This is a genomic window from Bradyrhizobium sp. DOA9 (assembly GCF_000617845.2).
Lineage (GTDB): Bacteria > Pseudomonadota > Alphaproteobacteria > Rhizobiales > Xanthobacteraceae > Bradyrhizobium.
In genome coordinates, this window is record NZ_DF820426.1 from 1 (window position 1) to 230686 (window position 230686).

Here is a 230686-nt window from a genome sequence, read left to right on the forward strand (position 1 = left end):
CGGTCCAGAACGTCTCGGCCTCGGACGGGCCGATATCCATGCCGAGCACCTCGCGCCGGCCGTCGCTGTTGACACCCACCGCAATGATCACCGCGACCGAGACGATGCGCCCGTTCTGGCGCACCTTTACGTAGGTGGCATCGATCCACAAATACGGCCAGTCGCCCTCGATTGGGCGGTTGAGGAAGGCCTTCACCTTGTCGTCGATCTCGGTGCACAGCCGCGACACCTGGCTCTTGGAGATGCCGCTCATGCCCATCGCCTGCACCAGATCGTCGACGGAGCGGGTTGAGACGCCCTGCACGTAGGCTTCCTGCACCACGGCGGTGAGTGCCTTCTCGGCCATCCGCCGCGGCTCGAGGAAACCCGGGAAGTAGGAGCCCTTGCGCAGCTTGGGAATACGCAGCTCGACCGTGCCGGCGCGGGTCTCCCAGCTCCGATCGCGGTAGCCGTTGCGCTGGACCTGACGCTCCTGGCTCTTCTCGCCGTAAGCGGCTCCGGTCAGGCCTTCGACCTCCAGCTCCATCAGCCGGTGGGCGGCAAAGCCGATCATCTCGCGCAACAGATCGGCATCAGGGGTCTTCTCTACGAGCGCGCGCAAGTTCATCATGTCGTCGGTCATCGGTGGTTCCTCGAATCAGGTTGGCTGTCGCAATCCAAACCTTACCGACGAATCATCGGTGACCACCCGCAAAGCCGCCCGCCCGCTACGGCGCTATCGGAGGGCGCGCGGGCGGGCGACTTTGCTCATCAGCTACACCACTTCTTGGGACACGACCATTGCGGATACTATCGCCCTCGACGAAGCTCGCGCCGTTGCAGCTATCCGGCGTATGCGTGAACGCTTCAAAAAACCGGAAATGACGCCAGCGGAGCTATTGCTAGTGATGGAGGCTGCGGGACTGATTGAGACGGTTGACGTGCTAAGGCCACACGTCGAATCGCTCTAGCCAATGATGCAAGCTCCACTTCGGATATTCCAAAATGAAGGTTATGCGAATCAATCATCTTCGATGCTGGAGCCAAAACCCGTCCCTTTCTCACGAGCGAACTCTCGCCCGTTGCAACTGCCGCAACGCTTGGCGTCGGGTTCGTTTGCGCAGGCGTCGAACCGGCGTGATCGACGGCATCGGCGACAGTGTCGTGGCTGACGCCGGCTCCTCGACCGCGCGGGCATCAGGCAGCTCCATTGGCTGAGCTGGTGCGGGCCGCGCCTCCATGACCGCGAGAACCTCGCGTCCCTTATCAGTGATGCGCCAGCCGCCGTTCCTCCGCTGGATGAGACCTTGGGAGAAGATATCCAGGTCAGGCACGCGGGCCGCCAATCGCTTCGTGCGTTCGGCCCAGTCCCGTCCGCTGGTAGCCAGAATCGCCATATCGCGCTTGATGTCCTCCATGACGGCGAACCCGTCCGGTTAGCTGACCAGCACCTTGAGAACCGTCAACTGGAAGTTCACTGCCCCACCCGTACGCGGCTTCTACGAACTTACTTCCCTACATCTTTAGAGGCACTCGAGACCTCCTATCGACTCACGCCATTCATTGGCTCATTTGTCTTGGAGGTGCGGGCGTGGTGATGGTGTAGCACCCCAGCACGGAACGGTGATGCCCGCGTCGGGATTGACGATAGTTGACGTGCAAGCTTGAAGAATTCAACCGCGCGGCGCCGCAAGCAGCCGCTTAGATTGCTTCCGCGATCCAGGACGCAGCTAGGCCCGCGCGAAGCAGCGGCGATTCGCCACTCCCTGCTAGGCGCCGGTCACGTTGAGCCGCACGAACTCGGCGCAACTGACAGGCACCTAACTGCAAGATCCGAGGGGAGAAGACCTTGACACTGTTCTTTATTTGTTCTAGCTGATAGCACGCGCATCGGTCTTCGTCGGGAGGCCGCATCGGAGCAGGTAGGAGATCATGAACGACAAAAAAGAAAAGGAATTCCACTTTTTCGTTGATGGGGTGAAATACGAGACCGAGCATTCTTATCTCTCCGGGGCCGACATTAAGCGGATCGCCAAGATCGAAGCGAATTATCAGCTTTTTTTGGAAGAGCAGGGAGACACGCCGGATCGTCCGATCGCTGACCCAGATACAGTGCCCCTGAACGATCGGATCAAGCATTTTTTTGCAGTGCCGCCGGCGACATTTGGACATGGAAATCATTGATAAGCAGTTTGCGGCGCTCCAACAGCATTTTCCCTTGGCGCGTCGAACCCCGATGTCTAACGGAGCTGTATTGGTTGAGATTCCGGAATTCGATCTTCCAGAAGGTTGGAGCATCGCTAAAGGGACCGTCATCTTTCTGCTGCCGCCGGGATATCCTTCGGCACAACCGGATTGCTTCTGGTTGGAACCGGGGCCTGTTCGCTTGGTGGACGGCGGCGCTCCGACCGCCTCGAACGATGCCAATCCGGTCCCGGGGGGTGAGCCGCGAGGCACTTGGTTTTCGTGGCACTTGCAATCTTGGAATCCAAATCGCGACAACATGCTGACCTATGTCAACGTCATCGCGCAACGTCTAAACCCCGCACGATAGTGGACGATCTTCTCATCACCTTTGCTGATCTCGACTTCGTCCGGCGCTCCGTGCTGGGCGGTCGAACCGAGTTATGCTTGGTCTTGATGTGCGGCCGAACGTCTCGGGCCGACGGTCGTGCAAGGGTGTTGGTGCGAGAGGTCGTCGTGCCCGCTGAAGACGACTACACTCGGCGCAGCCAACTCGAAGCAGAGCTGCGGCCTGCGTTCGTCGCCAGGTGGGCAAAGATTGCTGCGCGGACCAAAAGTAGCCTGGTGTTTGTGCATAGCCATCCCGGGAGTGCCGCGCCCGAGTTTTCGCGCATTGACGATGCGGGTGAGGAGGTTCTCGCACACTTCTTTCGGCATCGAACCCCTGATTTGCAGCATCTGGCCCTTGTTGTAAGCGACGGAGGGTATGCATGTCGCTACCTTGGAAGCGACCGACATCTTCGTCTGATTGCGGTAGGGGATGATCGACGAGTCCTGTTTGATCCCAGTCGATCACACAACCCTTCCGATCTTTACGATCGGCAGGTTCGGGCCTTCGGTCGTGCCGGGCAGAGCATCCTGCAAAGCCTCAGGGTGGGGATCGTGGGACTTGGTGGCACGGGATCGCTGGCTGTGCAGCAATTGGCTCACCTCGGCGTCAAGGAGTTCGTTCTGGTTGATCCAGATGTCGTCGAGCTGACTAATTTGAACCGCTTGGCAGGGTCCGCATCTGCCGATACGGGGCAGGCCAAAGTCGCGGTGGCCGAGCGATATATTCGCGCAGTTCAACCTCGTGCCGTAGTCACCTCTTTTCAAGAGAACGTGGTCTTCGTCGAAACCGCAAAGAAATTGCGAGACGTTGATGTGCTGTTTTGCTGCACCGATTCACACGGTAGTCGAGCCGTCCTTCAGCAATTAGCTTATCAATATCTCATTCCTTGCATCGATATCGGGACCGTTATCGCCGTTAAGGGGGGCAAGATCACTCACATTACCGGCCGCGCCCAGATGCTGTCGCCTGGATTGGCTTGCCTCACCTGCGGTGGTCTCTTGGATGGTAACGAGGTCCGCCGCGACATGATGTCGGAGGCCGAGCGCAAGCAGGATCCTTATCTCGTCGGCGCTCGTGAACCTGCGCCCGCGGTGATCTCGATCAACAGCACTATTACCTCGCTCGCCATCACTATGTTCTTGTCCGCTGTTGTCGGCGTGCCATCGCCGGCGCGGCATCTTCTGTATGATGGTCTGAGAAGTCGCCTCCGGTCGGTCAAGGGTGAGCCCGTCGAGGACTGCATCGTCTGCTCGCGGGCAGGTGTTTTGGCAAGGGGCGATGGATTGGCTCTCCAAGGCCGTCTCGCTCAAAATGTCAATCGTTGACGTTACAGCTTTTGGTCGGTCGGAGGTTGGCTGGATCGGCGCCGATCCCCCGGCTGAGGCTAAGGCGCCGTTTCAAGACCGCGGCCTCACGATCAGACAACAGCAGATTACCGCTTTTCAGCCGATGGAGCCTGCTCTGTTGGCGAGCCTTGCCGCCGTCGTAATCGTCCAGCAACAAGATTACCCATCAAGGTTCCAGCGAATCGTTCGAAGCTGCCTTAAGCACCTGCTTGATTACGAATGCCGCGTCTTTGTCGTGCCGTTCGGCGTTGCTGGTCTTCCGCAAGTGTATAGATGTCTGGAAGAGGCGCGTGTGTTTGCCAGCAACCTTCCGAGCGACGTCCTGCGCAATCAGTTCACGTGGCAGAGATCATTGGGCGATCCGATGCCTCTCCCCCCGCTGCCGCACGTCACCATCTTGTCGCCCATTGCCAATTGGTCGGAAGCGGCCAACTTCTTGGTTCGGCATCTCCCCGGCGAGGCCGTGCAAGAGTCCGTCAGTTTCAGCTTCGCTCCCGAATGCGAGTTTGGAGAGAACGACGCTGGTGTTGGCCAAGTCCTTCTGAAGCGCGCGTTCAGAGGTTACACGGCCGTGCATTTCAGTCCAATGACCGAAGGCCGATCTGGGGCTGCCGTATACCGTGCCTACCCGGTCTTCGGCGCCTTTCACACTATGCCGCGCTTTGTCAAACTCGGTGATCGCAGCAAGATCTTTCAAGAATTTCAGAATTACCAATTGAATGTCGAGAAATACGTGCCTTTCAATCTCGGGCCACGATTGAACTACGATCTATGCTGTCTCGGATCGACACGCGGTGTGCTGGTCGGCGATCTCATCGAATCCTGTGAGAGTCTGAGGCTTGCCGCACGGAGCGGCCGGGCCGGGCCGGCAATATCGTGCCTATTCGATCGAACGCTGCAAGCGTGGTATCGAAATATCGAACGCCGAGATACGCCACTTTCGCAGACCCTGGGTCCGCGCTTTCCAAAGCAATTTGACCGGCGCCGGATGCAAAGGGCGCGATCGATCGGCTCGAGATGCGACCGCGATCGACTATTTACATTGTTCGAATACTGCGCAAGTTCTCCGGTGTTATTCGCAAAGATTCATGGCGATCTCCACGTCGACAATGTTCAGGTGAGGGGGCACGAGGCGCTCGTCATCGACTTCTATGCCAATCAGGATGGACCGCTGGTGTGGGACATAGCGACCTTGGAGGCCAGCCTATTGGTCGATGCCTTCGATAATCATGAGCTCTGGTCCTTCGATGAGTGGTGGAGGTCGATTGAGCAACCGTATGGTGGTAAGCCGCTCGACATGCTGCTCGGGCACGGTGATCCGCGCGATCCGCATCGCTGGTTTCACGAAGCCGTGCGACAGATCCGGCACTATGCCGCGCGTGTCGCGTCAGCAGATCAATACGGAGCGGCTCTTGCACTGGCCCTTCTGAACAAGGCGGCCAAAGATCCAAACCTGAAAGGTCCTGAGGATGAGCGTCGCGCCGCTGCGTACGTGCTAGCAGAGCGCATTCTCAACAACAACTTCGCACCGCAGTGAGGCGAATTCATGGGCATCGTCATTCTCAACTTTCGGGCGAAGGTCTCTTCACGAGGCGAGGCGGACCAGCACCTGTCGAAACCCGGCGATGCTGTCCTGGTCAACCGCGGTGGTCCACGTTGGCTCGTGTTGTCCTGTCCATGCGGTTGCGGCGAACGATTTCCAGTCAACCTCGATCCAAGAAGCGGGCCCGCCTGGCGTATCTACAATGCGGAAGGAGGAAAAATGAGTGTGTTTCCTTCTGTTTGGCGCGATACCGGCTGTCAAAGTCACTACATCATCTGGCGCGGACGTATTTATCTGTTCGGATCAGACAATGATGCGGAAACAGACGCTGGTATTGCATTGGATGATTTGCTCGAGCCGGTGTCGAAACGATTGTCGTCCGCCGCTTGGCGGTCATTTGTCGAGGTCGCCGATGACCTCGGAGAGATCCCTTGGGACGTTCTGGAGGCCTGTCGGACCCTCGCTCGCAAGCGGGTGGCCGAGGAGGGAACTGGCAAGCTGAGAAGCCACTTCCGTTTACGTTCGGCCTTGGGAAGGACGGGCAAGGTCGACTTCACGGCTTGAGAACGTTTGCTTCAAACGGCTGCGAATACCGAAGATAAATTAGTCAGCTCGCTTACTCGTCACTTGATTGATCAGCACGACAGCGCGCTGGGGCAGGGCAAGTCGAGCTGAATTGCTGCGCTGGCAAATAGCTCGTAGGAATATTTGGATTCGCATAATATTGATTATGGAATACTTTTACAATTCTTGAAATATGATCCAAAATGACTTCGGAGTACTTTGATATACTTGCGCGGAGATTTTGTCCAGATCAGCCGACTTGTGGCGTGTCGCACGCCGGCTCCGAGCCCGGAAAGTGCCGCTGGACGTAACCACGACGGGCTTTGCGCCTGAGCCAGAACTCAAGAGCCTCGACGGCTTGCACGTGCCCATCGAACAGATCGAGCCGCCGTCGACCGCGCCCACCGAGACGACCCCATTCGCGCACCAATGCCGTATCGCCGAACAGCGTCGGCTCGATCGTGAGCACATAGAACCGCGCCATGTTACGGGCCGGATCGCGACGCTCGAGCACGAGATATTGCACGGTGAGTGCGGACATGCGCCAGAATCGCAATTCCCGAATCGACCGTCCAATTAAATAAATGAATCCATCAGGGCCAAGGATTCAGAAATGTTATGCGGTAAGCGAGCGGCTGTGGCGTCAGAACGAACCTCCCGTCAGATCCAAACCAGCGCGGATCGGGATACAGGCATCTGCAGCAAGGTCCGTATTTTCGCAGCGATCTGAACGAACCGTCGACAACAAAGGCCTCTGCGCTCCCTGCCTAACAGAAGAGTTTTTCGAACAAGAGTCAGCTGTGCATGTAAAGTCGGCTCAACGGTCAATTCGCCGCGACGCTCGCGTCCCACGTCGCGCTCGGCCTGTGTGCTTTGTGACAAGCCGACAGAATGCGCCAAGACATCCATGACAATGCCGCATTCTTTCACCTGACGACAGAGCATTCATCGTCTTAAGTGGGCTGGGCATCAACCCTGAACTACGACCGGATAATTCGACGTGACAGACCTGCAGCGTCGCGCACTTCAGAGCATAAAGGCTATCGCATTCGACGTGCAGGGCACCTGCGTCGACTTCTATCAGCCGGTCCTGCGCGCCGGCGCCGAGCTCAATCGCGCCAAAGGATTGTCGATCGCATGGGCGGAGTTTTCGACCGAATGGCGCGATCTCTATCGCAATGCCATGGATGCCGTCATCGCAAGCAGGCGGCCCTGGATACGTGTCGACCGTATCTATCGCGAGGCGCTGGATGTGCTCTTGGAGTGGCGCGGCCTCGCCGGCTCTTTCACCGAGCCGGAGCGCGACGAACTAAGCGCGGTCTGGACCAGGCTTGACCCCTGGCCCGGGACCTACAAGCCGGCGCCGGCGGTGTATCAGCTCGCCGTCGATTTTCTGGGCTATCCGCCGCATCAAATTTGGATGGTCGCATGCCACAAATATGATCTGAGAGCGGCGCGCCGCTTCGGCATGCGCACAGCATTCGTTCCCCTGGCAGCGAACTCCTTGGCCTTGTCCAGCTCCTTGGACAGAGATAGACGGGCGGCAGTATTTCCGAAATGCTTGCTCTGGATCGTGGACTTTGCGGCGGGGGCGCCCTCGCCTTCTTCCCAAGCGCCGAGAAAGGCTCCGTCCCGGCCACCATCGTTGGAGGCCAGAAAGTTCTGCATCGGGCGCTTCAAAACTTCGGCCGCGATCGCGAGGCACAAATCCTGGAATGCCTTCCATCCGATCCGATGCAAATCGTCGATCATCTTCGAAATTCCATAGCGGCTGGCCTGCCTAAATAGATAGGGTTGAGGGAACCGTCGCGCGCCTTCGTAAGCTTCAGGGACCGGCGCACTATCGGTCAAATATGACTAATTACGCTAAGAAATCGGTCATATATAATGAATTAGAGAGCAAGCGCTATTTCGCTCTGATGGTGCACGAAGGCGGCTTCGTAGTCACGCGATTGGGCTCCGCTGACCCCTGCCCGTCGGAAAGTCTCCCGCCATCCATCGGACACGCGTTGGGCCGTATCTCGGATGATCTTTCGCGCGTCGGCGTCGGCGATTTCGAAAAACTCGCAGGCCTCCAGGGCGAGCTTGATCGATCGGTCGTGCGTGCCGCCCTCCATGATCGCCGTCTCGAGATGCGGATTGCGATCGGGCGCCGGGTTCACATCGAACATCGGCGACAGACGCCAGCGTCCCGAACCGACATAAAGAAAGCCATGGTTCTTCAGATGATCATCCTTGTTCGAGACAAGGATGGTGAAGACCATCCGCCGATAGAGCTCTTCAAAATCGACTTGCGGATCCGGAGCTGCCGTCCGCATGAAATCGACGATTTCCGTATACGAACCGAGCGCGACGCCTGTCTTCCCGAGCGCCGTTCGGGCTGAGATGTAGGGAATGCGGGCGCGGCCGCGTCGATCGAAGCGCTGGATCAGCGCGACCGGAAATTTCGTGTCGGCGAGTTCCAGTCTTACCTCGGGAATGCGGATGCCGCACATCCTGGCGAGGTTCAGCGTCGCGACCTCGACCTGTTCGATCGGGTGCTGATCATGGACGGAAGTGAATTTGGCAAGCCAGAGAACGTCGCCGTCACGGACGTTGGCTTTGGGCCGAGCCCCACCCGAGCCGCCCGCTCCGGCAAGAGCTTGCATGTCTGCAGGGGAAATCTCCTTGCCTTGTTCGTAGGCGCGGGCGATCGTCGTGATCGCCTCTAGATCAAGAAGACGCGGTACCGCCTCGTCGGCCTTGCCGGCGATGATGTTGCCCTGTTCATTGATGAAACGCAGAGCACCTTGCCGGCATGTATCGGACAGCGTGAGGTATTCGAATTCGGAAAGACCATTGCCATAGGCACGTTCAAGCAGTCTGCGTCCCCAGCTATCGGGCGCAGCATCGGAGAAGACGCCAGCAAGCGCGTCACGCGAATTGCCAGATTGCGCCGACGCATGAAACGGCCCGCCCTCAAAGGGCATATTCGGCTGCAATGCGAAGGCACGAGGATCCTTCGCCCAGGCCGGGTCATAGGTGAAGATCGAAAATTGACGAGGTCCGGTCTGCGTGAAGCGTAGTTCACCGACTCGCGTCAAACCTTCGCCAAGGGCGACTTGGGCGTAGTATTCAGTCATCAGAAGGCCACGCCGCTCGGATCAACATCGTCCGTTTCGTCTTTCCCGGCCTTGTCGTCCTGCCTCTCCTGCCTGCGCAGCGTCGCAGCATACGATCGACCGCGCTGCGGCAACCGCTCCGAGGTCAGCGCCAAACCCAGATCGTCTTTTCGTATATCGACGAGATCGGCCAGTTTCTCGATAAGCCCGAGAGAGACGAGCACGTCCGCGAGCGTGCCTACGGCGACTCCCGGATCGCCTCTTTCCAGGCGCGCGATAGTGCTAGGCGACGTACCCGCGCGCGCAGCCAGGTCGGCCACGGCCACACGACGGCTCAGGCGAGCCGATCGAAGGTCGTGACCAAGGCGTTTAAGCGCGGTTTTGGATTTGGGCGAACTCATGATCTCACCATATCTGGCTAATAATATGATCTATTACATCATATATGACTAATTGGTTTACTTGACAACGGCCTGACCAGTCCATTTGGGTCCGGAGCCGGCCCTTTTTGAGACGTGCAACAGCATCAGCTCCGCCTGTTTGCTCAGCCCCTACGTGCGGCCGCCGGCGGTCGCGATCGGGGAGCCGTGCGTAAATTCGTTCAAGATCTTGCGACGAGGAACCACGACCTCGGAAATCGACCTTGTCATGGCTGATGAGGTAGACAATGAACGCCTTGCAGAGATGGCCCGCGATGTCTCCGTTAACACATCTGTGCGAAGCCTAACGGTTAGTCGACGCTCAGCGAGACGTCGCGCAGCTCCGACTCGACGACGCGGCTCCTGATCACCGGCGTTACCTCGACGTTGATCTGCGCGTCACCTTTCCGCACGGTCAGTTGGTGACGATCTTTCACCAACTACCGTCACCCACGCGCACGGCAATCCCTTCTTGATGGCCGCCGCTCATGCGCTTCATCGCCGCGTCGATCTCGCGATCTTTCCAGAAAAGTCATCTGTAGCGAACAAAAACGGCCTTGAATTCCGATGAACAATACGCGTGCGAAGCTCACCGTCGCCATGGCGCTCACGACAGCAACTGTCATCCGCCAGACCGGTGAACATATCACCATTACCATCAGGGCGATCCCATGTGTCGCGGTGCAATCAGGACAGCAGCGAGCGCTGCTGTAGAGAAGATGAGCGACTGAGGGCTGAAGAACATGTTGGGTGTGCGGGCGAGTCGGGAAATGGACTAACCAGGCAGGACGGCAGTCGAATATATGGTCATAATACCGATACCCACTGCCACGCATCCAACAGCTAGCCGTAGAACACGATTAGCCCACGAGAGCATGCGTGCCGAGATCACCAAAGGAATCGCAATGACCGACGAGAGGGCCGCCATCCCGATCATCGAGCCGATCCCGAATAGAAGCATGTAGAGCAACGCGTCGCGACTGTTGGGCGCCTGGGACACGGTAAGAACCAGCAATGCCGCCGACCCCGCCATCCCATGCATAAGTCCGACAGCCAGCGTCCGCCACCGGATATTGTGCTTGTGGTCATGAGAGCTCACGCCATGCATCGTGGTCTCCCCGGCGTGGCTATGAAGATGGAAGTGATCAACACCGCTGCCGTGTTGATGACGATGGAAGTGAATCCGATCGCGCCATAGTCGCCACAGAACGTCGCTTCCCAACAAGATCAACATAACACCCACGGCTGTCTCAAGCGGCTGCGTAAGACTTGGCGGGATTGCATATCCAAAGATCAAAGCCGCGCCAGAGAAGAAGAACAGGGTGATCGTATGACCCAGGCCCCAGGTCGCACCATGCTTGACGATCTCGACGACGTTCGTGCGGCGTGCTGCAATGCTCGACACCGCGGCGATGTGATCAGCTTCGAGCGCGTGCTGCATGCCCAGCAACAATCCCAGCCCCAATACCCCGAACATGGCAGCTCCCACTCGTTATGAAGCGAAGACTGCGTCTCTTACCCGTTGACCTTCCCGTCGAATCCAATCGTACCACCCCTCGAATCCTGTACCGCTCCTTGCCGAAAGCTGAATGACCTCGATATTCGGATTGACCTCCCTGGCGTAGCCGACCGCACGATCGACGTCGAAGTCCACATGCGGCAGCAGATCGATCTTGTTCAAGATCATGAGGTTCGCCGACTGGAACATGTGCGGATATTTGATCGGCTTGTCTTCGCCCTCGGTCACGGAGAGGATGACGATCCGCGCATGTTCGCCGAGATCGAACATTGCCGGACAGACGAGATTACCGACGTTCTCGATCATCACGATCGATCCGGACGGAGGACGGAGTTCCGAAATACCGCGGGCGATCATGTCGGCCTCGAGGTGACAACCCGTTCCCGTATTCACCTGCACCGCAGGAGCGCCGGCGCGCCGAATTCGTTCCCCGTCGTTCGCGGTCGCTTGATCCCCCTCGATCACAAAAAGATCGGCCTCGTGGTGCAAGTCACGGATCGATCGCTCCAGCAGCGCCGTTTTTCCTGCGCCTGGCGAGCTCACCAGATTCAGGGCCAGGATCTCGCGGCCAGCAAACCATGCCCTGTTTTTGGCTGCCAGAGTGTCATTCTTCGCGAGGATTCGGGCTTCCAGGTCAACCACGGTGCTCGCGCTGTGCGCGTGCTGGTGGTGCGCACGGAGGTGGTCGTGATCATGACCATCGGCACCATGATCATGATGATGGTGATCGTGATGTTCGTGGCCGTCATCGTGAGAATGCGAATGCCCGTGATGGTGTTCGTGCGAATGGGTGTGAGCAACGCCGTCGGCATGAACATGGAAGTGATCATGCGGATGTTCGTCCGGGCCGGACCGGTCAAGAGCCGTCTTGTCTCCCGTCTGGAGATTGAGAACCGTGGCACCCGCCTTGGCGCCGCAACCACAATGTCCGCACATCAAGCAGCCTCCTCTTCGATTTCCATGCTTTTGATGCTCAATTCCTCACCTTGCAGGCGCGTAAACTGCCGCGACCCGCAAGGACACGGCGCGAACAGACTTGCCTGCTCGAATTCCGACCGGCATGCCGCACAAAGCGCCCGTCCGCCGACCCGCCTGATCTCAAGCGCGGCGCCGTCAAGCGGCGTCCCTTTGGCGACAGTCTCGAAACAGAACGCGACCGCCTCCCCCATCACACCGGAGAGGTCTCCAATATCGACGGTAATGCGGCGAACCTTGCGACCCTTGGCAGCATCGCTGACGATCGCCACGATGTTACGGGTAATGCCGAGTTCGTGCATGGGTCCTCTCAGCAGATCCGAGGCAACTGCTCGCCGACCAGCATGTCGACCATTCGACGGCCGCCGAATATCGTGTGCATCGTGACGCGACGTTCCTGCTCCGAGACGACGCGACCGATACGAGCGGAGCTTTCGCCAAGCGGATGTTCCCGCATTGCCGCCAGCGCCGCTTCGGCTTCATCGTCCGGAACGACAACGACAATCTTGCCTTCATTGGCGAGATACAACGGATCGAGCCCAAGAACCTCACAAAACGCCTTCACCTCCTCACGGATGGGCGTCATGCATTCTTCGATCTCGATGGACACGCCTGAGCCGTCCGCAATCTCGTTCAGTACCGTTGCGATCCCACCACGCGTCGCGTCGCGAATGAAGCGCGTACTCGGTGCTGCAGCGAGGATAGAGCCGATCAGCTCATGCAAGCACGCGCAATCGCTTTCGATCGGCGTATCTAGCGCCATGTCGCCGCGGGCACAGAGGATGGCGGCGCCGTGGTCGCCGAGGAGCCCGTTCACGAGGACCGTGTCGCCCGCACGGGCCTTTTCCACACCGAGAGCAAGCGAAGCGGGAATGGTCCCAATTCCCGTCGTCGTGATGAATATCTTGTCGCAGGCACCCCGGGGTACGACCTTCGTATCGCCGGTGACAATTCGAACTCCGGCCTGCGCGGCTGTCCGCGCCATGGAATGCGCGACCTGACGCAACAGGTCGATCGACACGCCCTCCTCGATGATGACAGCGCAGGAGAGATACATCGGCACAGCGCCGCCCACGGCGAGATCGTTCACGGTCCCGCAGACCGCAAGCTTTCCGATATCTCCGCCGGGAAAGAACAGGGGATCGACGACGAAGGAATCGGTCGTGAAGGCGAGCCTGTCGCCATGCGCTTCGAAGGCGACAAGCTCGAATCGTGCCTGGTCCTCGAGCGGCTCGCACGCTTGCTCGCCGAATGCCGCCAGAAACACGTCGTCGATCAAATCCTTCATGGCCTTGCCGCCGCCGCCATGAGCGAGCGTCACGGAACTGACATTGACCTTGCCGAGCGTGCGAGCCTTGACGAAGGGGACGATATTCATACGACCTCCGCTTGCCGCTTCTGACCGCCATACTGGTAGTAGGCCGCGCAGGCGCCTTCGGAGGACACCATCAGCGCGCCGAGAGGCGTTTCGGGCGTGCAGGAGGTGCCGAACACCTTGCACTGCCACGGCTTGAGCGCGCCTTTCAGCACCTCTCCACACTGGCACGACTTGGGATCGGCGATCCTGACGTTCGGAATCGCAAATTTGCGCTCGGCATCGAAATGCGCGTAAGTCTCACGCAGACGGACACCGGAGTGATCGATCGATCCGAGACCGCGCCATTCAAAGAACTCGCGCAATTCGTAGACCTCGGCCACCGCGCGGAGCGCCGCGTTGTTGCCCTCATCCGGCACGACGCGGGCATACTGGTTCTCGACCTCGGTCCGGCCTTCCCCGATCTGCTTCAAGAGCATCCAGATGGATTGGAGGATGTCGAGCGGCTCAAATCCGGCGACCACCATCGGCTTTCGATAATAGTTGGCGATGAACTCGTATGGCGCGGTGCCGATCACCATCGACACATGGCCCGGCCCCAGAAAACCGTCGAGTTGCAGGCCGGGACTATCAAGGATCGCCTTGATGGTCGGAACGATCGTGATGTGATTGCAGAAGACCGAGAAGTTCGAAATGCCCTCGCTCTCAGCCTGCAGGATCGTCAACGCCGTCGACGGCATGGTGGTCTCAAAACCGAGGCCGAAGAAGACGACCTCCCGATCGGGATTGCGCCGCGCGAGTTCAAGTGCGTCCATCGGCGAATAGACCATGCGAACGTCCGCACCGTCTGCCTTGGCCTGCAAGAGGCTCTTCCTCGAGCCGGGAACCCGCATTGCATCCCCGAATGTGGTGAAAATCACCTTTGGATTCTCGGCAATCGCGACGCAGTCATCGACCCTCCCCATCGGCAGGACGCAGACCGGACAGCCGGGGCCGTGCACCAATTCGATCTCCTTCGGCAACATTCCTTCGAGGCCGTAACGGAAGATCGAATGGGTGTGCCCGCCGCAGACCTCCATCAGGTACAGCGGCCGTCCTTCCGGAAGTCTTATGCTGGAAACGAGCGCCTCGATCTCGCCGATCAGCACGCGCGCCTTTTCGCCGTCGCGGAATTCGTCGACGTATTTCATGCGGCCGCTCCCTTGGTTCGCGCCGAGCCCCGGTCGTCAGCCAGCAGCGTGTGAACGAGATCCCAGAGGATATGGTAGGCGGTCACATGGCATTCCTGCGTGCGGTGGATCGACGTTGTCGGAACGACCAGGCAATGGTCCAACATGCCCGCACTTTTCATCTTTCCGCCATCGCCGCCCGCAAGCCCTATGGTCACGATGCCCATCTCGCTTGCCTTGGCAAAGGCCGCCATCAGGTTCGAGGAATTGCCGCTGGTGGAAATCCCGATGAGCGCATCACCTTTCCGCCCCTGCGCCACGATCTGGCGGACGAAGACGTGCTCGAACCCAAGGTCGTTTCCGACGGCGGAGATCATGGCGAGATCGGCGACGAGGTTTGTGGCGGCCAGCGCGGGCCTTCCCGCCGTGATCGGATGGACGAACTCGACGGCGACGTGCGAGGCATCGCAGCTCGACCCGCCATTGCCCATGGAAAACAGCCGCCCTCCATTGCGGTAGACATCCGCAATTGCCTTCGCCGCCGCGACCAGCACCGCCGCGTTCTCGGCAAAGAAGCGTGCGTTGGTCTCACGCGAATCGCGGGCTTTCTCCTCGACCGAGAGCATCAGTGCGGCGTCGAGCCGTGCCGGTTCCTGCTGTTGGCCGTGCAGAAACGGATAGAGGCCCTTGAGATCGCTGTTACCTGACATGACGCTACCCTCCTGCTTGGGCTGCCGAACGCTTCATGGCTTCGATCTCGGCCTGGGCTTCGCCAAGCTCGGTGAGAATCTTCAGCGTTTGCGCGGCTTCTTCCTCGTCGATACGGCTCATCGCGAAACCCACGTGCACGAGTACCCAATCGCCAATGCAAGCCGCGACAGGATGATCCTCGCTCACGATGCAGGCGATGTTGACCTGCCGTTTGACGCCGCTGATGTCGACGGTTGCAAGCTTGCGCGTCTCGTCGTCGATCCTCACGATCCGCCCGGGAATACCGAGACACATGCTGGATTTCCTTCCCTCGAGTTTTCGTTTGTTTTCATCAGATGCGCCGCTCCAATGACCGCCTGGCCGAGAGCAAGGCCACCATCATTGGAGGGGACGCGCGCATGCGAGAGCACGGCGAACTGCTCTCGCTCCAGCCGGCGCGCGACCTCCTCGAACAGAATGCGGTTCTGGAAGCAGCCGCCCGTTAGCGCGATCGTGGAGAAACGTCGTTTGCCCTCCTCGGAAGGCGCCGCAAGCTTGCGTGCCATCGCAACAACGGCTTTGGCCAGTCCCTTATGGAACCGTGTGGCCATCACCGGAGCTGGCGTCTTCAGGATCAGGTCGCCGAGCACCGCATGCCACATCGCAAGCGGCTCGATATAGGGCAGTCCTGTCCCGGCGAGGTTTGGCACCGTGAGCGGATAGGCCAGCGCCTCGTCTTCGTCGACAAGGAGATTCTCATCGACCATGGCTTCCAGCCGCGCCGCCGCCTCTCCCTCATAAGTTTGCATATCCCGGCAGATACCGAGGGCCGCGGCCATTGCGTCGAACAATCGCCCGCAGGACGTTGCCGGCGGAGCGTTGATGCGGTTGCGCGCCATCGCGTCCAGCATCGCGCGAGGTTTTGCCTCCAGATACGAATAGAGCTCAAGCTCCCTGAAATTCATCGTCAGCTCGGGCCAGCTCATCTCCGCCATGAGATGCGCATAGAGATTGCGCCAGGGCTCGCGCACGGCCTGCGCGCCACCCAGCATCGGAATCGGCTTGAGGGTGCCCCCTCGCTGGTAGCCGGCGTAGTCGGCGAGCAGGAACTCGCTGCCCCAGAACGTCCCATCTGCGCCCCACCCCAAGCCATCAAAAACGATCCCGAGGACCGGGGGGGCATGAAGCGGATATCCGTTCTCAGCAAGACAGGCCGCCACATGGGCGTGATGGTGCTGTACCTCGATCAGAGGCAGCCTGGTACCTGACATGCGCCCGCGGGCAAGCTTCGAGGACAGATATTCTGGATGCATGTCGGCAATCAGCGCCGCAGGCTTGTGTTCGAAGAGCGAGGCGTAGAGCGCAAGGTTCTTCTGGTAATCGTCGAATGTTGCGACATCCTCCAAGTCGCCCTGGTGCTGTGACAGGATCGCAGCTCCATCCTTGAGCAAACAAAACGTTGCCTTCAGTTCTCCGCCCATTGCGAGCAGATCGGGCGCGGCCCCGAAACCCTTGGGTAAGGCCAGCGGCGCCGGCGCATATCCTCTGGCGCGCCGCAGCGACCGCGGCCGGCCGGCCACGACTCGAACCACGGAATCGTCGACCCGATTGGCGATGCGCCGATCGTGAGTGAGCGCGAAGGTCGCAATTCCGGCGAGGCGCTCCTTCATCTCTGCGTCCCGGATCACCTGCGGCTCGCTGGATAGATTGCCGCTGGTCATCACGACCGGCCGATCCATCCGCCGTAGCAGCAGCACGTGCAGTGGCGTCGCTGGCAGCATGAACCCAAGCGTTCCCAGTCCTGGCGCGATGTCGTCCGGAAGGCGCTCCGACCCATTCGCGCGCAAGAGAAGAATCGGCGCTGCCGGGCTGGTCAATTCGGCGGTCTCGCGTTCGTCGAGAGTGCAAAACCGGCGGATCATCTCGATGTCCCTGGCCATCAGGGCAAACGGCTTGCCGTCTCGCTGCTTCAGCTTACGTAGCAGCCTGACCGTGTCCGCTCGTGTGGCGTCGCACGCGATCTGGTATCCGCCGAGCCCCTTGATGGCGACAATTTCGCCCTTCTGGATCAGGCTGCACGCTGCATCCACATCGTCGAGCATGGAGAATTGCTCGAACGTGAAAGATCGCCCATCCAGCCGAACCAGCTTCGCCCTTGGCCCGCAGGCATGACAGGCAACCGGCTCGGCGTGAAACCGCCGGTCAGAGGGGTCGCGATACTCACGGGTACAATCGGCGCACATGGCAAACGCTGCCATCGCCGTCTTCACGCGGTCATAGGGGATGCCCTCAACGATACTCAGGCGCGGCCCGCAATTGGTGCAATTGGTGAAGGGATAACGGAACCTGCGCGCGAAGGGATCTGTCGTTTCGCGCGCGCAATCGGCGCAGAGTGCTGCGTCCGGGGCGATCTCGGTATGCGCGCCGCCGTGCAGGCTGTCGACGATCGCAAAGTCGTCACGCGACACGCCCGCGCATAATTGTATTTCGATTCCATCGATCCTGCTCAGGGGGGGCGGGTTCCCGACGATACGGTCGACGAGCATGTTAATGATGGTCCGTTCCCCGCGCGCACGAACCAGCACACCCTCACCGTCATTGAGCACCTCGCCGCCCAGACCCAGCTCGCGGGCATGGCGCCAGACCGCTGGCCGGAAACCGACGCCCTGGACGCGCCCCCGAAATCGGATTTCGAAGCTCTCGACGAATGTCTGCGCCACGACGGGGTTGAGCCTGCTCATGGCGCTTTCTCCCAGAGCAAGATTCGATTGTTGCCGGTGTCGGCGATCGCAAGCGTTTTGCCGCAAGCCGAGGCAGCATACGGCCAGCAAAGGCTGTCGCGGCAGGCTGCCCGCCAGCGATTGTCACCCTTGTCGGCAAAGCTATGCTGAGCTGCCAGCCCGGTGGCCGGAGCATCCATCGCCAGTTCCTGAAGATCAAAACCAAGCAGCCGGGAATTGGCGGTATCGCAGACCACAAGTTGGTCGTCCCAAACGACAAGACCATACGGCATGCTCATCGCACTCGATGAGGGATCGTACATGCTCCGATTGTGGTCAGCGCGAGCGAAATCGTCTTGACCCAGCACGAAATCACATGGCGTCCCACTAAGCTCAGGGAAATTTCGCCACATCATGACGCGATTGTTGCCGGCATCCGAGATCGCGAGCATCCTATCGTGGCAGGCAATGCCGTGCGGCCATCGCATGCCGATTGCGCAAACATCACTGCCGGCATTGTCGTCACGGGTCACGAAGTCGCTCTGGCCGAGGACCAGGTCGGCCGGCGCTCCACTGGCCTTTGGAATATCGTTCCAAATCAGAACGCGGCGATTTCCGGTGTCGCAGACGATCAGCCTTCCATCGCAGATGGCGATCCCGTAACACCAGTTCAGCGTATCGCGCCCCGGCACGGCGCTTCCGCGATTGGCGAGACCGGAGGTGAAGTCGGCCTGGCCGAGAACCACGTTGGCGGGCTGGTTTGAGTGCGACGGATAGCCGTTCCAGATCAGGACGCGGTGATTCCATGCATCGGCTACAGCCAGGATACCGTCGGCTGCGGCGACGCCCGTCGGGAAATTGAGGGTGTCCGGGCCGATCTCGCGTTTCGCGTTCCGCCCTTCGCGCGAGAAGTCGGCTTGACCGATCAAAAGGTCGGCCGGCGCCTGATCGTCGGACGGACAGTGGCTCCAGATGAGGAGCCGATGATGGCCGCTGTCGCAGACGAACAGACGCCCGTTGTCGTCGAGGCACACCCCGCGCGGGCCAAACAGCGTATGCGCAGACGGAACGATCGATTGCGCAAGCCCTTCCGCCGTCGCTTCTCCACCGAGGATCACGCGAGCGCCGTTCGCCGACAGAAAATGACGTGGCACATGATTGTCGCGCATCTTCGCGCGCGGCCTATGCAAGCGGATCGTAGCGGCTGACGTGATCATGGCTATGCCGTTATCCTCACCTCGACCTTTGCTCCGACGATCCTGACCGCGTGCGGCTGCAACTGAACCTCCGGCGCCGTCAAGCACTCCCCGCTCGCAAGGTCGTATCGGAATCCGTGATGAGGACAGATGATGATCCCGCCCTCCACCTCACCGTCATGGATCGGAAATCCCAGATGCGCGCAGGCGTTTTCAAAACAGGTGATTGACGCACCGTCGCGATAGAGGATGACCTTGCGGTTTTCCAATGACATCGAACGGACGATGCGGTCCGGAAACTCCGACAACATGCCTGCCGGTATCCAGTTTCCTTCGGCGTTCAGCGCAAACGGGCTGATGAACCGGACCCCGCTCTCGGCGTCTGCACTCAACCCCTTGATCTGAACGACTTCGGTGATCTCTGGGCAGACGTCCTGGAGGGCCTTCTTCACGCCTGCATGGAACGTCAGTGTCGAGGCGGGACAGCCGTCGCATGCCCCCTTGAAGCGAACCTCTACTTTGGGCGGGCGTACGCCGACGAGCTCCACGTCACCTCCGTGCGACTTCAGCATCGGACGGACGCTGTCGAGCGCCTGTTCGACACGCTCGTGGAGGCTCGCCTTGAGCAGATTGTAGCGGCGGAGCACCGCATAGACCAACTCGTCTGACGCAGCGCTCTTCATGGCCGCAAGTGCGGCAGGATCGGCCTTCAGGGCCCGTATCAGACGCCGGAACGCTTCCGAGTTGAGCGCCTCAATTGCCAGCTTGTGGGCGGCAACCACGGACCGCGGCTCCTCCTCCCAGGTCGCAACGATTGACTCAAGCCGTTCGATATCGCCGATGAAGCCGGCGAGATCGTCCCTCAGCGTTGGTGTCAATTCATGCGCGTTCATGGAATCTCGCGAGCGAGCGCCTCGTTAGCGGTAGCGAAGGTTTCGGAACAGATAGGGCTGCAAGCCTCCGCCGACTGCAGCAGCCAGGGCCGCGGCAGCCCACACCGGTGCACCGGCGACGGCAAGAAGGACGAGCAGCACCGCCGTCACCACCACCCCGATCGCGATTTGCCCATAGGCCTTGCCCGGTTCAGCAAACAGCTTTCCCCGAAAGAACAGGGAAATGGAGTTCTGTGTCATTGCCCACATGGTTCGCTTCCTCAGCCGATCATGGAAAGAACAAGGAGCCCGGCGAATACGCCGGCGACTCCGGCCAGCGGGCCGTAGAAGCCGCCGAGCAGCGCTGCCAGCTCTTTGCCAAGCACTTTGCCACCGACGATCACGCCACCGACCATTCCTCCGGCGACGGAGGCGATTACGCCGAGGCAGAGACTTAAGGCGAAGATCGCCGGAGAAAGAGACACGCTCATTTGCAAAGGATCCTTCGGTTGAATGGTTACGAAAGCAGGGTGGAAGGGCGATCGAGGACAGCTGACAGCTCCATCAGCTCGCGCTCGACTTGCATCAACGCCTCGCCGACGATCTGGGCTCGTCCCAGGTCTCCATGGACAGCAAATATCTCGCGCGCTTCCCGGTAATACATCAGCGCCATCGAGAGGTTCATGCCATTGCCGACTTGCGAGTCCTCCGCATCACCAGGCAGATTCCAAAGGCAGTTCGCCTTGTTGGAGATCGTGTTCGCGTATTCGATCGGCATGGTCTCGCGCGTACGGACCTTGAGTGCTTCGTCATAAGCCTCGATCGCCCGAAGATTGTTCTCGATCACGTGACTGGACGAGACGTATTGCAACGCGTTGCCGAGGTTGTTCTGCAGCATGGCGTACTCGACGGGATCGTCGACCAGCGTGACCACTTTGAGCGCTTCTTCGAACGCCTGCACGGCCAGCGCCTCCCGCATCTTCCCGCGCTCGTCCGTCATCGGCATCGAGAGAAAGGCGGTCGCCAGATTATTCTGAAGGATCGCGTACTCCTTCGGGTGAGTGCCGCGCGCGAAAGTGCGAAGCGCACGCTGATAGGCGGCGATCGCATCCGTGATCTTCGCCCGGCCGGCGCCTGCGAGGCTCTGCAGGCAAAGGCCGAGATTCATCTCGGCTTCCGCGACCTCCTCGGGCATGCCTATTTCGCCGAGTAAGGGAATGACCTCCTCGAAAATGAAGCGCGCGCTCTCGAGTGATTTCGTTCCCTGCTCCGGGATTGCCTGCAACGCAGTCGCCTTGCGGGCGAGAATGCGGCCGCGCAGCAGGCGTGCCTCCTGCGGCGGACAGATCGTCAAGGCTTTGTCGTAGAGCTCGATGGCCGAATTGATTTCATCCGCAGACTGGGGGCGCGCCTGCAGCCCCATTGCGATCTCCATGAGCATCTCGGCCCGCTCGATTGGCGTAGCCGATTCAGCTTCAGCCGCCTGCAAGGCTGCACGGAATTGATCGCTTGCGAGAGCTGCCCCCACCGTCTTCTCCCGGGTCCAGCGCGCTGGTTGAAGTCACGCGCGTCATTGATCCGGGTCAATCATGCGACCAAATTTGCAATCTGTCTACTCAATAAGCGAATTGTAAACTTAGTTTGCAGACCGAAGCGCGCCAGCGACGATCAGCGCTCCCTCCGCGCTCGACCATGCTGCAGAGAATTCGCTCTCGCGCGCACGACAGCTGTTGTCTCGAAAGAAGTCCGGCGCGTGCACGACACGGTCCCCCGCGATGTTGCGAACCTTGAGCATGTATCCACCGGCGGCCGCGTGGCGGACCGGAAGGATGCAGAGATCCTCATCGCGCCGCAGCAGAACGACGGCATGAAGACCGTCGAAAAAACGGTCGCAGACGTCGCTGGAAAGATAGAGCGAGCCATCCTTGATAAGAATCGTGCAGTCAGACATCAGCCCCTCGACATGCACGACAGGCGGATCTGAACGATGCCTTCAATCCGGTCAGTAGCCTTCGATACTGCCCCGGATACGGCGTCAGAGAGCGAGAGACCAAGATCGAACTGCTTTGCTTCAATCAGGAAAACAACGATGTCGTCGGGAAATGCTTCACGGAAGATCGACTTGCCGGCGAACAGCGCATGATCCCAGCGGAAGTCGTGAAGGTTGAGCCCAGGCTCATACCTTTGAGTCAATTCACTTCCGGGCACCTCGAAGATCGCACCTGGCGCCGATCCGGACCGGCACGCATCGATGATGATCAGCGTTCGACAGCCGCGCGCGGCAAACATCGCCGCCATTCCATCCGTCCCCGCATCCAGCAGGCGAACGTCAGGGTCCTGCCCCAGACGTCGCGTCTTGAGCAATTGGAGAACGGCAAGTCCCGCTCCATCGTCCGAGCGATTGGGATTTCCACACGCGACGACCGCAATCATGATACGGCCTTACAAAGCGATGCTAGCCCTGCTCCGCCAAAGGACGATCCTCGGCGCATTCGATAGAGCATGACAGCTTTTCCGGGCGGGCGCGATACTGTTGGTCCTCAAATCCGCCAAAGGCTGCAGGACCAGTCCGGCTCGACCGGCACGTTCAGTTCTGGCAATTCGCAGAACCGCCGATGCACCTTGTAATACATGCAAGTCTCGCAAAGTTGGCTGATGCCTCCATGCTCGACCGGGTGGAGCGTAAATCCCGAGATCCTGAGCTTTGACTTCAGATCGTTTCCGGCCTCCCGCAGGTCCGACACAAGTTGCTGGACCTGTTCATGGCTATCCGCCCGGGGAAAGACGTTCGTCGCAAACCCGGAAGCCAGCACGCCGGCGATTTCGCTGCGCAGCCCTTCGTCGTTGTCGGCGGTTGTCATCACGCGCGCCTCGCGTTCGCTCAAATGCGCCACAATCGGCACCACCAGTCCGGGTCGACCGGCACCGAGAGTTCGGGCAAGTCGCACCATTTCCGATGGACGAGATAATACATGCACTCCAGGCAACGTTGCCTGTCCGGCCCGTAGGGGTGATCGAGGAAGCCGGAGATCACCAGTTTGGCCTCGAGATCCTTCGGGTCGAGCTGACGCAGTTGCAGCAAAATTGCCGCAAACTCCTTATCCGTCTCAGGGAACGGCTCGACTTGAGTCTCGAGCCCACCTGCGAGCATATCCGCGATCGTTTTCAGGATAGCCCCGTTTTCGGACGCCATTGCGTGCCCCGTCATTCGACGTAGTGATTCAACCTGCTTCGTTCGGTCCATGATAGTGACCGAACGAAGTCCATTGATGCAATCCGGTGACTTACGCGATTGGGATCAAGCCGTTCTGAAGCGCGCGAGCTCCTCTCCGGTTTTTGCATCGTGGGCGTGAACGGTGCAGACGAGGCAAGAATCATAGGAGCGGCAAACATGGCCTACCTCGACAGGATCGGTCGGATCCTTGATGGGAGATCCGATCAGGGCCTGCTCCATCGGTCCTCGCGTGCCATCAGCTGCCCGTGGCCCAACGTTCCAGGTCGTCGGAGCAATGATCTGGTAGTTCTTGATCTTGCCGTCCTTGACCTCGATCCAGTGGCAGAGAGCCCCGCGGATCGCCTCAGTCGCGCCCCAGCCGCGTCCATCCCGCTCGCTCGGCTTGATGTACCAGGGATCGTTCAGGCGGAATTCACGAAGCGCATGTTCAGCCTGCCGATAGAGCTTCACACCTTCATGCATGCGGGCAAAATGCCTTAACATCACGCTGGCGCCGCCGAGCTTCTTGTACATATCGAGCACCAGCGGATCGTAATGCTGCCAGGACTCGCCATGCTTGCCCCCGGCGATCAGCTGCCGCGATAGCGGTCCTGCCTCAAGGCGTCCGTTTTCGTCATGCCGGACCGCGGTTGACCAGGAATATTTGCCACCCATATCAACGGCGTTCTTCTGGGTCGGCACGGTCTTGCGGTCGAACGGATGCAGGCCGCCGGGCTCGTCGTACCACGCGTGCGCGGTGTCTTCCCGCGTGAACTTCTGGTCCATCAGCTTGAAGGCATCGGTATGACCGTCATAGACGCCGCTCTTCATAATCAGGGCGGCATTGCGGCCGTCGATCGTCGGCTTCTGGTACTTGTCTTCGTGCGGCAGATATCCCCATGACACGAAGCGCCCGTGACCATGGCCATATTTGTCCATGCCGCAGTCGAGACTCATCCGCCAGAACATGCCAAGGTCTGAGTTGGCATGTTGCGGCTTCTCATCGAGCCAGGCCATGAAGTCGTCGTAGCTCTTGATCTCCTCGTAACGCTCGAGCGAGCAGCCGAGCCAGACCTTCTCCATCCATTCGCGACGGAAGTACTCGAGGATCGACCAGGCTCGCGTCACGTCGGTGAGCGTCGGCGCACACATCACGCCGCCCGGGACCATGTAGCTCGAGTGCGGCCACTGGCCGCCCAGCAGCGCATAGATCTCGACCGGCTTGCCAGAGATGGTCACTCCAATTTCGTAATTCGTCCCGGTGAACGGCGCGTAGCGCTTGACCGCCTCCTCGTAGTATTTCGAGCCCGAGTAGTTCTTGTGGGTGTAGTCGATCATGAAGAGCCCATAATGATGGCGCGGGAGGCTCTGCAGGCTTTCCACCAGCTGGCCGAGATTTCGTGCCAGGATCGCGTTGCGCGGCACTTCAGTCTGCCACGCCGTGTCGAGCGCCCAGGCGGCACAGGTCAGGTGCGAGGCGCCGCAGATGCCGCAAGCTCGTGGCGTTACCACCAGACCAGCTTGAGGATCCTTGTCCCGCAGGATGATTTCGAACCCGCGGAACAATTCGGCTTGTGTCCAGGCATCGACCACGACGCCGTCCTGGATATTGACTCGGACGTCAAGGTCGCCTTCGACCCGGCCGACCGGCGAGATGTCGAGTGTTTGTACTGCTGATGGCATGAGGTTAAGTCCCTAATCACTAATAGCGAGAGCAATGGGTGCGCGAGCAAGCTGGAGGCATCCTCGTTAGACGACGAAGATGTCCTCTTCAGCCCACGCTGGAGAGGCCGCCTTCGCGGCGGCGGTCAGCTTGATGTAGCCGGACTTGTCGACGCCCGATGGCAGGTCCTTCGGCACGCCCATCAGGGTTTGGGTCTTGAACACCGTTCCCGGCGCCAGCTCAAAGAAGGGAAACTCCGGCTCGGTGCAGCCCATGCAGGGCATGCCGGCTCGGGTCTTTGACGACTGACGATTCCACAGGATGCGGTTACAGGGCGAATGAGTCATCGGCCCGCGGCAACCGAGATCGTAGAACAGGCACCCCTTGCGTTGCCCGTATTCCGTGGCCGACACCTTGTAGGCAAAGTGCATGTTACGGGTACAGCCGGTCTGGGTGAAGCTCGTGAAGAATGTCTTCGGGCGCTGAAACTCATCGAGCGAGAGGTCCGCGCCGCGGCCAGTTGCCACCGCAACGACAATTTGCGTGATCCAGTCCGGATGCGCCGGGCATCCCGGCACGTTGATCACGGGCAGCCCCGCCTTCGATTTGTAGTTTGCGCCAAGAAATCCGCCGTGCTGGCGCTTGAGGAATTGCAATCCCTGGCTCTCGGACGGATTTGGCACAGTCGCGGGAATGCCGCCCCACGTCGCGCAATCGCCGATCGCGACCGTATAGCCGGCGACTTTCGCAAGATCGCTCACCCAGTCCTTCATGGGCCGGCCTGCGAAACGATTCCACTCGCCCGTGCCATTCGGTGCGTTGACCACCGTGCCCTCAAAGACAAAAATGTCGAGCGGCATTTGCCCTGACGTCAGGGCCTTCAGGAGCCTCTGCAGATTTTCGCCAAGCTCAAGGCCCAGCGAAGGATGCCATAAGACGTTAATGCCAAAATCGGTTACGAGATCACAGGCGCTTGGCTCCTCGGCGTTGAGAAACGACATCGTGTTGCCGGAGCATGCTCCCCCCTGGAGCCAAAGAAGATTAGCCATCATTTCCTCCACCAAAAAAGACGCACTAGCGCGGCATCTTGGTGAAGGAGGAGCAATTCCCGTGCCGAAGGACTGATGGGCTGAAATACGCTGGGATTCCGCGATTCTTGGATAAGACCTCTTGCAGCGAGCAGTTTTCAGGTCGGCCGGCCGTGCATACTAGCTTTGCTATGCATAGATGCTTTTCAAATCTAACATCGACGGGGAGACGTCGGCGCCTCGATCAAGTCACGCCGATACTGGGGCACGACAAATGCCACCGGCAGACTCTCGCATCGCAACATGCGTGAGAAATCAGCCGTGGCGATTTCCGCAGACAGGACAGCCGACCTCCAAGAGATAGCCGTACCAGATGCCCTCGCAACGGCTGCACCAATGTCCGGTCATCTGGCGCTCCGGCAAGCCCAGACTGGTCGATAACTGACTCACTCCGAGATCCCTAAAGGGCGTTCTGCTGCCAGGCGGTGAAACCCGTGATTGGGGGAATCGCACGAGGTTCATCGAAGAGCCCAAATCTGTCGAATCCCGGCTATCGGCCATCATCGCCTCTCAATCCGCCTCATCGAGACTGTATCTCTTGATCTTGTTCGCAAGTCCAACGCGCGAGAGGCCCAACTCGTTCGCAGCCTTACTTTGATTCCAGCGATGTCGCGAAAGAACCTCACCAACGACCTGCTTTTCCAAGCATTCGACCTTGTCCTTCAGGGTGCTTCCCTGCAAGACGTAACCACCCGCAGAATTGAAGCGAACGCGTGGCGAGGCAGCCAGGATCGCAGGCGACATGTGCTTGGTCGTAAGGTACTCGCCCTCATCCGTGAGCGAGACCATGCGGCGGATCTCGTTCTCTAGCTCCCGCACATTCCCTGGAAACTCGTAGGCGACCAGCTTCTCCAGCACGGCAGCGGAAATGCCGAGGATCTTTCGTCCCATCGCGTCGCTGTGTTTGGCGGCGAAGAACTCGGCGAGCACTGGAATATCGTCAGGCCGATCGCAGAGGGACGGTACCTCCAGTTCAAATCCGCGCAGGCGGAAATAGAGATCTTGCCGAAACTCGCCAGAGGCGACGAGTGCCCGGAGCGGGCGGTTGGAGGCGGCGATGACGCGAACGTTGCTGGTCACGACCTTGTCCGAACCAAGCGGCTTCACTTCTCCTTCCTGCAGGAAGCGAAGCAGACTCACCTGGAAGGACGGCGAGACTTCGGATATTTCGTCAAGAAAGACGGTCCCTCTGTCGGCGGCGCGGAACAGGCCGAGCCGATCAGAGACCGCTCCTGTAAAGGCGCCGCGCTTGTGGCCAAACAGTTCGGACTGCAAGAGCTCATCGGACATGCCGCCGCAGTTTTGAACCAACAAGGGACTGTCGCGGCGCATCGAGTTGTAATGAATGGCGCGTGCGAGCAGTTCCTTGCCTGTGCCCGTCGTCCCCTGGATCAGGATCGGCAGCTCCGTCTTTGCCGCTTTTCGCGCGACCTCGCATAGATCGTGCAGCTTCTCGCTGACATAAACCAGCTTCTCGAACCGACGGCTCTCAGGATGCAGTGGCAAGGTCTGGCGCGGTTGGACACCGGCAGCGTCGGCTGGAAACTTGAACTCGCGCGTCAACAGGCGGTGTCGCCGAGCGAGTTCGCGCGCTTCCAGACCGCGCTCGACCATGAGACCGATCTGCTTGGCATCGAGCGGCTTTCGGATGAGCTGGTAGATGCCGGCTGGCGCCATCTCGCGGTGACCGACATCCGTTCTCGCCTCAAGCGCGAGAATCCGAATGACGTCGGGATGCGAAATCCGTAGATCTACGAGGAACTTGAGGCCCTTCCCCTCGGCACCATACTCGACGAGAGCAATATCCACGTGGGCGTCGGCAAGAGCGGCCGAGGCGCTCTCGACTGAGTCGGCTGTCAGGACCCGGTAGTCGTATTCGTCAGACAACGTCTCTGCGATGGCGGCCCACTCGGAGCCGCTTCGCACGACGATCAATACGGTTCCCAGTTCGCCCATGCAACATACTTTTCAAATTGAAAAGTAGGTTAGCTATGACTGCAAAATAAATCAACGCGGTTTCCTGCTCCGCATCCGATGCAATCCGGCGGGTCAACCGCCGATTAACCTCGGCAACAATTCGGGCTGGACCCGCAACCTGTTTAAAGGTTTGCGACCTTAGCCTTGCATCCTCACTGTTGGGGCAGTGCATATGGGTTCTCGGCTCAATCTCATCGCAACGGCCATCACCCGGCGCTTGGACAACGCGCAGACATGGTGGACCGGCACTCGGGATGGTCTCGGCTCGGGTGTTTCTCCGAGTGATCCGAGCCGTCAGGAACGACTCCAACATGATAACGATCGGTTGCGGCGCGAACTCAAGCGCTTAAGTGATTTTCTCGACACCTCTTCGGAAATCGTCTGGGAAACGGACGAGCAACTGATGATCACGAGCGGCAAGTCCGAGCTCGCCCTGCCGGCTGACCATATCGGGATCAAGCTCGCTGAAGCGCTGCGGGTTAATCCACTCGCGAGCGAATCCTGGCTGGCGTATCTGCAGACTCTTGCAAATCGACGTCCGTTCCGAGGTTTCGAGATTTGTGTACGAAAACCCGATGAAGGCGAGGTTTGGCTCGAAATCAACGGCAATCCGACATTTGCGAGAGGACGATTTACGGGCTATCGCGGGACGTGCCGTAACGTCACCCAGCGCAAACGTCATGAGGCCCAAATCGCTTTTCTGGCCAACCATGATCCGCTGACGAAACTTGCCAATCGGCGCCGCTTTCACGAACTGACCGAGCGCGCTATCGCTACGCTTGGCCGCCACGGTCGTATCGCCGTCCTGTGCCTCGACCTCGACGGCTTCAAGAACGTCAACGATACTCTCGGTCACGGCGTCGGAGACGTGCTGCTGCTCGCGGTCGCCGATCGGTTGAGAGCCTGTGCGAACGAAACAGATATCGTTGCTCGCCTTGGTGGTGATGAGTTCGCAGTGTTGCGCGTCGACCCGGCAGATCCTGACGACGCGCGCCGATTGGCCCAAAGCATCCTCGCCTCGATCGGCGAGCCCTACCTTTTAGACGACCACCGCGTGATCATCGGCACCAGCATAGGCATCACCATCGCATCCCCTTCGGACGCAAAAACGCACGAGGTGATCAAGAATGCCGACGTCGCCCTCTACCAGTCAAAAGCTGATGGACGCGGCACCTATCGTGTCTTCCACAGCCAGATGAACACGCGCCTGCAGGAGCGCCGGGCCCTCGAAGGGGACCTGCGATCGGCCCTGGAACTCGGCCAGTTCGAACTCTACTACCAGCCCATCATGAATATCGCGTCGAAGCGTGTCGTAGCCTTTGAGGCTCTGCTCCGTTGGCATCATCCCCTGAAGGGCATGATATCGCCTGCGACATTCATTCCGCTCGCCGAAGAGACCGGGCTCATCGTGCCCATTGGCGACTGGGTCTTGCGGCAAGCCTGCTCCGATGCATCGTCCTGGTCGAACGATGTGCGGGTCGGGGTAAACCTGTCGCCGGTCCAGTTCAGGCATGGTTCCTTGGAATTGTCGGTCACGCGCGCTCTCGCTGCGGCCAGCCTGCACGGATCCCGACTGGAGCTTGAAATTACCGAGAGCATCCTGTTGCACGACGAGGAGATGACGCGCGATATCCTCAACAGATTGCGTGTATTGGGAGTTCAGATTGCCATCGACGACTTCGGAACCGGCTTTTCCGCGCTGAACTATTTGCGGACATTCCCGCTGGACAAGATCAAGATCGATCAATCATTCGTTCGCGACCTTAGCGACAAGAAAAATGCCGCTGCCATCGTCAGGGCGATCTCGGAACTCGGTCACGCGTTGGACATGACGGTGGTCGCGGAAGGGGTCGAAACGTCCGAGCAGCTTAGGATACTGGGCGACCAGCAGTGCACCGAGGCGCAAGGCTATTTCATTGCCCGGCCTCAGCCGGCAGCAGGGCTGACGCGCCTGCTCGAGGCAACCACCGTGGCCGCGTGACCGACGCCTCCCATCCTGCTAATCAGAACTGGCCCGCAATCGTCACCCGGAAGGCCAGCGGTTCGACCGGATGCAGTACGTAATCCGTCACGCCGTTCCGGCAGACAGCGCTTGGAGCGACCTGCACGGGATAGCAGAGATTGTAGAGCGTGTCGGTCTTTAGCATGGAGCCATAAGCGTACGTGATCTGGTTCGCCCTGGCATTTAAGAGATTGAGCACGTCGAGCTGGATGCGCCAGCCATTGTCCGCGCGGTAGCCGAGGCGGCCATTGAAGATGCTGGTCGCCGACGAGCGGAATGCGTAGTCTTCGGTGAGCGGGCTCGACGCCAGATAGCGCCAGCGTAACCCGCCGAACCAGCCAGTCTTCTCGCCGAGCGTGATGCCGGCGGAGGCCACCATCGGCGGCGCATTGGGAATGTAATTTCCGGGCGCGTTGCCGATCTGCGCCTGGGGGTATCCGGCCAACGAGGCATAGACGTCCGCCTGGTCGAAATCATAGCCGCGGAAGCGCGCGTAAGTCATTGCAAGATCGGCATCGATGTCGATCCAGGAACGCGGGCGGTAGTGGTTGGTCCATTCGAAACCGTAGCGTCGGCTGGCGCGCGTCGCTTCGGTATCGCCGGCGTCACCCGAGAACAGGATCTCGGAATCCTGATCGAGGATGAAGAGGCTAAATGAGCTATCAAGGCCGGGAATGATTCGGCTGCGGACCCCAACCTCCGCGCCGCGCGTGCGCACCAGCAGCGGCGATGGCAAGAGTTTTGTCGTGGGATCGCTCGGATCTTCCGTCGTGGTCGCCCCGCGCGCATCGTTCGAATGCATGCCGTAGCCGGCGCCGAGAAAGAATTCGGTCTGGTTGAACGGGCCCAGCACCATCCTGAACTTCGGACTGCCGAGCGACGCATCAACATAACCTGAATTGTTGGAATTGAACAGCGAGGTGACGTCGGCGTTGTAGTAATCGCCGCGCCAGCCGACCGTGGTCCGCAGCCAGTCGGTCCAGCGGACGGTGTTCTCGGCATAGATGCCGACGCTGCCCTCGCCGACCTTGTCGCTGCGGATATTGGACAGGAAGCTGCGCTGGAACGTGTTGCTCAGCGCCAGATCGATCGCGTCATAGCGCGATTGCAGGCCGAAGGTCGTCTGCATCGGCAGGCCTGCGAACGAGCTATCCAGCGTGCGCGAGAAGTTGGCGCCGGCCATCAGGCGATCGTCGTGCTGGTGAAACTGGTCGCCGAGCACCGGATCGCTGAGGAAGTAGGTGAAGTTGTTGAAGAGGTCGAGCTGGCTCTTCACGACATAGGCGTTGGCCTTCCACGAGCCCGCGTCGTCGCTCTGCGCGACACGGCCCGAGAGCGCGAAACGGTTGGTGTTGCCGCCGTCGCTGGGATCCTCCGCGCCGAAGCGATTGAGGAAGCCCGACGTGATCGCGCGCTGCGGCACCTGGTCGGTGGAATTCCATCTGTTCGCATAGGCCATGCCGGTGACGGAGACACCATCGGTCGCGGTGCCCTGGCTGTAGCGGACGAGGCCATTGAGCTTCTTCACGTCGTCCGGATTGACCCAAGGGCCGTTATAGGTGCCGAGTTCGCCGGCGACGAGCAGCGAGCCGTCACCGACTTTCGCGGAATCCATGCCGAGCAGGCGGCGATAGCCGAAGCTGCCGACGGTGACTTGCGCCAACCGCTTGGCGGTGCTGTCGATCAGGCCGATATGGATGCTGCCGACGGAGGCGAAATCGCCCTCGTCGGCGAAATACGGCCCCTTGCGCACATCCATCGCGCCGATGGTCTCGGGGATCAGCCAATTCAGGTCGGCATAGCCCTGGCCGTGCGCGTGGGTCCGCATGTTGACGGGGACATCGTCGACGTAAATGGCGAGATCGGTGCCGTGATCGAGATTATAGCCGCGCAGGAAATACTGGTTGGCTTTGCCCTCACCGGAATGCTGGGTGACGATCAGCCCTGGCACGGCCTCGAGCGCCTCTCCCGGCCGCGTGAAGGTGCGCGCGTTGAGCGCCTCGCCCGAGAAGGTCATCTCGCTCGCCATGCTCGGTGGCGCTGCAGGTCCGGAGGCAGCTCCATGGGCAGCCGGCTCGGAAGCAGGCGCAGGATGCGCGGCTACGCGGGTGTTGCCAATAGGTCGCTTCCTTGCGCGATGAGACAACGAATACTTCCGCTGCCGAACCGCCTCGTCGCGCGTCACCTCGACGGGTGGCAGTTCGTGGACAGCCTGATCCCGCTCGGCGACCGCTCTATCCACATTTGCCAGCGTGATGAACGTACCCAATAACATCGGAGTACAGCACCCGCATGCACAGACGATCCGACGGAATCGAAAGCGCGGCTGCACCACACGCCGCGTCATCTCTCGATGAGCGAAATCTGGACTCTGATACATGAATTTACTCAACACACTTGAATAGAGAAGTCGGGCCGATAAGCAGCGCTACATGGCGTGCAGAAGCTACTCGCCCGCCCAAGCCCACACACATATCTCGCAGGCTGAACGAAGCGATAAGAGGATGTCAATGATTTCTCATACTCCGTGTGCTCGTCTAGCAAAGATGCAAACTCAGTTTGCAATCTCAGGCTTGCCGTCCGTGCAAACTTACTTTGCGGAGCTCGGGACCGAAGTCACTGATCACTTTTGATTAATGAGCATCGAGCACCTGCATCGGAGAAGAGCTTGCAGTGCGTTGTGGCTCACCAAACGGTAACGCCTGTTTTCACACAGGCCCACCATTGATCGAAAGCCTGCACCACGCTCCTCGTGGATGGTGATGCCCGCTCTGACCAACCGGGCGGGACATTATAGGCGTGTCAGTCGCTGCGCCGATCGTCGGGGCGAGGCCAAATGAAGCTGTGGCCATCGCCTTACTCCTCGTCGAAGAGGTTGGCGAGGATTGGAGCGCTGACCTACATCAATGCTATTACTGCGTAACATCCTCTCGACTCACAATTCCGGCGATCAAGCCGACAAGCTACAGTTCGTGCTCGACAGCTTCGATACGACCCCTTCCAGGGCGCGTATATGGGCGCTCTCCATGTTGATGGCGCCGACGCCGGCCACAAGGACCTGTTTGTGGAGTCGAATCAGACGCCCGAAGGCGCTGAGGACGGACTGTTCGCGAAGGGAACCAGCTCCTTCACCAATGCAGCGCGGCAGCCGTGGCACAAGGTCGCCTCTTGCCGAGCGGCTCTTCTTTGATCTTCTTTCATCCCTATCGATGACTTCCTCAAGCTGCGCAACGAGCTTCGCCCTATGCTCGGCAGGGAACTTGTCCAGATTGATCTACTTCCAGCTCACCGCCGGCAGGTCCGCCGCGCCAGGGACGCCCAAAAGGCTCCAATCCGGCTCGCCGCGCTTGAACCCCATGAGGAAATCCTTGTGAGCTTGCGGCATTTTTCCCGCGAGTTCGGCGATCAGCGTTTCCCGGGCTTCGAGCAACTCGTCCAGGGTTACTTCATCGACGGTCATGCCCTCGAAGCCGTGCGTGAATTCGTGCTGGATGTCCTTGCGACGAGGAACCACGACCTCGGAAATCGGCCTGTCATGGCTGATAAGGTAGACGATGAACGCCTTGCGGAGATCATCCGTGATGCCTTCGTTGGCGAGCAGATCGCGGACATCGAAGAGGTCGCGCGGATGCTGCCGGTCGAGCGCCGCGACGATCTTGCCGGCGTATAGATCGGCGAACGAAATGACTTTCATCTGTGCGAAGCCGAACGTTTCTTCGACGCTCGCCGACACGTCGCGCAACTCCGGCTCGAAGACGCAGCCCCTGATCACCGGCGTCACCTCGATCTTGATTTGCGCGTCGCCTTTCTGGATGGTCAACTTGGTGGCGATCTTTTCACGGGCGTTGACGATTTCCGTCACCCGCGCGCCCGGCAATCCTTTCCCAATGGCCGCCGCCATGCGCTTCATTGCCGCATCGATTGCGCCGAGAGATTGGGGGCGCGGAGCCACCGGCAGATATGTCAGATCGATATCGACCGACAGGCGCGGCATGTCGCGGTGGAAGAGATTGATGGCGGTGCCACCCTTGAGCGCGAAATCAGGCTCCGCGGCGACGAACGGGATCGTCTCGATCAACAAGGCCACTTGATGCCGATATTTTTCAGACAGGGGCATTGAGGTCGTCTGGGATGGTTATGAGGTATTTGGTGTCGAGTTTGCCGCCCTTGACGAGCATGCGCTTTCCCGTGCCGAGATTGACTTTCGACTTGTCGATCTGTTTGAGCCAGGCGTGCTGATGCCGCTCCGCGAACCAGAAGAATAGTCGTTTGACCTTGACGCTTTTGCAATCGTCCAGAAGGGTTTGCAGCCGCCGGGGACTCAGGCTCCTCAAGCCTTCCGCCAATGCATCGACCTGATGGAAGCTTTCGTGGCGGGGCAATTCGTCGAGCAGTTCGAGGAACGCACGCTCGGGCGTCGATACGATGAGAGGCCAGTCGAACGGACCCGGTATTTCCCGCGTCGTTTCCGATTTTGATCCGGGCAGGCTTCCGTGCGTTTTGAATAGACTTTGCGCGCGGTGAACGCGGAATTTCTGTTTGAGCGGGAGTTTACCGAGCCAGCCGGGAGCAGGCCTCGTTCCGTACAGATGTACGGTCGAAGGACCCGTCTGGCTCAAGTAGTGACCGAAGCCTTGCGCTTCGATGGCGGTACGTCCGCCGACGACAAGATCGGAGCCGAGCAGTCGCTGGAGTGAAACGACGACGCCCTGCCAGGAGAGTTCGCCGAGCGGGCGCTTGAAGGTTCCCCGCGCCGGCTGGACCAGCCAACCGGCCGATACGTATTGGCTGCGCAGGCTGGTGGAATATCCGTGCCGTTCCATCCAGACAGCATCGACCAGAAGTCCCTGCGGGAGGGTTCTTTCGAGCTTGTTTAGCTTTCGGTCGTTTTGCTCAGCCATACTAAGTAAATTAGCATTTTTTCGAACCAACCTCAAGGTTTCAAATCTGACCATTTTACGTAGTTCCACTAAGCAAAATTACTTAAGCATAAACCGCCCGGAAACCTTCGTTCCGAGGCCTCGGGACCCCTTTCCGAAAGCCGAGACTCGCTGGTTAGCTGTCAATCGGCTTGCAAATTTGACCCCTCGTATTGCCGCATCTACGAATGTTACCCTGATGGCGCCATTGCCGATGACGATCCGATGTCGATTGATCGGCCGCGCCAGATGGCTTTCCCGGCTTGCTCGACGAGAGGGGCTGTGGGCGGGTCGGGCCCTACATAGCCCGAGCCGTCCACAACCCCGGGCAATGGGGCAGCGGTCGTGGCGTCGCCGAGCGGGCCTTGGGCGGCCAACCGTTCGGCAGCCCTCCGTCTGAGCGCCCTCAGCAGACGTTGCACAATCGAATGCTGTCTCTTCCCGAACTCCTCGGGGTATTTCTCGCTCAGCCGACCGACAATTGCGAGCGCCGTCAGCTGCGGCTGCTCTGCGAGCCAGGCTTCGATCGCAGCAAGATGCGGGTCGAGCTTGGACGGCATGCGAACTCTGGTCTTATAGGGCCGACGGGTTCGCCGGTGCGTGGCACGTGGCTCGCCGACCGTCACCGTCTTGCCGAGCGTCTTCGCGAACGTCGCCGCGCTCGCTGTCGGGGCGCGAGTGTGAGCGGGTTGCAGGCCGAGCGCCTTTCCGGCACGACGATCGACGCGATTGCCTAGTTCCTCTTGGGTTGCGCGAATCTCCGCCAACAGCGCGACCGGATCGAGCGAGCGATACTGATCGCGGAGCCGTTTCTTCACGGCCGCGGTCACCTTGGGATGCGCCAATGCACGCTCATAGGGCGTCGATGGGAGATAATAGCGCTTGATCACTTTAGCCCCTTCGCGCCGCTTCTCCTTCAGCTTGAACGACGGTTGGAAGAAGTTGACGTAGAGCCGTGCCGCCGCATAGAGGCGGCCCATCATAAGCGCCGTCTCGACGCCATCGAAGCGGCCATAGCCCATGAGGCGGCGGACGACGGCACCATTCTTCTGCTCGACAAACGCCTGGTCGTTCTTCTTATAGGCGCGCGAGCGTGTAACTTCGAGCTTCTGTTCGCGACACCATGGCACGACGACATCGTTCATGAAGGCGCTGTCGTTGTCGAAGTCCACGCCGCGCAACAGCCACGGGAACAGGCTCTGTGCGCGGTTGATCGCCTCGACGACCAGCGAACCTTCCCGCGTCAGCAGCGGCAGACACTCCGTCCAACCGGTGGCGACATCGACCATCGTTAGGGTTTGGATGAACGAGCCAGCCACCGACGTGCCGCCGTGGGCGACCATATCGACCTCGCAGAAGCCGGGCACCGGGCTGTTCCAGTCATTGAACGTGCGGATCGGGACCTCGCGCCGGATTGCCGAATAGAATCCGGCACGGCGCCGCCTGCCGCCGCTCGCTGCGATCTTCACATCGACGAGCAGGCGATCGATGGTGGCGGCGCTGATGGCCAGAACACGATCACGGTCCGACTGGCCAAGCTGCAATCGGCCATGTTGCTCAAGGGCAGGCAGCAAGGTCGGGATCATCACCTTGAGCCGCTTGCCGCATACCCGATCCGAAGCCTCCCACAGCGCCGTCAGCGCGTCCTTGATCGTCGCGCCATATCTACGTCTTCGCTTGCTTGTTGCCTCGACCTCGCCCGGTCCAACCGTCTCGCGTCGCCGGAGCGCGCGCACCGCATGCTTGCGATGCCAGCCCGTCGTCGCGCACAGCTCGTCGAGGATCCGTCCCTTCTCTGCTCGTTTGGCCGACCGGTAACGCTCCGTTACGGCCGACACGAGCTCCCGCCGCGCGCCCATGCTGATCTTTCTCGCCATGAAGGCCACCGAACCGATTCGGTGGCGCCGACCCAGTCATCGGCGAGAAGTTGTCCAGTAACATTCTGGGTGAGGCAATGCGGGGGTCAATTTTGGACGCCGATCCCCCGGCTTAGGGGGTCAATATTGCAGACGATGACGTAATTGCGGTCAGCGCTCGTGGCACGAAAAGCTCCATTAGAATCGAGCTCTCGCAATCAACCGATTCGGAGAACCTGTCATGAAGCAATATGTCGGACTCGATGTCTCGCAAAAAGAAACTTCGGTGTGCGTGGTCAATGAAGCGGGCGAGGTCTTGTTCGAAGGGAAGGCCAAGTCCGACCCGGGGGCGCTCGCGGCACTGCTTTGCAAGCGGGCGCCACAGGCGGAACGCATCGGCTTTGAGACCGGCGCGATGGCGAGTTGGCTGTGGCATGAACTTCGCAGGGTCGATCTTCCGGTGGTTTGCATCGACGCTCGGCATGCCCACGCGGCCTTGTCGGTACGCATGAACAAGAGCGATCAGAATGATGCTCGAGGTCTGGCCGAACTGGTGCGAGTTGGCTGGTATCGAGAAGTCAAAGTCAAGAGCCAGGAAAGTCAGAAGATTCGCGCGATACTCGTCGCGAGATCCCGGCTCGTGGCCATTCGTCGAGATATCGAAAACCAGGTCCGTAGCCTGATCAAAGAATCCGGGCTGCTGTTTCCACGCGCGATAGGCCTGCAATTCCGCAATCTGGTCCGTGACCTGTTGGCTGACGGTCATCAGCTCCTCGGTGTGATCGCGCCGCTTCTGTCGATCCACGAGCAGATCTGCAAGCAGCAAAGCAAGTTCGACGATGAAGTCCGACAGCTTGCGAGGTCGGATGAGACGACGCGTCGCTTAATGACGGTTCCTGGGGTTGGTGTGGTGACTGCCTTGACGTTCCGACATACGATCGATGACCCATCGCGATTCCGATCAGCATCGAGCGTCGGCGCCTATCTGGGTCTTACACCGCGGCGCAGTCAGTCTGGCGAAACGGATATCAATGGAAAGATATCCCGATGGGGCGACCGTCTTCTCCGAACTTACCTGTTCGAAGCGGCGACAGTTCTGCTTTATCGGACGAAGAAATGGTCTTCTCTCAAGGCTTGGGGAATTAAGCTTGCCAAGCGGATTGGCATGAGAAAGGCAAAGGTTGCTATCGCGCGGAAGATCGCCCTAGTTCTTCACTGTATCTGGGTAGACGGCACATCGTTCGACTGGGGCCAGGCGAAGGAAGCCTGATACGATTTTGTGAAGTTCCTGGTCCGGTCCGCCGGACTGGCGATGTCCCGCTGGGACGGTGTTGTGGCGACCTCGTTCATTCGGCTGGTGGCGGCTTGACCGTACTCCGCTGCAGACGTTGAGGCACCCGACCCGGACATCATCATGAGGCGCTACGCGACCTCGGAAAGGACCATGACCCCAGCGACGACGTCAACCGGTCCGAGCGATCCCATGCCTGGCCAGCAAACCATGTATCACCCGCGCCCGAGCCGTCTCCGCAACCCTGACCAGCTGCGACGGCACGAGCGCTACCACCTTGCTGTTGGAGAGTTCAAAAATGTGAGCTTGACAACAAACCGCAATTAAAGGGCCGAATGACAGGTTAGCCCCTAATCGAGCTTTGTTACGACGCACTCGCTTGTCTTCGCCGAACAACGTCGCGTTGGTGTCGCTTGCGTTCCGGCATGCGTCGAACTGGCGCTATCGGAGGCGTTGGTAACAAAGTCGTGGCTGGGGTCGGCTCCTCGACCGCGCGGACAGCAGGCGGCTCCGTTGCTTGGCCGGGTGCGGGCCGCGCCTCCATGATCTCAAGAACTGCACGTCCCTTATCGGTGACACGCCAGCCGCCGTTCATCCGCTCGATGAGACCTTGGGAAAAGATATCCAAGTCGGGCACGCGAGCTGCCAATCGCTTCGTGCGTTCGGCCCAGTCCCGTCCGCTGGTCGCCAGAATCGCCATATCGCGCTTGAGGTCCACTATAGAGGCGAACCCATCTGGATAGCTGACCAACACCTTGAGAACCGTCACCTGGAAGTTCACTGCCCCACCCGTATCCGGCCTCCGCGAACTTGCATCCTCTACATCTTACATTCGCTGGTTTTCGTTGGAAGTGCGCAGCGCAAAGCTCCTCGTTCGGCATGACAATACCTGAAGACTCGAGCCAGCCCCTCCCAAGAGTTGGAGCCTTTCGTACGAAATACCCCAGTCGCAGAAATACTTGAGATTAGCGGACGTGTGCGACGGGCCAATCGGCATAGCGAATGCGGTAAGTTAGGCACCGGGGCGAGCGACGGTAAGATAAAGAGTTCGCCCGCCTAACGCGATCGAGGAGCGCAGCCCGCATCGGGCGTTTCAGGCCGCTCCACCACAAGTCAGACATGCACGTAAACTCTATGTGCTCAAAAGCGCATTGAACGGCAAGCGACGCCATCTGCTCTCTCGGCAGGGCGGCGAAGGAGCGGGCGAACTGCTCCGCGGCTTGGTCGCGACCAAGCCAAGTGAAAGCCAAAACTGCTCCGCCGTTGAGGGCTAGCAAGTGCATCGCCACATAGCAACACAGATCGACTGGCTTTTGGACGCATCGGGCGGCGAAATCGTACATTGGCCGGAAGGCGCCAGCGGCCATCACAGCAGGTGCCGCGTCAAACCACACGACGAGGCTACGAAGATCCTCGAAGCGTCGGGCCGTGATCAATCTTTCGGTACGGACTAAGGCCTGATGCGCCTCCTCGGAAGCCCGGTCGTTACACATGGCAATCCAAGAGAATCTGAGGTTCCGCGGGTCGGTTGATTGGTGGTCCAACTCGGATTCCGCCGACTCAAGCTGGCTGTTGCGCTGATAGAACTCGGCAGCAATTGCCCGATAGTGCAGCAGCGCGAGCTGCTCGGGCGAGAAAACCAGCGGCGCATCTTCGACTGGCGCGAAGAGAAGCTTGTCATGACCCGCACAGAAACAGTTCATGGTCGAGAATTCACCGACGCCAATTTCTTTTGCCTCGAACTCCGTCCGCTGCATCTTCATTATGGCGAGCAACGAGGTGGGGACGGCGACAATGTGCCCATTCTGGGCGATCTGCTTCAGCTGGGAGCGAGGAATGATGTGAGCGCGAATGATCTGGCCTTCGCACGGCGACTGATCGCTCGCAGCGAGGCACTCTTTGAAATTGAAGAAGCGCTGGTGTTTTTCTGTGAAGGACCAGAGCTGAGGCGGAATCGACATGGTTTGTAGAAGAACAGTTTCTGCGTGGTCGGCCCAGCCTCTGGCTCCGCAACTGTTCCGACCACATGTGTAGTGACGCAAAATGGCGAACGCCTAGTCTCTAATAATAAACTTGGGGTGCGCCAGCTTACACAATCATGCATCGTCCGACCAAGGCATCATTACTCGGCGGCCTCGATTTGGCTTTTAAGCTCCGCGAATTTCGCCGCCATCGTCGGATTGGACCGGGTCAACTTCTTGATCGTCACATCCTGGGCCTTGTCGTTTGCGAGGCGCAGATTACGGTCCGCACCAATCAGCGCATCCTTTGTTTTCTGAAGATGATCGATAGACTTATCAATCTCAGTGATCGCCGTCTGGAAATGCCTGGAGGCAAGATCGTAATTCTTGGCGAACCCGTTCTTGAATGTCTCCAACTGGTTTTCAAACTGTGTGATGTCTATATTCTGCGCCTTAACAAGCGCCAGCTCCGTCCTGTACTTCAATGAGTTCAGAGAGGCGTTCCGCAAAAGCGTAATCATCGGCAGGAAGAATTGCGGCCGGATGACGTACATCTTCGGATAACGGTGGAAGACGTCGACGATGCCCGCATTGTAGAGTTCGTTGTCCGGTTCGAGCAGTGAGACCAGGATGGCATACTCGCAGCCCTTCTCGGTGCGATCCCGGTCGAGTTCCTTGAGGAAGTCCTCGTTTTTGCCCCGCGTTGCGGTCCTATCGCTTTCGTTCTTCATCTCGAACATAATCGAGATGAATTCGGTGCCGGCCTCGTCCGACTCGCGAAAGATATAATCACCTTTGCTGCCGGTGCGCGCGTCGTTGTCTTTCTCGAAGTATGCCCGCGGAAAGGCCATCGAGCGCACCTTGTTGAACTCGGTTTCGCAGTGCTGTTCGAGGGTTTCGCCGACCATCTTGGTCGACAAACGACTTTTCATGTCCTTCAGCCGTTCGATCGCGTCATCGCGATCCTTGAGCTGCGTTTCATACTTGTCCTTGAGAGCCTTTTCAGCAAGCTGCTTCTCAAGCTGTACCTGCTTGATGCCGCTTTTCAGCTCATCGCGCTCTTTTTCGATCGCGCCGACTGCCTCGGTCAGGGCGAGCTTTTTCTCAAGCTCGACGGCCTGGAGCTTGGCCTTCAGCTCTCGGATTTCGTCTTCCTTGGCAGCAGACACTTTGTGGAGCTCGCTGGCCAAGAGGGCATCAGCAAGCTCGGAGGCAGACTTCTTCTCGCGCTCAGCTTGCGCGAGAGCGTTCGCGAGCGTGTCGCGCTCTTTCTCCATGATATTGAGCGCTTCGGTGACAGCGAGCTTCTGCGTGACCTCACTCGCCTCAAGCTTGGACTTTAGCACCTGGATTTCGGCGTCCTTGGCAGCCGCGCTCCTCTGCAAATCGCTGCTGATTTTGGCCTTGGCTAATTCCACAGCGTTCTGCTTCTCGCGCTCGGCCAATTCCAGCCGTTCGTGCAATTGTCTCTCGAAGTCGCTGTCGCGGACCTGCTTCAGGATCTCCGCGTAACCGGACTCATCGACCTTGAAGGCCTTGTCGCAGTGGGGACAGATGATTTCGTTCATGCTTCCTGTCCGAATCGGGGCAGCTGCTGTTGTCGTTCAAAAATGGCTACGGACCAGCGGAATCGGCCTCCGCCCGCCGCGAGAACAAAATTAGAACGGGCTCATTTAGAGGGTCAAGCCAGAAGCAGCGGTTTCACGCATTTTGCTTTGGCAATCCCCCGCTTTCCGAGGCGCCGGCGAAGTCACTCGGACGGCTTGTGACGGGTCAGATCGCGACCTCCATCTCCTCGGCGTAGACTCCCGAAAGCCCCCTCCTATTATTAAGTGGCGAGAACAAATCATCTGGTCTTCTTCGCCCGCAGGGGCTTTTCCGACGAATTGCGGGAAGCAGCGTATCGCTCCGGCGAAGACCGCCTTGCGCGGTTTGATGGAGGATGAAGACATAGGCGTATGACTGACCATATGCCTATGCCGAAGGTTTCCCGACTTGAAGTCGTTTCGACGGGCGCACGGCGCCGTTGGACATTGGAAGAAAAGCAGCGGATCGTCACCGAGAGCTATGGCGGGTCGCGTCTGGTGTCGGTGACTGCGCGTCGTAACGGGCTGTCGACAAGCCAATTGTTCACGTGGCGCCGGTTGGCGCGCGAAGGCAAGTTGAGCGGCGATGCTGCGCCGGTGCTTATTCCGGTTGAGATCACGCCTGCGGCGGCTCCGATCTCGAGTGGCGCGCCACAACCGGTGTCTTCACCGCCTGCGCACCGTGCAAGGGCCGGTATTATCGAGATCGAGCTTGGCGGCGGCTGTCGTGTTCGCGTTGATCGCGACGTCGACGGTGAGGCGCTGCAGCGGGTTCTTGAGATTCTGAGACGGCGATGATCCCGATCCCGAGCAACGTCAGGGTCTGGATCGCCACCGGCCACACCGACATGCGCCGCGGAATGGAAAGCCTGGCGCTTGCGGTTCAGGAGAGCCTGAAGCGCGATCCTCATGCTGGCGATCTCTACATCTTCCGGGGTCGCCGCGGCGATTTGGTCAAGATCCTCTGGCATGACGGGCTTGGCATGTCGCTCTACGCCAAGCGCCTGGATCGCGGCAAGTTCATCTGGCCGTCGGCGTCCGACGGCGCGGTATCAATCTCGGCGGCGCAGATGGCCTACATGCTGGAAGGGATCGACTGGCGGAATCCGCAATTGAGCTGGCGGCCGCAAAGCGCGGGCTAAGCGTAGAATCCGCAGCTTTTTGCATTTTGGGGAGTCCCATCGCGTCCAATCTGTGATTCACTGCGTCTCATGGATGCCGACCGCGACGCTGCTCCGGATGAGCTTGCCGCCCTGAAGAAGGCGCTGGCAGTCGAGCGCGCGAAGGGCGTCGAGATCGCCGCCGAACTCGCGGTCGCCCGCGCGAAAGCGTCAGAAGATGAAGCGCTGATCGCGCAACAGAAGCTGCAGATTGCCAAGCTAAGGCATCAAATCTACGGCCAGCGGTCGGAGCGTTCGTCGCGCCTGATCGAGCAGTTGGCGCTGACGTTCGAGGAGCTGGAAGCCGACGCCACCGAGGACGAGCTTGCGGCGGAACGGGCGGTGGCCAGGACGACGACGGTGCGGGGATTTACCCGCAAGCGTGCCGAGCGCCAGACCTTCCCCGAGTACCTTCCCCGGGAACGGGTGGTAATCGATGGACCTACGGCTTGTGAATGTTGCGGCAGTAGCCGCCTGCGCAAGCTCGGCGAGGACGTGACGCTGACGCTGGAAGTGGTACCGCGCCAGTGGAAGGTGATCGAGACGGTCCGGGAGAAGTTCTCCTGTCGCGACTGCGAGAAGATCAGCCAGGCGCCGGCACCGTTCCATGCCGTCCCCCGGGGATGGGCTGGCCCGAGCCTCCTGGCCATGATCATGTTCGAGAAGTTCGGTCAGCATCAGCCCTTGAACCGCCAGGCCGAGCGCTACGTGCTGGAAGGCGTGCCGATCGCACTGTCGACCATGGCAGATGCCGTAGGCGCAGTCTGTGCCTCGCTGGATCCCCTGCTGCGCCTGCTGGAAGCCCATGTTATGAGGGCCGAGCGCCTTCATGCCGACGATACGACCGTGCCGGTGCTGGCCAAGGGCAAAACCGATACGGGACGATGCTGGATCTACGTCCGGGACGACCGGCCGTTTGGAGGCACGGACCCGCCGGCGGCGATGTTCTATTACTCACGCGACCGAAAGGGCGAGCATCCTCAGGGGCATCTGGCGGGGTATGCCGGCATCCTGCAGGCCGACGCCTATGACGGGTACAACCAGCTCTATCTGGCGGGACGCCAGCCAGGCCCAGTCCGGGAGGCTGCCTGCTGGTCGCATGGACGGCGCCCGTTCTTTGCCATGGCCGACATCGAAGAGAATGCCCGGCGCAAAGCCACCGGCAAGAAGGAAATCCCGCTCTCTCCGATCGCGATCGAGGTCGTGCGGAGGATTGATGCACTGTTCGAGATCGAGCGATCCATCAACGGCAAGAGTGCCGAGGAGCGCCTTCAGGTGCGGCAGACGCTGAGCCAGCCCCTAGTCGAGGACCTCCAGGTCTATATGCGGGAGCAGCTTGCAAAGCTGTCTCGGGGACACGATCTGGCCAAGGCGTTCAACTATATCCTGAAGCGCTGGACGAGCTTCACCTTGTTCCTCGAGGACGGGCGCGTATGTCTCTCCAACAATGCCGCCGAGCGAGGGCTGAGGGGCATTGCTCTTGGCCGAAAGTCCTGGCTGTTCTGCGGCTCCGATCGCGGCGGACGGCGTGCGGCGGCCATGTACAGCCTGATCGTCACGGCAAAAATGAACGGCATCGATCCGCAGGTGTGGCTGGCCGATGTCCTTGCCCGCATCGCAACCCACCCGGCTCATCGCCTGGACGAGCTTCTGCCCTGGAATTGGACGCTGGCATCAACGCTCTCCGCTCAAGCAGCATGAGCACGCACGTCAACAAGGTCCATCACGTCACCACCCTCGCAAAAATCGCCAAAGACCTCGGCGAAGATGAGGATTGGCTGTGCGACATCGCCAACGAGATGGAGATCGAGGATGGCCTCATCTGGGTCTATGGCGTCGGAGAAGACGGCGTCCAGGCGTTCACCGACTTCGGCATCGATAATCTGATCGAGCTCAGCAAGTTCTACAAAGAACACCCTGAACTGCTCAGGCGGTGACGCTGCGGCCTACGCCGAACGGATACGAAGCAGCGAACGCCGATAGCCGGATTCAGCTAATTGGCCTCGATGAATTGGTGAGGCGTTCGCCCTCCCCTCCCTGAGGGATTTGAATCAGACAGCGCCCCAATGGATTGGTACGATACTTGGCATCTAGAGACGAAAACGCTCGCTAATTGGACTTTCTATCCAAGCTGAGCGAATAGAGGGCTAAGGACCGCTCTTGCAGTCAACGCAGCGGCCGTCACTATTCCCAAGCAAACCGCTGCTTAAGATTATTCAACTGCCTATACGTGATTTGGTCTCTCTTCTGCAGCTGTCCCACGACGATGCCAGGAGCAATTCCTTGCTCGCTTGCAAACTCGATGACTGCTTCTTCAGAAAAATCTCCTGAACGAACGAAACGGGCCAGTTCTGCTGCGGGAATCAAGAACTCGGTAGCCCATCGATTAGCCTCCTCTTCCTCAGTCGTATTGGCCCCAGGATCGACGACGAAGACTGTTTTCCGGCTATGAAGCAGGAGATGCGCCGCTTCATGGAAGAACGTGAACCAAAAGTGGTCGTTAGCTTTATGCCTCATAGTTTGTTGAATTAGAGCCTTCCGCGGCGTCAACCAACGAGAGATCCCACTTAGAGCCATCTTTCCGAGTGGGCGCGCAAGCACAAATGCGACTCCCGCGCGAGAGCAAATGCTCTCGATTTGAGGAAGAACCTCGTCGACACTTTCTACCGTCAACGCTCTGAGGCGGGTAAGCGATTTCAAGAACGTCGCACGATCGAACTCTTTGCAATCGATGGCGTCAGCCTCGACCTCGCCAAGGCGAAGCCAAGCGTACAGGGACTTCTTATCAGTTTGGAAGGAAGGTGAGTGACGATATGCAATTGAGTACGACGCAAAAGAAGCTTCGCACGCGTCTATACCTGCGACGCCAAAGAACTGAAGCAGCTTGCGTACGCAATCCGCGTTATCCTTTGGTTGGGCAATTATCCCTCGTTCCTGCAATTCGCGGAGGGGAAATTCACGAGCCCAAGAAAAGCTATCGGACAGTTTGACCTCTTCGAGCTGCCTGGCGAGATGGAGCCGGTACTCTGACTCAAGATTGAGCCAGACCGTCGCGTTCACGTTCGTCACTTTTTCAAACTGCAACGCTGTTTCGGGTTCAACGGGGGCCTTGCCGGAAAGTATTTCGACGATCAGTTTCGCGGAGCGTCCGCAACGGCGAGCGAGCTCTCTCGCCGAAATTCCCATCGCGTCGAGACTTTCCTCGAGGAATGTGCCTGGACTTAGCGCGTAGTCCGGCTCGAATATGTGCTGCTCCTGCGGCATCATTCTTCTCCGTTTGCTTTTCCCCGCGCGTCATTCGACGGCAAGGATTTTCACGGCTTTGATCATGGATTGCTGGGTCCGGCCGCCCTCGGCTGCGAAGCGCAGCACTTTAGGGGGCAGCAGATCCAACGTGTACTCGCCGCGCGAAATCTTGTTCAGGCGGTAGGGCTGGCATGTCGGGACCATTGCCAGGTTCGGCGCGGCCCTGAGTAGAAGCAGCCGCGACTTGATTTTTTTTGAAAGATTGAGCCCGAAGCGCCGATCGAGCAGCTCGGCGGTAGAGAAGAGACGCTGCTCGGCAGCGCTTCCAAACAATATCAACAAGATAGGCCCAATGATTCGTTTAGCAATAGGAAACACTTTTTTAAGACGGGCGCAATCGGGGTCGGCGCACCGGCCACAACCATTTGAAATGAAAAGCGTTACGTATTTGGTAACGGATTTATTTGACTTCGTCGAAAAACCTGCCATGTTCCCCGTTATCGGCGCCGAACCGCGCTAGACACAGGAGACCAGGCTGATGAGCCACGGTGCTAAGATCAACATCTCGGTCGAGTACCCGCCGACCGGAGACAAGTTGGAAGACCATGCCGCGGACCGAAACGAAACGGTCGGCGCTTTGAAGACCAGGGTGCTCACGGCCTTCAGCCTGAAGGAAGGGGTGGACGACAAAGGGCAGCTGCTCACTTTTGTTCTCTTCCACGGGCGCGTGCCGCTGGTCGATCCCGGCGTGACGACCGGCTCCGTCGCCGGCGACACCGGCCATATCAAGTTGGAGCTGGAGCGGGAGCGCCATTTCTTCTACTATATGAAGCACAAGATCGTCTCGCCGACGGCAAGCGCCACCGGGGCCCAGATCAAGGCGATGATCAAGGCAGTCGATCCGTCGTTCGATCTCACCCATGTCCTGATCGAAGAGGGTCAGGGCGGCCACGAGGACCAGGCCATCAACGACAACCAGACCGTATCCTTGGAAGTCGATGCGACGCATCCCGCGAAGCATTTCTTTTCGAAGCCGCCGACGACCTTCGGGGCCGGCTAATGCTCTCGCAGGTCACGCAACGTCAGTTCGAGCGCCTCCGGGAGCGCTATCCCTCGGCATCCCTGCAATCCCTGCCGTCGGGCGCTGGACTATTGAGTATTCCGGAGGTGCCGCTGCCCGCGGGCTGGTCGGCGGCGCGCACCGCGATCCACTTCCTGGTGCCGATCGGCTACCCCGGCCCCACTCCCGATTGTTTCTGGGCGGATCAGGGGTTGCTCCTCTCCTCGGGAGTCCCGCCGCAGGCGAGTAACGTGACCAATATTCCGGAAACATCGATCGTCGGCCGCTGGTTCTCGTGGCACGTCGTCGATGCACACAACAACTGGAATCCCAACCGGGATGACCTGATGACTTTTGTGAAGATCGTCCTGGACCGTTTCAGGCAGCCTCAATGATCCAATTGGTCTTCGGCCAGGGCGAATTCGAACGCTTGCGTCATGACATCTGGCACTCGACCCTGGAATCGGCAGCGATCCTCCTCTGCGAGCCTGCGAGTCGAAACGGTGACTGGCATTTGGCAGTTCGCGAAATGCACGTCGTCCCGGAAGATCAATACGAGGTGAGGACGGCGGTCGCAATTCGACTGAGCCCGACTTTCGGCCTCCCGATCGAGAAGAAGGCGAGCCTGAACGGCTGGTCGCTGGTATACTGCCACACGCATCCGCATCAGACTGGCTCTGCGACCTTCTCGCCGATCGACGACAATGCTGAGGTGGCGTTGGCGGAGTACGCGAATAGACGCAGCCCGTCGGTCCCCCATTGCGCATTGCTGTTCGCAAAGGAATCGCACGCCGCACGCGTATTGGGTTCGCAGGAGATGGTAACCGTGGTTAAAGACGACGCTGGCACCGAATACGACAGGCAAATCCGGGCCTTCGGCTCGGAGGGGCAGGCCAAACTGGAGCGTCTTCGCATTGCTGTGGTGGGTGCCGGCGGCACTGGTTCGGTCGTCACCCAACAGCTCGCCTATCTTGGTGTAAGGAACTTCCTGCTGATCGATCCCGATACCGTGGAGCGCACAAATCTAAACCGGACCGTGGGGGCCACTCCGGACGATATCGGCAACGCCAAGGTCGCGGTGGCGGAGCGTCTCATCCACTCATTGCGGCCCGACGCCCCAGTGCGAAGCCTAGTTGCCGATGTCGTGGAAGAAGCGACCGCCAAAGAGTTGACCTCCGTCGATTTCATTTTCTGCTGCACGGATTCCCACGCGAGCCGTCACTTGATAAACCAGGTGAGCTACCAATACGGCATTCCCGCGATCGATATGGGCGTTGCGATCGATGCAACCGGATCTGCTGTGCGTTTCGCTGGGCACGTAAAGGGCCTGAGCGCTGAAGAGCCATGCTTGTGGTGTCTAGGACAGCTGGATTCCCGGCAGGTCCGCGAAGAAATGATGACCCCTGAGCAAGAAAAAGCCGACCCCTATTTCCTGGGTCGCCCAGGCGTCGTGCAGCCTGCCGTGATAAGCATCAATTCGACGGTGGCATCGGCTGCGGTGACCATGTTCCTATCGATTGTCACTGGCCTGGACGCCCCTGCCCGTTACTTAGTCTACGACGGCAATCGCCAACGTCTGGCCTCTGTAGTCGCCCAAAAGGACCCGAACTGCGTATTTTGCGGTCCGGATTCCGCGGCCGGCGCCGGCGACGCGCAACCGCTGCCTGTGAGACGCAATGGCTAGAGCCAAAACCATAACCATGCGCGGAAGGGCCGAGCGGCATTCCGACGCCGTCGACCTTATCCCCAACGCTGGCGACGCCGCGATCGTCTATAGAGGTGGCCTGAGGTCGATGGCTATCAGGTGTCCCGACGGGTGCGGCGAGATCATCAGCGTCAATCTCGATCCCCGAACCGGTCCGGCTTGGCGGCTTTTCGAACGGGCTGGCGCCGTAACCCTCTATCCATCTGTCTGGCGCGAGACCGGCTGCGAGGCTCACTTCATTCTTTGGAGGGACGATCTCATTTGGTGCGACGGGCTCGAATCTCCGCGCTGGAAGGATGATGAGCTGAAGCGACGGGTAAGGAGTATTCTTCCCCCGAGAGGCGCCGCGCATAAGCATTTCGAAGAGCTGGCAGTCCAAATCGATGGTATTCCGTGGGAGGTCCTTTGGGCCTGCAATTCGCTTGTTGCAGACGGGGTAGCGAGTTCATCGGTCAAGGGCTCCCGCTTCGGCTTGGCTCCCGATGCCCCGCCGACGAAGTCTTCGATCGTCGACAGGAGAGCCTAGGTGAGCAACGACGATAAGCATGCCGTGGTTCTCAATGGTCAAAAGCTCGAGGTGCCATCAGCGAAAGTGACCGGTATCCAGCTTCGTCTTCTCGGCGCAATTCCGGCCGGTTACGAACTGATCGCAGAGGGACGGGGAAATGACCCGGACCACGTCTTGACCGACACCGATGTGCTCGATCTCTCCGGCCCCACCAGGCACGTATTCGCGAAACCACCGACAGCGTTTGGTAGCCTGATCGATGATTCCTGCTCGTAGAAGCCGGCTGCTCTGGATCGGCGGGGAACCCGGGTCTCTCTGTGAGGCAGAATGTGCCAGCAGAGAGCTCAAACTTGATCTTCTCGATGCTCCGCTTTCGATGATTCATCGGACACAAGGGCGAGCGGTCATCATAGCACTCGATGACGGCACGGCTGAAGCACGACTAAACGATGACCTGCGCGTCCTGCTGAATGACGCGGCGTGCCACGGCATCAAGGGCTATATCACCTGCTCATATTCGGAGTCACCAAAAGTCGCGGGGGTTCTCAAAGCTTGGCGGATGCGCGACATCGTCGACGTTAAACTGCGGGGGCAAGAAGGCCCCATCATCGAGACGGTCGCGAGAATCAAGCACGAGCCACCGGCGAGCGAAACGCTCGCCATCACGGGCGCTGACTTGCTGTCCGACGAAGAGCTCATTCTCCTCAAGCGCGCATTCGGTGATTGCTCTTCCGTCAAACTGGTGAAACAAACGACTGGTTCCGCGAAGGTCTATTGCGCATTCGCGAGCTTGCTGAACTCACGCGTGGGGCCCATCCCTCTGCCGTTCTTTGTCAAGTTCGACAAAGCTCCAAAGATTATTCGCGAGCTGACAAACTATCGGGAATGCACCACTTTGCACGTGCCGTTTAACCAACGGCCAAACCTCGATCACGATCGCTGCCTTGTCGGCCCCACGACGGGGGTCATCGCGGGCAACTTTATCGAACAATCAGAATCTCTCCAGGACGTGGTCGACCGCGGAGCAGGCCGAGCGCCGCTGCATTCGTTGTTCGAGGGAGCTCTTCGAGGTTGGCGACGCCAGGCATTCTACGCGCCGCACTATGTTTTCGATGCTAACATCCTGCAGACGATGCGCCTGTCGCGGCCAAGTACATATTCACCGTTTCGAAAGGCCCGGCTGCGCAAGCGATGCGCTCAAAGTGGTCCGCACTGTGCGGAGTACAGCGAACTCGAATCGCTCCTGGCCGCCCTGCCGGCAATAAAGCATCGGCTTGGCTTAACCCACGGTGACTTACACGGACAAAACGTCCGGGTCGCCAGCCAAGAGGCAATCATGCTCGATTTCGCCTCTATCGCGGACGGGCCGCTCACCGTCGACCCGGCAGCCCTGGATGTCTCCTTGATGATCGACACACGGATCGTCAATGGAAACGATTGGATCAAGGTCGCCGAGGAAGCCTACAGGGTGGAGGCGTTGATGGCACCGGCCATTCCGCCGCGCCCAGAGGATCCAAGCGCTAACTTGCTCGACGCCATTCAATATGTTCGTCAAATGGCGTTCAGCGTTCAGCTCACACCATTCGAGTATCCGTGCGTGACCGCATTGCAGCTTCTGCGCAAAGCGTCCTACGGGGGGATGGGCGAAGAGCAGGATCGACGGCGCCGCTTCGCGTACAGACTGGCCGACCGCATTATCAAGGAGATCGCTCGACGAATGCCGGCGCGTGTCGAGCACAACGTGGCCTAGTTTAGGTCCCACCTGTCCTACACCCTTTCTTGGGATTGTTCCTCGTCAAGGTCGCTGCATAAGCCGCGTAGATTGTGAAACGAACCTCCTAGCCCCCTCGGCGGCACCAGGTCCTAGACTCGCCGGCGATGCTGAAGCCTGGCGTCTTCTCCGCAGTCCGCCCGCTCGGACGGTATTAAGGCGCCACTTCGCACGATTGTCGGGCTTCCCGAGCGGGGGAACTGGCGCAGGCGAAAATACCGCCGTCTCCCTCAGTCGAGAGGATTGTTGAAAGCGGCAACAACCGTCCTAAAAAGGAACGTTCCTGATTTGTTCTATATATGATAAGAACGTAGACCCCATACGTAAGGTAAAGAAGACAAGTGGCTCGTCCATACGCGCAAGAGATTGAAAAGCTTAGCGAAACGCTAGCCTGGGCCGGATCGGCGTCTGTCGACGATTTGGCTCGCGCAGCGCAAACTGCCTCGCTTGGCCCTCTGGTAGCAGTGGGTTCGGGCGGCTCACTTAGCGCCGCACATTTCCTTGCGCAGACCCATCAGAGCCTATCAGGCCAGCTCGGACTGACAGCGACCCCTTCTGGATTGCTTAGCGAGCCTGCGCCCCGCTCGGCCGCGGTTTGGCTCTTGAGCGCTGGTGGGACCAACGTTGACATCAATGGTGCCTTCGAAGACGCGGTGGCGCGCGAACCTCGTCAGCTCGCGGTTCTGTGCGGACGCGCGCAAAGCCGACTGTCGGACACAGCTCAGCAGCATCCTTATTGCGATCTGCTGCTCTACGAGCCGCCGGCCGGCAAGGATGGTTTTCTGGCGACCAATTCCCTCTTCGGCTTTTCCGCTCTCATCTTGCGATCCTACCTGGAAGCGACCCAAGCGTGTGCCGACTGGGACGACATTGAGCAGCAAATTTCTCGCCTGCTCTCAGCAGAAAATCGAACGACGTGGCGCAACTCCACCGCACAAGTGTGGGCCCGATCGACCACAGTCGTGCTGCACGGTCCGAATGCCCGCGTGGGTGCGATAGATCTGGAATCGAAATTCACCGAAGCCGCAATAGGGAACCTTCATTACGCCGATTGGCGAAACTTCGCGCACGGGCGTCATCACTGGTTGGCCAAGCGTGGAGAAGAGAGCGCGATCATTGCACTCATCGGCGACGACGACGAAAAGTTGGCGGAGCGGACACTCAGCCTGATACCGGATGACATCCCGGTCTCTCGCCTCCGATTGCCTGGACGACCTGAAGCGGTCTCCCTTGGCGCGCTCGCAGCGTCACTGCTGCTGACGGGATGGGCCGGCGAGGCCCGAGGTATAGATCCCGGTCGGCCGGGGGTACCGGAATTTGGTCGAAAGCTTTACGGTCTCCCCCTCAAAAAATCGGTAAAATCCCGTAGCGGCGCGGAAATCGCAGCGATAGAACGAAAGGCTTTCGCGTCACACAAGCTGCTTGTCGAACGCGGGCAGTTTACGTTCTGGCACAGCGCCTACAGCGACTTTAACGAACGACTGCGTGCGGCCTCGTTTGCCGGTGCCGTGCTCGATTATGACGGCACAATCGTGGACGCGCGCGCGCGCACTTTGCCTCCGGATGAAGACATTGCGCGAGCTCTTGTCCACCTCATTGAGAATGGCTTGATCTTGGCCATCGCGACGGGGCGCGGAAAATCGGTACGCCTGTCCTTGCGCGAAGTCCTGCCGAAGGGACTGTGGCCCAGTGTGACGATCGGCTATTACAATGGCCTCGAGATCGCGCCATTGAGTGACGATCGATCACCGAACGACACGACCCGGCCGACAGAGGCTCTGGCCGCGATTGCCGCTCGTCTGCGGGCCCAACCGGAGGTCTCTCTTTGTGCGGAGCAGACGGATCGCGCTCACCAGATTACCCTGGAGCCCAAGCATTCCTTGCGAGAAGACCACCTTTGGCTCCTTGCGCAGCAGGCTATTCTGTCGGAGCGGGCTAGCGGCGTTCATGTCGTGAGATCCAGTCACTCGATCGACATTGTCGACGCCAGGCGCGCCAAGGGAGCAGTGGTTGATGCAATGCGAAACCGGGTTGGGAGCGGCGCCATACTGTGCGTAGGCGACCGGGGACGCTGGCCCGGAAACGATCACGAATTGCTGGCTGAACCTCTTTCGCTCAGCGTTGACGAGGTCAATCTCGATCCTGCGACGTGTTGGCATCTGGGGTCCGAAGGATCGCGTGGGCCGTCGGTTCTGCTCGAATATTTGAGAAGACTTCGACCACAGGACGGTCGTTTCCTGTGGGAATGATCCGAGAAATCGACAATCGGGTCGCCCTATGCACACGTAAGTTGTAACTTGGCTGTTCAATTCGCCCCTGAAGGGAGCAGAGTAAATGCCCGTCAGATCCCAGCACGATGCCGAGCCAAGGCCGGCCGTTAGGTCATCGAAGGCGCGCAGCACGAAACAAGCCGGAACCAAACGCCTCACCGCGTTCGGATCCGGTTTGATTGCGCTCGATCTCATCGTCAGCGCCGATTCGTCCTCGTCATTTCAAGCCCATGCTGGCGGGACTTGCGGCAATGTGCTCACCGTGCTCGCCTATCTGGGGTGGAGCTCCTATCCGGTTGCGCGGCTCGGCGATGATGCCGCCTCCCAGGTCTTGCAGGCCGACATGAGCCGATGGGGCGTGCATCTCGATCATGCCCGCTGCACCCCCAGTGCGCACACGCCGATCATCGTCCAGCAAATTCGCCGCAAACGCGACGGCACACCCACTCATTCGTTTTCTTGGGCGTGCCCTCGCTGTGGCAAGCGATTGCCCAGCTTCCAGCCGATCACCCGAACCGTGGTGGATTCGATTGCGCCTCACCTTGCGTCGGCGAAGGTCTTCTTCATGGATCGCTTGTCGAGAGGCATTCTCGACCTGGCTGCCTTGGCTGCCAAGAATGGCGCTCTCATCATGTACGAGCCATCCGGCGTCGCCGAACCGCGGCTGCTCCGGGAGGCGATCGAACTCGCTCACGTTTTGAAATACGCGGACGCGCGCCTTTCCGAAATCGAGAAGGCCTGGACTGAGCGCGCGGCAACTGCGATCGAGATCCAGACGATGGGTGACCGTGGGCTGCGCTACCGGCACAAGCTTGGCAGCAAGCGAAGCAACTGGCTGAGTATACCGGCGATAAGTGCGCCCCGGCTGGTTGACACCTGCGGCTCCGGAGATTGGTTCAGCGCCGGCTTTCTCACCGAGATATTCAGGCTGCAACCTGAGGGGCTGTCAAAATTGAAGGCTGCCCAACTGACACAAGCGCTTCATTATGGCCAAGCGCTCGCTGCCTGGAATTGTGGCTTTGAAGGAGCTCGAGGCGGCATGTACGCCTCGACCAAGAACGTATTTCAGAAGCAGATTGCAAAGCTGCTGGAGGGCGGTACCCCAGCTCTCCCAGCATCCACTAAGGTGACCCTTGAAGCGGAGAGCCTCGCCTGCCCCGCTTGCGTCGCGTGAGAGCTCCATCCCGGAGGAGGAATGAAGGAAGAACTTGCGCAGCGCCTGCTCGCTCTGGTCATGGAGTGGGACGAGAATCGACTTGCCCAGGAACTTCCGCGATTGGATCGGATGGCCCGGTTCAAGTACGACGAGTATCAGCAGTTCGGTCCCGGTCAAAAGTTTCTCGAAGCCCTTTGCCTCTGGTTGAAGCAGTTCGCCACCAAAGCCGAACGTGAGATTGCCTACGCCTTCGTGCGCGATCGCGTCGTCTTCGTTTCAGCGGCCGACATGCGCCATCTCGTCGAGTCCAGTTTCCCCGACGTTATCCGCCCTTCCTTGATCGCCGATGTCGCCAATTCCATCGGAATCGCCCCCCATTGCATCACTGAAGTGGTCCGTCATCCCGACTATCAACGTTCGCTGCGTCAGACGCTCTTCCTGGGGCTGAGCGACGGCTCGAGAATGGATATCTTTCGGCGGGCAGCTTCCCTCGACAACGAGCAAGTCTGGCAGGCGTACGAAATCGGTAAACCGAAATCGGCGGGGATGCTCAAAGACCTGCAATCAGCCCTCGGCGATACGAATGCCCAGTTCGCCAGAATCGTGCTGATCGACGATTTTTCGGCGAGCGGCATTTCCTATATCCGCAAAGAGGAGGATCAGTGGAAGGGCAAGTTGGTCAAGGCATTGAAGCAGTTTCAGCCTAACGAAGACGCGTCCTGCTTGATCAAGTATTCTGCGATCAAGATGCACATCGTTCTGTATGTGGCGACCAAGGCGGCTGTCGATTACATCGGTGACAAGTTGGCGACGTACTGCAAAGAGCAATCGATCCCCGTCCCAAGCATCACCGCCGTCTACGAGCTTGCGCCCGACATGGCCCTCGCCTCCCCTCGCGACAAGGAGTTTCTCGCGCTGGTCGATTCCAATTCCTACTATCGTACGCGCCCCCTTGATGAGCACGAGGCAAAGGGAGGAACAGACACTATCAAGCGCGGCTTCGCGGCCTGTGGCTTGCCGTTGGTCCTGGCCCACAACTGCCCTAACAATAGCATCTACCTGCTCTGGGCCGATCCTCTCGAAGTCGGCAGCGCGCGTGGCCTCTTCCCGCGCATTGTGCGTCACCGCGAGGTCTCATAGTGGCTCGAAATGCCTTTGCCATCCGGACCTCGGAGACATCGTCCCCCGACGACGTCTTCTCGCGGTACTTTGCGCCCGAGGTGCTCAGTATTCTCCCGCAGGATCTGTTCGCCACAAGTGCGCTGGTGCTGCGAAGCGCCCCTGGCGGGGGCAAAACATCGCTTCTGCGAATATTTACCCCCGGTCCTCTGATCCAGGTCATTCGTAACCGTCATCTCTCTCCGCACGACGAAATTCATCGAAGCCTGGCTCAGCTGGGCGTGGTCGACGAGGCGACGGCGCTCGCATTTGGAATCCTCGTACCCTGCGCTAGTGGATACGCCGAAATCGGCCCTCAACTCGAAGAACGCACCTCTCGCGCGCTGTTTCGCGCTCTGGTGAATGCTCGCATCATCCTCAGGTCGCTGCGAGCACTGTGCACGCTCCATGACCTTGATTATCCCAATGGCTTGGGCACGATCACCTGCGAGTACGCCGCCTCGCTGTTCGACGAAGGGCCCATTCCGCGAAACGCCGACCTCGGCGCCCTGCGCGCATGGGCCGAGGACGTCGAGTCTCGCTGCTTCGCTCAACTCGACGCCGTCGGAAACACATCCGTAGATCTGCCGCTTCACATGCAATTTGATGCTGTGCTGTGGCTGTCGCAGGTGTCATTCGTCATTCATGGCAGGACCGTCGCAGCAAAGCCAATCGTCATGTTCGACGATGTCCATCGGCTCCGCCCCTGGCAAAGAACTCTGCTGTACAGCGAACTGCTCGATCACAGACAGGGAGCATCCGTCTGGTTCGCGGAACGAACCTATGTGATCAACCCTTCCGAACTTTTGACAGGCGCGATCCCGCGGCGCGACTACGAAGAGGTGCGCATGGAGCAAGCCTGGAGCACGGCCAAATCCAAGCAGTATCTGAACTTTGTGACGTCCATCGCGAACCGACGCATGGCGCAGATGCGCACCGATCTGGAGAGCTTCGGCGACTATCTTTCGAACACCGTCACGGACTACGCGACCCAAGACAAAATCGCAAAGGCCTTGCCGGAGATGGAGCAGAGCGTTCGCGACCTTGCAAGTGGTAGCGGCCTCTTCGACGAGTGGATCTCCAGCGCGGCTTCCTCCACAGCAGAACCTTTCGACAAGGCGATCGAATGGACCCGAATTGGCATTCTCATCACGCGAGAGAAGCAGAAGGTTCAAGCATCCCTGGATCTAGCGCCCCTGTCGGACGACGATCTGGAAGCGCGGACGGGCTCTGGCGTGCCCGCCGCTGCGGAGCGGTTTGTTTGTCGCAGGCACGACGTACCCTATTTCTACGGAATTGATCGCGTGGTGCGGCTCAGTTCCTACAATGTCGAGGAATTTCTCCAGATCTGCGCGGTCCTATATGACCATATTTATGCGCAGAAGATCACGCGCTCACGTGGCAGCGGTCCGGTATCGGTCAGCGCAAAAATTCAGAACGACGCCCTGACCAAACTTGCCGAGAAGAGATTTAAGGAGCTGCCACGCCTGTTCGCGCTCGGCCCCCAGGCGCAACGCCTCATCGAAGCAATCGGGCTCATGTGCCGTGAGAAAACCTACGAGCCAAACGCTCCTTATGCACCTGGCGTGACGGGTATTGCCCTTTCCACGCAAGATCGCGAGGCACTGGTGCAAGCCGGGCGGGATGGTCCCGGCAACCCGTATTTCGAACTCGCATCCACAATCAGTTCTTGCGTAGCGCAAAATCTGTTCGAGGTGCGCGACAATCACAAGCAGGACAACAAGACGTGGGTCGTTCTGTATCTAAACCGGCTTTTTTGTGCGCAATTTGATCTTGTCTATCACGTTGGTGGTTGGCAACGCGTCTCTCTTCGACGGCTTCAGGATTGGTCGCGCGGGGTGGTACCGCGCGCGAATGAAAAGATAACATTGGTCTGATAGCATGTGGTGGGACCCCTACAATCTATATCGATCCGACCAGTTCAGTGCCTTTTGGCGCAAACACCTGGAAGATCGAGAGCGACGCCTGCTGTTCATCGTCGGAGCGGGATTTGATCCGCGCGTGATGGGCCCGGCGAAGGAGATCATTGCCTGCGGGCCCGACGCCGCGCGTAAGTGCCTGGCAATCGACATGTCGGAGGGATATGGCACGGACGCCGCGGCCTCCAAACTTGGCAAGAAAAACCTCACCGGCCTGAAGACACTGTTTCCTGACGGTCGTCTCGAGGTCAGAGAACTGGTCACAACCGACACGGACGGAATTCGAGACGTTTCGCGGAGTGCCGCAGTTCTATTTGCCGATTTTGAGACCTGGATATCCGATTATACCGACATCATTGTCGACATCAGCGCGCTCCCTCGCCTCGTCTATCTCACTCTGCTCAACACGTTGCTTACCCATCTCGTGAAGCCTGGCTCCGAAACACCACTTGGTTCCGCGATCAACCTTCACGTCGTTTATGCGGAATCCGCGGTGATTGATAATGCCATCGCCAAATTTGAGATCGATACGGATCTTGCACCTATCCAGAGCTTGGGGATCCGGCTCGACGAAGAGGCTTCATTGGGCTGGCCGGTCGTTTGGTTTCCGGTGCTCGCGGAGGACGTGCTCGAACAGCTCACCCGCATCGGCGAACGCACCAATCCCGATGAGATCTGCCCGGTATTGCCCATTCAGTCCGCGGATGCTCGTCGCGGCGACAACATCATAAATGCGTTGGGCGAGTTTCTGTTTGACCGCTACGACGTCGATATCCGCGACATCTTGCGGGCGACCGAATGGAACCCGTTCCAGCTTTATCGCTCGCTGATGCAGACGATGGCGCGCTACGAAGACAGTCTCAAGCTCGCCGGCGGCGCAAAATTTGTCCTGTCGCCCCTGTCGAGCAAAGGCCTGTCGATTGGATGCTTGCTGGCGGCCTTTGAGAAGCGGGCGACCGGCAATCGCGCAGCCGTCCGCGTCGGCATGGCGCATGTCGAATCCCGGCGATATGAAGCGGCCAAGATACAATCGAATCCGAAGTATCAGCTCATTTCCGCCTGGGTCGCGGGTGAATGCTATAGCGTCGCTGCGCACAAAAAGCAGAGCGAAGAGGTGCAGCAAGCGCTTGTCGGTGCGGACGCCAAATGACGGTCCATCCCAACCGATCGAGGCGTGCTCGCTTAGTATTTGTACATTATCCGAGCCGAAGCGGCGTCGCTTCCGCTCACAACCTTGGCAGCTCCTCCCGGATACATGGCCGACTGTAGTCTCGTGGCAATGTCTAGCATCGCAGCATGAAGGCGAACAACCCAGATTGGACCGCGCCGCGCGGCAACCAGGATTGGCGCGACGACGAATTGATGCTCGCAGTTGTTTGGCTGAAATCGTTTGTTCCTCGCAGGGAGATGGAGAAAAGGCTAGAGGTCGCGAAGGCCAACCTTCTTGCCGCCCAGGAGCGCATGCGCGCCGGCGCTGTGGGCCCGCTGTTTGACCCTGCGGATACGGCAGCTTGGTACATACTACAGGCCGAGACCTTTGCCACCGATAGGGCCCTGTGGACGCCTGAGGGCACAATGCGAGTTGTGCCCTTCCTATCACGTATCGGAAAGGAGCTAAAACGTCTTCTCAGCGTGAAGGGGGTTGAAGAGCGAGCAGCTCGCATGATGCTGCAGGAGAGGCGCCAACCGGACAGCAGCATTTTCGAGATGCTCGTTGCCCTCGCCTACCGCCGAAGAGGATGGAGCCGAGTCGAGTTCGTGCCGGAGACACCCGGGCGCGGACAAACTCCGGACATGTATGTCTTCCGCGCAGGAAGCCGTTGGGCGGCAGAGTGCAAGCGCCTGGTGCCCTCAACCTATGCCGCGCGCGAGAAGTCTCGGGGTACAGCGCTCGCGCAGCCGGTCCATCAGCTGTGCCTGGAGCTTGGCGAATCCTTCATTGTCGAAGTGAAGTATCGAGTCGAACTGGACGAGGTCGAGGACGACTATCTCTTGCGGCATGTGAGATCGGCTATTGAACGGCGGTCGCTGACGCCTTGGAAGGATGAGGTGGCGACCGGACGAGTGCGCCGCATCGACTGGACGCTGCTCCGGCGAATTCTCGCCAAAGACTACGTCTATTTCGATGGAAGTCGGATGATTGAACTTCTGGCCGGACGATACATTCATACGGCCGATCACAGCATGGCAGCCAAGTGGCGTCCGGCGCCTTTGAGGCCCACATATGCCGACGCTGTCTACCAGGCCAGCGTGGTCAGCTGGGTCAGCGAATCTGAAGCCGCGGTGCGTCAAAAGGCGCGTCACTTCCGCAGCACCATCGCGAACGCAGAGCGGCAGCTTCCAAGCGATCGTCCTGGGGTGATTCACGTCGGCATTGAAACCGCGGCGGGCTCCGAGGTTGATTTCACTCGCCACTTCTTCAACACGATTCAAGCCGGAACATTTGCGCCTGCTACCTCACGACTCAAGTGGGTCTACGCAAATTATTTTGTTCCCGAAGCAACCACACGAGAGAACGAGACGTGGGCGATTACTGAGACGATGGTGCCCTACAAGATCGGGCACCATCGAACGCGCTGGCCACTGCCCGGGCACATGCTGGTCTCGCCGGAAGATGGAAGTGAAAACGGAGTCCATTGGCATCCCAAGCGCGGCGCGAGTTCGACGGAAGGGTAATCGCAGCGCGCGGTCTAGGATCTGATCAAACAACGGTAATTCTGACTTGCTAGCAAATTCGTCAGACGGTCCACATCATCGCTGCCCGCGCACGCCACCAATTGCCCTAATTATGCAGCATCGCCATTGCATTTTGACGGAGCCTGCCGTTCTAACTTCACGCGAGTAACAGATGACAATCACTGGCGGTCGGTTTTGTGTCTTTTGCGGGAAGCCTCCTGACGGCAAGACCAAAGAGCATGTCGTACCCTATTGGCTGCTGGAGATGACCGGTGATCCGGCTCGCGTCGTCCCTTTCGGAATCAACTATGCCAAGGGAAAGAAGCCGATCGAGTATTCGTGGTCGAACTTCGTCGCGCCAGCCTGCGATGACTGCAACAATACATATTCGAAGATGGAAGGTCGAATTAAGCCAATTGTTGAAGCACTCGGCCGTCGTGAGGCTCTGCCAGTCTTAGCCTATATTGAGCTGCTCGATTGGCTGGACAAGGTCCGTATTGGAGTCTGGCTGCTTCAGCACCAGATCGAGAAACATCCTATCGAGATAACCCCAAACTTCCACATCGATACGCGCATTGGGAAGAAGGATCGCATGCTGTCGGTCTATGCATTCAATGGCCAGAGCAAGGGCATTAATCTCTTCGGCGCCGACAGCTTGATCTTTAACGAGATGCCGAGCTGCTTTGGTCTTCGGGCCAACGACACGCTTCTCTTGAACGTCTCGGCCGACTTCTTTTGCTCGAAAGGGTGCGGCCTTCCGTTCCCTGACACCATGACGCTACAGATCGGAGGACCGGACGACGGGCGCCTGATGCTGCAGGACTTCAGGTACCCAACGGCAGTCAGCAGTCCCGTGACCAGGCTTAAATTGTACAAGCCCGTGGTCTGGCTATATCAGCCCATCAAGTTGCCGTCCCTGGACCCTACGTTCCAGGGAGGGTTCGTGGGCCATACCAATGCTTTCGATTCCCGCACCGCCGCTTTAACACTCGAAGGGAACGATCGACTCGGTGCCCTCTTCCGCCAGGACCCGAACGGGGTGCGAATTTATCGCAAGCCGTCAGATATGATCGAGTTCAATGAAGTAACCGGCGACGACTGCGCCATGCAGAAAGACATCGCGGCGAGCGTTTACGATTGCCAGATCCGGCTGTTCAAGGCGGTCAATCGCCGTTGGATTGATCGCAACCGCAAGAATAGGTTGGAAAAGGACCTACGCCAGCTCAAGCTAGATAATGCCGCGGAAATGGCGCGACTTTTCCGAAGCGGGGCTCTCGAACGCTCCCGCCGGAACGAGGAAGCTGGCGCGAAATGAAACGGCACCCTGTTTCGCGAAACTTCACTCTCCCCGCCCCCGCCCTCGTCATCGTTACCCTTTGCCCTTCGAACGGCGCCCGCTATAGTTGTGTGACCGCCCAACTTTGTCGGCTCCTCAGGATGTAAGAGGCATGGATGGCACGAGGCATCATTAGGGTCGTGCAGACTGGTAGCTCGATCCGACGGCCAGCGTGTCAGCGGCGCACGCTCATAGGTCTGGGACTGAACAAAATTGGACGCATGCGAACCTTGGAGAACACCCGTTGCGTTCACGGGATGATCGACAAGGTCAGGCACATGCTAAAGATCCTTGTCGAAATCAGTGGGCTCTCCTCCCGCCGCTTCAACGCACTCGCAGGCTATGCGCGCAATCCAGCGACGGTTACCGTTTTCGAAGAAGCGGAATGGTACATCACCGGAGATGAACGGGTCATCGGCATGGTCGTGCGAGACCTCGAAGACGATGACTGGGGCTGGATCATTCTGGGCCGCGACGAACGGCTGCGCTTTCGCGCAATCGACGCGAACAGTTCCATGGCTTCCATCGCGGACGCGCGGCGCGACCTCATGGAAGAAATGGAACTTTATAACGGTGAGCCCGACAAAGCCTTCCACCAAGGTGACGCACTGGGCGCGGCCATGGATTTCCTCACGCCTGTCGTTTCACTGGATCGACTAAATCCAGGTTTCCGTATCGTGCGTTCGGAGGCCCGCTACTCGCCGGCCCGCGAGATCATCGAAGCTATGATGCGATTCTACGTGGACATGGATGGCAATTTTGTCGAGCAATTCCAGACGACGGCGTTCGACGCGCGACTTTGGGAACTATATCTGTTTGCGACCTTTGCAGAGCTCGGTTACGCACCTGCGCCGGAACTTGCTATTCCCGACTTCATTTTCTGGGGCCCGGATGGCGCGATCGGAATCGAAGCAACGTCTGTGAACCCAGGCGCGGTAGTCCCCCTGCCCGCCAGTCCTCAGGAGTTGATGGCTTACATCGAAAACTACGTGCCGATCCGACTTGGCCGAGTTTTGCGCCGAAAGCTCGAGCACCCGACGCCGTATTGGGAAAGAGCCGAAATGGACGGAATTCCGTTCGTGATCGCGGTGCAAGACTTCCATAGTCCCGGCGCGATGAGGTTCATCTCGGCGGCCATGAGCGACTATGTATTCGGCGTTCGGCACAATCTGGACGATGGCAGCCCCGAACTCATCGACGAGCATGTTTGGGGTGAGCTTCGCGAGCAGTCCGGCTTCTTCTCATTCCCGAATGCGGAGAATGTCTCGGCCGTGATCGTTAATGCTCAAGGCACGCTACCAAAATTCAACCGGCTCGGTTATCTCGCCGGCTTTGGCAGCAAGCATGTACGGATGGTGCGCAGAGGCGTTGCGCAAGATGAACAGCATGGAATGCCGTTTGTTCAAGTCGTTCACGCGCCGCGATATTCCGAGACTTGGGTTGAAGGCATGACCGTCTTTCACAATCCGGGCGCAAGGATTCCGCTCGATCCAGGTCTTATTCCGGGTGCCTGTCACCAGTTCCTTCAGCCAGACAATTCGATCGTGTCTCTGACGCCGCAGTTTCACCCAATGCTTTCAGAAACTGCGATATGGGTGGCCGGCCGAAGGAGACGTCATAAAAAGCTAGCAGGCTCCTATAAACAATAGCTCTCCTCTTCCGGCGATAAAATAAGAGTCATGTCGTCACTCGACGTATGGTTCCTGCGCTCCGGTTATCTGGTTCGCTCATTGCCTCGTGTTTTGTCGCGCCCCTCTGCATCGATGCCCTGCTCTGCATCGCGGCGCTGGGTATTGGCAAGCTCCGAAAGCTCGTTCTTCAACGCATGCCGGCGGGTTTCGATAGTGGGCATATCCTTAACAAATTGCCGAACTTCGCGAGCCAACTCACGATCGTCTGCCACTCGAGACCGCTCTAGCTCGACGGCATACTGAAGATATCGCCCTCGGATCGCCTCCTGACGCGACTTAATCTGTTCGTCCCAAGGGTTTTTGGCGGTCCTGCCACCCCTGACCTCCGATAGCACCTCCTTACGGGCGATCCGATCAACCTCGGGCGTGATCTTACGCTTGCGCATCGCACGAACCGTCCCGCGATCGGCCTTTCGAACCCGTCCTCGGGTGCGCCGCGGCGTTGCCTCCGCCGCGATCCCGCGAAGCCGGAGTTCGCCAGCAAACCGTTCCCGCCAGGCCTGAAGGTCCGCCTTGCGGGGATTGAGGCGCTTGCCGTTATGGCCCAGGGATCGGACGGTCAAGTGAACGTGGGGATGCTTGTCGTCGAGGTGCTGGACGAAGACGTAGTCGTGATTGTGCCCGAACGTCTCGATGGCAAACGCCCGGGCTGAATCCTTGACAGCGGCGGCATCGGTGCCAGCAGGCATCGACAGAATGATGTTGATCGAAAGCGATCCATCGCGGCGCCGCTTGTTATCAACACCAGCGTCATCCTCCCAGTGTTGCTGCAAGTCTTTCAATCCGGAACGACCAGTCAGCGCCGCGCCCTGTTCTGTTTCCGCATCGAGCTCACCGTTTCGCGTGATGTATGCAAGGTGTGACTTGAGATGCGCGACGTCCTTGGTGCGGCCGGTGATCTTGACCATCACCTCCGGTGCTCGGCGCACGATACGCTCGAGCTTTGCCCGCATCGCCGGCGTGAGGCGACCAGGAGTAGCCGGATCGGGGATATCCCACTCGGCCCGCCGCGGGCGCCGATTAGGCGTTTCCCAGACGTACGAGATCGGCGGAAGTTCGGACGCCAAGTCGTTCGGCCGCGGCGAGCGCCGGCTCATCGCCGTCCATCCCAATAATCTGCATTGCCGTGTAGGGCATTGCGCAACTGCGCGAGCTCTCTTTCGATGACCAATTTGGCCTCTTGAATTGCGGACGGATCGGGCTCGACCGCCCTGCCCTGCAGAACGCTGGTGTTTGCGGCACGCGCGATCTGGTTGATGTTGCCGCCGACCCGGTTCAGCTCGCGAACGATCGCGCGAAGCGCCTCGTGCTCGCTCGGCGAATGCTGCACCGGTGATGCCAACCGCGAGCGCACCAATGCGACGATCCAGCCGGTTCGGGTCATGCCGCGCTGATGTGACACTTCCGCGAGCTGCCGCATCTCGCTCTCCCGAAATCGCACCGTCACCTTCTCCGGTCGTCCGACCGGCAACGCCAACATGCGCGGCGCTGGCGCAGCCAGTGCATCAGCAATGAGGCGCCGCAGCAGCGCGGATTTTCCGCCCTGTGTCGCCGCAAGAGCGGAGAACTGCACCGCGACTTCGTCGGAGACGCGAAGCGAGATCAGAGCCATGCAGTCCAATCCCAATCGCGATGTAATACATCGCTGGCGCGAAGCCTATCCTGCACTAGAAAGAACGAATCCCTCCACCCTCTCCATGTTGGTTCAAACCAACCAGCTCGGCAATCAAAGCTCGGCATTTGCTGCAGGTGAGATCCAACCCAGGCGACGATCGATGCGGAGCATTCCTCACGGAATGGTGCAGCCATCACCCCTACCCTTTGCATTGCTCGAACGCTGCGCGTGCGGATCGGCAACACTGGCACCGAGCATGTGGACCGCGGCTTTCCAGCAGCCTCCGGCCTCTCTACGGCGCTGTGGGGGGCGCGTTCGGCCTCCGGCTGCTGCGCTAACGCGCCATCCTTCGGATGGGAAATCCGCTCCGCCGGCGTGCCAAGCGCAGCAGCGTTTCTGAGGAGACAGTCTAAGGCCTGACTCATGCGAAAATGATCTCTTCGATCTTGATGGTCGATACCGGAACCTCTTCCGCTTCCTCTGCGCCATCGACCAATAGCATGGCATGGCGTGATCCTTGAGACGCGAGCCGATCGACAAGAAGACAGCCGGCGCGATCTTGGTGGCGCACTCTGATCGTCACTGATGAACTCATTCGCTCATTTCGATGGACCGAAGACTTGGAACGTTTCTCCGCGGCCGCCTTTACACGGTGTCTCTCTATGGGTCGCAATGCGACTTGCGGTGCGATCGGCCCTCGTGCCGATTGAGGTCCAGCGGCGCCTTCCCTACCCGCGTGAGAGCCGCCAACTTCGCTGCGAATTTTGCGAGCCAGCTGGCGGGCGTGGGCGTCGGTGAAGCTCTTCTGTGCTGCACATACGGTCTCGACGGCGTTGGGCTGCTCACGCCAAGCCTGGTAGAGCTCATACACAGCACGGATTGACGAGCCGGCAAGCTTCGACCGGAGAAATTCCGGCATACTTTGGACCGACGCGTAGCGAGACACCCAGTCCCTGGACTTGCCGAGCTTGCGCGAGATGTCAGCCTGGTTATCACCCTGCTCCAAGCGGTCCGCGACGAATGCCGCAATTTCGGGGGCGTTGAGGTCATCCCGCTGGATGTTTTCAATCATCTGAACATAGCGATCCGCAGAACCAGCGGCATGAACGAAAGCCGGGATGTCACGGAGCCCGGCGCGCTTGGCAGCGCGGTACCGCCTCGCACCCATGACGATCACATACCGGCCTTCGTCGGTCCCCTGCCGCAGTACGATCGGTTGCAGCACGCCATGCTGAAGGACCGATTCCGTAAGCTCAACGAGTTTCTGTTCGTCGAAGCTGCGACGGGGCTGGCCTGGATCTTCGTCAATGCGATCGATGGAGATGGAAGTCGGTCGCCCGGTTGCGGCGACACCATCTTCCGCGGCGTCGATAAGCTGCTTAAAGCTGAGATCAAGCGCCATGTGGCGTCTCGTTCATCTGAGCGACAATCTTGGCGAGAACATCACGGATTTCGCGACCGGCCTCCTGCGCAGAGCGGCGCTTGAGCTTCCAAACCGGCAGGCGTTCCGCAACGGCCTCAGCGTAGCCATCCCTTGCAACGATCTGGCCGGGGAACACATATTTGCCGGCCTCGCGCAAGAGCTGTTCAAGATGCGTCCTTTGACGGGGCGATTTCGTATTGAAGTTCGAAGGCAGCAATCCGAGGAACTTCGTATCCTGGCGGCGATAACGCCTCTGCACGCCGATCACGGTCTGCATCAGACCTTTGACGCCCTTGATCGAATAGTCCTCCAGATAGATGGGCGCCAGCACGTGCGACGCCGCCACCAAGCAGCCGACACTGCGAACTCCAAGTGATGGCGGCGTATCGATGACGCAGGCATCGAACTGATCCGACGCGATAGCGAGGTTCTCTTGCAGTGTCGTTATGGCGGCTGCAGTGCTGCGATCGAGATCCGTCAGCGAGCTGTCGGCTGGTGCGAGCGTTAGGCCTTCGTCTTCTCGAGGTGCAATCCGCGTCCCCGGCTTGAACAAATCCGCGGCTAACGTTGAACCGGCATAGTGCCTCAACGTATCCGACGCATTGCTCTGCGCATCCACGTCGATCACGAGAACGCGGAGATTCGCTTCCGCCATGAACCAAGCCAAATGCACAGCAAGCGTCGTCTTGCCGACCCCGCCCTTTTGATTGTTGATGACAATGGTCTTCATCTTAAAATCCGGAATGGGTCTGGCGGCGCCGGGTGCATGTCCTCGTCCATCGTTTCGTGGAGGTGTTGGTTTGAACCAACAGCGATTGCGAATCCGATCACCAGAACGATCCCGAAATTCACCCGGCGAATCCCCTGCCAGAAGAGTCAGGTCAGTACATCGCCACCGGAAGGAACAAATTCTGGCAAGCGCGGCTGGGACCGTGCTCGTTGCTCGACCACTGCTGTCGACATGGTCGCGAGAGGATCGTCACGCGAATGCGCGGAGACCGCTTGCGGGCTCCGGGAGCGCCGCCGGGCGGCGCGAGTAGAGCTGTCCCCGGAGGGGCTCGCCCAAACGATTACCGCAGTATCACCCGTAGGCTGGCCTTATTGATCGGGAGCCCACTCTCCTTAAGCATTGGCGCCTATTCAATTCGGCATATTCGGCGGTTTCGCATGTACTGGATGAAAGTCGCGTCTTGGGGCTTAGGCGTTCTGAGTGTTATGCTTTTGCTCGCTGACATTATAGGCATCTGGAGAGCAGTTGTAGTCTACCGAGTTCTAGCTGTCGTACTCATAGCTCAGGCCGTCATGTCCTCTCTGTTGTTGCCAGATCCTCGTAAGGATTGGATTGAGCCCGCAATAACCACGGAATTGGGCGCCCTTCGTGCACTCGAAAGGGAACGGCCTCGGGCGCCAAGGCTCTAGACCCGGCGACAGACCAAGCAATCGTGGGGGAAGCCCTATTCTGCAAGCGCTCCGGAAAACTTGCCAATCCTTGCAGGGTAGCGCTGCGGATCGCTGATCTTCGATTCAGCATCGCCGCATCGACGCCGTCTACGAAGCCGACCCTGTTCAGAGAAATGTCGCTGATCCGCAATTGGGACCGATCGCCACGAATGGCCAGACCATGGTGCAGACCTTCGACGGCAGTGCGGAGACAGTCGAAGCGTTCGAACGGCTGTAACGCGCCAAGCGGAGGCGCGGTTACGCTGCAATGGACGGAAGGCTGCCATAGTCTGACAATTTTTCGGGGATTGCGGCACTGCTTGTGATGCCGGCTCTATCTGTTCCACGGCCTTGATGTCAGACGAGCAAAATCGAAACAACACGGAGCGCGTCCAATGACGACTGCCAATGAGATCGCTGAAAAGATTGCAGCCGAGAACGACCTGACAAAGGCTCAGGCGAAGTCCATTGTCGATAGCGTGTTCAAGGCCATCGCTGATGCAGCCGTAAGCGGAGCCGAGACCAGCCTTCCTGGGTTCGGAAAGTTCAAGGTCAAGGATAGCCCTGCCCGTGAGGGCCGCAATCCCTCGACCGGCGCAGCGATTGCGATCGCAGCTTCGAAAAAGCTGACGTTTACACCTGCCAAAGCCATGAAAGATGTTCTGAACGGAGGAGCGGCCCCTACCGACGAAGCATCTTAAGTCGCAAGACGAGGGGGCTTATGCCCCCTCCTCGGCCGCGAGCGCTTCGTCCCGTTGGCGGATGAGCTCCGCCAGTTCGAGTTCAAGCACCTTGCGCTCTGCCGGCGTGAATGCGCAGTCGCGCAGCTCGGCGCGCAACTCTTCAATGGTGTCGATGGTCATGATCGCATCTCCAGTCGAAGGGAGCGGGCCCCGCCTCGCGGCGGAGCCCACTGGCTGAGCCTCAGTCCCGGTTGGGCCGGGACCAGATCAGCTGGAGACCTTCCGCACCTTCGACCTCGGTCAGGGTGGCGTAGATCGGGGCGGGGAAGCTCGGATCGTCCAGCTTGACGGAGAGGTAGTCGCGCTCAGTGTCCTTGGCGGTCTTCTGCCAGGCCGCGCCCAACTCGACGTTGCCCGAGTAGATGCGGAAGTGCGGTCCCTTGTCGGAAGGGTTCTCGACGCGGATCAGCTTGGCCTTGACGTTGAGGTTGAGCGTCTTGATCGCGCCGGAGAAGCCGTTGCCCGTGGAGGTGAAGGTGCCGATGGTAGCCATTGTCTCATTCCCTGTGTTTTCTCGGGCCGCGCCTATCGCGACCTCGATGGCGGTCGTGAGACCGGAGGCGATCGACCTGCACCCAAAGGGCCGAAATGAAATGGAGGGCGGCCGGCAGCGACTTTCTTGCACCGCGAGGAATGGCGCGCAGCGCCAGGGGAAGAAAGTCGAGGACGGGCGTTGCAGGGACAAGATCGAGAGCCCGCGAAGCGGGATCGGCCTTCGGTCAGACCAGCCTCTATCGAGGACGCAGATGGGTGCGCCCATCGCGAAAACACATGGAATGAAGACAGCGGCCCGATCAGCGGTTCGGGTCTCAACGCAACGGCCGTCGCAGCGAAACGTAGTTCACCTCAGCAGGCCACCTAAGCGCCGCGTCATCCCTTACAAAGGGCCCTGTCGCTGTCAGCAACATCGGCGTACCTGTCGAAGTGGCCATCGCAAGATCGATAACGAGGCTGCCGACGTTCTCGCCATGCGGATGCAACCCCGGTCCTCCGCATCCATGCGACCGACACGCCCTGCGAAGCGTGAAACAGATGCTAGCGTCGGTGGACGTGCCGGCCGCCGAGTCCGGGAGGATTCCGCCGGCACGCGCGACGGAACGAAGCTCGGCGTGCGGTTGCAACGCCACAACATTGGTGCGGGTTGTGAGCACGATCGACGTCAACAGCGATCCGGCTGCCGGGCTCGATTTCTGTTCGAACGTTACTTGGCCGGGGGCCGCAGCGGACTTTCCGCCCATTTCCGGGCGGCGGGATCGAGCAGCGGATCGTCTTCGCAGGCCACGCAGACGTAGCGCGGTCGGCCCGGCGACGACGTCGTCGGGCACAGCCGTCATCGGCTTCCCGCACTTCGGGCACAGCTTCCGGCTCAGGTAGAGCGGAGTCATGGCTTTTCCTGCCGGGACCAGCTCTGTTGTCGGTGCGCCGCGAGCACAAGTAGATCGCCGAAACTTGTCCGTATGCACCAGACCGCTTGACGTGGAGCGCATCCAGCATTGAAATCCGGCTTTCAGTGATGTTGCGGGGGTGGCGTCGTGGAAGAATTTTACAGGAGCTTCGCGCAGCGGGCTCGCGATCTAGCCGAGAATGCGGACCCATTCACTAAGCGGCGGCTACTCGACCTGGCCCAACGATACGACCTGAAGAGCAGACCAGGATCACCCGGCGGACGATCCATCCCGCCCCCGCGCGCAACGCCACCGACCGTGCTGTTCTCCGGCTCCGGCGAGGCCTGACGAAAAGCTCGCAGTGCAGATCGTGCGCGCGCTGTTAGTCGATGTTCTGCCGCTCCCCATCTCCTTCCTTCACATCGCGTCACGGTGCCGCCCGCGCCCTCCGGCGGCATCGCTTCTATCGAACCATCGAACACTTCAATCGCGCCCGCAGTGCTGTTCGCGTCCCGCGGTTCCGGAGACGCAGTCGCAGGGCGTCGGAACGCCCGCTCGCCGCTAGGAAACCTGTTTATCATTCGCCGTCTTTTGCTTCTTCCAGAGCGCCATGATCTGCGGTCCGATGGAATAATTGCCGGCCCTAGCTTTCGCCGTAAGACCCCGCAGGTATCCGCCCGGGCTTTTGACTTCCGCCGAGCGTTGCAGGATCGCGGCGACCGTAACCGCTGCATCGCCCTCCCCCATCGCGTCCACGGCGTCTTCCCAGGCGCTCGGGCTGACCCCCAGCGCCGATCGAACAACCGCGGCCGTCGCGATGAATTCGGGCCAGCTTCCGATTCCTGTCCGCGAGTACATCGTGATGTCAGGGCAAGCCTTGAGGATCAGCCCCAACGGGAATCCCGTCGTCTGTTGGCTCCTCCTCTCCGGCACCGGTTGGGTTTCACCGATCGGCCCCCCGCCTTTTTGGGAGGCTGGTTCAAGTTCAACAAAGGGTTCTGGATTTGAATTCTGATAGTGCGCGCCGGAATGGCTGTCATTGCCGTCCATTTTCTGTGCAGAGAGATGAGAATCCAACAGTTTGCCTGCGTCTGCGGCGAGGCGCTCCAAGCTCTCGGCCAGAGGCTCGAGGAGGCCTAGTCCGACGGCGCGCGGCAAGCGGCCACTGAGACCGGCAAAGCGCCTCCGGATATCCCCCCAGTCGCCCGGGGCCCCCTCCTCCGCCGCAACGGCAATCATCTTGGCGATATCCCGCCGGAGTATCGAGACACGCTCCCGCGCCAGGGCGATGGTGCGGCGCTCGATCCTCACCTCGTCGGCCAGGCGATCGAACTCCTCGGCCCGCGCAACGATCGGCGTCAGATCGAACCCGAACGCCTGCTCGATTGTGCCATCGCCAGATCGCCGAGCGTATCGCTTTCCGTTGGGGCTATCGCGGCGGATGATGAGCCCCGCGTTGACCAACGCGAACAGATGCCGGCGGAGCGTGGTCCCTGCCATGCCGTGCGTGCGTTCGCTCAGCGACGCATTCGAGGGGAAGACAACGAGGTTGCCAGGGGTGAGAGCCGTCTCGGGTAGACACGTCAGCAATGCGTTGAGCACGGTCAGCGCACGATCCGAGATATCGAGCCGATCCCTCGCATCGGTGATCGCGCGGAAGATCTTCCACTTGTGAACTACCCTGTCTTCAGGGCATGTCTTCGCGGCCGCCTGGCTCGCCACCATGGCAAGCGTCAACGTCCGCCGCCCGAAGGGCGTCGTTGGGTGACTGTCGGTCATGTTCTTCGCCTTTCCAGGCAAAGAAAAAGCGCTCGGCGAATCGATACCGCAGCAAATACGCTTGACTGGGATTCGCGTCCGTGATTCTCTAAGGCTGCTTACACGTTAGAGAAGGCTTCCGGGGCGGAGACGTTTCGGGGGCCTTTTTCTTTGCATTCTACTCCTCTGTTAAAATCGATACTCCTACTGATCGCGCGGCCAGCCTTCGTTGCTGGCTGCGCCATGTTCTGCACGAGCCTCGGGAAAGCGCCTACGCAGTTCCCTTGAGGTACTCCACGTAGAGTTCACCTAGTCGCCCCACGACGAATTCACCGAACCCGGGGGCGACCTTCTCGTTTACCGCGAGTGTTGTCTTTTCTGTTTTGCGTTCGATCGAGGCGACCGCCTTGCCGTCGACCGATGTCCAAGACTCGGGTTCCGTTCGCTGCGGCCTAGGGGCAAGCGCTGCGCATACGGCAAGGAAGCGCGCATCGGAATTTTTACTGCGAAAGGCCTGGCTCGAGATCAGCGGCGCCAAGTCGCCGATTGCATCCTTGCCTTGAAGCAGGGATTCGAGCTCCATCCAACGTCTCCGGCCAGTTTTCGGCGCTGGGCCGATTGCCTCGATCAGCGCACGCGGAATGGCGCGGCCGACCGAGATCAGGCGGGAGAGTTCGGTCTTGTCGACGCTGAGGGCGGAGCCGATCGTGTCACGCTTGAACTCGCGGTCCTCGAGAGTGACGGCGTATATTGCCCTCTCGATGAACGAAAGATCCTTCCGTTCGCCGTTCTCCTTGCCTTGCGCCACCACGAGCTCTTCGTCGGTCATCTTCCTGATGACCGCACGGACCGGCCTTCCGAGTGCCTTCAGCGCCCTCACCCGGCGATGACCGTAAGCCGTCTGGTAGCGGGCCGGCTGGCTCGGATGAGGACGCAGTAGAACGGGAACGAGCTGGCCGTTGGCGGAGATCGATTGGACCAGAGCCTCGTGCTCCTCGTCCGTACCAGGCATCCGGTCGGGCACGATCGATGCGTCGATCACCGAGGGATCGATTTCGAGCACTGTCTCGCCATTGGCGAATTGATCGGCCAGCGCTCTCGCCGCTTCGCTCTCGGCCGTCAGTCGCTCAAGCGATCGGCTCATGGCTCCGACAACGCCGCGCCCGCCGAGGGTCGGCTGGGGTGCCCTCCCCTCCTCCGCCAGCGGCGCGCTCGGAGCGGCCTGCGGAGGATCGCTGAGCAGATCGCTGAGTAGGTTCTTGCGTCCCATCAGGTTCTCCCCCAAGCCACTTGCATGAGATTCTGGATCTCCCCATTGACGCCGTCGAGCGACTCCATCGCGCGGTCGTAGGTCGATCGCGTGAACTGTTCGCGAGGCACCTCGTAGAGGGTTTGCTTGGTGATGCCGGCGTCGCTGATTGCGGTGCTTTTCAGCATCATGTTGGTGATCATGCGATCGCCGAAAAGCGATCTCATGAAGCCGACCATCTGCGCCTGCGGACCGTCGCCGGGTTCGTAGCGGGTTACGAGATATCTCATCCAATCGTAGTTCATGTTGCCGCCGGCTTTCGCGACGACTTCGAGCAAGTCCGAGGTCATCAGGAGAAACTGCGACATCGACATCACGTCGAGCATCTGGGGATGCACGGGGATGAGGACGGCGGTCGCGGCGCATAGTGCCGATAGCGTAAGGAATCCCAGCTGGGGCGGACAATCGATGACCACGGCGTCGTAATTCGCCTCCACCGATCCGAGCACCGTCGCCACCCTTGCGAAGAAGAGTGGATCTCCGGATTGCCGCTGGGCTAGAGCCTTGGGCGTCTCGTGCTCGAACTCCATCAGTTCGATGTTCGCTGGCACGATATCCAGAAGCGGGAAGTAGGTCCGTCGAATGATGTCGCTCAGCTCGCGGCGGCTGTCGTCGTAGCGGATGGCACCATACAAGGTGCCGTTCTCTTCGACGTCGAATTCGGGCTGGTATCCATGCAGAGCCGACAAGGACGCCTGAGGATCGAGGTCGACGGCAAGAACGCGATGTCCCTGCAAGGCGAGGTGCTGGGCCAAGTGCGCCGCGCTCGTGGTCTTGCCGCTGCCGCCTTTGAAGTTGACGACGGCTATGACCTGCAGATGCTCGCCTTCCCTGCGCGTCGGCAGATATCGGCGCGAGGCCTTTCCGGTCTCGTCGAGATACGTCCGAAGGGCCTGGATGTCGCCCAAGGAATAGAGACGTCGCCCGGCCGGGCCGATCTCGGGCTCGGGTCCCTTCTTCTCAAGCGACAACTGCCGCAAATAGGAGTCGTTCACGCCGATCAACTTGGCCGCTTCGCCGGACGAGAATCGACGTAAGGTTTTGGCGGCTTTCGGCGGGAAGAGTTTCAGTCTATGGGCGACAAGCTTCGCCGACAGCTCGCGAGCATCCGCGGCGATCAGTTCATGGATCGCGCGAGGCTCATTTAACGCCGAATGCTCGGCGACAGTTTGTTCCGTCAAAGACACGGCGGCATCTCGTGGTTACGACATTTTGCCGAAAACTCTACATTTGGCGTTAGTAACTCCGATTCTCTACCGTTCGGCAATGAAGAAAGGGTTAACGAGACATTAAGGCGGGACGCCTCGGCTTAGGCTAACGAACCAGTCGTGCAAGGGCCGAGCTCTGCATGCATCGCAATTCAAAGAAGCTGCAACAATGCGGCCGCCGAAGCGGTCCCCTGCTCGGCGAAATTCGTCCTCAATCCCCTCACCTATTTGAGAAGTGGTCTCGGCGAGACTGCTCGAGGTCTCACGCCCAGGCACCCTGCCGGCCGCAGTTACTCGGCGCCATCAGCGACAACATCGCGGCTCCCTAGCCGCCGGACATCCTGCCGCGGAAGGCGCTATACCTTCAAAATCCACGGATACCGCCATGAAGGTTTCTTCCGCCGATCGATAAGCTCCTGCCTGTTCAATGCAGTCTGTCTCTGGGATAGAATATCTTGGAGTGCGCGGCGAAAGTTCTCGCCCCCTGACGAGTTGAAAGGGCTTACTATCTCAAGGGAGAGCCCTTCTCTCAAGACTCCGAACCATTCGTTGGCTAGATCGAAGGGCACCTTTCCTGGTCGGGCCGATCGTTGATTGCCTGACGTTCTGCGCTGTCTCGATGCAGCGGAGAGCGTGAATCTCCACAGGGCGTCACCGAATTTCCTCGTGGGGCTTGGCGGGCTCTGCGACCTTCGAGCCACTCCACTCCTCGCGTCGACTGCGTGCCCATGCCGACGTTCCGCACCAGATCGGCACGCCGCAGCTCCGAACGGGTCCGTGAGGCCAGTTTCGAACTCTGCGATTTGCAGTCGACTCAGGCTCTGCTTGTTGAAGCTGACCTTGGCCCACAGATTTTCGATTTTAGGCAAACCGAGGGATTTCGACGGCCGCGCGCACTGAACGTCCAGCCCCATCGCGCGGCCTCTTTGACACGGGCAGGGGACCGCGTCGTGTGTGACGCGTTGGCAAAGTTGACCGCGGTCAACTTTTCCAACGCGAGGTTTACCGTGCTTCGGATCCGTCTCTCGTTTTGCCAAAGGTGAGCCGCAGGAAGTCTGGGCGGTGGGCCGCCCTTCTGCGGTAATATATAACCTCCATCTCGACCAGCCAACACTTGCACTCCGAAGCTGAAAGTTGACCGCGGTCAACAAACTGGAGAAGTTCTGCCCCCCCTGGCGGACGTCCGGAAATCTGAACGTCAGGCCGCTCATTTGAAGGGGAAGCCGCACAATTTGCAGCAGGTCTTCAAATAGGTGTATTTGACATGCTATCTAAGAATACACGACGGCGGATAGATGAGCGCGATGGCTTTCCATATTAAGAGTCCCGAGACCGACGCGCTGCCCCGCAGGGTCGCGGCGCTCAAGAAGATCGGGCTCACAGAGGCCGTGCATACGGCGCTCGCTCACGAGCTGGAACGTGAGCAGGGAAAGCCTTCCTTGGTCGATCTGGGCGTCCAGTTCTGTCGCGATCTCCGGGCCAGGGGCAATTCGGAAAACGGCAAGCCGGCAGACAAGGCATTCCGCGATTGCCTTTACGGGATGACTGATGTTTATCGATGCCTAGGCGCTGACCGCCATGTTGACCGACGAAGACGAAGCGCGGGAGCTGTTGGCGCGCCTTCACCAAGCGGCGACGCGCCTGACCTCGCCGCTGGCAGTGTGGGAGGCAGCGATTGCCGTAGCCCGAGTGTTTAGCCTCCCGATCTCTGAGACTAGCGAAGCAGTCGAGAGTTATCTGGCCCTGATGGAGATCAAGATCGTGCAAGTGCCACCCGAAACGGCTCGGATCGCGCTCGACGCATTTGACCGTTACGGAAAGGGCCGGCACCCGGCACGGCTCAATTTCGGGGACTGTTTTGCCTACGCATGCGCCCGCCATTTAGGGGAGCCATTGATGTTCAAAGGCACCGATTTCCCGCAGACTGACATCGAAGCTGCGTGACGCCGTCGGCCCTGGAGTGCTCACGGCAAGTGCAAGCCAGGACGAGAGATTCAAATCCAAGTCGATGACCGGCCAACGATTCGAAGGGCAGGGGCCTTCCGAGGAAGAGGGTCTGTCTAAAACCACCAAAATCGATGGCGGCACTGGCCGTGTCGGTGGCCGCGGTCGGGTAGGGTCAACTCTCCTCCTCGGCTGATTTTCAGGCCCTTGGGTCGCGAGAGCCACTAAATTCGTGCTCTGATGTGGATTGTTGTCGATAAGAGGGGCCAGCAAGACAACGGAAAGCGGCTGTCGCTATGACGGAACCTATCCGCCTGATAGATTCCGTTTCAACAGCACCTGATAAGGTTATCAAGGCCTTGCTCTTAGGTTACAAAACGCCCGATCCGCTGCCTTGGGCCGCCATTGCCGGCCCGCTTGCAACCGCAGAAGACGCGCTTGCCCGCCTCGATGAACGCCTCGCAAAAAGCCCAATTCGGGATGGGTGGGTCAGCCGAAACCACTTCACCGATGCGTGCGCCAGTCTATGGTTGGAGGGCGAGCTCGTCCACCTCGAAGATCTGGTTCTCCATGACGCCGGCATGGATATCCGCGCACCGACCCATGAGCTGACTCGGGCACGCGCCGTGCTGCGCGCCCGCCGTCGCATCGACCGGGAAAAGCTCGACTGGGCTCTGTCGCCGGCCGGACTTGCCATCTTGCGCGGCCAAGACGGGATGGACGACCTGGACGGGGTAGGCGGCGAGCAGGAAGGGGGAGGGGGGCGCAATGCGAAGGAGGCCGGCGATGTGTTGGAAGCAGATGAGCCCCTTGCACTAGCCGCATCGGACGATCCGCTGTTGGAGGCGTTCGCCGCGGTCGATGCAGCGATCGCCAAGGCCGATCGCGCCCTCGCCCGCGATAGCCGAACTCATATGCGCCGCGCGACCGAGCGCGATCCACTGGTCTACGACATCGACTGGGACGAGGACGCGCGCATTGCGGCCTGGCGCGACAGCCTTGATGAAGCCCGTAGCCTGCCGCCGACGCTCGCGGCGGCAATTGCCGCCGATGCATGGCGCAGCATCGAACCGCTACAGCACAGGCCATGGCTGGGCCAGTTGCTAGCGGCGGCACTGTTGCGTCAACGCGGTAAAACACGCTCGCACCTCGCCTGCCTGTTCGATGGGCTCAAAACCATCCCGCGCGAGCGGCGGCGGTCGCGCGACATCGCGACGCGGCTCGTCGCGGAGCTAGATGCGATCACGGCGGCAGCCGAAGCCGGATTGAAGGCGCACGATCGCTGGCTCAACCAACGCACGCTACTGCTTCGGAAACTAACCGGCCGCCGGTCGACTTCCAAACTGCCGGCGCTCGTCGATTACGTATTGACCCGCCCGGTCGTCTCTGCCGGCATGATCGCTGAAGAATTGGGAATCACGTCACGCGCAGCAGTGAGCCTGGTAATCGAGCTTGGCCTGCGCGAGGCGACCGGGCGAGGGCGGTACCGGGCGTGGGGAATCCTCTAAGATACGAAATGTCCTTTGCTTGGCCGGCCGATACAGATCGCACCGCGCTCGAGCGATTGGCCGACAACGCGCGTTCTCGTCGTTGTCTCTGCCTTTCAGCAGGCGAAGGCCTCGCCACTGGCGAGGCCTTCTTGCGCGCGGTTTCAGTCGCGGTTCGGGCGAGACCAGATGAGCGAGTGACCTTCTTCGACCTCGACCAGCGTGGCGTAGATTGGCGCCGCGAAGCTCGGGTCGTCGAGCTTGACCGAGAGGTAGTCGCGGTTCTGCTCCTGGGACTTCTTCTTCCACGCGGCGCCGAACTCGATGGTGCCGGCGAAGATGCGGTAGTCCGGGGCTTTCTCCGAGGTACGGTCGGCCGCGACGATCTTGGCCTTCACGGTACCGAGGGCGAGAGTCTTGACGGTGCCCACGAAGCCGTTGCCGTTCACGGTAAAGTTGCCGATGGTAGCCATGTTCGTATCCTCTTTGGTTCTCGGGCCGCGACCACCGCGACCTCGATGGCTGTCGTTGACCGGAGGCGATCGGACCGCACCCGAAGGGCCGCAACGCAGTGGAGGGCGGCCAGGGCGAGGCTTTCTTGTCTCGCGAGGAATGGACGCGCAGCGGCCAGGGGAAGAAAGCCGCGAATGGCCGTTGCGGCCATGGAATCGAGGCGGAGCGCAGCGACGACGGCCCTCGGTTAGACATGCCAAATCGAGGGCGCACTGGGCGCGTCAGGCCGACCGAGGGATATGACTTGTTACAGGCACGCGCACCGCCCGATAACAGCAGTGCTACGCTCACCGAGAGACTCGCCCGCGCCCCTGAAGGCTCTTTCGAGGTATGGGCACCGCGAGTGCGATGCCGGACGAACGCGACGCAATCGTGCTGCACCGCTGCTACTGCGGGAAGACACCCGTTGAGGAACCGACGGATATCTCGGGATGCCAGCGGCCCCCACGCGGAAAATCCCAGCCGCGCTAGACGAGGTGATGGCGAAGTTCCTCCGCCTCCGGCAGACGGAAGCGCACGACTGTGTACGCAAGAAGAACCTCGCCGCGAGGCGAGGGCCTTGGTGAGCTCATGAAGGCTGAAGAGCCAGTACGAGACGCGATGGCGTCGCGCTCATGCCGCCTGGTTGATTTCGTCCGGCTTCGGCTGAAGATCGTGCAAATAGGTCACGGCACGCTGCGCGTGCGCCGCCGCTGAAAAAATGAAGCGCTTGTCGTTGGACAGAACTTCCAACCACGACGCAAGGTAACTCGCGTGATCGGCGCGCGGCTCAAGCTCCGGCACGATGCCGAGATCGGCGCTGAGGAAACAGCTTCCGAGTTCGGCCACAAGCTCCTCGCGGGCGCGCTCGCTACTGTCCTTCGCGTAGCGGCTAAGATCGCGATTGACGCGGTGCGCCGGCGCGGTCCAGTGCACGCACTCATGCGCGAGCGTGGCCGCAAAGCTCTCCGCGTCGCGGAAGGTCTCGAACGGTGGCATTTGGATGAGGTCGAGCGATGGGGCGAAGAACGCCTTGTCGCCGCCGTGCCGGATGGTCGCGCCAGTATTGGCGAAGAACGCGTCCACGTGCCCGATGCGCTGCGCCGGCGGCGTGCTCGGAGCAGGGCGTGCGTAGTAGTGGTCCGGCAGGCCGTCGATCTGATCGACGCAGAACACGGTGTAGGCCCGCAGGAACGGCACGGTCCGCTCGAGGTCGTCGCCGTTGTCGTCCGTCTCGATCTTGGTGATCCGGTTTGCATAGACGACCATGGTTCCGCTCTCGCCCTTGCGGACGTGGCCGCCGAGCTCGAGAGATTGCTTGAATGTCATCCACATCGGCGACGTAAAGCCCCGCGATACAGCTTCCGACCAGAGCAGCACGACGTTGATGCCTTGGTAGGGCATCCCGTTGTGGCGCAGTGGCCGCGTGATGCACCCACCTGCGTTGACCGTATTCCACGGCCTGACCCACGGCCGCACGCCGCGCTCCAGGTCCGCGACGATGCGATCGGTGATGCGCACGTAGATGTCGGCGCGCGGTTTTCCTTCGTTCCTGCTCATTTCGATAACTCCGTCTCGGAGGCCGCACCTGCCGCGGCCCCTCACGGGGTCCGCCGCGGCGGCATTACGCGCTCGCGCACCCGGCCGGGCCGCAGCGCAGCGGAGGACGGCGCAGCCGTTGTGCGGGCGCCGTATCCGCCGCATGGACCACCGACCGGGAGGGGCGGGGCAGGCGCGGCGCGCCGCTCTTGTTGGCTTTGCCGGCGACACGAAAAAGAGCCGGTCTCGCGACCAGCCTTCGCTGCGGCAACATGTGGAAGGCGGGGCCGAAGCCCCGCCCTGAGGTCTATTCGAAGGCCGCCATCTGGGCCGCGGCGGCCTTCTTAGTGACAGTTTCGCCAGCATGCTCGACCTGCCGCTCGAAAGGCCTCCAGGCCTCGCCGATGACCTGCTCGTAGGCGGCGACGGCACCCTCAGCCGCCATGCGGAGCGCGTGAGCCTGCGCGCCCATGTCGGCGGCGAATTCACGCTTACGCTGTGCCTGGCTATCGAAGCCGACCGGACCATCAAGGTCCTCATCGCGGCTGTCGTTGGCGAGCTTGGCGGTGGCATCTCGCGCTTCAGTGACTGCTCGGGTGTAGAACTGGCCGGCGCCGTGCGCCGAGCCGACATAGGCACCGACGATCCGTTGAAGGTGGATTTGCATGGCGCGTTCGCTCAGGCCATCCTTGAGCGCGTCGACGGTTTCGACGATGAGCCGCTCATGCATATCTCGGATACCGTCGCTGTCGAGGATCGCAAGGCCGAAGCTTTCGGAGATGCGCTGTGCCTGCGCCGTGTCTGGACAGGCGAGCCGGACCATTTCGAGCGTGGTGCCCTTGCGAAGCGGGATGACACGGGCGCTGGCGCGAGAGGAGCGAGCAGTTTTGGTCATGGTGATATCCTTTCTCGGTTTCGCCTTGGGAGCGATCGACCTTTGCCATCGCGCCCTCGGGTGCGGTCGACCAGAACCGGCTTCAGCGGATCGCTTCAGGGGGCGGCGGCCGTCAAGGCGAGCATGGGTGGGCCAAAGGCCGAGCGGGCCCTCAGGCCTGCGAAGAACGCGGCTCCCCATCGCGAGACGGCGGCCGCCGATCGCCTCGCGACTTGCCCTTGAAGCGGACCGCGGCCGGTTCAGACCGCAGCACAAACCGAGGGAGCGCCGGCCAAGGGGCAGCGAGCCGCCGAAACCGTGAGAGGTTGGGCCAAACCTGCTGAACTCTCCGTCTCGACACCAAGTGTCCGCGCTCCGCTCGCACTCCAATTGGTGCGTCCTTCGTCTCTCACCGCCACGCAGCGGAAACGCAGTGGCGCGTCCGAAACTCGGCATGCGCCGTCTCCTGCCGATCGAGCTTGCGCGTGAGAGCGTCGATCTCCTTGCGACGGGCCAAGGCGAGCTCCGCGACATGCTGCTGAAACAGCCGCTCATCCGCATTCGTCCAGTTCGATGCGGTCCGGCGGTTCTGCCGGCGCTTCGCCCGCTCGGTGCTGGTCATCCGCTCGGCGCGTGCCGCGATCTGGCGCTCGATGACGCCGAGACGGCGCTGCGTCTCGGCTTGCGCGGCTTTCATGCGCGTGAGCAGGAGACGTCGGTCCGGGGCTCAATCATTACACCGTCCCCGTCCACGATAAGAGAAAGACGGCATCCGGCATGTAGCGGTTCGCAAGAGAGACGGCGAGGCTCGACGACGGGATGGCGGCGCCGATGGCGCCCGGTCGATGAGCGCTGACTTGACGCCGGCGTGCTTGCGCATGTCTGCGAGGATGCCATCGCGTGCGCCGGCGATGGCGCTTGCAGATTATGGTGGGCATGCGCTAGGAGATTCACGGCCACAAGGTCGGCGTTCATGACTGACCCTCCTTTCTGTCGGCATCAGCCGCGTCAGGCTGCGGCGCGTAAATGGACGCCCGCACGGCGCGCCTCCAGGCATCCGAGCCAGTGAAGTGCCGTCTGAGCCCGGGATGCCAGACAACGAGGATCGGCGTGTCGCCGTCCTCGTCAGTCGCTGCAAGCCAACCGAAAGCTTTGGCAATGAGAGGCCAGGCCATGGGTCATCTCCATGCGACAAAGTCCGACGGGCCGCCGTAGACCCGGTGGCGCGCCTCATTGATCACGAAGCTGAAGCGACCGACGTGACACTCGGCGGACGGGACGAGGAAGCGGCGTTCCTCAGTCCCGGGCCCACGCTTCCCGCCGAGCGTCGCAACGACCTCGACGAAGCCGCTCTCGTGCTTGGACGTGATGGCAGAGACGACGACCCAGTCACGCGCGTGCGCGTGGTCGAGGGCGCGGCGATCCTTTTCGCGGGACTCGCCCGCCTGGAGGATCGCGCTGGAAATCGCCTCCCAGGTGTCGGGCCAACTGTCCTTGATGGTTCTCTCGGCGCAACGCCGCTCGAACCTCGTGGAGAGCTGCGGAAAGGTGATCGCGACAATCGCCCATTCGGCGTCTTCCTCGTACCAGCCACTCTCCGAGCGCAGCAGGGTATGGACCCTGCGATTACTCTCGGCGGAGAGGTGGAAGCCGCCGTGGCCCGCGGTCGAGTGGCAGATCACGCCGTCGGCGTATAAGGTGGCGCCTTGCGAGGCGCCCCACGGCGTGTTCGCCGCGAACCGCGCGTCCTTACGGCCGAGCGCACGCTTTTCGCGCTGGTGCTCGGCGTTCTCTGCGACCATCGATCGGAATGCGGCCTCGTCCGCCAGTGCGCCGGAATGGCCGTAGAAGTCCGCGTGGTGCCATTCCGCGATCGGCCGGCCGAGCCGCCAGCCGCTTGCGAGATAGTGCCCGCCGCGGCGCGCCGGCAGCATCGCGAAGGCGGTCTCGCCCACTCGGGCCGCGAGGAAGCCATCGGCAATACGTCCGTACTCGACCTCCGGGTTTCCGGAGGTCGGGTCCGGCAGGGTTTCGTGCGGGAGAGAAGCGTTCATGCTGCCCTCCCTTCGACGGCGTCCGCGCCGACCTCGTCGGCAGTCACTTCCTGGAGCACCGCGCCCGGATAGCCGTGGCGTGTCAGCCACTCCTTCGCGTCGGCCTCATTCGTAGCGAGATAGACGAGTTCGGCGTCATCACCGGCGCGGTCGAGCACGCGGACCGAGCCGATGGCGGGACGCTCGACGATGGTGAACCTGAGCTTCGAGTCCAGCGAGAACGTGCGGTGGACGCGGATGGCGACGACGCCGCTTGCGCCGTAGTCCGCCTCGTGCAGGGTGAAACAGGCCGACAGCAAGACATTGCCGACGCCTCGTCCGCCCTGCTTTCGGATCAGGCGACCCCTGCTGTTGCTGGACTGCCAGGCGGCGAGCTTCTTCCTGAAGCGCGCCGGCGGCTGCGGCGTTCCGTCGGACCAGGCTATGATCGAGCCTATAGGTGCATTGTCGAAGATCGTGTGCGCGGACATCGTGTCCTCCTAGTTTGCGCATGCGTGGAAACAGCACCGCCGCCGGCGGGGACCGGCGGCGGGAGATCGTTCGGAGGGGGACGTCGGGTGCGGCTACTCGGCCGCTTCCCTGAACGCCTCAGCATTGGCGTCGCCGTCGGCGCGCTCGTCGCTCGCGCCGTCCACGTCCTCATCGGCTTCGTCTTCGTCGTCCGGGGCGGCCGAGCCGGAGAACAGCCACTCCGAGAGTTTCGTCGCGTCGGGCGCGAACAGCGCGGAGGGGTGGACGAAGTGGCGCTCCTTGAAGTGCTCGACCAGCGCCGCGCGCGTGTCCTTCACGCGCTGGCGCGGCAGGACCGGCGTCTCCTTGCACGAGGCCTCAAGGGCTGTGCGCGACAGGCAGGACAGGAAGTCCTCCGTGCCCATGTTCGGCAGGAAAGTGTCCGCCCCGACCACCGCGCCGGCGAGGCGGGCGACAATGCCGCTATTGGTGGCGTTCTCCCGGCACGAGAAGACGTCCACCAGCATCGTGCGCGCCGCGATACGCAATGTGTCCATGTCGAAAGAGAGCTTGCCGTCGGCGTCGAACAGCGCCGCCGCGTTCTTCGCAAGCCGGCTGTGGCCGTAATAGGTCCCGCCGCTTCCCGTCGTCACCGAGACGTTCTGGCCCGCGAAGGCGAGGATCAGCAGCGCCATCAGCGTGTCGTCCTCGATCGGCGCGCGGCCGAGCGCCTCGCGCAGCGCGTCGGTCCGGTAATCGCCGATTATCTCGGTGCCCTTTCGCGTTACGTCGGAACGGGGCTTCGAGACCTCGCCGACATCCTCCGGAGCGTTGTCCGATCCTGAGCCGTTCTGGTCCTCCGGCTTCTTAGCCGCTGGCAAGCGGTAGTGCACGGTTTGCACGCGGCCATCGCGGTCGAGATACATAGCCGTGCAGTCGGACTTCGCCGGCTTGCCGTAGACCCGCTCAGCCTTCGCGGGCAGCTTCACCTCGCCATAGTTGGTGGTTTCCGCGATGATGCCCTTCTTCGGCAGGTTGTTTGCCATCCACTCCTGCTGCGCGCCGAGGAAGGCCTCGACGTCAGTGGTGTAACGGCTGTCCTCGTCGGCTGGAGCGAACAGGTCCTCGACCCAGTGGATGCCGTAGGCCTGCGCGAGTTCGTCGCCGAAGCTCGCGTGGCGCGCGTGCAAACGGGTCTTCTGCAACGCTTGTGCGATACTCCACCACGAGACCTGCGGATCGGCCTTCGACGGTTTGTGCTTCTTCCAGACTTCCTTCTGCTCGTCGAGCGAGGCTGCGGCGATGGTGCGAAGCTGCTGCTCGTTCGGCATGTCACCCTTGGCCATATGGTCGAGCATGGCGAGAAGCACATTCGCCAGCAGGCGCAGCTTTCTGATCTGTCGCACTGGCAGCGCCAGCGCGACGCCGATCGCCTCCTCCGTCCAGCCGAGCGCGACCAGGCGCTCGATCGCACGCCACTGGTCAACCGGGTTCAGCGCCTCACGGGCGATGTTCTCGACCATCGAGCGCATGGCGCCGTTGTCGTTCGCGGTCTCGTCGACGAGCACGTCGATCTCCTCGAGGCCGGCGGCGATCGCCTGCTTCACGCGGCGATGGCCCGCATTGATGACGTAGCCGTTGCCGCCGCCTGTCTCAGGCGTGATGACGGGCGGCTGGACGACGCCGACGGCCTTGATCGTGGCGAGCAGCAGCGCGTCGGCCTGCGGCGTCGACTTCGTCTGGCGCATGCGGTCGGGGTTCTCCTTCAGCGCGCGCGGGTCGACCTTGATGAGTTGCATGTGAACGCTCCTTTTTCGGATTGCGGACCGGCGCTGCCGGCCCTTTCTCGTCTTCTTCCCGAAGACACCCCTGGGCCCTGCGGAGCGGACGGGCCGATGCAACTGCGGCCGAGCATCCCTGCCCGGCGGGACCAGCAGGGCCTAAGCCCTGCGCAGGACGACGGGTTGGGATCGCGCAGGCGGCGGTTGAGCGCCAGCGTCGACGGCCCGCCCGATCTGCGAGCGGGCCTTCTCCTTTCTCTCTTCTCCCTTTTTGTTCACGCGGCCGCGGCAATCTCACGGGTGCCTTCGCCGTCCTCCGCCAAGGCCATCTCCACCTCGGCCAGCTGCCTGCGCTTTTCGGCAAGCTCGCCCGCGAAGGCGAAGTCGCCGCCGTCGCGCGACTCGTAGGAGGCAAGGCGTCGACGGGCGTCGGCGAGGCGCTGGCGATAGCGCTCCCGTTCGCCCTCGAAGTTGGCCAGCGCGTGCTCAAGGCGGGCGACTGCGCTGAGTGGCGTGACCGTCACCGGCAATTCGGTCTCGTACTCGGCGCCGGTTCGAAGCAGCATGGTGGTGTAGCGATAGCCGTCCGCGCCGAAGCGCTCGCCGCTGTACGCGAGTTCGAAGCCGCCGATCGAGGCGATGACGATCTCGCCTTCCTGCTGAAGTTGGACCAGAATCAGAATTTCCTTCATCAGCGCGCGTCCAGCGGGCTTGCGCTCGGCGTACGAATCTCCGGTGACCGCCATGGTGAAAGCGTCGCCAGCGGTCGGAACACGACGTTCGATGTCCCGGCTGACCTCGCCGATGCGGCGGATGGAAAGGTCGATGTCGCGTTCCGCCTCGCGCATCTGCCGCCGCACCGCGTGCTGGTCGTCGATGTGTGCAGCCCGCAGCCGTTCGAGCCGCGCGATGTCGGCTTCGAGGCCAGCTTTCTGCATCAAGCGCGGGTCGCCCGATGCGATGGCTTTTGCCATGGCGAACTGGTTGGCCTGACTCTCTCCCATGTCCTCAAGCCGGCGGATCGAGGTGTCGCCGGACAGCGCAGCGGCGATGAAGCGGGCCTTGCGCTCGTTGTTCTGCCACATCTGCGCATCGAGGCTGCCTTCCGTCGCATAGGCGAAAATGTCGACTTCATCGTGCTGGTTCCCCTGCCGCACGATGCGGCCCTCGCGCTGCTCGATCTGCGACGGAAGCCAGGGCACGTCGAGGTGGTGCAATGCCTTCAGGCGAAGCTGCGCGTTGACACCGGTGCCCATCGTATCAGACGAGCCGATCAGGAAGCGGACCTTGCCGGCGCGGACGTCGCCGAACAGCCGCTGCTTCGCCTCCGATTTCTTGTAGTCCTGCATGAAGGCGATCTCGCCCGGTGGCACGCCGAGACGGACCAGCTCGTCGCGAATCCAGCGATAGGCGGAGAAACCGCGGCTCTTCTCGACGCTGATGGTGCCGAGATCGGAGAAGATCATCTGCGCAGCGCCGGGCAACTCGAAGAGCTTGCCATCCGTGCGCGCGTAGCTGCTCTCGGCTGTCTCGTTCCAGATGCGGAAGGCATTGCCGACAAGCAGGTTCAGCTTGTTGTCGGCCTCGTTGTCGTTATCCGGATCAACCAGACGCAGGTCGATTGCCGCATGGCGGCCGTCGGTAATGACTGACAGCAGGATATCATCGCCAGGCTCCGGTGCGCAGTCGCGCTCCTCGATCGCCTTGATGCGCTCGCCGAGCCGGGTCTGGTATCGCTTGAACGCCGGCGACGGCTTGGCGGTGAGGATCTGGCGTTTGCCGGTCGAGACCGCCGGCACCTTCACGTACTGACGCAGGTCATCCGGCATCACCACGTCGGCGAAGGAGCGGAACATGGCGATGAGCTCCGGCACGTTCACGAAGGTGGCGAAGCGCGTCACCGGCTTGTATTTGCCGGAGGGCTGCAGCTCAAGTTCGGTCGTGACGTCGCCAAACGTGCTCGCCCAGGCGTCGAACTCGTGCAGGCCGCGCTCGAGGAGCGCCTCATAGCCGAGGTAGCGCTGGACCGAGAACATCTCGCCGAGCGTGTTGGTGATCGGCGTGCCAGAGGCGAGCACCAGCGCACGCCCGGGGTTCTTCGTCTCGACGAAGCGGGATTTGACGTAGAGGTCCCAGGCGCGCTGTGAGCCGTTCGGATCGACTCCCTTCAAGGTCGACATGTTGGTCGCGAAGGAGAGCTTCCTGAACTCCTGCGCCTCGTCGACGATGATCTGGTCGACGCCGATCTCCGAGATCGTCAGGAGATCGTCCTTGCGGGTCGAAAGCGACTCCAGGCGCTCCTGCAAGCCCTCCTTCAATCGCTCGAGGCGCTTGCGCGAGACGCGGTCGTCACTCTCGACCTTGGTGAGCAGCGTCTCGTAGAGCTCAAGTTCGTCCTGGATCATCTGCTGCTCGAACGCCGACGGCACAGCGATGAAGCGGAACGCGCTGTGCGTGATGATGATCGCGTCCCAGGTCGCAGTCGCCGCGCGCGACAAGAAGCGGTACCGCTTGTCCTTGGTAAAATTGTTCTCGTCGGCGACGAGGATCCGGGCGTTCGGATAGAGCGCAAGGAACTCGCGCGCGGCCTGCGCCAGGCAGTGGCCGGGTACGACCAGCATCGCCTTGGCAACGAGACCGAGCCGGCGCTGCTCCATGATGGCGGCAGCCATCGTCATGGTCTTGCCGGCCCCGACGGCGTGCGCCAGGTAGGTCGAGCCGGCCGAGACGATGCGCCAGATGCCGCGCTTCTGGTGCCCATAAAGCACAAAGGCGCCGGAGGCGCCCGGAAGCTTCAGGTGCGCGCCGTCGAAGGCTCGTGGCGCGATGTTGTTGAAGCGATCGTTATAGACCCGCGCCAGGCGGTCGGTACGATCAGGGTCGGACCAGATCCAGCGCTGGAAGGCGTCCTTGATCCTCGAGAGCTTCGTCTTGGCGGCCTCAGTGTCGACGACATTGAGGACGCGGCGCTCGCTGTCGCCGTCCTTGACCGTGTCGAAGATCTGCGGCACGCGGCTGTTTAGTGCGTCGGCGAGAAGTTCGCCGGCGTGCCGGCGGTCGGTGCCCCATTCGGACGTGCCGGCGGCTGTCCACCCGAGCTGACGTGCCTCCACGGTCCACGCTGCGAGCTCCGGCATGTGGTGAATCCTGATCTCGGCGTCCATTGTCGCCTTTACGAAGGCGACGACGTCGGCGGCCGGAATCCACGGCGCGCCGAGCCGCGCGGTGATGTCGGAGGGCTTGAGGTCGGCGGGCTGCACGCCTTGCAGGGCCGTGACGTTGCGCTCGTAGGAGGGATCGAGCGCGGCAGCGGCCTCCGCAATCTTCAGCTTGTCGCGCACGTGCCCCGACAGGTAGGCGTCGGCCGTCTGCCACGAGCCGTCCACCGGATCGCGGAAGATGGAGCTGCCGAGTTCGGCGACGACGTCGTCGCGATCCCGGTGCAGCAGCTCGGCGATGTGGTCGATGTCGATGCGCCCGCGCTCGTTGAGGACGACGGCGAGCGCGTCGGCAGCGCTCGTTATTGCCGGCGGGGCGGGCGGCGCGATCACGCGCTCGGTGAAGATCGGCCCAGGCTTCGCAGTGTTGGTCTCGAGGTCATAGTCCTCGATCGAGGCGACCAGCCAGCAATCTGGATCGTCGAGGAATGGCTGGATGTTCGGCCGGCGGTGCGTCTCACGCACCTCGCCGCTCTCCTCGTCCTCGGCGGTCGAGACCGTCGTAAAATTGATCGGGCCGAAGCCCCGAACGAAGTTCGACCAGGCGATGCGCAGCTTGACCTTCGCGTCCTTCCACGGTCGGTCGAGCTCCTGCGCCTTCAAGACCTCGCGCACGGCGTCGCGGACCGGGATCAGCTTCCGGATGATGCGCACGTGCTTTTCCGGGATGCCATCGGCACTGCGGCTCTTGCGCGCTTTCACCGCGACCGGGCCGCCGTCGACGACCTGCATCAAGCCGTGGGCCTTGTCGAAGAAGTAGCTGCCCTCGCGCACGTGGCGATCGGCAGGCCAATCGACGTCACAGGGATCACCGGCTTCTGCCAGGTCGGGATCGATCACCTCCGGCTCGCCGTCATAGACGGCTTCCGGCAAGAAGCCGATGGCTGCTTTGAGTGTCGCTTCGAGATCCTCATCCTCGCGCGGCAGACACGTATAGGCCTCGCCGAAGGGGCCGGACGCGACCGCGTGTGCGCCAAGCGCGAAATCCGGGCGCTGCGCGAACCATCGGTTCACGTGGATCGCGCTCTCGTCTTCCGCCGCCGGCCGAACCTCGTCGAGGTCGAGCCATGACAGGTCGCCTTTGGCGTCGCCGATCTTGCGCTTGCGGAAGAACAGGATGTCGACGACGACGTCGGTGCCGGCGCCGGCGCGGAAGCTACCCTCGGGCAGGCGAATGGCTGCGATCAGGTCGGCCGACTTCGCGATGTGCTGACGCGCCGAGGCGTCCGCCTTGTCCATTGTGCCGGAGCTCGTGACGAAGGCGGCGAGGGCGCCGGGCTTCAGGAGGTCGATTGCCCTCACGATGAAATAGTCGTGCAGTCGCAGGGTCGTTGACCGGTAGGCGCGGTCGGATCGAACGGTCCGGTCCGAGAACGGCGGATTGCCGACGGCGAGGTCGAAGCACGCCGGCAGCTCGGTGCGCGCGAAATCGCCTGTGACGATCCGCGCCCGCGGCTGCAGTAGCCGGGCGATGCGTGCGGTGACGGGGTCAAGCTCGACGCCGGTGACGTGGGAGGTCTCGCGTAGTTCGTCCGGCATCAGCGCCGGAAACAGCCCGGTGCCGATGCCGGGCTCAAGGACGCGGCCGCCGCGCCAGCCGAGGCGCTGCAGGCCCGACCAGATCGCGCTGACTATGAACTCGGGCGTGAAGTGGGCGTATTGGGTGCACCGCGCGAGCGAGGCATAGCCGGCGTCATCGACCGCGTCCTCCAGGTCGGCGCCGATCTCCCTCCAGCCCTGCGCGAAGTCGGATTCGCCGGGCTTGCGGAAAACGCCGTTGGCGAGCTCGGAAGCGCCAAAGCCCGTGAAGCGGATCAACTGCCGCTGCTCGTCCTGCGAGGCGGACCGCTGCTCCGCCTCGATCTGCGCGGCGAGCCGAATGGCCGCAACACTGTCGCGGGCGCGCTGCTTCCAACCCCTTGCAAGGCCGCGGTCGCCGGCGAGGTGAAAGTTGTCGCCCCACAAGCGCATCTTTGGCCCACAAGGTCGCACAGATGCGAGCGCCGGCCCAGCGGCGGCGGCCGGCGGCGGGTCGTCGCCGTGATCATTGCCGTCCAAGTCGGCGGCGAAGGCGGTGACGCCGAGGCCGAGGCTAGAGGAGAGGGCGGTGTTGCCGAAGAGGTCGATCGTGAAAGGGTCGTCCTGCGCCATTGGAAATGTCCTTCTGCTGGGCGCGCGCGACCGCGCCGCCGTCGCGGGAGCGGCGGGCGGCACGGTCTTGCGGGATTGACGGGAGAGCCGGCGGGAGGCTCCGAATTGCGAAGCCCGGCACGGGGCCGGGCTGTTCGCAGGTCGAGGAGGGCGGGCGGCTCGGCTAGGCTGCGACCACTTCCGGCAGGTGGCGGAGCTGCACCGGCAGTTTCGCTGCGATCTCCGCTTCGGTAAGGTCGTCCAGCAGCTTCAGCGCGGTGCCGTGCTGGCCGGAGTAGACGAGCACGGTGCGGCGGCCGCGCACGGCGGCCGGCCAGCGCTCACCGGCGTAGCCGCGGTAGTCGTCATGCGTGCTCGACCAGATGTGCTCGAGCCGCTCTTCGCGCGTCATCGCACGGACAGGACGAGATTCGCGCTCGGTGATCGCGGCCTTCATCCGCTCCGGCGACACTCTGTCCGACAGATCGCAATAGCCATGGAACCAGCGCCTCTGGCCGTCAATCGACAAGGACAGAAAAACGCTGGTCACGCTTGCCGTCATGAATTCGCGCATTGCGGACATGTCGGCGCGCATCCATAGCGGCGGCAGGATCTCGAGCAAGTAGTCGTGTTCGCTCTCGGCGAGCTCGAACCACTCGCCTGCGAAGAGGTTGACGGCATCGCCTTCGGCCATGGCCGGATTGCCGCAATGGCGATTGAACATACGGTGCATCTCGTGGCGCGTCGCGACGCCTTCGAAGACCTTGCGAATGGTAAGTGAGGTGTGCATCGGCGGCTCCTCTTGGCCTGGCCGGACTGAAGCGCGAGCGATCCGCCTGATCTCTTTGTCACTTCAGTCCTTCATCACGCCTCCCGCGGGCCGCCTCTCCGGTCCGGCGGGTCAAGGGCCGCGGAACGCGGGCGAAGCTTCACCCTTGACGCGCTGGCCGGGCATGCGGCAGCGCCTCATTCCCATTCCATTTTTCCTTTCATTGTTCGATCTCCTTATCCTGCCGCTCACGGACAGCATAAGGCACCGCAATCATGCGACGGCGCTGCCGCAACGTACCATCCGGCCCATTCGCGAGCCGAATCAAGGGGTCGCCGTCAGGGCTTTCAGGTCCTCATTCCAATCATCGGTGCGCGGTCGTAATCGCGCATATTCCGCACTCGCTTCTCCGGCAATGGCACGAACGCGATCGGCATACACGTCACCCTGCCGATTGTTGTCGGTCGCTGCCACGAGGCAGACATTGGCGCGCTTGGCCAGATTGCGGATGGCATGATCTGTCGCCGGGGACCAGCCGCCTCCAGTGCTGACATAAAGTGTATCGGAGCGTCGGACCTCAATCGCCGCAAGGCTCATGGCATCGATGGCCGCCTCTGTAATGCAGATCCGCTCGGACTCGGGCAGCCCGAAGCGGAAAAGTTCTTTCGCACCCTCACTGGCGAAGCCGCGCCATTGCGGTCCACGCTCCTCCCACCCCGTGATCGCTTCGGCAAAATCGCTATGAGCGGCCCATATGCTGCCTCGAGGGCCTTCTCGCAACCGATCGAAGGCGATCACCTGCTTCACGATCTCGGCCGACACCCCGCGCTCATCCGTGAGATAGCGCCAAGCTGGCGAGCCTGGGCGCGGCTTGAAGCGATGTTGCCACCGCTCAACAACGGATCTCGGCGCCTTCGGCCTTGCCGGCCGCTGCCACGCTGGTGCACTGGGACGGAAACCAACCATATCCGCAACACGGTCACATGCTTCGACAAAGCCATCGGCACCAAGATGTTCGGCGAGTGAAAACACGTCTCCCTTCGCTGGCGACAACGGATCGAACCAGCCGCGGCCTTCGTGGATAACGATGATGATGTTGCTGTCACGGCGATACTTGATCGCGCGTCGGGTGCTTTCCTTGACGTCGACCTTCCAGCCGTCTTTCTCCAGCAGGGCCGCGCAGCCAACCTTTTGGCGAAGCTCTTCGATTTCTCTCTTGTCCATTTGTCTGCACCGGTCTCGCGCAAGCGAGTCCGCCCCTTTCTTCTGTTGATCTCTCTTGCTCCCACCCTTGCGGAGCATTCCCGACCGGCCGCGAAGCCTGCCGAATGCAAGGGCGCGATGACCAACCGTCAGTCGCCGCGTCATCGGGCGCGGCGAAGCCTCCCTTGCAGCCGGCACGGCGCCAGCGGCAGCCGGTCGCCCGGCTCAATGAGCCGGGCACCAGGGGTCGTATTCGTGAACGATGGCGTCCTGATCGCCATCGTACTCGCTGGAGACCATCACGCCGAATGCATTATCAGCCTGGAAAAGAATGACCGGCACCATGAGCGTGCGGGCGAGATCAAAGGCGTGGTTCTGAGCGAGCGTGAGATTGTGCGACATTGAAGGCTCCCGTCTTGCGGCGGGGACCGTCCCCGCTCGACAGGCGCCGACGTGTTCGGGGGGCGGCTGCGGTCACCTCGAGAGGCGAAGCCGAAGAGGTCGCACGCTTGCGTAGCGAACCCCTTGCGGGTTGATCGTGGAAGGCCGCACCCGAACCAAGGAAAGCCCATTCGAGAGCGGGCTTGGTCCTTCATCGGAAGCGTGAACTTCCAAAACGCACATACTTGGTCGCGCGGATAACGAAGCTCAGGCAGCTTTGCGAATTGTCCCATTCAATGCATTCAAGGTCATCGGCGTTGCGTGCACGCATGGATAAATCCCGGTCCGAGTTTGTGCGAAGCTGCTTTCGATCGGATCAGCAGGTGCCGTTGGTCGGGGATACGGGCCGTTTGCGTCAGGGATGGCAGCCCGGAAGGGGGAAGACCCGCTTGCGGGGCTTCAGCGCAGCCAACAGCCCGGCCCGCAGGGCGACGCTCAATTCCCTGCTCGAATATCCCGCGAACACATAGGTACGGTGAAATGCGAGCAGCCATCCGCTTTTTTTAACTGAAAGCCGTGGCAAGCCGAGCTCAAGCACCTCCTTGGCAAGCCCACGCGCCGGTCAAATCGCTCGTCATAGAGCCGCGCTTGCTGACCCGGACGGCTGTACTACGCGTTATGGAAGCAATCCCTGCCGAAACGCGAGGGCCACAGCGTGGGGAAGGGTCAGTGCAGCAAGATTTCGCCTAGCATTATCCAGATGATACTTCACCCCACGCGACGAAACCCCTAGAAGCTGCGCAATATCTTGCATCGTCTTGCCATCGGAGATCCACTCAAGACACTGCCGCTCGCGCTGGGTCAGGGGACTTTCCTGCTGGCTGTTCGGGGGCGTGCGTCCAATTCTGGCGGCGTTCACGTGCGCATGATAGGTAAGTCCCAACCTTTCCAACATGACTCGCGAGCTCTCGACGAAACGATCGAGTCCAAGGCTGCGGTCGTCAACCGCTAGCGTGAACGCCGCGAACTGGTTTTGGCTTGCCGGAATGCGAACCGTTAGACCGGTCCTGATCTTGAAGCTGAGTGCATCGTCAAACAGACGGCGTTCCTTCGCCGACTTTGCGCTTCGCGCCTCACGTCCATCCCACACGAACATCCGGCCTGTGTTTCGCGGATCCTGAAGAACGGGATCGATGTTGTCGTATCCTTCACGAAAATAGTGGCTGGTCCAACTCTTCGGATAGGATGAGATCAGTTTGGGGCCATTCGCGCGGTGGCCAAAGTAGGCGAACCAGCGGAAACCCAATGCATGCGCAGTTCGTTCCGCGATGCGTCGAAAATCATCTTCCGTATGGGCAGAGTGAAGACAGTCGACAAATTCATCGCATGCTCTTTTGGCTTCTTTCATCGCACCCCTTTAGAACTATTCTGGTTCCCAAAAGCGACAACCCCGCAACATTCGCGCGCTGCGTGTGGGGCGTGTATTGCCGCCTTGCGGCAGCTTTGCGGCACGAACAATTCGATATCGCTCTGTCAGAGTTGCAGCATCAACACGAACATACGACGCAGGAAAAACGACCTCTGACTGTATTCACAGATAGCAACTATTTTCTCCGTTCTAGAAGTTAAGGAATTCCATTCCCTGCGCGGTGAGATCTGTGCGCCACAACTTTACACAGTTTCCAAAGTGCGCGCGGATGACCACGCCTGCGAATGCGGTTCGCGACCCAACAGAACTATGACGTCCTGTCAGAAGTGACAGCGCAACGCCGGGACCGCGCCTGCTTTCTTGATCTCGAAGCTGCTGATTCGTAAGCCTGAGGTTATGAATGAAGGTCATTGTGCGCACGCGTATGGCGCTCCTGCACGACTCCGAACTGGCGATGGGAATGCATCGTCTGCGAGGGCGCGTGTTCAAGGAGCGGCTCGACTGGGACGTCTCTGTCGCGGACGGATTGGAGATCGATCAGTACGACGCATGCAAGCCGACTTATCTCTTGGTGGTCGACCGGCGCGAAGTTGCCGGTTGTGTTCGCCTGCTGCCCACCACTGGACCCAACATGCTGGCGGATACGTTCCCAGTGTTGCTGGATGGCCACGCGGCGCCCAGAGCAGCCAGAATCTGGGAGAGCTCGCGGTTTTGCGTTGATACCAAAACCGTCGCAGCGACAGCCGAAAACGGCTTGCGGGAAGCGACATTCCTGCTCTTTGCGGCCATGATTGAATGGGGCCAGCAGCACGACCTGCAGGCCATCGCGACCGTCACTGATCTGCGCATGGAGCGAATCCTGCGCCGGGCCGGATGGCATCTCGATCGCCTGGGCACACCGCGTCAAATCGGAACCACCGCGGCTGTCGCAGGACTGTTGCCGGTCACCGATGACGCCCTCCGAGCGATCCGGGCGGCCGGCAAGATTTCGAAGCCGGTAATTGAGGCTCCATCTAGCATGGCGCGCGCAGCATAGCGTCGAACGTCTCCAGATCCTGACAACAGCGAAAGGCTTTCTGCAATGGATCCAGCTGCATTCGCAGCTCTGGTCGAACAGTGCGCTCCGACGCCGGACCAGGTCCGGCCGCTGACGGCGATTGTGCGGCAGGCGAGCTCGTTCGAGCCGCTGCTCGTCACGATTCAGGCGCGCAAACCAGTTCCAATTCAGGCAAGTGACCGTGACGAAGCGATTCAGCTCGCGACTGAGGCCATCGCCACCGGCCAGCCGGTCCGGACCGGTCTCGCTCAGCTTGACGCCGAGGAAACCAAGCAGGCCGGGCTGACGGCAGCAACGACATTCGACGCGTGCAAGCACATCGCCGGCCTTGGCAGATTGTTTGAGGCCCGATTGCAAGCAGCAAACGTGACCGCCTCGGGCCGCGAACAGGCCATTGCCCATGTTGTGGCGAGCTTCGCGACTAAGGCTCCCGGCACACCGCTCGAAGTCCTTACGCGGCCGACAGCCTCTCGCGGTGTCGACATTTCCATCGGCGACACACCGCCAACCAACACGCCAGCCGCACCCGCCAGAGAGCGTTCGAAGTGGGATGTCTATCGCTCGGGCCTCGGCACATCCGTCTTCGTCTATGAACGATGAGGACCTCTTTGTCTCAACTCAACATCGCAGTCCGGGCTGGTCCGGCTGCACTGCCAATCGGAGCCGTGTCATGACTTCTCCTCTTAAACACTCTGCTGCCCTTCTTTGCATGGGAGCCGTCCTCAGCATCGCCTTGGTTGAACCCGCGCTGGCGCAGACCGCGAACATCGAGGGCGTGTTGCAGAACATCGTCAACATGCTAACCGGTAACGTTGCGCGCCTGCTGGCGACGCTCGCCGTCATCATCGTCGGCATCGCCTGGATGTTCGGCTATCTCGATCTGCGAAAGGCGGCCTATGTGGTGCTCGGTGTCGCCATCACGTTCGGCGCCTCCGAGGTGGTCTCGACCCTGACCGGGGGTCGCTGATGAGTGAGGCCCCGCGTCTCACGGAGGACACTCTGTTCCTCGCCTGCACGCGTCCGGCCATGGTGGCCGGCGTCACCATGGAAGCCATGGCGCTCAACGTGATGTTTTCCTGCATCCTGTTCCTGGTGGCCGGGAGCATCATCTACGGTCTGGTCGCACTTCCGATCCATGGCGTTTGCCGCATTATCTGCCGGCACGACCCCAACATGTTCCGGATTCTGCTCGCCTGGATCGAAACCCGCGGACGCACGCGCAACGCGTCATTCTGGGGCGGATCGTCCTGCACGCCGCTCAAGCTCGTCCGGCGATATCGAACACGAGACCTTGGTTATGCATAATGCAGCGCTCAAAACCCGGGAGATCGGGCCCGATGTCTACCTGCCATTCGGCCGGCACGTCACCAATACGGTCATCAGTCTCACGACGCGAGCGCTGCTGACTGTGATCCGGCTAGACGGCACCTCGTTCGAGACCGCCGAGACGACAGATCTTAATGACCTGCACGCCAAGCTGAACCTCACCCTGCGCAATGTTGCGGATCCGCGGCTGGCGCTCTGGACCCATCTGGTGCGGCGTCGGACGTCGGACTATCCGGCCGGAGCGTTCCGGTCTGCATTTTCAGCTTCGCTAGACGCGCAATATCGCGACCGGCTCCGCAAGGCGGCGCTCTTTCGCAACGATCTCTATCTGACGCTGGTTTGGCATCCCGGTCGCGCGACTGCCGACGCCGCGGCCGCGTTCTTCAGGCGGCTTGGCCGGAGCGCTACGGCTTCCCTCGAAGTCGACAGCGACGCCTTGAAGCGGCTCAACGACGCCAGTCGCGATATGGTCGCGGCATTGGAGCGTTACGGCGCCCATACTCTCGGCCTGGCTGAGCGCGATGGCATCGTATTCTCAGAGCCAATGGAGCTGCTCCATGCCGTCGCCTCCGGCGAGTGGATGCCGATGCCATTGCCGCAAGGGCCAATCGGCCCCGCACTCTATTCAAACCGCGTGATCTTCGGCCGTGAAGCTATCGAAATCCGCAGCGCGGGCGGCTCGCGCTTCGCCGGCATGTTTGGCCTCAAGGAATATCCGGCGTCCACCAGGCCAGGCCTGTTGAACGTGCTGCTCTCCGCGCCTTTCGAGGTGATCCTCACCCAATCCTTGGCGTTTTTGTCGAAAGCCGACGCCAAGACTGTCCTGACGCGCAAGCAGAACCAGCTGGTCTCGGCGCAGGATCCGGCGGCCTCGCAGGTCGATGAGCTCTCTGACGCGCTCGACGATCTCGAATCCAACAGGTTCGTGCTTGGAGATCACCACCTGTCGCTGCTGATCTACGCCGAGACGCCTTCGCAGCTGCAGGATCACATGAGCGTGGCCCGGCGCGCACTGGCGGACGCCGGTGCCGTGGTGGCGCGCGAAGATCTGGGCCTTGAAGCGGCCTATTGGGCGCAGCTTCCTGGTCTGTTCAAATATCGGGCGCGGACTGGAGCGATCACCTCACGCAATTTCGCGGCACTTTCTCCGTTTCACACCTATCCGACCGGAAAGCCAGACGGCAACCATTGGGGACCAGCGGTTGCGATGCTCAAGACCGCGTCCGGCTCGCCGTTCTACTTCTCGTTCCATCACGGTGATCTCGGCAACACCTTCATTTGCGGCCCCTCCGGCTCCGGCAAGACCGTCGTGCAGAACTTCCTGCTGTCGCAGGCTGAGCGGCTCGGCGCCACATACGTCTTCTTCGACAAGGACCGCGGCGCCGAGATCTTCGTCCGTGCCGCCGGGGGCACCTATCTAACGCTCCACAACGGAATTGCGACCGGCTGCGCGCCGCTCAAGGCGCTGGAGTTGACGCCAGCCAATCTTTCCTTCCTGGGCACTCTTATCCGGAAGCTCGTTACGCCAGAAGACCGCGCGCTGACCGTATCCGAGGAGGAACGGATCGATTCCGGTTTGCGCGCGCTTGGTCACCTGCGGCAGGCGGAGCGCTCGTTCGGGGCGCTCCGGACTTTTCTCGGCCAACAGGATCGCGAGGGAATCGGCGCCCGATTGGAGCGGTGGTGCCGGGGCGCTCCTTTCGGCTGGGTCCTCGATGGCGAGCAGGATGCCATCGGCCTCGACGCCCGGTTCATCGGCTTTGATATGACCGATCTCTTAGATCATCCCACCGTTCGCACACCGCTGATGATGTATCTGTTCCATCGCGTGGAGCGCCTGATCGACGGCCGGCGTTTGATCATTGACATCGACGAGTTCTGGAAGGCACTTGGCGACGAGGCGTTTCGGGATCTCGCCAACAACAAGCTGAAAACCATCCGCAAGCAGAACGGCGTCATGGTGTTCGGCACGCAGTCGCCGCGCGACGCGCTGGCTTCCCCGATCGCGCATACTATTGTCGAGCAGTGTCCCACGCAAATCTTCCTGCCCAACGCGCGGGGAACACGCTCGGACTATGTCGATGGCTTCCATCTGACCGACATTGAATTCCGCCTGATCAAGGAGGAGCTCGCGCCCGAAAGCCGGCGGTTCCTGGTCAAGCAAGGCCACAACTCGGTGGTGGCGGAGCTTGAGCTCGGCGGCTTCGACGACGCCCTCGCTGTGCTGTCCGGACGAACGGAGACGGTCGAACTGCTCGACCGCGTTCGGGCGGAGGTCGGCGACAATCCGGCGCAATGGCTGCCGGTCTTTCACGCGGAACGGAGGACAATCCGATGACGGTTCTGCGTATCCAGATGGCTCTCACGTCCGTCTCAGTCCTGACCCTTCTGACGGCGGCACCTGCGAGCGCGGAGATTGTGTTCGATCCCAGCGTCTATGCGCGGCAATTCGAGCAGCTGACGGAGCTGAAAAAGCAGGTCGACACCCTGACGTCGCAGCTCAAGGTGGCGCAGGATCAATTGAACCAGGCCAAGCAGCTCTATGACAGCTTCAACAAGCGTACCAACGCCAACGACATCGGATCGCTCTTGAACACGCCGCAGTTCCGGAAAGTTCTGCCGCAACAGTTCTCCGACATCGAACGCCTGGTCGCGGGGCAGGGCGGCGGCAACTTCGCTGACGCGATGAACCATTACCTTTCGCAGAACCGAGTGTATGCGGGCAACAGCGGCAATTCGTACTATCAGAGCGAGCTCGACCGGATCGCGCGGCAGACCGGCGCCAAGCACTCCATGGGCCAGGCGGTCTACGACACCGCCTCGCAGCGCATTGATGCACTCGAAGACTTGAGAACGCGCATCAGCTCGGCGACCGATGTCAAGGAGACACTCGATCTGTCGGCGAGGCTACAAGCCGAACAGGCGCTACTGCAGAACGACGTGCTGCGGATGCAGGGCCTGGCGATGATCCAGCAGGCCCGCACGGACATGGATAGCCAGCGGGAGCGCGAGAAGCAACGCCAACTGGTCGATGAAATGAAGGCGGCGCTACGATGACGAAGAAGGCATCCATTCTGGTCATCGCCGTCACTGCTGCTCTTACGGGCTGTAATGAAACCGAGACAAGGCAGCAAACGAAGACCGTGGGCTGGTTTTTCGATCATCGGGACGAGCTTCAGGCAACGCAAAAGGCCTGCCGCGATAACCCAGGTGAACGCAGGAGCACACCCGACTGCATCAACGCCAACGAAGCCCGCAAGAAGATCACCGTCCAAGAGATGAAAGACGCTCTGAAGTAGGGACCGCCGCGATGGCCATAAACGTCTTCGACAGTTTTCTGAAGGAATTCGAGCAGCCGATCACGACATTCGTGTCGACTTCGGCATCGAATCTTGCCTCCTACATTGATGGTCCCCTCCGCACGGCCGTGATGCTCTATGTCATCCTCTACGGTTTTGCGGTGATGCGGGGCGCAATCTCCGAGCCAATCATGGAATTTGCCTGGCGGGCGATGCGGATCGTGGTCGTGGTGCTGCTTGCGACCAACTCTAGCGCGTTCCAGCAATACGTCACCGGGCTGTTCTTTGATTCCTTGCCCAAGGAGATCGGCAATGCCTTGGCGGGCTCGGGACTGAACACAAATTCCGGAGCTCCTTTCGATCAGCTTCTGACCAAAGGAATCGACGTCGCAAATAAGATCTACGATCAAGCGGGAATAACCGACGTGGCTCCGGCCCTGATTGCCGCCATTCTCCTGATCTTTGTGGCGGTTGGGTCCTTGTTGCAGTTTGCGATCCTGCTCTATGCCAAGGTTGGGCTCGGCGTCGTGATCGCGCTCGGTCCGCTCTTCATTGCACTTGGATTATTTGAGGCCACGCGGCCGTTTACGGAGGCCTGGCTCCGGCAGGTCGCGAATTTCGTGATCCTGCTGGTGCTGGTGGTCGCTCTGGTCGGGTTGATGCTAACGACCGTCACCGGCTTCATCGACAGGTTTGCGGCAAACGCCGGCACGGCCGGCGAGATGGTGGTCGCCGCTGTCGCCATCAGCGCGGTGCTCGGCCTGTCCGGGTACATCTCGCTTCAATTGCCGGTCATCGCAGGCGGTCTCGCCGGGGGCGGTGCGTCGCTCGCAGGCCGGTTGGTCACAAGCCCGATGATCGCCAACGCCACGGCCGCAGCCGGTGGCGCTTATGCCGGCGCGCGCTGGTCGGCCGGCCGCGGTCTCGCTGCACTACGAGCGAGCCGGCAAGGCGGCAGTATGCGGCGCACGCGATCGACGGGAACCACGGCCGCGTAAGCAGTCATCGCCGGCAACAGACGAGAAAGACAGACAAGGGCATCAGAACGATGTGGCGTCGACTATTCATCATCTCCATCATCGGATTTCAGCTTGGCGGCTGCGCCATCTGGTCAAAGAGACCGCCGTCATGTGATGGCCAAGCTCGGCGGCCACTCAATCGTTCGCTGTGGGATTGGGAGACTGGTACGCCAATAGCCACGCCGGAGCCGCCGGTCCCGCCGTCCGCGCCGGCACCTGTCATCCGCAAAGGCGAGACCAGCCCGGCTGCGCCTTCCACGAAACTCGCTGCATCAGACCCCGAGGCCGCCATCGCAGCCTCCTACCGCGCTTGCGGCAAGGAGGCCTGAGATGGTCGGACACGACGAGCTGAAGGCCTATTTCGACAATGCGCGTCGATGGGAACAGGATCTGCTGCTATCGGCCCATCGCTCGCGGCGAACAGCATGGGTGATTGCCGCGGCTGCATCCGCATTGGCGGTGGTCTCGGTTGGCGCGGTCGCAGCACTTGCGCCGCTGAAGACGGTCGAGCCGTTCGTCATTCGGGTCGAGAATGCCACCGGCATCGTGGATACCGTATCAGCGCTCACTTCGACGCCGGCGCGCTATGATGAAGCCGTCACCAAGTATTTCCTCGGCCGCTATGTCCGCGCGCGCGAAGGTTACAGCTATCCGGAGGCCGAAACCAACTTCCGCACTATTTCGCTACTCTCGGGGCAGGGCGAACAGGCTCGGTTCGCGGCTTGGTATCGCGGCTCAAATCCCGAAAGTCCGCAAGTTGTTCAGGGTCGTTTCGGGGTGGCGACCGTGCGGATCAAGGCGATCTCGCTCCTGGCCGACAATGTCGCCTCGGTGCGCTTCTTGAAAGAGAGCCGCAAGGGCGAGGAAACGCGCGTGACCCATTGGGTCTCGACCCTGACGTTTACCTATGCCAACGCGCCTATGTCCTCCGCCGACCGTCTCATCAATCCCCTCGGCTTTCTGGTCTCGGAATATCGCGCCGATCCGGAGATCGTGCCATGAAGTCTATCGCTCTCTTGATGATGTTCGCCCTGGGATTCGCGGGGCCGGCAATGGCCTTGCAACAGCCGTCACCAGGTCAACATGATGCCCGCGTGAGAACCGTGACCTACGATCCAGCCAACGTGGTCAGGGTCAACGGCGTGATTCGGGCGTCAACTCAAGTGTTGTTTGCAGACGATGAGGAGGTCGCGCATGTCGCGATTGGCGATGCGATTGCATGGGAGGTCGCACCGGCGGGCTCAATCCTGTTCCTTAAACCCCGAGAGAAACATCCACCAACCAATTTGCAGGTCGTCACCACGCGGCCTGACGGACGCAAGCGCTCGTATCAATTCGAGCTGTCGATTGCCGAGACGACGCTGGCGGACAGCTACTTCGTCGTCCGCTTCGCCTATCCCGGCGACGAGATCGAGCGTCGACGTGCGGAGGCGGCGACCCGCGGCGCCGAGCGGGAAGGCGCGCTGATCGATCAGACCTTCGACCTGCAGCACGCCTATGGCGCCCGCAACTGGCGCTTTTCGGCGCAGGGATCGATCGACCTCGAGCCCGAAGCCGTTTTCGACGACGGCAAGGAGACCACATTCCGCTTCGCAGGCAACCGCGAGATCCCGGCGATCTACCTGATCAACTCCGATGGCTCGGAAAGCCTGGTGCCCAAGGATGTCCGCGGCGAACTCGTGGTGGTTCATGCGACAGCGCGGGAGTTCCGGCTGCGCAAAGGAGACAACGTGCTTTGCATTTTCAACGAAGCATTCGACGCGGTGGGAATTAACCCGGGCACCAATACCACGAGCCCGTCGATTGAGCGGCGCGCGAAGAAATCACCACTAATCCCAAGGCCGCGATAGGCGAGGGCGATATGACCGAACATCAAGATGAGACGATCGCCGGCGACCGCGGCATTACGCCAGTGGGCGGAGGGGACAATGGCCGAACGGCAATGCTCAAACGCGGCTTCGGTGCGCTGGCGCTCACCGCCTTTGCCGCTCTGATCATCTGGGGGACCTGGAAAGGCGATAAGCCGGTCAGTGATTCCGCCCGGAAGCTGGTGATCCGCCAGGCGGCGGCATTCGAGCCTATCCCGGAAGCGCCGGCCGCGCCTGTTACCACGGCCTCCATTGGAGCCGCGCCGGTCCCAGCCACGCCAGCGGCTTCCGCACCAGCCTCCGACCAGCTTCTGGAGAGCGCCCGACGCGCACCGGTGCTGGCCTACAACAGGCCGAATTCCGCTGGACGCCCGGCCCACGACAGCGTGACCGGAAGTGTCGTCACTGATCCCTATGGGTTCGGGCGGGGCGAGCCGCGCAACGACCTCGCCGACAAGCTGAAGCCCACCCCGATCGAGGGCGTGCGTGCAGCGCGGCTTCCCAACCGCAACCTGCTCATTACCCAGGGCACCTCGATCCCCTGCGTGCTGGAGACGGCGATGTCCTCGGACGTGGCCGGTTTCGTCTCCTGCGTCGTCGTGCGGGACGTGATGTCGGATTCCGGCAACGTGGTGCTGATGGAAAAGGGCACACAAGTGGTCGGTGAATATCGCGGCAATGTGCGGCGCGGCTCAAAACGCCTGTTCGTGCTGTGGACCCGCGCCAAGACGCCGACCGGCGTCATTGCAGCATTGGCCTCGCCGGCGACCGATGCGCTGGGCCGCGCCGGGTTTGACGGCGACATCGACACCCACTTCTTTGAACGGTTCGGCTCGGCGCTCCTGCTGTCGGTTGTCAATGATGCCGGCTCGATCGGGCGTCAGCAGCTGCAGGACAGCTCGATCCAGATCAACAACACCACCGGCGCCACCAACACCGCCGCAGCCATCGCTGTCGAGCAGTCGATCAACATTCCACCGACCCTCAACAAGAACCAGGGCGAACTGGTCAACATCTTTGTCGCCCGCGATGTTGATTTCTCCTCGGTCTATCAATTGCGGCGGGTCGAGACTCGGACCCAGATATTGGACCGCACCATTCCCGGGGGCCTCGCAGGCCCGGTCGTGGTGCCAAAGTGAGCGCCGTACACGCCATCGAAGGCGATGGCAGCCGGCTCGTGCTGGCGCGCTATCTCGAACCGTTGGCTCCATTTCTGGCGGACAAATCCTTGACCGAAATCGTCGTCAACCGCCCCGGCGAGATTTTCGTGGAAGGCCCCGGCGGCTGGACCCGGCACGAAGCGCCAGCTCTGACGCATGCCTACCTCTCACACCTCGCGATCGCGGCCGCCGGCCACACCCGTCAGGACATCGGCCCGGAGCATCCGGTGGTCTCGACCACCCTGATCGGCGAGGAGCGCTGCCAGATAGTCGTCCCTCCGGCGGTGCCAGCAGGCACCGTAAGTCTCACGATACGCAAGCCGTCCGCTTTGACGATGACACTGGATGCCTTTGAGCAGGCAAAACTGTTCGATGAGGTCCGTGTCGCCGATGACGAACTCACAACCGACGAGAAACGGCTTCTGGCCCTGAAAGAAGCCGGAGCCTGGCGCGACTTCTTCCAGTTGGCCGTCTCAACTCGCCGCAACATCATCATTTCCGGGGCGACTGGTTCGGGAAAGACGACGCTGTCCAAGGCGCTGATCGCGGCGATCCCGGCACACGAGCGGCTCATCACTATCGAGGACACCGCCGAGCTCGTCGTCCCTCATCAGAATTGCGTGCGGCTGCTCTATGCCAAGGATGGGCAGGGGCTCTCCAAGATAGGACCGCGCGAACTTCTCGAGTCCTGCCTGCGGATGCGGCCCGATCGTATTCTGCTCCAGGAGCTTCGCGATGGGACAGCGTTCTTCTATCTGAGAAACGTCAACTCGGGCCACCCGGGATCGATCACAACGGTTCATGCCGACAGCGCCCGGCTCGCCTTCGAGCAGCTGACCTTGTTGGTCAAGGAAAGCGCGGAAGGCCGCGACCTGCACCGCGACGACATCCGCTCGCTGCTGCTGCTTCTCGTCGACGTCGTCATCCAGATGCAGAAGCGGGACGGCCGCTACCGCATTTCGGAGATCTACTATGACCCCGTTCGCAAACGCGACAACCTCAGTTAGGGCGGCGCAGGGCCTTGCGGTCGCTCTCGCCGCCTGCGCGCTGTTCCTGCTGGTCGCCTCCAACGTGCTGCTGCTGGGGCTAAGGCTTCACGATGGGGGCCTGCACTGGTCGGAGATCGCCACCGGCTGGCCCCGCTACGGCGCCGACCCCCGTTTCGACCGTTGGCTGACCCTGTCGACCCTCACGGGCGCGGTCGTCGTCTTTGGCCTGCTCGGTGCGATCTTCCGGCACCGTCCTCTCCCGCTTCATGGCAGCGCGCGCTTCGCGTCCGAACGCGAAATCAAGGCCGCTGGCCTGCGCTCCAAAGATGGCCTGCTGCTTGGCCGCAAGGACGGTGCACTGCTCTGCTTCGGCGGGTCGGAACACGTGCTGGTCTACGCTCCGACCCGGGCTGGGAAGGGCGTCGGATATGTCATCCCGAACCTGCTCAATTGGCCGGATTCAGTCGTCGTGATGGATGTGAAGAAGGAGAACTGGGACCGCTCGGCCGGATTTCGAGCTGCCCATGGGCAGGAGGTCTATCTGTTCGACCCGCTCGAGGAGAACGGTCGCACCGCCCGCTACAACCCGCTGGGCTATGTCCGCAGCGATCCCGCGGACCTCTATGACGATCTGCAGCGGATCTCTGTCATGCTGTTTCCGGCCGAGAGCCGCGGCGATCCCTTCTGGTTCGAGGCGGCACGGTCGGCCTTTGTCGCGATCGGCGGCTATGTCGCGGAAACGCCCGGCTTGCCATTGACGATCGGCGAGATCCTGCACCAGCTGTCCGCGGCCCCGGACCTCAAGGTACACTTCGAGAAAATTATCGCCGCTCGCAAGTCCGGCCCCTCGCAACTCTCGCGACATTGCATCACGTCATTGAACGACTTCCTCGCGGCTTCCGAAAACACCATGAACTCGGTGCGTAAGACCGTGACCGCGAGGCTTGGCCTTTGGCTCAATCCCCGCATCGACGCCGCGACTACAACCAATGATTTCGACCTGCGGCAGCTGCGGAAAAAACCGATGTCAATCTATCTCGGCGTGACGCCTGACAATCTCGACCGCATGGCGCCGCTGCTGAACCTGTTTTTCCAGCAGGTGGTCGATCTCAATACCCGCGAGCTGCCGGAACAGAATTCCAAACTCAATCGCAAGGTGCTGTTGTTGCTCGATGAATTTCCGGCTCTAGGCAATGTCAATGTGCTGGCAAAATCCGTCGCCTTCATCGCCGGTTACGGCATCCGCCTGCTCACCGTGGTTCAGAGCCCGGCGCAGCTGCGCGCAATCTACGGAATCGATGCGGCCCGCAACTTCATGACCAATCATGCCGTCGAGGTGGTCTTCGCGCCGAAAGAACAGGATGTCGCTAATGAACTCTCCGAGCGCATCGGTTACGACACCGTGAAAGCGCGGAGCCGCAGCGGGCCGAAGGGGCTGGCAACGCGGTCGACCAGCGAGACCGTCTCCGAGCATCGGCGCGCCCTGATGCTGCCGCAAGAGCTTAAACTACTCCCAAAATCCAAGGCCTTCATCCTCGGCACGGGCCTTCCGCCCGTTATCGCTGACAAGATCCTCTATTACGAGGACAAGGCATTCCTGTCACGTCTAGTGCCGGCTCCTGTCCCAAAGCTGCCGACAGGCCGCTCGACCGCAGTGCTTGACGCCGAGATCAAGGAGCTTCGCTCCGAGGTCGCCGAGCTTCGCGCGGTATTTCGATCCCGTCCGATGACCGACGAGGAGGTGGCCGATCCCTCCACAATTCCAGCCAATGCCAGTTTTGATTTCGGGGACGTGGACGTCGATCTTGAAGGGCTGTCTGAGGAGGACTTGAAAGCCTGGGTCCTGAACTACATCGACGCCCAAGCCGTCCCGCCGGCGCGACGGTCCAGCCGCAAGCAGAAGGGTGAGCAGCATGAACGACGGGCATGAGGCGAACCGGGATTTCAGCCTGGAGCGGCAACCTCGCGCGGGGCGTGCTTCCGCCGGAGACAAGGGGGACGCCGAGTCCATAGGAACAGCCCCCAACAAGCCTTCATCCGCGGAGGTCACCGATAGTGCTTTTCCGGACCGCATCCGTCGGAAATATTACGTGGTGACCACTGAGTCCCAAAAGGATGGACCCGACCGCGAGGCGCGGCTCTATGCCGATGAGCGGAAAGAGTACCTTGCGTTCAAGGCAACTGATGATCGCCTGGTCACCCGCATAGCCGCCGCAGAAGTGATCCGGGACATGGTCAGCGTGGCGCAACACCGCCAGTGGGAGGCACTTCACGTCCGTGGTTCTGTCGAGTTCCGACGCGAGGCTTGGCTCGAGGCGAGCGCGCGCGGGATGGATGTGAAAGGCTATCAACCAAACGAGCTTGATGGCCAGGCGCTCGCCGACCGACGAGGCGCATGGAATCGAGCACAGGCCCGGACTAATGATGCGGAGGCTCGTTCGGGCTCCGCCAAGCCAGCGCAGGCGGATAGGCTTGATTACGACAAAGGCGTTTCCGGACGTCTGCTGGAGGTCGGTTTTGGCCCCTACCGCAACCGCCCCGACGCGGAGCCGTCAACCTATGTAGCCATCGAACTGGACGATGGCCGGCGGCATCAGGTGTGGGGCGCCGGCGTTGTAAACGACGTCGCAGATAGTGGCGCTAGGCCTGGCGATCGCATCTCGCTGCGACGAGATAACGTCGTACCCGTCATCAGGGCGATCAAGTCCATAGACGACGCCACTGGAATCGCTCGCAGTGAACAGCGCCAGATGTGGCGCGACATGTGGAGTGTGACGGTTGAGGCACGCCGTGGAGAACGATCGGCTGGCGCGCATGATTCCGACCTGCTCGCGGCCAAATCCCAGATTGCCGTCATCAACAAGCTTGTCGAACGCGCTCTGCCGAACGATGAGAATGCTCGACAGAACATTATGGCTTTCGCCAAGGAGCGCATGGCCCAGCATCTGGAGAACGGGCATTCGTTTTCGCGGGCAAAAGTCATGGAACCGGTTCGAGATCGTCATCCGTCGGAAGACGATAGGGAGATCCGAATAACTCAAAGTGGTGAACGCGCGAGAATACGTGAGCGTACGCGCTGAATGCACGAGGTCAATCAATGGGCCGAACCGGGCTTTTGGGAGAGTAAACCCCGAAGACAATCAACCGTCGCGACCAAACGGTACGTTCCGCTCAACTCTCCGATGGCGGAAAACGGACCGAGCAACCACGCGTGATCGCGCTGTTGTTATTGCCGAATTCTTGCAGGCGCGGTTGACTCTCGAACGATCAATCGCGTTTCCAGCTCCACTCTAGAGTGAATATCGAGCGAAGATTGATCTGCCAAAAAGTAGTTGGCTGCCTGCTCGCCCATCAGCCGAGCCGGGACGTCGACCGTCGTAAGGCCCGGGGTGAGATATTCGGCAATATCGAGATTATCAAAACCGATCATCGACATATCTTCAGGTACGCGTAGCCCTGCATCCCTGCAGCCGCGCAAGGCCCCGACGGCGAGCACATCGCTACCACAAAATATCGCCGTTACATTCCGATTTTGATTGAGAATGATTTTGGCTGCGGCTCGGCCGCGGCTGAACTCGTAAGGCGACTCCACCACGACAATATTGGAGCGGCTGATTCCACGGCGCTCAGCCATAGCCAGGAAGCCTTCAAGGCGACCAGATGCACGATCATTTTCGCGCGTTACACCAGCTATGACGCCAAAATTTCTGTGACCTAGGTCTGCGAGGTAGTTCGCCGCCAAAGCGCCGCCGGCGCGATTGTCGAAACCCATAGATGGAATGGAAACATCGTCCGAGAGGGCGTAGGTTACCGCAAATCTTACTTTGTGTTCGCGGAGCAGCTTGAGGGTTTCCTTTCGATGGTAGTTGCCCACGAGTGCAATGCCATCAACGCCTTTTTCGATGAGATTACGCACGACGCGAATCTCTCGATCGAGATCGTAACCTGTTGCAGAGTAGACTAGCGATGCGCCCGCTGGCGCCAGCCGGCTTTCCAGACCCTCCAGCATTCTGGTGAAGATCGCGCTATCCAGGGTCGGAACGATCAAGCCGATCAGACGGGAGCGCGAGGATCGCAGCGCGCGTGCAGATCCGTTGGGCACGTAACCCAACTCATCAACGATATGCAGAATGCGTTCTCTCAGATCGATCGCGACGGTTTCCGGCCGGTTCAAGACACGAGAAACTGTGGCGATAGAGCAGCCAGCGCGCTTGGCTATTTCGACGACGGTTGGTGATTGCCTTTGCTCAACGCGGCTCGTTTTTTCCAAAGCCATCGGTCCGTTTATCCTCTCGCGCAGTCACAGAGACTGCCCCGGTCAGCCCAATTGAAATCGTTACCATAGGAAGAGGAGGGACGGAACAGATAAATTAGAAAAAAACCGATTATTTCCAGCGACTTCCAGAGATTTTTCTCCACCCCAGGCACTTTCTCTTGCTTCGTCAGTCGCAATGATGTAAACCTTTTCAGACCGCACCGTGGTCAGAGATGCGGAGCGACAGGTGCAGATTCGAGGCAGAATTCACGCCTGCAAACGGGTTGCGCCAGCAGCAAGGTTGTGGAGAGGGCATGCGAGCGAAGGACAAACGAACGGGTGAAGTGCCCATCATTACGGCAAAGCAAGCCGTATCGCTCATCCGCGATGGCGATTGCGTCTATGTCGGCGGATCAGCTGGGGTCGCCATTCCAGAGCTTATCATCGATGCGCTTCGCGACGTCCATTCCGAGCAGGCATCTCCTAACAACTTGATGCTGGTCGGGACGGTGGCCATCGGCGACTGGGCCACCACCGGATTCAACAAGTTGGCAGCGCCTGGGCTGGTTCGCCGAGTTGTCGCGAGCGGTTTAAACAATTGCCCCGCGCTTGGACGACGGGCGCTCGCCAATGAAATCGAAGCTTACACCCTCCCTCAGGGAGTGCTGGCTCAGCTTGCTCGAGAGAATGCAGCCGGACGCCCCGGCGTAATCACGAAGGTTGGGCTCCGGACGTTCGCCGATCCTCGCATCGGTGGGTGCAGGCAGAGCGAGCGCAGCAAAGAGGACATGGTCTCGGTTGTCGATATCGAAGGAGAAGAGTACCTCCTCTATAAGACCTTCCCAATCCAGGTTGCGATCCTGAGAGGCAGTATTGCGGACGAGAAGGGGAACATCTCGCTTGAGGACGAGGCTTATGTTGGCGAAAGCATGTCGATTGCGGCCGCAGCCCGCCGATCTGGGGGAATCGTCATCGTCCAGGTCAAGCGGGTCGCCGCTTCCAATACGTTAAATCAACGCGAAGTAAGAATACCCGGCGTTCTTGTCGATTACCTCGTCGTCGATCCCGACCAGCGCCAGACTTATGCCACCGAGTATAGCCCCGCCTATGCGGGCAAAATGCGCGTGCCGGACGGCAAGATAGCCTCTCTGCCGTTCGATCTGAGAAAGGTCATCGCACGCCGCGCGGCACTTGAGCTCGCTCCCGGGGCGACGGTCAACATCGGTTATGGCGTCTCGAATGGAATTGCGGTCGTAGCCGCCGAAGAAGGCATATACCGGTCGGTTACATTGACGGCGGAGCAGGGAGTGATCGGCGGCATCCCGGCGCCTGGCCAGGATGCCGGGGCTGGCACGAACTACGACATGATCGCGCCACAACCGGATCAGTTCGATTTTTACGATGGAGGCGGGCTCGACATTGCGTTCCTATCTTCCGCAGAAGTTGATCGGCACGGCAACGTCAATGTGAGCCGCTTTGGCGACAAGATCATCGGGCCTGGCGGATTCATAAATATCAGTCAGGGTGCTCGTAAAGTTGTCTTCTCCGGCACTCTAACAGCTCGTGGATTGAAGGCATATCCCGACGGCGGCTCTCTCGTTATTGCGGATGAGGGAACGGTCAAGAAATGGGTCAGGGACGTCTACCAGATCACGTTCAGCGGCGCTTTTGCGAAAGAACGCCAGCAAGAGGTCGTATTCATCACCGAGCGCGCCGTGTTCAAGCTTACGCAGAACGGACTAATGCTAACCGAAATTGCGCCTGGCGTATCACTCGAAAAACACGTGCTGGCGAACATTGAATTCCAGGTCGCCATTTCGCCAGATCTGAAGCTGATGGATGCGCGGATATTTAAAGATGAGCCGATGCATCTGGCGGCAGGCTTCCACTCAGCCGCGGATCTGCCTATGGAGCGGCTGACGTGAAATTCGTATCGAGAGAGTTCGAGGACAAGGTTGAAATCCTAACGCTGAACAGGCCCGAGCGGCGCAACGCGCTTGGCGAAGATATCCTGTCGGATATGACCGAAGCCGTAGGCAATGCTGCCGGCAACAAGGACGTCAACGTCATAGTGCTAGCTGGGAATGGGCCCGGCTTTTCAGCCGGTGCAGACCTGAAGGATTTTTCAGCCGGCGACATCAACGCCACCTTTGATTTGAACCGCCGTTTGGGCGCCTTTGTGCGCTCTCTGGCTCTTGTCCAAAAGCCCATCGTCTGTGCTGTCGATGGATTTGCCTTGGGCGGCGGCTTCATGCTGGCGGTTTCGTGCGACGTTGTTGTAACGGGGCCCCTGGCGCGGTGGCATCTGCCGGAAGTGTCTCTAGGCTGGTTGCCAGGCTTTGGCCTCGAAACGTTGGCTGCACGCGTCGGACCGTTTGCGGCTCGCTCCCTGAGCTGGAGCCCGACCGCGATTGATGGCGTGGAGGCTCATCGCTTGGGACTTGCCGACATGCTCTCTCCTCCGGCTGAGCTGGCCCGCGAGACGGCGCTGCGCTATGCCAGAGGTTTAGCGGCAATGCCGCCTCACGCGGTGCTGACCACGAAGCAGTTCTTCTCTACTTCTGTAACTGCGGGAGCAGAAGTCATGGACGATTTGGCAAACCGCTCCTTTGCCCAGGACTTTCTTCACGAGACTGCGAGAGCGAATTTGAATCGCTTTCTTCCGAGGAAGGGCGCCGGCGCCTAGGTTAGCTACATGACGGCTCCTTACATCAGTCGCTTTCGGGAAACGATATGAATTACCCGTCTCAGTCCCTCATTGTCGTCGAGCGGCCTGATCCAGCCATAGTTCTGCTACGGCTCAATCGGCCGAGGCAACGAAACGCGCTGAGTGCGGCCCTGCTGGGCCAGCTTGCCCATGCGCTCCGCACCGCGCGAACTGACGAGACCGTGCGATGTGTGGTTCTGACCGGCGACGAGCACGCTTTCTCTGCTGGCGCTGACATCAAGGAAATGCAGCAGCTCGGCTTCGAGGCGCTCAACGACCCCGAAAGGCAGGCAGCATGGGATTGCATCGCGGCCTTTCCAAAGCCGCTCATTGCGGCCGTCCGCGGCGTCTGCCTTGGCGGTGGGCTTGAGCTTGCGATGCTGGCAGACATCCTGCTAGTCGCAGACGACAGCATGCTTGCACAACCAGAAATCACGATCGGAATTATGCCGGGCGATGGCGCTACCCAGCGCCTGACGCGGATGGTAGGCAAATCACTGGCGATGCAGATGGTTCTCTCGGGGGAGCCAATCAGCGCTCAACAGGCGATGGCAGCGGGACTTGCCTCCGAAATGCTGCCGGCAACCGAGGTGCTCGCACGCGCGCTCGCAATCGCGCGTGTCATCTCCGAAAGGGCGCCGATCGCGGCGCGCTTAGCCAAGGAATCTGTTCTGGCAGCCTATGAGACACCTTTGTCGGCCGGCTTGGCGATCGAGCGGCGCGCGATCCGATACGCGTTTACCACCCAAGATCAGAAGGAGGGCATGGCTGCATTCGTCCAGAAGCGGCCAGCAGTATTCTCCGGACGTTGAGCGAGCCGCTCAAGACCCTCGGCGCCTGGGTTATTGACACCGGCCAAATGCATCGTTCGCGCCGAAATGTAAACGTTTTCATAAAGATAGTTGGAGGGAATCAATGAGCATTATCGTCGAACCGATCGCGACAGCTTCCCCGCAACCGCTGGCGCCAACACGCCCTCCCGAAAAGCAGGTTGCCACAACGAGCATGACGATAGCTTTGGGCGGTGGCGTCGCCTTGGAGTGGTACGACTGGACGGTCTATGGAATGATGGCTGCTTTTCTCTCGCCGCTCTTCTTTCCCTCAAATGATCCCACGACGTCGCTGCTCGCCGCGCTTGCCGTATATGGCGCGGGTTTCTTCGCGCGACCGATTGGGGCCGCGATACTCGGGCCCATTGCCGACCGCATCAGCCACAAGCGTGTGATGATGATCTCTATCACTGCAATGGCAGTGTGCTCGCTGCTGATTTCCGCGCTCCCAGGCTATCGCGATCTCGGGGTCGCAGCCGCGGTAATCTTGCTGCTCGTCCGCCTGATCCAGGGGCTCGCCACCGGCGCCGAAGCGGGTGTCGCCAACACGATCGCGATCGAACTTGCACCTCCCGGCAAAGAGGGACGATATCTCGGTCTGATCAGTGGCACGTTCATCCAGCTCGGTGTCTTTTCATCCAGCCTGGTCGCCTTCCTGGTGAGTGCATCCGTCGCATCCGAAACAATGCACGAATGGGCCTGGAGGCTTCCCTTTGCGGTCGGCGGAGCGCTTGGTCTGCTGATCATTTATCTGCGCAGCAAACTGCCGGAGACATTGATCAAGGAGGTCATGCATCGTGACGAACTGTCGCGGACTCAGGAGACCACAGGGGGTGTGTGGAAGACGCTCTGGAGCGTACGGCTTTCGCTGCTCGCCGTCATCCTCGTCGTCGGCGCGGTTCAGATTGCCAACTATGCCTGGAATGCCGGACTGCCGAACCTGGCTAACGGTGTGTTCAAGGAGAACAGCACCTGGGTCTATGGCATTACAACCTTGATGGGCGTGATCTGGATCCTGACTGCTCCCTTCGTTGGCGCGTTTGCAGACAAGGTCAGACCCTCGCGCGCCTTCACGCTGCTGCGGCTGCTGCTCGTCGCGTGCTTCTTTCTGACGCTGCTTTATTCGCAGAAGGGCATCTCCACCTTCTTCTTCGTCATGGTCTTTGGAGGCGCTATCGTCGGCTTCAACATGGCGCTCTACAATTTCATCGCAACTACGCTGATGCCGCGCGCCGTTCGAACGACGGGTATCGCTGTTGGGTATGCGCTCGGGGTCTCTCTGTTCGGCGGCACCTCACCTTATTTGCTGGTGTGGCTGCAGCACGCGAATATGGCGTGGATGTTTCCCGTCTATGGCTCAGTGGTCGCGGTGCTGAGCGTCGTTGTTTATCACGCCGCGAAGAAGCGCGGCCACGTCTACATCGGCGACTGAGGTTCGGGCTCTGATGTTCTGACCTGCGCCGAAGCGCCCACTGCTGTCCTGGGAGAGACCAATGTCGAGAAACGAGTTCTTGTCCGCGCGCGAGCGCATGCTGGTACGCATCGCGCAAACACGCGATGATGCCTCTACAGCAGGCCTGCCGCATTGGGCCCGCACCGAGGACGGACGATGGACGTTCACATCCGACGGTGATTGGACTGGTGGCGCCTTCGTCGGCCAGCTCTGGCTTGCCCATCTGGCGGATCCGCAGCGCTTCTCGAAATCTGATGCGTATGCGGCGCTGGCCCGCATGCTCCCGCGAGCCGAACGGCGAACCGCATTCAAGGGCTTTGGCTTCTACCATGGGGGGGCACTTGGAAGCATCCTCCTCGGCGATGAAATGGCCCGCAACGCAGCGCTCACGGCAGCTCGATCCCTGGCTCAGATGTTCGACCCCAAATTGGGCTTGATTCCTCTTGGCCAGGATGCCGAGGAGGCCAGCGCCGTGGGCTTGGCCGAAAGCAGCATCGACTCCCTTCAGGCCACGGGCCTGCTTTACTGGGCCGCTGACCAGCTTGCCGATCAGCACATGGAGGAGGTCGCCAATGCTCATATGCGCAGGGTATTGGAAATCCACGTCCGGCCGGATAACTCGGTGATCCAATCGTCCACACTGGACCCGGAAACGGGGGCGGTACGGAGAACGCATACGCATAAAGGCTATAGCGACGTCAGCACCTGGGCACGTGCTCAGGGCTGGGGGATGCTCTACACCGCTCATGCCGCCATGGTTCGTCCGCAGGAGCCGATGTGGCGCGATTATGCAAAGCGCGTGTTGAACTGGTGGATCGACCATGTTCCCGGGGACCTCATTGCATTTTGGGACTTCGATGACCCCGCAATTCCGACTACAAGCAGGGATACCGCAGCCACGGCCATCGCGGCAGCAGCATCGTTGAGGCTTGCAGCAGCGCTCGGCCGAACCGACGGCACCAAGTACCGAGACTTCGCTGAGCGCACCGTGAGCAAGCTAGTCACCGGATATCTGACGTCCATTGGGCCAGGCGATCAGCGTCCCCCTGGAATGCTCACCGGAGGATGCTTCACCCGAAAGCAGGTTGCGCGCGATATCGACACAGCACCGAACGCAGAACTGATATTTGGCAGCTACTTTTTGTTTGAGTGTCTTGCGGTACTCACGGGCCTCGTGCCTGCTGGACGCATATAGAGGGACGGTCCCGGCCAAAGCTGGCGCAATATCCAGCAATTTCCGCGCGCGGGAAGCAGATCTCGAACTCAGAAATAGCGGAGCCGTTTTCGCTCTCCACCTCCGCGACCACGCTGCGAACGACGCTCGACCCTGCAAATTACAAAGAACATCGGATCGTGCCGCACCCTCCGTTCTGGCTTGATGGCAGCATTCGATTGAGCCGCATCGGGCCCGCAACAGCCCATACCTCATAGCCCTGCGATCCCCCCGGGTGCCGCTGAGTTGCAGGAAGCCGGCATTCTGCAAGAGAGGACCGGCTACGCCCGCGACCGAATCTACGCAGCTCCAAAAGTTCTCGCGATCATCAACCGTCCTTTCGGCGAAGAACCAATCTTTCCCGAGGTCGACCAGGACGAACTTTCAGCTGATCGGAGGAGGCTATGATCCCACTTCTCGCGATCCTCTTCGAAAAACCGCTGCAGGATCGGCCGCTTTGATATGCGGCGCGCACCTGCCGGATGGCTCGGATAGAAAGAGCTAAGCCCGCCAAAGCGGTGGTGCAGGCGCAAACGGGTGACGTCCTAAGGATCCGCGACCGGGCCGTTGCAATGCATACCCACATATGTATGCTTTTGATCCATTCGTTATCTGTTATACCACGTCCGCTGCGAAAGCGGTCACCCTGGCTTAATTGTGCGTCTGGGAAGTTTTCATGTTTGAAGCCGGCACGATATTGCGCCTGTCGCCCTGCTTGAAGGTCTGGCGAGTCCGCCGGCTGCGACACACTCCCGCTCCCGCAACGACCGTCCTCTTTTCAAAGCAAACGCCAAAGCCGGAAATTCGTCCGGCTCATCCAAGCGGTTCAGCAGAGCTGAGGCGTTGCAGCCCTTCCATCACGTGGCGAGCGTAGCGTGAATTTTCAGGTCACTGTCCTGAAGATCCTGGTGAGCTATCCTGACGGGTTTGCCGTCATGGCGGACCTCAAACGCGACATGGCAATCCTTGCGACCAGCGGCCGGGACTGGGCCGAGCGGACCAAGCGTTTGGGCTCGCGCGTACCGGATCTGGATATCTTCTCCCAGAAGTTGGTCGAGCGGCTGAGCGGAGGCTGGCGAATCACGGACCAGGGCCGCGCCGTCCTGGAATTCATGGAGGCACGGCCGCCTGTCGTGGCCGAGCAAACGACCGATACCGGCGGCGCAGAAGCGCAGCCGCCAAAAGCATCTATCCAGATTCCACTGAAGAGAATCCGCGGCCGGCGACGACGAAACGAACGACTGCGCGCCGCCCGGGAAAGAACCCGCGCGTCCTGATCCGCTTCGCAAGATCGGGCAGCTCGGCTGGCTTGCTGTGGGGCTCAGGAAGCTTCCGCTTCCTGAAGAGCGGCTTTTCTGCAAAGACGCACCAACCACCTGCAAAAGGCGCGACCGATCTCCGGGTTGTCGCTGCGATCAACTGCATAGGCGCGATAGTGCATGCCGCTCGGCGTCCGGGTTCCCGGCACAACATGCAAAACACCCTGACGCACCATGTCGCTCACGATGATTTCGGGAACCACAAGAAGGCATCTGCCTGTCATGACGGCGGGGAGCGCCAGATAATTATGGTCATATCGCGCGCCCGATTTGATGTCGTGCGAGGTCAGGTTCATCGCTCGCAGCCAAGTCGGCAATATGTCGGGCCTGGACGTGATGTTGAGGATCGGCGTCGATCGGACAATTGATATGTTCTTGCCTCCGACGTGACTTGGAGATCCGACGCAGACGAGTTGCTCATTGTAGATCTCCCAATCATCGGCCGGCTCGATAACCGACAGATCCCGCGTGATCAGGATATCGTAGTCATCTGAGGAGGTCGGCGGCGACAGTGAACTGACCACATCGACGATCACCCCGCCCATTTCAGCGGAAAAGGCCTGAAGATTGGGAATCAGAAAAGAATAGGCGAAGGTCGACAGTGAGGTGCGGACCACGATCCGATTGGTCTCCTGCCGGCTCCTGCGCCGCATCCGCTTGGCTGTGAAGCATACAGTATCGAGCGGTTCGGCAACGGTGCTTGCAAACAGTCTCCCAAATTCGGTCAGCTGGCTTCGCCGGCCCCGCCGCTGCATGAGTTCGGCGCCGAAGTAATCCTGGAGCACAGACAGATAGCGGCTCACAGAGCTCTGCGTTATGCTCAAGGCCGCCGCCGCGCGGGTGACGCTTCCCTCTCGTGCGATGGTCACGAAGACGCGGATCGCGTTGAGCGGGACTTCCTCGCCTTCGGCAGACATCTTGTGCTTCGCTAGCTCCTTGCCGGCCAAGTCTCTATCCTGAATACATTTCCAAAGGCGATTGTTGGATCACATTATTCGATGATTCCGGGCGGAATTCCGCTTATCTGCGGTATTGCGCGCTGGAAATCCTCTTTTCGGGCGATCTGTGTAGAATTGGGAACGACGACGGGGCCAAGGGCGTACTTTGCCTGCGAGAGCAGGGGCGAGTCATTGTCGTAAAGACGCTTTGCGTCCCGTACGCCGGCCGGTTACGCCCGTTGCTCACTCGTCGCCAAAGGAAACCGCGGTCGCTGGCGTTACCAGCACTGCAACTTGTATGAGCCGGACGGCACCGGCCCTTCTTAGCGCAAGTAGCGGGTCTCTGCTTTCTTAACCTCGTCCATGCGCTGCAGCCGGAAGATCTCTTCGACCGCGACAATCTCCTTGTGGACGTTTTGCACGCCACCATCGGCGATGATGCGCCGAAAGGTTTGTTGCATGGCCGTGACGGCAGCGCGAATGCCGTAATTGCCATAGATCATCATCCGGATGTTGCCGAGGGCCTTCACCCGCTCGGCATCGAGATCAGGATAGGCGTTGGGGACGATCACGAGCGGGACTGCTCCCTTCCAGGCCCTCGAAAAACTTTCGATCTCGCTGGGATCCTTCGTTTTCGAATGGATCAGAATCATGTCGGCACCAGCCGCCTCGTAGGCTCGTGCCCGCTCAAGCGCTTCCGTCTCACCAAGGCCAGCGATCAGGGCTTCGGTCCGCGCGATAATCAAAAAGGCCAGATCCCGTCTCGTCGCTCTGGCGGCCTCGATCTTTCCCTGGAATTCGGAAACGCGCAGGAGCTCCTGACGGCCGCCGGCGGCCAAACTCGTCACCTTGGGAAAGGTCTTGTCCTCGATGACAACTGCGCTGGCGCCCGCGAGCTCATATTCCGTGATGGCGTGGATGACGTTGATCGCATTGCCGTAGCCGGTATCGATGTCGGCAACGATCGGCAACGTGGTGCGGCCTGCAATGGCACGCAGCATATCGAGATGCTGCGTCATTGAGATGAGACTCATGTCGGCAAGGCCGTAAAGAGCGGAGAGCTCGAAGCCGGAGGCCCACAGGCCATCGAAGCCGGCTTCCTCGGCGAGCGCCGCGGAGAGCGGGCTATGGGCTGCCATGATGTGAACGAGGCCGGTTTCGGCCATGCGGGCGCGCAGGCGCTTGGCTGCAGACATCGAGAGGTCCTTCAGGATAGGGCCGCGCAGGCGGCGATGATGCGGTCACAGGCCCGGGCGAGATCCTCGAGGGAGGACGCATAGGAAACGCGGATGTAGGGAGAGGCCATGAAGCCGCTGCCCGGCACCACCGCCACGGCGAAGGCGTCGAGCAGATACATGGCAAAATCAGTGTCGGTTGCGATCAATTTGCCATCGGGTGTGCGCTTGCCGAGAACGCCCGCGCAGGAGGGGAACACGTAGAAGGCACCGTCCGGCATCCTGCAGTTGAGCCCCTCGGCCTGGTTCAGTTTGGAGACGACCAGATCACGCCGCTGCACAAAGGCACTCGCAAACTCCCTTACATGATCACGGCCGCCGGACAGCGCCTCGATGGTCGCATATTGGGAGATCGAACTCGTATGCGATGAAGTCTGGCCCTGGATGAGATTCATGGCTTTGATCAGGGGCAAAGGTCCAGCGCCATAACCCACACGCCAGCCCGTCATTGCGTCAGCCTTCGAAACGCCATTGACAGTCAGTGTGCGGCCGGACAGGTCGGGTGCAACGGCTGCCATGGTTGCGAACTCAGTGCCATAGGTCAGCTTCTCGTAAATGTCGTCTGACAGAACGTGAACCTCGCCGTGCCGGCGCAGCACATCCGCCAGGGCCAGCAGATCGTCTTTGCTGTAGACAGCACCGGTCGGATTTGATGGCGAGTTCAGCATCAGCCACTTGGTGCGCGGGGTGATCGCAGCTTCCAGAGCGTCCGGGCGCAGCTTGAACCCATGGAATTCGTCGCAGGAGACCATGACCGGCCTTCCACCTGCGAGCGCGACCATGTCGGGATAAGATACCCAGCAGGGCGCCGGGATCGCGACCTCGTCGCCCGGATCGAGAGTGGCGAAGAGTGCGTTGAACACGACCTGCTTGGCGCCACAGCCGACCGTGATCTGGTCGAGGCTGTAGTCGAGGCCGTGATCGTGCTGAAAACTCCTTCGAACCGCCTCGCGCAGCGGCTTGATTCCGGCGACCGGAGTGTACCTCGTGCGGCCATCACGAATGGCGCGAACGCCGGCCTCGCAAACAGAGGCAGGCGTGTCGAAGTCCGGCTCTCCCTGGCTGAGCGTGATGACATCGACGCCAGCTTCACGTAGCTCGGCGGCTCGCGCCGTCATGGCCTTGGTTTCGGAGGGACGGACGAGCTTGAGACGTTCGGCGATAAGGGACACGATTTCGAACCTGCACAACGCGGATGCACTTTTCGCCGGGGCTTGTACCCGCTAGCGAGCGGCTCACCCAGTTGATCCATCGCTCTTCTCGATTAGACGATCGAATCTCGCGATGCATGTGACACGCTCGAACTCTCGTCCTGCCAAAGGCGGATGGAAGATCAATGGCCTATGCCCCACAAATCGCACGCGATTTGCCTCCTGTCCTCCACCCCTGGTGCTTTGCTCGGCATCGGCGCCGACCGCTGTCGAACCCCGCGATCGAGCGGCCGTCATATCTTTCGATCACATCCGCATCCACCATCGCGTTGGTGCAAGAGAGCATCGAATTGTTCGATGCGCGTCATCCAACCGTAGCACATTAAGCCTTTAAGGCCGGCTAGTCCCAGCGCTCAGCTCATCCCAGCGCTTGGGGGCGCGGGATATCGACCGAACGGCCCACGGTCACTGGAAACATCGGAAATGGCATCGGTCTCGATAAGCGGCATCCAGAAAAGTTTCGGCCCGGCAGCGGTTCTGCGCGATGTCTCGCTGTCGATCGCCGATGGCGAGTTCCTGACGCTGCTGGGTCCGTCCGGATGCGGCAAATCCACGCTCCTGCGCATCCTGGCGGGCCTGGAGATGCAGGACGCCGGCTCGATCTCGATCGGCGAGCGCAGTGTCGATGGACTGCGCCCGAAGCGCAGGGACGTCGCCATGGTGTTCCAGTCATATGCGCTCTACCCGCACATGACGGTGGCCGCCAACATGGCCCTGCCACTTCGGATGCGCCGTCTCTCAGCCATCCAGCGCTGGCCTTTTGTCGGCCGGCTCCTGCCCTCCGTGACGAGATTGGCCGCCGAGATCGATACGGAAGTCACGCGCACCGCCAAGTCGCTCGGAATCGGCCACCTCCTTGCCCGCAAACCCGGCCAGCTCTCGGGCGGCCAGCGCCAGCGCGTCGCTGTCGGCCGGGCCATGGTCCGTCATCCCGCGGTCTTTCTGATGGACGAGCCGTTGTCGAATCTCGATGCCAAGCTACGCGTCCAGATGCGCACGGAAATCAAGGAATTGCATCAGCGGCTCGGGAGCACTTTCGTCTATGTCACCCACGACCAGGCGGAGGCGATGACGCTGTCGGACCGGGTCGCCGTCATGCTCGAGGGCGAGTTGCTGCAGGTTGCGCCGCCTCAGAACATCTACGCCGATCCTGACGACCGGCGGATCGCCGAATTCATCGGCTCGCCCAAGATCAACATGCTCGATGGCGTGGTCCGCGAGCGCGGCGCAATCGACGTCGTCGGCTCGACGCTCGCCATCGACGCGGACGCGCTCCCCGGCACGCCGCTCACGCTCGGCATCAGGCCCGAGAACTTGCACCTAACGGATCATGGAGGGCAGGGCGCTCTGACCGGCTCGGTGCGGATGATCGAACATATGGGATCCGATCTTTTCGTTCACCTCGATCTTGCAGGCCTCGATCATCCCTTCATCGCAAGGCTGCTTGCCGAGCGGGCCCCTCATATCGCACCAGGCCAGACCTTGCATCTTGGCGTGCGGCCGGAGCGCGTCCTGCTCTTCACCCGCACCGGGCGCCGGCTGCGTCGGCAGGACGAGGCCACACCAAGCTCGGTCACCCCCTTCCGGGACGTCGCCCAATGAGCCGGCCTGCCGCGACAATGGAGTCCGCAGGCACGATGGCGCAGGCGGGCGATCGCGGCGCCTCCCAGCTGCTCTCGGCTTCGCCAGCGAAGCGGCGCGCCTTTGCAGAAGGCGCAACGGCCTGGATGCTGGCTGGACTTGCGGTTTTCCTGCTGCTCGCTCTGTTCTTCGTCCCTGTGCTGGGCGTCGTTTTGATCGCGCTGACGGATTGGCAATTCGGATCTGCCTCCTTCTCCTTTGTGGGGCTTGCTAATTTCCGCGAGGTCTTCACGGACCAAGGTTTTAGAGCCTCGCTTCTCAACACCATTCTCTACGTTCTGATCGTGGTACCAGGCACGGTCGTCTCTGGGCTTGCCATCGCGCTTCTGATCGAAAGCGGCCGGTCATGCCGGGCATTCTACCGCGCCATTCACTTTCTGCCCTTCATGGCAACCCTGACCGCCATGGCGATCGCCTGGGAGGCGCTACTGCATCCAACAATCGGCCTCATCAACCAGACGCTTGCAGCAATGGGCCTGCCCACCGCCAACTGGTTGCGTGACGAGAATACAGCACTCCCCGTGCTGGCTGTGATCGGTATCTGGCAGAACCTGGGCTATGCGATGGTTCTGTTCCTTGCGGGTCTGAAAAGCATACCGCAGGATCTCTATGACGCCGCCAACGTCGATGGCGCGGATATGTGGCTGGACCGGCTGCGAACCGTCACGCTGCCCATGCTCGGGCCCGTCACGATGTTCGTCGTCATCGTCGTGGCTCTGAGGGCGTTTGAGGCCTTCGACACCGTAAAGGTGTTGACGCAAGGCGGCCCCGGTCACGCCTCCGAGCTGCTGCTCTACACGCTCTATCGCGAGAGCTTTGAATATCTGCGTACCGGATATGGCGCGGCGGTTGCGGTCGTCTTCCTCTTGATCGTCGTCACGCTCACTCTCGTCCAGACCCGCATCGTGGACAAGAAGGTGCACTATCAATGAGTCAGGCCAGTTCCAGCTTGTCGATGCCTTCAGGCATTCTTCGCCATGCCGTTCTGCTCCTGACCGGGGCCGTGATCCTTCTTCCTTTCGTCTGGATGATCTCGCTATCCATCAAGCCACCCGGGGAAATCTTCCGCGCGTCCTTTTCGTTCTGGCCAACGCATTTCTATGGCATCGAAAACTACGGCAAAGCGCTCACCGAGGCCCCGCTACCGCGCTATATGGGCAACGGCCTGCTCGTCTGTGCCTTGATCTTGATTTTGCAGGTTCTGGTCTGCGCGCCTTGCGCTTATGCACTCGCAAAGCTTCGCTTCGCCGGTAGAGATCTGCTGTTCGGCATGGTGCTCATTGGGCTTTTGCTGCCACACCAGGTGCTGTCGCTCCCACTCTTCATCCTTGGATATCAGCTCGGTATTCTTAATACTTACGCTGCGCTGATCTTTCCCTATGTCGTATCGCCATTTGGGATCTTTCTGTTCCGGCAGTTTTTCAAGACCATCCCTGACGACGTGGTTCACGCCGCCCGTCTCGACGGGCTATCCGAGCTTTCAATCGTCTGGAAGATCATGGTGCCGATGGCCGCACCAGCGCTTGCTGCGTTCTCGATCTTCTCGGTCGTCGGTCACTGGAACGATCTGTTCTGGCCATTGATCGCCGTGCGGGATGAATCATTGATGCCTCCGCCCCTCGGCATCATGGCCTTCAAGAGCGAGGAAGCCGGAAATGATTACGGCCCTCTGATGGCCGCATCGACACTCGTCGTTCTTCCCTTGGTCATTGCCTTTCTCGCCGCTCAGAAATGGTTCGTCGAAGGAATCACGGGTGGAGCGGTCAAGTAGGATCATGAAGCGCAAATGACTCTGACCCGCAGAAAAGCCATCATCGGGCTCTGTGCCGCCGCCATGCCGACCGGGCGAGCGGCATCCGTTACTCAGACACGCCTGAGGATCAGCGCGCCAATCGGGATCCACCAAAAAATGCTTGGTGAGCTCGCGTCTCGATTTACAAGGCTCAACCCGGCAATCACGATCGAGTTTGTGGGCAAAGGCGACAATTGGGATCCGCTGCTGCAAGTCACCTTGCGCGAGGGCCTTGTCAACGGCCTGCCGGACGCGACCTGGCAGTCGCTGACCTACGCGCCTCTGCTGGCCCGCCGCCGCTACCTGCAATCTCTCGATGCTCTCGCCGGCGGCCGCCGAGCCTTCAATGAACTCGGCTTGCCAGGGCCGCTGCTTGAGTCCGTATCCGGCGACCGTGGCATCCTCGCGATGCCGTTCGGCACCACGATCCCTGTCGTCTACTTCAACAAGGACTTGCTCCGTCGCGCCGGTTACACAGCCGCGCAGCCTCTCGCGACATGGGACGAGATCGTCGAGATAGCCGGAAGGATCTCGGCGCTCGACCAGACGCTCATCGGCGGCTTCGTTGAATATGACGCGAGCAACGCCTGGATATTTCAGAACCTGGTTGCAGGTTTCGGAGGGCGTATGATGACCTCTGATCTTTCCGGTATCGCCTTCGACGCGCCCGAAGGCCGAAGCGCCCTGGAGCTTCTCTGGCGGCTCGGTGACGCAGGTGGGCCCAACATGAGCCGCGAGCAGGCCCGGCAAGCGTTCAATGCCGGTGCTTGTGGAATTCTGATTCGATCGGCAAGCGGAACCACTTCCGTCTCCAAGGCTGCGGAAGGACGTTTTGAGCTGATGGTCGGCCGCTTGCCTCTCCCAAGTCCGAATGGCCGTCTCGTGGGAGCCGGCCACGGATTCATGGTCTTCACAAAGGATCCGGATCGTCAGAAAGCGCTTTGGGCCTTCCTGCGCTTTGCTGCGGAAGCCGAGGGGCAGATGATTCTGGCACGGCAGACCGGCTACATGCCGGTGAACGTGTCGGCTCTCGCAGATGCAGCCTTCCGCAAAGAGTATCTGCGGATCAATCCCTATCACAGCGCGATCGTTGACGCGCTGGAGTTCACCACGGACCAGTTCTCGTTCCCCAAGGACAATACGGTCAAGATCACGGACATGATGGCCGACGTGATGCGCGATGTGGTCGTGCACCGCACCAGGCCGGACGCCGCGCTGAAGGCCATGGCCGATCAGACCCGCAAGCTCTTGAGCTCTTGAGCTGCTCTTCATTCAACCGGGACCCCTCCATGACGCTGTCTTTTCGTCCAAGCGACGTTCTGAACATGAGCGGCAATCTGCCGCCCAAGGTGCCACACGTCTTCGATGACGCCTATCGCGCCGCCGTTCAGCATGTGATGAGCAGTTGCGAGCCCAGCCATCTGATCGGCGCGCACCAGTTTCGCGGCAGCGAACGCGATCGCGCGCTGGGTGCGCGTTTTGTCGGCCGCCGCATGCCGGAGAGTCCCGCGGCAGACAGAGTGGTGGTTGCAAATGGCACGCAAAGCATTCTGATGATGCTGCTTGCGGGTATCGTGGGCCCAAATCGGCGCCTCGCGATCGAGGCTCTGAGCTACCCGACCGTGCAAACCTTCGCCCAGCATCTCGGCTTCGAACTGTCGCCCGTCGCGATGGACGGCGAGGGCGCCGTGCCGGAGGCGTTGGAGGCAATTTGCCGTACTGAGCGGCCAGCAGCCTATTATGCGATGCCGACCATCCAGAACCCGACGACGGGAACGATGAGCGTCGAGCGGCGCAAAGCCATCGCAGAGATCTGTCGGCGCTACGAGGTTGCGATCATCGAGGACGACATCTACAGCCTCCTGCCAAAGGACGCCCCACCGCCGCTCTCGAGCTTCGCACCGGAGATCTCCTGGTATGTGCTCGGCACCGCCAAGTCCTTGTCCGCCGCGTTGAAGATCGCCTATGTGGTGGCGCCAAGCGCCGAAGCCGCGGCGGAACGATTCTGGCCTGGCGTGCGCGCGACCTATTGGATGTGCGCCCCGATGAACGGGGCGATCGTATCGTCGCTGATCGAGACCGGCGCCGTCGAGGACATTATCGAAGCGGTGCGGGCCGAGACGCGGGTCCGTCAAGCCATGGTCAGCGAGAGCGTCTCCAGCCCCGACCTTCGCAGCCGGCCGGATTGCCTGCACGTCTTCCTGCCGCTGCCGGCGGACCGTCCCGCCAAAGATTTCGTCGCCAGAGTGCGGGCCTTGGGCGTCGACGTCAGCCCAGCCAGCACATACGCGATGAACGACAGCCCGGCGCCAAACGCAATTCGCTTTGGCACGGGCACGCCGCGGGATCGCGCAGCCTTCGAGCGAGGACTCGCTGCGATCACGAAGGTCTATCGGGGATAGGAGATAAGCTGTGAACGAAAAACCCAAACAATCATCGAAAATTTGGACCGATCTCGATATCGATGCGCCCGGCAAGCAGACCGGCTTCCTTTGGCTGCCGCTCGCGGTGCACGACCGCTCCGGTGACGATGCCGGCTACAATTGCGAGCCGATTCCGATCGCGACGATCCGCAACGGAGAAGGACCGAGCGTGTTGCTGATGGCCGGCAATCACGGCAACGAATATGAAGGCCAGGTCATTCTGATGAAGCTGATCCGCGCGCTGAACGTCGAAGACGTGCGTGGTCGGCTGATCATCCTGCCGGCTGCAAATGCGCCGGCGGTCCGGGCCGATCGCCGCAATTCACCGCTTGACGACGGCAACCTGAACCGTCAGTTCCCCGGGGACCCAAATGGTGGTCCGACCTCGATGATCGCCCATTTTATCGAGAGCGTCATTCTGCCACGCGTCGACTATGTCGTAGACCTCCATTCAGGCAGCCGCAACGTCGAGTATCTGCCTTGCGCGGTGATTGCGCGGCCGCCTGATCCGGGCCAGCTCGAAGAGGCACTGACGCGTCTGCGCGTCTTCGGCATGCCAACGGGCATGATCATCGAACATTCGACCGGCGGGGATGGCGCATTGATCGGCGCCTGCCGCCGGCAGGGCGTCAAGCATCTGTCAACCGAGCTTGGTGGCGGCGGCGACGTTAATCGCGCTGCGTTGGAGCTGGCTGAACATGGCTTGGCGCGGCTCCTCCACCACGTCGGCGCAACCAAGCGCCCTCTGAGCGATCGCGCTGCGCCTGAATGCCACTTCGTCGCGCGCGTTCTCAGCCGGGACTATATTTATGCCGACAGCAGCGAGCGAGGGCTGTTCGAACCCTTGGTGGGCCTTAACGACAGGGTTGCAGCCGGCCAGGTGGTCGGCCGAATCCACTTCACGACGACTCCATGGCGGGATCCTGAGCCGGTTGTCGCCAAGACCGACGGTATCGTGCTCACAAGATGGCTACCCGCGCGAACCGGGCGCGGCGATTGCGTCTTTGCTCTTGGCCGAGACTGGTCGCCCTCTCGCACCGTCTGAAGCATCTTAAGCCCGCGCCCAGGCGGCCCATGGCGACGGACCCACCGGTCCTTTGCCGTCTCGCTTTCACTCCAACCGAGGTCATTTCGTCATGTCTACCCAGATCTCCCGCGGCGGGCAGCCAGCCTCCACAGAGCTGATCGATCCCGACATGTCGGTCGCGATGGCGACATTGGCAGAAATGGTAAAGGCCGATGGCGGGCCGCCCACCACTTTTCAGGGAGACCGAGACCAGCAAGCAAGGTTCGCTCCTTTCTGGAACGAAGGCTCACCTGAGATCGGGACGGTTGTTCCTCTTTCAATTGACGGGGCGCGCGGCCCGATCAGAGCCCGCCTCTACAAAAACGGCGAGGGAAGGCTGCCCGTAACATTGTTTATGCATGGTGGCGGCTTTGTTCGGGGTTCTCTCGATCATTGCGACTGCATCTGCCGACGATTGGCCGAGGATGGAAGTCTAGCGGTGGTCTCGACCGAGTACAGTCTGGCGCCCGAACATCCCTATCCCGCTGCTCTCGACGACATCGTCAAAGTGCTGGACTGGCTGTTTGCTTCAGCCGGGAATTACGGCCTTGATGAGAGCCGGATTTCCGTAGCAGGCGGCTCGGCAGGTGCAACTCTGGCAATGTCATCCACGCTGCGGCGGCGGGATCAGGGCAAGACTCTGCCCGCCGGCCTGGCGCTATTCTACGGCGCCTATGATATGATGAATACCGACCGCGAGAGCTATCAGCTGTTCGGCAATGGACAGTTCGGCATGTCGAAGGCTCGGGTCGAGCACTATATCCGAGCGCTCGTCCCCGAGGGCACATCACCGACGAACCCCTACCTCGCACCTCTCCATGCAGAGCTGAAGGGCTTGCCCCCGATCTGGATGGCGATCGCGGAGCTCGACGTGCTCCGTGACGATCAGCTCGAGATGGTGTCGCGGCTGAAGGCTGCCGGCGTTCCCGTTGAGGTTCGGCGATATGATGGCTTGATCCACGGCTTTGCCAATCGCGTACGCATTGTGCCCCGCGCTGGCGATGCCCTCAGAACCGCCGGCCAGTTCCTGGCGGGCGTTGGCGTAAAGCATGTGAGCTAACCCTTGCAGTTACCTCGCACTTTGCCTCTTGAGCTTCCGCTTTCTCCCGTCAGCTTCATCGTCCAGAGTAAGTAAATGTTCCGACAAACCCTTCTCCCGCTGCTCTTGCTGATAGGCGCGTGCTCCGGGCCGGCCGGGGCCGTCAATATCGACGTCGTCTCACTCGGCTCGCTCATTCCGCCTCAACTCGTGGAGACGTTCAAGACCGAACAGCCGGATATCAAGGTGACCGTGCGCCCGCCGGCCGTCGATTACGATGACCTTACCCAACGTTTGCTCCGCGACAACATCACCGGGACAGCGCCCGATGTCGTTTTTCAGGGCTACAATCGCTCTGAACTGACCACGCAAAGAGGATTGGCGGTGTCCCTGTCGCCGTTCCTGGATCAAGACAAATCCTGGGTTGAGAGCAACTACCGCGCGGTGTCGGAGGATCTCTGCCGGAGCAACGGCCAGCCTTACGGCCTGCCGTTCATCGTCTCCTTGCCAATCATCTACTACAACGCAGAACTCGTGCGGCGCGCCGGCGGCGATCCAGACCATCTCCCGCAGACATGGCCGGAGATCACCGCCCTGGCTGCGAGAATCACAACTCTCGGCAGCAATCTCGTCGGCGGATTCTTCGATTACGCCTCCGCCGGCAATTGGACGTTCATGGCGCTCATCGAGTCGCAAGGGGGCCGAATGATGTCAGCCGGCGATCGCCAGATCACGTTCAAGGGATCAGAGGGGCTGCGTGCACTCGAAACGCTCAGAGATTTCGGCAAAGCAGGCCAGGTCGATATGCCCCGCGAACAGGCTTATCAAGCTTTCTCGGCCGGAACGATCGGGATCATCGTGACATCGAGCGGATTCCTCAAGACGCAGCTCAAAAACGTGAAATTTGATTTGCGCACGGCGCCCATCCCGCTCGTGGACAAAGGCCGGCTGCCGGCAGGCGGCAACTGCATGATGATGATCACCCGCAAGCCCGAGCGCCAGAAGGCCGCTTGGACCTTCATGAAGTTCATGGCGAGCCCGAAGGCACAAAGCGTCATTTCCGAGGTAACCAGCTATCTTCCGGGCAACCATCTGGCCATCGCAGCGCTTGAAGCGTCGATGCCGCCTGCCGACCCCCGGATGGCCTCGATACGGGCGGCTAACAGAGCGAGCGGATGGTATTCGTTCCCGGGCGACAACTCGCTCAGGATCACCGACCGCATCCGCCTGCTGCTGCAGGATGTGGTGACGCAGCGCCGCTCACCCGACGCGGCCATGAAGGAGATGACCGAAGCGGTCCAGCAGTTGCTCCCGAAATGACGTCACCTGCGAAATCAGAGGCCTTCGGCCAGTCCTGCACGGGCCGCAGCGCGAGGCGCCCCTGCCGCTCGAGCCCGTGAATCTCGCACACGAGCGTCTCCCGAGCTCGGAGGCCGCATCGTGTTCCAACTGCCCTAGCGATCGGACCGGGCTGCCGTCCCACCAACTTCCTGCTCTCTTTCCGGAGGAAACCGCCGTGAGTGATCCAATTCACAAAGTTCGATTCCACGGTGTTGCAGCATACGAAATCCTTGCACCCGATGGCAGGCGAATCCTGCTCGATCCGTTCTTCGCCGGTAATCCCGCCTGTTCAGTGGCCGCCGAAGATTTCGATCGCGTCGACCTCATTATCGTCACGCATGCGGCTCGGGATCATCTGGGTGACACGCCGGCGATTGCCAGACGTACAGGCGCGACGGTCTTGTGCGGCAATGAAGTCCAGGCCTATTTGCGGGCGCTCGACGTTCCGCAATCTCAGATCAGGCCGACGGCTTGGGGCATGCGCCTCGAGATCTGCGGTTTCGAAATCCAGACCATCGAGTGCCGGCATTGCTCAGGCGCGACGATGCCGGACGGGTCGTTCGTTTCCGGCATTCCCTTGGCTTACATCATCGAGCTCGGAGGAGGCGTGCGCTGGTATCACCCGGGTGATACCTCCTTGTTTTCCGACATGCGCCTGCAGGGCGAGCTCTACCAGCCCACCATCGGGTCGCTCGGCATTGCCAACCCGAGCGGCATTGCAGACCCAAGGCCAGGGCGCAAGCTCACCACGGATCTTTCACCGCGCGAAGGCCTGTTGGCGGCCCAGTGGCTCGGGCTGAAGACGGTTTTGCCGTGTCACTACACTGATCCGGACGATCCGCTGGTCCGTCAATTTCAGCGCTGTCTTGAAGAAGCGAAAGCCGCCGGTGAGAGGGTTCCTGAATCGCTCGTCCTGATGCCGAGTGAGTGGATCAGCCTGGATTCGAACGGAAGCGTTCGGCGTTTGTCGGGGGCGTGAGGGGGCCGGTCGCAGCCCCCCTTGAGCCAACTGGCGATCGGAATTGGCATCTGAGAAACACGGACCTGATTTAATGCACGAAACACCTCGAATTCTCCTTGTCAGCTTCGACGGACTGCGTCCGGATCTTATCAGCGCCGAGCTCACCCCAAACTTGTGGCGGCTGAAAGCGGCCGGGCTGACGCTCGCAAACCATCGCACCGTGTATCCGAGCGAAACCCGGTCCGCATTCCCGAGCCTCGTCACGGGCACGACGCCAGATCGTCACGGCATGGTCGGCAACAAATATGTCGACCGCTCAGTCGCGCCAGCGCGCTATATCGATACGTCGGACGCTGTTCTCCTGCGCGAGCTCGATGTGGAGAGCAACGGGCGGCTGTTCTCGGCGCCTTCGCTTGGCGAGCTCCTGGCCCGCAATGGCCGTAGCTTGGCGGTGCTAGCCACCAATACGCCGGGCACGACCAGGCTCTTCCACCACAAGGCCGAAGACTTCGGGCATGTCCGTCTCTCCGGCCACTTCTCTGAGGCATGCACGCCTTCCAGCGTCCTGGCCGAGATCGAGGCGCAGCTCGGGCCGCTGCCCCCGGCGCCGCCCAAGGTAGAGCCCGACCGCGCCGGGCAGGATTGGATCACGTCGGCTTTCCTGGATTATGTGTGGCCGAGATGCAGTCCTGATGTCACCATTCTCTCGTTCGGAGAGCCTGACGTGACGTCCCATTTCCATGGCACCGCAGCCCACGAGACCAAATCCATCATCGCATATTGCGATCGCCAGTTCGGCCGCGTGCTCGACTGGTGGGACGCGGAGGGCAGGGCGGCTGGTGTACAGATCTTTGCCGTGTCGGATCATGGCCATATCACCGGCCATACGCGCGTCTCTGTGGCCGACAGCCTGAGCGCGGCTGGTTTTTGTCCGGGGATTGCCCCTGGTCCCGGGGTCGACGTCGTGGTCGTCCCAGGCCAAGTCGGCGCAGTTTATCTCGAAGAGCCAAATGATGCGAAAGTTGCGCGTCTGGTCGCGGCGATCACGACCGAGCCATGGTGCGGTTTGGTCTTCACGCGGGCAAAGGATGAGGTGGAGGGGATTGCCCCGGGCAGCCTCTCGAGCGCCCTCGTGTTCGCAGACCACGCCCGTGCGCCGGATGTTGCGTTCTCATTCCGCACCGACGATAGCGTCGATGCCTTCGGCCTTGTGGGAGGGACCTTCTACGACAATGATCGCCGCACGGGGCTCGGCCTGCACGGCGGTCTTCACCCGAACGAGCTTGCGGCACTCGGCATCGTTGCCGGCACCGCGTTTCCACGAACCGGGGTTTCGTCTTTCTCGCCATCAGGAATTTGCGACATCGTACCGACCATTCTGCATCTACTTGGGCTGTCTTCAGCGCCTAACATGAGGGGCCGTGTGCTTCACGAAGCGCTGTCGTCAAAGCCCCACCATCTCGGCCTGCGCGAAGAGCGCTCAACAGCACGGCTTAGACATTATATCCAGGTTCTCCGCCGGGAGCATGTCGGTAACGCCAGCTATATCGCCGGCGGCTGGATTGAGTGATGAAGCTACCATGCCTCGCGAACCAACTGCCCCCGATTTATAGCTGCGTCCTAGACTTTTGGCCCTGTGAGAGCGCTCAAGGAGAGGAAAACCAGGAAGCCCCGCTATCCTCCGACTAGGGCTCGGACGAACTCCTCCTTTCGCGGCGGCCGACCACAAGAGCCCCTTTGCGTCTTCCAGGCCGCAAACGTGGCTCGACAAGCATATCAGCGTCAACCGCCCGCTCGAACTTACTGGAAGGCTGCGCAGCCCATCTGATCGACGCGCTGCGCAACCCCCGAGGGCTTCTAGAAGAAGATCGATGTCGATGCGGAAAAGTTCAGAGCATGCCCCGTCTGGGGCGTATACGTGATGCTCGTCGGGTGATCGATATAGGACAAACCGATATTCGCGTAGACGCCCGGTGCAAGATGTGCGGAATAAGTCGCCGAGATCGCCTTGCTATCGCTATGCGCGAGATTACCGGCAGCAAGAGCCGTTTGCACAGCAATGTTGCTCCAAACGGTTCGGGTCGCAACGAGCGAAATCTGATCGGTTGGCCGCCAGTCGAACGGGCCCTTCACGTAGAAGCGGAGCTCATAGTACTGCGCGACTTTGTTCAGGTCAGGTGGCGCACCCATGACGGAAAAGCCACCATAAAGTCCGCGCGAAGCAAGTCCTTGCGCATCGCTCTGCCAGAGCTGCCTGTCACCGGCTACGTAGTAAAAATTGTTCTCGTTCGACCGAGGCTGTTTCGGGAAGGCGAGATTTGTATAACGGCTGTTGTTGACACCAACGCCAGCTCGGACCCATGTCTCGACCGACCCAGGAGCAGCTTTCGCCTGATAACCAGTCTCGTCCATGAAGAGAACGCCGGTGTTCGGCGTGCTCAAATCGAGGCCCGTCGGATTTTGCGTCACTTCAGTTGCGACGCCGTCGGGACTGATCGAGCGCTGAATGGTGGCCTTAGTGTACAGGTTCCTATCGAAATTGTACCTGACGTTGACAGCCGGGGTTGGCGTCGCGTTGCTGCTCTCGCCACCCTGATACAGAATGTTGGAAGAAGGGCCAAACACGTTGGCACCCGCGTTCCCGCCAACTGTCGGTCCGAGGAATTCGTTTGCGTTTCTAAGATAGCCAAATTTCAGCTCAACCTTACGGTCGAATAGCGTCTGGTAGTAGGCGATCTCGTTGATGCCCCACCGGTCGGGCCCTCCCGGTTGCCAGCTCCAGGCCTGATGCTCAGTGCCCACAACGATCTGCCCGTCAGGGATGCCGTACCGGCTGAGATCATAGACCACCATCATGTAATTTACGGTGCTGTAGGTGGGATTCTGGCCATTGTACAGCTGCTTGGCGATGGTGCTCTTCGCTGCGTCGGGAAGCAGGTTGTTCGTGTAGGTATTCTGGGTCCAGCCGATATAGCCGATCCCTGCCTCTGCCAACGCGGATCTTACACCTCCGATGTCCCGATCGACTGTGTCGGCGGGTCCAGGAATGTTGACGGACAATCCTTTTTCTCGAAGATTCTGAAATTTGGCGAAAGGATCAATCTTTTCCTGACGCATGTCCCCGCCGCGAACGCGCACGAGGGCCGAGTTGGCTCCAGCCGGAACGGCTCCTGCTCGGAAGCTCTTCTCCAGTTTTCCGGCGGACTTCTTCTTTTGAGGCTTGATCTTGGCCGCTCCGATTGCGCTTTCATTTGCCGAGCCGACGGTGCTGACCGTTTGAGCCAGTGCCGGGCCGCCAAACAGACTTGCAGTCAGCGATAATGCGACCGCAAACCTTAGTTTGACACCTGACTGAACGTGAGGTCTGAATTTATCTCCCGGCGGCAACAGCTGTTCGCTCTGCAACCATCGTAGGCCGATCGTTTCAATTTGTTCAACTCGCATTAACCCCTCCGTGAACCAGCAGGTCTACTTGGAAGTGCTTCCATCGCATTCGCTTCACTACGCAGCGATGACATCCATCGCCTTATTCGATGCTTGAGCCCAAGCTGTGCGATTGAAGGACGTGAGGGTCAGGAGCCGGGCAGCCTCCGTAACCTCCTCTGGCGCGCTCCGCGGGATAAGGAAGACGGCCGTCTGGCGCACTCGCTTCTTGGGGCACGATCGCGTCGTTGGGGCGCAGTCCGCTTCGCGGCAGGGCGGAGCCAGCCCATGCCAATGAATGCGACGCCCGACCGCCAGTTGCACTACGCCTAAGAAACGCTTCAGATTCTGGCGCCGATCATCTCACATCAGCAAGGATCGCATCGACCCCATCGACACTTGCCGTGTCCGGGAACATCATTCAGCCCCCATGGTCGGGCACGAGACTTCGGCTCAGCTTCGCGCGTCTTTCAAGGAGGCACGCGCCTTTCAGCCAACTCTTGCTGACAGGCAAGACTTCAGCAAACGCAAGGCTGCGTTCAACAGCGCCGACATTCGCAAATGCCCGGCCCTCGGTCGCTCAGAAGCTCAAGCTTCGGCCGGTGGCCTCTCTAAAGAGACCATCTGCGCGCCCCAAAGATGGTACCAACTCTTGTATCCAGGTGTTGTACGGCCCGAAATCGCCGGCCTACCTATTGGCTCTTACTGCTTCCAGCCACAGCCAGAGATCGTCCGTGATGCCGAGCTCGCCGCATTGGTCGCTAACGTAGCGACAGCCTTCCTCAACAAAGCTGTCAGCGCCGTGCACACTCTTGAACTGCTCTATCTTGTTAAGATCAAAGCTCAGCGACCATCGACCTGATTTGAAGCTTATCGCTATCCCGAGCTCGGTCATGTCGGCCCACGTCATGAAGGACAATTGCTCAGATCCAGCTTGCCTTGCCCGCTTTCTCATCACAAGCGTTGTGTGCGCTTTCGTTGCATGTGACTGACATTAGATCGAATTATTCGATGAATGTCACATGCTGGAGCTTTATCAAAGCTACATCTGCGACAACCGTGGTTTGTCCGATGCGGGAGGAAACGACCGTTTCTCTGGCGCGGATGGACCCCGTGAGGGCCACGCCAAGAATTCGCGACTGCGATTGTGGTGCGAGACACTTGTCCGACTGAATGCGAGGTCAAGGAGAGGCCAATGCCGAAACTTCTGAGCGAAACCCAGGTCCAACAGTATAAGTCTGGTGGCTTTGTCTGTCCGATTGATGCGCGTTCGCCGGAGGAAGCGGCTCAGTTCTTCGCCCGGATGGAAGATCTTGAACGCCGGGAACGTGATCTGTGGACGCGGGCGAAGATGAAGCCGCATCTGCTGATGATGTGGCTGAACGATCTCATGCGACATCCGAAGATTTTGGATGCGGTTGAAGATGTTCTTGGCCCCGACATTCTGGCATGGGCCACAGGCCATTGTGATAAGAAGCCTCGCGATCCCGGCTTTGTAAGTTGGCATCAGGACAGCACATATTGGGGCCTTTCGGAGCCCAGCGTTGTCACGGCCTGGATCGCGTTGACGCCAAGCAACCGCGAGAACGGATGCATGCGGGTCATACCGGGGACCCATCACTCAAGGCCAACTGCCCCACAGGGATACGGCGGACAAGAACAACCTGCTCAGCCGCGGCCACGATGTTGAGGTCGAAGTTGATGAAAGGTGCGCGGTCGATCTAGAGCTCAGACCCGGCCAGATTTCCCTTCATCACACGATGCTGATTGACGGTTCGAAACCAAACTTTTCCGACGCGCGCAGGCTTGGCATCACATCGAAGCGACGGTTTGCGGATCTGCTATCGGCGATTCATTTTGAGTGTGCCGATCTTTAGCGGCTCGGCCGCCAACGCAAATGTCAGGTTCTGTTGTGACTTCTTCTCGTGCCCTCGCAGGGCCTTGACGATCGCAGCATGATCCGTGGTGAAAAGCAATTTCTGATCAAGGCAGGCCTCGACCTCCTTCGTAGGACGTTTGTCGGACCCGAGGCCAAGTATCAGGATTGGGCGAATCGTCGGCTTCACATTGATGCTGGGCGATGTCGCTCCGGCCTCACCCATGAGGGGATCCAATTCCCAGTATTTATCAGGATCAAAGAAGATCATGGGGGTCACTTCATCAAGACTCTTCGCGTAATAGTTCCGCTCCACGTCCTGATAAATCTCCCGCATGGTGCCGCCTCCGCCCCGGCCATAGACGATGCCGGCGCGCGAGTTGTTGACAAGAGCTTCCTCCCTCAGGCTATTTTGAAAATACTTCGCATAATGCGTCGCAAAGGGCATGGTCGGCTCTGCCCCGTAAAGCCAAGTCGGAATAGCAAGACTGACCGGCAGGATCTCAGGTGCCTTGCCTCGCGCGTCGAGGGCCGCTTTCAGCCATTTGCGTGCGCCATCGATCGCACCGAGCTTTTCCTCCTTGATGGTCCACGTATCGGTGAAAAGGTCGTCCAGAAGGGGCGCCCTTGGCACGGCACTTATAAGTCCGATGGCTTCGTCAAGCGGGCCAACGCTCTCGAATGATGAAAAGGCGACGCCGAGATGGGCGGCCTCCATCACACCCGGTCCTCCGCCCGTCACCAAAAGAAAGTGCTCGCGGGCAAGATCGCGCGCAAGATGGGCGATCGCTTTATAGGCTTTGTGGTCGCGCGGAAGGCTGTGGCCTCCCATGACGCCGACGAGCGGCCGTTGAACCGTCTTCAGAAAGATTCGTAGCGCATCGGCGATGGCGGCGTCGTGCGCCGCTTGCGCGGCGCGGACGGCGAGCGACGTCGGTACCGGCCCGCCGTCGGTCGCGAATTCACGGTAGATCGCAAAGTCCCGCGAAAGCGTGAAGCCCATGGGGTCCCACGGATTGAAGCCTCCCAGCAAGTCCTGCGCGGTGTACAGTTGGTTTGGCACAATGACGCCCACGGCAAAACCCTCAAGCAAAATGACAGAAATAATTCAGCGATCCGTTTCGACGGGCGTTATACACCTGGCGCACGCATTGCGCGAGCGGCATATTCGTGCATGATGCCATTCGAAGCGGGGGGAGTTCTCATGATCACGTCGGTGACGGTCAAAGCTTATGCTAGCCCGAGCTGCGTGCTCTTGACTTTCGACTGGAAGAGCGGTCCGGAACACGAAGATTTCCTGGGCTTCGCCATCCAGCGTGATCCCGGCTACGGGCGAGACCGAAAGCCGCAATTCCTGTTCAATAAGCTCGACTTCGTACCCCTGGCGGAGGACGCCCGTCCCAAGGGAAGCGACGAGGCGCCGATCCAGAAGTTCAATTGGTGGGACGGCGGGATCAATACGAGCGATCAGGGCCGGACTTTCGAGTACACGGTGATTCCAGTGCTCGGCACCGGCCCGGGCGATCTGCAGCTACGGCACGACGCAGCCGGGAAAAAATCCGTCACGGTGCCAAAACCCCTCGAGGGACAGATCGCCACCTATTTCAATCGCGCCGTCGTCAGTGCGCAAAGTTTTGCAAAGCAAAAGGACAAGTCGCTAGAGAAGCAGATGGATTGGCTGGCCAACGGCCTGCAAAATGCCGTCCCTCAGATCCTGAGCGACAGCGACGCGTTTGAATGCGCCATTTATCATCTATCGGACGATCGGTGGATCATTCCGGCTTTCGAGACCTTCAAAGGGCGTGGCTCGATCATCTATTTCGACAAGGCTGACGACACCAAGTCCCGCGCCGCCGCTCACAGGATCGCTGAGGAGCGACCCAATATCTCGATCCACAAGCGGGATGCCATTACCAAGCTGATGCACGACAAGTTCATCATCTCGTATCGGAAAAAGCACGAACACGCCGTCCTGATGGGATCGACCAACTTTACGCCCGAAGCCCAAACGGTCCAAGCCAACCTGCTTCATATTATCCATTCCCGGGAACTGGCCGCGCTGTACGCAGAGCGAGCGAACCTGCTGGCCAAGAATCTCGGCAAGAAAGATATGGACCCGCCGGACTGGACCGACGTCACGGACGTCGACGGCACCGAGATGCGCGTCTTCTTTTTGCCCGAGCCAGGCGAAGGCCGAAAGTTTCTCGACACGGTCACCGAGGCGGTCAGGAAGGCGAAGTCGTCCGTTCTGTTCTGCATGTACACAGCGTCCGACAAAGATCTTATGGAGGCGATCTTCGCCAAGGGGGACTCGCCAAAGCATCTGATTTACGGGCTTCTCAACAGCATCGACGACCCCGACAAGCCAACCAAAAAGGGCGAAAAGCGCAAGCTCCCCGAGATCGCCTCGACCATCTTCCACCGCTCGCAGAAAAACCCGGACACGCTCCCCTACGCCGCTTTCGGCGTCAATGCGCCACGCGGCTTTTTGCCCGAACTCAAGACCATCGACACGTCGCCCTTCGACGCGTCAGCCGCAAAAGGCACGGCAAAGCGCGCAAAGAAGAAATCGGGCGGACCGCCGCCCATCCATGTGCATCACAAGTTCATCGTGATCGATGGTGATACCGATACGCCCACGATCTACACGGGATCTCCTAACTTCAGCAAATCGTCCGAAAACTCAAACGATGAGAATGTGCTCGAGATCAAGGGCAACACGCATCTCGCCCAAGCTTATGTCGCCGAGCTGATGCGCCTCTACAATCACTATCGCGCCCGCGCGATCTGGAATAAAACGCACGAGAAGAAGGCGAAGCCCGGCTCGGTGGCCGATCCGCTCGTTCTCAAACGGACCCGGGACGAATGGGTGAAAGAAGCCTATGAGAGCGGCACCAAGGCGTCACTTGCCAGGGAGCGCGGTCTATAAGGACCGGCGGCCAGAGACCACTATCGATTTTCTATCGACGTTACTTCAACTTTGTTGTTTTGCATTTTTTTCAGATCGGCATCGATCCGAACAAGCCAATTCTAATTGAAGATATTCGATGGCTATGATGGCCCACACCTCTCGATCCTCGGCCCTTCTTCGTCTCTCCAAACGCTATACCGTCATTGCCGTCGCAGCCTGGACCGTCGCGGCGGCCCTGATTGCTGGAGTCTGGAAGATATACGAGTTTCAGACCGAGCAGGCCCGGCTCCTCAATGAATCGCTCGCAAAGCAACCGCCAGCTATTGTCGAGCGCGACGAACCGCCCAGTCAGGCCGCGCTCACCCGAAGGATCGAAGCGCAAAGGCCCTTCCTGCAGAAGAAGCTCGACGTCTTCTTCGAAATCGTTCAGCAGGCCCAGCGCCTCACCGAGTGGGAGCACGATCCCAAAGGTGAAACGTGGAAGCAGGCGACAGGGCGCTTTTGGGAATTGCGCTGGGGCGAATTGGAGATGGTCGCAGGCGCCGGCGTACGGAACGCCGCTCTGCTCGTTGGCCAGCAGGTTACGGAGACGGAGGAGCTTCCGAGCCGCGACAGGCACGATCTGCGATGGGCGGTTGAATGCCTGGCGGACGAGCTTCGGTTCGTGATCGAGCACGCGTGGGGGATCGACCGGAATGCGACACGCGAAAGCGTCCTGCCGGGGAGGGGGCGACCGGCAAGCTCCCCAATGGCTGTACAGCCGGAAATCGGGATCCCATCCATCCGCCGGGATGCAGCCCCTCAAGGCCAAAGGAAAGCTCCATCAGGCTCGGTCGTCACAAACTGAATAGGCCCCTCTGTTGCAAACGTCTGGAGCGTGAGATGAACATCCGCCGATTTGTCCTGCTTGTCCTCGTCTTCCTGCTCGGGGCAGCGCCGACCGGGCACGCGCGGGACGTCAGAATTGCGACCTGGAATCTTGGCTGGCACCTCAGTCAGGCGGAGGCGAAGGATTGGATCCGCGATTGCGGTCAGCCCTTCGCCCTCAATCCGACGACGGGCCTGTTTGAGCCCTCGACGACCGGAGCGACGAAGTCGGGTTGGGAGCTCAAATGGGGACGAAACGCCAAGATCAAATGGGATATCGCGGTAAAGCCCCCGTGCGACGTTTACCACGCCAATTTCAAAATCGTGCCGGTGACCGAAGCTGCCTACCAGAAACGCGCCCAGCAACTCCAGGACTTCATCCGGACGAACCTCGATCCTGACATCATCACGTTTCAGGAGGTCAGCGGCGCTCTAGCCGTTCGCGAGGTTTTGCCCAATGACGGTGCTGATTACGAGATTTGCTCCTTCGACACTTTCAAGGTCCAACGGCTCGCGATCGCATGGAAAAAGAACCTGGGGGTAGGCTCCGATTGTGCCGTCGTTGCGCCCCTATCCCTGCCGGACCTCGCCGCCGCAGATCAGGTGCGCCCTGGGCTATCGCTGACCCTGCAAATCGACGGCAAGCCACTACGCGTCATGACCGTGCACCTCAAATCCTCCTGCGTCAGCCCGCTCGAGGACCGCGGCAAACTTGATGGCGGGGGCGATGCATGTCCCATTCTCCAAAAACAGGTGCATCCATTGGAGAATTGGCTTGAAGCAAGCTCTGCCGGCATGCCCGTCATTCTGATGGGAGACTTCAACCGGAATCTCTCGCACGAGAAGAATTCCATCCCGAATTCGGCTGTTCGATCCGATGGAAGCGACCCAGTGTCTTCCCTTCCGCCCGGCGTGCTGGTCCGCAGTCTCTATGGGGAGGTCAATGATGGTGCCCCCGGTTCCAGCGCCCTTGCGCATCTTGAGCCGGAATGCCCGGTCAATCCTGTCGCCAAGCAGCTCTGCGAGCGCTCCAAACGTGAGCTGTTCGATCAAGAGGCCCTCAAGCCACTGACGAAGGCCGACAGCCTTGGCTGCCGGAATCCTGTGGGCCTCGATCAAATGCTTGTTAGCACGAGCCTGACGGTTGCAGATCCTGCCATCAAGGTTGCGATCGGTCGCTTCGGAGGAACGCGCCCGGCAGGACAAGGCCATTCCGATCCCTTGCTGGCGATTTCGGATCATTGTCCGTCGAAGGCGACGCTTCGTTTCTAGTGCGCTGTGACCGGCGTCGATTGCGCCCCATGCGGCATCCAACACGTTCATTATCCAGCTAGGAGAATGCGAGAAACGCCGCAACGGGATTGGATGCACTTGCCTTCAAGGATGGGCGAGCCATGAAAATATTAGGCAGCCGCGGCGCTTCGTTCCACCCCAGCAACGAATAGGCTTACGAACTGGCCTGTCGGCTGAGTTCAGAAGGAGATGAACATGCCTTTAGGAGAGAACCAGACTTCAGAGGAATCCATCGATGGTCAAAAGCCGGGCGATAAAGGCACCGGCATCTTCGCCGTCCCTGATCCCACAAGCCCTGGGGAGGGCGCCTTCAAGAAGGTCGTCGTTCCCGGCATCACCTACCCGGATTGCGTTCGTCGAGGTCAGAACTGCATTGTTTACAAGTGGCTTCCGAAGCAACTGGATCAAACGGCGAGCGACTGCCCGACCAAGGGCATTCTCTGCACGAAGTCCTGCGCTCACGACCTGTGTCTTTGCATCAACGGCACCTGCCAGTAGCACGATGGGCCGAATCCTTCTTTTCTTTCTGATCACGTTTGTGGTCTTCGCGGCCATTGTTGGCGGTCTCCTTTACACCGCAGATCATTGGATGCCGCTCCTCGCCGCGCGCTTTGGTAAGCCAGAAGAGACAAACAAGCTCTTTGTCGTGTTGCCGGCCGCCATCGCAACTGTCCTCGCGGCGCTCACGAGCGGGGTCGGCGCCCTGCTCCAAGCCGGCGCGCAACGCTCCATGAACAGGGATTTAGCCGCGCAGAAGGCGAAGATCGACGAAGACCTCGACAAGAAGCGCAACGATCTCCTCAAGGAGCTTGAAGATAAGAAGACAGACAACATGAAGATCCTCGAGGGGCATAAAACGAGCCTCGCAAAGGACCTCGACAAGCATCGCGACGAGATCAGCAGAAAGCGAGCCGAGCTCGATGAGCAGATCGACTGTTTAAAAGAGGCCCGCGACGTCGCCACCTATTATCGTTTCCACGTTGGACAGCTCCGTACCGGGACGTACTCGATCAAAGAAACAAAACCCTATCACTCCAAGTTGGCAATCATTCAGCACCGATTACCCGGCGAAAGCGAACTGCTCCGCGAGTGGCGTCACTTCACCGAATGGGGACACGCCTTGGAAGAGAAGGCCGAAAGGCGAAAGGCGCCTGGCCAGATCGAGGTGTGGGAGGAGATCGTTCCGGATCATGGCGCTCGCGAGCTTGGCCTGATCTTTGCGGGTAGCGCGCAGCGCGTTCTGGCGCTCATCGAAGAAGAAATGGCGAAGCTGCGCGCTATCCATTGAGCACGCGTGCGGTGGGTGCTAGGCCATTGGCGTAGCAAGCATGATCGGGCCGTCAGCGACATCATTCTGCTGATGTGGCGTCAAATACGAAGTCCCAATCTTCCTCTGGGTTGTCCCAAACTATGTCCGCCTCTGCCGGTGAGGCGCCTCGCGCTACACTGCGCGTCCGAGGGATTTCGGGCGGTCCGAGCCGATCCTCATCACAGGAGGACGAGCCGTGGCGGATTATAGGGAAGCATTTGTTAGGACCGATGTCGCCAAGCTGAGCAATGCCGTCGCGATTGCGGAGGCAGGCCGGAAGGGAGAGGTTCGCTTCTTCGGTGTCGATGCTTCGGCCGTCAACATGTGCCGCGTTATAGTGCGGGTCGCTTCGAGGAGATGCTCCGACGTCATCCGAATCACGGCAGCGGTATCCATCGTACCCTGGAACGTCGTATCCGTGCCTGGCGGGCGATCCACGGCGAGGAGCAGGAGGTAATCTTCCGCCAGACCCATGAGCCCGGCCAGCTCGGCCTCTCCGACTTCACAAACATAGGCGAGTTGGGTGTGACGATCGCGGACGCACCGCTGCATCATCGTCTCTATCACTTCCGTTTGAAGCCATCATAGAAGCGTTTTCTAAATTTGATGGTTGGGTGCAACAGCAGATTCGATCGGGCGCGGTGCAAGTAGGCGGTCAGATCAGGCTACCTGCCAAGACGGAGGGCACCCCAAATTGGGAGGTTCCACACGATGTGCCGCGGCTTCGCGGTGGGCGCCGCGGAGGTGCTCTTTCCGAAGTTTCCCCCGGCACCGTGATATGTTTACAGATCATTCATCGCGCAGAAGATCTGTTTACGGATCTTCTTGACTTCTCTTTATGATCCGTATACGGATCATTTATCTTTAGAATGATTCGGGAACGTATCATGACTTCCACTCCGGACCCACTGCTCCAGGAGCTCGGTCTGCGCTTTCGAGAAGCACGCATGGCTGCTGGCTTGTCCCAGCAGCAAATCGCTCTTCGGGCGAACATCAGTAGACCCCGCTATCGCGATATTGAAACGGGCGCCGCCGCTGCTCGCGCAACGACACTCGTCAACGTCGCGCGCGCCCTTGGCATGGAAATGATGTTGATCCCGCAGGCGCTGGTGCCCGCCGTTCAGTCGATGCTGCAGCCCGCCACCGACGATGATGATCGTCCCGCATTCACGTCAGATGTCGACGAGGAGGAACGGTCATGAATCGGGCTGTCCTCGCGGCTGAACGCATCCAATCGCTCGATATCTCATTGAACGAGCTTCCGGTCGGCACTCTTATCCGGACGCCGGGTGACTATAACGCATTCAACCTCTTGCCCGCTTACCGGAGCATGAAAAATCCGCCGATCTTCAGCCTGTCGCTTCGCTCAGCCGATGGCGGCCTCCGGCGCGATCCCAAACCTATACGCGGGGCGCTGCCTCCGTTCTTTGCGAACCTGCTGCCCGAAGAGAAGCTGCGCGAGGCGATGGAAAAGCACCACGCGGGGTCAGTCAGACCGGGAAACGACTTCGATCTCCTGGCTGCGCTCGGAACCAACCTGCCAGGCGCGGTACGCGCCGTGCCAAGTGACGGTGCCCCCTTTCCATCGGGCCCGGAGGCCGAGGGCAAGAACAAAGCACGCTTTTCGCTCGCCGGTGTTCAGATGAAGCTTTCTGTGATGAAGAACACAGGAACGGAGGGTGGGATCACGCTCGCCGTCAATGACGAGCAAGGGCAGTACATCGCGAAATTTCCCTCCCTCACGCACATCGGACTCTCGGAAAACGAATTCGCAATCCTGGCCTTGGCGGAAGCGTTGGGGATGGAAGTGCCGGCGCGCGAACTCGTCGAGAAGACGGAGTTCGCGGGCATTCCGGAAGAGTTCAATACCATGTCCACGGGCAAGGTGCTGCTGGTCCGCCGCTTCGACCGCGGCGCTGACGGCGCGCGCGTGCATATGGAGGACTTCGCGCAGGTCTTCGGCCGCTACCCGTCCGAGAAGTATACTGGCGCAGCGTATCACAACATCGCTGCCGCGCTCACCAGCGGCGTCTCCTTCGACGCCGCAATCGAGTTTGTTCGGCGTCTCGCGCTCACCGCGATAACCGGAAACGGCGATATGCATCTTAAGAATTGGTCGTTGCTTTACCCCGGAGATGGCCGGACACCAACGCTGTCACCTGTCTATGACGTACTTTCAACCATTCCCTACATTCCGAAGGACGGGCTAGCCCTCAGCCTCGCCGGCGAAAAGTCGTTCAAGGCGCTGACGCCGGAACGCTGGCGCAATTTCGCGAACCGCAGCCGTCTTCCAGAAGGGGCTGTGGTGACCGCCGTAGCTGAAATCGCGGCGGCCGTACGCGACAAGTGGTCAGCCCTACCAGAGCGCGACGTTGTGCCTGCGCAAGTCCTCGCGCGGATCGACGCACATGTCGACGAAATGACACCCATCCTTGACCCCTGAGGTCGGCAGGTCGAGAAATGCACATCTCCGGTCCCTGATCGTATTGGTTGTCTGACGAATGCGCTCCCTCACGGATTCCTAGCCGGCCTTCCGGGCATCATGCCAACCAAGACAGGCCGGCTCGTTCTCGAAGGTGACCTCCTGTCCCCCGCCGAGCGCAGCGACATTCGCCCGCGCGACAGGTCGTTTCTCGACCCTGTCCTAGAAGTCGGATCCGATGCGCGGCAGCAATCCTGGCCGCATACAAGGACGGGCGTCTGCCGATGAAGAAGGGCGCAAAGCCGGTGGACGCCCCGGCCGCGAAGGCCTATCTCGCGCGAGCGGACGAGCTGAGGACGCAAATCGCAGAACGAGAACGACGAGAGCGCGCGGTCAAACATCGTTGATTACAGAAAGCGACCTTATCTATGAAAGTCCGCGTGGCACCATGATTTCCGTGAGGGAGCGATTCGAGGGGATGACCGTGAGATAGCCGATCATGATCGGCATCGGGGTTTTATCGGTCCAGAATGCGCCGACCATCTTCGTGCTCCGGATGGCCGAATAGACTGAGGCCCGAAACGCTTCCGGCGACTTCAGCGTCGCGCCCATCTCCTTATTGTAGGCGAGCTTATCGGAAAATGACGCATCAGCGCTGATATCGACGATGTCGCAGAGATAGTCGAAGAGCGTCGCGGCGATCTCTTTCGCTTCTGACGGCAGCGCCTCGTCTACATCAAGCAGAGCGGCTTCTGAGACATCGGCAAGATGCCGAGGGCATTGCCATTGGCGACGTGCGTCACGGGTAGCGGCCGCCAATCTCAGAAAGTCCAAGCGTTCCATCTGAGCTCCGCATTACTGTCAAGACCAGCTCGTGGGACGATGTAACCATTTGAAATCCGTTATTCTATGTTCTTGCTTTGTTCCGAGAATATGTTACATCCTTCGGTTTCAGAAATATGGGCTCTTTAAATTGGTGGACTTCGAATCAGCGGATTCGACGCCGTCGCAAGGGCTGGGTAGGGTTGAAGGATGAACCTGCTTGCACGCATGAATGACGGACCCGCCGTACGGTCGATCTCGCCGCGCAGGGAACTCGGAGCGTACGAGGCTCTGTGGCTTGAGAAGTCCGCCACCTTCAAGACGATCGCAGAGAAGTTCGCCTCCGATCCGACCGCCGTCCCGTCAGATTTCGTGCCAGCGGCCGTTGCCGACGCGCGCGCCTCGGAGGTGCTGACGGCGCTCAAGAAGGCCGGCGTCTCAAGGTTTGGCACTAGGCTCAACCTGACCGGCAACTATCCCCTCAAGCTTCGCGACGCGCGACATCCGGTTGAGATGCTGTACTTCCAGGGCGCCTGGGAGCTGGTTGAGACCCGCGGCCTCGCGGTCGTGGGCAGCCGCAATCCGAGCGAAGACGGGAAGCTGCGCGCTGGCAAACTCGCTCGTGCGCTTGTCGAGCGCGGCTTCACCGTCGTCTCGGGCTTGGCGAGCGGGATCGACACCGCCGCCCACACGGCCGCCATCGAGGCGAAGGGACACACCATCGCAGTGATTGGCACGCCCATAGGAGTTTATTACCCGAGGGAAAACCAGACTCTCCAGCGCAAGATCGCCGAGGAGCATCTGCTCGTTTCCCAGGTGCCGGTTCTTCGTTACGCCAGCCAGCACGTGCCGCAGAACAAGCTGTTCTTTCCTGAGCGAAACGTCACGATGAGCGCTCTCACAGAGGGCACGATCATCATTGAGGCTAGCGATACGAGCGGGACCCTCACGCAGGCCCGCGCCGCCCTTCAGCAAGGCCGCAAACTGTTTATCCTCGATTCCTGCTTCAAGCGAGACGACATCACGTGGCCGGCAACGTTCGAGAAGCGCGGCGCGATTCGAGTCCGCGATCTGGACGATATCTGGGGCGCGTTGGGTGATGGCACGCCTGCTCCAGCAAATTGACGAGACGAACCGGCGGGACCATTGGTACCTCGACGAAGGGGACGATTGCCATTTCCTTTACGAGTACACGGCAGGCCAAGGCTGGCGTGGAGGTGAAACCAACCAACTGATCCACAATCTGCAGAAGAAGCGCGGCGACGGAGGTTACCACTACAAGGCCCCCGCGATCGCCAGATGCGCTCAGGACCTCTCCGCGGTATTGAACGCCGAATGGCTTGCCGAAGCCACGATTGTTCCGGTGCCCCCATCCAAGGTGAAGACCGATCCGGCCTATGATGATCGGATGGTTCAGGTATGCAGGGCGATCCGCGCCGCAACGCCGCCGGACGTCCGCGAGTTGGTCGAGCAGATCGCGTCAACCGATACGTTCAAGGGGGGCGAGCGGAAATCGCCGACCGAGCTCAAGCAGAATTACAGGATTGTGGAAAACCAGCTGCCGAACCTGCGCAGCATCGTAGGCGTCGTGGACGATGTTTTAACAACGGGGTCGCATTTCAAGGCCGTTAAGGAAATGATCTTGGAGCGCGCGCCGCAGGCCCGCGTGATCGGCTTGTTCATTGCAAGGCGCGCGATCCCGTGCCCGTTCGATGAGGTCACCGAGGATGATCTGCTGAAGCTTTAGAACGTGTTTTGAAGCTAAGGGCAGTGAATCGGCGGCCATCAGGTGCACCGGGAGCCTCGAGTCGGCAAATGGTGCGCAATTGTCGCCACTCGAATAACCCGCCTCGCGCGCGTGATTGACCAAATGCCGGCGACGACAGGCAAGACCATTCGCTGTTTCAAAGCCCGCCCGCGAATGGTCTGGCGAACTTGCGGGCTATTCCGCCAGACTGCGTTATCAACGCCGGCCCTTCGGCCGGTTCGCAAGCACGTTTCTAATCGAGAAGCTGGAGTGGATGCGCGAGACCCCGGGAAGGGTCGAGAGGATCTCCTTGTGGATCCGCTCGAACTCCACAGCGTTGGCTGCTTCCAACCGCAGGAAGTAATCAGCTCCCCCGGTCATGAGATAGCACTCCTGGATCTCCGGATATTTGCGTACCGCAGCCTCGAATTTGTTGAGATATTCCACGGTTTGCCGTTCCAGCGTGATGTTGATCAGAACGGCAAGGCCTTGCGACTCAGCGCTCGTGTCGACGAGCGCCGTGTATCCACGGATGATACCGGCCTTCTCGAGCAGCTTGATGCGCCGCAGACAAGCCGAAGGCGAGAGCCCGACTTCGGCCGCCAGATGGACGTTGCTTACCCGGGCGTTCACGCGGAGCGCTCGCAGGATGTTGCGATCTATGCTGTCCATTAGCCATTGTACCGTTTATTCGAAACCTTCGTAGATCGTTTGATTATTTGCCACATCGTCGAATAATCGTGCAAGCATTGCGCAGAGCGTGCTCCATTGTTGCGCTAAGCTTCCCCGGTGAAAAGCGAAAAGACATTTGGCGAGACGCCACCACAGGCTCTCATGGACGGGGAAGCAGGTTTTCCCGGCTACATCACCATCGATCTTGCGGCGCTGCGTCGGAATTTTGAGCGGATTGCCGCCATCGCCGCCCCAGCGCCTGTCGCCGGAATAGTCAAGGCCGACGCCTACGGACTGGGAGCCGTCCAGGTCACGAGGGCGTTGCTTGCCGCCGGCTGCAGACACTTTTTCGTGGCGCATGTGGAGGAGGCCGTCGCATTGCGGCCCCATCTTCCAACCGAGGCGCAGCTCTTAGTGCTGAACGGGCTTCAACCTGGCGCGGAGGCTATTTGCGCTGCGGCTCAAATCATCCCCGTCCTCAACTCCTTAGCTCAGCTTGAGAGGTGGCGCACCCAGGCGCGCCTGGAGGGCAGGCGTCTTCCTGCTGTTCTCCAATTCGATACCGGCATGTCGCGGTTCGGCGTTGCGCCCGCTGAGCGCGCTGCGGTCCGCAATGAAATTGCGCAATCACCGGAGCTCGAGATTCTCTACCTCATGAGCCATCTTGCCTCCGCAGATGAACCGACCAAGGCGCAAAACGCCGCGCAGCTGGCAGAGATGCAGATGGTAACGCGGGAATTTGCCCCCTTGCCATTCAGCTTTGCAAACTCTGCTGGCGCCCTCTTGGGCAAGGACTATCACGGTGCTCTGGTCCGCGCCGGGATCGCGCTCTATGGCGGTGCGCCACAGTTCGGTGCCGCAAATCCAATGGAGCCGGTCGTCAGCCTCTCCGTCGCCGTGGCGCAGACCCGCACTGTCCCGAGCGGCACCATGGTTGGCTACAGTGGAGCGCACCTCACGAGCAAGAGCACGCGCTTGGCCGTGGTTAGCGCCGGCTATGCCGACGGGCTTCCCCGCAGTCTGAGCGGTCGCGGAGCCGTCTACTTCCGCGGTCAACGTCTGCCTATCCTCGGTCGCGTCTCGATGGACAGCATGACGGTCGACATCTCAGATCTCCCGGACGAAGCACCCGATCTGGGAAGCCTCGTCGAAGTGATTGGTCCTCATCAGACACTCGAAATGCTGGCAGCCGACGCTGGCACGATCTCCTACGAGATTCTCACCGGTCTCGGCCGCCGCTTCCGCAGAGAATATCGCTGACGCTTGCACGGCAAGCTTCTTTTCTCGACAAGTTGAGCACAACATCGGACTGGACAATGCGAGTCACCATTCTAGGCGCGGGCGTTATCGGCGTCACATCAGCATATCAACTTGCAAAGCTCGGCCACGAAGTCGTCGTTGTCGACCGACAGCCGGGCCCAGCACTGGAGACCAGTTTTGCAAACGCGGGGGAGGTTTCCTTTGGCTATTGTTCGCCGTGGGCTGCCCCGGGAATTCCTGCGAAGGCCGTCAAGTGGATGCTCATGCGGCATGCGCCGTTGATCCTTCGCCCGAAGCTTGACGCAGCCATGATCGCTTGGCTTGTTCGGATGCTGTCCAACTGTACGGCCAGCCGGTATGCACTCAATAAGGGACGTATGCTGCGTCTGGCAGATTATAGCCGCAAGGCACTCGCCGAGGTGAGGGCGGAGACCTCCTTGAGCTATGACGAGCGCATGCTGGGAACCCTGCAGCTATTCCGAACTCAGGCGCAACTCGATTCATCTGCAAAGGACGTGAAGGCCCTTGCGGCAGATGGCGTTCCATTTGAGGTTCTCGATCGCGACGGTTGTGTTCGGGTCGAACCCGCGTTGCGCCAAGTTCGCGACCGAATTGTTGGAGGGCTTTTGACGCCCAAGGATGAGACCGGCGATTGCTTCAAATTCACCAATGCGCTGGAGCAGAAGGCCGCGGCCTTGGGTGTTGATTTCCAGTACGGACAGTGCATCAGGGGATTGGACATCGAAGCGGGCGAAGTGCGCGGTGTCATCACTGATCGCGGAGCTGTTCATTCGAACGCGGTCGTTGTCGCACTGGGAAGCTATTCGCCTCTTCTCCTCAAGTCGGCCGGAATCAAGCTGCCCGTCTATCCCGTCAAAGGTTACTCGCTGACCGTTCCCATTACCGACGCCTCGCGCGCCCCGGAATCGACGGTCATGGATGAGACGTACAAGATTGCGATTACCCGTCTCGGAGATCGAATTCGTGTCGGCGGAATGGCTGAAATCTCAGGCTACACCAACGATCTCGTCGACGCTCGCCGGCGGACCCTCGAGTATTCCGTTATGGATCTGTTCCCGGGGGGAGATCCAAAGAGCGCGGTTTTCTGGTCAGGCCTGAGACCTATGACCCCGGATGGTACGCCAATCATCGGCGGGACTAGGATCAGAAATCTGTTCTTGAATACCGGACATGGCACCCTCGGCTGGACGATGAGTTGCGGGTCCGCTCGCGTCATCGCGGACCTCGTCTCGGGGCGGGAGCCCGACATCGAAACGAGCGACCTCGGTCTCGACCGTTACGAATAGGCGTGGGCGACGGTTGCCAACGAGAAAGGTTTCTGCCCCTAACAAGCGCTAGCCACATCGTGCTGCCGACGAAAAAAGCCGACGGTGACCCCAACACATCCCGACATCGTTAGCGTCCTGCCCATCTGCAAGCGAGGGCTTGGATTTGCCGGCGGTCAGCAATTGCATTTAGAGCTAGCTAGATGCGTCAGGCCAGCCGAAGCCCTTCAGAACTTGTAGCCATCTGAGATGTCGCGCTCGATGGCAATGGCAGCGTTCTTGGGATCCTGCGCGGCAATAGCATCATAAACTTCCTTGTGCCGCCGTGCCGCGCCTTGAAAGAGCGCTTCGTTCGGTACCGATTGCCTGATGAATGGGCCGATGTGCATCCAAAGCGGCTCCAGAAGGGTTCGGACAAACGATAGCCGGCTCATATCCGCAACAAGCATATGGAAGTGGTAGTTCGCCTCCAAGAAGAGATCGATGTTGTTTGTCTCCGCCGAGCGCTCGATATCCACGACCAAGCCCCAGAGGGCCGCCAGTTCCTCTTCAGTTCGCTGCAAGGCGGCTCTCTCTACCGTTGCGGTTTCCAGTATGATGCGTAGCGTGCAAACGTCCTGCAGCTGCTTCGTGCTGAACTCAGGCACTGCCATTGTCCGATTGGCAGTTGAAACCACACAGCCTGTACTTTCGAGGCGCTGAAGTGCGTCCCGCACAGGCATAAGACTCGTTCCCAAGGACTTTGCGAGCGTTCTCAGCGGCAGCTTTTGCCCTGGGGTAAAGCGGCCCATCATCAGATTCTGCTTCAGGCGATCGTAAATTTGCTCATGAAGCATGTCTCGGGAAACGGGAGCGAGAATGGGCCCCTGTGAAACCCAGGGATGCGGGTTGGTTTCGGAGCTCAATGCTTCCTCCAAAGTGGCGGCAGAGTTGCGTCGATGACGCAACTGTTCTGTCGGTGATTTTTCCAGCCGGCAGCTTGCGCGCGGCAGCTGAACCGCCGCTGCGACATTCGCGAAAGGGAGACCCCGTAGCTAGTCCAGGCGTCCACCCATACGCAGGTCCGACCGAGCTCGTCGCGAAAGAAACCGAGCAAGGTGCGGTAGGTGCCAAGATCGGGCTTTCGACAAAAAGCGCGTGGGTTGTTATAACACCGAACAATGCTGTTGACATTAAAATTTGGAGAGAGCAGATTTGTCGCTGTTATAACACTAGACGGATCGATCAAATGCGCGTCACACTCAACTGCGACATGGGGGAAGGTTACGGAAACTGGCGCTTTGGGGATGACGCAGGGATCATGCCCTTCGTCGATTGTGCCAACATCGCCTGTGGCTTTCATGCCGGCGACCCAATGACCATGGTCCGGGCGGTGGAGCTGGCCGCGAGTGAAGGGAAGAGTATTGGAGCCCATCCCTCGCTGCCAGATCGTGAAGGCTTTGGACGGCGCGAGCTGCGCTTATCTCCCGAAGAACTGCGTGCAGCATTCATCTATCAGATTGGTGCTCTTGCCGGCGTGGCTCGCGCTGCCGGGAAAGAGCTGAGCCATGTGAAGCCACACGGCATCATCTACGGCATGGCCGCGCGCGACATGGCGCTCGCCACTGCAATGGCAGAGGCCGCGAAGGTCTTTGGCCTTACTCTTTTTGGCATGGCGGGCACTTTTCACGAAAAGGCGGCACGAGAGGTCGGGACGCATTTCGTGGCTGAGTTCTTCGCTGATCTTTCCTACGGCCCTACAGGTCAACTGATCATTCCGCGCACCCAGTCAGCGGTCGATGTCGAAAAGGCGGCCGCACGTCTCGATCGCGCGTTGCGTGAGGGAAAAGTCGAGGCCGTCGACGGCACCCTCCTCAACATTGCATTCCAAACCGTTTGTATCCATTCCGACCCGCCCAACGCGCGGGACGTCGCGGCCGCCATGCGCCGCGTGCTTGATACCGCTCAGCGGTAAGACGAATCGGGCGGAAGATCCGAAATTCGGCATAACGTATTTTTTCTTTCAGGAGAACTATGACATGAGAGGACTGATTACGACTAGCGTGCTTGCGGCGCTCGCAAGTTGCGTGTTTGTGCAAGGCGCGCGCAGCCAGCAGTCTGTTACAAGCTTTCCCGTGCAGCTCATTGACGGGGATAAGAAGCTCGATGCCGACTGGAAGCTCCTAGGAGCTGAAGAAGTCACGAAGCCATGGAATATCTGCGTGCTCTTCCCCCATCTCAAGGACAGTTATTGGGTTGCCGCCAACTATGGTGTTGCGGCCGAAATTCATCGGACGCGGACCGCCATGACGCTCTATGAAGCGGGAGGATATACCAACCTTTCGACCCAGCTCAGCCAGATGGACAACTGCATCGCGCAGAAATTCGACGGCATCATTCTCGGCGCGATCAGCGCTGACGGCGTCGGACCTCTGGTCAAGAAGGCGACGGACGCCGGTATTCCGGTGATCGATTTCGTCAATGGCGTGAAAGAGCCGAGCATTTCCGGGCATGCCCTCGTCAGCTTCTATGACCTCGCCTACCAGACCGGCAAATACATCGTCGAGCAGTCTGGCGGAAAGCCCACGGTAGTTGGCTTCTTTCCCGGCCCGCAGGGTGCGGGCTGGTCTGACGACGCTGTGCGCGGTTTCAACGACGCAATCAAGGATTCGAAGGTCGAGATTGCGGTGACGCGGCGCGGCGACACCGGTCTGAATGTCCAGCTCGATATGATCAACAATGCACTGCAAACCTATGACAAGCTCAACTGGCTGGTCGGCGTAGACATTGCAGCTCAGGCCGCCGCGGTTGCAGTCCGTAACGCGAATTTGGCAGGGAAGGTCAGCGTCGCAGCATTTGATATCATCCCACCGGTCTACGACGACATCGCGGCTGGAGCCGCGAAAGCTTCGCCGACGGACTTTACCGTTCTGCAGGGGCGCCTTGCCGTCGACATGGTTCTGCGACTGCTGCAAGGCCAGAAGCTGCAGGCCAAGCGCGCCGGCCCGAAGCCTCAGATGGTGACCGCCGAAACGATCAAATCGGTTAGCAAGACCGATATGTTCGCCCCGGCAGGATACAAGGTCGAATTTTCGGTCGAAGCAACAAAGAAATGACTGTTCACGATCTTAGTGAGGGCGAGGTCTTTGCCTCGCTCTCCGGCGTATCAAAATTCTATGGAAATTTCGCCGCCTTGAAGGACGTGAGCATCACGCTCCGCCGCGGCGAGGTTCATATGCTTCTTGGGGAGAATGGGGCGGGCAAGTCGACACTCGTTTCGCTGCTCATTGGAGCAAACAAGCCGAACGAAGGGACGCGCATCCTGTGCGGGCGCGCCTGCCCGAATCTTACTCCGTTGGAGGCGCGCGAGAGCGGGGTGAATGCCGTTCTGCAGGACTTTGGCCTGGCCCCGTCAATGACGGCGCTCGAAAATTACGCACTTGGCCGGGAACAAACACGAGGAGGGTTTCTCGAAAAAGCCGCGATGCGCGCCGGGATGATGAGGTCAATGGAGACGCTCGGCGTCGCCGTCGACCCAGACGCGCGGGTCGACACCCTGACACGCGCCGAACAGCAGCTTCTGGAAATTGTACGAGCACTCGGTGGAAAGCCAGGTGCCCTGATCTTAGATGAGCCGACAGCGACGCTTAGCCACGACGAATCCGAGCATCTGTTCTCTACCGTGGAGGTGTTGAAAAAAGAAGGGTGGGCTATCCTCTACATCAGTCACCGTATGGAGGAGATCCGCCGCCTTGGCGCCGTCGTGACGATCCTCCGAGATGGACGCTTTGTGAGCTTTCATCGTTTGGCGGAAGTGACAAACGAGCAGATGATCGCCGAGATGGTGGGCCGCGAGATAGCGCATTTCTATCCTCAAATTCCGCATACTCCAGGTCATGCCGTCTTGGAGGTGAAAGGGCTTTGCGCCGGGCACAAGATCAAGAATGTCTCGTTTGAAGTCAGGGCCGGTGAGATTGTAGGTCTTGGCGGGCTCGTTGGCTGCGGCAAGGCGGAAGTAGCCCGTGCGATCTTTGGATTGCAGGCGATTGATGGGGGAAACATTGTACTCGATGGCGAGAGCATCAAGGCTCATTCCCCCGCTGCCATGCTCAAGTGCGGAATGGTGTACCTGCCGCAGGACCGGCGTGGTGAGGCGCTCGCCCTGAACCGGCCTATCGCAGAAAACATGGCAATTGAGGTGCTCGGGGATGCAGGATATGCGCCCGCTGGCTTCGTGCGAACTGCCGCCCTTATGAAACTTGTAAACGGCCTGCTCGCAAGGCTGAAAGTCCAACCCGCTGAGCCCGATAAGCCAGTTCAGGAGCTTTCAGGCGGCAATCAGCAAAAGGTGGTCCTCGGCAGAGCGCTGAGCCGAAAGCGGAACCTGTATATGTTCGACGAACCAACGGCAGGCATCGATGTCGGTGCCCGCCTCGACTTCTACCATCAACTCCATAGGCTGTGCGCCGAAGGCGCAGCCATCCTCCTCATCACTTCCGACCTCCAGGAATTGGTTCATCTGTCTCATCGTGTCCACGTCATGCATGAGGGCTCATGCACGGCGAGCCTGCAAGGAGACGGAATCAACGAGGAAAGCGTCATCGCGTACGCCTTTGGCGAGACGCCACAAAAGGATCTTCAATGACTCTGCTTCGCTCCCAGGCGGGTGCCAAGCCCTCAGCAGGCATCAATGCCGTATCGACACTTTTGACCTTCGGCGCGCTGCCCGTCGTCTTGGTTATCTGCGTCGTGGTGTTCCAGCTTGGAAATCCGCGCTTCCTTAGCTCGGCCAATATGCTCAACATACTGCAGCAAGCCGTCTTCCTGATGCTCATCGCATTCGGGCAGATGCTGGTTCTGCTCGCAGGCGGATTCGATCTATCGGTGGGCTCAGTCGTCGCGCTGACTTCAATCATATCCGCACAGGTCATGGTTGCCGTTTCACTGGCCTATCCTGACGCGCCTGCGCTTGCGGTCGGCGCTGGTTTCGTCGCGACGATCCTCGTCGGCCTGATCTGCGGTCTCATAAATGGGCTTGGTGTCGCGGTGTTGAAGGTGAACGCCTTCGTCGTGACACTGGCCACGGCTTCGATCTTCCGCGGCGTGACGCTGGTTATCTCGCAGGGTCTGCAGGTCAGCGGCCTGCCTCGTGACTTCGTCTATGGCATCGGATCTGGCTTCTTCCTCGGTTTGCCCGTCTCGTTCTTCTTCGCACTTCCAGCGCTGCTCGCGGTGTTTCTACTCGTGCGACAGATGAGGTTCGGCCGCTATATCTATGCCATCGGCTCCAACATTCGCTCTGCTATGGTGGCCGGTGTCAATATCAACCGCTACCTTATCGCGTGCTACATGCTGTGCGCGACGATCACCGCCTTCGCAGGCTGGCTTCTGACCGCACGCGTGTCGTCGGGAGAGCCTTTGCTTGGGGGCGAATTCCCGCTCAATTCGATTGCCGCAGCGGTCATAGGCGGATGCTCCCTTCGAGGCGGCGAGGGCTCGCCGGTGGGAGTGTTCATGGGCGTTGTCTTCATCACTGTGCTGGCGAATGGCATGGATCTCTTAAGGATCGGATCCAACTATCAGATGATCGTCCTGGGCATCGTGCTCGTCGGTGCGGTCGTGCTGGATCGCTATAGGCTCGCCAGCGCGGCGAAGCGCTGACGGAGTGCCCCGAAGGCGGCGTATCGTGGCTAGACCGCCTTCGTTCCTGACGGAGACGCTATTCGCAGCGTTTTGAAATGTGAGATGTTTCTTCGGGACGTGCGCGATCTCGGGGATCCCCATAGTGAGGACTACATGGTCGCCAAACAGCTTTCGAATTCTCTCGCTCATGCCGACATATCGGCAACCTTGCACCCCTATACGAATGCACGCGCCCATGAGCGGCAAGGACCGGTCATTATCGATCGCGGCGAAGGGATCTACGTCTACGACGACGCTGGCAAGGAATATATCGAGGGTCTTGCAGGGTTGTGGTCCGTTGCTATTGGGTTCGATGAACCGCGAATAGTGGAGGTCGCAGCTGCGCAAATGGCCAAGCTTCCCTATTACCATACGTTCAGCCACAAGTCGCATGAGCCCTCGATCCGTTTGGCAGAAAAACTCGTGGGAATGACGCCCGAACCCCTGAGCCGCGTCTTCTTCACGAGCTCGGGCTCGGAGGCAAACGACACCATGATTAAAATGGTGTGGTACATGAATAACGCTCTTGGGCGACCAAAGAAGAAGAAGTTTCTGGCCCGCCATCGGGCGTATCACGGTGTCACCGTCGCTTCAGGCAGTCTGACCGGTTTACCTAACAACCATAAGGATTTCGATCTTCCCGTCATTCCGGTCCGTCACTTAACCTGTCCGCATTTTTATCGTTTCGCTCAAACCGAGGAAACAGAAGCGGAATTCTCCGCGCGCCTCGTCTCGGAGGCCGAAGCGACCATCCTGGAGGAAGGGCCTGACACGATTGCAGCTTTCGTTGGCGAACCGTTGATGGCGGCTGGCGGTGTAATGCCGCCTCCAAAAGGCTATTGGCAGGGGATTGAAGCGCTGTGCCGCAAGTATGACATTCTCCTGGTTGCCGACGAGGTGATCTGTGGTCTTGGACGACTAGGTACGAGGTTCGGCTGCGAACACTACCACTTCACGCCTGACATCATGATCGTCTCGAAACAACTGACTTCATCTTACATGCCGCTGGCGGCGGTGATCTTCTCTGAGACGATTTACAATGCCATTGCGGACAACACGGCGAAGATTGGTACCTTTGGTCACGGATTTACGGCCTCCGGTCACCCGGTCGCAACGGCAGTCGCTCTCGAAAATCTTAAAATTATCGAAGAGCGCGATCTCGTCGGAAACGCCGCTCGTATGGGGCGGATCCTCCAGGCGCGCCTCGGCGAACTGGCCGCTCATCCGCTTGTCGGTGAAGTGCGGGGCGTGGGACTTATCGCTGGAATTGAACTCGTCTCGGAAAAGCATACACGCCGTCCGTTTGCCAGCGCGGGTGAGGTTGGAGCAGCGGCTTTTGCCGCGGCCCAAAGGCATGGTCTCATCGTGCGCGCGATCGGCGACACGATTGCGCTCTGCCCTCCGCTCATTATCAATGAGGATCAGGTACACGAGTTGGTCGCGCGTCTTGGCGATGCGCTCGACGATACGGCCCAGTGGCGATCCGCCGAGAACCTCAATTGACCTCAGCAAGGAGGGTTAGGTGATCTACGAACAGCCAAAATTCCTGCCTGCTGGCGACCGCTATCTGCTGATAGAGTTTGGGAACGAGATGAACCTCGAGCTCAACTTCATGGCGCAGGGCCTGGCAGCGGCGGCTGCCGCGGCAAACATAAAGGGTGTCATCGAGACGGCGCCTTGCTTTGCGTCGCTGCTTGTCCACTACGAACCGACGCTGATCGGATACGACGACGTTGTGCGCGAATTCTTCCGGCTTTCAGCCTCTCTGGGCTCATCAGAGGATATCGAACTGGAAAGCCGGCTGTTCTATCTGCCGACGCATTATCTCGATCCGTGGACGAAGGCTTGTGTTGACGATTACTGCGCGAAGATCGCTAGAAAGGTGCCAGATCCCGAACTTTTGGTGCAGGAGAATGGACTTGAGGATGTCAACCATCTAGTTCGGCTGCACTCGTCCTCGGAGTATTGGGTTGCGTCACTGGGCTTCTGGCCGGGGCTGCCATTCTTGATGGCGCTCGACCCGCGCGCACGTCTGACAGCGCCCAAATACAATCCTCCGCGGACGCACACGCCTGAAGGGGCGATCGGCCTCGGCGGAGCCGCGAACTCCATCTATCCGGTCGCCACACCTGGCGGCTACCAGATATTTGCCCGCACGCCGGTGCCGATCTGGGATGCAACCGGCAAGCGCTCCGCTTTCGAGGGAAGTCTGTGTTTGTTTCGTCCAGGAGATCGCATCAAGTTCGTTCCTGTCACGCGCGAGGACTATGATGCCGCGGAGGAAGCAGTGAAGGAGGAGCGTTACGAGTACACGATCGTGGAGTACCAGAAGTTCGTGGTCCGCAACTACAACAACTGGGTCTCGAAAGTGGGCGAGGCCAGCAATGCGCGGGTATCGGCATGATCAAGGTACTGAAAGCCGGGCTTGAAACGTCGATCCAAGACTATCCTGGACGCTACGGATACTGGAATCAGGGCTTTCCACCCTCCGGCCCGATGGATAGCTGGTCGTTCCGTTTGGCGAATGTGCTTGTCGGCAATCTGCCCGGAGCTGCCGGCCTCGAATGCCAATTCCTTGGACCCACGCTTTCGTTCGACGCTGATGCGGTGATCGCCGTTACGGGTGCAGACATGCGCCCTGCGCTCGACGGTGAGCCGTTCCCAATGTGGCAGTCCGTTGCTGTAAGAGCCGGTCAGACACTAGCTCTAGGGGCAGCTCGTGTCGGTGGCCGCGCCTATATCGCGGTCGCTGGCGCGTTCGCGAATGAGGAGAAGCTTGGCTCGCGCTCTACCTTCAATAAAGCCGGCGTCGGTGGCATAGATGGCCATTCCATCAAAGCCGGGCAGGAATTGCCAGTTGCGGAAGGAGGAGGGACCCCCGGGCTCCTGGTGCCCAACGAGCATAGACCTGACATCCGCACAGACCGCTCGTGGACGATTGAGGTCTGCGCTGGCCCGAACGATGACTGGATCGACGAAGCTGGCAAGGAGCGTTTCCTCAACTCGGCGTGGACACTTTCCGCCAAGTCGGATCGGACCGGCTTCCGGCTGGAAGGCCCTGAATGGACGTTCACGGAAAAGGCTTACAAGAAGCCGAAAGAACACGGCTCTCTGCCGTCGAACATCATCGATCAGGGCTATCCCATGGGTGCGATCAATCTCGCAGGGCAGACCCCGATCATTCTGGTGAATGACGGTCCGTCAATGGGTGGATTCATCAACCCCTACACCGTTCCGTCCGCTGCATTCTGGAAACTGGGGCAAGCCAAGCCCGGGGAGCGCCTGCATTTCCGGCTCGTCAGCGTTGCAGAAGCTCAGCACCTTGCCAAGGAAATCGCAAAACGCTGCGTCCGCGAAAATCTCGTGAACGCCTGAAAAAAGAGAGGGAACGTCGACATGCCAAAACGACTCTTGGCGCCCTTGCCGGGTCTTTTCTACCGCAGACCATCGCCGGAGGAGGCTCCGTTCAAGCAGGAAGGCGATGCCGTCGCGGCCGGCGAAACGATCGGACTGATCGAAGCGATGAAGTCCTTCTTCCCGGTCGAGGCGGAAACGGCCGGCAAGCTCGCGCGGTTTCTTGTGCAGGACGGTGAGACTGTCGACGCCGATCAAGCGATTGCAGAGATGGAATAGACCTAATGGCTATCAAGTCACTGTTCATTGCCAATCGCGGCGAAATCGCCGTTCGAATCAACAAGGCGGCAAAGGCCTTGGGGATCCGGACAATTCAGGCCGCCAGCGAGGCCGACACGGACTCACTTGCCTGCCGGCTTGCTGATGAGATGGTCGTAATCGGGCCAGCGCAAGCCGCGAAGTCTTATCTGAACGTGGAGGCGATCGTCCAGGCTATCAAGGCAAGCGGCGCCGACGCCGTCCATCCGGGCTATGGCTTTCTCTCCGAGAACCCGCGGTTCGTTTCTGCCGTAGAGGCGGCAGGGATCACCTTTGTAGGTCCGGACGCGGGTACGATTGCGAAGATGGGCGATAAGGCAATGGCACGCGCCGAGGCAGTGGCAGCGGGCGTGCCTGTCGTCCCAGGCAGCGAGGGCCGCGTCGCTGACCTCGACGATGCGCGCCGGCAGGCCGCGCGCATAGGCTATCCCGTCATGATCAAAGCCAGCGCCGGCGGAGGCGGCCGCGGCATCCGTATCGTCGAGAACGAGGCAAGCTTGGAAACGCTGGTGCCGCAGGCCATGGCGGAGGCTCGCGCTTCCTTCGGCGATGACGGCTTGTACATGGAGCGGTACATCCAAAACGCGCGCCATATCGAGGTCCAGGTGCTGGGGGACGGCACGGATGTCGTGCATCTGTTCGAGCGGGAATGCTCCCTTCAGCGCAAGCGCCAGAAGGTGTGGGAGGAGGCACCTGCGGCGATGCTGTCGAAGGCGGTCCGCGACGCCCTTTGTGCGTCAGCTGTTGCGCTCGCAAGGCGAGTGAACTACCGCAATGCCGGTACGCTCGAATACCTCTATGACAGCAAGACTGAGGAATTCTTCTTCATCGAAATGAACACCCGGATCCAGGTGGAACATCCGATAACGGAGGCAATTACGGGAATTGATCTTGTACAGGCCCAGCTCAGAATCGCCGGAGGCGAGCGGTTGTGGTTCACACAAGGTGACATCACCCAAACCGGGCACGCGATTGAGGTGCGTATCAACGCCGAAAACCCGGCCAAGATGTTCATGCCGTCTCCCGGTTTGGTGGCATCGTATCGTGCGCCTGAGGGTGAAAACATCCGCTTCGATACGCTATTGTTCGAAGGCTATCGGGTACAACCCTATTACGATTCTCTTGTCGGTAAGCTCATCGTTTGGGCACCGGATCGTTCTGCAGCAATTGCCGCCCTGGAGAATGCGCTGAACGGCTTGACAGTGGAGGGGATCCACACAACGGCGCCGCTGCATCTTGCTCTCGCCGAGGACGCCGAGGTGGGGAAGGGACTCTTTCACACGGCGTGGTTGGAGAGCTGGATGGCAGCGCGGGCGCGAGAGGCGAGCCGAGCATAGAGCGTTCGAAGGCAGGCCCTTGCAGCTTGCGTCTCGGATCTACCTAGGAACAGCGACAGATCAGGCCACCGGCGTCATCCAGCGGCCTATTCATCTTGGCCGAGCTAGATGCGGCCGCAAATAAATGATCGGAGTTATCGATATGAAGCACGCAACCTTTGGCAATCTTCTAGTCCAGGCGGGTCTGATCGACGGAAAGTGGATCAGCGCAGCTGGCGGAAGTACGGTTGCGGTGGTCAATCCGGCCACTGGTGAGGTCATTGGTTCTGTCCCGGATATGGGGCGCGCTGAAACGCGCTCTGCGATCGAGGCCGCCGAACGAGCCTTTGGTCCCTGGAAGAGAAAAACCCATGCCGAACGCGCGGCGCTGCTGGAATCCTGGCACAGGCTCATGATTGAAACTCTGGAGGACCTCGCACGGCTTCTCACGCTGGAGCAGGGCAAGCCGCTCGATGAAGCGCGTGGCGAAATCCGCTACGGCGCGTCCTTCGTAAAATGGTTCGCCGAGGAGGCGCGGCGCGTTGGAGGTTATACAATTCCCTCTCCCACACCTGATCGCCGCATTGTCGTGCTCAAGGAGCCGGTCGGGGTTTGCGGCATTATCACGCCGTGGAATTTTCCGAACGCCATGATCACGAGAAAGGTCGCCCCGGCGCTGGCGGCAGGCTGTACGGTCGTGATCAAGCCGTCGGAATTCACGCCCTTCTCCGCTCTCGCGCTTGGTGTATTGGCAGAGCACGCCGGCATACCCGCTGGCGTCATCAACATCGTTACAGGCATGCCAACCGAAATTGGCAATGAGCTGATGCAGAACGAGACGGTTCGAAAGATCTCGTTCACCGGATCGACCCGCGTAGGATCCCTGCTAATGCGCGGTGCAGCCGACAGTGTGAAGCGGCTTTCGCTCGAGCTCGGCGGCAATGCGCCGTTCATCGTATTCGATGACGCTGATCTCGACGCAGCGGTTGAGGGGGCTATTGTGTCTAAGTTTCGCAATGGCGGTCAGACCTGCGTGTGCGCGAACCGCATTCTGGTGCAGGCCGGCATCTATGATGCGTTCGCGGAAAAGCTGAGCGCCCGCGTAAATTTGATGAAAGTGGGTGACGGCACGCAGCCTGGTGTCTCGGTCGGCCCAATGATAAACGAAGCGGCGGTGGTCAAAATCAAACGGCATCTTGAGGATGCGCTCGCGAAGGGCGCGAAGATTGTCTCTCAGCCGCACGTACTTCCCCCGGGCAAACAATATGTTGCTCCTGTCGTCTTGACCGGTGCAACCGTCCAGATGCAGCTCGCAAGTGAGGAAACTTTCGGCCCCGTGGCCCCGCTCTTCCGTTTCGAAAAGGAGGAGGAGGCGACCGCCATCGCCAATGGGACGCCTTTCGGGTTGGCCGCCTACTTTTACACCGAGAGCTTGAAGCGCGCTTGGCGTGTCGGCGAGGCACTCGAATTCGGCATGGTCGGCCTGAACACGGGGCTTATCTCGACGGAAGTCGCACCCTTCGGCGGGATAAAGCAGTCCGGCCTCGGTCGTGAGGGGGCGCAAGTTGGAATCGAAGAATACCTGGAGATGAAGAGCTTCCACATCGGCGGCCTCAACTAAACTCGAAGCAAATTCTACTTTTCGAATGTCCAACACATCCAGTCCGACCACGAGATCAGGATTTCAGTGATCACTCCTGCTTGAGCCTCCAAATCGCCGCCCGACACAGATCACAATGAGCACGCGGAAGGCCATGTAGTGAGCCGCCTCGGAGGCGCCGCGCAGAATTGTCAGGCAGGGCGGCGGCCTTCTGCTATCATTTCGTGGAACGATCGACCCAGTCTAATCGAAAGCTGGAATGGATGCGTGAGACCTCCCGGATTGTCCGTAGGGGATCACCCGGACAAACCCGCGCTCCAAGGCCTCGCAACTGAACGGAGATCCAGACCGCACGTCCGATGCTCACATCCCGGCCTCCCGATTCGATCACTCAGAGAATTACGTCCAATTCTATCCCGCCAGAGGCTTCTTCAACAGCCTGCCAAGCGGCCAGTCCTTGCAGACTCAGATGGACAAGCAAAAGCATGCGGCTGATCGAGTGATTCCTCGTAGACCGTCTGCTTGTGCAGATGTGACGGCTGCACCTTCTCTGTTATTAGGCCTGCAGTAGACGAGCGCGACCGCTTGCCATTTTGTGATCCAAACTACCGACAATTAAGCGAAGCGTTCTAGTAGACGCCCGGGAGTCGAAGCCCTCCCAGAAAACCTGACCTACAAGGTTGTGACGTCGGTTTTAGGGTCACACCTACTTGCGCCTGATTGCGGCACTCTGTTTTGTATACGCGCGAGCGCGCTTGCTGGATTTGGGCCAAACAAGTTGCGAGCACGACATCTTAACGTAAGCAGTGGTCACTTTCCGAGGGAGAAGAGCATATGAAGACTACCAGCAAGCGGCTAACGATCCTGTTGTCCTTGCTTTGGGCCGCAAGCGTTAGCGCGCTGGCGAGGGCCAATGAGCCCTCACCGAAATACACGGAGGTGCTCAATGCCCTGCAGTCGGGAAAGAATGTGAAGCTCATTCTGGACATGAGCCGCTGCAACCCCGCGGAACATGGCAAGCCCGTATCGGCGACGCAGGCCGGTCTGGCTATCAGTGCATTCAGGGTGACAGACCAGAACGGAATCAGCTTCGCCAATGCTCACCAAACCATCGACAGCTCGGGGCATGCCGTGACCGAATACATCCGGCACAGCCTAAGCCGCGAAGGCCGACTTACGGTGCGAGCCTCGAAGCTTGTTGTCGGAACGACCGAGCTTGTGAACCAGGGCGAATTCATCTGCGAACTGCCGGATGGCGCAAAGTTCATCTGGTAAAGGCACGGAGAAGAGGGGGCTCGGAAGAGGCGATCATTCAGCCATCACGAGCGATCGCATCCTCACCCCAAGCGAAACTCGCTAGATGCCATCCACGCGACGCTGGCCACGCCGCGCATCTTGCGCAAGACCCTCGCCGCCTGCTCCAGATTGCCATCCTCGGCGGCTATCCAGGGCGCAACCACGATCCGCCGCCGCAAACATGGTGGTGTGGCGAGGCCTAACACGTCTCAACGACATCGCCTTCTGTCTCTCAATCAGGGCCCGTCCACGATGTGGGTAATTGAAAGCCTCACCGGATGCTTACTCTGCGTCGGCGTTCCCGGTGCGAGAAAGTCCAATCGATGACACTGTCCTTGTAACAGGCGAGCATCGCGCTGCAAGGTGAACTCGGTGTCATCGTCGGACACGCTGAGCCGCGTCCGAAGGACGGCGGAGCGATAACGGGTCATCTTCCGATCCGCGCCGACGACCGAGCAGGCCCGCCCCCTACCACTTTTTGAAAGTAGCTCGCGAAGGGCAACCGCATCGAGCACCTGCTCGGCCAAAAGCTTCTTCAGCTTCGCGTTCTCTTCCTCCAGGGCCCTCAGTCGCTTGGTCTCGGAGACATCTATGCCGCACAATTGGGACCGCGCGAAGCCTCAAACGGTTTGAAACTCAGCGCGGTCGCGGACGCGGGCGTTCAGAGAAGATGCTGGGGAGACTGAACACGATCAAAGCTCATCCTTGGCACCGTCTGGACTCTTTCACAGGTTTGTGGTGACTGATTCAGGCCACCGACCAAAGCTGCATGATGAGATTTCTTCTGTTTCTCCCAGCGGAGTTCTCTAGATCGCCGCGGAGACGAGGCAGCTTATTTGTGGGCAGCCATTGGATCACCAAACTTATAATTAAGCCGCGCCGCGACCAGATCAATGCCCTGATGGATTCGCTCTTTCCCGAACGAGTTGGAGAAGTCCACATCGTTGTCAGGCATGAAGAGATGATTGTACTCCACTCCTAAGAACCAGTTCGTTGCGAGCTTGACATCAACTCCCCCTCCAACAGCGAGACCCCAGCGGACGATATCCGCCGTCGCAAGCTGCTGCCCTGTCACATCCGAGTAGATCTTATAAGAGGTACTCGCCACCGCAGCGCCGGCGGTGGCATATAGCAGCGCTTCACCAAAGGCATATCCAAGTTGACCAGTTAGCAATCCAAACTTGCTCAGCGCGGTTTGATTCTTACTGTTTGACCATTCGCTGTTATTGGAGCCTTTAAAATCCGACCAATTGGCTCGGGCTTCCACTCCGAAAACAGTTCTCGCAGCTTGCCACCGGCGACCGATCTGCGCTCCCAAAGTGCCTCCGCTTGCGTCGTGCGAGCCTTCGGGCGTGGTGCCGTTTAGATACCAAGAGTTTTGACTGGATCCCCAACCATGATTTACGCCGGCGTAGAAGCCGCTCCAATCGTGGTAGGCGGCAGCAATCTCGGTCGGCGGAAGAGCGCTGTAGATTTGTTGCCGAGCGAAGTCACTGCCAAATGCGGGTGGCAGAATCCAAACAACGATAACGCCCGCGCTCAGCATTTTACTCATTTTCATGTCGTGCGGCTTCCGTGTTCTCGCTCCTCCAACGAAACCTTGCTTACCATTTGTTGCGAGAAATGCTGTTACGGAGCTGCAACAGCCTTTTTGCGATTTTTCTTCGAATCGAACCTAGCGTTAAATTTGAAGTGCGCAGCATGAGTTTGGCAGACTGGACTTTGTACAGCCCTCTTAGAGGAGTTGCGTCTTGGCTGGCTGGCTCGGCGACAGGCGAGCTGATTCAGTTGACACCCTGGCTCGCGAGGCGACACGCGCTACTGGATCGTGCACGCATTGAGATGAAGGTCTTTGCATGATTGCCCTTTGAATTGATCAAGTTCACTCGCTCACTTCCGCCGCTGCATATGCTCTCTGAAAACTCCGCTCGGCAATCGTGCTGCGAATTCAGCGCGCATGGGATGAGGCCCGCGCCTAGCGCGGGACGATGCTCAAACTAAAGTTACCGATCGGTCACCGACTACAGTCTCCGGCGGCCTCGCCTCACCGCCGCCAATCCACCGCAACGGGCGGTCGGCCACGCAACGCCGACCTGCTCCGCCGATTGTCTGTTGCTCCAGCCGCGCCACTTGGCGTGGAAGATCCCGAGACCGCCGCTCGACGAAAATTCATTGGCAGGTCAGCCGCAGCGGACTGAAGGCGCGGCGGATTGCGCTCGACAACGCTTTTCAGCCCTTGAGCTCGCCATTGGGCCAGGACGCCGATAAATTCCACCCTTGTTCAGGAGCTCCCAGGTAATCCGCGCCTCTTATTGGCCGGCGCGATGGCAACAACCTTGAAGGGCCGTCTGGCGAGACGCGCCTTCAGCCACGGCCGCGTCCGAGCGTCGTTTCGGAGACGCTGTAAGTCGCCCGTTGCCCCGACAACGAGGAGAGAGCGGAGTTACGGATTTCCCATCTTCGATATTCGTCCCAGCCGCTCTTTGCCTCCGCTTGAATGAAATCCCGGCATTGATCCGAGCCGTGCGGCAAAGTGGCGAGCGGACTTGAACCCGCCAGGATCCGACAAGCGCCTTGATGGTCGCCGCCGTAATGGCACCGGCTGGGATCGTGGTCAACCGATGCATGTCCTCGTCGTGCTTGGCCTCCACGACGATTACGCGCGCGAGCCTCTCGATCTTGTCAGCTGAAGCTTTAATCCCGTCGGCAATAGCCATGAGCACGAAGCGCACCTCTGCGGGTAAGCGAGCATCATTCTCATTCCGCACGATTGCGACCGGCGCCTCAACCTTTGCTCTACGCTGGCGGTGCCGATGATACCCAACTCGGCTAGGTGCGCGCGCAACCCGTTGACCGACTGCGTTCGCTGCCGCACTGGAAGAGCGCGGGTCTTCAGCACCATCGCGGCAGCCCGTTGTTGGGTCGTCTCAATCGGCAACGCATGGGTCACCGCTTCGCTGATGGCCTCGGCATCCGTCCCCTGAACCTGAAAACGTGCTTGGCCAGATCCAGCCCGATGGTGATAACCTGTTTCACGGAACGGTCCACGCTTTGTTCGAACAACGACCACGTTCTAGCACTTCGATGCTGTTGGGGCGGCCCATTCCACCACATCAAATTTTATCCAGTTTTGAGTTCGCCGCGCCGGTTCCGGCAGCGGGGGCGGAGCCTTCCACATAGCGCAGCGCCAGATCCCGACGCGGAGTGCAGGTGGCGGCGAACTCGGATGGCGTCTTCCATCCGAGCTGGGTGCGGCCGAGCATCGTTATAGTCGCCCCGGCAACAGGAGACGAAAGCATGCGGCGAGCGAGACACCAGGATCGCGTTCGCTGTGCCTCTTCAGCTTATCTGCGTTCATCCGGAGCAGCTCCAGGTCGCTGGGTGCTCGGGCCAACCGAGTGTGGAGCCGGTGGACCGCGAACAGACCGTCCTGCCGTCCTCGCTTGGCAGCCGCTCGCCAGACTTGGCCGGTCGATCATTGCACCTGTGCGACCGCGGCATCGGCGTCGGCAACCGTTGCGGCGAAAGGCCGAGGCGCCGCGGCGACCCAGGGCGATGGAACGGTAGGAAGAGCTTAACGAAGAGATCATCGCAGAGGATGAGGTACCGAGAGCGACCGATCACTCCCGACTACCGAATGACGCTCTCGGTCGCAAAAACCGCTAACTGCGCCGAGCAGGCAAGACTATGTGCGCGATTGCTGCAGCTGATACGGCGGACAGCGATCCAATATCGCCCAACATTGCGCGAACACGCGGAAGTCTTTCACTTCCCAGCCATAGACCAGCATGCCGCTGAGGAACGAGCTGCTTGGCAGCCACCCCGACACGATCCGAAAGACCTACCATGGTTGGTAATTTCCTTGAGAGTCAATTTCGCGAATAGTGCTGCTGACGGCAATGACGCGGGTCGCGTAAAAGAAGATGCGCATGGCAAGTTCAGATAGGTCTGCCCTCACCGGAGATCACTGAATTTCTTGAAGCATCGCCGAGCCTCGTGTGGCTCATCAAGAGACTCACGCACACGCCGCGTAGGTCGTATAACCTTTCCCGCGCGGAAGCGTCTTAACTGACGTTTCTGCCGAATTTCGCGAGAGGATGCTGGTACTGCCGGTGTCGCTCAAGGGATGAAAGTCTTCACATGAAAGAGCATAAAGAGGGAGCTGCTGAGCTCATCGAGCTTGGGCGCAATTTCCCGCCTCCTAGTCCGCTGGTCCAAGATGCCCTGCGCGATTCGTTTTTTTACCTTTCAAGAGTGAATGCCGCGGATCGCGTCCGCTTTCCTCGCTTCTCTGGCTCTATAAAAGACCGTGAAGCTGGCGCCAGTTGGCTGGCACGCCGGTTTGACCTGAAGCTTGATCCGGACCGGATCGTAATCGCCAACGGAACGCAAAGCGTTCTAGTCATGCTAATGGCGCACTACCTGGAACCAGGTGGCGTTCTGCTAACTGAGGCGCTCACTTACCCGGCGATCAAGCCGCTTTCCCAGCTACTTCATGTCACCTTGCAAGGGGTCCCGCTGGATGCGGACGGGATTGAGCCCGGCAGCCTCGAGCAAGCGTGTTTGCAACACAAAGGCAAGGCGCGCGTGTTGTACTGCATGCCGACACTCCACAACCCCACGTCGGCGACAATGAGCAAGTCGAGACGACAAGAGATCGCTAGCATTGCTCGCCGGCACAATCTTGTTATCATCGAGGACGATATTTATGGGGTTTTGCGCGAAGACGCTCCTCCTCCACTGTCTGCAAATGCTCCTGAGCGGAGTTGGTACATTTTAGGTCTCAGCAAATCGCTTTCATGCCAACTGCGTGTTGCTTATGTCGTTGGTCCAAGTCCTTCTATGACTCAGAAGGCCTTCTGGCCTGGAGTAAAGACGACGAACTGGATGGTTGCACCTCTCATTGCGGAAATCGCGACGCGTTGGTTAACCACACACTTGGCATCGGACATCCTAGAGTCGGTCCGGGTCGAAACAAAAGTTCGGCGGACCATTGCCAACAAGTTCCTCGGTAAGCCAGTCCCAATTCACGAATCGAGTTACCACCTCTGGATAGAAGTGCCCCGCGACACCACTCTCGCCGCATTCGTCGTCGCCCTGAGGCAGCGAGGAGTTGCCGTCAGCCCCGGCGACTCATTCGCTGTCGGTTCTGTCTTGGGTGATACTCGGATCCGGATAGGCCTCGGGGCGGCAGCGGATCATTCGCTACTTCGCACGGGCTTGTCGATCATCAGGCAAGCTCTGGAACGAACGTAACGATAACCAGGACACCGATTGCCTCCATCGAGTAAGCGGTTCCACACCCGGGGCAGTCGCCGAACTTAGTTGCGCTTGTGCCCGGCACGACGGGATAGGCGAGGTTGAGAGAGTTAGATGCAGACCGATGGCTTCATCATGCTTTCACGGCTGCGGAACGACCCCTTTGCCGGTCACACGAAGACCGTTGCCGGTCTCAGAGTGTGGAATGTCCCAGCCGATCAACGAACTTCATTATCCGATCGGACACCGTCACGCCTCAAAGAAGAAGGGCTAAAGGTCCTTGCATGACACATGCGGTTGCCTTCGCCGGATAAAACGGAAGACAGTAGACATGAATGTTTTGATTAGCGAGTCCACCTTGGACGAAATTGTGCCACTGCGGTACAGACTGATGCGGCCGGATCACATAGGCCCTGACGCCCCATTCGAATTCAAGCTGACGTCGGCTGACATGTCTGACATTTCCATTCACCTGATCGCTCATACAGCCGAGCGCGTTGTGGGAATTATCTCGGCCGGCCCCGAACCGTGCCCGTTCCGGAGCTGCGAGGAAAGCTGGCGGTTGAGAGGATTTGCCGTGGACAGAAGCATCCGCCGGCACGGCATCGGCTCTGCGCTCCTGAGCACCATTATGTTGCGATCGCAGCAACGTGGGGCCATTGCACTTTGGGCCAATCCGCGGGTTGGTGGGGCATTGGATCTCGTTATGAAATTCGGCTTTGAGACCGTTGACGGACAATATCAGGTACCGGCGTTCGGCCCTCATCAAAACGTGGTTCTTACTTTCTGAGGCGATTTGCTCTCGTCTAGCGGCACGCATCGATAAGCTAATGTAGATCCTTCACCACGGCATCTTCAGAGATGCAACCTCGCAAATGAGCTCGCGCCGGAGCGCAGTCGCTATCAGCGGGTTCCATCACGATATTCTGGCGGCGGCATGCCCCCGAGGCCAGGCGGCCGATAGGTTGGGCTAGGCTACCGGTTCGATCGTCCAAGTTCTTTTCCTTGTGGCAAGTGACTTTGACGTGGTCGCTCCTCTGCAAAGAAAGGCCGTCTCACATTCCAAGCAATGAAGGGGACGCGCGATTGACGTAGATCGGTGCGCACATATCCGAGAGGCCCGGCGCGCGACGCATATTGCGAGGCACGCCGGGCTCCGGGCACCACCAGTACATCCGTGGTGATGCCAACTCAACGATATGCGGTGCCAGGTGAGCCGTCGATCGTCATGCATTGACGCACTGCTCGATTGCGTTTCCGAAACGACCACATACGCTAACCAGAGGCGAGGTACGCGCAGCCCCAGCGCATTCAGCTCGCTCCTTCGCTTTGCGATTAGCCAGCGGCATTGTAAATCGAACAACGGCCGGGCTTGCACAAATCGCTGATGTTCATCGGGAATGTACTATGTGACGTTACGTCAGCTTCAAGCGGTGCGAGCCACGTTTCTGTACGTTTGAGGCTGCACCTGAACTGACAGGATTGCTTCGCCTACGGCAGCTAAGACCTCAGTTTTGCCATGGCGACAATTTAATAGAACCAAGCATCGTCGAGACATCGCGATGACTGGCGGCCCCGGCGCACCTATCCTGGCAACGTGCGCTGGGGCATTCAGCCGACCTGATGTCTGCTCGTTGGATCCAGACCCCATAAACGGTTTACGTGCCGGCCATGGAGGTCTTTCGTCGATCATTTGGGGGCCGCACTTGGGTCCGCCTGTGGGCGGACGCTACGGCGGGTGCAAGCCATAGATCGAGATTCTTTACTGTCTACTCCAGCCCTATAGCTCTCGGCATCGAGCGCGACATGGTAAGCTGGAGACGCGCGGCGCCGTCGAGAGTTCGGAATGAGCTTGTCTGCCCGGCAAGCGGCGTCTTTTAGAGCGCCCGCCATCCCGCCGCGCCCGGAGGCCGGCACACTCGCCCCCTCTGATCGAAACGGCCGGCTTTCGCCGGCCGTTTTGTGAACGCGTGCTTGATCACACCGCGGAAGTGATCCACTGCTGCAGCTCCGCCTTCGGTACCGCGCCGGCGTGACGGGCCGCAATCTCGCCGCCCTTAAAGATGATTAGCGTCGGGATCGACATCACGCCGTACTTCGACGTAGTCTGGGGGCTCTCATCGACGTTTAGCTTCACGATCTTGACCTTGCCACTCATTGCGCCGGCGAGCTCATCGAGCGCGGGACCGATCATGCGGCAGGGACCGCACCACTCGGCCCAGAAATCGACGACCACCGGGCCGCTAGCCTTGAGCACTTCGCCTTCGAAGTTCGTGTCCGAAACCTTTCCAACTGCCATTGCAGTACCTCACTCGATTGATCGATCGGCGCAACTTGGATTCGCGCCGGAGCTTAGCTATGAACAACCGCTCGCTACGTCAATGACACGCGATGACAATGGATCTGCTTGTTACGTCCCCGACTCGCTGAACTCACCAATCATTCATGGGCCGCGCCATCTTCGCGCTTAAAACCGTGCGTCATTCCAAACATCTGCCCATGCTCGGCCTCTACATCGATCCAGATGAAATTTAATCTTCCGCTGCGTCAGGTTGCCGCCTCGAGCAGCTGCTGACAGTATGCGCCACTCCATCGTCAAGTCTTTTGATGCCGCCGCAATGCCGTCATTTCGTCGGACGTCTGCCGGTACCTACGTTGAACAGCGCGCCTATAGTGGAGTTAAGGCGACCGAGAGGACGCCCCTCACGATCCACGGCATATAAGATAACGGGGCCCCGCCGATAAATGGCTTGGATCTTCAATTATTGCCAGTCGACCGCTCGAACACGACGACCGAATGATTAGTAATGCATCACTGCGGACCATCGAGATGGCGCTAAGCGACCACATCCCGGTAGTCGTCACCTGCTTTGACGGGCATGACCGCGGCTCCAGGCAATGCGATCGCAACGTCTGCAATCGCTCTCGAGCGCGCGAGCTCGAGCGCCACCCAACGATCAGCACCAGCACGAGCGCGATAACAGGCCGGTCTTCGTCTCTACCACCATGGTGCAGGCAAGGCACGTCATAAATACCATCCACCCCGCACATTTGCTCGCGCGTCCATCGGACACCCGGTGGATTAACGCGGAATAGCCTCGCGTCAAATTCCCCACAAATATTTGGTACATTCCTCGCGTCGGCTTGCTAGGCGGGCCTTTTTGACTGCAAAAGGCTAAGCATGCGTTCTGGCAGCGGCCTGCAAAGTCGGCGAGCCGGCTTCCGAAGCTACCCAGGAAGAGCATTCTTGGATCCGGCAGCACCGCACCTCCGATCGAACTTTTTTCGCTGCTCGGCGCACCAGGACGTCCAAAATTCCACGCAGTCGTTTCGATCGTTCGTATCCGCCCGGTGAGGGCCGCCTTGCCGAATGAGGCGTATTGTTGAGAACTGTCCTTATGGACAGTGATAGGCGCAGTGCCCAAGTCGAACGGCTCGAGCTGGTGGACACGGGCCGGCGGCGGCGCTGGTCCGAGGATGAGAAGCTCAAGATCGTACTGAGCTTACAGGCGCCGCGCCGGTTCGGGGCGACGGCGCGGCGATATGGCGTTTCGCGCTCGTTGCTGCTGCGATGGCGACGGTCGTTTCGTCCCGAGCCGAAGGATGCCGCCCATCAAACGAGCTTCGTGCCGGCGATGGTGGTCGCGGAATCGGGATCGACGCCTGGTCCGGTCGGGCCGGCCGGCGGCGGGTCGATCGAGATCGAGTTTGTGGCCGGGGCTCGGATGCGGATCACGGGCACCGTCGACGCGGCGACGTTGAAGGCGCCGCCGTGGCGGCACTGGCAGATGGACGCCTACGGTGATCCCGATTGGGTCGGGCGTATGAACTCGCTGGCCTTGCTGGTGCAGGAAGCTTTCAAGCGAGACCCGCACGGCGGCGACCTCTATGTGTTCCGTGGCAAAAGCGGCAAGCTGATCAAGGTCCTTTGGCACGATGGCCTGGGCATGTCGCTCTATGCCAAGCGGCTGGAGCGCGGCCGCTTCCTGTGGCCGTCGTCCGCGGAGGGCGTGGTGACAATCACTCCGGCCCAGCTCGGGTACCCGCTGGAGGGCATCGACTGGCGGATGCCGCAACAGACCTGGCAACCGCAGGCGGCTGGCTGATCGCTGGGATTTGAATCGGTGATACGATCAGCGGTTCGGACAGAGATCGCATCTTGTGATTTTCTGGTCGGCGATGAGCGCCGATGATTCTCTTCCCGACGATGTGACCACGCTGCAGGCGATGCTGCGCGCCGAGCGAGCGGCCCGGTTGGCGGCGGAGGCCGAAGCCCAGGCCGGGACATTGCTGATCGAGAAGCTCAAGCTCACGATCAAGAAGCTCCGGCACGAGCAGGTTCGGACAGTCCTCCGCATTGCTGGACCAGCTCGAGCTACAGCTCGCCGACCTGGAGGAGAATGCGGCGCAGATGGCAGCCGAGAAGATAGCGGTGCCTCGTTCGAGGCCGCAAGCCAGCCCGCCGGCCGCTGCCGGAGCATTTGCCGCCGGAGCGCATTGTCTATCCCGTGCCGGCCCCTGCCCATGCTGCGGCGACAGATTGCGCAAGATTGGCGAGGACGTGACTGAGACGCTGGAGCTCGTTCCGCGCTAGTGGAAGGTGATCCAGCACGTGCGCGAGAAGCTCGTCTGCCGGGCCTGCGAAGCGACTACCCAGCCGCCGGCTCCCTCGCATCCGATTGCGCGGGGGCGTGCAGGGCCCAAGCTGCTGGCCCATGTCCTGTCGCCAAGTACGGCCTGCATCTGCCGCTCAATCGTCAGAGCGACGTCTACCAGCCTGAAGGCATCGACCTCGACGTATCGACGCTCGCGGACTGGGTAGGTGCCTCCGCGGCAACCCTGATGCCGCTGGTCGATGCGATCCGGAGCACGTCTTCGCAGCCGAGCGCATCCATGCGGATGACACCACAGTGCCGGTCCTGGCCAAGGGCAAGACCCGGACCGGCGGGCTCTGGACCTATGTGCGCGACGACCGCCCGTTTGCCGGTCCAGATCCGCCGGCGGCCGTGTACTCTCCCGCTCGTGGCGGCGTGCATCCGGAGCAGCATCTGGCGGGCTATGCTGGACTGATGCAGACCGACGCCTATGCCGGTTTTAGCAGGCTTTACCAGGAAATCGCGAGAGCGGCCCGATCATCGAGGCTGCGTGCTGGGCGCACGGCAGGCGCAAGTTTTTTTGATCTCGCGCGGCTCAGCAAGGCGCCGATCGAGGCCGAGGCGGTCAAGCGCGTCGACGTTCTGGTCGCCATCGAGCGCGAGATCAACGGTCTTGCTGCGCAGGAGCGTTTGCGAGTGGGCCAGGAGCGTAGCTGCCCTCTGATCGTCGAGCTGGAGGCGTGGTTGCGCCAGCAGCGCGCTCTCCAGGAACAACGACACGACCAAAGCGATCAATTACTGCCTCAGCCGCCCCAGGTACCGATCTGGCGAGCTTCTACCTCTGCGCGACACCCCGCACCTCGACCTGTCACATTCGTTGGACGGAAGACGTCTTCCAGCAGGGTTCACAAATCAATCTGGAATTCAGCGGCATGCGGTACGGCTATACCTCTCCGCTGATGCGCACAATGTCGATTGGCAAGCCTTCAGATCACATCGGCGACTACATGACGGAGAGGTTGCGGGCTTGGAAGCCGCGCTCGCCGCGGGCAAGACCAGCAACACCTGCAGCGACGTCGCTATAGCTTTCTACACAACGCTGAAAAAGCATGGTTTCGAGAAGGAATCGCGTTGCGGCTATGCCGGAATCGATTGGACGGAGCCTACGGCAAGCCTGAAGGAAGGTGACATGACCGCCCTGAAACCGAACATGACGTTTCAGCTCATGCTTGGAAACTGGATCGGCGAAGACGTCGGCTATGTGATCAGCGAGATCTTCCGCGTCACCGATGCCGGGGGCGAACCATTCACCAAGCTGCCGCGCGAGCTCTTCGAAATTTCAGCGTAGCGGTACTCGACGTGTCGCTCACCGCGGCGGCCAGCTGCTTTGGCCGCAGCTTCTCCCAAGAAACGCCGCCACCCGGCGCGGCGCAGCGCAGGTGCCTGGCCCATCCTCCCGATCGAACTCGCAAGCCTGTTCGAGTGGACCCCCGTCGGTCACTGACATCGAAAGGGAGCGCGAATCCCACCAAACAAACGCTCGACGAGATAGGCCGTGCATGCGGATGCCGGATCGGCCTCGTTCCGATCGCAAGTCTGGCCGCAAAGACGTTCCGCTCGGATGAGGCGTCCCTCACTTCTGATCGGTAGGAGGGAAGGGGAGACTCACGGACGGGGTTTGATTCGAGCCTTGATCTTGGGAAGACTTGCTTCCACATGATTGTGCGCTCAGGTTGAACTGTTTAATTCAGGGGGAGTTATGCCGAAGAACGAGTTTTTTATCGAACAGCGCGCAGACGGCCGTTACAACGTATTGCGCCCGAACGCGGACCGGGCGAGCGCGGCTGCCGACACCCAGCGCGAGGCGATCGATAGAGCCAAGAAGATGGACCCGGACGCCACGATTCATGTCGAACGCGTTCGTGATATTGGTCCCGGCCGCGATAAGTGGCGCAAGCTCTGAGGACTTGCATTTTCTGGCCCAAAACGGAGCGTTGGCTCGGCTTTCAGATCAGGTGTGACGCACACGAGTGTGCGCGTCGGAGATCAGCCTGCCCGGTTGGAGGCTTTTTCCGCTTGCGCGCGTGCGGCTTACGCCGCATCGGGCTCTCGTGGACCTAGCCGCTTCGCGTCTTGGCCATCCGGCTTCGATCCCTCGCGCAAGACCGTAGAACTCCTCGCCGGGGGCACTCGGGAAAGGGGCTCGCCTTCGGCGACCGCTATCACTGCCCCGTTCCCGGGTGCCGCTGTTAACCGGTCTCTTCGCTGCACCCGGACCCGCGTGCCCCTTCGGGTCGCTATGCTCACGCTCTCCGGGTGCCATGTTAGGTGGGGCGATGTGCCCACATGGATGCGAACCGGCCTCCATGAAGCTGCAAGCGAGCTTGAACAAGCTGACGACGTCATGTGCACGACAAGCCTACGCCGAGGATCGGGGGCTTTTTTCTTTGCAAATCAGATAGTTACGTTTTATTAACCATGATTGCTGCACCCTCGAATCCGGCGAGTCTTGCCTTGTTCATGATTTGTTCTAATATGGTGCCATGGCGTCGCATGGCTCCGTTGTCCGCAATCCGGGCTCATGGAGCTGTTCGCAGCGAAGAATGACGGTAATGGCGATTGCAAGTCCGCTTGGAAAAGTCCTCGAAGCCACCGGTTACCTCGAACAAGGCAGGCCCGCTCCTGGCGTTCGCATTGCCGACGAGAATCGTTTCGAACGACGGAGCGGTCAATTCGCTCCGGATGCCTTGTGGCGAGGACCCAGCTCACTCACCGTCTACTTTAAATATCTTACATCTCCTCCTGGCGACGACGAGCTAAGCTCGTGGCGCCGCGAAATCTGGAATGAAGGTTTCGCGCCCCTCCTGTGGATCATCAGTCCGACCACAATCGAGCTTTACAACGGCTTTGGCCGACCGCTTGCGCAAGGCGACGCGGAAGCTAACCGACTCCACACGTTCAAGATCATCGATAGCGAGCTCGCCGCGCTTGACGAACTCGCCGGGCGCCTCGCAATGGAGAGCGGCCAATTCTGGCTTCGAAACGATTCCATCAATCGGAAGAATACCGTCGATCAAAGGCTGCTCTCCGAGCTAAGCGCTCTCGAGCGGGACCTCGTCGCCGACGACCTGGAGCGGGGCATCGCTCAAGGTCTAATCGGCCGAGCAATATTTACCCAGTATCTAGTCGACCGAGGTATTGTAGATAAGCGCAAGCTCAAAAGACATTGCGGCGAAGACACGCTGCCTGACGCCTTACGCAACACGGCGTCTTCGCGCGCGCTATTTGCGTGGCTCCGCGCAACATTCAACGGAGACATGTTTCCAGCCTCGATGCCAATGAGCCGCTTGCGCCACAAGCACTTTGTTCGGGTTGCGGACTTTCTCGAAGCCATCGACCCGGGGACTGGGCAGCATTCGCTATTTCCATACCGCTTCGATATCATCCCCGTTGAGCTGATCAGCTCTATCTACGAGCAGTTTGCTCACTCACACAACGCGGCTCACGCGGCCCCCGACACCAGCGCCCGAAAGTTGGGTGTTCACTACACCAGACTTCCCGTCGCATCCCTCGTTCTGGACGAGGTGATGAACGGCGCAACGGGCAATGAAACCGTCGTAGACTTGACGTGCGGATCGGGAGTCTTCCTGGTCGAAGCGTTTCGCAGGCTCGTCGCGATCAGAAGCAAAGGAAAGCCAGACCGGCGTCTCATTCGGTCCGTTCTCTACGACCAGGTTTTCGGAGTAGACATAAGCGAGGCTGCAATTCGCGTCGCGACTTTCAGTCTGTACTTGGCGGCTCTTGAGCTGGATCCGGATCCGCATCCGGCCGAGGCGCTTAAGTTCCGGCCTCTTATCGGCTCGACTCTTTTTATTGGCAATGCGCGAGATATTGAGACAACGCCGGAGGGCGCTGCGCTGCTGCTTAACGGCGAAAGGCGTCGCTTTGACCTGGTTGTAGGCAATCCCCCTTGGACTTTTAAAGGAAAGAGGGGAACCGCTCAGCGGGCAAAGGTCGCCGGAGCAAAAAGTGGACAGCCGCGGGGCGAGGGCTTCGACTTCGTGCTCAGAGCTTTGGATTTTGCGCACGACACGACGCGCTTCGGAATAATTCTGAGTGCAATGCCCTTCTTTGCTGCAAGCAAAACTGGCGCGGCAGCTGCGCTCGATATCGTGCGCCGCCTTTCTCCGGCCACCATCGTAAACCTAGCTCCCTTGATTCGATGGCTGTTCCCCACTGCGAAGATGCCCGCGGTCGCGCTGCTGGCGAGGTGTAGGAAACAGCCTTCCGACCAGCTCACCGTTGTGAATATTCCATGGTCTCCCTCGGGAGAAAAGTCGCAGACGTTTGAAATCTCCCCGAGCGACATCTCAACACTCTCGCTCGCAGAGTGGGAAAAGAGGCCGCGGCGCCTGAAAGCCGCGGCCTTTGGGTGCTTTCGAGACATCGCGCTCCTCAGCTCCCTACAGTCGGATTGCACGACCCTCGGTGCCTGGCTCGAGTCCATCGGATCGAGCTGGCGCGACGGGCTGATCCTTGGCACGCCAAGCAACAGAACTCGCTCGGCGTCAGCTATGCGCGGTCTTCCGTTTCTAGAGAACTACGAAATGGAAAACTTCAAAATCCCCGATTCTCTGTCAGCTTTCCGCGAGCCGAAAGCCCAGTGGCCGCGTGATAAGGCGACGTTCTCGGGGCCGCTGTTGATCGTCAAAGAGTTCCTCAATCAGAGCCCGAGACCGATCACTGCCGTTTCCGACAAGGACGTCGTCTTTACCGACGCGTACTTTGGCGCGCCTGTCGCAAGAAAATATGAGGAAGCCGCACGCGTCCTGTCCGTCATTTTAAGCTCTTCGTTCGCCGCGTGGTTCTTCCTGATGACGGCATCGGAGTTTGGCGTATGGAAAAGACGTCTGCTGACGCGGGACGTGGGCCTTCTGCCCATCCCCGCGCTCTCAACGCTGTTGGCTTCCAAAACCGGATCAAAAATCCTCAGCGTCGAGAAGCGCCTGAGGGCGTCAACAATCTCGGATGCTGATTGGAGCGAACTCGACGCGTTAGTCGCCGACGCGTACCACTTGGACGCAGCTGATAGAACAGTCGTTCAAGACGGCCTTCTCAGGGCCGAATGGCAATGGGACGAAGGAAGGCAATTTGCTTCTGCTTCGGCAACGACAAAGGCCGACCTTGCGCCATACGCAGAGTCGTTTCTTGAGGTGATCAACAGCTGGCTCGGCGTTTCCGGCAAGCGAAGCATGAAAGCTGAGATCTACGATCTACCCGCTCTTTCTCCCCTGCGCGTCGTCCGGTTCGTGCTCCAGGAGCCAGCTCAAAACCCGACGATCTCGATGATCCAGCCTCACGGCCGACTCTCCGACGTGCTGAAGTCTATTGGCTCACGCATGGACGTGCCGATCGCCTCGTCGTTGATTGGTCAGCGTGAGCTGCGAGTTCATTCGAAACAAGAGGTTGTAATCATAAAACCAGCCGCGCGCAGATACTGGATGAAGATATCTGCTCTCGAAGACGCGGACGCGGTTGTTGTTGAGAGCTTCAAGGGAGCTGCCGCGTGAGCATCCCGTTCGAGGCTCCTTCGTCCATTGGAACGCCGATCAATCTTGCACCAGAAATCGCGGAAGCTATCCTCAAGACGATCGAGTTGGGCTGGGAGGTTGCCAGGAAGCGTCGTGAGGTGAATCCACGAGCCAGGGAAACGGCAATCACTGAGTGCTTGCGTGACGGCATGCGAGTCGCGTCCGAAAAGCTCCCTTGGCGGAGGTCGCTTATAGTCCTTCCTGGAACTGAGTCGCGCTCCGCTTCCGCGCTTGAACCAGACGGCCGAACGGACATTCCCATAATGCACTTGGAGATCTTCCTGAGGCATGGTCTGCACGACCCGCACGCCATCATCGAGTGTAAAAGAATTGCCGCCGAAGACGCCAACTTAGTACGAGAGTACGTAAAGGAAGGCGTAGATCGTTTCTGTACCGGCAAGTATGGAGGCAACCACTCGAAGGGCTTTATGGCTGCTTACGTTCTGGAAGGTACACAAACAGAAGCCGTATCGAAGATAAACGACTTCCTCACCAAAAACGCTCGCGTGCCAGAGCACCTTAATCCAGAGAACCCCAAGCACTGGTCAAGCCTTCATCCGCGATCGACCCGTCCAAAAATTCAGCTCAAGCACGCGTTCCTTTTGACGTCGAAGCGGTAAAGGAAGCTTGCGACCGCACGAAACGCGCAACTTTGGCATACTGAGTAACCGCATGCGTTGCTTTACTTTCTCCGCCTTTGACGTTTGCAAAGTCGTCGCGACAGATATGTTCGCCGGGGAGAGAGGTTTTAGCTTTGAGCGACCCGCCAACCTGCTAAAATGCCGTCCGAACCGGACCGGATGCTAAGTGATACAACGTTTATTTCCTTCGGCGCATATGGACGCCGACGATCTTCACGCCTATGACTTCTCGAATCCCCTGGACCCGAAATCCTGGGGAGTAGAGGATCCGTTTCTCCCAGAGATAATTTCGACGTCGGCGTTCCAACGCCTTCGTTCGATCAGGTTCCTTGGAGGCATCGACTACGTTCTCGTGCAAAATCCGAACGGTGTTTGGGGCAATACGCGCTACACACGCTATCAGCATAGTTTAGGCGTCGCGCGGCTCGGCTTGATGTACAGCCGTGCCTGCGAGTTATCCGAGCATGATCGACGCCTCATTTTCGCGGCCGCTGTTTTGCACGACGTGGGCCACGCGCCGCTCTCGCACTCTCTGGAGCCGGTGTTCAAAGAGCTGTTTGGAATCGATCATCATCAAGCGACGAAAGACATTATAGCCGGTCGCGTTTCCATCGGTCAGCCGCTGTCGCAGACCTTGCGACGTTACGGAATAGATGCCGACCGGGTGACCGCTCTCATTTCCGGAGAAGACGCGAGCTTTCACGGCCTCTTCTCGGGTCCGATCAATTTCGACACGATCGAGGGAATTCTCAGAACGAGAGCTTACACCAGACCGTCGATCAGCCCGCTGGCTCCCGAACTCGTCGTCGCCGCCGCGGTCAACAGATCGAGTGCGGCCGACCGACAAACCGTCGATCAATTCTGGTTATACAAGGATCAGATCTACACGCACGTCATAAACTCGAAGACCGGCATATTGGCCGATCTGGCCTGCCAGGTTTTCATGAAGCGGCACTTGGCGGACATTGGACGGGACGACTATTTCTCGACTGAGGACGCCATTTTCAGAAAGTTGCCCGGACTTCGCAACTTGCTGAGGAGCAGGAATTTCGACGAGCTGGTGACAAGGACCGTTAGCGGAACGATCGGAGTTACCATAAGAAGATTCTTCGTGGACCAAAACAGCGATTTTTTTGAGCGAGACGATCAAAAACGCTATTTGCAAACGCGCAGATCTGCATCATTGCAAGTTGAACTTCACGAAATGAAGAACGTCGGTGAAATGGGAGATTTGTTTGGTGACCGAGGCGATTGATCGGGCAAAGCGTTATTCCGAAGAGCAGCTAGCGAAGCTGCGGAGCAGCATCAAGGATCTGGTGCCCTCAGGCGAAATGGTTTTTGTGAATGGCTCCTATGCACGGCGGGAAGCTTCGGAAGGGTCTGATATCGACTTCTATGTCGTGACGACCGGGCCGAAACCGGACGAAACGCCTGATTGGGTGCGCAAGGTAAAATCGGAAATCGAGCGTATCGTGCCGATCGAACCCGCCGAGGATGGAGCTTTTGCCAAGATTGAGCCGCGCGAAACGCTTCTGCACAATATCGGTGGAGAAAACGACAGCAATCAGAACATCACGAGACGCATGCTCCTGCTGTTGGAGGGGGAATGGCTGTTCAACGAAGCCGGGCTCAGGAGCGTTCGTAGATCGATCCTGGAGCGATACATAGCCGACACCATCACCGATCATCAGCTCGCCCTGTTCTTGTTGAACGACATTGTTCGTTACTACCGGACCATGGCCGTTGATTACGAATTCAAGACGGTCGAGGGTCCGAAGAAGAAGCCCTGGGGCATCAGAAACATAAAACTCATTTTCTCACGCAAGCTGCTTTACGCCGGTGGTTTGTTCAGCGTTGCGGCGACCGCCGATCTCAGGCGCGACAAGAAGATAGCGGAGCTTGAAGCATTGTTTGATATGACCGTAATCGATCGCTTGCTCGAGATCTGCGGAAAGCACGATTGCCGCCAGGTCTTGAGAAGTTACGATCGATTTCTGAGCCAATTGGAAAGGCCTGAAATTCGCGATCATCTCAAAAAGCTCACCAAAGACCAGCGCGACGACCCGGTTTTTCGTGACTTGAAGAATGAAGGCCATCACTTCACACGCGAGCTGCTCAAGCTGTTTGAGCGGACCTTTGACTCGACTCACCCCATCAGACGCGCGATTATTTTCTGATCGCGGCGCGACAAGCCTCAGGCAGAGTTGCCTGTCTTGGATCGTTGGATAAAGACCGCTTCGCTTCTGTCTGCCTCGATCCCAAGAGAACAAGGCGCGGCGTGGACGAGTAACCCAATGGCAGTTTGCGGGTTGGCCGTGGCGAATAGGATTGTGAGCGGGAGCTTGGGGCAATACGGGAGCCCGTAAGTCTTCATTCCCGTGGTTCGCAGATGTTCTTGGGTTTGTCGGAATGATTCTCTGAGATGACTATCAAACCGCATTGGAGGTGAACACGGAGCATGAGGAGCATGCATGGTGTTGCGCAACCAGAAGCGTCAATCCTGCCCTGGGCTTCTAAAAGCACGCCATCGTCGCCGCTGAACTATTTGTTACATCGCCCGAAGTGGCGTGGGCTGTCCTTTCGGACTAGGATGTGACGCAGAAGCAATGCGCCCGGGGAAATCAGCCTTTCCGATTGGCGGATTTTCTCTTATGCGCGTGCGGCGTTCGCCACACCGGGCTCTTGTGAACCGAGCCGGTTTCCGTCTCGATTCGGCTTCGATCCCTCACGCAAGGACCATCAGAGCTCCTCGCCGGGGGCACTCGGAAAAGGCGCTCGCCTTCGGTGATCGCTATCACTGCCCCGTTCCCGGGTGCCGCTATTAACCGGTCTCCTCGCTGCACTCGGACCCGCGTGCCCCTTCGGGTCGCTATCCTCACGCTCTCCGGGTGCCATGTTAGGTGGGGCGACGCGCCGTTGGCGCACGCCGAAAGTAAGCTCTGGGGGGCGGCTCTTCGCAAGCTCGTCTCGTTGGATGACGATGCTGTCGACAAGACTGAAGATCATCGCCGCCTCATGCCGGATCCTTGATCGCTGCCGATATGAAGGGCATGAGTTGTGCGTTGTCGCCAGAGCCGCGGCTCCGTTATGCAGAGAATAGATCGATGGATTGGGAACGGGTTCGGATCTTCCTGGAAGTCGCCCGTGCCGGGCAGATCCGAAAGGCTTCGCAGCGGTTGGGGCTGAACCATGCGACGGTTGCCCGTCAGATGACCGCGCTGGAGAAGAGCCTCGGCACAAAGCTGCTTGAGCGCCACATATCAGGTTGCACGCTTACGTCGGCAGGCGAGACAATGGCGGCAGCTGCGGAGCGCGCCGAAAGCGAGCTTCTCAAAGCCGGATCGAGCGTAGGCGGTGCGAGTGAGGCGATCAGAGGCACGGTGCGTGTCGGGGCTCCAGACGGACTCGGGAATTATTTCCTGGCGAGCCGGCTTGCAGAATTTGCGGCCAGACATCCGAAACTTGTCATTCAGCTCATTCCGCTTCCGCGAACGTTTTCGCTGTCGCGGCGTGAAGCGGATATTGCAATCACCCTCGACGAGCCGAAGCAGGGACGGCTGATCGTCTCCAAGCTCACCGACTACACTTTGAGCGTCTATGCGGCCCAGAGCTATTTGGCGCGGGAAGGCGAAATCGAAACCCAGGCCGATCTGGCGGGCAGGTTGTTCATTACGCACGTGGAGGACTTCGTGTACAGCCAGGCCCTCGACTACGCCTCGGCTCTTGGTCGGCTGATGTCGCGCCGCTACGAGTGCGGTAGCGTCGTTGCCCAAATGGAGGCGGTGCGCAGCGGCCACGGCATCGGCATTTTGCACGATTACACGGCCCGGCAATATCCCGAGCTGCAGCGCCTGCTCCCCGACGTGCGATTCGTGCGAAGTTATTGGCTCACCTCACACGCGGACACGCATGAGACCCGCCGTGTCCAGGAGGTGCGTCGTTTCATCACCAGCTCAATCAAGGCGGCCAGACTCGGTCTGGACGTCGTTTGAAGGGCGGGCGCTTAAGGTTTGATTGACATCGCGCTCTTGCGCATTGTTTGAGCATGATCTTTTCGGAAAACGGCTGCGCAGTTTTCCGGATCCGCTTTAGTAATGCGGCGGGGTAATCACCCAGACGACCTTCGCAGGCACCGTTCCCGGATTGGCGCAGCGATGCTGCGAAGTGCTGCTGAACGAGAAGCTGTCGCCTTCCTCGAGCTCGAAGCGCTTCCCATCAACCCAGAGGTCCAGCCGGCCTGCGATCAAGATCCCGGCTTCGTTGCCGTCATGGCTGTACTCGCCGCTGTCGGCACCTGGCTCGATCGTGCTCAGAAGGAGCTCGAGAGGACCGGCGAGATTGGGAGACAAAAGCTCTTCGGCGATGCCGAGACCGGTAAACGTCAGGCGACGCCGGTGCGCTTTACGGACGATGATGTCCCTCTCGTCGGCGGTCGCCTGCAAGTTGCCGTTGAAGAACCAGTTCATATGGACGCCGAGAGCGTCGCTGAGTTTCTTCAAGACTCCAATCGGCAGCTTGGATTGATTTCGCTCAATCTGGCTGAGATAGCCGACCGAAATTCCGGCAGCCTGAGCAAGCTGGATCAACGTCAGCTTCTTGATTTTGCGTAATTCACGGATCTGGCCACCCACGGCGGCTTCAGGGTCCATCCTCGAATTGGGGTCCGTGGCCGCCCATTCGTCAGCCGCGCGTATCGACCGAATAGCCATCGATTCCTTTGACTTTCAAAGCGGCGCGAGCATGGAAGCCGCCCTTGACCCCAGACGGCGAGGCAGCCCTCGCTGACGTAACCGCCCGATTCTTTATAGATGTGACATTAGCGAAAAAAAACATCTCCGTTGTGAAAAATATCATTCACATCTGTGAAATTATCTGGCAGATTTTCACGGATGGATCGGAGATCGGGTGTGTCGGAACTTCCCAAATCGGCCCAAGTCGTCATCGTGGGCGGCGGCATCATGGGCTGCAGCCTTGCCTACCATCTTACTCTTCGCGGCTGGACTGACGTCGTCCTGCTCGAGCGAAAGCAGCTCACGTCGGGAACCACGTGGCATGCGGCAGGCCTTGTCGGCCAGCTCGGTGCAACCCACAACCTGACCAGGCTCGCCCAGTACACGACAGAGCTTTACTCACAGCTTGAGAACGAGACGGGTCAAAATACCGGGTATCGCCAGATCGGCTCGCTCGCCATCGCCAACAATCAAGAGCGCTTCGAGGAGCTGCGGCGCGGCGCCTCGATGGCCCGATGTTTCGGGTTGGAAGTCAACGTCATGTCGGCCAAGGAGGCCGGTGATCTCTGGCCTTTGATGGCCACCGACGATCTCGTCGGCGCAGTTCACCTGCCGAAGGACGGGCAGACCAATCCGGTCGACACGACCCAGGCCCTGGCAAGGGGGGCGAAGTCGCGCGGGGCGAAAATATTCGAAAACACCGCCGTCACCGGCATTCGCATCGAAAACGGCCGCGCCGTTGGCGTTCAAACGAAAGACGCTGAAATAAAGGCCGAGTTCGTCGTCAACTGCGCGGGGATGTGGGCGAGGGAACTTGGTGCAAAAGCCGGCACGAACGTTCCGCTTCACGCGGCCGAGCACTTCTACATCGTAACCGAGCCCGTGCCTGAAATCAGAAAGCATCTTCCCGTCCTGCGCGACGGCGATGCCTGTACTTACTTCAAGGAAGACGCCGGCAAGCTGCTGGTTGGCTGGTTCGAGCCGGTCGCAAAACCCTGGGGCATGGAAGGGATTCCGGAAAGCTTCGAGTTCGACACCCTCCCGGACGATCTGGAGCATATCGAGCCATTGCTGGAAGGGGCAATCCGCCGTGTGCCCATATTGGCAAAGACCGGTATCCAGCTGTTCTTCAACGGGCCGGAAAGCTTTACGCCCGACGACCGCTACATGCTCGGCGAGACACCGGAGGTGCGCAATCTTTTCGTGGCGGCCGGCTTCAACTCCATCGGTATCAGGTCCGCAGGCGGAGCAGGCAAGGTTCTCGCCGACTGGATCGTCGATGGGCATCCTCCGATGGACCTTTGGGACGTCGATATCCGGCGCGTCATGCCGTTCCAATCGAACCGGCGATACCTGAAGGACCGCACTGTCGAGGCCCTCGGCCTGTTGTACGCCATGCATTGGCCGTTCCGGCAGCCAGATACGTCACGCGGGGTTCGCCGCTCCGTCCTGCATGACCGCCTGCTTGCGCAAGGAGCTTGTTTTGGGGAGGTCGCAGGATGGGAGCGGCCGAACTGGTTCGCCCCCAACGGAAGCGAGGCCAAGTACGAGTATAGCTACGGCCGTCAGAATTGGTTCGAATACTCGGCCGCAGAACATCGCGCGGTCAGGGAAGGCGTTGGCCTGTTCGATCAGTCATCCTTTGCGAAGTTCATTCTCGAAGGGGACGACGCCGAAGCCATTCTCAACAGGATATGCGCGAACGACATTTCTGTGCCCGTCGGCCGCGTCGTCTACACGCAATGGCTCAACGAGCGAGGCGGGATCGAAGCAGATCTGACCGTCACGCGCGAAGGCCCAAAGCGTTTCCTCATCGTGACCGCGGCGGCAACACAGGTGAAGGATTTCGCCTGGCTGACCCGCCACATTCCCGAAGGCGCAAGAGCGATCGCAACGGATGTCAGCTCAGCCTACGCCGTGCTCGGCGTGATGGGCCCGAAATCGAGGGATCTCCTGAGCAAGCTCACCGATGCGGACCTCTCTAACTCGGCCTTCCCCTTCGCAACCTCCCGCATCATCGACCTCGGCTACGCCAAAGTCAGGGCAAGCCGCATCACCTATGTGGGCGAACTCGGCTGGGAATTGTACATCCCGACTGAATTCGCTCAGGGCGTCTACGATTGCATCGCCTTTGAAGGCAAGACAGCAAACATGCGCCTTGCCGGCTATCACGCTATGAATTCTCTGCGCATGGAGAAGGGCTACCGTCATTGGGGGCATGACATCACGGACGAGGACAGCCCCCTCGAAGCAGGCCTCGGCTTTGCCGTGGCGTGGTCGAAACCGCTGGGCTTCATTGGGAAAGAGGCGTTGCTGCGCCAGAAGGAAGCAGGGCCCCGGCGGAAAATGATCCATCTCGCGCTCAACGATCCGAACGTGCTGATCTACCATAACGAGCCGATCTGGCACGACGGACGGCTCGCCGGCCGCGTCACCTCGGGCATGTATGGACACACGATCGGGACCTGCTTGGGATTGGGCTTCATCGACAATCCCGAGGGCATTATCGATGCCTCCTTCCTGAAGGGCGGAAGGGTGGAAATTGAAGTCGCCGGCGTGCGTATACCCGCCCAGGCATCGCTGCGTCCCTTCTACGACCCGGCCAATAGCCGCGTGAAGGATGTGCAGGGGAGTGCTCCTGTTCTGGCTGCGGCCTCCTAGACGAGCGATATTACCATGACCGAAGCGACCTTAATCGAACATCGAACGATCCGTGCCGAAAGACCAGCTGCGGCCGCCGCAGGCGATTCGAAGAGCCACTCCCAAGGTCCCGATTTTGTTCTGACCTTCTCCTGTCCAGACCGGATCGGAATCGTCCATGCCGTATCGGGCTTTCTATCCAGCCACGGCTGCAACATCCGCGACAGTGCTCAGTTTTCGGACCCAAGCGTCGGAACGTTCTTCATGCGTGTGTCCTTCGATGCACCGGGCGTTTCGCAGGCCGACATGCAGTCCGAATTCGAGGAAGTCGCGAGCCGGTTCGGCATGAACTCGCAATTCCACGACTGCAAGTCGAAACCCCGTCTCCTGGTCATGGTGTCGAAGGCCGGGCACTGCCTGAACGATCTGCTATTCCGATACGCCACCGGCACTCTGGCCGTCGAGATCCCGTTGATCGTCTCCAATCACCGGGATTTCTACCGCCTTGCAGCTTCTTACGACATTCCGTTCCATCATCTGCCGATCAGCTCGGAGACAAAAGCCGCGCAAGAATCGAAGCTGCTCGAGCTGGTCGAGCAGGAGCAGATCGATCTCGTCGTCTTGGCGCGGTACATGCAGGTCTTGTCCGACAACCTTTGTCAGAAGATGTCCGGGCGGATCATCAACATCCACCATTCTTTCCTGCCGAGCTTCAAGGGAGCCCGACCCTACCATCAAGCCCATGCCCGGGGGGTCAAGCTGATCGGTGCTACGGCGCACTACGTCACTGCAGATCTGGACGAAGGACCGATCATCGAACAGGACGTCTTGCGAGTAGACCATGGGCTGACGCCGGATGAACTTTCGTCGATTGGACGAGACGTGGAAGCGTGGGTTCTGGCGCGTGCCGTCAAGCTGCACGCAGAACACCGGATCCTCATGAACGGCCACCGCACGGTGATCTTCCGATGACAAAGCAGGATATTGAGCGCGCCGACAGACGTGAAACCATTCTCATAGACGGTGCCGCCGTCGCGGCAAGCCTCCATTCCGAGCTGCGAAGCGCAGTCGAGAACCTCGTCGAGAGAGGGCTTACGCCGGGATTAGCGGTCGTCCTCGTCGGCAACGATCCGGCAAGTTCGGTATACGTCCGAAACAAGATCCGCCGCTCCGTAGAAGCCGGCTTACGCTCGTTTCATCACGAGCTGCCGAGCACGACAAGCGAAACGGATCTCCTGGCCCTAATCGACAGGCTCAATTCCGCAGACGACGTCGACGGCATTCTCGTCCAATTGCCGCTGCCGTCCCATATCGACGCCCAAAAGGTGACGTCGGCCATCGATCCAGCCAAAGACGTCGATGGCTTTCACCCCATGAACGTCGGCAAGCTCTCCCTCGGCGGCGAGGCGCTGATTCCCTGTACCCCCCTCGGCTGTATGCTCCTGATCAAGGGAGTTCGCAGCCAGCTCGCTGGACTAAACGCTGTCATTGTCGGACGTTCCAACATCGTCGGTAAGCCGCTTGCGCAACTCTTGCTTCGAGAGAACTGCACGGTCACGATCGCGCATTCCAGGACCGCCGATCTGCCTTCCGTATGCCGCCGGGCGGACATTCTCGTAGCCGCTGCAGGTCAGCCGGAGCTCATTTCCGGTGACTGGGTCAAACCCGGCGCCATCGTTATCGATGTCGGCATCAACCGGGTTCAGCGTGAAGGACGCCAGATATTGGTCGGCGACGTCGCTTTCGAAAGCGCACGCGCCGTCGCCGGCGCGATCACTCCTGTTCCGGGCGGGGTCGGTCCGATGACGATCGCCTGCCTTCTCCGTAATACGATTGAAGCGGCCTGCCGCCGGCACGGGGCGGCATCGCCCCTTCGTACCCTCTGAGCAGCAACCGATGTGCTCCTGCGACCGACGACGGCACGGCTTCATGTTCGGAATGTGCTCCAGGCTGCCGGACGGGCTGGAGTCCACGCTCATCGTATCAGGCCGTAGCGAGAGGCCTCCCGCCGGATGAACCCTTCCTCAGCAGGTGACCGCAGCGAGATCGACAGACCCAAGCTCTTGCAGGTCTGTCAGATCCACGTGTCCTACGTGGCTGGCGTCGACGTCGTTCACGGCGTCTCGCTCGACGTCAATCTCGGCGAAGTGGTGTGCCTCCTTGGCCGCAATGGTGCAGGCAAGACAACGCTGATCAAGGCCTTGTGCGGCCTGCTCCCCGTCAACAGCGGGCAGCTCACGTTCGACGGGACGTCCCTTCTAGGTGTACGGCCGGCAGAGATCGTCGCTGCTGGAATTGCAGTCGTTCCTGAAGGACGACGTGTCTTTTCCAACCTGACCGTTGCGGAGAATCTCGCAATGGGAGCCTATTCTCGTCGCAATGGCCTGGGCCCCTCCTGGCGCTTTGATCGCGCCTACGATCTCTTCCCCCGCTTGGCAGAACGCCGGACCCAATTGGCCGGCACCCTATCCGGCGGCGAGCAGCAGATGCTCGCGATGGCCCGCGCCTTGATGGCGCAGCCGCGCTTGCTCCTGCTTGACGAACCGTCGATGGGGCTTGCGCCTCTGCTGATCAATCTGATCTTCGACACGATCAATCGGCTGGCCATGAACGGCATGACCGTTCTCCTCGTCGAGCAGAACGCGACAGCCGCCCTCGATATTGCCGATCGTGCCTACGTCCTCGAGCGCGGCACGATCGTGAAGTCGGGCCTTGCAGGCTCACTTGAAAGAGATTCGGAGATCCAGCGCAGTTATCTAGGCGTCTAAAGTTATTAGCATCAGGAGGATTGGAAGATGATACTCACTCGCGCTTCACTAGCCGCAACTGTTCTTCTCTCCTTTGCCTCCTCGGCCATGGCGAAGGACTTTCCGGTCGGGTTTTTCGGCCCCCTGTCGGGCCCTGCCGCAGCCTACGGCTCTGAAAGTCTTTCCGGCGCCCAATTCGCCCTGGAAGAGATCAACGCCGGATATTTGGGCGCGGACAAGATAAAGCTCATTCCGGCCGACGACACCGCAAGCCCCGGCGTTGCCGCTCAGGCCGTTCAGCGGATGATAGACGTCGATGACGTCGTTGCAGTCGTCGGTGGCTCCACCAGCGCCGGCACGGCTGCGGCCATCGAGGTCACGAAAGAAGCAAAAGTGCCCCAGCTCTCGCCGCTCGCAGTGGACAGCGCCCTGACGCAGGCACGAAACCCCTGGTTCGCGCGAATTGCGCAATCCTCGACGGCCTGGGCGGAGCGTACGGCGGAGTGGCTGAAGAATAACAAGGGAGCAAGGAGCGCCTACCTTCTTGCTCGCAACGATAATTTCGGGGTGCCGCTCGCCGAAGCGTTCGAAAGAAAGGCCAAGGAAATCGGGCTCGAGCTCAAGGGTCGGATTGCCTACGAGCCATCCTCACGCGAGTTCAAGCCCACCTTGGCAAGCGTGGCGTCGGCAAATCCCGACTATCTCGTGCTCTGGGGCTACTACACCGAAGCAGGCCTGATGGCAAAACAGATGGCCGAGATGCAGATCAAACTGCCCTTCTACGTCGGAAGCGCCATTGGGATCGATCAGTTTCGCGACATCGCAGGACCTGCGGCAGAGGGGACCTACGGCCTTCTGTATTATCTGGCGGGCTCGATCGAAACGGACGCCGGAAAGCATTTTGTTCAGAAATGGAACGAGCGCTATCACAGGGCACCCACTCAATACGAGGGTATGGGCTATGACGCCATGTACGTCCTGGCTGGCGCGATGAAGCGCGCCGCCGCAAGCGGGGGCGTCACCAAGCAAAAAATTCGCGACGAAATCTTCAGCACCAGGGAATTCCAGGGCGCGACCGGCCCCATCACCATCTTGCCAAACGGGGATGCGGAGCGCCCTCTGCCGATGGCCGAGCTCGTCGGCGGCAAGGTCAAACTCGATACGCTGCTTCACTAAAGGCGGCGCAAGGCGCGTTCAACCATGAATTTCTCGCTTCAGCTGCTGAGCGGACTGGCGGTCGGTTGCATCTACAGCCTGGTGGCTGTTGGATTCAGCATGGTTTACCGTGCCATGGGACTGGTTAATTTCGCCCAGGGCGATTTGATGATGATCGGAGCCTTCATTGGCTACTCGATCATCGTCAACCTTCCTGGTCTCCCGTTCTGGCTGGTCGTTCCGCTGGCAGCGGCGATCACCGCCTGTTTGGGCTATGCCGTTGCTCAAAGCGCGCTCTGGCCCGCGATGCAGCGCGGTGCCAGCCAAACCTACCTCGTCCTGCTGACACTGGGGATCGGTATCATCCTCAGCAACGGCGCCCGGCTCGTCTGGGGAGCAAATCCGCTCGTCTATCCGATCCCCCTTACGCACGAGACGCTCAGGATCTGGGATTATCCCGTACCGGCGGTCTATCCTTTCATTGCCCTGACAATGGTGGCGTTGATCGCCGGTCTGAACGTCCTCTTCACCCGGACCTGGATTGGCCTCTCCTTGCGGGCGGCAGCCGACGACGCTCAGACCGCGTCAGTCATGGGCGTAAATCACCGCCTCGCGTCTGCGATTTCTTTTGCCCTGGCCGCCGGCATTGGAGCTGCGGCCGGGGTTCTCTATGCGCCAATCACATTCGTATCTGCCGACATGGGTATGATCGGGATAAAGGCGTTTGCCGCCGCCGTGCTCGGCTCCCTCGGCAGCATTCCAGGATCGGTGATTGGAGGGTTTGTGATCGGGATCGGCGAAACGCTCGGAGGTCAACTCGTTTCGTCCGAATATCAGGACAGCTTGGCGTTCCTGCTCATGATCGGCATCCTGCTCATAAAGCCAACCGGACTGATGGGAAGGAAGGGCTAACGGCGTGCACGAGGCTGTCTTGTCAACAATTGCGAAGGAAGCACATACCGCTTCTCATCAAAGCACGAGCGGCGTCAGCCGGCATCGTCGCGACTGGGCAGCTTTTGCCGTGATCGTCGGCATTCTCTGGTGTTTGCCCTTAAGTCTTGGCGGCTTCTACCTTTACCTTGGCCTTGCGGTCGCAATTTACGCAATTTCTGCCCTCGGCCTGCAGATCATGGTCGGCCTTGCCGGACAACTTTCCCTTGGACACGCAGCTTTCATGGGAATTGGAGCTTACACCTCGGTCCTTCTTCAGAAGAATGCCGGCGTCCCTTTTCCTGCAGCGCTGGCAGCGGCGGCGCTGGCAGCCGCTGCCGCAGGACTGCTGATGGCGCAATTGATCCGCTTGTCAGGCGTCTATTTCAAGATCGCGACCTTCGGCTTCGGGGTCGTCGTGCATCAGATCCTATCGAACTGGACGGCTCTGACCGGCGGCAGCGCGGGAGTGCGCGCAATCCCTGCGATTGGCGTCTTGGGTTTTCAAATCGAGACGCGTACAGGCCTGTTTGTGTGTGAGGCGCTGACGCTCACGCTGCTCTATGCGCTCCTCATCCGCCTCAGCCACGGAAAGATCGGCCGCGCGTTTCGGGCTTTAGGCCAGAACGAAGCGGCCGCTCGCAGCGTCGGGATTGCGGTGGCGCGCTATCGAATGATGGTCATCACGCTTGGTTGCGCAATCGCTGGGATAGCAGGCGCATATCTGCCACATCTCATGCGCTTCCTAAGCCCGGAGAGTTTCACCTGGTATGAGTCACTCACCTGTCTGATCATGATCACGCTGGGCGGTCTGGGATCGCTGCCTGGCGCTATCATCGGCGCGGCGATCCTGATTGTCGCTCCCGAATATCTGCGGGATTTTGCCCAGTACAAGATGTTCGCTTTCGGGATTCTACTCGTCGCCTCGATGATCCTCCTGCCACGTGGAATTGCCGGCGCCGGCATGTCCTTGAGCCGCGGCAAACGGATGCATGCGCAATGAAATCCAGTCAAACAATCCTGACGCTGCGCGGCGTCACCCGCAGATTCGGCGGCCTTGTGGCGGTCAACAAACTGTCGATCGAGGTCAAGGAGGCAAGCATACACGGCCTCATTGGACCAAACGGCGCGGGAAAAAGCACTGCCTTCGATCTGATATCAGGCCTCACCAGCGCAGACGCCGGCGAGATAATCTTCAGAGGCGAGATCGTCACGCATAGAGCTCCCGAGTCCCGGGTCGCCGCCGGTATCTGCCGCACTTTTCAGACCCCGAAGCTGTTTGACGAGATGAGCGTGCTGGATGTGGTCGCAACAGGGCGGCATCTGCACAACGCGCTTGGTTTGTGGGGCAGCATGTTCTCCATTGCCAGAAAGCGTGCAGAAGAGGCCCGGACAATTTCCGCCGCCAGAGAATTTCTGACGACCGTGGGTCTCGGCGCGAAGGCAGACGCTCCGGTCGCGGATCTGTCTTACGGTGAGCGGCGGCTCGTCGAGATCGCCCGTGCATTGGCGACCGAGCCAAAGCTGCTGCTGCTCGACGAAGTCACCTCGGGCTTGAACCCCGTCGAGACCGCCTCCGTCGGCGAGCTTCTGCGTGAACTGGTCCGGCTAGGTCTTACGATCATGCTGGTTGAACACGACATGAAGTTCGTCATGGGACTTTGTGACGACATCACCGTGATGAACTACGGCTCGGTGATCGCACAGGGAAGCCCCGGCGAGATCGTCCAGAACCCTGACGTCGTGGCCGCTTATCTCGGAAGCCCCAGGGACGGACAGCGATCTCGCAGAAGCCTCAGAGCGGATGCGCCGGCTTGCCCGTGACCCGCTCCGGAAGGGGATCAAACGGCAGGGCCTTCTATGCCTAGCATGCCCTTCTGTGAAATTTTGCCTCATATTTTCATATTGACAGAATAATTCGCCAAGATTTAGCCTTTGCATGGCGAGAACGGGGAGGATTTTCAAATGCCGGCCATGTTGAAGAGCTTGAAAAGTGCTGCGCGATCAACCGGTTTCCTCCTGGCCGCACTCTGTTGCGGCTCCTCCACAAGCTTTGCGGATGATTTCAAGATCGCTTTGATCACGAGCACGACCGGCGCGTTCGAGGCCTATGCCAAGCAAGCGCAGATCGGTCTGCAGCTCGGTCTGGAGTACGCCACAAAAGGCACGCTGAAGGTGAACGGGCGGCCGATCGTCGTGATTCAGAAGGATGACCAGCTCAAACCCGATCGCGCGCGCGCCCTGATCGAAGAATCCTTTCAGGACGACAAGGCAGACATCGCGGTCGGAAGTACCTCGTCTGCGACCACGCTCGCCATGATGCCCGTTGCCGAGGAGCTCAAGAAGCCCCTCGTGGTCGACGTCGCCGGCGCGGACAGTATCACGGGCGACAAGTGGAACAGATACGTGGTCCGGACCGGCCGGACCGTCGGCCAGGAAGCGATGGCATCGGCCTCGCTTCTGGCGGCGAAAGACACGTCCATCGCCGTCCTCGCTCAAGACTATGTTTTTGGCCGCGAGAGTGCGCAGGTTTTCAAATCGGCGGCGACAAAGGCCGGCGCAGCGGTTGTTGCGGAAGAGTTCCTGCCGATCAACACCACCGACTTCACCGGCGTTGCGCAGCGCGTCTTCGACGCCCTGAAGGATCGCCCCGGCAGGAAGCTCCTGTGGGTCAATTGGGTCGGCGCGAGCCCGATCGCCAAAATCAACGCAATGGATCCGGCTCGCTACGGCATTGAACTCGCGACCACCGCGGCACCGCTCCAGGGAATGGCTGCATACAAAGGCATTCCTAATCTGACCGGCGCGACGCCGTATTATTATGAGGTCGTCACCAATCCTCAGAACGACTGGCTGGTCGCCGAGCACAAGAAGCGGTTCAATTCTCCGCCCGACGTCGGCACGGCGTTCGCCTTCGATGCAGCTCTCGCCATCGTCAATGCGGTCACGGCGACAGGCGGTTCAGACCCCGAAAAGCTGATTGCCGCCTTCGAAGGCATGTCCTTCGAAGGGTCATCCGGCAAGCTCACTATCCGCAAGGAGAATCACCAGGCGCTTCATGATTTCTACGGCGTCACCTACACGACGGTGCCGGGCGTCGAATGGGCCGTGCCCAAGCTGCTCAAGGCCTTCAGCGGCGAAGAGTTGAACTCCATGCTGACTTCGATGGCCAAAAGCAAGTAGGCCGCATCAGCCATGCCAGCGAGCCGGTCCGAAAGCGTTAGCTATTCCAACGCAAATGCCAGTCAGGCGATACTGCGGACCGTCGATCTTGGCGTTTCGTTCGGGGGACATCAGGCCGTCAATGCCGTCAGCACCTCGTTTCACGGCGGCGCGCTGACCGCCATCGTCGGTCCAAACGGTGCGGGCAAGACAACCTATTTCAACCTCATCTCGGGCCAGATCGCTGCGTCGCAAGGCGAGGTCTGGCTCAGTTCAGAGAACGTCACCGCTCTGTCCGTCTCACAACGAGCTCGAAAAGGGCTCGGTCGAGCGTTTCAACTCACGAATCTATTTCCCCGGCTCTCGGTTCTTGAAAACATTCGTCTCGTTGCGCAATCAATGCAATCCGGCCGTCACCACCATGGTTTCGATTTCTGGCGCATATGGAGCGACGCAGCCGATCTGATCGAACACGCAACCGACATTCTCCGGTCTGTCTCGATGGCGGCTCAGCTTGGCGACCCCGTCGCTACCCTTTCGCACGGCGACCAGCGCAAGCTGGAGGTCGCCATGCTCATTGCGATGAATCCGACAGTGTACATGTTCGACGAGCCGACCGCCGGCATGAGCGCCGACGAGGTGCCGGTTGTCTTGGATCTCATCCGCGACCTCAAAACCCACAGCCATAAGACGATACTTTTGGTCGAGCACAAGATGGACGTCGTTCGCGATCTGGCCGATCGCATCGTCGTCCTCCACAACGGCCAGCTCGTCGCCGACGGTGAGCCGGCCGAGGTGATCAACTCGGACATCGTGCAGGAGGCCTATCTGGGAACGCGCGGCGGCGCGAGACGAGGCTTGATGTGACGGACACCCTCCTCGAGCTCGACAACGTCCACACCCATATCGGCCTGTACCACATCTTGCAGGGCCTCGGCTTTCGCGCTCAGCGCAACCGGATCACACTTCTGCTCGGAAGAAACGGCGCTGGTAAAACCACTACGCTGCGAACCATTATGGGCCTCTGGCCGGCATCGGCAGGCCGGATCAGCTTTGCCGGCGCCGATATTGCCGGCCGTTCGACGTCCGCAATTTCGCGGCTCGGCATTGCCTACGTGCCCGAGAACATGGGCATCTTCCCCGACCTCAGCGTCAAGCAGAATATGCTCCTTGCCGCGCGCAAAGCCGCCCGCGCTGCAGATATGGACCAGCAGCGGCTGGAATGGATTTTCGGCCTGTTTCCGGCCGTTCACCAGTTCTGGAACAAGCCGGCCGGAAAGCTGTCCGGTGGGCAGAAGCAGATGGTTGCGATGGCACGGGCGATCGTGGAGCCGCGGCAGCTGCTGCTGATCGACGAGCCAAGCAAAGGGCTGGCACCTGCGATCGTCAACAATATGGCTGAAGCCATGCTCAAGCTGAAGGAGAGCGGAGCCAGCATATTGCTGGTCGAGCAGAATCTGCAGCTTGCACGGGAGGTTGGCGACGAAGTTGCAATCATCGACGCCGGAAGACTGGTTCACGCAGGCCCGGCGGACGAATGCTTTGCCCGTGAGGACCTTCTCAAGACGCATTTGGGCCTGACGCTATGTCCATGAGCCGATCCGACCTGACGCCTTTGGCGCTGCTGCCCGTTCTGATGGGCTGTGCATACCTGGCCATCGGCAATCCGATTGCCTGGCTCACCCTGACGATCGCCGGTGTCGCGATGGGAATGATCATCTTCACCATCGCATCGGGCATGACCATCGTCTTCGGCCTGATGGACGTACTTAACTTTGGCCAGGGCGTCTTCATCACGATCGGGGCCTATCTGTCGGCGACGGTCTTCGCTGCCCTGAGCGGCCATCTCGTCTCGCCTGACCCCGGCGAAGCAGGCCTTGTGATCCTGCTGGCCATCGCCGCGGCCGTCGTCGGTGCTGGCCTGTCGGGGTTGATATTCGAACGGCTGCTGGTCGAACCGGTCTACGGCGATCATCTGATGCAAATCCTTGTAACGACCGGAGGACTGATCGTCGGCGAGGAGATCATCAAGATCATCTGGGGCGTACAGCAGGTCAACGTGACGCTGCCACCGTTCCTGAGCGGCGCGGTCGTGATCGCCGACGTGGCGATCGAGCGCTATCGCATCTTCGCCTTCATGGTGGGAGCTCTGGTTTTCTTGAGCCAATATCTCGTCTTTACGCGAACGAAGACCGGGCTGCTGATCCGCGCAGGCGTCCACGACCGCGAAATGGTGGAGGCCCTCGGCTACGGCGTGCGGCGGCTTTTCGTCGCGACCTTCGTGGCAGGCTGCGCGCTTGCTGGCCTTGGCGGTGTGATGTGGGGCCTTTACCAGCAGACGCTTGTGCCCCAAATCGGCAGCCAAATGAACGTGCTGGTCTTCATCGTCATTATCATCGGCGGCCTCGGATCGACCGGCGGGGCGCTTCTCGGCGCCATCCTGGTTGGCGTCTGCGCCAATTACGCGAGCTTCATCGAGCCCAAGGTCGCCCTGTTCTCGAACATTGCGTTGATGACAATGATACTTCTTTGGCGTCCGAATGGGCTCTATCCGGCGAGCGCGAGGTCATGACGACGCTAGATTGGGCACGCCTCATATCAAAAGACCGGCCGGGTAGCCGGGTTTTGGCGATTCTTCTGATCGCAATCGTGGCCGGGCTGTTATTCGCTCCGTTTGCGCTGACCGGCGCAAAGGCGATCAGCATCTGCGTCAAGATCATGATTTTCGCTGTTCTCGCGGCGAGCTTCGATCTGCTGCTCGGCTATACCGGCATCGTGAGCTTCGCCCATACCGTATTCTTTGGCATCGGCGCTTATGGCGTCGGTATTGCGTTGACTCGGCTGGGTGCAAGCTGGACCTCGCTGGCTGCTGGTATCCTGACGGCGATCCTTCTGTCCATCCTGCTTGCACTCGTGATCGGCCTGTTCTCGCTGCGCGTCAGAGCGATATTCTTCTCCATGATCACGCTCGCCCTGTCGGCGGCAGCGCAAACTCTGGCAACCCAATTGTCGGGCCTGACCGGCGGAGAAGACGGCCTCGTATTCCGGTTGCCTCCAGGCTTGATGCCGAACGCTCGCCTGCTGGATTCAAAGCTCCTGGGACTTACGATCGACGGCAAGGTTCTCTGCTACTATCTGATCCTGGCCATGAGCGTGACCTTCGTCCTGGCCATGCTGCGGATCGTCAATTCGCCGTTCGGGCGTGTCCTGCTCGCGATCCGAGACAACGAATTCAGGGCCGAAGCGATCGGTTATCCCGTTTTCGTCTTTCGCACCCTGTCCAACGTGGCCGCCGCGGTCTTTGCGTGCACTTCAGGTGTGATGCTGTCGCTCTGGCTTCGCTATGCCGGCCCCGACGCCTCGCTGTCGTTCGAAATCATGCTCGACATCCTCATGATCGTCATCATCGGCGGGGTCGGCACAATCTACGGCAGCGTCGTTGGGGCGACCGCGTTCTTGATCGCCCAAGGCTACCTCCAGGACCTCCTGAAGGCTTCGAGCGCGGCGTCGCACATCCTGCCCGGGATCGATCAGGTCCTGTCGCCGGATCGCTGGATGTTGTGGCTCGGGTTGCTGTTCATTCTGGCCGTCTATTATTTTCCGGCAGGACTCGTGGGGGTTCTGCGCCGGCCAGCCGGAAAGCTCAACGCCAAAGGCGGGCGCCCTGCGAAAGACCGCTTCATCATGATCTATCGCTGGATGGGGCGGGCTCGGTGATGCTTCCAACGACGATTATCTGCGGATTTCTCGGGTCGGGAAAGACCACCCTGATCAATTACCTGTTGCGTCATCCAGGATCGGAACGCCTTGCCGTTCTGGTCAACGATTTTGGCGCCATCAACATCGATCAGGATCTCATCAAGGTCGAGACCGAAAATCGCATCGAATTGAATAACGGGTGTGTTTGTTGTTCCATTCGAGATGACCTGGCATCTGGTCTGGTCTCGGTCAGCCGCCTGCCCGACAAGTTCACACGCGTCCTGCTCGAGTGTAGCGGGGTATCTCATCCTGCTGGCGTATTGAGGGTGTTTGAGAGCGATCCGATCAGAAGCTCGTTCTGCGTGGACGGCGTCTTCTGCCTGATCGATACGTCGAACGTGCTCGATCTCGACTACCAAAGCACCGAGCTTGCGATCGACCAGGCAGCGATGTCCGATCTGGTTCTCTTGACCAAGACCGATCTCGTGCCGCAGACCGTGCAGTGCGAAGTCCGAGAGATGCTTCAGGCGGCGCAGCGCAGCATGAAGCTGTTGGACGTCGTGGATGCGCAGCTCGCGCCGGAGATCCTGTTCGGCCCGCGCGACCACGCTCCCCGCAGCAGAACAGGAGCGGAGCAGGGCGGGGGGGCCGGTCCCAGCCACTCCGAGCTCTATGAAAGCGCTTCCTTCCATTGGACGTCGCCTCTTGCTGCCGACGCATTCGCCCGTCTCACGCAGGCCCTCCCGCCTCGCGTTCTGCGCGGCAAGGGTGTGCTGAGCCTGGAGGTCGATGGTGAACAGCGCCCCTTGCGGGCCGTCTTCCAATTGGTCGGAAAACGTTCCTCGCTCGACGTGGAAGAGACCGAAGGTCCTGAGACAAGCCAGATCGTCTTGATCGCGCGCCGGGGAGAGCTCGACAGGAGCGCGATCAACGCGGCTATCCAAGCCTGCCCCGGCGCACGTTCCGCTCCGCCCCTGGCGCCGCGCCGCGCCCTGCTGCGCCCAAGCGTTTGCGACTAAGACCCCGAAGGTGCCGAAATGAAAACAGCTGAGCGAATTTTCTTTGGTGGCCCTATCCGGACCATGGATCCGGCAAATCCGCTCGTCGAGGCCGTTGCCGTTCGGGACGGCAGGATTCTCGCGGTCGGCTCGAGAGGCGAGATCGAAAAGCTGATAGTAGCCGGCACAATCCGAACAGACCTTCAGGGACGTGCGATGCTGCCGGGCTTCGTCGAGGCCCACAGCCACCCGATGATGAGCGCGCTGGCCTGGGGCGACCCGGTGGTCGACATTCGAGCGGTGCACGAGCCGACGTTTTCCGCGGTGATCGCGAAGATGCGGCGCCGCGTTGCAAAGGCCAAACCTGAGGAGATCATCTGGTTTCTCGGACTTGATCCGCAATTGCACGAAGGCATGGAGGAGCCTTCCCGTGACCTTCTCGACGACATAGCCCCGAACAATCCGATTGTCGTTCAGACGATCAATTTTCATGGCGTATTCATAAACAGCAAGGCTCTTACTGCTTTTGGAATCGACGCCAATTACAATCCGCCGTTAGGCGGAAAGGTCTTTGCCGCCGCAGACGGGCTTCCGTGGAAGTTTGCCGAGACCGCCGCCTGGCAATTGTGCAACCGTTTTTATAGCATTTGCGGCGAGGAGCGGAAGAAGCGCAGCTTCGAGGACTGGGTGCGGAAGTTCGTCCGGGCAGGGTACACCACGACTTCCGAAATCATGGTTGAACCCGGCGCAGCCCCCATGCTCTACGCCCTGGTGAAATCGCGTCCGAACCCGCTCCGGATCGTCGGGTACGAAGCCAAACATCTCGGCGGTGAGGTGACAGTTGCCCGGAATTTTGGCGATGACGACTTCCGGATGATCGGCACCAAGCTCCATGCGGACGGCTCCGTGCTTCTAGGCAACGTATGGACGACAAGCCCGTACCTGAACAACAAGATGACGATCAAGGGCATGGGGCTACCCGAGAACAGCACGGGGCATTCCAACATCTCCGAAGCGAAACTGTACGATCTGGTTGGCAAATATGTGGGCGAGGGCTGGCAGATGTCGGTTCACGCCCATGGCGATCGCACCATCGACATGGTCCTCGACGTGTACGAGAGAGTTATCAACGAGGTCGGCGCTGAAAACGTCTCGGGTCCGCTTCGTATCGAGCATTGTGGGATCATGCGCGAAGACCAGATCGATCGCGCCATCCGGCTGAACGTCGCGTGCTCGTACTTCTTGCCCTACATCCATCATTGGGGCGAAGCGCTTCGGGATTACCTTCTAGGCGAAGAGCGCGCGGCTCACTTCGTGCCCTCGGGCTCGGCCTCGAGGAAGGGCATGCGAGTGTCATATCATTGCGATTCTCCAATGACATGGCCGGACGCTCTGGTCTGTCTCGACGTCGCTGTAAATCGGCGCACAATGAGAGGAGCCGTGCTTGGTCCCGACCAGCGCGTTTCGATGGAAGAAGCGCTGAAGGCAATTACGATCGACGCTGCTTATCAGTTGCAGATGGAGGATAAAGTCGGGAGCGTCGCCGTCGGCAAGTTCGCAGATTTCGTCATCCTTGGCCGCGATCCGGTTCTCTGCGAAGCCGATCAAATCCTTCAGATACCGATCGTGGGGACCGTTCTCGGCGGAGCCGATACGGGCGACTTTCTTAGAGCATCCTCGAACTGACCCAAGCGGGATTGCGTGCGCGGTTGACTTTGCTCGAAAGGGTTTCCTCCCAGACTGGGCCATCTTCGCGATGGCCCTTTTTTTGTTTAGCCAATTCCACCCCTGTACCCGCGACGGTTATTTGTTGTTGAGAGGTTATCCTTTCCGCGTGCCAATTCAAGCGACGGCCATTCCGGCCAGGCGAGGCCTCGCGATTGCCTTACAACAGAGGTCGCCAATTTCAGCCGATGATCGCCGGCTTCGAGGAGACGCGTCGTCATAACGTCTCCCGTTCGTCGTCAATAGCTTGGAGGCGTAATGGCCCAGATGACCACGCACTCGCGCTCGTTCGTGTTGGCGTAGCGATGGGGAAGGTCGCTCGCGAACGCAAAACTATCACCTTCACGCAAGACGACATGATGCTGGCCGATCCAAAGGTCGAGCTCCCCAGAAACGACATATCCGGCTTCTTCACCCTGATGCGTGTAAGCTTCTTTGCCGCTTTCGGAGCCAGGAGGGAATGTGCACCTTAAAAGCTCGAGCTGCCGCCCAAGATTCGGGGATAGAAGCTCATCAGTAATGCCGCCCACGAAGGTCAGCTTCCGTCGCGACTTTGCCCTCACGACATAGTCACGCAAATCGCCGTCGACATCAGCGTTGGGTGGAAAAAACCAGCTGATGGTAACCCCCAGTGCCCGGCTAATACTGTGAAGAGCTTTCACCGAAGGGCTCGAGACGCCACGCTCGATCTGACTGAGATATCCCTTTGACAACCCCGCGGCGTCGCTAAGCGCGTCGAGCGTTATGCCGCGCGCCTTGCGCAGGTTCTTGATCTCTCCCCCGATACGGTCGCCGACATTGAGCAATTGTTCCACGTTCACCGGCTGCTCAGCTTGCTCGGCCAGTCCCTCGAGATTGGCGGGGCGCAGCATCTTGGGCGGCGTCCTGATCATCGAACTCATGTTCGCTCCCTGAACTGGTCGTGTGCAGGCCTGACATGTCTCGGCCCATCACCTCCAGCCGCACCCCTTACTCCTTTCGCATAGATTCCGCCCACGACAAAAACAGCAAAGTTTTCTTTTATGCTTGATAGGTTCACTTTTGTGTACTTTAATGGACATCAATTCATAATGTAGGGATGAAATGGCGGCAAGGATTCCTGGAAACGCCGAAGTCGTAGTCATCGGCGGCGGCATAGCTGGCTGTTCAGTCGCCTATCACCTGACCAAGCTCGGCGTGAGCGACGTTGTCTTGCTGGAACGCAAGCAGCTGACATCCGGCACGACATGGCATGCCGCGGGCCTCGTGACGCAACTGCGCGCGACCCGAAACATGACGGAACTAGCCAAGTACACTGGAGAGCTCTTCCACAGTCTTGGCCCCGAGACCGGACAAGAAACGGGCTTCAAACAAAATGGCGCTCTTCGGATCGCCAAGAGTCCTGGCCGCCTGGAGGAATTGCTGCGCGGAGCTTCGATGGGTCGCAACTTCGGCCTCGAGATGCACGCCGTCTCGCCTGCACAGATCAAGGAGCGCTGGCCTCTTCTCAACCTCGATGGGATCATGGGAGGGATATGGGCTCCCAAAGATGGTCAAGTGAATCCCGCCGACGTGACGCAAGCCTTTGCGAAGGGCGCGCGGATGGGCGGAGCGAAAATCGTCGAAAACCTGCGCGTCGACCGGATCCTGATCGAACACGGGCGCGCCGCAGGCGTCTCGACGAACGAAGGCGACATCCGGGCCAAGAAAGTCGTCATTTGCGGCGGCATGTGGTCACGAGAGTTTGCCTCGAAGCACGGCGTTTCATTGCCTCTGCATGCAGCAGAACACTTCTACGTCGTCACCGACGCAATCCGGGAATTACCCCGCGATCTCCCGGTTTTGTTCGTGACCGACGAAGAGACTTACTACAAGGAAGATGCAGGCAAGCTTCTCGTTGGGTGTTTCGAAAAACAAGCAAAACCCTGGGCTCGCGACGGTATACCGGCGGACTTTTGTTTCGACTCTCTGCCTGAGGATTTCGACCATTTCGAACGAATTCTCGAGATGGCGGTCAATCGCGTTCCCGTGCTCGCAAATACCGGCATACAGCTGTTCTTCAATGGACCCGAAAGTTTCACGCCGGACAATCGATATCTACTTGGCGAGACATCCGAGGTGTCGGGGCTCTTTACGGCTTGCGGGTTCAATTCCGTAGGCATTCTTTCTTCCGGCGGCGTCGGAAAGGCGCTCGCGTCTTGGGTCAAAGAAGGCCACGCACCGGTCGATCTCGCCGATGTCGACGTCCTCCGTATGCATCCGTTCCAATCGAACAAGACATATCTTTACGACCGCACGAAGGAGGCTCTCGGCCTGCTCTTCGATATGCATTGGCCGTATCGCCAATACACGACGGCGCGAGACGTTCGTCAAAGCGTCTTCCATGATCGCCTCAAAGCCTTCGGTGCGGTGATGACGGAGGCCGCCGGCTGGGAAAGGCCCGGGTACTTTTCGTGCGACGGCCGAGAGAAGGAGATCAAGTATTCATACGGCCGGCAAAACTGGTTCGATATCGTCGGCCAGGAGTGCCGTAACGCAGCCGAGCGCGTCGCCCTGTTCGATCAGAGTTGCTTCGTCAAATATATGGTCGGCGGGCGGGACGCGTGTGCAGCCCTCAACCGGATCTGCGCCAACAATGTGGACGTGCCCGCCGGCAAGCTTGTTTACACCCAATGCCTCAACGAGCGCGGGGGAATAGAGGCCGACGTTACAGTCACCCGGCTTGCCGAGGACTCTTACTTGGTCGTGACCTCCGCAACGTCGCAAATACGGGACTTCGTTTGGTTGCGACGCAACGTCTCAGATGGCGCGCACGTCTTTGTCCAAGACGTGACGTCGGGATTGCCGATGCTCGGTCTGATGGGCCCCCACGCGAGGCCGCTGCTTGAACATTTGTCAGGAAGCGACCTTTCGAATTCGGCCTTTCCATTCGCGTCCAGCCGGGAAATCGAGATCGGCTACGCGAAGCTCCGCGCAAGTCGCGTCACCTATGTCGGCGAACTCGGGTGGGAGCTGTACGTGCCGGCAGAGTTCGCCGCCCACGTGTTTGACAGGATCGTCGAGGCCGGCGCCGACTACGGTTTATCACAGGCAGGCTACTTTGCTTTGGGCTCGATGCGCATGGAAAAGGGCTATCGCCACTGGGGCCACGACATCGGGCCAGAGGACACTCCCTACCAGGCCGGCCTCGGCTTTGCCGTGAAATTGGAAAAGCCGCAAGGGTTCATCGGCCGCGAGGCGTTGCTGCGACAGAAGGAGCAAGGATCGGTACGCCGCCGACTAGTCCAATTCAGAATGATCGACGCCGACGCCCCGCTTGTCTACCATCAGGAGCCGGTATGGGCCGATGGACGGCTGGTCGGATCGATCACCTCGGGGGCGTATGGACATCGCGTTGGCGCGTCCCTCGCGATGGGCTACGTCGAGAACGGCGACGGCGTAGACGCTTCGTTTCTGTCCACGTCAAAATTCGAGATCGAAGTGGCAGGCCGGCGTCATAGAGCCTCTGCCCAATTTGCTGCGCACTACGATCCCTCAAATTCAAAGATCCTCGCCTAGTTCATCCGGTAGGAGCAACGTCATGAGCGCGCGTGCCGCCGATACAGAGCCTCAGCTCTCCGTGCGCGACGTCGCGGTGCGTTTCGGCGGGATTCTGGCGCTCGACGGCGTTCGTTTTGATCTGCATCGAGGCCAGATCCTGGGCCTGATTGGTCCTAACGGCGCAGGAAAAACAACGCTCTTCAACTGCTTAAGTCGGCTCTACACGCCTGCCTCCGGTGACATTGTCTACGAAGGCGGCTCCATCCTGTCGAGCCCATCCCATCGCATGCCGGTGATCGGCATCGGACGCACCTTCCAGAACGTGTCACTGTTCCGCCGGCTTTCCGTGCGCGACAATATCAGGGTAGGCGCCCATTCAACGAGCGCGAGCGACCTATTCTCCGAGTCTCTGGCGCTTCCCTGGGTACGGCGGCAAGAAACGCGTATCGATTTGGTCGTCGCAGAGCTGATCGACTATCTTGATCTCGCCGACGTGGCCGACGTGCCCGTCAACGGGCTGCCTTTCGGAACGCAAAAGCGTGTCGAACTGGCCCGCGCCCTTGCGATCAAACCCGGGCTGCTTCTCCTCGATGAGCCGGCTGGCGGCCTCAATCACGAGGAAGTCGTCGAGCTCGGACGATTGATCCGCCAGATCAGAGACGAACGCGGCGTAACTGTGCTCCTCGTAGAGCATCATATGGGCCTCGTCATGTCGGTTTCCGACAAGATCGTCGTTCTAAATTTCGGCCGGAAGATCGCCGAGGGCGCACCCCCCGAAGTTCAAAGCAATCCCGACGTCGTTGCTGCCTATCTTGGGGGAAGTACGCGATGACAGCGCTTCTGAACGTTACCAAGTTAAGCGCCTCCTATGGTGATTTCCGCGTCCTTCATGGCATTGACCTGACTGTCGAGCGAGGTGGCGTGACGGCTCTACTCGGTGCCAACGGCGCGGGTAAAACGACGACGCTTCGCGCCCTTTGCGGAATGATCAAGCACAGCGGCGACGTTGTCTTTGACGGCGTCGACATCGCCAGGTGCGCGACCGAGGACATCGCGCGCCTCGGCATTGCTCACGTGCCGGAGGGACGGGGAACCTTCATCGCCCTGACGGTCGAAGAGAATCTCCGGTGCGGGGCCATGACACGCAAGGGCCGCGCTTCGATCGACGACGATATCGAGCGCGCCTATCACTGGTTCCCGCGATTGAAAGAGCGCTGTGGACAACAAGCGGGTACGCTCTCAGGCGGCGAGCAGCAGATGCTCGCCGTCGCCCGCGCCTTGATGTTGCGCCCCAAGCTGATGTTGCTCGACGAGCCCTCTTTCGGCCTCGCTCCGATCATCGTCTCCGAACTCTTCTCGATTCTGCGGAAAGTCAACGAGCAAGAAGGCGTTGGCATGCTCATCGTCGAACAGAACGCCGCGCTCGCCCTTGAACTCGCAAGGCAGGCCTTCCTGATCGAAACCGGACGCATCCTGATTTCGGGGTCGGTTACCGAGATCCGCGACAACGAGTCCATCCGCGCCGCCTATCTGGGCTATTGAGAGGATGCACACGACATGGAGTTGCTGATCCAACAGTTGGTAAGCGGCGTCGCGACGGGCGGCATCTATGCCTGCATGGCACTTTCCATCGTGATGATATACCAGGCAATTCACCACCTGAACTTTGCCCAGGGCGAGATGGCGATGTTCTCGACGTTCATCGCCTGGCAGCTGCTCCAATGGGGACTTCCCTACTGGATCGTGATCCCGCTGACGGTGGCTATCTCATTTTCTGGCGGCATAGCGATCGAACGTATTGTCATCGGCCCCCTCGGAGAGGCAGCAGTCCTGAGCCATGCCGTTGTTTTTATCGGCCTTTACGCCGTCATCAACAGTCTGGCGAGCTTCATCTGGGACTTCACCACTCGCCCCTTTCCCAGCCCCTTCGGCGCAGGATCACAGTTCGGCAACCTGATCAGCAATCAGCAAATCGGGATGATCGCCGTAACGCTCCTTGTCCTGGCTTTGCTCTACGCCTTCTTTCGCTATACGCGAGTTGGCCTCGCCATGCGGGCAGCGGCTGAAAATCCGACCTCAGCCCGTCTCGCCGGTATCCGTGTCGGATTGATGGCGGCGCTGGGCTGGGGCATGGCTGCCGCCGTTGGCTCGATCGCCGGCGTTCTGATCGCACCCATCGTGTTCCTGGAGCCGAACATGATGCTGTCGATTCTGCTCTACGGGTTCGCTGGGGCCGTGCTTGGCGGTTTGTCGAACCCTGCCGGAGCCGTCGCCGGGGGCTTCGCCGTCGGCGTGATCGAGAATCTCGCCGGTACGTATGTCCCGGTCATCGGCTCGGAGCTGAAACTGCCGATTGCGCTCCTGCTCATCGTAATCGTCCTCGTTTTCAGGCCTACCGGCCTATTCGGTCGCACCATCGTGCAGAGGGTCTGAACAAGTGACGATAGAGACATCGATCGCGGAGCAACCGCCCACTACGACAACTCAACGCGCGGCCGTCGCGCAGCTGCAACGACGACCCAACGCTCGTCAGCTAGCAATTGCCGTCGTCTGCCTGGGGTCCACGATCGCGGCGCCCTTCTTGGTAAGCAATTTCCTCATCTTTCAGATGACAATGGTGCTCGTCTACACCATCGCCATCCTCGGTCTTAACATCTTGACCGGTATCAACGGCCAATTGTCACTCGGTCATGGCGCCTTCTACGCGGCAGGCGCATATACGGCCGCCATCTTGATGGACCGCTGGGGGATCGGCTATTTCTGGACCCTGCCGGCAGCAGCGCTCGTTTGCTTCGTCGTCGGCTTCCTTTTCGGTCTGCCGGCACTGCGTCTCGAGGGCGTTTATCTCGCGCTCGCAACGTTCGCGCTCGCTGTCGTCACACCACAGCTCTTCAAGCTTTCGCCTTTCGAGAACTGGACGGCGGGCGTCACAGGCATCACGCTCGCCAAACCCGATGCGCCCTTCGGTCTTCCACTCGATCAGGACCAATGGCTCTATCTATTCACCTTGGCGATGACAATCGCAGCTTACGTTTGCGCTCACAATCTGATCGCCCGCCGCGGTGGGCGGGCTCTGATGGCCATCCGCGACAACCCGATCGCGGCTCAATCAATGGGCGTCAACACGGCCCTGTACAAGTCGCTCGCCTTCGGCATTAGCGCTCTTTATACGGGAGTGGCCGGCGCTCTCGGCGCCATCGTCCTCCAATTCGTCGCGCCCGACTCCTTCACCTTCTCGCTCTCCATAGCGCTCCTTGTCGGTCTTGTTGTCGGCGGCGTCGGCTGGTTGCCAGGCGCGCTCTTCGGCGGCGCCTTCGTGCTATTCGTACCCAACCTCGCCGAATCCGTCTCCAAGGGCCTATCCGGCGCGGTGTATGGGCTCGTCTTGATCACTCTCATGTACGTCATGCCGAGCGGAGTGGGCGGCCTTCTGCGCGCCACAAGGGCGTTCGCGTCGAAACGATACGACTAGTAGGATTCCATAAGGAGCAACAACATGCAGAACAGACGCTTCTTCCTCAAACGCGGCATTGCAGGTCTTCTGCTGAGCGCAAGTTTGGCGCTTTCGAGTCCAGGTCATGCCGCGGGCAAGTACGATCCTGGCGCTTCCGATGCCGAAATCAAGATCGGCAACACAAACCCGTACAGCGGCCCGGCATCGGCCTATTCGACGATCGCCAAGACCTTTGACGCCTATTTCAACAAGCTGAACGAAGAAGGCGGGATCAACGGACGCAAGATCAAGTTCATCTCCTACGACGACGGCTATTCGCCGCCAAAATCAGTTGAGCAGGTGCGCAAATTGGTGGAGAGCGACGAGGTTCTTCTTGTTTTTCAACCGCTCGGAACCGCAAACAACATAGCCATTCGGAAGTACATGAATGGAAAGAAGGTGCCGCAGCTCTTCGTGTCGTCCGGCGCTGCCACGTTCGGCGACCCCAAGCAGTTTCCCTGGACCATGGGTTGGCAGCCAAGTTACGAAAGCGAGGGCATTGTTTACGCCCGCTGGATTCTGGAACACTTGCCGAACGCCAAGATTGGCGTGTTGTATCAGAACGACGATTTCGGCAAGGACGTCCTGAAAGGTCTCAAGATCGGACTGGGCGATAAGACCTCAACAATTGTCGCCGCGCTGCCATATGAGACATCCCAGCCGACGGTCGATTCTGAGGTGATAAAGTTGAAGGCCTCAGGGGCCGACGCCTTTATCAACGTCGCTACTCCCAAATTTGCCGCTCAGGCGATCAAGAAGGCCTACGAGATCGGCTGGACGCCAACACAAATCCTCTCGAACGTTTCCGACGTCGTCAACGACGTTTTGAAGCCCGCTGGCCTTGAGGCATCCACCGGTATTCTTTCGACGGCCTACCTCAAAGATTCCGGAGATCCGCAATGGGCTGACGACCCGGGCATGAAGGACTTCTATGCTTTCATGGACAAGTACTACCCGGCGGGCGACAAAAGTTCCAAATCCAACGCTTACGCATACACCGTAGCGCAGACGTTAGTCCATGTGCTCAAACAGTGCGGCGACGACCTCACACGCGCCAACGTCATGAAGCAGGCAGCGAGCATGCAGCAGGTGACCATGCCTCTCTTTCTTTCCGGCATGACCATGACCACCAGTGAAACCGATTATTATCCCATCAAGCAATTGCAGATGAAGAAGTTCGACGGCACCCGCTGGGTGCACTTCGGCAAGGTTATTTCCAGTGAGGACCTGCAAGACACCCACAAGCCTTAACTCAAGCCTACGCGGGCGGCCTGGAAACGCACCAAACGCCGGATGCATCCTCGTTAGACCGCGGCTTTTCATAACAGACCGGGTTGTTTGCCACGAAGAACATGACAGGCACCCGAAAGGACACGTTGAGGGGCAAGATGGTCGACCGCATATTCTGGAACGGCACAGTTGTCACGATGGATCCTAAGCAGCCGATCGCTGCGGCTGTCGCCGTAGAGGACGGTGAGATTGTCCGGGTGGGTACTGCGGATCACGTTCTGGCGCTCCGTCAGGCAGGAACGGAAATCACGGATCTCAACGGCGCTGCACTGCTGCCCGGCTTTATTGAGGCGCACGGGCACCCTCTCTTCAGCGCGTTATGTTGGGGTGATCCGGTTATCGACATTCGGGCCGTACACACACCGACCTACGACGCCGCTCTCGCCAAGATCAAGCGTCGAGTGGCGAAAGCCAAACCTGGCGAGTACATCATGGCGGTTGGCCTGGATTCGACGTTGCATGAAGGTATGAAAGAGCCATCCTTGGAGGAGCTAGACAGCATAGCGCCGGACAATCCACTTTCAATTACTGTGTTCAACTTTCACGCTGCATACCTCAATAGTAAAGCGATCGAGGCGTGCGGTCTGGGCGGAGATCTTGATCCTGCGCTTGAGAGGCACATTTTCCGCGACAAGGAGGGACGCCCGCAAAGATTCACCGAGAATGCGTTCTGGCACGCGCGCGACATCTTTTTCGAAAAATGTGGAAAAGACCGCGCAGTCCGCGAACTCCGAAAGTGGCTCTCGAAATACTCCGCTGCAGGATACACGACGGCGGCCGAGATCGGCATGTTTCCGGATTGGGCCGGCTACTTTGAGGCCGTCCGCAAGCAAGAAACTCTCCCCGTCAGAATCCGTGTTTATGAGGCAGGAATTCTTGACAAGCCCTACATGTCAACGCTTGGAAGCGGCGACGATCGCTTCAGGACGATCGGGATCAAGTTTTGGGCGGACGGCTCGATCTTTGCTGGCACCGCTGCAGTGTCGCGTCCCTATCTTAACACTGAACTGACCATCAAGAGGCTAAACCTCCCCCCTGACAACCGCGGCCAAGGCACGTACACGGTCGACGAACAGAAGCGGCTCATGACCGCGGCAATTTCACAAGGCTGGCAATTGGCGGTGCACACTCAGGGAGATACCACGGTCGACGTTACGCTCGACTTGTATGAGGAGCTCTTCAAACAATATCCGAACGCAAACGGCCCCTGTCGGCTAGAACACTGCACTACGATGAGGCCAGATCAAGTTGAGCGCGCCCATAGCCTCGGACTCGTTTGTAGCTTCTTCAACCCTCTCGCATACTACTGGGGCGATCCGATGCGGGCGGGCATGTTCGGTACGGAACGGGGAGACGCGATACTACCGTTCGGAACCGCCGCGCGATTGGGCATGCGCGTTTCCTATCATTGCGATTCCCCTATGACGTGGCCGGATCCGATGCTCTGTCTGTATTTTGCAACAACACGCAAAACCCAATCTGGCAAGGTCATAGGACCTAGCGAGAAGGTCGATATTGCGACTGCGCTGAAGGCGATCACAATCGACGCTGCTTACCACCTCCAGATCGAGGACCTCGTCGGAAGCATTGTCGAAGGAAAACGTGCGGACTTTGTTTTACTTGATCAGAGTCCGCTTTCCGCCGATGCGGAATATTTGCGCAATATTCGGGTACTTGGGACCTACGTCGATGGCGTCCGGGTACGGAATTCCGTGTCACAGAAGTGACGCCGGTCTCCATTTTCGGCGACTTTTTTGAGGGGCTAGAAACACGACATTCGTTCGTCACATGTTTGCAAGCCCCGATGAACGTCGCGTCGGCATGCTCGCAAACGATTCAGGCGCCCATCGTGCGAAGGTGTTTCGCGCTTTTGCCGGTCGTCCGCTCCTCATCAGCTGCCGCTCCGGTGCGGACAGGCTCTCGCGTCGATAGCGAGAGAGTTAGCTTGGGTCGGCAAATTCACGCATCAGCTGCACAATTGGAGAAATGATATGCATCATTCGGCTTTCGACTACCCTGTGACGACTGCCGAAACGACGGCAGTTCAGCTGGGCGGGAAGGTTGTGCCCGATCCATATTACTGGCTCGCGCAAGACAGCCCGAGAGTTCAAGCGTGGGTAGCGGAACAAAATCGGCTGACCTCGCACTACCTTGCCGGACTTCCGATGCGCGAATTCGTTTCGGATGCTATCCGCCGATATGATGTCGCCAGGCCCGACCAGTTGCCAAGATTCGCTGCGGGCTCCTGGTTTTGGATCTCGATCAATCCGGAAAGCGGCAGGCCGGCCGTCTGGACAGGACCGGAATTTCCGACATCCGGACGCATCCTCTATGACACGACCGGCCTCGAATCGGCCGTTCCGACCGTCACCTGGATCAGCCCAAGTTCGGATGCGAAGATACTCGCGCTCGGATTGTGCGAAGACGGTAGTGAAAACAATCGGATCATTTTGGTCGACGTCTCGACAGGCCTAGTTCTACCCGAAGCGCCCGAAATTGCCCTCATGGACAATTGGACGGGCGGCGTCCACTGGCTGCCCAACAACAGCGGCTTCTATTTTACAGGATTGCCAAATGGATCGGTAGATGGAGGGTTCGAAGTCTTCCTGCACGATCTCACGTCAAAGCACAGCCGCCGAGCCGAGATCGACTGGCCTCATGAAGCAGAGTACCGGGGTGTGTTCATCCGGCCCGGGACGACATGGGCGATCGCGGTGCAGGGACTATCAGATCCGGTTCCGATTGCCGTGCTCGATCTCGCTGATCCGCACGCCAAATGGCGTTCCTTTATTCCCGAGGCCGAAGGCGGGCTGCCAGGTCAGGTATTCGCAGATCAATACATTGCTGTAACGTTCGTTGGCGCCGATCGGGGGCGGATCGTCAGTATCCCTCTTGCCGGTGACGGGTCAGTCGACACGTGGCGCGAAATCGTTCCGGAATCCACTGTCGTCTTCAGGACGGTTATCCCTGCAGGAGACCGCTTCTATGTGACCTTGTTCAACGACACTTATTCCGGGGTTCACATTTATGGATTGAACGGGGAGTTCATCGATAGCGTCAGCATGCCCGCCCGCGCCGCGATTACCGAGGGCATCTTTCCGATCATGAACCTGACAAGGCCGACCTTCGAAACGACGCCACTGTTTGTGGTCTCAACGCTCACGACCTCATGGGGCATCTATAAGCACAACCCGTCTTCCGGTGGCCTGGATACGATTGTTGCGCCGGCCATCACTATTCCGGATGCGATCGTGGAGGAAGGGACAGTGCGGTCCAAGGACGGAACACCTGTGCGGTATCATGTCCTCGGAAAAAGACGGACCGAAGCCGGGCCGCGTCCTGCACTGATCTTCGCGTACGGGGCGAGCAATCGTCCGCTCATCCCTGAATTCCCGGGTGCCATGGCCGCCATTGTCGAGGCCGGCGGTATTTTCGTTCACGCACACATCCGAGGCGGTTCAGAGTTTGGGCTTCGCTGGTGGCTCGAAGGGAGAGCTCACAACAAGCAGAACGGTTACGATGATCTTTACGCTGTTGCGGAGGATCTCATCGAGAAGGGTCTTACCCGGCCTGCGCAGCTGGCCGTCGCTGGAAAGTCGAACGGCGGCATGATGGCCGGTGTCGCGATGACACAAAGACCAGACCTTTGGGCTGCAGCTGTTCCTCTCGTACCGGTTCTTGACCTCGTAGACTGGTTCAATCGACCCTACCTCCGCGGCAGCATCGAGTTTGGCGATCCAAATGATCCGCAAGATCTTGAGCGTATCCTTGCGACCTCGCCTTATCACGCGATCAAAGCTGGGGCTGCGTATCCGGCGCTTCTGGCGATCGCTGGCGCGACCGATCCCCGTTGCCCGCCGTGTCACGTCTCGAAGTTCATCGCCCGTCTGCAATCCGCACAGGCGAAGGGCAAGCCAGCCTTGATGCGGATCCACGAAAACGAGGGTCACGGAGCCGCCGCTGCAGCCGATGTTCGCGTACGGCTCAACGCAGAATGGCTTACTTTCGTACTGTCCGAGATCGTTAGCTAAGCAGGTTCAAGACAGGTACATTAGTTCGTCCGAATGACCTAAGCCCCAACTTTCATCCGTCAATAAGTAGAGTCCCGGCGACATTTGAGCCCAATGGGCTCGGTGAAGCAACGGGGCCGGGCGCGGCGCCCCCGGCATAGCGCCGCGCCTCGCCCCGCTGCGGTCGACAAGCACTGCAATCGACAAATTCACTCGGCGTGAGATCGCCGAGCGCAGCGTGCGGCCGAACGTTGTTGTAATCGTCCTTCCATGCAGCCACCACGCCGCAAACCTGCCCGAGCGAGGTGAACAGCCTCTCATTGAGCAACTCGTCGCGAAGCCGGCCGTTGATGGGGAAGACGGCCCCGCTCCCTCGCGCCGGCGATATACTGGCAATGGACGAAACCGCTAAAAGGAGCAACACCAATGGAAGCCGCAACAATTGGGTTGGACATTTCGAAGCACGTATTTCACATCCATGCAGTTGATGACCAAGGCCAAGTGGCCTGTCGCCAACGTCTCCGGCGAGGCGAGATCGTGTCGTTCTTCTCCTCGCTCGCACCTTGCCTGGTCGGCATTGAGGCCTGCGCGACTGCTCACCACTGGGCGCGGGAGATTGGGCAGTTTGGACACGAAGTCAGATTGATTCCGCCAGCCTATGTTAAACCCTACCTCCGAAGAGGAGCCAAGAATGACGCCGCTGACGCGGCCGCGATCTGCGAAGCCGTCAGTCGTCCCAATATGCGGTTCGTTCCAATCAAGAGCGCCGAGAACCAGGGCTTCTTGATGCTTCATCGTGCAAGAGGCCTGCTGGTCCGCCAACGCACCATGACAGCTTGCGCCATTCGGGCTCACTTTGCTGAGTTCGGAATCATTGTCGGGCAAGGCCGGCAACGGGTGGATGGTCTAGTGGACTTGTTGGATGACGAAGAACTGACGCTACCGGCCCACGCCCGCATCGCAATGGCCGTCCTTGTGAGCCAACTGAAGGAATTGGGCCGGCAGGTCGAGGCCATCGAGCGCGAACTGGCTGAGATCCAGCGAGTAAATCCGATGGCGAAGTTGCTGTCCTCGGTTCCCGGGATCGGTCCCATAACGGCCACGGCACTCGCCGCGACCGTGCCGGACGCGACCATGTTCCGCTCCGGGCGGGAGTTCGCGGCCTGGCTTGGCCTGACGCCTAAGCAGAATTCCACCGGCGGGAAGGACCGGCTCGGCCGCATAACAAAGCAGGGCGATTCCTATCTCAGGCACTTGCTTGTCATCGGAGCACGCAACGTCGTTCGGTACCCAAAGGCACGCTCCCGGGTTGGAGGCGGCTGGATCGAAGCCTTGCTTGAACGGCGTCGGCCGATGGTCGTCGCCATCGCCGTTGCCAACAAGTTGGCCCGGATCGTCTGGGCGATGATGACGACCGGGGCATTCTATCGGCCTAAGCTCGCGACCTGAACTGTCGCGTGTGTTGGCCACGTTATGGTGTGAGGGCAAATGACAGCATGTTGGACACCGGCGGAGCTGGGGATCGAGCAAGCCCGAAGAGCTTTAAGCGCAACAAGCGCGACCCGTTGATGAGGCCCCGATCCGCGATCTCCATCAGGGCCAGCGGCCATGGCATCGGTCGCAAAAACAGGCCGTATACATGAATGCACCCGAGCGGCATCCAAAGTACTGCTGAAATCCCCTTGCATCCGCGGGGCCGTCTATACATGAAGCTCTCGATGAAACGGTTTTGGGTTGGCTTGCCGGGTGCAATGTAGTGCCACTCGATCCGGATCTCCTGGCAGCAGCGCAGAACAGCCACACCGGTGAAGTCGGTGCCATTGTCTGAGACGCACATGACCGGACCGCCACGCCGGGAACCGATCTCGAGCTCGCGCACCACACGCAAGCCGCGCAACGACGTCGGCAACCAGCGCCAGGCATTCGCGGGTAAAGTCGTCGACGATCGCTAGAATGCGGAAGATCCCAAGATCGCAGGCCACAGGGAGGACGCCTTCGCCCCGCTCAACCCGCTTGATCGCCTTCAATTTGTACGCCGTCAGAAACTGACGCTTCTTTCCTCTTCTTGCCACAGGTCATCCTCGAAATGCCTGTCAATGTAATTATCGTGTCTCACTTCAGGGGTGCAGTCCAGACTTGTCACTATAAATTTCGTCGCTCCTGCCAGGCGGCCCTCAAAGCTAGGATCGAGGAGATCTGCCATGTTCGCGTACGCTCCGCCTATCGCCGTGTCCATGTGCTATTGCGCCGCGAAGGATGGCGTCACGGCCAGAACAAGAACCGCCGCGTCTATCGCGAACGGGGCCTGCAATTGCGTAACAAATCGCCAAAGCGCTGGGTCAAGGCCAAGCTGCGCGATGACCGCCTGCCTGCGACGCGAGCCAACGAGATCTGGCCGATGGACCTTGTCCATGACCAACTGGCAACCGGGGGCAAGCTCCGGGTGCTCTCGATCACCGACATCTTCTCTCGCTTCTCGCCGGCGCAGGAGCCGCGGCTCACCTTGCACGGCACCGATGTCGTGGATGTCCTGGAAAGGCTTTGCAATGAAGTGAGAATCCCTGCCACGATTGGCATCGACCAAGAGTTTGTGTCGCGCGACCTCCATTTGTGGGCCTACCAGCGCGGCGCCACGCTGGGCTTCTCTCGCCAGGCAAGCCGACCGACAATGCCCTTATCGAAGCCTTCAATGGGCGCTTCCGGGCCGAATGTCTCAATGCTCATTGATTTCTGTCCCTTGCGGAGGCCCAGGAAAAGGTTGAGACTTGAAGCAGATGCCAAAACGAGGAACGGCCCCACTTGGCGATCGGCAATCGGCCGCCGATTTTGCTGCGAAAACACGGCGCTGCCAGCCGGCCAACGTGATCAGAGGCGCAAAACTCTAATTCCAGCTGGTCCAAAGTTTGGTCTCGCTGCACCGGGTTTGGACTACCCATTTTTGTAGGAATGCCGGGCTCTGGTCACAAACAGTTGGTGGCCCGTGCGCCACGTAGCAGTCGCCGCCGCCACGACTTAGCCACTAGCTTGGCGAACGCCTCGCAGGCTCTGCCTCTACATGTGCTATGATCCTACCATAAGACTGAACTTTTCTACCATTCCGACTGGACGCCAGCTCAATTTTGTCTGCCGCAAGCCCGAAATTCCAAGATCTTGCCCCCGATTAAGGAAAGTCGCTTCTGCGGCAATCTCGCGCGCCAGTGCGTGAAGAACGTACTCGTAAGCGCCTCTGAACCCTCGTTCAGCTTTCTCATGATGTTCCACAAACATCGAAGTGTTGAGCCGCTCACCGATCGCAAATCCCACGAGCTTTTCGCCGATCTTTACCACCACTCCCCGCAAGGGCAGCAGACCAAAGTATCGGAACGCCACTTTGATGGCGACGGTTTCCTCCTCCGCCGATCTTCGACCAGCTTCTTGCTCGCTTAGCCATTTCTCTTGAAGTCTGATGCACTCAGCCGCATCACTCTCTTTCAGAGCCTGCACGGTGGGCTTAAGATCAGCGAATCGCCTAACAAGATTCCTTTTGCTTTCAAACTTCTTTCCTTTCAACGCGACCAGCTCGTCAATTTTGTAGTAGTAGTCACTGTTGTCGCGATCGAACTCGACCACCGCGCTACGTGCAAGACCACGACACAGTGAAGCTGGTAAGCGCACCCATCGGTACGTCGTGAGGCCCGGTAGCGGCTCACGCATTATCATTTCAGGAAGCTCTCCTATCGGTGGAAAGAACTGCAATTCATTATCCGAACTCCGTTGATAGCACACTAGGAGGTGATCCTGATAAATACAGAACTGATGATGTTTTACGTCAGCCCAACAAAGAATATTCGCAAACGTCATTTCGCAGCATATGGGCGGAAATCTAGAAAAGAATAGATCGAAGATCGACTTCTGAGACATGGATATTGTCTGCATCGCATCCGAGATATTCTTCATAGCAATACGCCTCCCTCGGGTCCGCTTCCTCAACAATCGCGCTTCTCGTAACACCCGCACCCAGTAGAGGTGATTATCGCGCCCCGAGTCTGTTTCTTACTACCGCTTCGGCTTAGAACGCGCGACGCGAGATGCTGCTGCCATTCGTACGAGGTGAGCAAGCACAACTCCTTCTATGCGACGCAAGTAGTCATTTTGATTGGTTTGGACTAGATACCCGTATCCAGCAACCCAATTGGACTTCTGACAACATCGGCACATGAACTTCTCGGCAAGAGAGTACTCCGAGCAATTGTAATCTATTGTTATCTCATCGCTCTCGCTTGCAATCTCCTTTATGGCTTGCAAGACGATAGTCTGAGATGCGACCCTGACGTAGGCGCTGGGACGACAACTATGATTAAGAAAGTCAATGTAGTCGCTACAAAGATGTTCATCACGACCAATCTGAATGGTTCTCTTGTTTGCCCTCTCTAGGACGACGCCACCGAGCTCTCCCACTATAGCGCCGCTTGAAATTGGTTTTCTTGAATACAGTCCCTGTCCATTAATCTTCGATGACCCCACGAAGAGCCAAGGACTGGTCTCGTACGCACGGATATTCGTCATCACCGGCTCCTGGGTATCACGTCCTGATTGCGTCCGAACCACATCGGCTCCGCCATCTTTAGCGTCGTCCTTTGGATCTACAATTCGGTGTTCCGTTCCGCCACTACCAACCCAAATAGGAAATAAGGACTTCTCGCGGCGGAAGCGACGGTGACCTTGCCCCACGGGCTTAATCCAGTTTGAAGTTCGCTCTGGCCTACGACAAGGACCAGAGCATGAAGCGCAGCCGATTTTCGGAAGAACAGATCATCGGGATTTTGAAGGAGCATGAGGCCGGCGTATCGGTCGCCGATCTGTGCCGCAAGCATGGCGTTAGCGACGCCAGCATCTACAAATGGAAAGCCAAGTTCGGTGGGATGGAGGTCTCGGAGGCCAAGCGGCTGAAGACGCTGGAGGACGAGAACACGCGGCTGAAACGGCTGCTGGCCGACGCCATGCTGGACAACGCGGCCTTGAAGGACCTCTTGGGAAAGAAGTGGTGACGTCCGCGGCCAAGCGGAAAGCTGTCGCGCATCTCGTGGATGCCCACGGGATGAGCGAACGGCGGGCGTGTAAAGCCATCGGCTGCTGCCGCATGACCATGAGATACCAGACAACTCGGGCGGACGAAGCCGGCCTTCGCCGGCGCATGAGGGCGATCGCCCAGGAGCGCCGTCGCTTCGGCTATCGGCGCCTGCACGTTCTGCTCAAGCGGGAGGGCTACGTGATCAACCACAAGAAGCTGTTCCGGCTCTACCGGGAAGAGAGGCTTGCGGTGCGTCGCCGTGGCGGCCGCAAGCGGGCGATCGGGACCCGGGCGCCGATGACGGTGGCGATGGCGCCGAACGACCGCTGGTCGCTCGACTTCGTGTCGGATCAGCTCACCGATGGCCGCCGCTTCCGCATCCTTACCGTCGTCGATGATTGCACCCGCGAATGCCTGGCGCTGGTGGCCGACACCTCGCTCTCCGGCACCCGCGTGGCGCGGGAGCTGGACCGGCTGGTGATGGAGCGCGGCAAGCCGAAGATGGTGGTCAGCGACAACGGCAGCGAGTTCACCAGTAACGCCATCCTCAGCTGGGCCGACCAGAGCCGTGTCGACTGGCACTACATCGCGCCGGGCAAGCCCATGCAGAATGCCTTCATCGAGAGCTTCAACGGCCGGCTGCGCGATGAATTGCTGAACGAGACGCTATTCACGTCGCTGGCCCAAACCCGCGTCGCGCTCGGATGCTGGCGCGCCGATTACAACGACGCACGACCACACTCGCGGCTCGGATGGAAGACGCCGTCCGAGTTCGCCTTCACCTGCCACCCGCGCCGGGATCTGGCGCTGCGCTATGCCGAAGGCTCCGCGCCAGCTCCCGTCGCTCCCACCGCCCAACCGGGCAAATCCAACGACCGGGGCGAACTCAAAACTGGATAAAATTTGGGGGCAAGGTCAACGGGGACAGCTCTACGAGCTGCATGGGTCCGCCGAGGCCGATACGACGCGAATAGATGGGGTTACGCTTGGCGGGAGTGCCCTGCGAGAGCCCCGCCCAACCTCCAATGCTATGCTGTTGGCCGAGACCCGGCAGGTCAACCGCGAGAGCAACCGACGTTATGGCAGTCCCGGCTCCACACGCAGTGCTGTGGACGCAGGGACGTGAGCCAACCGTGGCCGGATCTAATGGCTGATTGTGGCGGCATGGCTTTCGAGCAATTAGGCGCCGCTACGTCGGGTCCACGACACCGATAGTTATCACAATCTGCCTAATGGCGCGGATCCTGGTCGCACGGAATTTCGCCACCGCAGCTCTTAACCGCTACCGGCATGAACCTCTTAAGCCGCAAGATCGTCGGTTGGGTAATGCGCAACCATATGCGGATCCACCTCGGCGCTTCCGCGCTGTCGATGGCAATCCGCTAGCAGTGGACGTTGGCCGGATTGATCCATCATTCCGATCGCGGCGTGCAGGCGGCAAAGCAACGATAGTGCGTGGCGCACTACTTCCGCCACATCTCCCGCGAGGGCAAGCACGTTGTTTGCGCGCCGAGCTTCGCGCTGCCGCGCGAACCTTGGGAATTGCAACAGGGCATCTTGGAGCGCGTCGTGCGCTCGGCCAGCGTGTCGATTGCCGAGCTGCCAAGACCCAAAGTCCGGTCACCGCTCAATCGGCCGCTTCGCAGGACGCTCACTGATCATAATCTCCGGCGAGACAAAGCCCTGGCCCGCCGGCGTGCACACGCCCCTTGCGCAAGCAGGCCATTGGCTCGCGGCGTAGCGCCGCATGATCTGAGCGGAAAAGGCCTGATGGATAGCTTCGTGACTGATCGCATTGTCGTGGCGTCAGGGGATTCAATCGGCAAACGTCGGGCAATCTGCTCAGGGTTTCAAGCTTTGGCCCATCCCCCAGCTTAGCACGACCCATGCCGGCGGCCTTATGGAACGGCGGGATCAGGAACGGGATCCCGCTTGGAGCCTCGACGACGCCGGCAAAGTCGCTCTTCCACAAAGCGCTCAAGGTGGTGTTGAGCTTGACGTCCGATGGCCGTGCAGCTCGCGATCCGCTCATGCTCAGTCAACGAGAGCTACCGTTCGGAGAGCGCCTTGCCGAAGATCTGAACATCGGTGGTGGCATGCCCTCCCGCCTTTCGGAAGTGCCAGCAGGGCTGGACGCCCCAACGACTGTCCACACCGAGAGTTGGGACTGTTCGGGCACTCGTACTGTGCGGAACGTGCGACTCTCGCCGATCACGTATGGCACAGACTGAATATCGCTTAACCCGCGAGCATTAAATTATACGCCACGTTCTTCAGTGACACTGCGGGGTTAAATGATCGCGTTTCCGTTGTAGCCAATCGTTCCTCAACTCCTCTCCCGTTCGCCAAATCAGCCAATACATGTAGTCCTTAATCTCGCCTTCCTCCTCCATCATAATCGATACGTCCGCTTCATAGTGCGCGCATGCATATTGTGAGACCAGGCCCTTATCCAGCGCCCATTGCTCCACAAGCGCACACAAAAAGTCCGGCGCCCACATTGCAAAAGACAGGCCGTGTGCCACTCTGGCGATGATTGCCGACAGGCCCTGTCCTCTAAGTTCCTCCCGAATCCAATAATCTCCGTGATAGGCAACCTTCCCCGTTATAGTCTTCGCGCTTGGAGCTCTGCAGATGCAACGGGAATGGCGATCAGCATGTACGATTGGATCGGCATAGAACGCCTGTAACGATTGAAAGTGATCTGCTAGATTGCTGCCTGAAAGATCGTAGAGGCGCTGCGCAGCCAAGATAGCGACAGCGTTTTCACGATCAACGCCCATGATCCAATAGCCATTTCCCGGAGCAATTGGCGAGAGATCTGGCACGAAAGTGGGTCCAGTGGGGCTCTTTGTTGGAGTCGTCTGAGTAATTCGGATATACTCGTGAAAATCGAAACCTATCCGCAAGTTAATGCCTTTCTCAGAGAGGGCCTCATCGCGAATTGGGATAGAGCGAGAAAAGCGAAACGGATCTACTAAGCACGGCATTTTCTAACCCTCTTCCTAACGTGATGAGGTGCATCCAAGCCACGCGGACCCCTGCAATACACTGTTGCCAGTGCATTGGTACACTACCGATCTTTGGAGGATGAGAGAGGCGCGAATGGTGTGGCCGCTTGCGGCGTGCGCAAAGCAACTCGGACAGTATGTGTCGAACAAGACCTGTAGCGACGCGCTATTGGCGCACATATGAACTTCAGATGCATATCGATCTCCAAAAGATCAGACAGGGGTAGGCTGCTATTTGCTCGCTCTCGGTCGGGGGATATATCCCATGGCGGAATCGATTGTAGAAGCTTGATGTGGCGAAGAGGTCGCGCCGGGCCGCAACACCTGAAAGGAGCAGGTTGCGATGGGGATTCGAAACGAACGATCACACCGTTCTGGACGAGCGCCGTTGCTGTCACCGGGACGACCGCCAGCAGCGGGGCGATCTGCGCTCCAGAGATCGTGGTTGGGGATCGCGCAGGGATGACAGCGAGGATGCTGCATTGGCGGCTGGTATGTCGCAGCCTGCCGGAACCAGATTGTTCCGACAGGCGGGCGGCATGGCACCAGGGAGGTTCAGAACTTTCGACCAAGCCTCCGTCCGAGCGGTACCTCTCGTTTGCGGAACGTGAGGAGATTGCACTTCTTCGCGTTAAGGGCCCTTCGGGCCGCGAGATTCGACGCCGACTTGGCCGGTCCGCCTCGACCGTCTCCCGTGAGCTACGACGCAATGCCGCGACGCGCAGCGGCGGCCTGGAGTATCGTGCATCGACAGCCCAATGGCACGCCGAACGATCGGCCCGTCGACTCAAACCAAGCAAGCTTGCGCCTATCACAACCTTGCGCACATATTTGGAGCAACGACTGGCCGACGTTGTCACGCCCAGAGTGGCGCTCCCGTTCCTCGTCCCGGCTGTTCCGTGGAAAGGCCACCGGCACGGCCCCCGCAAAGATCGGCGATCGGCAAAGGTTGGACCACAGAGCAGATTGCCCAACGCCTGCCGATCGACTTCCCGGACGACAAGACGATGTGCATCAGCCACGAAGCCATCTATCGAGCCCTCTTTTCAGGAGCGGGGAGCACTACGCCGCGAACTGTCGGCCTACTTGCGAACGGGGCGCGTGTTACCGGTCCCCAGGGCGCATGCACTCAGGCGGGCAAGAGCGTTGCTCTCGCCGGAGATCAATGATCAGTCACTCCCCGCCGAATCGGCCGATCGCCCGGTGCCGGGGCACTGGGAGCAAGACCTCATACTCGGTCTGGCAGCTCGGCGATTGGCACGCTGGTTGAGCGCACGACACGCTTCACAACGTTGCTGCATCTTCGCCGGCTTGCGAGGGATGGCGAAGCTCGGCGCATGAAGAATGGGGCTGCTCTAGCAGGAGACGGAGCTGAAGTGGTGCGCGTCGCGATTTTCGCGCAAACGGCGCATCGCAACCGTCGGCATCCAGGAAAGCCGAAGAGTGGACCGTATGGCGACGAGAAGAGGCCTCGTCACACGGGCGAGATCATCTCGGAATGCAGGGCGGGATCGAGCAGAATCCGCAGGACAGGAAATTTATCTTGACAGATGACCGCTTTCCAAACCAGCTGGTCCCGTTGTCAACTGACGGTATTCCATGGGACAGCGCCGACGGCCCTCCCAACCCGGTCAGGCTATGGCCTCCATGGGTGCCGAGCCCCACCAGGGCCGCCCATTTGACCGACGCTGCACCACGATCTTGATGGATCGCGCAGCAGCCTCCACTTGCCAATGATCTGCTCGTAGAGGCAGAGCCTGGCAAGCACAGACTTGCTTGGCAATTATCCCCAATGGGCGCCGCTCTGTTCTAGTCAGGCTATATGATAAGGGCGCACCTGCCTCTCAAAATATCGGCGATTGTGCGGACCCAGCGGCAATGGACCACCCGTATTCGCCACAAGCCCCCGGTGCGGAGATTCGACCCCTTTTACTAATTGACCAACTCCCGTGCCAGAATGCAAATTTGCGAGAACCTGACGAACAAGAGCTATACGCTCTACTCCAAACCGCCCACTATCGAAACTGATATGCTCAGTGCCTGGTTCGATAACGCAGGATCGGCTGCCTCTTCCAGGCCGGTGTAATGCAGCTCCCGCATAGAGCGCGAAGGATGCACCATTGGCGCAAATACGACCGCATTAGATTCGATACACCCAGCTCATCGCTCGCGACGCCCTTACGGCGTATGGGATGTTTAGCCTCCGTACAGCCGAACCCTATCTTCATCTAGAACACGGCATCGACTGCTTTGGCCGTATTATCGATGATGATATCGGCCTCCTTCATTGTTAAGCAAAGCGGGGGGGCAAACCCGAGAATATCCCCTTGCGGTAGAGCCCGGCCGATAACGCCACGCTCAAATAGGGCGGCGACCACCTGCCCACCAACCTCTTCCGATGGATCGAAAAGAACGCGGTCATCCTTGTCTCTTAGAAACTCGACCGCGGCCATGAGCCCGTCCCCGCGTACCTCCCCAACGTTTCCGTGGCCATCGAGCACCTCAGACAATCCTGCGCGGAGATAGGCCCCGGTGTCGCGAGCATTGGCAAGCAAGCCCATCTCGTCGATCAGTTCAAGATTTGCAATGCCCGCGGCCGCGCAGACTGGATGCGCGGAATAAGTCCACCCATGTCCCATCATTCCGAGTTGATCAGAGCCCTTCACGAGCACCTGCCAAATCTTGTCGGAGACGATGACAGCGGATAGGGGTACGTAGGCGGAGGTGAGACCTTTCGATATGGTGATTAGGTCTGGCCTAATACCGTAGTGCTCAGAACCAAACATGGTGCCAAGGCGGCCAAATCCTGTGACGACCTCGTCCGCAATTAGCAAAATGTCATATTTTCTCAGCACGAACTGCACCCTCTCCCAGTAACTAGTGGGCGGCGGCACGACACCACCGGCACCTAAGAGGGGCTCTCCAATAAATGCCGCAACCGTATCGGGCCCCTCGGCCAAAATCATTTCTTCGAGCTTGTCGGCGCACGCTTGGGCGAATTGCTCTTCACTCAAGGCCAAGTCGGTACGCCTGAAATAATACGGGGCCTCAGTGTGCAGAATTGGCGCACGCGGCAGGTCAAAAGCGGTGTGGTACACTTCGAGCCCCGTCAGCGATCCCGTCATGACGCCTGACCCGTGATACCCACGCCAGCGGGAAATGATCTTTTTCTTCTCCGGCCGGCCCAACACGTTGTTGTAGTACCACACCAGCTTGATGTTGGTTTCATTCGCATCAGAACCCGAGAGGCCGAAGTAGACTCGGCTCATGCCGACTGGCGCACGATCAACAATCATTTTTGATAACCTGATTGGGGCTTCCGTGCCGTAGCCGATATAAGCGTGATAGTAGGCAAGCTCCTTGGCTTGCTTTGCAATTGCGTCGGCAATCTTCTGGCGACCGTATCCGACATTCACACAAAAGAGACCTGCGGAGGCGTCGAGGCTTGTTCGCCCCGTCGTGTCCGTGATGTAAACTCCATCTCCTCGGCCAATCACGTACGCTGGAAAGTCGCCGCGCGCATGCGCTCCAGCATGCGTCGCCGGATGGAAAAAGTGAGCGCGGTCCCAGGTGTCAAGTTCACTAGAGCTTCCGAACATTTGGTCTTTCGTCCTCTCTCATATGTTGCCTCGCAGCGTTTTGAGACATCTAGCCGGAAATTGCAGTGTTCGCCCTACCAGTCGGCTATAGAAGACTCGGTGATAGGGTGAACCTGCCATGGTTAGTAGTCAGCGCGATAAGCAGTCGGGGGCCGACCTTCTCCTGGTTTTTGCAGTTGAACACTGAAGTCATTCATAGATGTCCACCATGCGGCGCTAAGGAGGTGAATGTAGGGTCGAAAGATAATCACCATTCAGCACCTACAAGGCTACCGGCTCGACGGCCCTTGCTCAGGCTGCGACGATTGCCCACCGCTTCACCAGAAAATGGCACACGAGAGAGTGAACGTGGCGACCCGGAGCGCGCTAGTCCGAGCACGAACGAAATGAAAGTAACCGGGCACCGATCTGTCCCGCCGTGACATGTTGATCGAGTCGCCAAACAAGTTGGACTCGTGATCCTGATTGCATTACTCGCTGGACCTGACGTGTCTCTGGACTACAACGCGATCTGCATCGTTGATCGGCGCCGAATGAAAGGACTGCACCAAAAATGTGTCAGAGCCAAATTTGCAGGCTGATTGACAGGCCGATCAGTCCCCTTTGAATGTCTCGAAAGGTGCAGTTGCTGCTGGCATATCGGTGATTGCGTCGCTGCTGGGCCACGCCCCACCTTTTCCTTGCGAGTAGGGCCGAGAGTAAGAGTGCCGGCTTGGGTTTGTCCTGCCAGGTTCTGAGCTGCGAGAAAGGCTCGCGGCCCGTCGCGAAGATCCGCGATATCCAGACACTATCCTCAGGCGCGCACCCGAGAGGACCAGCAAACGTTATGACGAGATCAACAACAAGATCATCGCCGAGCTGGAGGCCGGCAGAGTGCCCTGGGTGCAGCCGTGGGGCAGGGGGGCGGCGAAGGCGCCTTTGGCTCTGCCGAAAAGTGCTGCAACCGGCCGTCAATATAACGGCATCAACATTCTGATCCTCTGGGGAGCTGCCATTGAACGCGCCTTCACCGGCCAGAGCTGGCTGACATTCCGCCAGGCGTTGTCGCTCGGCGGACACGTCCGCAAGGGCGAACTCGGCACAATTGTCGCCTATGCCGGCCGCTTTGTGCCGGCGGACGAACGGCGGCGTGCGAGCGAGAACGGCGAGGAAGCGCAGGCCGTGCCGTTTCCCAAGCGATTCAATGTCCTCCGTCGACAGGCGCATAGTTATACCCCGCTGCACGCAGACGTGCGCGAGCCCGACCGTAAATTTGTGGATGTCTCCGGTGAAATCCGACGGAGCCTCCGTAGAAATTCCCTTCAACGAGGGCTCGATCGCGCAGATCTCCTCAGAGCCTGACTCAAAAAGCGTTTTCAGGCTCTAGCGAGGCGGCGAGTTGTGAGCCTCAAATGGGCAGCAAGCAGCCAGGCGAGCTCGGTGGCAGCAGAACCTTCGAAGTCTTTGGAGAGGCGCCGGCACCTGCGAGCCATGCAAAGGTACGCTCGACGACCCAGCGCCTGGGCGGGAGTTGGAAGCCCTTGATGCCGGGCGGTCGCTCGACGATCTCGATCGTCCACGGTCCGCAGTCGGAGAGTGCGTTGACGAGCTGCTTACCGCGATAAATCCGATCGGCAAAGACATGCTCAAGCCTTGGGAAGCGGTCTCGCAGCTGCTCCAACAGAGGAACGGCGCCATGGACATCCTGGATGTTGGCGGGTGGACATCCGCGGCCAACAGAAGACCGTTGGTGTCCGTCACGATATGGCGCTTGCGCCCATGGAGGCGCTTGCCAGCATCAAAGCCACGTAGCCCGCCGGCCTCCGTCGTAGAGGCGGGCTTGCCATCGATGACGGCAGCTGTCGGTTTGAGCTTTCGGCCAAGCTTCCGGCGTGCCTTGCGAACCAAAAATTCGACGATCTCCTGCCATCTGCCGGTGTCGCGCCAAGCGTAAAAATAGCCTTGCACTGTCGAGTAGGGCGGGAACTCCTTCGGCAAAGCTCGCCATTGGCAGCCGCTCGACAGAATATAGAACATCGCCTGCACGATCTCGCGCAGATCGACCTTCCGCAGCCGGCCCAATGTCGCGGCGGCATCTTCCGAGCGATCAACGCCCACTCCGCATCGGTCAGATCACTTGTGTAACGCAGTCCACTGCGCTGATACTGGATACGAGCGGCGTTGGTCCACGGCAAGGTGGCCTCCCTCGAAAAATCCGAAGGAATCATAGGCCAGCCAAAACCGCTCACCCTTTTTCGGTCAGGCTCTCAGGAGTTACAGCTCGGCGCTCAAGTCCCCTTTCGCGAGGAGCGCCAAGACCCGAGCTGCAGCGTCGAATTCGACCGTGCTGCAATGATAGTGAAGGATGCCGCGTTCCTCGCAATCGATCGCGATTTGTTCCTCCCGGGCTATCTGCATGAGATGGGATCGGGCTTCGATCGAGAGGCGCGCCGTCGTGATCGTGTTGTCTTCGTATTTAGGGATGGACGCAACGAACTGCGCCATCCATGACAGTGTGTGCCAGTCGGCCCTCCGACTAACGAGGGGCAGGGCTCCCGGCGTGAACATCCATTTTATCCCCTTCAGGACCGTGGCCCAATTGTTCCACACCTCGGCATTCGAAGCCGAGAGCTGTCCACCATCGGCGTAGGATGTTTTCAATCGCAGGATAAGGCTGACGATCGAAGACGGTTACCTCACAGCCACGCCTGGCAAGGTTGTATGCGATCGTGATGCCAGTAATACCCGCGCCGATGACGGCCACGCCGGAATTTTGGTGCCTGATCATAGGTGCTCCTTTCCCGCAATGCGGGTTCATTGACACCCCTCTGTCATTGGCCTGAGAGCTTCACCGCGCCCAGTCATTTGGGCTGCGACTTTCACCATCGGCGCAGGACCGTCGTCCTACTTTTCAGAGTTTAACTTTCGAAAAAGCGGTACTTTTGCCTGAGAGTTTCCGGGGCGGTTGCTCCGTCGGCGCCGGTCTGGCACTGGGGCCAGACCGATCTCTCCCGCTCATCCTGAAATCACGCAGCGATACAGCTACCCCTCAAGCCTGGCTTGTGTGGTTGCGACTGGAGTCTCAGGCAAGTAGAACATCCAACATTCTCTCGATATCTCGCCAAAGATCTTCAGCACTTTCCAGGCCAAGGTTTAGCCGGATATAGCTTACATCCATGCTCAGGGGCATCGATTGCCGCTCGACGCTCATCGGTGCCACAACGCTTCGCGTTCCCCCCAAGACGCACCTATGGCGAATGTTTTCAGCCGGTCGAGGGCGCGATTGACCTTACCGGCATCAGCGTTCCGTAGGAGGAGGATGAAAACCCCAGAACAACCGCAAACTCACGTTGCAAAGAGCATGGCCCGAGAAGGACGGAAGGCAGGGGTGCAAAACCGCGAAGCCTGCACTTTCCAAACGATGTGCAAACTGCTCGCTGAGGGCGCCAGCGTGTCTTAACCGAAGAGTCATCGTCTGGATGCCGCGCAAGGCGTGGGAGCAATCATCGGGGGAGACGCCTTCGCCCAAAGATCCCAAAGCCCCAAAGCGCGCGTAAAGATCAAGCTCATTGAGAATGATCGCACGGAGATGTATGTCGGAGTGACCACCTGCATATTTGGTAACAGCCTCGGCAACGATGTCTACGACGAGGTTAAGAGGTTTACAAAGCAGACCAGTGGCCCATGTATTGTCGCAGCCGAGGAATGCGCCAGCCTTTCTGCATCTTGCCGCAATGGCGAGAATATCGCAGATCTCCATTGTTGTCGAACCGGGCGATTCGACCCAGACTAGTTTGGTCACGCCTGGTCGAATTCTGGCGTCGAGATCGGTAGGATCTGTCGGATCAAAATATTCGATCTCGGCGCCGAAGGACTGAAGGATGGTCCGCGCGAAGAGCTTCACTGGGGGATAGACGTTATCAGCGATCAACAAATGATCGCCATGGTTCAATAAGGCGAGCATGACGGTCGTTATCGCCGCCTGTCCCGAGGGCACGATGATCGAGCGGGCCGCGGGTGAATTTCCGCGAGTTGTCCCTCTAGCGCTCTCGTTGTGGGCGTTCCAGCGAGGCCATAAGTATAGCCGTCCGGCGATCGCGCCGCGCGCGCGACAAGCCGCAGCGTTTGGGAAAACAATCGTCGATGCCCGGTAGACCGGTACTGAGAGGCTGGCGAATCCATCAAGCGAAGCGGTGGGCGGTACCACACACCGCGTGCCGTTGCTATTTGAGCTCAAGTCCGTGACCACTTAAAATTCAACGATTCTGATTTGCCGCCGGGAATGATCAGGATCGTTCCCGGCGATAAGTACCTGACGGGAAAGAGCCGCGTGCTGTGCTGAGGCGCAAATGCGCGAGCGGCCCGAGCACTCATAGCGTCGCTAGCGATAGACGCTTCCGCAAAGCTCTTTCGCCGTCACATCGGTGGGCGTTGCTTCCCGCCCCGGGAAGCCGAAGCTCATGATGGTCTTAGCGATGACGCCCTCTCGATTTTTCTGGGCGAGACCTTGATCGATCAGGTCTCTGAAGCCTTTGTCCTCCGGACGAAAGCCAAAGGACGAGTAGTTGACCACCTGTTTGCCATCCACAACTTCCTTGAACGGCTCAGCGCGTTCCAATCCCTTGACGTTAGGATCCTTCAGGCTACCGATAATAGTGCGCGGCGCCGCCGACGCGGAGCGTAGGGTTATTCGCGATGTCCGTGAAGCTGTGAATCTCCTTCGGATTGCCCGGGAGAACCACAAGCGGGTCGCCAATTGCAAGATCGGCTCGGTGAAGATGACCTGTGACATCGCACGGGTGTTATCGCCATACCGGTTGCGACGACATCGGTGCGTTTGGACACCAGACTCGAAATCAATGCAGGAAATTCGACAATGGCAAAGTCGGCGTCATTAATGCTCATCGCAGCCAGAACAGCTCTCAGGATGTCAGGGTGGATTCCCGATACCGAACCATCTTCGTTTTTAAAGCCCCACCGCGCGACATTATATATTTTGGCTGCAAATGCGAAAGACAGCGCGCCTACCAGCAGGGCCCTTCTCGCGGTTCGGTAACTTTCCGTCCCTAAGCCCTCCTAGGTCGGTTTATCGGCGGGTCCATTAGGTGTGATTTTTTGTCAAATCAGCGTTGATAGGGCATAAAACACCTGAAATCCCAGGGGCTCGCAATCACCCAAGAGGCCGCCCATGGTCGCGGTTTGTGAAGGCAGCAGAGAAGCTGCGCAATGTCCTGCATCCGGCAGCGCCTATAACACCGCCATCAAGGCGGCGCTTGCAATCTCACGGCGCATTTCGCCGCAGGGCTCGCGCCACCACCAGCGCACCTCAAGGCGTCTGGCGGCGCCGGCAGCAGGCCGAGAGGACCGCAAACGATCCGGAAAGCCGGGACCACCAGCTATTGCCTTCCCAAAGCCCCCGCTGCGCATAATCGGCGTCAA

The 230686-nt window shown here is 59.8% G+C and carries 204 protein-coding genes, 9 pseudogenes and 1 riboswitch; of the genes and pseudogenes, 128 read left to right on the forward strand and 85 right to left on the reverse strand.

The genetic code is table 11. From position 1 onward, the window contains the following. A partial coding sequence (locus tag BDOA9_RS33345) for an IS256 family transposase (protein WP_025038290.1) occupies positions 1-622 on the reverse strand: 622 nt, incomplete at its 3' end. Between BDOA9_RS33345 and BDOA9_RS39605 the strand changes: the two genes are divergently transcribed. Next, a complete protein-coding gene (locus BDOA9_RS39605) occupies positions 609-950 on the forward strand; it encodes a hypothetical protein (protein ID WP_244521604.1) in 342 nt (113 codons plus the stop codon). The two genes, BDOA9_RS33345 and BDOA9_RS39605, sit on opposite strands and share 14 nt — an antisense overlap. Positions 951-1040: 90 nt before the next feature. On the opposite strand, the gene BDOA9_RS33355 is transcribed toward BDOA9_RS39605, so the two are convergent. Beyond that, a complete protein-coding gene (locus BDOA9_RS33355; RefSeq protein ID WP_244521605.1) occupies positions 1041-1397 on the reverse strand; it encodes a hypothetical protein in 357 nt (118 codons plus the stop codon). A 514-nt stretch (positions 1398-1911) separates the two neighbouring features. Between BDOA9_RS33355 and BDOA9_RS37030 the strand changes: the two genes are divergently transcribed. The 5 genes from BDOA9_RS37030 to BDOA9_RS38360 all read left to right on the forward strand — a co-directional run bounded on the left by BDOA9_RS37030 (position 1912) and on the right by BDOA9_RS38360 (position 6007). Further along, complete coding sequence (locus tag BDOA9_RS37030; RefSeq protein ID WP_042336969.1) at positions 1912-2163, forward strand: multiubiquitin domain-containing protein; 252 nt, start codon at positions 1912-1914, stop codon at positions 2161-2163. Next, positions 2150-2533 carry an E2/UBC family protein gene (locus BDOA9_RS37035; protein WP_082847948.1) on the forward strand — a complete coding sequence of 128 codons (384 nt, stop codon included), beginning with the start codon at positions 2150-2152 and terminating at the stop codon, positions 2531-2533. Before BDOA9_RS37030 ends, BDOA9_RS37035 begins: the two co-directional genes overlap by 14 nt. A gap of 146 nt (positions 2534-2679) precedes the next feature. Then, the gene (locus tag BDOA9_RS33365; protein WP_244521606.1) at positions 2680-3879 is read left to right on the forward strand and encodes a HesA/MoeB/ThiF family protein; all 1200 of its coding nucleotides are present in this window, start codon (positions 2680-2682) and stop codon (positions 3877-3879) included. Beyond that, the gene (locus BDOA9_RS33370) at positions 3833-5437 is read left to right on the forward strand and encodes a phosphotransferase (protein ID WP_128929562.1); all 1605 of its coding nucleotides are present in this window, start codon (positions 3833-3835) and stop codon (positions 5435-5437) included. Before BDOA9_RS33365 ends, BDOA9_RS33370 begins: the two co-directional genes overlap by 47 nt. 9 nt (positions 5438-5446) lie before the next feature. Then, a complete protein-coding gene (locus tag BDOA9_RS38360; protein ID WP_025038295.1) occupies positions 5447-6007 on the forward strand; it encodes a DUF6527 family protein in 561 nt (186 codons plus the stop codon). A gap of 250 nt (positions 6008-6257) precedes the next feature. Here the strand turns inward: BDOA9_RS38360 and BDOA9_RS33380 are convergent, their stop codons facing one another. Beyond that, entirely contained in the window at positions 6258-6548 is a 291-nt protein-coding gene (locus BDOA9_RS33380; protein WP_025038296.1) for a WGR domain-containing protein, read from the reverse strand. 459 nt (positions 6549-7007) lie between these two features. Between BDOA9_RS33380 and BDOA9_RS39280 the strand changes: the two genes are divergently transcribed. Next, complete coding sequence (locus BDOA9_RS39280; protein ID WP_025038297.1) at positions 7008-7775, forward strand: HAD-IA family hydrolase; 768 nt, start codon at positions 7008-7010, stop codon at positions 7773-7775. 124 nt (positions 7776-7899) lie between these two features. On the opposite strand, the gene BDOA9_RS33390 is transcribed toward BDOA9_RS39280, so the two are convergent. The 3 genes from BDOA9_RS33390 to BDOA9_RS39940 form a co-directional block, all read right to left on the reverse strand. Next, entirely contained in the window at positions 7900-9129 is a 1230-nt protein-coding gene (locus BDOA9_RS33390; RefSeq protein WP_025038298.1) for a type II toxin-antitoxin system HipA family toxin, read from the reverse strand. Beyond that, positions 9129-9509, reverse strand: coding sequence for a helix-turn-helix domain-containing protein (locus tag BDOA9_RS33395; protein ID WP_025038299.1), 381 nt, complete (start codon positions 9507-9509; stop codon positions 9129-9131). The genes BDOA9_RS33390 and BDOA9_RS33395 overlap by 1 nt, the downstream gene beginning before the upstream one ends. Before the next feature lie 329 nt (positions 9510-9838). Next, entirely contained in the window at positions 9839-9964 is a 126-nt protein-coding gene (locus tag BDOA9_RS39940; RefSeq protein ID WP_256375433.1) for a hypothetical protein, read from the reverse strand. A gap of 130 nt (positions 9965-10094) precedes the next feature. On the opposite strand from BDOA9_RS39940, the gene BDOA9_RS39175 reads away from it, so the two are divergent. Continuing rightward, complete coding sequence (locus tag BDOA9_RS39175) at positions 10095-10241, forward strand: hypothetical protein (protein WP_192859674.1); 147 nt, start codon at positions 10095-10097, stop codon at positions 10239-10241. Between the two features lie 61 nt (positions 10242-10302). Here the strand turns inward: BDOA9_RS39175 and BDOA9_RS33400 are convergent, their stop codons facing one another. The 20 genes from BDOA9_RS33400 to BDOA9_RS33495 form a co-directional block, all read right to left on the reverse strand. Then, on the reverse strand, positions 10303-11004 hold the full coding sequence (locus BDOA9_RS33400; protein WP_025038300.1) for an urease accessory protein: 702 nt from the start codon (positions 11002-11004) through the stop codon (positions 10303-10305). Positions 11005-11019: 15 nt separating this feature from the next. Continuing rightward, positions 11020-11982, reverse strand: coding sequence for a hydrogenase nickel incorporation protein HypB (gene hypB / locus BDOA9_RS33405; RefSeq protein ID WP_025038301.1), 963 nt, complete (start codon positions 11980-11982; stop codon positions 11020-11022). Further along, positions 11982-12323 carry a hydrogenase maturation nickel metallochaperone HypA/HybF gene (locus tag BDOA9_RS33410; RefSeq protein ID WP_025038302.1) on the reverse strand — a complete coding sequence of 114 codons (342 nt, stop codon included), beginning with the start codon at positions 12321-12323 and terminating at the stop codon, positions 11982-11984. The genes hypB and BDOA9_RS33410 overlap by 1 nt, the downstream gene beginning before the upstream one ends. Before the next feature lie 8 nt (positions 12324-12331). Beyond that, positions 12332-13399 carry a hydrogenase expression/formation protein HypE gene (gene hypE, locus BDOA9_RS33415; RefSeq protein WP_025038303.1) on the reverse strand — a complete coding sequence of 356 codons (1068 nt, stop codon included), beginning with the start codon at positions 13397-13399 and terminating at the stop codon, positions 12332-12334. Beyond that, the gene (gene hypD / locus BDOA9_RS33420; RefSeq protein ID WP_025038304.1) at positions 13396-14526 is read right to left on the reverse strand and encodes a hydrogenase formation protein HypD; all 1131 of its coding nucleotides are present in this window, start codon (positions 14524-14526) and stop codon (positions 13396-13398) included. The genes hypE and hypD overlap by 4 nt, the downstream gene beginning before the upstream one ends. Beyond that, the gene (locus tag BDOA9_RS33425) at positions 14523-15215 is read right to left on the reverse strand and encodes a D-sedoheptulose-7-phosphate isomerase (RefSeq protein ID WP_025038305.1); all 693 of its coding nucleotides are present in this window, start codon (positions 15213-15215) and stop codon (positions 14523-14525) included. Before BDOA9_RS33425 ends, hypD begins: the two co-directional genes overlap by 4 nt. A 4-nt stretch (positions 15216-15219) precedes the next feature. Then, the gene (locus tag BDOA9_RS33430; protein ID WP_025038306.1) at positions 15220-15510 is read right to left on the reverse strand and encodes a HypC/HybG/HupF family hydrogenase formation chaperone; all 291 of its coding nucleotides are present in this window, start codon (positions 15508-15510) and stop codon (positions 15220-15222) included. Beyond that, entirely contained in the window at positions 15480-17936 is a 2457-nt protein-coding gene (gene hypF / locus BDOA9_RS33435) for a carbamoyltransferase HypF (RefSeq protein ID WP_025038307.1), read from the reverse strand. The genes BDOA9_RS33430 and hypF overlap by 31 nt, the downstream gene beginning before the upstream one ends. Beyond that, positions 17933-19132: an NHL repeat-containing protein gene (locus BDOA9_RS33440; RefSeq protein ID WP_025038308.1), complete on the reverse strand. Its 1200-nt coding sequence runs from the start codon at positions 19130-19132 to the stop codon at positions 17933-17935. Before BDOA9_RS33440 ends, hypF begins: the two co-directional genes overlap by 4 nt. Before the next feature lie 2 nt (positions 19133-19134). After that, positions 19135-20004, reverse strand: coding sequence for a Fe-S cluster biogenesis protein NfuA (locus BDOA9_RS33445; protein ID WP_025038309.1), 870 nt, complete (start codon positions 20002-20004; stop codon positions 19135-19137). A gap of 24 nt (positions 20005-20028) precedes the next feature. Then, positions 20029-20253 carry a hypothetical protein gene (locus BDOA9_RS33450; RefSeq protein WP_025038310.1) on the reverse strand — a complete coding sequence of 75 codons (225 nt, stop codon included), beginning with the start codon at positions 20251-20253 and terminating at the stop codon, positions 20029-20031. A gap of 11 nt (positions 20254-20264) precedes the next feature. Continuing rightward, positions 20265-20474 carry a hypothetical protein gene (locus BDOA9_RS33455; protein WP_025038311.1) on the reverse strand — a complete coding sequence of 70 codons (210 nt, stop codon included), beginning with the start codon at positions 20472-20474 and terminating at the stop codon, positions 20265-20267. Between the two features lie 26 nt (positions 20475-20500). Beyond that, the gene (locus tag BDOA9_RS33460) at positions 20501-21511 is read right to left on the reverse strand and encodes a hypothetical protein (RefSeq protein ID WP_025038312.1); all 1011 of its coding nucleotides are present in this window, start codon (positions 21509-21511) and stop codon (positions 20501-20503) included. Between the two features lie 108 nt (positions 21512-21619). After that, positions 21620-21934: a hypothetical protein gene (locus tag BDOA9_RS33465; protein ID WP_025038313.1), complete on the reverse strand. Its 315-nt coding sequence runs from the start codon at positions 21932-21934 to the stop codon at positions 21620-21622. Further along, positions 21934-22416, reverse strand: a complete 483-nt coding sequence (locus BDOA9_RS33470; protein WP_025038314.1) for a hydrogenase maturation protease — start codon at positions 22414-22416, stop codon at positions 21934-21936. Before BDOA9_RS33470 ends, BDOA9_RS33465 begins: the two co-directional genes overlap by 1 nt. A 107-nt stretch (positions 22417-22523) precedes the next feature. Beyond that, positions 22524-22844 carry a hypothetical protein gene (locus BDOA9_RS33475; RefSeq protein WP_025038315.1) on the reverse strand — a complete coding sequence of 107 codons (321 nt, stop codon included), beginning with the start codon at positions 22842-22844 and terminating at the stop codon, positions 22524-22526. Positions 22845-22864: 20 nt separating this feature from the next. Next, positions 22865-23176, reverse strand: coding sequence for a hypothetical protein (locus tag BDOA9_RS33480; RefSeq protein WP_025038316.1), 312 nt, complete (start codon positions 23174-23176; stop codon positions 22865-22867). A 105-nt stretch (positions 23177-23281) separates the two neighbouring features. Further along, a complete protein-coding gene (locus BDOA9_RS33485; protein ID WP_244521607.1) occupies positions 23282-24790 on the reverse strand; it encodes a nickel-dependent hydrogenase large subunit in 1509 nt (502 codons plus the stop codon). A gap of 156 nt (positions 24791-24946) precedes the next feature. After that, entirely contained in the window at positions 24947-25912 is a 966-nt protein-coding gene (locus tag BDOA9_RS33490) for a hydrogenase (protein WP_340162407.1), read from the reverse strand. Between the two features lie 546 nt (positions 25913-26458). Beyond that, positions 26459-27904, reverse strand: coding sequence for a sigma-54 dependent transcriptional regulator (locus tag BDOA9_RS33495; protein ID WP_025038319.1), 1446 nt, complete (start codon positions 27902-27904; stop codon positions 26459-26461). A gap of 193 nt (positions 27905-28097) precedes the next feature. Here BDOA9_RS33495 and BDOA9_RS37050 point away from each other — a divergent pair, with 193 nt between their 5' ends. Continuing rightward, a complete protein-coding gene (locus BDOA9_RS37050; protein ID WP_025038320.1) occupies positions 28098-29906 on the forward strand; it encodes a putative bifunctional diguanylate cyclase/phosphodiesterase in 1809 nt (602 codons plus the stop codon). A 22-nt stretch (positions 29907-29928) separates the two neighbouring features. Here the strand turns inward: BDOA9_RS37050 and BDOA9_RS33510 are convergent, their stop codons facing one another. The 4 genes from BDOA9_RS33510 to BDOA9_RS33525 form a co-directional block, all read right to left on the reverse strand. Beyond that, complete coding sequence (locus BDOA9_RS33510) at positions 29929-31956, reverse strand: TonB-dependent receptor (RefSeq protein WP_025038321.1); 2028 nt, start codon at positions 31954-31956, stop codon at positions 29929-29931. A 1245-nt stretch (positions 31957-33201) separates the two neighbouring features. After that, the gene (locus BDOA9_RS33515) at positions 33202-34005 is read right to left on the reverse strand and encodes a nucleotidyl transferase AbiEii/AbiGii toxin family protein (protein WP_445291830.1); all 804 of its coding nucleotides are present in this window, start codon (positions 34003-34005) and stop codon (positions 33202-33204) included. Between the two features lie 25 nt (positions 34006-34030). Further along, positions 34031-34828, reverse strand: a complete 798-nt coding sequence (locus tag BDOA9_RS33520; RefSeq protein WP_025038322.1) for a type IV toxin-antitoxin system AbiEi family antitoxin — start codon at positions 34826-34828, stop codon at positions 34031-34033. 209 nt (positions 34829-35037) lie between these two features. Next, on the reverse strand, positions 35038-36723 hold the full coding sequence (locus BDOA9_RS33525) for an integrase catalytic domain-containing protein (RefSeq protein ID WP_025038323.1): 1686 nt from the start codon (positions 36721-36723) through the stop codon (positions 35038-35040). A gap of 220 nt (positions 36724-36943) precedes the next feature. Here BDOA9_RS33525 and BDOA9_RS33530 point away from each other — a divergent pair, with 220 nt between their 5' ends. Then, positions 36944-37972, forward strand: coding sequence for an IS110 family transposase (locus BDOA9_RS33530; RefSeq protein ID WP_025038324.1), 1029 nt, complete (start codon positions 36944-36946; stop codon positions 37970-37972). 385 nt (positions 37973-38357) lie between these two features. Here BDOA9_RS33530 and BDOA9_RS33535 read toward each other — a convergent pair whose 3' ends face one another. The 3 genes from BDOA9_RS33535 to BDOA9_RS33545 all read right to left on the reverse strand — a co-directional run bounded on the left by BDOA9_RS33535 (position 38358) and on the right by BDOA9_RS33545 (position 41522). Next, positions 38358-38774: a hypothetical protein gene (locus BDOA9_RS33535; RefSeq protein ID WP_025038325.1), complete on the reverse strand. Its 417-nt coding sequence runs from the start codon at positions 38772-38774 to the stop codon at positions 38358-38360. A gap of 184 nt (positions 38775-38958) precedes the next feature. After that, positions 38959-39954, reverse strand: a complete 996-nt coding sequence (locus BDOA9_RS33540) for a hypothetical protein (protein WP_025038326.1) — start codon at positions 39952-39954, stop codon at positions 38959-38961. A gap of 161 nt (positions 39955-40115) precedes the next feature. Further along, positions 40116-41522 carry a DUF2130 domain-containing protein gene (locus tag BDOA9_RS33545; protein ID WP_025038327.1) on the reverse strand — a complete coding sequence of 469 codons (1407 nt, stop codon included), beginning with the start codon at positions 41520-41522 and terminating at the stop codon, positions 40116-40118. Between the two features lie 390 nt (positions 41523-41912). Between BDOA9_RS33545 and tnpA the strand changes: the two genes are divergently transcribed. The 4 genes from tnpA (at position 41913) to BDOA9_RS33565 (ending at position 44637) form a co-directional block, all read left to right on the forward strand. Then, on the forward strand, positions 41913-42338 hold the full coding sequence (gene tnpA, locus BDOA9_RS33550) for an IS66-like element accessory protein TnpA (protein ID WP_042336974.1): 426 nt from the start codon (positions 41913-41915) through the stop codon (positions 42336-42338). Next, positions 42335-42682, forward strand: a complete 348-nt coding sequence (gene tnpB, locus BDOA9_RS33555) for an IS66 family insertion sequence element accessory protein TnpB (protein WP_025038328.1) — start codon at positions 42335-42337, stop codon at positions 42680-42682. The genes tnpA and tnpB (BDOA9_RS33555) overlap by 4 nt, the downstream gene beginning before the upstream one ends. A gap of 69 nt (positions 42683-42751) precedes the next feature. After that, positions 42752-44401: an IS66 family transposase gene (gene tnpC, locus BDOA9_RS33560; protein ID WP_025038329.1), complete on the forward strand. Its 1650-nt coding sequence runs from the start codon at positions 42752-42754 to the stop codon at positions 44399-44401. Then, positions 44398-44637: a hypothetical protein gene (locus BDOA9_RS33565; RefSeq protein WP_025038330.1), complete on the forward strand. Its 240-nt coding sequence runs from the start codon at positions 44398-44400 to the stop codon at positions 44635-44637. Before tnpC ends, BDOA9_RS33565 begins: the two co-directional genes overlap by 4 nt. A 247-nt stretch (positions 44638-44884) precedes the next feature. On the opposite strand, the gene BDOA9_RS33570 is transcribed toward BDOA9_RS33565, so the two are convergent. Together BDOA9_RS33570 and BDOA9_RS33575 are read right to left on the reverse strand one after the other, a co-directional pair. Beyond that, complete coding sequence (locus BDOA9_RS33570) at positions 44885-45967, reverse strand: HigA family addiction module antitoxin (protein WP_025038331.1); 1083 nt, start codon at positions 45965-45967, stop codon at positions 44885-44887. A 27-nt stretch (positions 45968-45994) separates the two neighbouring features. Continuing rightward, positions 45995-46435 carry a hypothetical protein gene (locus tag BDOA9_RS33575; protein WP_152033711.1) on the reverse strand — a complete coding sequence of 147 codons (441 nt, stop codon included), beginning with the start codon at positions 46433-46435 and terminating at the stop codon, positions 45995-45997. Positions 46436-46484: 49 nt separating this feature from the next. Here BDOA9_RS33575 and BDOA9_RS33580 point away from each other — a divergent pair, with 49 nt between their 5' ends. From BDOA9_RS33580 to rpmD, 14 genes are all read left to right on the forward strand, one after another. After that, complete coding sequence (locus tag BDOA9_RS33580) at positions 46485-47006, forward strand: hypothetical protein (RefSeq protein WP_025038333.1); 522 nt, start codon at positions 46485-46487, stop codon at positions 47004-47006. Then, on the forward strand, positions 47006-47401 hold the full coding sequence (locus BDOA9_RS33585) for an E2/UBC family protein (RefSeq protein ID WP_025038334.1): 396 nt from the start codon (positions 47006-47008) through the stop codon (positions 47399-47401). Before BDOA9_RS33580 ends, BDOA9_RS33585 begins: the two co-directional genes overlap by 1 nt. Beyond that, a complete protein-coding gene (locus BDOA9_RS33590; protein WP_025038335.1) occupies positions 47398-48690 on the forward strand; it encodes a HesA/MoeB/ThiF family protein in 1293 nt (430 codons plus the stop codon). The genes BDOA9_RS33585 and BDOA9_RS33590 overlap by 4 nt, the downstream gene beginning before the upstream one ends. 109 nt (positions 48691-48799) lie before the next feature. Beyond that, positions 48800-49237 carry a DUF6527 family protein gene (locus BDOA9_RS40185; protein ID WP_445291841.1) on the forward strand — a complete coding sequence of 146 codons (438 nt, stop codon included), beginning with the start codon at positions 48800-48802 and terminating at the stop codon, positions 49235-49237. Further along, positions 49238-49495 carry a multiubiquitin domain-containing protein gene (locus tag BDOA9_RS33600; protein WP_025038337.1) on the forward strand — a complete coding sequence of 86 codons (258 nt, stop codon included), beginning with the start codon at positions 49238-49240 and terminating at the stop codon, positions 49493-49495. Continuing rightward, positions 49479-50969: a phosphotransferase gene (locus BDOA9_RS33605; protein WP_152033712.1), complete on the forward strand. Its 1491-nt coding sequence runs from the start codon at positions 49479-49481 to the stop codon at positions 50967-50969. The genes BDOA9_RS33600 and BDOA9_RS33605 overlap by 17 nt, the downstream gene beginning before the upstream one ends. Positions 50970-51592: 623 nt before the next feature. Then, positions 51593-53239 carry a sucrose-6-phosphate hydrolase gene (locus BDOA9_RS33610; protein ID WP_244521609.1) on the forward strand — a complete coding sequence of 549 codons (1647 nt, stop codon included), beginning with the start codon at positions 51593-51595 and terminating at the stop codon, positions 53237-53239. 85 nt (positions 53240-53324) lie between these two features. Next, entirely contained in the window at positions 53325-54434 is a 1110-nt protein-coding gene (locus BDOA9_RS33615; RefSeq protein ID WP_025038340.1) for a PfkB family carbohydrate kinase, read from the forward strand. Between the two features lie 21 nt (positions 54435-54455). Beyond that, a complete protein-coding gene (locus BDOA9_RS33620; RefSeq protein ID WP_025038341.1) occupies positions 54456-55556 on the forward strand; it encodes a phosphoribosyltransferase-like protein in 1101 nt (366 codons plus the stop codon). Further along, positions 55556-57472, forward strand: a complete 1917-nt coding sequence (locus tag BDOA9_RS33625) for an ORC-CDC6 family AAA ATPase (protein WP_025038342.1) — start codon at positions 55556-55558, stop codon at positions 57470-57472. Before BDOA9_RS33620 ends, BDOA9_RS33625 begins: the two co-directional genes overlap by 1 nt. A gap of 4 nt (positions 57473-57476) precedes the next feature. Continuing rightward, the gene (locus BDOA9_RS33630; RefSeq protein ID WP_152033713.1) at positions 57477-58664 is read left to right on the forward strand and encodes a hypothetical protein; all 1188 of its coding nucleotides are present in this window, start codon (positions 57477-57479) and stop codon (positions 58662-58664) included. Between the two features lie 146 nt (positions 58665-58810). Further along, complete coding sequence (locus BDOA9_RS33635; protein WP_025038344.1) at positions 58811-60190, forward strand: hypothetical protein; 1380 nt, start codon at positions 58811-58813, stop codon at positions 60188-60190. Positions 60191-60362: 172 nt separating this feature from the next. Beyond that, positions 60363-61505 carry a hypothetical protein gene (locus tag BDOA9_RS33640; protein ID WP_025038345.1) on the forward strand — a complete coding sequence of 381 codons (1143 nt, stop codon included), beginning with the start codon at positions 60363-60365 and terminating at the stop codon, positions 61503-61505. 137 nt (positions 61506-61642) lie between these two features. Further along, positions 61643-63175: a 50S ribosomal protein L30 gene (rpmD, locus tag BDOA9_RS40190; protein WP_082847949.1), complete on the forward strand. Its 1533-nt coding sequence runs from the start codon at positions 61643-61645 to the stop codon at positions 63173-63175. A 65-nt stretch (positions 63176-63240) separates the two neighbouring features. Here the strand turns inward: rpmD and BDOA9_RS33650 are convergent, their stop codons facing one another. The 4 genes from BDOA9_RS33650 to BDOA9_RS33665 form a co-directional block, all read right to left on the reverse strand. Continuing rightward, positions 63241-64314, reverse strand: a complete 1074-nt coding sequence (locus BDOA9_RS33650) for a relaxase/mobilization nuclease domain-containing protein (protein ID WP_042336981.1) — start codon at positions 64312-64314, stop codon at positions 63241-63243. Then, positions 64311-64829, reverse strand: a complete 519-nt coding sequence (locus BDOA9_RS40195; protein ID WP_025038348.1) for a plasmid mobilization protein — start codon at positions 64827-64829, stop codon at positions 64311-64313. The genes BDOA9_RS33650 and BDOA9_RS40195 overlap by 4 nt, the downstream gene beginning before the upstream one ends. A gap of 424 nt (positions 64830-65253) precedes the next feature. Beyond that, on the reverse strand, positions 65254-66234 hold the full coding sequence (locus tag BDOA9_RS33660) for a ParB/RepB/Spo0J family partition protein (protein WP_025038349.1): 981 nt from the start codon (positions 66232-66234) through the stop codon (positions 65254-65256). Further along, positions 66224-66985, reverse strand: coding sequence for a ParA family protein (locus tag BDOA9_RS33665; RefSeq protein WP_025038350.1), 762 nt, complete (start codon positions 66983-66985; stop codon positions 66224-66226). The genes BDOA9_RS33660 and BDOA9_RS33665 overlap by 11 nt, the downstream gene beginning before the upstream one ends. A 1105-nt stretch (positions 66986-68090) precedes the next feature. Here BDOA9_RS33665 and BDOA9_RS33670 point away from each other — a divergent pair. After that, the gene (locus BDOA9_RS33670) at positions 68091-68396 is read left to right on the forward strand and encodes an HU family DNA-binding protein (RefSeq protein WP_025038351.1); all 306 of its coding nucleotides are present in this window, start codon (positions 68091-68093) and stop codon (positions 68394-68396) included. Positions 68397-68414: 18 nt separating this feature from the next. Here BDOA9_RS33670 and BDOA9_RS39180 read toward each other — a convergent pair whose 3' ends face one another. The 3 genes from BDOA9_RS39180 to BDOA9_RS39620 form a co-directional block, all read right to left on the reverse strand. Beyond that, positions 68415-68558, reverse strand: a complete 144-nt coding sequence (locus tag BDOA9_RS39180) for a hypothetical protein (RefSeq protein WP_166107416.1) — start codon at positions 68556-68558, stop codon at positions 68415-68417. A gap of 61 nt (positions 68559-68619) precedes the next feature. Next, positions 68620-68931 carry a DUF736 domain-containing protein gene (locus tag BDOA9_RS33675; protein ID WP_018273795.1) on the reverse strand — a complete coding sequence of 104 codons (312 nt, stop codon included), beginning with the start codon at positions 68929-68931 and terminating at the stop codon, positions 68620-68622. A 316-nt stretch (positions 68932-69247) separates the two neighbouring features. Beyond that, positions 69248-69823: a hypothetical protein gene (locus BDOA9_RS39620; protein ID WP_244521611.1), complete on the reverse strand. Its 576-nt coding sequence runs from the start codon at positions 69821-69823 to the stop codon at positions 69248-69250. 147 nt (positions 69824-69970) lie between these two features. Here BDOA9_RS39620 and BDOA9_RS39625 point away from each other — a divergent pair, with 147 nt between their 5' ends. Then, the gene (locus BDOA9_RS39625; RefSeq protein ID WP_082847950.1) at positions 69971-70171 is read left to right on the forward strand and encodes a hypothetical protein; all 201 of its coding nucleotides are present in this window, start codon (positions 69971-69973) and stop codon (positions 70169-70171) included. Positions 70172-70384: 213 nt separating this feature from the next. Here BDOA9_RS39625 and repC read toward each other — a convergent pair whose 3' ends face one another. The 3 genes from repC to repA all read right to left on the reverse strand — a co-directional run bounded on the left by repC (position 70385) and on the right by repA (position 74071). Beyond that, a complete protein-coding gene (gene repC / locus BDOA9_RS33680) occupies positions 70385-71602 on the reverse strand; it encodes a plasmid replication protein RepC (RefSeq protein WP_025038352.1) in 1218 nt (405 codons plus the stop codon). A 250-nt stretch (positions 71603-71852) separates the two neighbouring features. Continuing rightward, positions 71853-72851, reverse strand: coding sequence for a plasmid partitioning protein RepB (repB, locus tag BDOA9_RS33685; RefSeq protein WP_025038353.1), 999 nt, complete (start codon positions 72849-72851; stop codon positions 71853-71855). Then, on the reverse strand, positions 72851-74071 hold the full coding sequence (gene repA, locus BDOA9_RS33690) for a plasmid partitioning protein RepA (RefSeq protein ID WP_025038354.1): 1221 nt from the start codon (positions 74069-74071) through the stop codon (positions 72851-72853). Before repA ends, repB begins: the two co-directional genes overlap by 1 nt. Before the next feature lie 1331 nt (positions 74072-75402). Between repA and BDOA9_RS39630 the strand changes: the two genes are divergently transcribed. The 3 genes from BDOA9_RS39630 to BDOA9_RS33700 all read left to right on the forward strand — a co-directional run bounded on the left by BDOA9_RS39630 (position 75403) and on the right by BDOA9_RS33700 (position 77550). Then, the gene (locus BDOA9_RS39630; protein WP_244521643.1) at positions 75403-75795 is read left to right on the forward strand and encodes a type II toxin-antitoxin system VapB family antitoxin; all 393 of its coding nucleotides are present in this window, start codon (positions 75403-75405) and stop codon (positions 75793-75795) included. After that, positions 75677-76042: a type II toxin-antitoxin system VapC family toxin gene (locus BDOA9_RS33695; RefSeq protein WP_244521612.1), complete on the forward strand. Its 366-nt coding sequence runs from the start codon at positions 75677-75679 to the stop codon at positions 76040-76042. Before BDOA9_RS39630 ends, BDOA9_RS33695 begins: the two co-directional genes overlap by 119 nt. Positions 76043-76338: 296 nt before the next feature. Continuing rightward, complete coding sequence (locus BDOA9_RS33700; protein WP_025038355.1) at positions 76339-77550, forward strand: RHE_PE00001 family protein; 1212 nt, start codon at positions 76339-76341, stop codon at positions 77548-77550. 143 nt (positions 77551-77693) lie between these two features. On the opposite strand, the gene BDOA9_RS33705 is transcribed toward BDOA9_RS33700, so the two are convergent. The 12 genes from BDOA9_RS33705 to BDOA9_RS33760 all read right to left on the reverse strand — a co-directional run bounded on the left by BDOA9_RS33705 (position 77694) and on the right by BDOA9_RS33760 (position 93828). Then, positions 77694-78002, reverse strand: coding sequence for a DUF736 domain-containing protein (locus BDOA9_RS33705; protein ID WP_025038356.1), 309 nt, complete (start codon positions 78000-78002; stop codon positions 77694-77696). A 652-nt stretch (positions 78003-78654) separates the two neighbouring features. After that, on the reverse strand, positions 78655-79581 hold the full coding sequence (locus BDOA9_RS33710; RefSeq protein WP_025038357.1) for an ArdC family protein: 927 nt from the start codon (positions 79579-79581) through the stop codon (positions 78655-78657). A 286-nt stretch (positions 79582-79867) separates the two neighbouring features. Continuing rightward, the gene (locus tag BDOA9_RS33715) at positions 79868-80455 is read right to left on the reverse strand and encodes a hypothetical protein (RefSeq protein ID WP_025038358.1); all 588 of its coding nucleotides are present in this window, start codon (positions 80453-80455) and stop codon (positions 79868-79870) included. 388 nt (positions 80456-80843) lie between these two features. Next, positions 80844-81131: a hypothetical protein gene (locus tag BDOA9_RS33720; protein ID WP_025038359.1), complete on the reverse strand. Its 288-nt coding sequence runs from the start codon at positions 81129-81131 to the stop codon at positions 80844-80846. A 481-nt stretch (positions 81132-81612) separates the two neighbouring features. Further along, the gene (locus tag BDOA9_RS33730; RefSeq protein WP_025038361.1) at positions 81613-82488 is read right to left on the reverse strand and encodes a DUF7007 domain-containing protein; all 876 of its coding nucleotides are present in this window, start codon (positions 82486-82488) and stop codon (positions 81613-81615) included. Further along, positions 82485-82958, reverse strand: a complete 474-nt coding sequence (locus BDOA9_RS33735; protein ID WP_025038362.1) for a hypothetical protein — start codon at positions 82956-82958, stop codon at positions 82485-82487. The genes BDOA9_RS33730 and BDOA9_RS33735 overlap by 4 nt, the downstream gene beginning before the upstream one ends. A 93-nt stretch (positions 82959-83051) precedes the next feature. Further along, positions 83052-84737 (reverse strand): ParB/RepB/Spo0J family partition protein, encoded by a 1686-nt coding sequence (locus BDOA9_RS33740; RefSeq protein ID WP_025038363.1) that lies wholly within the window; start codon positions 84735-84737, stop codon positions 83052-83054. A 257-nt stretch (positions 84738-84994) separates the two neighbouring features. After that, positions 84995-90088 carry an Eco57I restriction-modification methylase domain-containing protein gene (locus BDOA9_RS33745; RefSeq protein ID WP_025038364.1) on the reverse strand — a complete coding sequence of 1698 codons (5094 nt, stop codon included), beginning with the start codon at positions 90086-90088 and terminating at the stop codon, positions 84995-84997. 163 nt (positions 90089-90251) lie between these two features. Further along, complete coding sequence (locus BDOA9_RS33750; RefSeq protein ID WP_025038365.1) at positions 90252-90857, reverse strand: DUF1419 domain-containing protein; 606 nt, start codon at positions 90855-90857, stop codon at positions 90252-90254. A gap of 303 nt (positions 90858-91160) precedes the next feature. Next, positions 91161-92060, reverse strand: coding sequence for a DUF3991 and toprim domain-containing protein (locus BDOA9_RS33755; RefSeq protein WP_025038366.1), 900 nt, complete (start codon positions 92058-92060; stop codon positions 91161-91163). A gap of 204 nt (positions 92061-92264) precedes the next feature. Then, positions 92265-92441, reverse strand: a complete 177-nt coding sequence (locus tag BDOA9_RS39185; protein WP_025038367.1) for a hypothetical protein — start codon at positions 92439-92441, stop codon at positions 92265-92267. Positions 92442-93096: 655 nt separating this feature from the next. Next, positions 93097-93828 carry an autoinducer binding domain-containing protein gene (locus BDOA9_RS33760; protein ID WP_025038368.1) on the reverse strand — a complete coding sequence of 244 codons (732 nt, stop codon included), beginning with the start codon at positions 93826-93828 and terminating at the stop codon, positions 93097-93099. Between the two features lie 421 nt (positions 93829-94249). On the opposite strand from BDOA9_RS33760, the gene BDOA9_RS33765 reads away from it, so the two are divergent. The 14 genes from BDOA9_RS33765 to BDOA9_RS33830 all read left to right on the forward strand — a co-directional run bounded on the left by BDOA9_RS33765 (position 94250) and on the right by BDOA9_RS33830 (position 107647). Beyond that, positions 94250-94885: an acyl-homoserine-lactone synthase gene (locus BDOA9_RS33765; protein ID WP_025038369.1), complete on the forward strand. Its 636-nt coding sequence runs from the start codon at positions 94250-94252 to the stop codon at positions 94883-94885. A gap of 45 nt (positions 94886-94930) precedes the next feature. Next, the gene (locus BDOA9_RS33770; protein WP_025038370.1) at positions 94931-95506 is read left to right on the forward strand and encodes a type IV secretion protein; all 576 of its coding nucleotides are present in this window, start codon (positions 94931-94933) and stop codon (positions 95504-95506) included. Positions 95507-95576: 70 nt separating this feature from the next. Next, on the forward strand, positions 95577-95873 hold the full coding sequence (locus BDOA9_RS33775; protein ID WP_025038371.1) for a TrbC/VirB2 family protein: 297 nt from the start codon (positions 95577-95579) through the stop codon (positions 95871-95873). Then, complete coding sequence (locus BDOA9_RS33780; protein ID WP_025038372.1) at positions 95873-96211, forward strand: type IV secretion system protein VirB3; 339 nt, start codon at positions 95873-95875, stop codon at positions 96209-96211. Before BDOA9_RS33775 ends, BDOA9_RS33780 begins: the two co-directional genes overlap by 1 nt. After that, on the forward strand, positions 96204-98570 hold the full coding sequence (locus BDOA9_RS33785; protein WP_025038373.1) for a VirB4 family type IV secretion/conjugal transfer ATPase: 2367 nt from the start codon (positions 96204-96206) through the stop codon (positions 98568-98570). The genes BDOA9_RS33780 and BDOA9_RS33785 overlap by 8 nt, the downstream gene beginning before the upstream one ends. Next, positions 98567-99289, forward strand: a complete 723-nt coding sequence (locus BDOA9_RS33790) for a type IV secretion system protein (protein ID WP_025038374.1) — start codon at positions 98567-98569, stop codon at positions 99287-99289. Before BDOA9_RS33785 ends, BDOA9_RS33790 begins: the two co-directional genes overlap by 4 nt. Beyond that, on the forward strand, positions 99286-99531 hold the full coding sequence (locus tag BDOA9_RS33795; protein ID WP_025038375.1) for an EexN family lipoprotein: 246 nt from the start codon (positions 99286-99288) through the stop codon (positions 99529-99531). The genes BDOA9_RS33790 and BDOA9_RS33795 overlap by 4 nt, the downstream gene beginning before the upstream one ends. A gap of 131 nt (positions 99532-99662) precedes the next feature. Next, on the forward strand, positions 99663-100529 hold the full coding sequence (locus BDOA9_RS33800) for a type IV secretion system protein (protein WP_256375439.1): 867 nt from the start codon (positions 99663-99665) through the stop codon (positions 100527-100529). Between the two features lie 351 nt (positions 100530-100880). Continuing rightward, positions 100881-101552 carry a virB8 family protein gene (locus BDOA9_RS33805; RefSeq protein ID WP_025038377.1) on the forward strand — a complete coding sequence of 224 codons (672 nt, stop codon included), beginning with the start codon at positions 100881-100883 and terminating at the stop codon, positions 101550-101552. Further along, positions 101549-102400: a P-type conjugative transfer protein VirB9 gene (gene virB9, locus BDOA9_RS33810; protein ID WP_025038378.1), complete on the forward strand. Its 852-nt coding sequence runs from the start codon at positions 101549-101551 to the stop codon at positions 102398-102400. Before BDOA9_RS33805 ends, virB9 begins: the two co-directional genes overlap by 4 nt. An 11-nt stretch (positions 102401-102411) precedes the next feature. After that, positions 102412-103557: a type IV secretion system protein VirB10 gene (gene virB10 / locus BDOA9_RS33815; protein WP_025038379.1), complete on the forward strand. Its 1146-nt coding sequence runs from the start codon at positions 102412-102414 to the stop codon at positions 103555-103557. Continuing rightward, the gene (virB11, locus tag BDOA9_RS33820) at positions 103554-104585 is read left to right on the forward strand and encodes a P-type DNA transfer ATPase VirB11 (protein WP_025038380.1); all 1032 of its coding nucleotides are present in this window, start codon (positions 103554-103556) and stop codon (positions 104583-104585) included. Before virB10 ends, virB11 begins: the two co-directional genes overlap by 4 nt. Next, positions 104551-106497, forward strand: a complete 1947-nt coding sequence (locus tag BDOA9_RS33825; RefSeq protein WP_025038381.1) for a type IV secretory system conjugative DNA transfer family protein — start codon at positions 104551-104553, stop codon at positions 106495-106497. Before virB11 ends, BDOA9_RS33825 begins: the two co-directional genes overlap by 35 nt. After that, a complete protein-coding gene (locus tag BDOA9_RS33830; RefSeq protein ID WP_025038382.1) occupies positions 106481-107647 on the forward strand; it encodes an LPD7 domain-containing protein in 1167 nt (388 codons plus the stop codon). The genes BDOA9_RS33825 and BDOA9_RS33830 overlap by 17 nt, the downstream gene beginning before the upstream one ends. A 146-nt stretch (positions 107648-107793) precedes the next feature. Here BDOA9_RS33830 and BDOA9_RS33835 read toward each other — a convergent pair whose 3' ends face one another. Further along, entirely contained in the window at positions 107794-108843 is a 1050-nt protein-coding gene (locus tag BDOA9_RS33835) for a LacI family DNA-binding transcriptional regulator (RefSeq protein WP_025038383.1), read from the reverse strand. A gap of 293 nt (positions 108844-109136) precedes the next feature. Between BDOA9_RS33835 and BDOA9_RS33840 the strand changes: the two genes are divergently transcribed. The 6 genes from BDOA9_RS33840 to BDOA9_RS33865 all read left to right on the forward strand — a co-directional run bounded on the left by BDOA9_RS33840 (position 109137) and on the right by BDOA9_RS33865 (position 116302). Continuing rightward, entirely contained in the window at positions 109137-110747 is a 1611-nt protein-coding gene (locus BDOA9_RS33840) for an acyl CoA:acetate/3-ketoacid CoA transferase (protein ID WP_042337109.1), read from the forward strand. Then, the gene (locus BDOA9_RS33845) at positions 110744-111508 is read left to right on the forward strand and encodes an enoyl-CoA hydratase/isomerase family protein (RefSeq protein ID WP_025038385.1); all 765 of its coding nucleotides are present in this window, start codon (positions 110744-110746) and stop codon (positions 111506-111508) included. The genes BDOA9_RS33840 and BDOA9_RS33845 overlap by 4 nt, the downstream gene beginning before the upstream one ends. Positions 111509-111555: 47 nt before the next feature. Next, positions 111556-112341 carry an enoyl-CoA hydratase-related protein gene (locus BDOA9_RS33850; protein WP_025038386.1) on the forward strand — a complete coding sequence of 262 codons (786 nt, stop codon included), beginning with the start codon at positions 111556-111558 and terminating at the stop codon, positions 112339-112341. A gap of 103 nt (positions 112342-112444) precedes the next feature. Beyond that, positions 112445-113791, forward strand: a complete 1347-nt coding sequence (locus BDOA9_RS33855; protein WP_082847953.1) for an MFS transporter — start codon at positions 112445-112447, stop codon at positions 113789-113791. A gap of 61 nt (positions 113792-113852) precedes the next feature. Further along, positions 113853-115007, forward strand: a complete 1155-nt coding sequence (locus BDOA9_RS33860) for a glycoside hydrolase family 88 protein (protein ID WP_025038388.1) — start codon at positions 113853-113855, stop codon at positions 115005-115007. A gap of 893 nt (positions 115008-115900) precedes the next feature. Then, the gene (locus tag BDOA9_RS33865; RefSeq protein WP_025038389.1) at positions 115901-116302 is read left to right on the forward strand and encodes a hypothetical protein; all 402 of its coding nucleotides are present in this window, start codon (positions 115901-115903) and stop codon (positions 116300-116302) included. A gap of 44 nt (positions 116303-116346) precedes the next feature. Here BDOA9_RS33865 and BDOA9_RS33870 read toward each other — a convergent pair whose 3' ends face one another. The 3 genes from BDOA9_RS33870 to BDOA9_RS33880 form a co-directional block, all read right to left on the reverse strand. After that, on the reverse strand, positions 116347-117261 hold the full coding sequence (locus tag BDOA9_RS33870) for a LysR family transcriptional regulator (protein WP_025038390.1): 915 nt from the start codon (positions 117259-117261) through the stop codon (positions 116347-116349). A gap of 344 nt (positions 117262-117605) precedes the next feature. Then, positions 117606-118448, reverse strand: a complete 843-nt coding sequence (locus tag BDOA9_RS33875; RefSeq protein ID WP_244521613.1) for an isocitrate lyase/phosphoenolpyruvate mutase family protein — start codon at positions 118446-118448, stop codon at positions 117606-117608. A 41-nt stretch (positions 118449-118489) separates the two neighbouring features. Then, complete coding sequence (locus BDOA9_RS33880) at positions 118490-119689, reverse strand: pyridoxal phosphate-dependent aminotransferase (protein WP_025038392.1); 1200 nt, start codon at positions 119687-119689, stop codon at positions 118490-118492. 462 nt (positions 119690-120151) lie between these two features. Between BDOA9_RS33880 and BDOA9_RS33885 the strand changes: the two genes are divergently transcribed. From BDOA9_RS33885 to BDOA9_RS33930, 10 genes are all read left to right on the forward strand, one after another. Further along, positions 120152-121330 carry an ABC transporter ATP-binding protein gene (locus BDOA9_RS33885; protein WP_025038393.1) on the forward strand — a complete coding sequence of 393 codons (1179 nt, stop codon included), beginning with the start codon at positions 120152-120154 and terminating at the stop codon, positions 121328-121330. After that, entirely contained in the window at positions 121327-122301 is a 975-nt protein-coding gene (locus tag BDOA9_RS33890) for a carbohydrate ABC transporter permease (protein WP_025038394.1), read from the forward strand. The genes BDOA9_RS33885 and BDOA9_RS33890 overlap by 4 nt, the downstream gene beginning before the upstream one ends. Next, the gene (locus BDOA9_RS33895; RefSeq protein ID WP_025038395.1) at positions 122298-123140 is read left to right on the forward strand and encodes a carbohydrate ABC transporter permease; all 843 of its coding nucleotides are present in this window, start codon (positions 122298-122300) and stop codon (positions 123138-123140) included. Before BDOA9_RS33890 ends, BDOA9_RS33895 begins: the two co-directional genes overlap by 4 nt. A 15-nt stretch (positions 123141-123155) precedes the next feature. Further along, a complete protein-coding gene (locus BDOA9_RS33900; RefSeq protein ID WP_082847955.1) occupies positions 123156-124421 on the forward strand; it encodes an extracellular solute-binding protein in 1266 nt (421 codons plus the stop codon). 65 nt (positions 124422-124486) lie between these two features. Continuing rightward, on the forward strand, positions 124487-125563 hold the full coding sequence (locus BDOA9_RS33905) for an aminotransferase-like domain-containing protein (protein WP_192859675.1): 1077 nt from the start codon (positions 124487-124489) through the stop codon (positions 125561-125563). Between the two features lie 10 nt (positions 125564-125573). Next, positions 125574-126629 (forward strand): succinylglutamate desuccinylase/aspartoacylase family protein, encoded by a 1056-nt coding sequence (locus BDOA9_RS33910; RefSeq protein ID WP_025038398.1) that lies wholly within the window; start codon positions 125574-125576, stop codon positions 126627-126629. A gap of 91 nt (positions 126630-126720) precedes the next feature. Beyond that, entirely contained in the window at positions 126721-127710 is a 990-nt protein-coding gene (locus tag BDOA9_RS33915) for an alpha/beta hydrolase (protein ID WP_025038399.1), read from the forward strand. 75 nt (positions 127711-127785) lie between these two features. Beyond that, the gene (locus tag BDOA9_RS33920) at positions 127786-129009 is read left to right on the forward strand and encodes an ABC transporter substrate-binding protein (RefSeq protein ID WP_025038400.1); all 1224 of its coding nucleotides are present in this window, start codon (positions 127786-127788) and stop codon (positions 129007-129009) included. A 196-nt stretch (positions 129010-129205) separates the two neighbouring features. Continuing rightward, positions 129206-130009 carry an MBL fold metallo-hydrolase gene (locus BDOA9_RS33925; RefSeq protein ID WP_025038401.1) on the forward strand — a complete coding sequence of 268 codons (804 nt, stop codon included), beginning with the start codon at positions 129206-129208 and terminating at the stop codon, positions 130007-130009. 73 nt (positions 130010-130082) lie between these two features. After that, positions 130083-131561, forward strand: coding sequence for an alkaline phosphatase family protein (locus BDOA9_RS33930; protein WP_025038402.1), 1479 nt, complete (start codon positions 130083-130085; stop codon positions 131559-131561). 287 nt (positions 131562-131848) lie between these two features. Here BDOA9_RS33930 and BDOA9_RS37085 read toward each other — a convergent pair whose 3' ends face one another. Both BDOA9_RS37085 and BDOA9_RS33940 read right to left on the reverse strand, forming a co-directional pair. Continuing rightward, entirely contained in the window at positions 131849-133435 is a 1587-nt protein-coding gene (locus BDOA9_RS37085) for a carbohydrate porin (RefSeq protein WP_082847957.1), read from the reverse strand. Between the two features lie 667 nt (positions 133436-134102). Then, positions 134103-134309, reverse strand: a complete 207-nt coding sequence (locus BDOA9_RS33940; RefSeq protein WP_152033714.1) for a hypothetical protein — start codon at positions 134307-134309, stop codon at positions 134103-134105. 300 nt (positions 134310-134609) lie between these two features. Between BDOA9_RS33940 and BDOA9_RS37090 the strand changes: the two genes are divergently transcribed. Then, positions 134610-135104 (forward strand): phytanoyl-CoA dioxygenase family protein, encoded by a 495-nt coding sequence (locus BDOA9_RS37090; protein ID WP_082847958.1) that lies wholly within the window; start codon positions 134610-134612, stop codon positions 135102-135104. A 151-nt stretch (positions 135105-135255) separates the two neighbouring features. Here BDOA9_RS37090 and BDOA9_RS33945 read toward each other — a convergent pair whose 3' ends face one another. Further along, positions 135256-136365 carry an SLOG cluster 4 domain-containing protein gene (locus BDOA9_RS33945; RefSeq protein ID WP_152033715.1) on the reverse strand — a complete coding sequence of 370 codons (1110 nt, stop codon included), beginning with the start codon at positions 136363-136365 and terminating at the stop codon, positions 135256-135258. 129 nt (positions 136366-136494) lie between these two features. On the opposite strand from BDOA9_RS33945, the gene BDOA9_RS33950 reads away from it, so the two are divergent. From BDOA9_RS33950 to BDOA9_RS33985, 8 genes and pseudogenes are all read left to right on the forward strand, one after another. Next, entirely contained in the window at positions 136495-138219 is a 1725-nt protein-coding gene (locus BDOA9_RS33950; protein ID WP_025038406.1) for a phospholipase D-like domain-containing protein, read from the forward strand. A 118-nt stretch (positions 138220-138337) separates the two neighbouring features. Further along, positions 138338-139048 carry a hypothetical protein gene (locus BDOA9_RS39190; RefSeq protein WP_042336988.1) on the forward strand — a complete coding sequence of 237 codons (711 nt, stop codon included), beginning with the start codon at positions 138338-138340 and terminating at the stop codon, positions 139046-139048. Positions 139049-139083: 35 nt separating this feature from the next. Continuing rightward, a complete protein-coding gene (locus tag BDOA9_RS33960) occupies positions 139084-140340 on the forward strand; it encodes an endonuclease/exonuclease/phosphatase family protein (protein ID WP_052363146.1) in 1257 nt (418 codons plus the stop codon). 216 nt (positions 140341-140556) lie between these two features. Continuing rightward, positions 140557-140859 (forward strand): hypothetical protein, encoded by a 303-nt coding sequence (locus BDOA9_RS33965; protein ID WP_152033718.1) that lies wholly within the window; start codon positions 140557-140559, stop codon positions 140857-140859. 4 nt (positions 140860-140863) lie between these two features. Continuing rightward, positions 140864-141649, forward strand: a complete 786-nt coding sequence (locus tag BDOA9_RS33970) for a hypothetical protein (protein WP_025038410.1) — start codon at positions 140864-140866, stop codon at positions 141647-141649. Positions 141650-142012: 363 nt separating this feature from the next. Next, positions 142013-142246, forward strand: a pseudogene (locus BDOA9_RS37095) (IS21 family transposase); the annotation flags it as partial. Positions 142247-142557: 311 nt separating this feature from the next. Next, positions 142558-142872 carry a helix-turn-helix domain-containing protein gene (locus BDOA9_RS33980; protein ID WP_042337117.1) on the forward strand — a complete coding sequence of 105 codons (315 nt, stop codon included), beginning with the start codon at positions 142558-142560 and terminating at the stop codon, positions 142870-142872. Beyond that, a complete protein-coding gene (locus BDOA9_RS33985; RefSeq protein WP_025038413.1) occupies positions 142869-144113 on the forward strand; it encodes a type II toxin-antitoxin system HipA family toxin in 1245 nt (414 codons plus the stop codon). Before BDOA9_RS33980 ends, BDOA9_RS33985 begins: the two co-directional genes overlap by 4 nt. 405 nt (positions 144114-144518) lie before the next feature. Here the strand turns inward: BDOA9_RS33985 and BDOA9_RS33990 are convergent, their stop codons facing one another. Next, the gene (locus BDOA9_RS33990) at positions 144519-144935 is read right to left on the reverse strand and encodes a hypothetical protein (protein WP_025038414.1); all 417 of its coding nucleotides are present in this window, start codon (positions 144933-144935) and stop codon (positions 144519-144521) included. A 189-nt stretch (positions 144936-145124) separates the two neighbouring features. On the opposite strand from BDOA9_RS33990, the gene BDOA9_RS33995 reads away from it, so the two are divergent. Continuing rightward, positions 145125-146039: a DNA-processing protein DprA gene (locus BDOA9_RS33995; protein WP_025038415.1), complete on the forward strand. Its 915-nt coding sequence runs from the start codon at positions 145125-145127 to the stop codon at positions 146037-146039. Then, positions 146014-146661 (forward strand): hypothetical protein, encoded by a 648-nt coding sequence (locus tag BDOA9_RS37100; RefSeq protein WP_042336990.1) that lies wholly within the window; start codon positions 146014-146016, stop codon positions 146659-146661. The genes BDOA9_RS33995 and BDOA9_RS37100 overlap by 26 nt, the downstream gene beginning before the upstream one ends. 216 nt (positions 146662-146877) lie before the next feature. On the opposite strand, the gene BDOA9_RS34005 is transcribed toward BDOA9_RS37100, so the two are convergent. Further along, positions 146878-147333, reverse strand: a complete 456-nt coding sequence (locus tag BDOA9_RS34005) for an Lrp/AsnC family transcriptional regulator (RefSeq protein ID WP_025038417.1) — start codon at positions 147331-147333, stop codon at positions 146878-146880. A gap of 162 nt (positions 147334-147495) precedes the next feature. Between BDOA9_RS34005 and alr the strand changes: the two genes are divergently transcribed. Together alr and BDOA9_RS34015 are read left to right on the forward strand one after the other, a co-directional pair. Continuing rightward, the gene (gene alr, locus BDOA9_RS34010) at positions 147496-148593 is read left to right on the forward strand and encodes an alanine racemase (RefSeq protein WP_025038418.1); all 1098 of its coding nucleotides are present in this window, start codon (positions 147496-147498) and stop codon (positions 148591-148593) included. 56 nt (positions 148594-148649) lie between these two features. Further along, positions 148650-149900, forward strand: a complete 1251-nt coding sequence (locus BDOA9_RS34015) for a D-amino acid dehydrogenase (RefSeq protein ID WP_025038419.1) — start codon at positions 148650-148652, stop codon at positions 149898-149900. 206 nt (positions 149901-150106) lie between these two features. Here BDOA9_RS34015 and BDOA9_RS34020 read toward each other — a convergent pair whose 3' ends face one another. Beyond that, complete coding sequence (locus tag BDOA9_RS34020) at positions 150107-150784, reverse strand: GntR family transcriptional regulator (RefSeq protein WP_152033719.1); 678 nt, start codon at positions 150782-150784, stop codon at positions 150107-150109. A 323-nt stretch (positions 150785-151107) separates the two neighbouring features. Between BDOA9_RS34020 and pxpA the strand changes: the two genes are divergently transcribed. The 11 genes from pxpA to BDOA9_RS34075 all read left to right on the forward strand — a co-directional run bounded on the left by pxpA (position 151108) and on the right by BDOA9_RS34075 (position 163403). Continuing rightward, a complete protein-coding gene (pxpA, locus tag BDOA9_RS34025; protein ID WP_025038421.1) occupies positions 151108-151833 on the forward strand; it encodes a 5-oxoprolinase subunit PxpA in 726 nt (241 codons plus the stop codon). Between the two features lie 64 nt (positions 151834-151897). Continuing rightward, entirely contained in the window at positions 151898-152974 is a 1077-nt protein-coding gene (torT, locus tag BDOA9_RS34030; RefSeq protein ID WP_152033720.1) for a TMAO reductase system periplasmic protein TorT, read from the forward strand. Continuing rightward, a complete protein-coding gene (locus BDOA9_RS34035) occupies positions 152971-154503 on the forward strand; it encodes a sugar ABC transporter ATP-binding protein (protein ID WP_025038423.1) in 1533 nt (510 codons plus the stop codon). The genes torT and BDOA9_RS34035 overlap by 4 nt, the downstream gene beginning before the upstream one ends. Continuing rightward, on the forward strand, positions 154500-155519 hold the full coding sequence (locus tag BDOA9_RS34040) for an ABC transporter permease (protein ID WP_042336992.1): 1020 nt from the start codon (positions 154500-154502) through the stop codon (positions 155517-155519). Before BDOA9_RS34035 ends, BDOA9_RS34040 begins: the two co-directional genes overlap by 4 nt. Positions 155520-155654: 135 nt before the next feature. Beyond that, complete coding sequence (locus BDOA9_RS34045) at positions 155655-157043, forward strand: aspartate aminotransferase family protein (RefSeq protein WP_025038425.1); 1389 nt, start codon at positions 155655-155657, stop codon at positions 157041-157043. A 19-nt stretch (positions 157044-157062) separates the two neighbouring features. Further along, entirely contained in the window at positions 157063-157944 is an 882-nt protein-coding gene (locus BDOA9_RS34050) for a 5-oxoprolinase subunit B family protein (protein ID WP_025038426.1), read from the forward strand. Further along, entirely contained in the window at positions 157941-158915 is a 975-nt protein-coding gene (locus BDOA9_RS34055) for a 5-oxoprolinase subunit C family protein (protein WP_025038427.1), read from the forward strand. The genes BDOA9_RS34050 and BDOA9_RS34055 overlap by 4 nt, the downstream gene beginning before the upstream one ends. 36 nt (positions 158916-158951) lie before the next feature. Next, the gene (locus BDOA9_RS34060) at positions 158952-159173 is read left to right on the forward strand and encodes an acetyl-CoA carboxylase (RefSeq protein WP_340162408.1); all 222 of its coding nucleotides are present in this window, start codon (positions 158952-158954) and stop codon (positions 159171-159173) included. 5 nt (positions 159174-159178) lie between these two features. Next, on the forward strand, positions 159179-160549 hold the full coding sequence (locus tag BDOA9_RS34065) for an acetyl-CoA carboxylase biotin carboxylase subunit (protein ID WP_025038429.1): 1371 nt from the start codon (positions 159179-159181) through the stop codon (positions 160547-160549). Positions 160550-160691: 142 nt separating this feature from the next. Beyond that, entirely contained in the window at positions 160692-162149 is a 1458-nt protein-coding gene (locus BDOA9_RS34070; protein WP_025038430.1) for an NAD-dependent succinate-semialdehyde dehydrogenase, read from the forward strand. A gap of 813 nt (positions 162150-162962) precedes the next feature. Further along, positions 162963-163403, forward strand: a complete 441-nt coding sequence (locus tag BDOA9_RS34075; RefSeq protein ID WP_025038431.1) for a VirK family protein — start codon at positions 162963-162965, stop codon at positions 163401-163403. A 434-nt stretch (positions 163404-163837) separates the two neighbouring features. On the opposite strand, the pseudogene BDOA9_RS40200 reads toward BDOA9_RS34075, so the two are convergent. From BDOA9_RS40200 to BDOA9_RS38385, 4 genes and pseudogenes are all read right to left on the reverse strand, one after another. Next, a pseudogene (locus BDOA9_RS40200) lies at positions 163838-164020 on the reverse strand (IS3 family transposase); the annotation flags it as partial. A 236-nt stretch (positions 164021-164256) separates the two neighbouring features. Continuing rightward, complete coding sequence (locus tag BDOA9_RS34085) at positions 164257-164979, reverse strand: outer membrane protein (protein ID WP_042337120.1); 723 nt, start codon at positions 164977-164979, stop codon at positions 164257-164259. Positions 164980-165867: 888 nt separating this feature from the next. Then, entirely contained in the window at positions 165868-165936 is a 69-nt protein-coding gene (locus BDOA9_RS40205) for a hypothetical protein (RefSeq protein ID WP_445291842.1), read from the reverse strand. 601 nt (positions 165937-166537) lie between these two features. Continuing rightward, entirely contained in the window at positions 166538-166687 is a 150-nt protein-coding gene (locus tag BDOA9_RS38385) for a hypothetical protein (RefSeq protein WP_445291846.1), read from the reverse strand. A gap of 877 nt (positions 166688-167564) precedes the next feature. Between BDOA9_RS38385 and BDOA9_RS34090 the strand changes: the two genes are divergently transcribed. Both BDOA9_RS34090 and BDOA9_RS34095 read left to right on the forward strand, forming a co-directional pair. Further along, positions 167565-168680 (forward strand): aminotransferase-like domain-containing protein, encoded by a 1116-nt coding sequence (locus BDOA9_RS34090; protein ID WP_042336993.1) that lies wholly within the window; start codon positions 167565-167567, stop codon positions 168678-168680. A gap of 334 nt (positions 168681-169014) precedes the next feature. Continuing rightward, positions 169015-169473: a GNAT family N-acetyltransferase gene (locus BDOA9_RS34095; protein WP_025038435.1), complete on the forward strand. Its 459-nt coding sequence runs from the start codon at positions 169015-169017 to the stop codon at positions 169471-169473. Positions 169474-170661: 1188 nt separating this feature from the next. On the opposite strand, the gene trxA is transcribed toward BDOA9_RS34095, so the two are convergent. Further along, positions 170662-170982, reverse strand: a complete 321-nt coding sequence (trxA, locus tag BDOA9_RS34100; protein ID WP_025038436.1) for a thioredoxin — start codon at positions 170980-170982, stop codon at positions 170662-170664. Between the two features lie 1099 nt (positions 170983-172081). Between trxA and tnpB (BDOA9_RS39285) the strand changes: the two genes are divergently transcribed. The 10 genes and pseudogenes from tnpB (BDOA9_RS39285) to BDOA9_RS34150 all read left to right on the forward strand — a co-directional run bounded on the left by tnpB (BDOA9_RS39285) (position 172082) and on the right by BDOA9_RS34150 (position 183502). Further along, positions 172082-172789 carry an IS66 family insertion sequence element accessory protein TnpB gene (gene tnpB / locus BDOA9_RS39285; RefSeq protein ID WP_210183859.1) on the forward strand — a complete coding sequence of 236 codons (708 nt, stop codon included), beginning with the start codon at positions 172082-172084 and terminating at the stop codon, positions 172787-172789. 305 nt (positions 172790-173094) lie between these two features. Then, positions 173095-173277, forward strand: coding sequence for an IS66 family transposase zinc-finger binding domain-containing protein (locus BDOA9_RS40060; protein ID WP_152033721.1), 183 nt, complete (start codon positions 173095-173097; stop codon positions 173275-173277). Beyond that, positions 173277-174238 (forward strand): annotated as a pseudogene (locus BDOA9_RS39640) (IS66 family transposase). The gene BDOA9_RS40060 and the pseudogene BDOA9_RS39640 overlap by 1 nt, the downstream one beginning before the upstream one ends. Further along, positions 174151-174626: pseudogene (locus BDOA9_RS38405) on the forward strand (M24 family metallopeptidase). Before BDOA9_RS39640 ends, BDOA9_RS38405 begins: the two co-directional pseudogenes overlap by 88 nt. Positions 174627-175037: 411 nt before the next feature. Then, entirely contained in the window at positions 175038-175241 is a 204-nt protein-coding gene (locus BDOA9_RS34125) for a DUF2188 domain-containing protein (RefSeq protein ID WP_025038441.1), read from the forward strand. Positions 175242-175881: 640 nt separating this feature from the next. Then, positions 175882-178848, forward strand: coding sequence for an N-6 DNA methylase (locus tag BDOA9_RS34130; protein WP_244521614.1), 2967 nt, complete (start codon positions 175882-175884; stop codon positions 178846-178848). After that, the gene (locus BDOA9_RS34135) at positions 178845-179489 is read left to right on the forward strand and encodes a hypothetical protein (protein WP_025038443.1); all 645 of its coding nucleotides are present in this window, start codon (positions 178845-178847) and stop codon (positions 179487-179489) included. The genes BDOA9_RS34130 and BDOA9_RS34135 overlap by 4 nt, the downstream gene beginning before the upstream one ends. 217 nt (positions 179490-179706) lie before the next feature. Next, positions 179707-180765: an HD domain-containing protein gene (locus tag BDOA9_RS34140; RefSeq protein ID WP_025038444.1), complete on the forward strand. Its 1059-nt coding sequence runs from the start codon at positions 179707-179709 to the stop codon at positions 180763-180765. Continuing rightward, positions 180749-181687 carry a nucleotidyltransferase domain-containing protein gene (locus tag BDOA9_RS34145; RefSeq protein ID WP_042336995.1) on the forward strand — a complete coding sequence of 313 codons (939 nt, stop codon included), beginning with the start codon at positions 180749-180751 and terminating at the stop codon, positions 181685-181687. The genes BDOA9_RS34140 and BDOA9_RS34145 overlap by 17 nt, the downstream gene beginning before the upstream one ends. Before the next feature lie 927 nt (positions 181688-182614). Further along, positions 182615-183502, forward strand: a complete 888-nt coding sequence (locus BDOA9_RS34150; protein WP_025038446.1) for a LysR family transcriptional regulator — start codon at positions 182615-182617, stop codon at positions 183500-183502. A 96-nt stretch (positions 183503-183598) separates the two neighbouring features. Here the strand turns inward: BDOA9_RS34150 and BDOA9_RS34155 are convergent, their stop codons facing one another. Further along, positions 183599-184159, reverse strand: coding sequence for a helix-turn-helix domain-containing protein (locus BDOA9_RS34155; RefSeq protein ID WP_042336997.1), 561 nt, complete (start codon positions 184157-184159; stop codon positions 183599-183601). 258 nt (positions 184160-184417) lie between these two features. Between BDOA9_RS34155 and BDOA9_RS34160 the strand changes: the two genes are divergently transcribed. From BDOA9_RS34160 to BDOA9_RS34230, 15 genes are all read left to right on the forward strand, one after another. Continuing rightward, the gene (locus tag BDOA9_RS34160) at positions 184418-186901 is read left to right on the forward strand and encodes a GcvT family protein (protein ID WP_025038448.1); all 2484 of its coding nucleotides are present in this window, start codon (positions 184418-184420) and stop codon (positions 186899-186901) included. Positions 186902-186916: 15 nt separating this feature from the next. Further along, on the forward strand, positions 186917-187852 hold the full coding sequence (gene purU / locus BDOA9_RS34165) for a formyltetrahydrofolate deformylase (protein WP_025038449.1): 936 nt from the start codon (positions 186917-186919) through the stop codon (positions 187850-187852). Then, positions 187849-188766, forward strand: a complete 918-nt coding sequence (gene folD / locus BDOA9_RS34170; RefSeq protein WP_025038450.1) for a bifunctional methylenetetrahydrofolate dehydrogenase/methenyltetrahydrofolate cyclohydrolase FolD — start codon at positions 187849-187851, stop codon at positions 188764-188766. The genes purU and folD overlap by 4 nt, the downstream gene beginning before the upstream one ends. A gap of 126 nt (positions 188767-188892) precedes the next feature. Next, the gene (locus BDOA9_RS34175) at positions 188893-189648 is read left to right on the forward strand and encodes an ABC transporter ATP-binding protein (protein ID WP_025038451.1); all 756 of its coding nucleotides are present in this window, start codon (positions 188893-188895) and stop codon (positions 189646-189648) included. Between the two features lie 27 nt (positions 189649-189675). Next, on the forward strand, positions 189676-190803 hold the full coding sequence (locus tag BDOA9_RS34180) for an ABC transporter substrate-binding protein (RefSeq protein WP_082847964.1): 1128 nt from the start codon (positions 189676-189678) through the stop codon (positions 190801-190803). 24 nt (positions 190804-190827) lie between these two features. Then, entirely contained in the window at positions 190828-191694 is an 867-nt protein-coding gene (locus BDOA9_RS34185) for a branched-chain amino acid ABC transporter permease (RefSeq protein ID WP_025038453.1), read from the forward strand. A gap of 19 nt (positions 191695-191713) precedes the next feature. Beyond that, positions 191714-192715: a branched-chain amino acid ABC transporter permease gene (locus BDOA9_RS34190; protein ID WP_152033723.1), complete on the forward strand. Its 1002-nt coding sequence runs from the start codon at positions 191714-191716 to the stop codon at positions 192713-192715. Next, the gene (locus BDOA9_RS34195; protein WP_025038455.1) at positions 192712-193536 is read left to right on the forward strand and encodes an ABC transporter ATP-binding protein; all 825 of its coding nucleotides are present in this window, start codon (positions 192712-192714) and stop codon (positions 193534-193536) included. The genes BDOA9_RS34190 and BDOA9_RS34195 overlap by 4 nt, the downstream gene beginning before the upstream one ends. A 141-nt stretch (positions 193537-193677) precedes the next feature. Next, complete coding sequence (locus tag BDOA9_RS34200) at positions 193678-194895, forward strand: ABC transporter substrate-binding protein (RefSeq protein ID WP_025038456.1); 1218 nt, start codon at positions 193678-193680, stop codon at positions 194893-194895. A 12-nt stretch (positions 194896-194907) separates the two neighbouring features. Beyond that, positions 194908-195741, forward strand: coding sequence for an ABC transporter ATP-binding protein (locus BDOA9_RS34205; RefSeq protein ID WP_042337000.1), 834 nt, complete (start codon positions 194908-194910; stop codon positions 195739-195741). Further along, on the forward strand, positions 195738-196469 hold the full coding sequence (locus tag BDOA9_RS34210) for an ABC transporter ATP-binding protein (RefSeq protein ID WP_025038458.1): 732 nt from the start codon (positions 195738-195740) through the stop codon (positions 196467-196469). Before BDOA9_RS34205 ends, BDOA9_RS34210 begins: the two co-directional genes overlap by 4 nt. Next, on the forward strand, positions 196466-197446 hold the full coding sequence (locus BDOA9_RS34215) for a branched-chain amino acid ABC transporter permease (protein WP_244521615.1): 981 nt from the start codon (positions 196466-196468) through the stop codon (positions 197444-197446). The genes BDOA9_RS34210 and BDOA9_RS34215 overlap by 4 nt, the downstream gene beginning before the upstream one ends. Beyond that, on the forward strand, positions 197443-198591 hold the full coding sequence (locus BDOA9_RS34220; RefSeq protein WP_082848027.1) for a branched-chain amino acid ABC transporter permease: 1149 nt from the start codon (positions 197443-197445) through the stop codon (positions 198589-198591). Before BDOA9_RS34215 ends, BDOA9_RS34220 begins: the two co-directional genes overlap by 4 nt. Further along, positions 198591-199592, forward strand: coding sequence for a CobW family GTP-binding protein (locus BDOA9_RS34225; protein WP_025038461.1), 1002 nt, complete (start codon positions 198591-198593; stop codon positions 199590-199592). Before BDOA9_RS34220 ends, BDOA9_RS34225 begins: the two co-directional genes overlap by 1 nt. 18 nt (positions 199593-199610) lie before the next feature. Next, the gene (locus BDOA9_RS34230; protein WP_025038462.1) at positions 199611-201257 is read left to right on the forward strand and encodes an amidohydrolase; all 1647 of its coding nucleotides are present in this window, start codon (positions 199611-199613) and stop codon (positions 201255-201257) included. A gap of 278 nt (positions 201258-201535) precedes the next feature. Here BDOA9_RS34230 and BDOA9_RS34235 read toward each other — a convergent pair whose 3' ends face one another. Then, positions 201536-202198 (reverse strand): cupin domain-containing protein, encoded by a 663-nt coding sequence (locus tag BDOA9_RS34235; protein WP_244521616.1) that lies wholly within the window; start codon positions 202196-202198, stop codon positions 201536-201538. A gap of 181 nt (positions 202199-202379) precedes the next feature. On the opposite strand from BDOA9_RS34235, the gene BDOA9_RS34240 reads away from it, so the two are divergent. From BDOA9_RS34240 to BDOA9_RS34275, 8 genes are all read left to right on the forward strand, one after another. Further along, positions 202380-204833: a GcvT family protein gene (locus tag BDOA9_RS34240; RefSeq protein WP_025038464.1), complete on the forward strand. Its 2454-nt coding sequence runs from the start codon at positions 202380-202382 to the stop codon at positions 204831-204833. 22 nt (positions 204834-204855) lie between these two features. Then, complete coding sequence (locus tag BDOA9_RS34245) at positions 204856-205647, forward strand: ABC transporter ATP-binding protein (RefSeq protein WP_025038465.1); 792 nt, start codon at positions 204856-204858, stop codon at positions 205645-205647. Further along, a complete protein-coding gene (locus BDOA9_RS34250) occupies positions 205644-206357 on the forward strand; it encodes an ABC transporter ATP-binding protein (RefSeq protein ID WP_025038466.1) in 714 nt (237 codons plus the stop codon). Before BDOA9_RS34245 ends, BDOA9_RS34250 begins: the two co-directional genes overlap by 4 nt. 15 nt (positions 206358-206372) lie before the next feature. Next, a complete protein-coding gene (locus BDOA9_RS34255) occupies positions 206373-207248 on the forward strand; it encodes a branched-chain amino acid ABC transporter permease (protein WP_025038467.1) in 876 nt (291 codons plus the stop codon). 4 nt (positions 207249-207252) lie between these two features. Continuing rightward, entirely contained in the window at positions 207253-208287 is a 1035-nt protein-coding gene (locus BDOA9_RS34260; protein WP_025038468.1) for a branched-chain amino acid ABC transporter permease, read from the forward strand. 24 nt (positions 208288-208311) lie between these two features. Then, positions 208312-209559 (forward strand): ABC transporter substrate-binding protein, encoded by a 1248-nt coding sequence (locus BDOA9_RS34265; protein ID WP_025038469.1) that lies wholly within the window; start codon positions 208312-208314, stop codon positions 209557-209559. A gap of 137 nt (positions 209560-209696) precedes the next feature. Then, positions 209697-211325 (forward strand): amidohydrolase, encoded by a 1629-nt coding sequence (locus tag BDOA9_RS34270; RefSeq protein ID WP_192859677.1) that lies wholly within the window; start codon positions 209697-209699, stop codon positions 211323-211325. Positions 211326-211589: 264 nt separating this feature from the next. Further along, positions 211590-213629, forward strand: coding sequence for a prolyl oligopeptidase family serine peptidase (locus BDOA9_RS34275; protein ID WP_025038471.1), 2040 nt, complete (start codon positions 211590-211592; stop codon positions 213627-213629). 52 nt (positions 213630-213681) lie between these two features. On the opposite strand, the gene BDOA9_RS40210 is transcribed toward BDOA9_RS34275, so the two are convergent. After that, positions 213682-214032: an integrase core domain-containing protein gene (locus BDOA9_RS40210; RefSeq protein WP_445291843.1), complete on the reverse strand. Its 351-nt coding sequence runs from the start codon at positions 214030-214032 to the stop codon at positions 213682-213684. A 2-nt stretch (positions 214033-214034) separates the two neighbouring features. On the opposite strand from BDOA9_RS40210, the gene BDOA9_RS34280 reads away from it, so the two are divergent. Beyond that, positions 214035-215057, forward strand: coding sequence for an IS110 family transposase (locus tag BDOA9_RS34280; protein ID WP_025038472.1), 1023 nt, complete (start codon positions 214035-214037; stop codon positions 215055-215057). A 259-nt stretch (positions 215058-215316) separates the two neighbouring features. Here BDOA9_RS34280 and BDOA9_RS39650 read toward each other — a convergent pair. Beyond that, positions 215317-215569, reverse strand: a pseudogene (locus BDOA9_RS39650) (DDE-type integrase/transposase/recombinase); the annotation flags it as partial. 173 nt (positions 215570-215742) lie between these two features. Between BDOA9_RS39650 and BDOA9_RS39655 the strand changes: the two are divergent. After that, a pseudogene (locus BDOA9_RS39655) lies at positions 215743-216473 on the forward strand (integrase core domain-containing protein); the annotation flags it as partial. Between the two features lie 195 nt (positions 216474-216668). Here BDOA9_RS39655 and BDOA9_RS34300 read toward each other — a convergent pair. Further along, complete coding sequence (locus BDOA9_RS34300; protein WP_025038475.1) at positions 216669-217544, reverse strand: DUF2156 domain-containing protein; 876 nt, start codon at positions 217542-217544, stop codon at positions 216669-216671. A 99-nt stretch (positions 217545-217643) separates the two neighbouring features. Beyond that, the gene (locus tag BDOA9_RS40215) at positions 217644-218153 is read right to left on the reverse strand and encodes an SET domain-containing protein (protein WP_082847966.1); all 510 of its coding nucleotides are present in this window, start codon (positions 218151-218153) and stop codon (positions 217644-217646) included. Between the two features lie 215 nt (positions 218154-218368). On the opposite strand from BDOA9_RS40215, the gene BDOA9_RS34310 reads away from it, so the two are divergent. Then, positions 218369-219558 (forward strand): IS3 family transposase gene (locus tag BDOA9_RS34310; protein WP_152033764.1). Its coding sequence is split into 2 segments (ribosomal slippage): positions 218369-218615 and positions 218615-219558, totalling 1191 coding nucleotides; the frame shifts between segments, so codons are not numbered across the junction. Positions 219559-220931: 1373 nt separating this feature from the next. Here the strand turns inward: BDOA9_RS34310 and BDOA9_RS34320 are convergent. Continuing rightward, complete coding sequence (locus BDOA9_RS34320) at positions 220932-221486, reverse strand: hypothetical protein (RefSeq protein WP_152033725.1); 555 nt, start codon at positions 221484-221486, stop codon at positions 220932-220934. A 526-nt stretch (positions 221487-222012) separates the two neighbouring features. Here BDOA9_RS34320 and BDOA9_RS37140 point away from each other — a divergent pair. Next, positions 222013-222973 (forward strand): annotated as a pseudogene (locus tag BDOA9_RS37140) (transposase); the annotation flags it as partial. A gap of 924 nt (positions 222974-223897) precedes the next feature. Here the strand turns inward: BDOA9_RS37140 and BDOA9_RS34325 are convergent. After that, positions 223898-225268: an aminotransferase gene (locus BDOA9_RS34325; protein ID WP_025038480.1), complete on the reverse strand. Its 1371-nt coding sequence runs from the start codon at positions 225266-225268 to the stop codon at positions 223898-223900. Between the two features lie 789 nt (positions 225269-226057). Between BDOA9_RS34325 and BDOA9_RS38410 the strand changes: the two are divergent. Beyond that, positions 226058-226456, forward strand: a pseudogene (locus BDOA9_RS38410) (ArdC-like ssDNA-binding domain-containing protein); the annotation flags it as partial. A 167-nt stretch (positions 226457-226623) separates the two neighbouring features. Here BDOA9_RS38410 and BDOA9_RS34335 read toward each other — a convergent pair. Next, positions 226624-227442 (reverse strand): annotated as a pseudogene (locus BDOA9_RS34335) (IS5 family transposase). On the opposite strand from BDOA9_RS34335, the gene BDOA9_RS39660 reads away from it, so the two are divergent. Next, positions 227429-227758: a hypothetical protein gene (locus BDOA9_RS39660; protein ID WP_244521656.1), complete on the forward strand. Its 330-nt coding sequence runs from the start codon at positions 227429-227431 to the stop codon at positions 227756-227758. The pseudogene BDOA9_RS34335 and the gene BDOA9_RS39660 overlap by 14 nt on opposite strands. Before the next feature lie 25 nt (positions 227759-227783). On the opposite strand, the gene BDOA9_RS40220 is transcribed toward BDOA9_RS39660, so the two are convergent. The 4 genes from BDOA9_RS40220 to BDOA9_RS40225 all read right to left on the reverse strand — a co-directional run bounded on the left by BDOA9_RS40220 (position 227784) and on the right by BDOA9_RS40225 (position 230281). After that, positions 227784-228065 (reverse strand): FAD-dependent oxidoreductase, encoded by a 282-nt coding sequence (locus BDOA9_RS40220; RefSeq protein WP_445291831.1) that lies wholly within the window; start codon positions 228063-228065, stop codon positions 227784-227786. A 106-nt stretch (positions 228066-228171) separates the two neighbouring features. Beyond that, positions 228172-228271: riboswitch (glycine riboswitch) on the reverse strand. A 274-nt stretch (positions 228272-228545) separates the two neighbouring features. After that, the gene (locus BDOA9_RS34345; RefSeq protein WP_082847967.1) at positions 228546-229496 is read right to left on the reverse strand and encodes a trans-sulfuration enzyme family protein; all 951 of its coding nucleotides are present in this window, start codon (positions 229494-229496) and stop codon (positions 228546-228548) included. A gap of 132 nt (positions 229497-229628) precedes the next feature. Beyond that, on the reverse strand, positions 229629-230039 hold the full coding sequence (locus BDOA9_RS38415) for a hypothetical protein (protein WP_025038484.1): 411 nt from the start codon (positions 230037-230039) through the stop codon (positions 229629-229631). Next, a complete protein-coding gene (locus BDOA9_RS40225) occupies positions 229934-230281 on the reverse strand; it encodes a transporter substrate-binding domain-containing protein (protein ID WP_082847969.1) in 348 nt (115 codons plus the stop codon). Before BDOA9_RS40225 ends, BDOA9_RS38415 begins: the two co-directional genes overlap by 106 nt. Between the last annotated feature and the right edge of the window lie 405 nt (positions 230282-230686).

Excerpts from the sequence above, each read along its gene's own strand:
- BDOA9_RS39605 (WP_244521604.1), top strand. The coding sequence starts at position 609 with ATGTCGTCGGTCATCGGTGGTTCCTCGAATCAGGTTGGCTGTCGCAAT.
- BDOA9_RS33355 (WP_244521605.1), bottom strand. The coding sequence starts at position 1,397 with ATGGAGGACATCAAGCGCGATATGGCGATTCTGGCTACCAGCGGACGG.
- BDOA9_RS37030 (WP_042336969.1), top strand. The coding sequence starts at position 1,912 with ATGAACGACAAAAAAGAAAAGGAATTCCACTTTTTCGTTGATGGGGTG.
- BDOA9_RS37035 (WP_082847948.1), top strand. The coding sequence starts at position 2,150 with ATGGAAATCATTGATAAGCAGTTTGCGGCGCTCCAACAGCATTTTCCC.
- BDOA9_RS33370 (WP_128929562.1), top strand. The coding sequence starts at position 3,833 with ATGGATTGGCTCTCCAAGGCCGTCTCGCTCAAAATGTCAATCGTTGAC.
- BDOA9_RS38360 (WP_025038295.1), top strand. The coding sequence starts at position 5,447 with ATGGGCATCGTCATTCTCAACTTTCGGGCGAAGGTCTCTTCACGAGGC.
- BDOA9_RS33380 (WP_025038296.1), bottom strand. The coding sequence starts at position 6,548 with ATGTCCGCACTCACCGTGCAATATCTCGTGCTCGAGCGTCGCGATCCG.
- BDOA9_RS33390 (WP_025038298.1), bottom strand. The coding sequence starts at position 9,129 with ATGACTGAATACTACGCCCAAGTCGCCCTTGGCGAAGGTTTGACGCGA.
- BDOA9_RS33395 (WP_025038299.1), bottom strand. The coding sequence starts at position 9,509 with ATGAGTTCGCCCAAATCCAAAACCGCGCTTAAACGCCTTGGTCACGAC.
- BDOA9_RS39175 (WP_192859674.1), top strand. The coding sequence starts at position 10,095 with ATGAACAATACGCGTGCGAAGCTCACCGTCGCCATGGCGCTCACGACA.
- BDOA9_RS33400 (WP_025038300.1), bottom strand. The coding sequence starts at position 11,004 with ATGTTCGGGGTATTGGGGCTGGGATTGTTGCTGGGCATGCAGCACGCG.
- hypB (WP_025038301.1), bottom strand. The coding sequence starts at position 11,982 with ATGTGCGGACATTGTGGTTGCGGCGCCAAGGCGGGTGCCACGGTTCTC.
- BDOA9_RS33410 (WP_025038302.1), bottom strand. The coding sequence starts at position 12,323 with ATGCACGAACTCGGCATTACCCGTAACATCGTGGCGATCGTCAGCGAT.
- hypE (WP_025038303.1), bottom strand. The coding sequence starts at position 13,399 with ATGAATATCGTCCCCTTCGTCAAGGCTCGCACGCTCGGCAAGGTCAAT.
- hypD (WP_025038304.1), bottom strand. The coding sequence starts at position 14,526 with ATGAAATACGTCGACGAATTCCGCGACGGCGAAAAGGCGCGCGTGCTG.
- BDOA9_RS33425 (WP_025038305.1), bottom strand. The coding sequence starts at position 15,215 with ATGTCAGGTAACAGCGATCTCAAGGGCCTCTATCCGTTTCTGCACGGC.
- BDOA9_RS33430 (WP_025038306.1), bottom strand. The coding sequence starts at position 15,510 with ATGTGTCTCGGTATTCCCGGGCGGATCGTGAGGATCGACGACGAGACG.
- hypF (WP_025038307.1), bottom strand. The coding sequence starts at position 17,936 with ATGAGCAGGCTCAACCCCGTCGTGGCGCAGACATTCGTCGAGAGCTTC.
- BDOA9_RS33440 (WP_025038308.1), bottom strand. The coding sequence starts at position 19,132 with ATGATCACGTCAGCCGCTACGATCCGCTTGCATAGGCCGCGCGCGAAG.
- BDOA9_RS33445 (WP_025038309.1), bottom strand. The coding sequence starts at position 20,004 with ATGAACGCGCATGAATTGACACCAACGCTGAGGGACGATCTCGCCGGC.
- BDOA9_RS33450 (WP_025038310.1), bottom strand. The coding sequence starts at position 20,253 with ATGTGGGCAATGACACAGAACTCCATTTCCCTGTTCTTTCGGGGAAAG.
- BDOA9_RS33455 (WP_025038311.1), bottom strand. The coding sequence starts at position 20,474 with ATGAGCGTGTCTCTTTCTCCGGCGATCTTCGCCTTAAGTCTCTGCCTC.
- BDOA9_RS33465 (WP_025038313.1), bottom strand. The coding sequence starts at position 21,934 with ATGTCTGACTGCACGATTCTTATCAAGGATGGCTCGCTCTATCTTTCC.
- BDOA9_RS33470 (WP_025038314.1), bottom strand. The coding sequence starts at position 22,416 with ATGATTGCGGTCGTCGCGTGTGGAAATCCCAATCGCTCGGACGATGGA.
- BDOA9_RS33475 (WP_025038315.1), bottom strand. The coding sequence starts at position 22,844 with ATGACAACCGCCGACAACGACGAAGGGCTGCGCAGCGAAATCGCCGGC.
- BDOA9_RS33480 (WP_025038316.1), bottom strand. The coding sequence starts at position 23,176 with ATGGCGTCCGAAAACGGGGCTATCCTGAAAACGATCGCGGATATGCTC.
- BDOA9_RS33490 (WP_340162407.1), bottom strand. The coding sequence starts at position 25,912 with ATGATGGCTAATCTTCTTTGGCTCCAGGGGGGAGCATGCTCCGGCAAC.
- BDOA9_RS33495 (WP_025038319.1), bottom strand. The coding sequence starts at position 27,904 with ATGGGCGAACTGGGAACCGTATTGATCGTCGTGCGAAGCGGCTCCGAG.
- BDOA9_RS37050 (WP_025038320.1), top strand. The coding sequence starts at position 28,098 with ATGGGTTCTCGGCTCAATCTCATCGCAACGGCCATCACCCGGCGCTTG.
- BDOA9_RS33510 (WP_025038321.1), bottom strand. The coding sequence starts at position 31,956 with ATGGCGAGCGAGATGACCTTCTCGGGCGAGGCGCTCAACGCGCGCACC.
- BDOA9_RS33520 (WP_025038322.1), bottom strand. The coding sequence starts at position 34,828 with ATGGCTGAGCAAAACGACCGAAAGCTAAACAAGCTCGAAAGAACCCTC.
- BDOA9_RS33525 (WP_025038323.1), bottom strand. The coding sequence starts at position 36,723 with ATGGCGAGAAAGATCAGCATGGGCGCGCGGCGGGAGCTCGTGTCGGCC.
- BDOA9_RS33530 (WP_025038324.1), top strand. The coding sequence starts at position 36,944 with ATGAAGCAATATGTCGGACTCGATGTCTCGCAAAAAGAAACTTCGGTG.
- BDOA9_RS33540 (WP_025038326.1), bottom strand. The coding sequence starts at position 39,954 with ATGTCGATTCCGCCTCAGCTCTGGTCCTTCACAGAAAAACACCAGCGC.
- BDOA9_RS33545 (WP_025038327.1), bottom strand. The coding sequence starts at position 41,522 with ATGAACGAAATCATCTGTCCCCACTGCGACAAGGCCTTCAAGGTCGAT.
- tnpA (WP_042336974.1), top strand. The coding sequence starts at position 41,913 with ATGACTGACCATATGCCTATGCCGAAGGTTTCCCGACTTGAAGTCGTT.
- tnpB (WP_025038328.1), top strand. The coding sequence starts at position 42,335 with ATGATCCCGATCCCGAGCAACGTCAGGGTCTGGATCGCCACCGGCCAC.
- tnpC (WP_025038329.1), top strand. The coding sequence starts at position 42,752 with ATGGATGCCGACCGCGACGCTGCTCCGGATGAGCTTGCCGCCCTGAAG.
- BDOA9_RS33565 (WP_025038330.1), top strand. The coding sequence starts at position 44,398 with ATGAGCACGCACGTCAACAAGGTCCATCACGTCACCACCCTCGCAAAA.
- BDOA9_RS33570 (WP_025038331.1), bottom strand. The coding sequence starts at position 45,967 with ATGATGCCGCAGGAGCAGCACATATTCGAGCCGGACTACGCGCTAAGT.
- BDOA9_RS33575 (WP_152033711.1), bottom strand. The coding sequence starts at position 46,435 with ATGGCAGGTTTTTCGACGAAGTCAAATAAATCCGTTACCAAATACGTA.
- BDOA9_RS33580 (WP_025038333.1), top strand. The coding sequence starts at position 46,485 with ATGAGCCACGGTGCTAAGATCAACATCTCGGTCGAGTACCCGCCGACC.
- BDOA9_RS33585 (WP_025038334.1), top strand. The coding sequence starts at position 47,006 with ATGCTCTCGCAGGTCACGCAACGTCAGTTCGAGCGCCTCCGGGAGCGC.
- BDOA9_RS33590 (WP_025038335.1), top strand. The coding sequence starts at position 47,398 with ATGATCCAATTGGTCTTCGGCCAGGGCGAATTCGAACGCTTGCGTCAT.
- BDOA9_RS40185 (WP_445291841.1), top strand. The coding sequence starts at position 48,800 with ATGGCTATCAGGTGTCCCGACGGGTGCGGCGAGATCATCAGCGTCAAT.
- BDOA9_RS33605 (WP_152033712.1), top strand. The coding sequence starts at position 49,479 with ATGATTCCTGCTCGTAGAAGCCGGCTGCTCTGGATCGGCGGGGAACCC.
- BDOA9_RS33615 (WP_025038340.1), top strand. The coding sequence starts at position 53,325 with ATGCCCGTCAGATCCCAGCACGATGCCGAGCCAAGGCCGGCCGTTAGG.
- BDOA9_RS33620 (WP_025038341.1), top strand. The coding sequence starts at position 54,456 with ATGAAGGAAGAACTTGCGCAGCGCCTGCTCGCTCTGGTCATGGAGTGG.
- BDOA9_RS33630 (WP_152033713.1), top strand. The coding sequence starts at position 57,477 with ATGTGGTGGGACCCCTACAATCTATATCGATCCGACCAGTTCAGTGCC.
- BDOA9_RS33635 (WP_025038344.1), top strand. The coding sequence starts at position 58,811 with ATGAAGGCGAACAACCCAGATTGGACCGCGCCGCGCGGCAACCAGGAT.
- BDOA9_RS33640 (WP_025038345.1), top strand. The coding sequence starts at position 60,363 with ATGACAATCACTGGCGGTCGGTTTTGTGTCTTTTGCGGGAAGCCTCCT.
- rpmD (WP_082847949.1), top strand. The coding sequence starts at position 61,643 with ATGGCACGAGGCATCATTAGGGTCGTGCAGACTGGTAGCTCGATCCGA.
- BDOA9_RS33650 (WP_042336981.1), bottom strand. The coding sequence starts at position 64,314 with ATGAGCCGGCGCTCGCCGCGGCCGAACGACTTGGCGTCCGAACTTCCG.
- BDOA9_RS40195 (WP_025038348.1), bottom strand. The coding sequence starts at position 64,829 with ATGGCTCTGATCTCGCTTCGCGTCTCCGACGAAGTCGCGGTGCAGTTC.
- BDOA9_RS33660 (WP_025038349.1), bottom strand. The coding sequence starts at position 66,234 with ATGGCGCTTGATCTCAGCTTTAAGCAGCTTATCGACGCCGCGGAAGAT.
- BDOA9_RS33665 (WP_025038350.1), bottom strand. The coding sequence starts at position 66,985 with ATGAAGACCATTGTCATCAACAATCAAAAGGGCGGGGTCGGCAAGACG.
- BDOA9_RS33670 (WP_025038351.1), top strand. The coding sequence starts at position 68,091 with ATGACGACTGCCAATGAGATCGCTGAAAAGATTGCAGCCGAGAACGAC.
- BDOA9_RS39180 (WP_166107416.1), bottom strand. The coding sequence starts at position 68,558 with ATGACCATCGACACCATTGAAGAGTTGCGCGCCGAGCTGCGCGACTGC.
- BDOA9_RS33675 (WP_018273795.1), bottom strand. The coding sequence starts at position 68,931 with ATGGCTACCATCGGCACCTTCACCTCCACGGGCAACGGCTTCTCCGGC.
- BDOA9_RS39620 (WP_244521611.1), bottom strand. The coding sequence starts at position 69,823 with ATGACTCCGCTCTACCTGAGCCGGAAGCTGTGCCCGAAGTGCGGGAAG.
- repC (WP_025038352.1), bottom strand. The coding sequence starts at position 71,602 with ATGACCGACAGTCACCCAACGACGCCCTTCGGGCGGCGGACGTTGACG.
- repB (WP_025038353.1), bottom strand. The coding sequence starts at position 72,851 with ATGGGACGCAAGAACCTACTCAGCGATCTGCTCAGCGATCCTCCGCAG.
- BDOA9_RS39630 (WP_244521643.1), top strand. The coding sequence starts at position 75,403 with ATGGCTTTCCATATTAAGAGTCCCGAGACCGACGCGCTGCCCCGCAGG.
- BDOA9_RS33695 (WP_244521612.1), top strand. The coding sequence starts at position 75,677 with ATGTTGACCGACGAAGACGAAGCGCGGGAGCTGTTGGCGCGCCTTCAC.
- BDOA9_RS33700 (WP_025038355.1), top strand. The coding sequence starts at position 76,339 with ATGACGGAACCTATCCGCCTGATAGATTCCGTTTCAACAGCACCTGAT.
- BDOA9_RS33705 (WP_025038356.1), bottom strand. The coding sequence starts at position 78,002 with ATGGCTACCATCGGCAACTTTACCGTGAACGGCAACGGCTTCGTGGGC.
- BDOA9_RS33710 (WP_025038357.1), bottom strand. The coding sequence starts at position 79,581 with ATGAGCAGGAACGAAGGAAAACCGCGCGCCGACATCTACGTGCGCATC.
- BDOA9_RS33715 (WP_025038358.1), bottom strand. The coding sequence starts at position 80,455 with ATGACCAAAACTGCTCGCTCCTCTCGCGCCAGCGCCCGTGTCATCCCG.
- BDOA9_RS33720 (WP_025038359.1), bottom strand. The coding sequence starts at position 81,131 with ATGAAAGCCGCGCAAGCCGAGACGCAGCGCCGTCTCGGCGTCATCGAG.
- BDOA9_RS33730 (WP_025038361.1), bottom strand. The coding sequence starts at position 82,488 with ATGAACGCTTCTCTCCCGCACGAAACCCTGCCGGACCCGACCTCCGGA.
- BDOA9_RS33735 (WP_025038362.1), bottom strand. The coding sequence starts at position 82,958 with ATGTCCGCGCACACGATCTTCGACAATGCACCTATAGGCTCGATCATA.
- BDOA9_RS33740 (WP_025038363.1), bottom strand. The coding sequence starts at position 84,737 with ATGCAACTCATCAAGGTCGACCCGCGCGCGCTGAAGGAGAACCCCGAC.
- BDOA9_RS33745 (WP_025038364.1), bottom strand. The coding sequence starts at position 90,088 with ATGGCGCAGGACGACCCTTTCACGATCGACCTCTTCGGCAACACCGCC.
- BDOA9_RS33750 (WP_025038365.1), bottom strand. The coding sequence starts at position 90,857 with ATGCACACCTCACTTACCATTCGCAAGGTCTTCGAAGGCGTCGCGACG.
- BDOA9_RS33755 (WP_025038366.1), bottom strand. The coding sequence starts at position 92,060 with ATGGACAAGAGAGAAATCGAAGAGCTTCGCCAAAAGGTTGGCTGCGCG.
- BDOA9_RS39185 (WP_025038367.1), bottom strand. The coding sequence starts at position 92,441 with ATGTCGCACAATCTCACGCTCGCTCAGAACCACGCCTTTGATCTCGCC.
- BDOA9_RS33760 (WP_025038368.1), bottom strand. The coding sequence starts at position 93,828 with ATGAAAGAAGCCAAAAGAGCATGCGATGAATTTGTCGACTGTCTTCAC.
- BDOA9_RS33765 (WP_025038369.1), top strand. The coding sequence starts at position 94,250 with ATGAAGGTCATTGTGCGCACGCGTATGGCGCTCCTGCACGACTCCGAA.
- BDOA9_RS33770 (WP_025038370.1), top strand. The coding sequence starts at position 94,931 with ATGGATCCAGCTGCATTCGCAGCTCTGGTCGAACAGTGCGCTCCGACG.
- BDOA9_RS33775 (WP_025038371.1), top strand. The coding sequence starts at position 95,577 with ATGACTTCTCCTCTTAAACACTCTGCTGCCCTTCTTTGCATGGGAGCC.
- BDOA9_RS33780 (WP_025038372.1), top strand. The coding sequence starts at position 95,873 with ATGAGTGAGGCCCCGCGTCTCACGGAGGACACTCTGTTCCTCGCCTGC.
- BDOA9_RS33785 (WP_025038373.1), top strand. The coding sequence starts at position 96,204 with ATGCATAATGCAGCGCTCAAAACCCGGGAGATCGGGCCCGATGTCTAC.
- BDOA9_RS33790 (WP_025038374.1), top strand. The coding sequence starts at position 98,567 with ATGACGGTTCTGCGTATCCAGATGGCTCTCACGTCCGTCTCAGTCCTG.
- BDOA9_RS33795 (WP_025038375.1), top strand. The coding sequence starts at position 99,286 with ATGACGAAGAAGGCATCCATTCTGGTCATCGCCGTCACTGCTGCTCTT.
- BDOA9_RS33800 (WP_256375439.1), top strand. The coding sequence starts at position 99,663 with ATGCTCTATGTCATCCTCTACGGTTTTGCGGTGATGCGGGGCGCAATC.
- BDOA9_RS33805 (WP_025038377.1), top strand. The coding sequence starts at position 100,881 with ATGGTCGGACACGACGAGCTGAAGGCCTATTTCGACAATGCGCGTCGA.
- virB9 (WP_025038378.1), top strand. The coding sequence starts at position 101,549 with ATGAAGTCTATCGCTCTCTTGATGATGTTCGCCCTGGGATTCGCGGGG.
- virB10 (WP_025038379.1), top strand. The coding sequence starts at position 102,412 with ATGACCGAACATCAAGATGAGACGATCGCCGGCGACCGCGGCATTACG.
- BDOA9_RS33825 (WP_025038381.1), top strand. The coding sequence starts at position 104,551 with ATGACCCCGTTCGCAAACGCGACAACCTCAGTTAGGGCGGCGCAGGGC.
- BDOA9_RS33830 (WP_025038382.1), top strand. The coding sequence starts at position 106,481 with ATGAACGACGGGCATGAGGCGAACCGGGATTTCAGCCTGGAGCGGCAA.
- BDOA9_RS33835 (WP_025038383.1), bottom strand. The coding sequence starts at position 108,843 with ATGGCTTTGGAAAAAACGAGCCGCGTTGAGCAAAGGCAATCACCAACC.
- BDOA9_RS33840 (WP_042337109.1), top strand. The coding sequence starts at position 109,137 with ATGCGAGCGAAGGACAAACGAACGGGTGAAGTGCCCATCATTACGGCA.
- BDOA9_RS33850 (WP_025038386.1), top strand. The coding sequence starts at position 111,556 with ATGAATTACCCGTCTCAGTCCCTCATTGTCGTCGAGCGGCCTGATCCA.
- BDOA9_RS33855 (WP_082847953.1), top strand. The coding sequence starts at position 112,445 with ATGAGCATTATCGTCGAACCGATCGCGACAGCTTCCCCGCAACCGCTG.
- BDOA9_RS33860 (WP_025038388.1), top strand. The coding sequence starts at position 113,853 with ATGTCGAGAAACGAGTTCTTGTCCGCGCGCGAGCGCATGCTGGTACGC.
- BDOA9_RS33870 (WP_025038390.1), bottom strand. The coding sequence starts at position 117,261 with ATGTCTGCCGAAGGCGAGGAAGTCCCGCTCAACGCGATCCGCGTCTTC.
- BDOA9_RS33875 (WP_244521613.1), bottom strand. The coding sequence starts at position 118,448 with ATGGCCGAAACCGGCCTCGTTCACATCATGGCAGCCCATAGCCCGCTC.
- BDOA9_RS33885 (WP_025038393.1), top strand. The coding sequence starts at position 120,152 with ATGGCATCGGTCTCGATAAGCGGCATCCAGAAAAGTTTCGGCCCGGCA.
- BDOA9_RS33890 (WP_025038394.1), top strand. The coding sequence starts at position 121,327 with ATGAGCCGGCCTGCCGCGACAATGGAGTCCGCAGGCACGATGGCGCAG.
- BDOA9_RS33895 (WP_025038395.1), top strand. The coding sequence starts at position 122,298 with ATGAGTCAGGCCAGTTCCAGCTTGTCGATGCCTTCAGGCATTCTTCGC.
- BDOA9_RS33900 (WP_082847955.1), top strand. The coding sequence starts at position 123,156 with ATGACTCTGACCCGCAGAAAAGCCATCATCGGGCTCTGTGCCGCCGCC.
- BDOA9_RS33905 (WP_192859675.1), top strand. The coding sequence starts at position 124,487 with ATGAGCGGCAATCTGCCGCCCAAGGTGCCACACGTCTTCGATGACGCC.
- BDOA9_RS33915 (WP_025038399.1), top strand. The coding sequence starts at position 126,721 with ATGTCTACCCAGATCTCCCGCGGCGGGCAGCCAGCCTCCACAGAGCTG.
- BDOA9_RS33920 (WP_025038400.1), top strand. The coding sequence starts at position 127,786 with ATGTTCCGACAAACCCTTCTCCCGCTGCTCTTGCTGATAGGCGCGTGC.
- BDOA9_RS33930 (WP_025038402.1), top strand. The coding sequence starts at position 130,083 with ATGCACGAAACACCTCGAATTCTCCTTGTCAGCTTCGACGGACTGCGT.
- BDOA9_RS37085 (WP_082847957.1), bottom strand. The coding sequence starts at position 133,435 with ATGCGAGTTGAACAAATTGAAACGATCGGCCTACGATGGTTGCAGAGC.
- BDOA9_RS33940 (WP_152033714.1), bottom strand. The coding sequence starts at position 134,309 with ATGACCGAGCTCGGGATAGCGATAAGCTTCAAATCAGGTCGATGGTCG.
- BDOA9_RS37090 (WP_082847958.1), top strand. The coding sequence starts at position 134,610 with ATGCCGAAACTTCTGAGCGAAACCCAGGTCCAACAGTATAAGTCTGGT.
- BDOA9_RS33950 (WP_025038406.1), top strand. The coding sequence starts at position 136,495 with ATGATCACGTCGGTGACGGTCAAAGCTTATGCTAGCCCGAGCTGCGTG.
- BDOA9_RS39190 (WP_042336988.1), top strand. The coding sequence starts at position 138,338 with ATGGCTATGATGGCCCACACCTCTCGATCCTCGGCCCTTCTTCGTCTC.
- BDOA9_RS33960 (WP_052363146.1), top strand. The coding sequence starts at position 139,084 with ATGAACATCCGCCGATTTGTCCTGCTTGTCCTCGTCTTCCTGCTCGGG.
- BDOA9_RS33965 (WP_152033718.1), top strand. The coding sequence starts at position 140,557 with ATGCCTTTAGGAGAGAACCAGACTTCAGAGGAATCCATCGATGGTCAA.
- BDOA9_RS33970 (WP_025038410.1), top strand. The coding sequence starts at position 140,864 with ATGGGCCGAATCCTTCTTTTCTTTCTGATCACGTTTGTGGTCTTCGCG.
- BDOA9_RS33980 (WP_042337117.1), top strand. The coding sequence starts at position 142,558 with ATGACTTCCACTCCGGACCCACTGCTCCAGGAGCTCGGTCTGCGCTTT.
- BDOA9_RS33985 (WP_025038413.1), top strand. The coding sequence starts at position 142,869 with ATGAATCGGGCTGTCCTCGCGGCTGAACGCATCCAATCGCTCGATATC.
- BDOA9_RS33990 (WP_025038414.1), bottom strand. The coding sequence starts at position 144,935 with ATGGAACGCTTGGACTTTCTGAGATTGGCGGCCGCTACCCGTGACGCA.
- BDOA9_RS33995 (WP_025038415.1), top strand. The coding sequence starts at position 145,125 with ATGAACCTGCTTGCACGCATGAATGACGGACCCGCCGTACGGTCGATC.
- BDOA9_RS37100 (WP_042336990.1), top strand. The coding sequence starts at position 146,014 with ATGGCACGCCTGCTCCAGCAAATTGACGAGACGAACCGGCGGGACCAT.
- BDOA9_RS34005 (WP_025038417.1), bottom strand. The coding sequence starts at position 147,333 with ATGGACAGCATAGATCGCAACATCCTGCGAGCGCTCCGCGTGAACGCC.
- alr (WP_025038418.1), top strand. The coding sequence starts at position 147,496 with ATGGACGGGGAAGCAGGTTTTCCCGGCTACATCACCATCGATCTTGCG.
- BDOA9_RS34015 (WP_025038419.1), top strand. The coding sequence starts at position 148,650 with ATGCGAGTCACCATTCTAGGCGCGGGCGTTATCGGCGTCACATCAGCA.
- pxpA (WP_025038421.1), top strand. The coding sequence starts at position 151,108 with ATGCGCGTCACACTCAACTGCGACATGGGGGAAGGTTACGGAAACTGG.
- torT (WP_152033720.1), top strand. The coding sequence starts at position 151,898 with ATGAGAGGACTGATTACGACTAGCGTGCTTGCGGCGCTCGCAAGTTGC.
- BDOA9_RS34035 (WP_025038423.1), top strand. The coding sequence starts at position 152,971 with ATGACTGTTCACGATCTTAGTGAGGGCGAGGTCTTTGCCTCGCTCTCC.
- BDOA9_RS34040 (WP_042336992.1), top strand. The coding sequence starts at position 154,500 with ATGACTCTGCTTCGCTCCCAGGCGGGTGCCAAGCCCTCAGCAGGCATC.
- BDOA9_RS34045 (WP_025038425.1), top strand. The coding sequence starts at position 155,655 with ATGGTCGCCAAACAGCTTTCGAATTCTCTCGCTCATGCCGACATATCG.
- BDOA9_RS34055 (WP_025038427.1), top strand. The coding sequence starts at position 157,941 with ATGATCAAGGTACTGAAAGCCGGGCTTGAAACGTCGATCCAAGACTAT.
- BDOA9_RS34065 (WP_025038429.1), top strand. The coding sequence starts at position 159,179 with ATGGCTATCAAGTCACTGTTCATTGCCAATCGCGGCGAAATCGCCGTT.
- BDOA9_RS34070 (WP_025038430.1), top strand. The coding sequence starts at position 160,692 with ATGAAGCACGCAACCTTTGGCAATCTTCTAGTCCAGGCGGGTCTGATC.
- BDOA9_RS34075 (WP_025038431.1), top strand. The coding sequence starts at position 162,963 with ATGAAGACTACCAGCAAGCGGCTAACGATCCTGTTGTCCTTGCTTTGG.
- BDOA9_RS34085 (WP_042337120.1), bottom strand. The coding sequence starts at position 164,979 with ATGAGTAAAATGCTGAGCGCGGGCGTTATCGTTGTTTGGATTCTGCCA.
- BDOA9_RS38385 (WP_445291846.1), bottom strand. The coding sequence starts at position 166,687 with ATGCTCGGCCGCACCCAGCTCGGATGGAAGACGCCATCCGAGTTCGCC.
- BDOA9_RS34090 (WP_042336993.1), top strand. The coding sequence starts at position 167,565 with ATGAAAGAGCATAAAGAGGGAGCTGCTGAGCTCATCGAGCTTGGGCGC.
- BDOA9_RS34095 (WP_025038435.1), top strand. The coding sequence starts at position 169,015 with ATGAATGTTTTGATTAGCGAGTCCACCTTGGACGAAATTGTGCCACTG.
- trxA (WP_025038436.1), bottom strand. The coding sequence starts at position 170,982 with ATGGCAGTTGGAAAGGTTTCGGACACGAACTTCGAAGGCGAAGTGCTC.
- tnpB (WP_210183859.1), top strand. The coding sequence starts at position 172,082 with ATGGACAGTGATAGGCGCAGTGCCCAAGTCGAACGGCTCGAGCTGGTG.
- BDOA9_RS40060 (WP_152033721.1), top strand. The coding sequence starts at position 173,095 with ATGGCAGCCGAGAAGATAGCGGTGCCTCGTTCGAGGCCGCAAGCCAGC.
- BDOA9_RS34125 (WP_025038441.1), top strand. The coding sequence starts at position 175,038 with ATGCCGAAGAACGAGTTTTTTATCGAACAGCGCGCAGACGGCCGTTAC.
- BDOA9_RS34130 (WP_244521614.1), top strand. The coding sequence starts at position 175,882 with ATGACGGTAATGGCGATTGCAAGTCCGCTTGGAAAAGTCCTCGAAGCC.
- BDOA9_RS34140 (WP_025038444.1), top strand. The coding sequence starts at position 179,707 with ATGGACGCCGACGATCTTCACGCCTATGACTTCTCGAATCCCCTGGAC.
- BDOA9_RS34150 (WP_025038446.1), top strand. The coding sequence starts at position 182,615 with ATGGATTGGGAACGGGTTCGGATCTTCCTGGAAGTCGCCCGTGCCGGG.
- BDOA9_RS34155 (WP_042336997.1), bottom strand. The coding sequence starts at position 184,159 with ATGGACCCTGAAGCCGCCGTGGGTGGCCAGATCCGTGAATTACGCAAA.
- purU (WP_025038449.1), top strand. The coding sequence starts at position 186,917 with ATGACCGAAGCGACCTTAATCGAACATCGAACGATCCGTGCCGAAAGA.
- folD (WP_025038450.1), top strand. The coding sequence starts at position 187,849 with ATGACAAAGCAGGATATTGAGCGCGCCGACAGACGTGAAACCATTCTC.
- BDOA9_RS34175 (WP_025038451.1), top strand. The coding sequence starts at position 188,893 with ATGAACCCTTCCTCAGCAGGTGACCGCAGCGAGATCGACAGACCCAAG.
- BDOA9_RS34180 (WP_082847964.1), top strand. The coding sequence starts at position 189,676 with ATGATACTCACTCGCGCTTCACTAGCCGCAACTGTTCTTCTCTCCTTT.
- BDOA9_RS34185 (WP_025038453.1), top strand. The coding sequence starts at position 190,828 with ATGAATTTCTCGCTTCAGCTGCTGAGCGGACTGGCGGTCGGTTGCATC.
- BDOA9_RS34195 (WP_025038455.1), top strand. The coding sequence starts at position 192,712 with ATGAAATCCAGTCAAACAATCCTGACGCTGCGCGGCGTCACCCGCAGA.
- BDOA9_RS34200 (WP_025038456.1), top strand. The coding sequence starts at position 193,678 with ATGCCGGCCATGTTGAAGAGCTTGAAAAGTGCTGCGCGATCAACCGGT.
- BDOA9_RS34205 (WP_042337000.1), top strand. The coding sequence starts at position 194,908 with ATGCCAGCGAGCCGGTCCGAAAGCGTTAGCTATTCCAACGCAAATGCC.
- BDOA9_RS34215 (WP_244521615.1), top strand. The coding sequence starts at position 196,466 with ATGAGCCGATCCGACCTGACGCCTTTGGCGCTGCTGCCCGTTCTGATG.
- BDOA9_RS34220 (WP_082848027.1), top strand. The coding sequence starts at position 197,443 with ATGACGACGCTAGATTGGGCACGCCTCATATCAAAAGACCGGCCGGGT.
- BDOA9_RS34225 (WP_025038461.1), top strand. The coding sequence starts at position 198,591 with ATGCTTCCAACGACGATTATCTGCGGATTTCTCGGGTCGGGAAAGACC.
- BDOA9_RS34230 (WP_025038462.1), top strand. The coding sequence starts at position 199,611 with ATGAAAACAGCTGAGCGAATTTTCTTTGGTGGCCCTATCCGGACCATG.
- BDOA9_RS34235 (WP_244521616.1), bottom strand. The coding sequence starts at position 202,198 with ATGAGTTCGATGATCAGGACGCCGCCCAAGATGCTGCGCCCCGCCAAT.
- BDOA9_RS34240 (WP_025038464.1), top strand. The coding sequence starts at position 202,380 with ATGGCGGCAAGGATTCCTGGAAACGCCGAAGTCGTAGTCATCGGCGGC.
- BDOA9_RS34245 (WP_025038465.1), top strand. The coding sequence starts at position 204,856 with ATGAGCGCGCGTGCCGCCGATACAGAGCCTCAGCTCTCCGTGCGCGAC.
- BDOA9_RS34250 (WP_025038466.1), top strand. The coding sequence starts at position 205,644 with ATGACAGCGCTTCTGAACGTTACCAAGTTAAGCGCCTCCTATGGTGAT.
- BDOA9_RS34255 (WP_025038467.1), top strand. The coding sequence starts at position 206,373 with ATGGAGTTGCTGATCCAACAGTTGGTAAGCGGCGTCGCGACGGGCGGC.
- BDOA9_RS34265 (WP_025038469.1), top strand. The coding sequence starts at position 208,312 with ATGCAGAACAGACGCTTCTTCCTCAAACGCGGCATTGCAGGTCTTCTG.
- BDOA9_RS34270 (WP_192859677.1), top strand. The coding sequence starts at position 209,697 with ATGGTCGACCGCATATTCTGGAACGGCACAGTTGTCACGATGGATCCT.
- BDOA9_RS34275 (WP_025038471.1), top strand. The coding sequence starts at position 211,590 with ATGCATCATTCGGCTTTCGACTACCCTGTGACGACTGCCGAAACGACG.
- BDOA9_RS34280 (WP_025038472.1), top strand. The coding sequence starts at position 214,035 with ATGGAAGCCGCAACAATTGGGTTGGACATTTCGAAGCACGTATTTCAC.
- BDOA9_RS34300 (WP_025038475.1), bottom strand. The coding sequence starts at position 217,544 with ATGAAGAATATCTCGGATGCGATGCAGACAATATCCATGTCTCAGAAG.
- BDOA9_RS40215 (WP_082847966.1), bottom strand. The coding sequence starts at position 218,153 with ATGACGAATATCCGTGCGTACGAGACCAGTCCTTGGCTCTTCGTGGGG.
- BDOA9_RS34325 (WP_025038480.1), bottom strand. The coding sequence starts at position 225,268 with ATGTTCGGAAGCTCTAGTGAACTTGACACCTGGGACCGCGCTCACTTT.
- BDOA9_RS40220 (WP_445291831.1), bottom strand. The coding sequence starts at position 228,065 with ATGAACCCGCATTGCGGGAAAGGAGCACCTATGATCAGGCACCAAAAT.
- BDOA9_RS38415 (WP_025038484.1), bottom strand. The coding sequence starts at position 230,039 with ATGTCACAGGTCATCTTCACCGAGCCGATCTTGCAATTGGCGACCCGC.